The sequence below is a fragment of the Burkholderia sp. FERM BP-3421 genome, assembly GCF_028657905.1.
Classification (GTDB): Bacteria; Pseudomonadota; Gammaproteobacteria; order Burkholderiales; family Burkholderiaceae; genus Burkholderia.
Genome location: NZ_CP117781.1, coordinates 2,750,281 through 2,977,940, shown reverse-complemented (window position 1 = coordinate 2,977,940; position 227,660 = coordinate 2,750,281). Strand labels below are relative to the sequence as shown.

201 protein-coding genes and 9 pseudogenes (2 of these 210 only partly in view) are annotated in these 227,660 nt (G+C 68.1%); 106 read left to right on the top strand and 104 right to left on the bottom strand.

What is annotated here, in order from left to right; genetic code table 11:
• A protein-coding gene (hpaC, locus tag Bsp3421_RS16025; protein ID WP_443111461.1) for a 4-hydroxyphenylacetate 3-monooxygenase, reductase component crosses the window boundary here: on the bottom strand, positions 1–181 show its 5' portion. Its footprint begins 401 nt before the window's first position; only the first 181 of its 582 coding nucleotides appear in the window; it begins with the start codon at positions 179–181; the stop codon falls past the left edge of the window.
• A gap of 346 nt (positions 182–527) precedes the next feature.
• Between hpaC and Bsp3421_RS16020 the strand changes: the two genes are divergently transcribed.
• Positions 528–1,160 (top strand): response regulator transcription factor, encoded by a 633-nt coding sequence (locus tag Bsp3421_RS16020; protein WP_273996903.1) that lies wholly within the window; start codon positions 528–530, stop codon positions 1,158–1,160.
• A 35-nt stretch (positions 1,161–1,195) separates the two neighbouring features.
• Here Bsp3421_RS16020 and Bsp3421_RS16015 read toward each other — a convergent pair whose 3' ends face one another.
• From Bsp3421_RS16015 to Bsp3421_RS15995, 5 genes are all read right to left on the bottom strand, one after another.
• Positions 1,196–1,939: an SDR family NAD(P)-dependent oxidoreductase gene (locus Bsp3421_RS16015; protein ID WP_273996902.1), complete on the bottom strand. Its 744-nt coding sequence runs from the start codon at positions 1,937–1,939 to the stop codon at positions 1,196–1,198.
• 50 nt (positions 1,940–1,989) lie between these two features.
• Entirely contained in the window at positions 1,990–3,114 is a 1,125-nt protein-coding gene (locus tag Bsp3421_RS16010) for an amidase (RefSeq protein ID WP_273996901.1), read from the bottom strand.
• Between the two features lie 21 nt (positions 3,115–3,135).
• Positions 3,136–3,693, bottom strand: a complete 558-nt coding sequence (locus Bsp3421_RS16005; RefSeq protein WP_273996900.1) for a nuclear transport factor 2 family protein — start codon at positions 3,691–3,693, stop codon at positions 3,136–3,138.
• An 8-nt stretch (positions 3,694–3,701) separates the two neighbouring features.
• Positions 3,702–4,079, bottom strand: coding sequence for a hypothetical protein (locus Bsp3421_RS16000; RefSeq protein WP_273996899.1), 378 nt, complete (start codon positions 4,077–4,079; stop codon positions 3,702–3,704).
• A gap of 82 nt (positions 4,080–4,161) precedes the next feature.
• Positions 4,162–5,355: an acyl-CoA dehydrogenase family protein gene (locus Bsp3421_RS15995; RefSeq protein WP_273996898.1), complete on the bottom strand. Its 1,194-nt coding sequence runs from the start codon at positions 5,353–5,355 to the stop codon at positions 4,162–4,164.
• Positions 5,356–5,524: 169 nt separating this feature from the next.
• Here Bsp3421_RS15995 and Bsp3421_RS15990 point away from each other — a divergent pair, with 169 nt between their 5' ends.
• On the top strand, positions 5,525–7,093 hold the full coding sequence (locus Bsp3421_RS15990) for a PAS domain-containing sensor histidine kinase (protein WP_273996897.1): 1,569 nt from the start codon (positions 5,525–5,527) through the stop codon (positions 7,091–7,093).
• A gap of 88 nt (positions 7,094–7,181) precedes the next feature.
• Here the strand turns inward: Bsp3421_RS15990 and Bsp3421_RS15985 are convergent, their stop codons facing one another.
• From Bsp3421_RS15985 to Bsp3421_RS15975, 3 genes are all read right to left on the bottom strand, one after another.
• On the bottom strand, positions 7,182–7,565 hold the full coding sequence (locus tag Bsp3421_RS15985; RefSeq protein WP_273996896.1) for a tautomerase family protein: 384 nt from the start codon (positions 7,563–7,565) through the stop codon (positions 7,182–7,184).
• A 97-nt stretch (positions 7,566–7,662) separates the two neighbouring features.
• Positions 7,663–8,166: an aromatic-ring-hydroxylating dioxygenase subunit beta gene (locus Bsp3421_RS15980; RefSeq protein WP_273996895.1), complete on the bottom strand. Its 504-nt coding sequence runs from the start codon at positions 8,164–8,166 to the stop codon at positions 7,663–7,665.
• Positions 8,163–9,446 (bottom strand): aromatic ring-hydroxylating oxygenase subunit alpha, encoded by a 1,284-nt coding sequence (locus Bsp3421_RS15975; protein ID WP_273996894.1) that lies wholly within the window; start codon positions 9,444–9,446, stop codon positions 8,163–8,165. The genes Bsp3421_RS15980 and Bsp3421_RS15975 overlap by 4 nt, the downstream gene beginning before the upstream one ends.
• Before the next feature lie 145 nt (positions 9,447–9,591).
• Between Bsp3421_RS15975 and Bsp3421_RS15970 the strand changes: the two genes are divergently transcribed.
• On the top strand, positions 9,592–10,512 hold the full coding sequence (locus Bsp3421_RS15970; RefSeq protein WP_273996893.1) for a LysR family transcriptional regulator: 921 nt from the start codon (positions 9,592–9,594) through the stop codon (positions 10,510–10,512).
• Positions 10,513–10,552: 40 nt separating this feature from the next.
• Here the strand turns inward: Bsp3421_RS15970 and Bsp3421_RS15965 are convergent, their stop codons facing one another.
• Together Bsp3421_RS15965 and Bsp3421_RS15960 are read right to left on the bottom strand one after the other, a co-directional pair.
• Positions 10,553–11,521: a PDR/VanB family oxidoreductase gene (locus Bsp3421_RS15965; protein WP_273996892.1), complete on the bottom strand. Its 969-nt coding sequence runs from the start codon at positions 11,519–11,521 to the stop codon at positions 10,553–10,555.
• A 151-nt stretch (positions 11,522–11,672) separates the two neighbouring features.
• Positions 11,673–13,085 carry a spinster family MFS transporter gene (locus Bsp3421_RS15960; RefSeq protein ID WP_273996891.1) on the bottom strand — a complete coding sequence of 471 codons (1,413 nt, stop codon included), beginning with the start codon at positions 13,083–13,085 and terminating at the stop codon, positions 11,673–11,675.
• 407 nt (positions 13,086–13,492) lie between these two features.
• Between Bsp3421_RS15960 and Bsp3421_RS15955 the strand changes: the two genes are divergently transcribed.
• Positions 13,493–14,611 carry a porin gene (locus tag Bsp3421_RS15955; protein WP_273996890.1) on the top strand — a complete coding sequence of 373 codons (1,119 nt, stop codon included), beginning with the start codon at positions 13,493–13,495 and terminating at the stop codon, positions 14,609–14,611.
• Positions 14,612–14,642: 31 nt separating this feature from the next.
• Here the strand turns inward: Bsp3421_RS15955 and Bsp3421_RS15950 are convergent, their stop codons facing one another.
• Together Bsp3421_RS15950 and Bsp3421_RS15945 are read right to left on the bottom strand one after the other, a co-directional pair.
• The gene (locus Bsp3421_RS15950; RefSeq protein WP_273996888.1) at positions 14,643–15,680 is read right to left on the bottom strand and encodes a LysR family transcriptional regulator; all 1,038 of its coding nucleotides are present in this window, start codon (positions 15,678–15,680) and stop codon (positions 14,643–14,645) included.
• A complete protein-coding gene (locus Bsp3421_RS15945; RefSeq protein ID WP_273996887.1) occupies positions 15,677–16,639 on the bottom strand; it encodes an AraC family transcriptional regulator in 963 nt (320 codons plus the stop codon). Before Bsp3421_RS15945 ends, Bsp3421_RS15950 begins: the two co-directional genes overlap by 4 nt.
• Before the next feature lie 164 nt (positions 16,640–16,803).
• Between Bsp3421_RS15945 and Bsp3421_RS15940 the strand changes: the two genes are divergently transcribed.
• Both Bsp3421_RS15940 and Bsp3421_RS15935 read left to right on the top strand, forming a co-directional pair.
• Positions 16,804–17,910 carry an NAD/NADP-dependent octopine/nopaline dehydrogenase family protein gene (locus Bsp3421_RS15940; RefSeq protein WP_273996886.1) on the top strand — a complete coding sequence of 369 codons (1,107 nt, stop codon included), beginning with the start codon at positions 16,804–16,806 and terminating at the stop codon, positions 17,908–17,910.
• Complete coding sequence (locus tag Bsp3421_RS15935) at positions 17,907–18,917, top strand: 3-hydroxybutyryl-CoA dehydrogenase (protein WP_273996885.1); 1,011 nt, start codon at positions 17,907–17,909, stop codon at positions 18,915–18,917. Before Bsp3421_RS15940 ends, Bsp3421_RS15935 begins: the two co-directional genes overlap by 4 nt.
• A 77-nt stretch (positions 18,918–18,994) precedes the next feature.
• Here Bsp3421_RS15935 and Bsp3421_RS15930 read toward each other — a convergent pair whose 3' ends face one another.
• Positions 18,995–20,338, bottom strand: coding sequence for an MFS transporter (locus Bsp3421_RS15930; protein ID WP_273996884.1), 1,344 nt, complete (start codon positions 20,336–20,338; stop codon positions 18,995–18,997).
• A 211-nt stretch (positions 20,339–20,549) separates the two neighbouring features.
• Here Bsp3421_RS15930 and Bsp3421_RS15925 point away from each other — a divergent pair, with 211 nt between their 5' ends.
• Positions 20,550–20,687, top strand: coding sequence for a hypothetical protein (locus Bsp3421_RS15925; protein ID WP_273996882.1), 138 nt, complete (start codon positions 20,550–20,552; stop codon positions 20,685–20,687).
• 364 nt (positions 20,688–21,051) lie between these two features.
• Here Bsp3421_RS15925 and Bsp3421_RS15920 read toward each other — a convergent pair whose 3' ends face one another.
• The 11 genes and pseudogenes from Bsp3421_RS15920 to Bsp3421_RS34035 all read right to left on the bottom strand — a co-directional run bounded on the left by Bsp3421_RS15920 (position 21,052) and on the right by Bsp3421_RS34035 (position 29,675).
• On the bottom strand, positions 21,052–21,309 hold the full coding sequence (locus tag Bsp3421_RS15920; RefSeq protein WP_273996881.1) for an Ada metal-binding domain-containing protein: 258 nt from the start codon (positions 21,307–21,309) through the stop codon (positions 21,052–21,054).
• Entirely contained in the window at positions 21,306–22,037 is a 732-nt protein-coding gene (locus Bsp3421_RS15915; protein WP_273996880.1) for a 2OG-Fe(II) oxygenase, read from the bottom strand. Before Bsp3421_RS15915 ends, Bsp3421_RS15920 begins: the two co-directional genes overlap by 4 nt.
• Complete coding sequence (gene ada, locus Bsp3421_RS15910) at positions 22,034–23,122, bottom strand: bifunctional DNA-binding transcriptional regulator/O6-methylguanine-DNA methyltransferase Ada (RefSeq protein WP_273996879.1); 1,089 nt, start codon at positions 23,120–23,122, stop codon at positions 22,034–22,036. Before ada ends, Bsp3421_RS15915 begins: the two co-directional genes overlap by 4 nt.
• 90 nt (positions 23,123–23,212) lie before the next feature.
• Entirely contained in the window at positions 23,213–23,842 is a 630-nt protein-coding gene (locus Bsp3421_RS15905; RefSeq protein ID WP_273996878.1) for a DNA-3-methyladenine glycosylase family protein, read from the bottom strand.
• Positions 23,839–24,393, bottom strand: a complete 555-nt coding sequence (locus Bsp3421_RS15900) for a methylated-DNA--[protein]-cysteine S-methyltransferase (RefSeq protein ID WP_273996877.1) — start codon at positions 24,391–24,393, stop codon at positions 23,839–23,841. Before Bsp3421_RS15900 ends, Bsp3421_RS15905 begins: the two co-directional genes overlap by 4 nt.
• A gap of 9 nt (positions 24,394–24,402) precedes the next feature.
• On the bottom strand, positions 24,403–24,597 hold the full coding sequence (locus tag Bsp3421_RS15895; RefSeq protein WP_273996875.1) for a hypothetical protein: 195 nt from the start codon (positions 24,595–24,597) through the stop codon (positions 24,403–24,405).
• 2 nt (positions 24,598–24,599) lie between these two features.
• Complete coding sequence (locus Bsp3421_RS15890; RefSeq protein WP_273996874.1) at positions 24,600–25,145, bottom strand: methylated-DNA--[protein]-cysteine S-methyltransferase; 546 nt, start codon at positions 25,143–25,145, stop codon at positions 24,600–24,602.
• A gap of 97 nt (positions 25,146–25,242) precedes the next feature.
• Positions 25,243–25,980 carry a 2OG-Fe(II) oxygenase gene (locus Bsp3421_RS15885; protein WP_273996873.1) on the bottom strand — a complete coding sequence of 246 codons (738 nt, stop codon included), beginning with the start codon at positions 25,978–25,980 and terminating at the stop codon, positions 25,243–25,245.
• 165 nt (positions 25,981–26,145) lie between these two features.
• Positions 26,146–26,631: pseudogene (locus tag Bsp3421_RS15880) on the bottom strand (methylated-DNA--[protein]-cysteine S-methyltransferase); the annotation flags it as partial.
• A gap of 107 nt (positions 26,632–26,738) precedes the next feature.
• Positions 26,739–28,019, bottom strand: a complete 1,281-nt coding sequence (locus Bsp3421_RS15875; RefSeq protein ID WP_273996871.1) for an isoprenylcysteine carboxylmethyltransferase family protein — start codon at positions 28,017–28,019, stop codon at positions 26,739–26,741.
• A gap of 81 nt (positions 28,020–28,100) precedes the next feature.
• On the bottom strand, positions 28,101–29,675 hold the full coding sequence (locus tag Bsp3421_RS34035) for a collagen-like triple helix repeat-containing protein (protein WP_337995269.1): 1,575 nt from the start codon (positions 29,673–29,675) through the stop codon (positions 28,101–28,103).
• A gap of 13 nt (positions 29,676–29,688) precedes the next feature.
• Here Bsp3421_RS34035 and Bsp3421_RS34030 point away from each other — a divergent pair.
• Both Bsp3421_RS34030 and Bsp3421_RS15865 read left to right on the top strand, forming a co-directional pair.
• Positions 29,689–30,162 (top strand): annotated as a pseudogene (locus Bsp3421_RS34030) (hypothetical protein); the annotation flags it as partial.
• A gap of 493 nt (positions 30,163–30,655) precedes the next feature.
• Positions 30,656–31,009: a hypothetical protein gene (locus Bsp3421_RS15865; protein WP_273996870.1), complete on the top strand. Its 354-nt coding sequence runs from the start codon at positions 30,656–30,658 to the stop codon at positions 31,007–31,009.
• A 135-nt stretch (positions 31,010–31,144) separates the two neighbouring features.
• Here the strand turns inward: Bsp3421_RS15865 and otsA are convergent, their stop codons facing one another.
• The 3 genes from otsA to Bsp3421_RS15850 form a co-directional block, all read right to left on the bottom strand.
• Positions 31,145–32,560 (bottom strand): alpha,alpha-trehalose-phosphate synthase (UDP-forming), encoded by a 1,416-nt coding sequence (gene otsA, locus Bsp3421_RS15860; RefSeq protein WP_273996869.1) that lies wholly within the window; start codon positions 32,558–32,560, stop codon positions 31,145–31,147.
• A 177-nt stretch (positions 32,561–32,737) separates the two neighbouring features.
• The gene (locus Bsp3421_RS15855; RefSeq protein ID WP_273996868.1) at positions 32,738–33,622 is read right to left on the bottom strand and encodes a 4-hydroxy-tetrahydrodipicolinate synthase family protein; all 885 of its coding nucleotides are present in this window, start codon (positions 33,620–33,622) and stop codon (positions 32,738–32,740) included.
• A gap of 2 nt (positions 33,623–33,624) precedes the next feature.
• A complete protein-coding gene (locus Bsp3421_RS15850) occupies positions 33,625–34,227 on the bottom strand; it encodes a hypothetical protein (RefSeq protein WP_273996867.1) in 603 nt (200 codons plus the stop codon).
• Positions 34,228–34,245: 18 nt separating this feature from the next.
• On the opposite strand from Bsp3421_RS15850, the pseudogene Bsp3421_RS15845 reads away from it, so the two are divergent.
• Positions 34,246–34,578 (top strand): annotated as a pseudogene (locus Bsp3421_RS15845) (IS4 family transposase); the annotation flags it as partial.
• 86 nt (positions 34,579–34,664) lie between these two features.
• Here the strand turns inward: Bsp3421_RS15845 and Bsp3421_RS15840 are convergent.
• Both Bsp3421_RS15840 and Bsp3421_RS15835 read right to left on the bottom strand, forming a co-directional pair.
• Positions 34,665–36,608 (bottom strand): S53 family peptidase, encoded by a 1,944-nt coding sequence (locus Bsp3421_RS15840; protein ID WP_273996866.1) that lies wholly within the window; start codon positions 36,606–36,608, stop codon positions 34,665–34,667.
• An 879-nt stretch (positions 36,609–37,487) separates the two neighbouring features.
• Positions 37,488–37,937 (bottom strand): zinc-finger-containing protein, encoded by a 450-nt coding sequence (locus Bsp3421_RS15835; protein ID WP_273998426.1) that lies wholly within the window; start codon positions 37,935–37,937, stop codon positions 37,488–37,490.
• Between the two features lie 510 nt (positions 37,938–38,447).
• Here Bsp3421_RS15835 and Bsp3421_RS15830 point away from each other — a divergent pair.
• Positions 38,448–39,302 (top strand): helix-turn-helix domain-containing protein, encoded by an 855-nt coding sequence (locus Bsp3421_RS15830; RefSeq protein ID WP_273996865.1) that lies wholly within the window; start codon positions 38,448–38,450, stop codon positions 39,300–39,302.
• A gap of 9 nt (positions 39,303–39,311) precedes the next feature.
• Here the strand turns inward: Bsp3421_RS15830 and Bsp3421_RS15825 are convergent, their stop codons facing one another.
• The 4 genes from Bsp3421_RS15825 to Bsp3421_RS15810 form a co-directional block, all read right to left on the bottom strand.
• The gene (locus tag Bsp3421_RS15825) at positions 39,312–41,129 is read right to left on the bottom strand and encodes a hybrid sensor histidine kinase/response regulator (RefSeq protein ID WP_273996864.1); all 1,818 of its coding nucleotides are present in this window, start codon (positions 41,127–41,129) and stop codon (positions 39,312–39,314) included.
• Positions 41,126–41,662 (bottom strand): hypothetical protein, encoded by a 537-nt coding sequence (locus tag Bsp3421_RS15820; protein WP_273996863.1) that lies wholly within the window; start codon positions 41,660–41,662, stop codon positions 41,126–41,128. The genes Bsp3421_RS15825 and Bsp3421_RS15820 overlap by 4 nt, the downstream gene beginning before the upstream one ends.
• Positions 41,663–41,724: 62 nt before the next feature.
• Positions 41,725–43,236 carry a sensor domain-containing diguanylate cyclase gene (locus Bsp3421_RS15815; protein WP_443111460.1) on the bottom strand — a complete coding sequence of 504 codons (1,512 nt, stop codon included), beginning with the start codon at positions 43,234–43,236 and terminating at the stop codon, positions 41,725–41,727.
• 417 nt (positions 43,237–43,653) lie between these two features.
• Positions 43,654–44,508, bottom strand: a complete 855-nt coding sequence (locus Bsp3421_RS15810; RefSeq protein ID WP_273996861.1) for a LysR substrate-binding domain-containing protein — start codon at positions 44,506–44,508, stop codon at positions 43,654–43,656.
• A gap of 115 nt (positions 44,509–44,623) precedes the next feature.
• Between Bsp3421_RS15810 and Bsp3421_RS15805 the strand changes: the two genes are divergently transcribed.
• Positions 44,624–45,826, top strand: a complete 1,203-nt coding sequence (locus Bsp3421_RS15805; protein ID WP_273996860.1) for an aminotransferase class I/II-fold pyridoxal phosphate-dependent enzyme — start codon at positions 44,624–44,626, stop codon at positions 45,824–45,826.
• 9 nt (positions 45,827–45,835) lie between these two features.
• Here Bsp3421_RS15805 and Bsp3421_RS15800 read toward each other — a convergent pair whose 3' ends face one another.
• From Bsp3421_RS15800 to Bsp3421_RS15790, 3 genes are read right to left on the bottom strand one after another with little or no spacing between them, the layout of a single operon-like run.
• The gene (locus Bsp3421_RS15800; protein WP_273996859.1) at positions 45,836–46,807 is read right to left on the bottom strand and encodes an alpha/beta fold hydrolase; all 972 of its coding nucleotides are present in this window, start codon (positions 46,805–46,807) and stop codon (positions 45,836–45,838) included.
• 4 nt (positions 46,808–46,811) lie between these two features.
• Positions 46,812–48,368, bottom strand: coding sequence for a flavin-containing monooxygenase (locus tag Bsp3421_RS15795; protein WP_273996858.1), 1,557 nt, complete (start codon positions 48,366–48,368; stop codon positions 46,812–46,814).
• The gene (locus Bsp3421_RS15790; RefSeq protein WP_273996857.1) at positions 48,365–49,273 is read right to left on the bottom strand and encodes an SDR family NAD(P)-dependent oxidoreductase; all 909 of its coding nucleotides are present in this window, start codon (positions 49,271–49,273) and stop codon (positions 48,365–48,367) included. Before Bsp3421_RS15790 ends, Bsp3421_RS15795 begins: the two co-directional genes overlap by 4 nt.
• A gap of 106 nt (positions 49,274–49,379) precedes the next feature.
• On the opposite strand from Bsp3421_RS15790, the gene Bsp3421_RS15785 reads away from it, so the two are divergent.
• The 7 genes and pseudogenes from Bsp3421_RS15785 (at position 49,380) to Bsp3421_RS15760 (ending at position 53,139) form a co-directional block, all read left to right on the top strand.
• Positions 49,380–50,027: a TetR/AcrR family transcriptional regulator gene (locus Bsp3421_RS15785; RefSeq protein ID WP_273996856.1), complete on the top strand. Its 648-nt coding sequence runs from the start codon at positions 49,380–49,382 to the stop codon at positions 50,025–50,027.
• A gap of 291 nt (positions 50,028–50,318) precedes the next feature.
• Complete coding sequence (locus tag Bsp3421_RS15780) at positions 50,319–50,675, top strand: nucleotidyltransferase domain-containing protein (RefSeq protein ID WP_252983326.1); 357 nt, start codon at positions 50,319–50,321, stop codon at positions 50,673–50,675.
• 50 nt (positions 50,676–50,725) lie between these two features.
• Positions 50,726–51,100 (top strand): HEPN domain-containing protein, encoded by a 375-nt coding sequence (locus Bsp3421_RS15775; RefSeq protein WP_273996855.1) that lies wholly within the window; start codon positions 50,726–50,728, stop codon positions 51,098–51,100.
• Positions 51,101–51,166: 66 nt separating this feature from the next.
• On the top strand, positions 51,167–51,367 hold the full coding sequence (locus Bsp3421_RS15770; protein WP_273996854.1) for a transcriptional regulator: 201 nt from the start codon (positions 51,167–51,169) through the stop codon (positions 51,365–51,367).
• Between the two features lie 175 nt (positions 51,368–51,542).
• Positions 51,543–51,761, top strand: a pseudogene (locus tag Bsp3421_RS34025) (SDR family NAD(P)-dependent oxidoreductase); the annotation flags it as partial.
• 97 nt (positions 51,762–51,858) lie between these two features.
• Positions 51,859–52,266 carry an SDR family oxidoreductase gene (locus tag Bsp3421_RS34020; RefSeq protein WP_337995287.1) on the top strand — a complete coding sequence of 136 codons (408 nt, stop codon included), beginning with the start codon at positions 51,859–51,861 and terminating at the stop codon, positions 52,264–52,266.
• 26 nt (positions 52,267–52,292) lie between these two features.
• Positions 52,293–53,139, top strand: a pseudogene (locus tag Bsp3421_RS15760) (oxidoreductase).
• Positions 53,140–53,214: 75 nt separating this feature from the next.
• Here Bsp3421_RS15760 and Bsp3421_RS15755 read toward each other — a convergent pair.
• Positions 53,215–54,906 carry an SgrR family transcriptional regulator gene (locus Bsp3421_RS15755; RefSeq protein ID WP_273996853.1) on the bottom strand — a complete coding sequence of 564 codons (1,692 nt, stop codon included), beginning with the start codon at positions 54,904–54,906 and terminating at the stop codon, positions 53,215–53,217.
• Between the two features lie 249 nt (positions 54,907–55,155).
• Here Bsp3421_RS15755 and Bsp3421_RS15750 point away from each other — a divergent pair, with 249 nt between their 5' ends.
• Together Bsp3421_RS15750 and Bsp3421_RS15745 are read left to right on the top strand one after the other, a co-directional pair.
• Positions 55,156–55,938: a hypothetical protein gene (locus Bsp3421_RS15750; protein ID WP_273996852.1), complete on the top strand. Its 783-nt coding sequence runs from the start codon at positions 55,156–55,158 to the stop codon at positions 55,936–55,938.
• Positions 55,939–56,329: 391 nt separating this feature from the next.
• The gene (locus Bsp3421_RS15745) at positions 56,330–56,476 is read left to right on the top strand and encodes a hypothetical protein (protein ID WP_273996851.1); all 147 of its coding nucleotides are present in this window, start codon (positions 56,330–56,332) and stop codon (positions 56,474–56,476) included.
• A gap of 352 nt (positions 56,477–56,828) precedes the next feature.
• On the opposite strand, the gene Bsp3421_RS15740 is transcribed toward Bsp3421_RS15745, so the two are convergent.
• Entirely contained in the window at positions 56,829–57,728 is a 900-nt protein-coding gene (locus Bsp3421_RS15740; protein WP_273998424.1) for a LysR family transcriptional regulator, read from the bottom strand.
• Between the two features lie 143 nt (positions 57,729–57,871).
• Between Bsp3421_RS15740 and Bsp3421_RS15735 the strand changes: the two genes are divergently transcribed.
• The 12 genes from Bsp3421_RS15735 to Bsp3421_RS15680 all read left to right on the top strand — a co-directional run bounded on the left by Bsp3421_RS15735 (position 57,872) and on the right by Bsp3421_RS15680 (position 70,174).
• Positions 57,872–58,495 carry a glutathione S-transferase family protein gene (locus Bsp3421_RS15735; RefSeq protein WP_273996850.1) on the top strand — a complete coding sequence of 208 codons (624 nt, stop codon included), beginning with the start codon at positions 57,872–57,874 and terminating at the stop codon, positions 58,493–58,495.
• Between the two features lie 38 nt (positions 58,496–58,533).
• A complete protein-coding gene (locus tag Bsp3421_RS15730; RefSeq protein WP_337995268.1) occupies positions 58,534–59,505 on the top strand; it encodes a pyridoxamine 5'-phosphate oxidase family protein in 972 nt (323 codons plus the stop codon).
• A 311-nt stretch (positions 59,506–59,816) separates the two neighbouring features.
• Complete coding sequence (locus tag Bsp3421_RS15725; RefSeq protein ID WP_273996849.1) at positions 59,817–60,761, top strand: glycosyltransferase; 945 nt, start codon at positions 59,817–59,819, stop codon at positions 60,759–60,761.
• Between the two features lies 1 nt (position 60,762).
• The gene (locus Bsp3421_RS15720; protein WP_273996848.1) at positions 60,763–61,155 is read left to right on the top strand and encodes a GtrA family protein; all 393 of its coding nucleotides are present in this window, start codon (positions 60,763–60,765) and stop codon (positions 61,153–61,155) included.
• Positions 61,156–61,160: 5 nt separating this feature from the next.
• A complete protein-coding gene (locus Bsp3421_RS15715) occupies positions 61,161–63,212 on the top strand; it encodes a hypothetical protein (RefSeq protein ID WP_273996847.1) in 2,052 nt (683 codons plus the stop codon).
• 50 nt (positions 63,213–63,262) lie between these two features.
• Positions 63,263–63,580: a hypothetical protein gene (locus Bsp3421_RS15710; RefSeq protein WP_273996846.1), complete on the top strand. Its 318-nt coding sequence runs from the start codon at positions 63,263–63,265 to the stop codon at positions 63,578–63,580.
• Between the two features lie 493 nt (positions 63,581–64,073).
• A complete protein-coding gene (locus tag Bsp3421_RS15705; protein WP_273996845.1) occupies positions 64,074–65,054 on the top strand; it encodes a nucleoside-specific channel-forming protein Tsx in 981 nt (326 codons plus the stop codon).
• A 20-nt stretch (positions 65,055–65,074) separates the two neighbouring features.
• Positions 65,075–66,349, top strand: a complete 1,275-nt coding sequence (locus tag Bsp3421_RS15700) for a NupC/NupG family nucleoside CNT transporter (RefSeq protein WP_273996844.1) — start codon at positions 65,075–65,077, stop codon at positions 66,347–66,349.
• Between the two features lie 14 nt (positions 66,350–66,363).
• Positions 66,364–67,143, top strand: coding sequence for a deoxyribose-phosphate aldolase (deoC, locus tag Bsp3421_RS15695; RefSeq protein ID WP_273996843.1), 780 nt, complete (start codon positions 66,364–66,366; stop codon positions 67,141–67,143).
• Positions 67,144–67,162: 19 nt separating this feature from the next.
• Positions 67,163–68,482, top strand: coding sequence for a thymidine phosphorylase (gene deoA / locus Bsp3421_RS15690; protein ID WP_273996842.1), 1,320 nt, complete (start codon positions 67,163–67,165; stop codon positions 68,480–68,482).
• A 14-nt stretch (positions 68,483–68,496) separates the two neighbouring features.
• Complete coding sequence (locus Bsp3421_RS15685; protein WP_273996841.1) at positions 68,497–69,741, top strand: phosphopentomutase; 1,245 nt, start codon at positions 68,497–68,499, stop codon at positions 69,739–69,741.
• Positions 69,742–69,781: 40 nt separating this feature from the next.
• The gene (locus tag Bsp3421_RS15680; RefSeq protein WP_273996840.1) at positions 69,782–70,174 is read left to right on the top strand and encodes a cytidine deaminase; all 393 of its coding nucleotides are present in this window, start codon (positions 69,782–69,784) and stop codon (positions 70,172–70,174) included.
• A 156-nt stretch (positions 70,175–70,330) separates the two neighbouring features.
• Here Bsp3421_RS15680 and Bsp3421_RS15675 read toward each other — a convergent pair whose 3' ends face one another.
• Complete coding sequence (locus tag Bsp3421_RS15675; RefSeq protein ID WP_273996839.1) at positions 70,331–71,011, bottom strand: polysaccharide deacetylase family protein; 681 nt, start codon at positions 71,009–71,011, stop codon at positions 70,331–70,333.
• 411 nt (positions 71,012–71,422) lie between these two features.
• On the opposite strand from Bsp3421_RS15675, the gene Bsp3421_RS15670 reads away from it, so the two are divergent.
• Positions 71,423–71,701, top strand: a complete 279-nt coding sequence (locus Bsp3421_RS15670) for a hypothetical protein (RefSeq protein WP_443111459.1) — start codon at positions 71,423–71,425, stop codon at positions 71,699–71,701.
• Between the two features lie 28 nt (positions 71,702–71,729).
• Here Bsp3421_RS15670 and Bsp3421_RS15665 read toward each other — a convergent pair whose 3' ends face one another.
• From Bsp3421_RS15665 to Bsp3421_RS15655, 3 genes are all read right to left on the bottom strand, one after another.
• Positions 71,730–72,221 (bottom strand): flavin reductase family protein, encoded by a 492-nt coding sequence (locus Bsp3421_RS15665; RefSeq protein ID WP_273996837.1) that lies wholly within the window; start codon positions 72,219–72,221, stop codon positions 71,730–71,732.
• Positions 72,222–72,271: 50 nt separating this feature from the next.
• Entirely contained in the window at positions 72,272–73,465 is a 1,194-nt protein-coding gene (locus Bsp3421_RS15660) for an MFS transporter (protein ID WP_273998422.1), read from the bottom strand.
• Positions 73,466–73,551: 86 nt separating this feature from the next.
• Positions 73,552–73,779, bottom strand: a complete 228-nt coding sequence (locus Bsp3421_RS15655; protein WP_273996836.1) for a hypothetical protein — start codon at positions 73,777–73,779, stop codon at positions 73,552–73,554.
• A gap of 200 nt (positions 73,780–73,979) precedes the next feature.
• On the opposite strand from Bsp3421_RS15655, the gene Bsp3421_RS15650 reads away from it, so the two are divergent.
• Positions 73,980–74,102 carry a hypothetical protein gene (locus Bsp3421_RS15650; RefSeq protein WP_273996835.1) on the top strand — a complete coding sequence of 41 codons (123 nt, stop codon included), beginning with the start codon at positions 73,980–73,982 and terminating at the stop codon, positions 74,100–74,102.
• A gap of 48 nt (positions 74,103–74,150) precedes the next feature.
• Here Bsp3421_RS15650 and Bsp3421_RS15645 read toward each other — a convergent pair whose 3' ends face one another.
• Both Bsp3421_RS15645 and Bsp3421_RS15640 read right to left on the bottom strand, forming a co-directional pair.
• Entirely contained in the window at positions 74,151–74,867 is a 717-nt protein-coding gene (locus tag Bsp3421_RS15645; RefSeq protein ID WP_273998420.1) for a helix-turn-helix domain-containing protein, read from the bottom strand.
• A 73-nt stretch (positions 74,868–74,940) separates the two neighbouring features.
• Positions 74,941–75,351, bottom strand: coding sequence for a response regulator (locus Bsp3421_RS15640; RefSeq protein ID WP_273996834.1), 411 nt, complete (start codon positions 75,349–75,351; stop codon positions 74,941–74,943).
• Between the two features lie 365 nt (positions 75,352–75,716).
• Between Bsp3421_RS15640 and phbB the strand changes: the two genes are divergently transcribed.
• The 7 genes from phbB to Bsp3421_RS15605 all read left to right on the top strand — a co-directional run bounded on the left by phbB (position 75,717) and on the right by Bsp3421_RS15605 (position 83,695).
• Positions 75,717–76,463 (top strand): acetoacetyl-CoA reductase, encoded by a 747-nt coding sequence (phbB, locus tag Bsp3421_RS15635; protein WP_273996833.1) that lies wholly within the window; start codon positions 75,717–75,719, stop codon positions 76,461–76,463.
• 190 nt (positions 76,464–76,653) lie between these two features.
• Positions 76,654–79,044, top strand: a complete 2,391-nt coding sequence (locus Bsp3421_RS15630) for an RICIN domain-containing protein (RefSeq protein ID WP_443111458.1) — start codon at positions 76,654–76,656, stop codon at positions 79,042–79,044.
• A complete protein-coding gene (locus Bsp3421_RS15625) occupies positions 79,044–79,517 on the top strand; it encodes a hypothetical protein (RefSeq protein WP_337995267.1) in 474 nt (157 codons plus the stop codon). The genes Bsp3421_RS15630 and Bsp3421_RS15625 overlap by 1 nt, the downstream gene beginning before the upstream one ends.
• Complete coding sequence (locus tag Bsp3421_RS15620; RefSeq protein WP_273996832.1) at positions 79,504–80,091, top strand: SCO family protein; 588 nt, start codon at positions 79,504–79,506, stop codon at positions 80,089–80,091. The genes Bsp3421_RS15625 and Bsp3421_RS15620 overlap by 14 nt, the downstream gene beginning before the upstream one ends.
• A gap of 157 nt (positions 80,092–80,248) precedes the next feature.
• Complete coding sequence (locus Bsp3421_RS15615) at positions 80,249–82,645, top strand: RICIN domain-containing protein (RefSeq protein ID WP_337995266.1); 2,397 nt, start codon at positions 80,249–80,251, stop codon at positions 82,643–82,645.
• Positions 82,645–83,124, top strand: coding sequence for a hypothetical protein (locus Bsp3421_RS15610; protein ID WP_337995265.1), 480 nt, complete (start codon positions 82,645–82,647; stop codon positions 83,122–83,124). Before Bsp3421_RS15615 ends, Bsp3421_RS15610 begins: the two co-directional genes overlap by 1 nt.
• On the top strand, positions 83,111–83,695 hold the full coding sequence (locus Bsp3421_RS15605) for an SCO family protein (RefSeq protein WP_273996831.1): 585 nt from the start codon (positions 83,111–83,113) through the stop codon (positions 83,693–83,695). Before Bsp3421_RS15610 ends, Bsp3421_RS15605 begins: the two co-directional genes overlap by 14 nt.
• 31 nt (positions 83,696–83,726) lie before the next feature.
• On the opposite strand, the gene Bsp3421_RS15600 is transcribed toward Bsp3421_RS15605, so the two are convergent.
• Positions 83,727–84,608, bottom strand: a complete 882-nt coding sequence (locus Bsp3421_RS15600) for a LysR family transcriptional regulator (RefSeq protein WP_273996830.1) — start codon at positions 84,606–84,608, stop codon at positions 83,727–83,729.
• A 108-nt stretch (positions 84,609–84,716) separates the two neighbouring features.
• On the opposite strand from Bsp3421_RS15600, the gene Bsp3421_RS15595 reads away from it, so the two are divergent.
• Entirely contained in the window at positions 84,717–85,463 is a 747-nt protein-coding gene (locus Bsp3421_RS15595) for a TerC family protein (RefSeq protein WP_273996829.1), read from the top strand.
• An 80-nt stretch (positions 85,464–85,543) separates the two neighbouring features.
• Positions 85,544–85,846: a TFIIB-type zinc ribbon-containing protein gene (locus tag Bsp3421_RS15590; RefSeq protein ID WP_273996828.1), complete on the top strand. Its 303-nt coding sequence runs from the start codon at positions 85,544–85,546 to the stop codon at positions 85,844–85,846.
• A gap of 10 nt (positions 85,847–85,856) precedes the next feature.
• Here the strand turns inward: Bsp3421_RS15590 and bla are convergent, their stop codons facing one another.
• Positions 85,857–86,735: a class A beta-lactamase gene (gene bla, locus Bsp3421_RS15585; RefSeq protein WP_273996827.1), complete on the bottom strand. Its 879-nt coding sequence runs from the start codon at positions 86,733–86,735 to the stop codon at positions 85,857–85,859.
• Positions 86,736–86,864: 129 nt separating this feature from the next.
• Here bla and Bsp3421_RS15580 point away from each other — a divergent pair, with 129 nt between their 5' ends.
• On the top strand, positions 86,865–87,749 hold the full coding sequence (locus Bsp3421_RS15580) for a LysR family transcriptional regulator (protein WP_273996826.1): 885 nt from the start codon (positions 86,865–86,867) through the stop codon (positions 87,747–87,749).
• A gap of 85 nt (positions 87,750–87,834) precedes the next feature.
• Here the strand turns inward: Bsp3421_RS15580 and Bsp3421_RS15575 are convergent, their stop codons facing one another.
• From Bsp3421_RS15575 to Bsp3421_RS15565, 3 genes are all read right to left on the bottom strand, one after another.
• A complete protein-coding gene (locus Bsp3421_RS15575) occupies positions 87,835–88,650 on the bottom strand; it encodes an isocitrate lyase/PEP mutase family protein (protein ID WP_273996825.1) in 816 nt (271 codons plus the stop codon).
• 90 nt (positions 88,651–88,740) lie between these two features.
• Positions 88,741–90,759 carry a right-handed parallel beta-helix repeat-containing protein gene (locus Bsp3421_RS15570; protein WP_273996824.1) on the bottom strand — a complete coding sequence of 673 codons (2,019 nt, stop codon included), beginning with the start codon at positions 90,757–90,759 and terminating at the stop codon, positions 88,741–88,743.
• A 105-nt stretch (positions 90,760–90,864) separates the two neighbouring features.
• A complete protein-coding gene (locus tag Bsp3421_RS15565; RefSeq protein WP_273996823.1) occupies positions 90,865–91,890 on the bottom strand; it encodes an alpha/beta fold hydrolase in 1,026 nt (341 codons plus the stop codon).
• A 198-nt stretch (positions 91,891–92,088) separates the two neighbouring features.
• On the opposite strand from Bsp3421_RS15565, the gene Bsp3421_RS15560 reads away from it, so the two are divergent.
• The 3 genes from Bsp3421_RS15560 to Bsp3421_RS15550 all read left to right on the top strand — a co-directional run bounded on the left by Bsp3421_RS15560 (position 92,089) and on the right by Bsp3421_RS15550 (position 95,734).
• Positions 92,089–92,460: a DUF805 domain-containing protein gene (locus Bsp3421_RS15560; protein ID WP_273996822.1), complete on the top strand. Its 372-nt coding sequence runs from the start codon at positions 92,089–92,091 to the stop codon at positions 92,458–92,460.
• An 86-nt stretch (positions 92,461–92,546) separates the two neighbouring features.
• Complete coding sequence (locus Bsp3421_RS15555; protein ID WP_273996821.1) at positions 92,547–94,682, top strand: FAD-binding protein; 2,136 nt, start codon at positions 92,547–92,549, stop codon at positions 94,680–94,682.
• Positions 94,679–95,734 carry a hypothetical protein gene (locus tag Bsp3421_RS15550; protein ID WP_273996820.1) on the top strand — a complete coding sequence of 352 codons (1,056 nt, stop codon included), beginning with the start codon at positions 94,679–94,681 and terminating at the stop codon, positions 95,732–95,734. The genes Bsp3421_RS15555 and Bsp3421_RS15550 overlap by 4 nt, the downstream gene beginning before the upstream one ends.
• On the opposite strand, the gene Bsp3421_RS15545 is transcribed toward Bsp3421_RS15550, so the two are convergent.
• The 3 genes from Bsp3421_RS15545 to Bsp3421_RS15535 form a co-directional block, all read right to left on the bottom strand.
• Entirely contained in the window at positions 95,731–95,904 is a 174-nt protein-coding gene (locus Bsp3421_RS15545) for a hypothetical protein (protein ID WP_273996819.1), read from the bottom strand. The two genes, Bsp3421_RS15550 and Bsp3421_RS15545, sit on opposite strands and share 4 nt — an antisense overlap.
• A complete protein-coding gene (locus Bsp3421_RS15540) occupies positions 95,905–96,030 on the bottom strand; it encodes a hypothetical protein (RefSeq protein WP_273996818.1) in 126 nt (41 codons plus the stop codon).
• Positions 96,031–96,273: 243 nt separating this feature from the next.
• Entirely contained in the window at positions 96,274–97,071 is a 798-nt protein-coding gene (locus Bsp3421_RS15535; RefSeq protein ID WP_273996817.1) for a thioesterase II family protein, read from the bottom strand.
• Between the two features lie 216 nt (positions 97,072–97,287).
• Between Bsp3421_RS15535 and Bsp3421_RS15530 the strand changes: the two genes are divergently transcribed.
• From Bsp3421_RS15530 to Bsp3421_RS15495, 8 genes and pseudogenes are all read left to right on the top strand, one after another.
• On the top strand, positions 97,288–97,728 hold the full coding sequence (locus Bsp3421_RS15530) for a GNAT family N-acetyltransferase (RefSeq protein ID WP_273996816.1): 441 nt from the start codon (positions 97,288–97,290) through the stop codon (positions 97,726–97,728).
• Positions 97,729–97,763: 35 nt separating this feature from the next.
• Positions 97,764–97,913 (top strand): hypothetical protein, encoded by a 150-nt coding sequence (locus tag Bsp3421_RS15525; protein WP_273996815.1) that lies wholly within the window; start codon positions 97,764–97,766, stop codon positions 97,911–97,913.
• On the top strand, positions 97,891–98,790 hold the full coding sequence (locus tag Bsp3421_RS15520; RefSeq protein WP_273996814.1) for a metal-dependent hydrolase: 900 nt from the start codon (positions 97,891–97,893) through the stop codon (positions 98,788–98,790). The genes Bsp3421_RS15525 and Bsp3421_RS15520 overlap by 23 nt, the downstream gene beginning before the upstream one ends.
• A gap of 345 nt (positions 98,791–99,135) precedes the next feature.
• Positions 99,136–100,680 carry an amino acid permease gene (locus tag Bsp3421_RS15515; RefSeq protein WP_273996813.1) on the top strand — a complete coding sequence of 515 codons (1,545 nt, stop codon included), beginning with the start codon at positions 99,136–99,138 and terminating at the stop codon, positions 100,678–100,680.
• A 434-nt stretch (positions 100,681–101,114) separates the two neighbouring features.
• A complete protein-coding gene (locus tag Bsp3421_RS15510; protein ID WP_273998416.1) occupies positions 101,115–101,717 on the top strand; it encodes a DUF1326 domain-containing protein in 603 nt (200 codons plus the stop codon).
• Entirely contained in the window at positions 101,714–102,529 is an 816-nt protein-coding gene (locus Bsp3421_RS15505) for a DUF2182 domain-containing protein (protein WP_273996812.1), read from the top strand. Before Bsp3421_RS15510 ends, Bsp3421_RS15505 begins: the two co-directional genes overlap by 4 nt.
• Positions 102,522–103,394 (top strand): DMT family transporter, encoded by an 873-nt coding sequence (locus Bsp3421_RS15500; protein WP_273996811.1) that lies wholly within the window; start codon positions 102,522–102,524, stop codon positions 103,392–103,394. The genes Bsp3421_RS15505 and Bsp3421_RS15500 overlap by 8 nt, the downstream gene beginning before the upstream one ends.
• 246 nt (positions 103,395–103,640) lie before the next feature.
• Positions 103,641–105,087: pseudogene (locus Bsp3421_RS15495) on the top strand (IS1182 family transposase).
• Positions 105,088–105,333: 246 nt separating this feature from the next.
• On the opposite strand, the gene Bsp3421_RS15490 reads toward Bsp3421_RS15495, so the two are convergent.
• The 5 genes from Bsp3421_RS15490 to Bsp3421_RS15470 all read right to left on the bottom strand — a co-directional run bounded on the left by Bsp3421_RS15490 (position 105,334) and on the right by Bsp3421_RS15470 (position 108,888).
• A complete protein-coding gene (locus tag Bsp3421_RS15490; RefSeq protein WP_273996810.1) occupies positions 105,334–105,885 on the bottom strand; it encodes a hypothetical protein in 552 nt (183 codons plus the stop codon).
• Positions 105,878–106,420 (bottom strand): hypothetical protein, encoded by a 543-nt coding sequence (locus Bsp3421_RS15485; protein ID WP_273996809.1) that lies wholly within the window; start codon positions 106,418–106,420, stop codon positions 105,878–105,880. Before Bsp3421_RS15485 ends, Bsp3421_RS15490 begins: the two co-directional genes overlap by 8 nt.
• 386 nt (positions 106,421–106,806) lie before the next feature.
• Positions 106,807–107,838: an FUSC family protein gene (locus Bsp3421_RS15480; RefSeq protein ID WP_273996808.1), complete on the bottom strand. Its 1,032-nt coding sequence runs from the start codon at positions 107,836–107,838 to the stop codon at positions 106,807–106,809.
• 10 nt (positions 107,839–107,848) lie between these two features.
• Positions 107,849–108,421, bottom strand: a complete 573-nt coding sequence (locus Bsp3421_RS15475; RefSeq protein ID WP_273996807.1) for an isochorismatase family cysteine hydrolase — start codon at positions 108,419–108,421, stop codon at positions 107,849–107,851.
• Positions 108,418–108,888, bottom strand: a complete 471-nt coding sequence (locus tag Bsp3421_RS15470) for a MarR family winged helix-turn-helix transcriptional regulator (RefSeq protein WP_273996806.1) — start codon at positions 108,886–108,888, stop codon at positions 108,418–108,420. The genes Bsp3421_RS15475 and Bsp3421_RS15470 overlap by 4 nt, the downstream gene beginning before the upstream one ends.
• Before the next feature lie 361 nt (positions 108,889–109,249).
• Between Bsp3421_RS15470 and Bsp3421_RS15465 the strand changes: the two genes are divergently transcribed.
• Entirely contained in the window at positions 109,250–109,489 is a 240-nt protein-coding gene (locus Bsp3421_RS15465) for a hypothetical protein (RefSeq protein ID WP_273996805.1), read from the top strand.
• Between the two features lie 116 nt (positions 109,490–109,605).
• Here the strand turns inward: Bsp3421_RS15465 and Bsp3421_RS15460 are convergent, their stop codons facing one another.
• From Bsp3421_RS15460 to Bsp3421_RS15420, 9 genes are all read right to left on the bottom strand, one after another.
• Complete coding sequence (locus Bsp3421_RS15460; protein ID WP_273996804.1) at positions 109,606–110,124, bottom strand: DUF2878 domain-containing protein; 519 nt, start codon at positions 110,122–110,124, stop codon at positions 109,606–109,608.
• 143 nt (positions 110,125–110,267) lie between these two features.
• A complete protein-coding gene (locus Bsp3421_RS15455) occupies positions 110,268–110,846 on the bottom strand; it encodes a chalcone isomerase family protein (protein WP_273996803.1) in 579 nt (192 codons plus the stop codon).
• On the bottom strand, positions 110,812–112,023 hold the full coding sequence (locus tag Bsp3421_RS15450; protein ID WP_273996802.1) for an SAM-dependent methyltransferase: 1,212 nt from the start codon (positions 112,021–112,023) through the stop codon (positions 110,812–110,814). Before Bsp3421_RS15450 ends, Bsp3421_RS15455 begins: the two co-directional genes overlap by 35 nt.
• The gene (locus Bsp3421_RS15445; protein WP_273996801.1) at positions 112,020–112,811 is read right to left on the bottom strand and encodes a DUF1365 domain-containing protein; all 792 of its coding nucleotides are present in this window, start codon (positions 112,809–112,811) and stop codon (positions 112,020–112,022) included. The genes Bsp3421_RS15450 and Bsp3421_RS15445 overlap by 4 nt, the downstream gene beginning before the upstream one ends.
• Positions 112,808–114,097: an NAD(P)/FAD-dependent oxidoreductase gene (locus tag Bsp3421_RS15440; protein ID WP_273996800.1), complete on the bottom strand. Its 1,290-nt coding sequence runs from the start codon at positions 114,095–114,097 to the stop codon at positions 112,808–112,810. The genes Bsp3421_RS15445 and Bsp3421_RS15440 overlap by 4 nt, the downstream gene beginning before the upstream one ends.
• 103 nt (positions 114,098–114,200) lie before the next feature.
• Positions 114,201–115,295, bottom strand: coding sequence for an SAM-dependent methyltransferase (locus Bsp3421_RS15435; RefSeq protein ID WP_273996799.1), 1,095 nt, complete (start codon positions 115,293–115,295; stop codon positions 114,201–114,203).
• A gap of 22 nt (positions 115,296–115,317) precedes the next feature.
• Positions 115,318–116,112, bottom strand: coding sequence for a DUF1295 domain-containing protein (locus Bsp3421_RS15430; RefSeq protein WP_273996798.1), 795 nt, complete (start codon positions 116,110–116,112; stop codon positions 115,318–115,320).
• A gap of 418 nt (positions 116,113–116,530) precedes the next feature.
• Positions 116,531–117,259, bottom strand: a complete 729-nt coding sequence (locus Bsp3421_RS15425; RefSeq protein WP_273996797.1) for an anti-sigma factor — start codon at positions 117,257–117,259, stop codon at positions 116,531–116,533.
• Positions 117,256–117,855: a sigma-70 family RNA polymerase sigma factor gene (locus Bsp3421_RS15420; RefSeq protein WP_273996796.1), complete on the bottom strand. Its 600-nt coding sequence runs from the start codon at positions 117,853–117,855 to the stop codon at positions 117,256–117,258. The genes Bsp3421_RS15425 and Bsp3421_RS15420 overlap by 4 nt, the downstream gene beginning before the upstream one ends.
• Positions 117,856–118,195: 340 nt before the next feature.
• Here Bsp3421_RS15420 and Bsp3421_RS15415 point away from each other — a divergent pair, with 340 nt between their 5' ends.
• From Bsp3421_RS15415 to Bsp3421_RS15400, 4 genes are all read left to right on the top strand, one after another.
• Positions 118,196–118,624 (top strand): helix-turn-helix domain-containing protein, encoded by a 429-nt coding sequence (locus Bsp3421_RS15415; RefSeq protein ID WP_273996795.1) that lies wholly within the window; start codon positions 118,196–118,198, stop codon positions 118,622–118,624.
• A 102-nt stretch (positions 118,625–118,726) separates the two neighbouring features.
• The gene (locus tag Bsp3421_RS15410; RefSeq protein ID WP_273996794.1) at positions 118,727–119,146 is read left to right on the top strand and encodes a DUF4180 domain-containing protein; all 420 of its coding nucleotides are present in this window, start codon (positions 118,727–118,729) and stop codon (positions 119,144–119,146) included.
• A gap of 45 nt (positions 119,147–119,191) precedes the next feature.
• On the top strand, positions 119,192–120,061 hold the full coding sequence (locus Bsp3421_RS15405) for an alpha/beta hydrolase (RefSeq protein WP_443111457.1): 870 nt from the start codon (positions 119,192–119,194) through the stop codon (positions 120,059–120,061).
• Between the two features lie 49 nt (positions 120,062–120,110).
• On the top strand, positions 120,111–121,304 hold the full coding sequence (locus Bsp3421_RS15400; protein WP_273996793.1) for an aspartyl protease family protein: 1,194 nt from the start codon (positions 120,111–120,113) through the stop codon (positions 121,302–121,304).
• Here Bsp3421_RS15400 and Bsp3421_RS15395 read toward each other — a convergent pair.
• The 4 genes from Bsp3421_RS15395 to Bsp3421_RS15380 all read right to left on the bottom strand — a co-directional run bounded on the left by Bsp3421_RS15395 (position 121,261) and on the right by Bsp3421_RS15380 (position 124,001).
• A complete protein-coding gene (locus tag Bsp3421_RS15395; protein WP_273996792.1) occupies positions 121,261–121,770 on the bottom strand; it encodes a GNAT family N-acetyltransferase in 510 nt (169 codons plus the stop codon). The two genes, Bsp3421_RS15400 and Bsp3421_RS15395, sit on opposite strands and share 44 nt — an antisense overlap.
• Positions 121,771–122,034: a hypothetical protein gene (locus Bsp3421_RS15390; protein WP_273996791.1), complete on the bottom strand. Its 264-nt coding sequence runs from the start codon at positions 122,032–122,034 to the stop codon at positions 121,771–121,773.
• A gap of 114 nt (positions 122,035–122,148) precedes the next feature.
• Positions 122,149–123,570, bottom strand: coding sequence for an MFS transporter (locus tag Bsp3421_RS15385; protein WP_273996790.1), 1,422 nt, complete (start codon positions 123,568–123,570; stop codon positions 122,149–122,151).
• Positions 123,567–124,001: a nuclear transport factor 2 family protein gene (locus tag Bsp3421_RS15380; protein ID WP_273996789.1), complete on the bottom strand. Its 435-nt coding sequence runs from the start codon at positions 123,999–124,001 to the stop codon at positions 123,567–123,569. The genes Bsp3421_RS15385 and Bsp3421_RS15380 overlap by 4 nt, the downstream gene beginning before the upstream one ends.
• Positions 124,002–124,127: 126 nt before the next feature.
• On the opposite strand from Bsp3421_RS15380, the gene Bsp3421_RS15375 reads away from it, so the two are divergent.
• The gene (locus tag Bsp3421_RS15375; protein ID WP_273996788.1) at positions 124,128–124,877 is read left to right on the top strand and encodes an ArsR/SmtB family transcription factor; all 750 of its coding nucleotides are present in this window, start codon (positions 124,128–124,130) and stop codon (positions 124,875–124,877) included.
• An 81-nt stretch (positions 124,878–124,958) separates the two neighbouring features.
• Here Bsp3421_RS15375 and Bsp3421_RS15370 read toward each other — a convergent pair whose 3' ends face one another.
• Positions 124,959–125,492, bottom strand: coding sequence for a tautomerase family protein (locus Bsp3421_RS15370; RefSeq protein WP_273996787.1), 534 nt, complete (start codon positions 125,490–125,492; stop codon positions 124,959–124,961).
• Positions 125,493–125,598: 106 nt separating this feature from the next.
• Between Bsp3421_RS15370 and Bsp3421_RS15365 the strand changes: the two genes are divergently transcribed.
• Positions 125,599–126,585, top strand: coding sequence for a GlxA family transcriptional regulator (locus tag Bsp3421_RS15365; RefSeq protein ID WP_273996786.1), 987 nt, complete (start codon positions 125,599–125,601; stop codon positions 126,583–126,585).
• Positions 126,586–126,649: 64 nt separating this feature from the next.
• Here the strand turns inward: Bsp3421_RS15365 and Bsp3421_RS15360 are convergent, their stop codons facing one another.
• On the bottom strand, positions 126,650–127,705 hold the full coding sequence (locus Bsp3421_RS15360) for an AraC family transcriptional regulator (RefSeq protein WP_273996785.1): 1,056 nt from the start codon (positions 127,703–127,705) through the stop codon (positions 126,650–126,652).
• Positions 127,706–127,808: 103 nt separating this feature from the next.
• On the opposite strand from Bsp3421_RS15360, the gene Bsp3421_RS15355 reads away from it, so the two are divergent.
• From Bsp3421_RS15355 to Bsp3421_RS15280, 16 genes and pseudogenes are all read left to right on the top strand, one after another.
• Positions 127,809–129,842, top strand: coding sequence for an NADPH-dependent 2,4-dienoyl-CoA reductase (locus Bsp3421_RS15355; protein WP_273996784.1), 2,034 nt, complete (start codon positions 127,809–127,811; stop codon positions 129,840–129,842).
• 471 nt (positions 129,843–130,313) lie between these two features.
• On the top strand, positions 130,314–131,525 hold the full coding sequence (locus Bsp3421_RS15350) for a hypothetical protein (protein ID WP_273996783.1): 1,212 nt from the start codon (positions 130,314–130,316) through the stop codon (positions 131,523–131,525).
• Between the two features lie 753 nt (positions 131,526–132,278).
• Positions 132,279–141,720, top strand: a pseudogene (locus tag Bsp3421_RS15345) (hemagglutinin repeat-containing protein).
• Positions 141,721–142,128: 408 nt separating this feature from the next.
• Positions 142,129–142,644, top strand: coding sequence for a hypothetical protein (locus Bsp3421_RS15340; protein ID WP_273996782.1), 516 nt, complete (start codon positions 142,129–142,131; stop codon positions 142,642–142,644).
• Positions 142,641–143,507 carry a VENN motif pre-toxin domain-containing protein gene (locus tag Bsp3421_RS15335; protein ID WP_273996781.1) on the top strand — a complete coding sequence of 289 codons (867 nt, stop codon included), beginning with the start codon at positions 142,641–142,643 and terminating at the stop codon, positions 143,505–143,507. Before Bsp3421_RS15340 ends, Bsp3421_RS15335 begins: the two co-directional genes overlap by 4 nt.
• Before the next feature lie 9 nt (positions 143,508–143,516).
• Positions 143,517–143,912 carry a hypothetical protein gene (locus Bsp3421_RS15330; protein WP_273996780.1) on the top strand — a complete coding sequence of 132 codons (396 nt, stop codon included), beginning with the start codon at positions 143,517–143,519 and terminating at the stop codon, positions 143,910–143,912.
• A 196-nt stretch (positions 143,913–144,108) separates the two neighbouring features.
• Entirely contained in the window at positions 144,109–145,035 is a 927-nt protein-coding gene (locus Bsp3421_RS15325; protein WP_273996779.1) for a hypothetical protein, read from the top strand.
• Positions 145,032–145,316: a hypothetical protein gene (locus Bsp3421_RS15320; RefSeq protein ID WP_273996778.1), complete on the top strand. Its 285-nt coding sequence runs from the start codon at positions 145,032–145,034 to the stop codon at positions 145,314–145,316. Before Bsp3421_RS15325 ends, Bsp3421_RS15320 begins: the two co-directional genes overlap by 4 nt.
• A 682-nt stretch (positions 145,317–145,998) precedes the next feature.
• Entirely contained in the window at positions 145,999–147,756 is a 1,758-nt protein-coding gene (locus Bsp3421_RS15315) for a ShlB/FhaC/HecB family hemolysin secretion/activation protein (RefSeq protein ID WP_273996777.1), read from the top strand.
• Positions 147,757–147,791: 35 nt separating this feature from the next.
• Entirely contained in the window at positions 147,792–148,724 is a 933-nt protein-coding gene (gene pip / locus Bsp3421_RS15310; protein WP_273996776.1) for a prolyl aminopeptidase, read from the top strand.
• A gap of 68 nt (positions 148,725–148,792) precedes the next feature.
• On the top strand, positions 148,793–149,344 hold the full coding sequence (locus Bsp3421_RS15305; RefSeq protein WP_273996775.1) for a GNAT family N-acetyltransferase: 552 nt from the start codon (positions 148,793–148,795) through the stop codon (positions 149,342–149,344).
• Positions 149,345–149,543: 199 nt separating this feature from the next.
• Positions 149,544–152,519 (top strand): tetratricopeptide repeat protein, encoded by a 2,976-nt coding sequence (locus Bsp3421_RS15300; protein WP_273996774.1) that lies wholly within the window; start codon positions 149,544–149,546, stop codon positions 152,517–152,519.
• Between the two features lie 593 nt (positions 152,520–153,112).
• Complete coding sequence (locus Bsp3421_RS15295) at positions 153,113–155,338, top strand: polysaccharide biosynthesis tyrosine autokinase (protein WP_273996773.1); 2,226 nt, start codon at positions 153,113–153,115, stop codon at positions 155,336–155,338.
• 3 nt (positions 155,339–155,341) lie between these two features.
• Positions 155,342–157,027 carry a beta-glucosidase gene (locus Bsp3421_RS15290; RefSeq protein ID WP_273996772.1) on the top strand — a complete coding sequence of 562 codons (1,686 nt, stop codon included), beginning with the start codon at positions 155,342–155,344 and terminating at the stop codon, positions 157,025–157,027.
• Between the two features lie 2 nt (positions 157,028–157,029).
• A complete protein-coding gene (locus Bsp3421_RS15285) occupies positions 157,030–158,238 on the top strand; it encodes a hypothetical protein (RefSeq protein ID WP_273996771.1) in 1,209 nt (402 codons plus the stop codon).
• Between the two features lie 413 nt (positions 158,239–158,651).
• On the top strand, positions 158,652–161,324 hold the full coding sequence (locus tag Bsp3421_RS15280) for an autotransporter family protein (protein ID WP_273996770.1): 2,673 nt from the start codon (positions 158,652–158,654) through the stop codon (positions 161,322–161,324).
• 78 nt (positions 161,325–161,402) lie between these two features.
• Here Bsp3421_RS15280 and catC read toward each other — a convergent pair whose 3' ends face one another.
• The 3 genes from catC to Bsp3421_RS15265 are packed head-to-tail and all read right to left on the bottom strand — an operon-like array spanning position 161,403 to position 163,796.
• Positions 161,403–161,693: a muconolactone Delta-isomerase gene (gene catC / locus Bsp3421_RS15275; protein ID WP_273996769.1), complete on the bottom strand. Its 291-nt coding sequence runs from the start codon at positions 161,691–161,693 to the stop codon at positions 161,403–161,405.
• A 27-nt stretch (positions 161,694–161,720) separates the two neighbouring features.
• Positions 161,721–162,629 (bottom strand): catechol 1,2-dioxygenase, encoded by a 909-nt coding sequence (gene catA / locus Bsp3421_RS15270; RefSeq protein ID WP_273996768.1) that lies wholly within the window; start codon positions 162,627–162,629, stop codon positions 161,721–161,723.
• A 42-nt stretch (positions 162,630–162,671) separates the two neighbouring features.
• The gene (locus Bsp3421_RS15265; RefSeq protein WP_273996767.1) at positions 162,672–163,796 is read right to left on the bottom strand and encodes a muconate/chloromuconate family cycloisomerase; all 1,125 of its coding nucleotides are present in this window, start codon (positions 163,794–163,796) and stop codon (positions 162,672–162,674) included.
• Between the two features lie 89 nt (positions 163,797–163,885).
• Here Bsp3421_RS15265 and Bsp3421_RS15260 point away from each other — a divergent pair, with 89 nt between their 5' ends.
• Positions 163,886–164,770, top strand: a complete 885-nt coding sequence (locus Bsp3421_RS15260; RefSeq protein ID WP_273996766.1) for a LysR family transcriptional regulator — start codon at positions 163,886–163,888, stop codon at positions 164,768–164,770.
• 71 nt (positions 164,771–164,841) lie between these two features.
• On the opposite strand, the gene andR is transcribed toward Bsp3421_RS15260, so the two are convergent.
• The gene (gene andR, locus Bsp3421_RS15255) at positions 164,842–165,801 is read right to left on the bottom strand and encodes an anthranilate 1,2-dioxygenase regulatory protein AndR (RefSeq protein ID WP_273996765.1); all 960 of its coding nucleotides are present in this window, start codon (positions 165,799–165,801) and stop codon (positions 164,842–164,844) included.
• Between the two features lie 192 nt (positions 165,802–165,993).
• Here andR and andAc point away from each other — a divergent pair, with 192 nt between their 5' ends.
• From andAc to Bsp3421_RS15230, 5 genes are all read left to right on the top strand, one after another.
• A complete protein-coding gene (gene andAc / locus Bsp3421_RS15250) occupies positions 165,994–167,265 on the top strand; it encodes an anthranilate 1,2-dioxygenase large subunit AndAc (RefSeq protein ID WP_273996764.1) in 1,272 nt (423 codons plus the stop codon).
• 13 nt (positions 167,266–167,278) lie between these two features.
• A complete protein-coding gene (gene andAd / locus Bsp3421_RS15245; protein WP_273996763.1) occupies positions 167,279–167,755 on the top strand; it encodes an anthranilate 1,2-dioxygenase small subunit AndAd in 477 nt (158 codons plus the stop codon).
• Between the two features lie 31 nt (positions 167,756–167,786).
• Positions 167,787–168,113, top strand: coding sequence for an anthranilate 1,2-dioxygenase ferredoxin subunit AndAb (gene andAb, locus Bsp3421_RS15240; RefSeq protein WP_273996762.1), 327 nt, complete (start codon positions 167,787–167,789; stop codon positions 168,111–168,113).
• The gene (andAa, locus tag Bsp3421_RS15235; RefSeq protein WP_273996761.1) at positions 168,103–169,323 is read left to right on the top strand and encodes an anthranilate 1,2-dioxygenase system ferredoxin--NAD(+) reductase; all 1,221 of its coding nucleotides are present in this window, start codon (positions 168,103–168,105) and stop codon (positions 169,321–169,323) included. Before andAb ends, andAa begins: the two co-directional genes overlap by 11 nt.
• A gap of 96 nt (positions 169,324–169,419) precedes the next feature.
• On the top strand, positions 169,420–169,836 hold the full coding sequence (locus tag Bsp3421_RS15230; RefSeq protein WP_273996760.1) for an HIT family protein: 417 nt from the start codon (positions 169,420–169,422) through the stop codon (positions 169,834–169,836).
• Between the two features lie 15 nt (positions 169,837–169,851).
• Here the strand turns inward: Bsp3421_RS15230 and Bsp3421_RS15225 are convergent, their stop codons facing one another.
• From Bsp3421_RS15225 to Bsp3421_RS15210, 4 genes are all read right to left on the bottom strand, one after another.
• Entirely contained in the window at positions 169,852–171,450 is a 1,599-nt protein-coding gene (locus tag Bsp3421_RS15225) for a phospholipase D family protein (protein ID WP_273998414.1), read from the bottom strand.
• Positions 171,451–171,834: 384 nt separating this feature from the next.
• Positions 171,835–173,316, bottom strand: a complete 1,482-nt coding sequence (locus Bsp3421_RS15220) for an efflux transporter outer membrane subunit (RefSeq protein ID WP_273996759.1) — start codon at positions 173,314–173,316, stop codon at positions 171,835–171,837.
• On the bottom strand, positions 173,313–174,371 hold the full coding sequence (locus Bsp3421_RS15215; protein ID WP_273996758.1) for an HlyD family secretion protein: 1,059 nt from the start codon (positions 174,369–174,371) through the stop codon (positions 173,313–173,315). Before Bsp3421_RS15215 ends, Bsp3421_RS15220 begins: the two co-directional genes overlap by 4 nt.
• Before the next feature lie 10 nt (positions 174,372–174,381).
• Positions 174,382–176,004, bottom strand: a complete 1,623-nt coding sequence (locus tag Bsp3421_RS15210; protein ID WP_337995264.1) for an MFS transporter — start codon at positions 176,002–176,004, stop codon at positions 174,382–174,384.
• 351 nt (positions 176,005–176,355) lie between these two features.
• Between Bsp3421_RS15210 and Bsp3421_RS15205 the strand changes: the two genes are divergently transcribed.
• Positions 176,356–176,799: a hypothetical protein gene (locus tag Bsp3421_RS15205; RefSeq protein WP_273996757.1), complete on the top strand. Its 444-nt coding sequence runs from the start codon at positions 176,356–176,358 to the stop codon at positions 176,797–176,799.
• Between the two features lie 105 nt (positions 176,800–176,904).
• Here the strand turns inward: Bsp3421_RS15205 and Bsp3421_RS15200 are convergent, their stop codons facing one another.
• Positions 176,905–178,140: an NADH:flavin oxidoreductase/NADH oxidase family protein gene (locus Bsp3421_RS15200; protein WP_273996756.1), complete on the bottom strand. Its 1,236-nt coding sequence runs from the start codon at positions 178,138–178,140 to the stop codon at positions 176,905–176,907.
• A gap of 195 nt (positions 178,141–178,335) precedes the next feature.
• On the opposite strand from Bsp3421_RS15200, the gene Bsp3421_RS15195 reads away from it, so the two are divergent.
• The gene (locus Bsp3421_RS15195; protein WP_273996755.1) at positions 178,336–179,253 is read left to right on the top strand and encodes an acetoacetate decarboxylase; all 918 of its coding nucleotides are present in this window, start codon (positions 178,336–178,338) and stop codon (positions 179,251–179,253) included.
• 52 nt (positions 179,254–179,305) lie between these two features.
• Complete coding sequence (locus tag Bsp3421_RS15190; RefSeq protein WP_273996754.1) at positions 179,306–180,550, top strand: saccharopine dehydrogenase family protein; 1,245 nt, start codon at positions 179,306–179,308, stop codon at positions 180,548–180,550.
• A 396-nt stretch (positions 180,551–180,946) separates the two neighbouring features.
• On the opposite strand, the gene Bsp3421_RS15185 is transcribed toward Bsp3421_RS15190, so the two are convergent.
• Complete coding sequence (locus Bsp3421_RS15185) at positions 180,947–182,098, bottom strand: porin (protein WP_273996753.1); 1,152 nt, start codon at positions 182,096–182,098, stop codon at positions 180,947–180,949.
• A 572-nt stretch (positions 182,099–182,670) separates the two neighbouring features.
• Between Bsp3421_RS15185 and Bsp3421_RS15180 the strand changes: the two genes are divergently transcribed.
• From Bsp3421_RS15180 to Bsp3421_RS15165, 4 genes are all read left to right on the top strand, one after another.
• Positions 182,671–183,708 carry an ABC transporter substrate-binding protein gene (locus Bsp3421_RS15180; RefSeq protein ID WP_273996752.1) on the top strand — a complete coding sequence of 346 codons (1,038 nt, stop codon included), beginning with the start codon at positions 182,671–182,673 and terminating at the stop codon, positions 183,706–183,708.
• Positions 183,709–183,781: 73 nt separating this feature from the next.
• Complete coding sequence (locus tag Bsp3421_RS15175) at positions 183,782–184,747, top strand: ABC transporter permease (RefSeq protein ID WP_273996751.1); 966 nt, start codon at positions 183,782–183,784, stop codon at positions 184,745–184,747.
• Between the two features lie 14 nt (positions 184,748–184,761).
• Positions 184,762–185,583 (top strand): quaternary amine ABC transporter ATP-binding protein, encoded by an 822-nt coding sequence (locus Bsp3421_RS15170; RefSeq protein ID WP_273996750.1) that lies wholly within the window; start codon positions 184,762–184,764, stop codon positions 185,581–185,583.
• 124 nt (positions 185,584–185,707) lie between these two features.
• Positions 185,708–185,944: a hypothetical protein gene (locus Bsp3421_RS15165; RefSeq protein WP_273996749.1), complete on the top strand. Its 237-nt coding sequence runs from the start codon at positions 185,708–185,710 to the stop codon at positions 185,942–185,944.
• 36 nt (positions 185,945–185,980) lie between these two features.
• On the opposite strand, the gene Bsp3421_RS15160 is transcribed toward Bsp3421_RS15165, so the two are convergent.
• The 5 genes from Bsp3421_RS15160 to Bsp3421_RS15140 form a co-directional block, all read right to left on the bottom strand.
• Positions 185,981–187,645: a GMC family oxidoreductase gene (locus tag Bsp3421_RS15160; RefSeq protein WP_273996748.1), complete on the bottom strand. Its 1,665-nt coding sequence runs from the start codon at positions 187,643–187,645 to the stop codon at positions 185,981–185,983.
• Positions 187,646–187,662: 17 nt separating this feature from the next.
• Positions 187,663–188,880 carry a mandelate racemase/muconate lactonizing enzyme family protein gene (locus Bsp3421_RS15155; protein ID WP_273996747.1) on the bottom strand — a complete coding sequence of 406 codons (1,218 nt, stop codon included), beginning with the start codon at positions 188,878–188,880 and terminating at the stop codon, positions 187,663–187,665.
• On the bottom strand, positions 188,877–190,187 hold the full coding sequence (locus Bsp3421_RS15150) for an MFS transporter (protein ID WP_443111519.1): 1,311 nt from the start codon (positions 190,185–190,187) through the stop codon (positions 188,877–188,879). The genes Bsp3421_RS15155 and Bsp3421_RS15150 overlap by 4 nt, the downstream gene beginning before the upstream one ends.
• A 108-nt stretch (positions 190,188–190,295) precedes the next feature.
• Positions 190,296–191,720: an aldehyde dehydrogenase gene (gene aldA / locus Bsp3421_RS15145; RefSeq protein ID WP_273996745.1), complete on the bottom strand. Its 1,425-nt coding sequence runs from the start codon at positions 191,718–191,720 to the stop codon at positions 190,296–190,298.
• Positions 191,721–192,025: 305 nt separating this feature from the next.
• Positions 192,026–192,964 (bottom strand): LysR substrate-binding domain-containing protein, encoded by a 939-nt coding sequence (locus Bsp3421_RS15140; protein ID WP_273998412.1) that lies wholly within the window; start codon positions 192,962–192,964, stop codon positions 192,026–192,028.
• A 202-nt stretch (positions 192,965–193,166) separates the two neighbouring features.
• On the opposite strand from Bsp3421_RS15140, the gene Bsp3421_RS15135 reads away from it, so the two are divergent.
• On the top strand, positions 193,167–194,078 hold the full coding sequence (locus tag Bsp3421_RS15135) for a LysR substrate-binding domain-containing protein (RefSeq protein ID WP_273996744.1): 912 nt from the start codon (positions 193,167–193,169) through the stop codon (positions 194,076–194,078).
• A 35-nt stretch (positions 194,079–194,113) separates the two neighbouring features.
• Here Bsp3421_RS15135 and Bsp3421_RS15130 read toward each other — a convergent pair whose 3' ends face one another.
• From Bsp3421_RS15130 to fae, 6 genes are all read right to left on the bottom strand, one after another.
• Positions 194,114–194,482: a hypothetical protein gene (locus Bsp3421_RS15130; protein WP_273996743.1), complete on the bottom strand. Its 369-nt coding sequence runs from the start codon at positions 194,480–194,482 to the stop codon at positions 194,114–194,116.
• Positions 194,479–195,204: a hypothetical protein gene (locus Bsp3421_RS15125; RefSeq protein ID WP_273996742.1), complete on the bottom strand. Its 726-nt coding sequence runs from the start codon at positions 195,202–195,204 to the stop codon at positions 194,479–194,481. The genes Bsp3421_RS15130 and Bsp3421_RS15125 overlap by 4 nt, the downstream gene beginning before the upstream one ends.
• A gap of 568 nt (positions 195,205–195,772) precedes the next feature.
• Positions 195,773–197,140 (bottom strand): MFS transporter, encoded by a 1,368-nt coding sequence (locus Bsp3421_RS15120; RefSeq protein WP_443111456.1) that lies wholly within the window; start codon positions 197,138–197,140, stop codon positions 195,773–195,775.
• A 114-nt stretch (positions 197,141–197,254) separates the two neighbouring features.
• Positions 197,255–198,706, bottom strand: coding sequence for an NAD-dependent succinate-semialdehyde dehydrogenase (locus Bsp3421_RS15115; protein ID WP_273996741.1), 1,452 nt, complete (start codon positions 198,704–198,706; stop codon positions 197,255–197,257).
• Positions 198,707–198,728: 22 nt separating this feature from the next.
• A complete protein-coding gene (locus Bsp3421_RS15110; RefSeq protein WP_273996740.1) occupies positions 198,729–199,751 on the bottom strand; it encodes an aldo/keto reductase in 1,023 nt (340 codons plus the stop codon).
• Between the two features lie 40 nt (positions 199,752–199,791).
• Entirely contained in the window at positions 199,792–200,316 is a 525-nt protein-coding gene (gene fae / locus Bsp3421_RS15105) for a formaldehyde-activating enzyme (RefSeq protein ID WP_273996739.1), read from the bottom strand.
• Between the two features lie 331 nt (positions 200,317–200,647).
• On the opposite strand from fae, the gene Bsp3421_RS15100 reads away from it, so the two are divergent.
• A complete protein-coding gene (locus Bsp3421_RS15100) occupies positions 200,648–201,661 on the top strand; it encodes a LysR family transcriptional regulator (protein WP_273996738.1) in 1,014 nt (337 codons plus the stop codon).
• A 296-nt stretch (positions 201,662–201,957) separates the two neighbouring features.
• On the opposite strand, the gene Bsp3421_RS15095 is transcribed toward Bsp3421_RS15100, so the two are convergent.
• On the bottom strand, positions 201,958–202,947 hold the full coding sequence (locus Bsp3421_RS15095) for a LysR family transcriptional regulator (RefSeq protein ID WP_273996737.1): 990 nt from the start codon (positions 202,945–202,947) through the stop codon (positions 201,958–201,960).
• Between the two features lie 124 nt (positions 202,948–203,071).
• Between Bsp3421_RS15095 and Bsp3421_RS15090 the strand changes: the two genes are divergently transcribed.
• Positions 203,072–204,364 (top strand): DUF445 domain-containing protein, encoded by a 1,293-nt coding sequence (locus Bsp3421_RS15090; protein ID WP_273996736.1) that lies wholly within the window; start codon positions 203,072–203,074, stop codon positions 204,362–204,364.
• A 645-nt stretch (positions 204,365–205,009) separates the two neighbouring features.
• Here Bsp3421_RS15090 and Bsp3421_RS15085 read toward each other — a convergent pair.
• Complete coding sequence (locus Bsp3421_RS15085) at positions 205,010–205,486, bottom strand: Lrp/AsnC family transcriptional regulator (RefSeq protein ID WP_273996735.1); 477 nt, start codon at positions 205,484–205,486, stop codon at positions 205,010–205,012.
• A 192-nt stretch (positions 205,487–205,678) separates the two neighbouring features.
• Here Bsp3421_RS15085 and Bsp3421_RS15080 point away from each other — a divergent pair, with 192 nt between their 5' ends.
• The 5 genes and pseudogenes from Bsp3421_RS15080 to Bsp3421_RS15060 all read left to right on the top strand — a co-directional run bounded on the left by Bsp3421_RS15080 (position 205,679) and on the right by Bsp3421_RS15060 (position 210,664).
• A complete protein-coding gene (locus Bsp3421_RS15080) occupies positions 205,679–206,887 on the top strand; it encodes an amino acid aminotransferase (protein WP_273996734.1) in 1,209 nt (402 codons plus the stop codon).
• Positions 206,888–206,934: 47 nt separating this feature from the next.
• The gene (locus Bsp3421_RS15075; RefSeq protein WP_273996733.1) at positions 206,935–207,321 is read left to right on the top strand and encodes a RidA family protein; all 387 of its coding nucleotides are present in this window, start codon (positions 206,935–206,937) and stop codon (positions 207,319–207,321) included.
• A 181-nt stretch (positions 207,322–207,502) separates the two neighbouring features.
• Positions 207,503–208,577: pseudogene (locus tag Bsp3421_RS15070) on the top strand (porin).
• A gap of 90 nt (positions 208,578–208,667) precedes the next feature.
• On the top strand, positions 208,668–210,107 hold the full coding sequence (locus Bsp3421_RS15065; protein WP_273996732.1) for an amino acid permease: 1,440 nt from the start codon (positions 208,668–208,670) through the stop codon (positions 210,105–210,107).
• Positions 210,108–210,409: 302 nt separating this feature from the next.
• Entirely contained in the window at positions 210,410–210,664 is a 255-nt protein-coding gene (locus Bsp3421_RS15060; RefSeq protein ID WP_273996731.1) for a hypothetical protein, read from the top strand.
• 245 nt (positions 210,665–210,909) lie between these two features.
• Here Bsp3421_RS15060 and Bsp3421_RS15055 read toward each other — a convergent pair whose 3' ends face one another.
• Complete coding sequence (locus Bsp3421_RS15055; protein WP_273996730.1) at positions 210,910–211,176, bottom strand: hypothetical protein; 267 nt, start codon at positions 211,174–211,176, stop codon at positions 210,910–210,912.
• 302 nt (positions 211,177–211,478) lie between these two features.
• Between Bsp3421_RS15055 and Bsp3421_RS15050 the strand changes: the two genes are divergently transcribed.
• The 4 genes and pseudogenes from Bsp3421_RS15050 to lepB all read left to right on the top strand — a co-directional run bounded on the left by Bsp3421_RS15050 (position 211,479) and on the right by lepB (position 216,957).
• A complete protein-coding gene (locus Bsp3421_RS15050; protein WP_273996729.1) occupies positions 211,479–213,071 on the top strand; it encodes a Na+/H+ antiporter in 1,593 nt (530 codons plus the stop codon).
• A gap of 247 nt (positions 213,072–213,318) precedes the next feature.
• Entirely contained in the window at positions 213,319–214,959 is a 1,641-nt protein-coding gene (locus Bsp3421_RS15045; RefSeq protein ID WP_273996728.1) for an acetolactate synthase large subunit, read from the top strand.
• A 28-nt stretch (positions 214,960–214,987) separates the two neighbouring features.
• On the top strand, positions 214,988–216,421 hold the full coding sequence (locus Bsp3421_RS15040; protein WP_273996727.1) for an aldehyde dehydrogenase family protein: 1,434 nt from the start codon (positions 214,988–214,990) through the stop codon (positions 216,419–216,421).
• Positions 216,422–216,494: 73 nt separating this feature from the next.
• A pseudogene (gene lepB, locus Bsp3421_RS34425) lies at positions 216,495–216,957 on the top strand (signal peptidase I).
• A 117-nt stretch (positions 216,958–217,074) separates the two neighbouring features.
• Here the strand turns inward: lepB and Bsp3421_RS15025 are convergent.
• The 7 genes from Bsp3421_RS15025 to Bsp3421_RS14995 all read right to left on the bottom strand — a co-directional run bounded on the left by Bsp3421_RS15025 (position 217,075) and on the right by Bsp3421_RS14995 (position 225,069).
• On the bottom strand, positions 217,075–217,812 hold the full coding sequence (locus Bsp3421_RS15025) for an SDR family oxidoreductase (RefSeq protein WP_273996726.1): 738 nt from the start codon (positions 217,810–217,812) through the stop codon (positions 217,075–217,077).
• Complete coding sequence (locus tag Bsp3421_RS15020) at positions 217,809–219,353, bottom strand: FGGY-family carbohydrate kinase (protein WP_273996725.1); 1,545 nt, start codon at positions 219,351–219,353, stop codon at positions 217,809–217,811. The genes Bsp3421_RS15025 and Bsp3421_RS15020 overlap by 4 nt, the downstream gene beginning before the upstream one ends.
• 49 nt (positions 219,354–219,402) lie before the next feature.
• Entirely contained in the window at positions 219,403–220,488 is a 1,086-nt protein-coding gene (locus Bsp3421_RS15015; RefSeq protein ID WP_273996724.1) for an alcohol dehydrogenase catalytic domain-containing protein, read from the bottom strand.
• A gap of 37 nt (positions 220,489–220,525) precedes the next feature.
• Positions 220,526–221,530: an ABC transporter permease gene (locus Bsp3421_RS15010; RefSeq protein ID WP_273996723.1), complete on the bottom strand. Its 1,005-nt coding sequence runs from the start codon at positions 221,528–221,530 to the stop codon at positions 220,526–220,528.
• Complete coding sequence (locus Bsp3421_RS15005; RefSeq protein ID WP_443111455.1) at positions 221,517–223,163, bottom strand: sugar ABC transporter ATP-binding protein; 1,647 nt, start codon at positions 223,161–223,163, stop codon at positions 221,517–221,519. Before Bsp3421_RS15005 ends, Bsp3421_RS15010 begins: the two co-directional genes overlap by 14 nt.
• Entirely contained in the window at positions 223,082–224,008 is a 927-nt protein-coding gene (locus Bsp3421_RS15000; protein ID WP_273996722.1) for a substrate-binding domain-containing protein, read from the bottom strand. The genes Bsp3421_RS15005 and Bsp3421_RS15000 overlap by 82 nt, the downstream gene beginning before the upstream one ends.
• Before the next feature lie 140 nt (positions 224,009–224,148).
• Complete coding sequence (locus Bsp3421_RS14995) at positions 224,149–225,069, bottom strand: AraC family transcriptional regulator (RefSeq protein WP_273996721.1); 921 nt, start codon at positions 225,067–225,069, stop codon at positions 224,149–224,151.
• Positions 225,070–225,594: 525 nt separating this feature from the next.
• Between Bsp3421_RS14995 and Bsp3421_RS14990 the strand changes: the two genes are divergently transcribed.
• Together Bsp3421_RS14990 and Bsp3421_RS14985 are read left to right on the top strand one after the other, a co-directional pair.
• Positions 225,595–226,689: a hybrid sensor histidine kinase/response regulator gene (locus Bsp3421_RS14990; protein ID WP_273996720.1), complete on the top strand. Its 1,095-nt coding sequence runs from the start codon at positions 225,595–225,597 to the stop codon at positions 226,687–226,689.
• A 251-nt stretch (positions 226,690–226,940) separates the two neighbouring features.
• On the top strand, positions 226,941–227,660 hold the 5' end (the start) of the coding sequence (locus Bsp3421_RS14985; protein ID WP_273996719.1) for a methyl-accepting chemotaxis protein. 957 nt of this gene lie beyond the right edge of the window; the window shows 720 of its 1,677 coding nt (coding positions 1–720); it begins with the start codon at positions 226,941–226,943; its stop codon lies beyond the right edge, outside the window.

Genomic DNA, 227,660 nt, shown 5'->3' with positions numbered 1-227,660 from the left:
CCGTGATGCCGCCGCGGCCGTGCGGTCCGGCCGTGGTGATCACGTTGACGGCCGCGCCGAGGTGGGCCATCGCCTGGCGGAAGGCCTTCAGCGTATCGGTCGGCTCGACGCGCGTCGTGCGCTGGCGGTCGGATGCGAAGGGCGAAGCGGACGCGGCGGACGCGGCGGGAGTAGGGGGCATGGGGTGCTCCTGAGTGAACGAAAGCGGCGATGGCGCGTGCGCGAGCAGCGCGGCGGATCGTTAACGATGACGCGAGCGTACGTCGCGAAAAAGCGGAAGAACATTCGAACGATTGACGCCGGAGCTGGCATTTCCGCCAACACGTCTAAAGGTTCTACCTATCGTTGGATCGCGCCCCGAGGAAAAAACGCGATCGCGCGTTCATGCGAGGCATGCAGGGGTTTTCAGTGGGTTTCCGGCTCGTTATGATGTGCCGTATCCCCCGCGAGCGCGAGCGCAACGGGCCGGTCGCCGGCTTCGCGCGCGATGCGTCCGATACCCATACCGATATTTTCGAGACAACCCGATGACGCCATCCGCTCCGATCGTATACATCGTCGACGACGACGGCGGCATGCGGACCTCGCTCGCGTGGTTGCTCGAATCGGTCGGGATTGCTTCGGAAGGGTTCGCGAACGCGGCGGATTTTCTCGCGCGCTTCGACGTGAACCTGCCCGCGTGCCTGGTGCTCGACGTGCGCATGCCGGAGAAGGGCGGGTTCGACGTGCAGGCGGAACTGAATGCGCGCGGCGCGACGCTGCCGGTGATCTTCGTCAGCGGGCACGGCGACATCCCGATGTCCGTGCGCGCACTGCAGAACGGCGCGATTGATTTCGTCGAGAAGCCGTACAACTCGCAGCAGATGCTCGAATGCGTGCAGCGCGCGCTGCGGCTCGCGCGGCAGCGGCATGCATCGGGCAGGCGTCACCGCGAATTGCGTCAGCGGCTCGATGCGCTGACCGCGCGCGAGAAAGAGGTGCTGCGCGGCGTCATCGATGGCAAGGGCAGCAAGCAGATCGCGTCGGACCTGTCGATCAGCGTGAAGACTGTCGACGTGCATCGCGCGAGCATCAAGGAGAAACTCGGCGCGACGTCGATCGCGGCACTGGTGCGCGACGTGATGGCGGTGTGGGGCGACGAAGGCGACGCGTCGCGCTAGCGTTGCGGGCGGTGGCGCGGCGCGCACGCGCCGGCTCACCGCATATACAACCCGCCGTTGATATCCCAGCACGCGCCGTTCGCGAAATGCGCGTCGCCGGACGCAAGCAGCACGGCCGCGTCCGCGACGAACCCGGCCGAGCCGAGGCGCCCGCCCGGCAGGCTGGCGAGCACGCGCCGGAGGCTCTCCGGCGCGACGCTTTCATAAACGATCGGCAAATCGAGCGGCCCCGGCGAGATCGCGTTGACCGTCACGCCTTGTGCGGCGAGATCGCGCGCGAACACCTTGGTCAGCGTCAGCGTGCCGCCCTTCGCGGCCGCGTAGTGAGCGCCCGTCGCCGAGCCGCCGTTCTGTCCAGCGAGCGATGCGATGTTGACGATGCGGCCCGCGCCGCGCGACGAAAAATACTGGCCGAATACCTGGCATCCGAACAGCACGCTGCGCAGATTGACGTCGATCACCCGATCGAACTGCTCGGCCGTGATCTCCATCGCGGGCACGACTTTCGACGCGCCCGCGTTGTTGACGAGCACGTCGATCGCGCCCCAGCGCGCGACGAGCGCATCGCGCGCGGCTTCGAAATCGCGTTTGGACGTGACGTCGAGCGGCAGCGCGACGACGCGCGCGCCGTCGGGGTCGAGCACGCGGGTGTGCGCCTCGATGGCGTCGACGGCGATGTCGGCAAGCGCGACGCGATAGCCGGCCGCATGAAAGCGTTCGGCGATGACGGCGCCGAGCCCGCGCGCGGCGCCGGTGACAAGTACGACTCGATCGGACATGGTTCATGGATTCCGGGTAGGCGTACGCGCCGGCGCGTACGCATGATGGATCAGGCGGCCAGCGCCGCCTCGAAGTGCGCGGCGATCGCGCATACCTGTTCGTCCGCGCCCTTGCGCCCGACGATCTGCAGCCCGCTCTTCAGCGGCGAGCCGGCGAGCGGCAGCGGCAGGCTGAGCGCGGGATGGCCGCTCAGGTTGAACGGGCGGATCAGCGACGACATCGCGATCACCGACACGCCGCTGCGCGCCTCGTCGAGCGTGATCGGCAACGCAGGGAGCGTCGGCAGCACGAGCACATCCGCGTTGCGCAGCGCGAAGTCCACCTGCGCGGCGAACCGCGCGCGCACGACTTCGGCGGCGGCCTGCGTGGCGGGCGTGGTCGTCGCGGCGGTGCGCAGCCGCGCATCGAGATCGGCGCCGAGCCGGCCGGTCGCGACGAGGTGGCCGAACGCGCGCGAGGTCTCCGCGTTGATCACCGTGAGGCCGGCATCGAAGGCGGCGCGCAGGTCGTCGAGCACGATGCGCCGCGAACGATAGCCGGCCGCGCGGATGGCCGCGTCGAGCGCGGCGGCGATGGCCGGATCGGCGTCGACGACGACTTGCGCGACGGTGCAATCCGTTACCGGCGTCGTCGCGAGCGTGCGATCGAAGCCGGGTGCGATTGCGGCCATCGCTGCGGCGAGCATGCGGATGTCGCGCGCGAACGGCCCCACGCAGTCGAGCGTCGATTCGGCCGGTGCGACGCCGCGCCGCGATACGCGGCCGAAGGTCGGCTTCAGGCCGGTGACGCCGCAGCAGGCGGCCGGCCCGCGAATCGAGCCGCCGGTGTCGGTGCCGAGCGCCGCGTCGACCGCACCGAGGCCGACCAGCGACGCGGAGCCGCTCGACGAGCCGCCCGGAATGCGCGTCGCATCCTGCGGATTGACCGGCGTGCCGGTGTAGTCGTTGATGCCCGTCATGCCGAACGCCAGCTCATGCATGTTCGCCTTGCCGGCGATCTGCCAGCCGGCATCGAGCAGCAGGCGCACGACGTCCGCGTGTTGCGCGGCGGGCGGCGCGTCGGCCAGCGCTCGGCTGGCCGCGCGGGTCGGACGGCCCGCGATGTCGATGGTGTCCTTGATCGCGATCGTCGGGCCCGGCCCGCCGAAGGTGACGGTGTCGATGAAGCCTGTCATGGTGTGGGGCGTGCGAAAGGGTCAGGGCCGGGGCGCAGTGGCGAGCGGCCATGGGCCGTCGAGCACGCGTTCGGTGCGGAAATGGCGGATCAGCCAGGTCGAGCCGTCGCCGGCCGGCGCGAAATCGACGCTCAGCCGCGCAGCGATCAGCTCTGCCGTGCCGTCGGCGTAACGTGAAGCCTGCAGCATGATCCAGCGGCCGCGCGCGATGGCGTGGCCGGCGTCGACGTCGATCGATTCCGACGTCAGGAAGTGCAGGTTCGCCGAGAAATGCGGGTCGGGCGGCAGATAGCGGCGCAGCATCGCGATGATCGCATCGATGCCTGCGAGGCGGCCGAACCTGCTTGCGTACTGTGGGCCGATGCCCTCCCACACCGCGTCGGCCGCGAACAGGCCGGCGAGGGCCGGGCCGTCGCCGGCCGCCCCGGGCACGTCGCACAGCGCCATGTAGCGCGTCATCGCCGCGCGCACCGCGCGTTCGGCGTCGAGCGTCGCCACGCGGCGGATCAGGACGTCGAGCGCATCGAGCCGGGCGTGCGCACCGTCAAGACTCGACCGAGGGATCGCGGGCGTCGTCATCGCTGGAATCACGACGTGGGCCGCGCGGTCGGCGGTACGGTCAACGCACGGCCGACCCGCGCCTCGATCTTGCCGTAGCGCCACAGGTTGTATTCGCCGACCGGCGTCGTGCGATACAGGTTGCACACCGCGACCGTGGTGTCGAAGTCGGCGACGTCGGCCATGATGTAGAAGGTCCACGGCGCGCCGTCGGCCTGGCCGACGACGAGCCGGTCGTCATCCATCACGCCGAGCACGCGCACGCCCGGCATCGCCTCGACGGCCGCGAGCATCGCGCCGTGCGCCTGCCAGACTTCGCCGATCTTCTCGCGCGGCAGGTCGAAGAAGTTTTGCGAGACGCCGCAGCAGAACAGCACGCGCAGCGGCAGCGGATTCGAATCGGACATGACAGGATGCTCCTGAGGAATCGGGGTTGCCCGGCCGGCCGGCACGGGCATCGTCGAGGATGACATCGCGAAGCGACGCGGGTTACAAGTAGCCGGGAAACGGCGCGACGCCGGTGAACACCGCGCCGGCGCCGTCGAAGTTGCCCTCGGCGAGAAATGCGTGCTGCGTGACGATCATCGCGTCGCGCAGCAGGCGCTGCAGCGGATGCGAGCGGTAGATCGCGGGCGTGCCGCCGAGACGGTACGCCCGTTCGACGACGCTCGCGCCTTCGCGCGCGATGTGCGTGGCCGCGAGCCGCAGCATGCTGACCTGGTCGGGCGTTACCGGGTTGCCGGCGAGGATCGATTGCCAGACGGTGTCGGTCGCATCGTAGAAGAACGCGCGCGCCGAGCGCAACTGTGCTTCGGCCTTCGCAAGCTCGATGCGGAAGTACGCGCGATCGGCGAGGCGCGGCGCGCCGGTGGTCGTCTGTCGCCCGCCCGACATGCGGTTCACGACATCGAGCGCCGCGCGCGCCAGGCCGAGGTTGACGACGGCGAGCACCTGAGCGGCATACGCGACGGTCGGGTAGCGGTACAGCGGTTCGTCGACGGTCGGTTCGCCGCCGCGCACGAAGGTCCAGGCGTCGGCCACGAAGCGGTCGTCGACGCGCAGGTCGTGGCTGCCGGTGCCCTGCATGCCGACCACGCTCCAGTTCTCGACGATCTCGACTTCGGCGGCGCGGAACACGGCCGTGCGCGGCTTGTTCGGTGCGGCATCCCGCCCGCCGGGCACCGCGATGCCGACGCCGAGCCAGTCGGCGCCCTTGCAGCCGCTGGCGAATTTCCACGTGCCGTTGACGCGCCAGCCGCCGGGCGCAGGCTTTGCCGGCTGTACCGGGAACAGGCCGCCCGCGAATACCTGGTCGGGGCCGTTCGCGTACAGCTCCGCCTGCGTGTCGAGCGGCAGCGCGGCGAGATACACGTTGGCCGAACCGAAGCTCGCGACCCACGCAGCCGAGCCGTCGGCGAGCGCGATCCGCTCGATCATGTCGAGGAATGCGGTGGGCGCGAGCGCATCGCCACCGAAACGGCGCGGCGTGCCCGCCCGGTAGATGCCAGCCTGCTTGAACAACGCGATCATGTCGCGCGGCACGTGCGACAGACGGTCGAACTCGTCGCGGCGTGCGGCGACGGCGTCGATCACGGCGTCGAGCGGCGACAGCCGCGCGGCCGGTTCGCCGGCGGCGTGCGGTGAGGGCGACGCGGTGTCGAGGGCGAGTTCGGCATGGGGCATGGCTGTCTCCTGATGCGAATGAGCGTTCGGGTGCGGGCGGCGCCGGCGTCCCGCGGCAAGCGGCGCGACACACGATGCCACCAGTCTAGAAACGCCGGAAACGCGCGGCAATTGGTGCGATCGGTCGCGCGACAGGGGGCGTTCCGTGCCGAACTAAAGAAATCTTCAGATGCGATCCGCGCGCGCCGGTGCTATGTTGAGATGCCGGCCGCGCGACGTCGCGCGTCCTCATCCGACGCCGATCATGAGCTTTCCCGACGAAGACGATTTCCACCGCCTGCTCGATGCACTGACGATCTGCGTGCTGCTGCACGATGCCCGGACGAAGGCGATCGTATGGGCGAACCGCGCCGCGTGCATCGCGCTCGGCTTTTCCGTCGAGGAGCTGTTGCCGCTGAAGGCGCCGGACATGACGCGCCCCGGACCGAAGTACCGCCGCGAGATCGGCGTGGGCGCGATGGATCGGGCGATCGTCGACGGGCCGCAGGTGTACGAGTGGTGCTACCGGTCGCGCGCGGGCGTCGACATGTTGTCGGAGGCGATCGCGACCTATGTGCCGCTGCACGGGCGCGACGTCGTGATGGTGCAGTTTCGCGACATCAGCGCGGAGGAGGCGATCCGCCAGCAGTTGCGCCGCTACGAGGCGCGGTTGCGCGAGTTCATGCAGGACCTCGACGAAGGCATCGCGGTCGCGACGCCGCATGGTGGCGTGCAGTTCATCAGCGAGTCGGGGCGGCGCGTGCTCGGGCTTGCGCCGGACGACGCGCCCGGCGCGCTGCTCGACTACTGCGCCGGGGCCGACCGCGACCGGCTCGCCATGCAGCTTCGCGCCGCGCCGTCGGCGTGCCCCTCCGATCCGCAGCGCTACCGGATCGCGCGGCGCGACGGCGCGTTGTGCTGGCTGCGCATTCTGTGCCGGCAGGTCGAGATCGAAGGCGATCTGGGCGGCCTGCTCGTGCAGTTTCGCGACGTGAGCGCCGAAGTCGCGATCGAGGATGCGCGGCGCGCCGAAGCGCGGATGCTCGAATACGCGGGCCGCTACAACGCGATGGGCGAGATGGCGACGGTGATCGCGCACGAGCTGAGCCAGCCGCTCGCGGCGGTGCGCAACTTCATCGGGGGCGCGGTGCGGCGGCTGAACGCGCGCGGCGCGGTGGACGACGCAATCTGGGGGCTGCGCAGCGCTGACCGGCAGGCGGAACACGCGGCGCTCATCATCAAGAGCGTGCGCGAATTCATCGTGAAGCGCGAGCCCGTCGTCGTGGTCGCGGACCTGCGCGACATCGTCGCCGACGCTGCGTACTTCATCGAGCTGCGCGCGAAGGAAGCCGGCGTGACGGTCGCGATCGCGCAGGCGGACGCGCCGCTGCCGATCCGCTGCGAGCGCGTGCTGATCGGGCAGGTGATCCTGAATCTCGCGTTCAACGCGATCGAGGCGTTCGCCGGCTGCGAGCGCACGTCGCGCGCGCTGATGCTCGGCACGGCAGCCGTCGGGGGGCAGGCCGAGCTGCGTGCGATCGACAACGGTCCGGGCATTGCCGACGGCGCGCACGGCCGGCTGTTCGATGGCTTCTCGTCGTCGAAGGCCGGCGGCAACGGGATCGGGCTGTCGCTGTGCAAGAGCATCGTCACGCGCCACGGCGGGCGGATCGGCGCGAGTCCTGCCGGCGGCGGCGGGCTCGACTGCCGCGTGACGTTGCCGCTCGCCGAAGCAACCCCCGACGCGCACCGGCCTTAGCGAGCGTCGCGGCGCAGGCGAACGTGGGATCGCCCGGCCGTCCGGCGGCCGGCGCGTATCGGTGGGCGGGCACGCACGGGGCGCACGATCAGCGTCCGAGCGCCCGCGCGGTCTGGCCGCCGATGCCGAAATCGGTGTTCGGAATGTCCTTGATCATCACGCGCGTCGCGTGCAGCGGCGCATCGAGCACGCCGGCGGCGACGTCGGACAGCGCGGCGATCAGTGCGCATTTCTGCGCGTCGGTGCGGCCGGCGATCAGGATCGCGACGATCACGGGCGGCGGCGGCGCGCCGTCCGCCGCGCCGCGGCCGCCGAGCCCGATGTGGGCCGCTGGCAATTCGCTGAGCAGGATGCGGATCGATTCGGCCGGCGCGCCGATCGCGTCGACCGTCGCGCCGGTGAGGCCGGCGATCAGCGCGGCCTTGCGGGCATCGCCGTGGCCGGCCGGCAGGAAAACTTCGAGTGTGGGCATGGTCGTCGGGAAAGGATAGCGGGCGCGGCCGCGGTTTCGCCGCCGTCGTCAAGCCGCGGCGATCGCGCCGGCGGACCGGCGGCGAAACCGCGTGCGCTTACAGCAGGAAGCCGATCGCGCTGAGCGCTTCGGTCGAGTCGATCAGGCGTACGACTTTCGCTGCGATCCGCATCTCGCCGTCCGCGTCGACGCGCAGCCGGTGCGTGACGTCGGCCGCGAACAGCGTCGCGGCGCCGCGCTTGTACGCGACGACGACCTGCGCCGATTTGAGTTCGACGGCGTCGATGGTGCTGCTTTCCAGCGTGAAGCGCGACACGGTGCGCACCGTGCGCGCCGCGTCGGACGCCGACGCCGAATAGCCGGACAGCATCCGCTGCACGCGCTTCTCGCGCATGTCGCGATCGTCGAACACGTAGTTGAGCGTCGCCGCGAAGTCGGTTGCGTCGGGATCGATCGGCACCACGTAATGGCCGGCCGGTTCCCACAGGTCGAGCCACGCGCGGTAGTCGCGGCGGTCGAGCAGTTCGGCTTCGCGCCACACGAATTCGACCGCGCGGGCGAAGGTCTGCTGAGAGAAAAGGATGTTGCGGTCGTCCATCATTGTTGCTCCATCAGCTTGCGCCATTGCCGGTAAGCCTCGCGCATGCCGGTTTCGTCGGTCGCATGCGCGGTCTTTTCGCCGTTCGCGGCGGTCGTTTCGCGGTTCAGCCCGCGGTTCACGAGGATCGCCACGTCGGGGCCGGCATGCGCGCCGCGCTGCACGCGCTCCCACGCTTCCGCGTCGTCGGGGCTGCCGAAGCCGAACGGGCCCTGGAAGTGCTCGTGGATGCGCAGCCGCTCGCGGTTCGCTTCGTCAGGGCCGCCGTCCATTGCGAGCGCGACGTGGCGAATCTCGGTCTCGTTCGCGGAGATCGGCCGCAGCACGCGGAAGAACGCCATCGACAGCGCGAGGTTCGGGAACAGGTTCAGGTTGAAGCCAACGCCCATCAACGAGCGCACGATGCGACGCACTGCGTCCGGCGCGTGGCGCTCGGCGAGCGTCGCCGCGAGCGGCGCGAAACGCTCGGGCAGCGGCGCACCGTCGTCCTCGTCGAGGTCGATCAGACCGGGCATCAGCACAGCCAGGCTGTGGCCGTTGCCGAGCCCGCGGCAGAACGCGTCCTCGCTGGTCATGAAGCGGGTGATCGCGGCGGCCGTCTCGTCGTCGATCGACTTCATCCACGACTTGTGCACGACCGGGAAGTGGTAGAGATCCGTCGTGTTCTCGAGCTGGATCTTCCAGTTGCCCTTGAATTTGAACTTGTGCTCGCCGTTCGCCTTGACCGGATAGCCGGCGCCCTGCTTCATGAACAGGTCGATCCACGGCTTCGCGCCGCCGAGGAAATCGTCGAGCGGTTCGACGTCGTCGTCGAAGCTCGCGAAGATCAGCCCCTGGTACATGCCGACCCGCAGCTTCACGAGCGGCAGGTCGCCTTTCTCGCACACGCCTTCGTAGCCGTCGCCGTAAGGCAGCGCGCGCAGCGTGCCGTCGAGCGCGTACGACCAGCTGTGGTACGGGCACGTGAAGCTCTTCGTGTTGCCCTTGTGCGCTTCGCAGACGGTCGCGCCGCGATGGCGGCAGCGGTTCTGCAGCACGTTGATCCCGCCGGTCCTGTCGCGCACGACGATCACCGGCTGGCGGCCGATCGTCGTCGTGACGAAGTCGCCCGGGTTCGGCAACTCGCTCTCGTGTGCGACCCAGATCCAGGTGCGGTAGAAGATGCGTTCGAGCTCCGTCTCGAACAGCGTGGGATCGTGATACATCGCGGGCGCGATGCGGTCGGACTGCGCGAGACCGTGCAGCGCGCGGGTGTCGATCGTCTGGTAGGGAAGGTCGCTCATCGTCGTCGTGGGGAAAGAGTCGTGGAATCGGGCCGTGCCGTGCGCGGCGTCCGGGTTCGGGAAGCAGTCTCGCCTCCGGTGATATATCCGTCAAATTGATCTAAAATTGACTACTAAATAAATTTGGCAAATGAAGGAGCCGGCGATGACATCGATCGATCATCTCGATCTGAACCTGCTGCGGGTGTTCCAGGCGATCGTCGAGGAGCGCAGCCTGACCAGGGCCGGCGAGCGGCTCGCGCTGTCGCAGCCGGCCGTCAGCTATTCGCTTGGCCGGCTGCGCACGCTGTTCGACGATCCGCTGTTCGTGCGCACGCGCGCGGGCATGCAGCCGACGCCGGTCGCGCTCGAACTCGCGGGCATCGTCGGCAAGGCGCTCGACATGGTGCGCGTCGCGCTGCGCTACGCGGAGCGCTTCGATCCGGCGGTCAGCACGCGCACGTTCCGGCTGTCGCTGTCGGATGCCGGCGAGATGGCGTATCTGCCCGCGATCTGCCAGGCGCTGCGCGCGCACGCGCCGCGCGTGACGCTGAGCGTGCAGCCGCTGCCGGTCGAGGAGATCGAGGAGGCGTTGCGCGCGAGCCGGCTCGATTTCGCCATCGGCAACCTGCCGGAGCTGATGCCGCGCACGTGTCATCAGGTGCTGTTCGAGGAAACCTACGCATGCATGACGGGCCGCCGGCGCGGCCTGCCGGCGGGCGGCGCGCTGAGCCTCGAGCAGTTCGTGCGCGCGGCGCACGTCAACGTGAAGTCGGTCGAGCACAGCCACCACGCACTCGACGATGCGCTGCGCGTGCAGGGCGTGGGGCGCAATATCGCGCTCGAGGTGCCGCACTTCGTCGCACTGCCGAGCGTGCTGTCGGTCACGGATCTCTACGCGACGCTGCCGAAGCGGCTCGCGCGCATCCTGAACCGCGACAACGGGTTCCGGCTCTACGACCTGCCCGTGACGCTGCCGCCCGCGCCGGTGACGATGCACTGGCACGCGCATTTTCACGAGGATGAAGGCATCGCGTGGATGCGGGAACTGCTGGCCGGGATCGTCGCGCGTTTCGACGGTGCGTGAGCGTGCGACTGCGCGGTACGACGCCGTGCGTCGCGGCGCATCAGAGATCGAGGACGAGCACCGGCGAGCGCGCGCGCGACACGCAGCAGCAGATCACCGTGTTGCTCGCCCGTTCCGCCTTGCTGAGGCAATGGTCGCGATGGTCGGGCTCGCCGTCGACGACGGATACCATGCAGGTGCCGCACACGCCTTCGCCGCACGACGTATCGACTTCGATGCCGATCTGCGCGAGCGCGTCGACGATCGACGTGTCGGGCGCGACGCGCACCGTCCGGCCGCTGCGTTGCAGGCGCACTTCGAAGCCGTCGGCCGCGTCGGCTCCGGACGCCGCCGGTTCGGCGGCGAAGCGCTCGAGGTGGATCGAGTCTTCCGGTAAGCGCGTCGCGGCCGCCGCGACGACCGCATCCATGAACGGCCCCGGGCCGCACGTGTAGACGTGCGCCTCCGCATCGATCGCGTCGACGCAGCGGCCGAGCCGGGCCGCGAGCGCGTCGGGCTCTACGGCGTAGTGGAACGTCACGTGCGACGCAAATGGTTCGGCCGACAGCGCGTCGACGAAGGCCGCATGCTCGCGGCTGCGCGCGAAATAGTGCAACCGGTGGCGAGCGCCGCGCCGGTGCAGTGCGTACGCCATCGACAGCAGCGGCGTGATGCCGATGCCGGCCGCGATCAGCACGTGCTCGCTGGCGCTTGCCGCGAGCCGGAACAGGTTGCGCGGCGCACTGATCGACAACTCGGCGCCGATCGTTGCGTCGTCGTGCAGCGACCGCGAGCCGCCGCGCGACCGCGCTTCCTTCTTGACCGCGAACAGATAGCTGCCGCGCTCGTCCGGGTCGCCGCACAGCGAATATTGGCGCGTGACGCCCGACGGCGCGGTGACGTCGATATGGGCGCCTGGTTCGTACGCGTCGAACGGCCGGCCGTCTACGCGCGAAACCCGGAAACAGCGGATGTCCTGTGCCGCGTCGATCAGCGCGTCGATCCGGACTTGGTGGCGGTTCGCTTGCATGGATGATTCCGTGGGGTACGAGGAAAACCGGCGCGGCGAGTGCCGCCGCGCCGTGATGCGATCGAGAATAGGGATCGACTCAGCATAAATCAAATCGATAAAAAATCCATGATGAAATCAGCCTGGTGGATGATGGTCGGGCAAGATCGAGTCAGCGCAAGGCGGAGCCGGATGCGGCGATCGCCTCGCCGTGGCCGGCCGCCGGTTGTCCGGCCGCGGCTGCGTGGCCGTGTTCGCGATCGAGGCTGAGCCGGTACCGGCGGCATCCGATGGCCAGCAGCAGCGCGGCGAGCGTGGCCGCCGCGAGGTTGACGATCGTCATTGAGTGACCGACCGCCGCGGGCGTGCCGAACACGCGATCGGTGAACAGCGCGACGACCGTCGTGCCGATCCCGAGTGCGATCAGGTTCGAGACGAGCAGGAACAGTGCGGAGATTTGCGCGCGCATCTGGTTCGGCGCGAGCGTCTGCATCGCGGCGGTCGAGGTCGGCATCGGGAACGACGCGAAGAACATCGCGACGACGAGCATCGCGAGCGACGACGGTAGATGGTCGAACTGCGTGAACAGCGCGGCGGGAACCGTCATGCAGACGGCGCCGATCGCGCCGGCGCGCATCGGCGCATCCGTGCGGCCGCGACGCAGCAGCCAGTCGTTGAGCCAGCCGCCGCAGAACACGCCGGCGGTGTTCGCGACGAGCAGCACGCTGCCGAGCGCGTAGCCGGCCTCCACCGCCGTCATTCCGAAGCGGCGGATATAGAACGCGGGCGTCCAGCTCAGCAGGCAGTACAGCGTCATCGCATAGAACGAGAAGCCGAGGTAGTGGCACGCGAAGGTCGCGCGGTGCGCGCCGACGAAGCGCAGCGAATCGCCCATCGACACGCGTCGCACCGTGCCCGAGCGATCCTGCGCGAGCCCTTTGCGCCGTGGATCGCGCACGGTCGCGGTGAACAGCAGCGCGACGAGCAGGCCGGGCAAGCCGACGATCAGGAAGGTGACCTGCCACGCGTGAATCTGTCCGACCACCGGCAGCGTGAACGCGCTCGCATGCTTGAGCAGCGCGATCACGTAGCCGCCGATCAGGAACGCGATGCCGCCGCCGATGAACGAGCCGAGCGAATATACGGCGATCGCGCGCCCGAGCTTCTCCTTCGGGAAGTAGTCGGCGAGCATCGAATACGCGCCGGGCGACAGCGCCGCCTCGCCGATGCCCACCCCCATCCGCGCGACGAACATCTGCACGAAATGCTGGCTGAGCCCGCATGCGGCGGTCGCGACGCTCCACAGCGCGATGCCGATCGAGATGATGCGCGGGCGCGCGTAGCGGTCGGCGAGATACGCGACGGGCAGCCCCATCACCGCGTAGAACAGTGAGAACGCGAAACCGTTGAGCAGGCTGAACTGCGTGTCGGACAGGGATAGGTCGCGCTTGATCGGCTCGATCATCAGCACGAGCACCTGGCGGTCGACGAACGAGAAGACGTACGCGAGCATGCAGATGACGACGACATACCATTCATACGTATAGCGCTTGCCGTCGGCAGCGCGGGCCGTGGGTGCGGACATGCGGATTCTCCAGGAGCGGGCGGTGGACGCCGCGACGGCGGCCTCGCGGGCTGCGCCGTCGCGGCGCGAACGCGTGCGTGCGGCACGATCGGAGACGCAGCGTAGTCGGCCAAATCCGGCCGCCATATCCGGAGTGACAGCCGCGCCACACGGACATTTACCGACCCAGGTAAAGAAAACACCGAGGCCGTGCGCGCGGGCCGCCGCGGAGCGCGCGTGCGGCGGCCCGCGCGCGCATCATGCGGTGCATCTATAAGTGTTATAGAGCGGATTGCGTCGACTTCCGAAATTGTCGTTCCTAGACTCGGCCCGGTTTTCATTGGCGATGTTGGCCCTTCGAGGCGAACGCGCTTCAAGTCAGGCGGCGCGATGCTGACAGCTGCCGGCATTTCCACGGGACGACGAAGATGAACCATCCGAACAGGCGGGCCGACCGGCTTGCCGCACCGCTTGCCGCGCTCCTTGCCTGCGCCGCGCTGCCCGCCGCCGCGCAATCGAGCGTGACGCTTTACGGCCGCATCGACACCGCTGTCGAATACGCGAACGCCGGACCGAACCATGTGGCGCGTATGGGCAGCGGCAACCTGTTCGCGTCGCAATGGGGGCTGAAGGGCGTCGAGGATCTCGGCGGCGGCTACGCGACGATCTTCAAGCTCGAGGGCGGCTTCAACGCCGCGAGCGGGGCGCTCTCCAGCAGCAGCGCGTTGTTCGGGCGCGAGGCGTGGGTCGGCGTCACGGGGCCGTTCGGCGGCGTGCAGGTCGGCGAGCTCTACACGATCCTGCATACGACGCTCGTCACGTACAGCCTGCCTGGGCTCGGCGCGGGGCTCGCGTGGGGCAACGCGACCGACAATTTCGTCGGGCCGGCGTTCCTGCGTGTGCGCAACTCGATGCGCTACACGTCGCCGCGCCACGCAGGCTTCATGCTGCGCGCGATGGCTGCGCGCGGCGCCAACGGCGCGGCCGGGCAGCCTTCGACGCTGGGCGATACCTACGGCGCGGGACTCAACTACGTGCGCGGCGGCCTGTCGGTCGATCTCGATTACATGACGCAGAAGTTCAGCCCGGTCGCCGCCGCGACGCTCGGCGACGCAAGTCCGGCCGCGAACGGCAATTACACGCTCGGCGCGGTGTCCTACGATTTCGAAGTCGTGAAGGTTTCCGCGCTGTACATGCGCCATCGCGGCGGCCCCGACGTCGCGACGGTGATCGACAGCCGGAGCGCGTATCCGCACAGCGACATCATGGAACTCAGCGCGACGGTGCCGATCGGGCGCGCGTCGCTGTTGCTGAGCGTCGGCCATTACCGGAAAGTCGCCGACAGCGAAGGCGACGCCGATTCGTACGGCGTGCGCTTCGACTATCCGCTGTCGAAGCGCACGGTGCTGTACACGGGCGCGGCGATGGTGCGCAACGGCGCGCATGCGCGCTTCGTCGTCAACGGCGCGGCGGGCGGCGGCGTCGCGCTCGCGAAGCCAGGCGCGACGGCCAGCTCGATCGTCGCCGGCATCCTGATGTCGTTCTGATCGTTCTGATCGCGCGGGCCGGCCCGCGCGGCTAGGCACGGGCGGGCAGTTGCGGCGCGAGCCATGCATCGAATGGCGCCCGCCGGCCGATGCTGAACAGTTCGAGCAGCAGCGCGCGCAGCCAACGATGGCCGGGATCCGCGTCGAAGCGCCGGTGCCAGTACGCGTTGACGGCCCATTCGCCGGCGTCGGCGATCTCGTACAGCGCGCACGGTTGCCGCGCCGCGAACGTGATCGCGACGGTCTCCGGCAGGATCAGCGCGTAGTCGCCGTCGCGCAGCAGCGCGGGCACCACCATGAAATCTGGCAGCGCCGCGCGCACGCGCGGCATCAGCCCGTGCCGTTCCAGCAACTGCATCGATTGCGGATGCGACGTGATCGCGAGAAAGCGCAGCGCGTCGGGCACCGCGCCGTCGAGCACGAAATCGTCGGACAGCGCGGCGCGCCGCGCGGTACGGCGCGGCATCAACAGCACGCAGCGCTCGTGCAGCAGCGCGGCGCGCTGGAAGTGGCTCGATGCGTCGGCGAAGTGCCCGAGCGCGAAATCGATGCGCCCCGATTCGAGCGCGACATTGAGTTGGCATTCGTCGACATGCAGCGTCTCGATCACCGCGCCCGGCGCGCGGCGGTCGAATTCGGCGAGCATCGTCGGCAGGAACGCGCTCGCCGCGAAATCGCTCATGTGCAGGCGGAACACGCGTTGCGTGCTGTCGGGCACGAAGCGCGAGCCCTCGTCGAGCACGTCCTGCAGGATCGCGAGCGCCTTGTCGACCGACAGCGCGAGCCGCTGCGCGCGAGGCGTCGGCTCGACGCCGGTGCCGGTGCGCACGAACAGCGCGTCGCGAAACATCAGCCGCAGCCGGCCGAGCGCGTGGCTGACCGACGGCTGCGTGACGCCGAGCCGCTGCGCCGCGCGGCCGACATGCCGTTCCTCGTACACCGCGCGAAACGTTTTCAGCAGATTGAGATCGAGATCCTGCACGCGCAGGCCATCGGGCGCGTCGCCGTCGTGCGGCGCGGGGTCGGCGCGGGCCGGGGCCGCGTGACGGCCGGTCGAGGGATGCGTCATCGTGGTGTCCTCGCGGTGACGGAAGGCGCGTGGCCGTAACGCCGCGCATACGCCTTCGCGAAATGACCGAAGCCGTGGATGCCGTGCGCGATCAGCACATCGGTCACGCTGCGCGCGTCGCCGCGTTGCAGAGCCGCGTGCGCGGCGGCGAGCCGGCGTTCGCGCACGTAGGCGGCCGGCGTGGTGTGCAGGAACGCGCGGAACGCGTGCTGCAGCGTGCGCGGCGCGACGCCCGCGACGGCCGCCAGCGCGGCGAGCGCGAGCGGTTCGCCGAGATGCGCGTCGACGTGGTCGCACGCGCGGCGCACGTGCGTCGGCAGCGGCGGCGTGCCGCGCGCGAGCGCGTCGCTGTACGAATGCGGCAGGTGCGTGAGCAACAGCGACATCAGCCACGTGCTCAGATCGGCGCCGGAGGCGGTTGCGCCGATGCCCGGCTGCGCGCCCAGCCGGCACAGATACTCGAATGTCGGCGGCACGAGCGCGGCGCCGGCGCCGCCGGCCGTGAGTTCGAACGTCAGCGGCCGGGCGAGCGTCGCGTGCAGCATGTCCTGGAGCTTGCGCTCGAGCGCGCCGCGCTCGAGCCGCAGCACGAGGTTGCGGCAATCGGGGCTCGTGCTCAGGCGGCTCGCGAGCGCGGGCGACGACACGGTCAGCTCGCCGGGGCCGGCGCGCGCGACGACGGCGCCGGCCTGCAATTCGTACGTGCCCGCGAGCGTCAGCCTGAACAGGAAATGCGCGGCGTCGTCGCCGAAGTCGATACGCGTTTCGCGGCCGTAGCAGAGTTCGAGCAGCGTACCGTGATGCAGCGGCACTTCGTACAGTTCAGCGCGAAACGGATCGCAGCCGCGCGCGGCCATCCGGTGCGGCCCGAGCCGGTGCGCGACCGCGCGTTCGACTTCGTCGGGCGCCCGCAGCGCGCCGAGCCGGTTCGGCGCATGGCGGGAAAGGGCGATATCCATTCGTGGACCTCGGGTCGGATGCGTGGGGGCGACGGCATGCGCGGGCGGCGCACGTGCCGGGCTGCGATTGCGTTGCGCGAACGGGCGCGTCGTTGCGCGTTTTGAAGCGACGCGGTGCACGCCGCCGCGTAGTCTCGGAAGCACTCATTCACCGGGAGACGACGATGAAGGTATGTGTACTGGGCGGAGGCCACGGCTGCCATGCGGCGGCCATCGATCTGTTCGAGAAGGGGCACGACGTGACGTGGTGGCGGCGCGATCGCGAGCCGCATGCGCGGCTGCGCGAACTCGGCGTATTGAACGTGACCGACTATCGCGGCAAGTGGGCGGTTCCGCTCGGCGAAGCGCCCGGCGCGATTCGCCTGACCGGCGATCTCGCGGCGGCGCTGCACGGTGCGCGGCTCGTCGTGGCGCCGCTGCCGGCCACCTCGCACGACGCGCTCGCCGCGCAGGTCGCGCCGCTGCTGGAGGACGATCAGGTCGTGTTCCTGCCGCCCGGCACATTCGGCAGCTTCGTGTTCGCGCGTGCGGCGGCCGACGCCGGCAATCGCTCGCGCATCGCGTTCGCCGAGACGGGTACGCTGCCGTATCTGGTGCGCAGGCATGGCGACAATGAAGTCGTGATCAGCGCGTATGCGACGCGCCTGCCGACCGGCGTGTTTCCGGCACACGCGGCCGGCTGGGCATTCGACGTGCTGCGCGCGGGCTATCCGTCGGTCGAGCCGGTCGAGGACGCATTGTCCGCCGCGTTGATGAACGCGGGGCCGGTGATCCACCCGCCGCTGATCCTGATGAACGCCGGGCCGCTCGAACACTTCGACGCGTGGGACATCCACAACGAAGGCACGCAACCGGCGATCCGCCGCGTGACGAACGCGCTCGACGCCGAACGCATCGCGGTGCGCGAGGCGCTCGGCTACCGCTCGCCGCATTTCCCGCTCGCGGATCACTACGCGGCCGACGGTGACGAATGGATGTACGGGCGCGGCGCGCACGGCAGGCTGACCGATAGCGGCGACTGGCGCGAGAAGATCGATTTGCGCACGCATCGCTACATGCTCGAGGACACCCGGCTCGGGCTGTCGTTCGTCGTGTCGTGCGGGCGCTGGGCTGGCGTGCCGACGCCGGTTGCGCAGGGGCTGCTGAGCATCGCGAGCGCGGTCGTAGCGCGCGGCCTGTATGCGGAAGGCCGCACGCTGGAGCGGCTCGGGCTGGCGGCGCTGTCGCGCGACGCGCTGCGCGCGCTGCTCGACGCGGGGTGCGCGGCATGATCGCGGCCACCGAGGTGACGCGCGTGCACGTGCTCGGCGCGGGGCGCATGGGGCAGGGGATCGCGCTGGTGTTCGCGTTCGCGGGGCTCGACGTGACGCTGGTCGACTTCAAGCCGCGCGACGCGGCCGGATGGCGCGCATTCGCGGCGCGCACGCACGACGAGATCGCGCGGCCGCTGCACGCGCAGATCGTGCTCGGCCGCATCGACGCCGCGCAGGCCGACGCCGTCGTCGCGCGCATTGCGCTCATCGCGCGGGACGGCGCGGCGGATGCGGTGCGCGATGCCGACATCGTATTCGAGGCCCTGCCCGAAGTGCTCGACGCGAAAGCCGACGCGCTGCGTTGGCTCGGCGTGACTGTCGATGCGAGCGCAACGATTGCATCGACGACGTCGACCTTCGTCGTCACCGAGTTGCAGCGCCATGTCGCGCATCCCGAACGGATGCTGAACGCGCACTGGCTGAATCCCGCGCTGTTGATGCCGCTCGTTGAGATCAGCCGCGGCGCTGCGACGGATCGAGCCATCGTCGACGCGCTCGCCGCGCTGCTGGCGCGCGTCGGCAAGCAGCCGGTGATCTGCGGGCCGGCGCCTGGCTATATCGTGCCGCGCATCCAGGCGCTCGCGATGAACGAGGCCGCGCGGATGGTCGAGGAGGGCGTCGCGAGCGCAGCGGACATCGACACGGCGATCCGCACCGGCTTCGGCCCGCGCTTCGCGGTGCTCGGGCTGCTGGAATTCATCGACTGGGGCGGCTGCGACATCCTGTATTACGCGTCGATGTATCTGGCCGGCGAGATCGGCCCGCGCTTCGCGCCGGCCGACAGCGTCGTGCGCAACATGGAAGCCGGGCGTGATGGCGTGCGCACGGGCGCTGGTTTCCACGATTATGCGGAGGTCGACGTGCCCGCCTACATGCGGCAGCGGCTCGGCGAATTCGCGCGGCTGCTCGATCATCTCGGGCTTGCGCCGGTGTTCGACGGCGCGCGGCGGGGAAGCGGCGGCTAGGCGGCGCGTCGGCGCGGCGGGCGGGAACGGCCGCACGCGCCGGGAATGGCCCGCTCGCGCGAATCGAGGCGTCATGGTCACGCCGCGTCGGCAGCCGGGGCGGCGTGAGCCTCATCCACGATCCGCGTCTCGCGCATCGCGCACAGCGTCGCGACGGTGACGAGGCCGAGCGCGACGAGGAACAGCGACACGGGCCACGACGCCTGATGGCGCGCGAGCAGCGCGGTCGCGATCAGCGGCGACATGCCGCCCGCGAAGATCGACGCGACTTCATGGCCGAGCGCGACGCCCGAATAGCGCACCTCGGTGCTGAACAGCTCGCCGACGAGCGCGGGCAGCGTGCCGATCATTGCGCCGTGGCTGACGGCCGTGCCGACCGTGAGCGCGAGCCACACGAACGGCGTCGCGCGCGTGTCGAGCAGCCAGAAGAACGGAAACGCGCACGCGACGAGGCTGAGCGCGCCGATCAGGTACACCGGCTTGCGACCGATCCGGTCGGACAGCCGACCCCACGCGAGCATCGCACCCATCTCGACGATCATCGCGATCATCACGCCGGTCAGCATCACGTCGTTCTGGATTCCGACGTATTTGCCGTAGACGAGCGAAAACGCGAGGAAAATGTATGCGCCGCCGTTTTCGGCTACGCGCAGCCCCATCGCAATCAGGATTGCCTTCGGATGGCGGCGCAGGCACGCGACGATCGGCAGATGCGCGTGCGCGCCGTGCTTGCCGGCCTGCTCGAAGTCGCGGCTTTCCGGCAGATGGCGGCGGATGTAGATGCCGATCGCGAAGAGGGCGACGCTCGCGAGGAACGGCAGCCGCCAGCCCCACGCGCGGAAAGCGTCGTCCGGCAGCGCCTGCGCGGCGAGAAACGCGGCCGACGACAGCACGAAGCCGCCGCCCACGCCGAGCTGGCTCCACGCGGCGTAATAGCCGCGCTGTTCGGGCGGCGCGTTCTCGCTGATCATCAGCACGCCGCCGCCCCATTCGCCGCCGGACGCGATGCCTTGCAGCAGGCGCAGCGCGACGAGCGCCGCGGGCGCCCACAGGCCGACCTGCCCGTAGGTCGGCAGCAGGCCGATCGCGAAGGTCGACGCGCCCATGATCAGTAGCGTCCACACGAGCGACACCTTGCGCCCGTAGCGATCGCCGACATGGCCGAACACGACTCCGCCGAGCGGCCGCGCGACGAAGCCGAGCGCGAACGCCGCGAACGCGGCGAGGCTGCCGGCAAGCGGCGATGCGCCGGGCGGGAAGAACACGTGGCCGAACACGAGCGCCGCGGCCGTGCCGTACACGAAGAAGTCGTACCACTCCATCGCGTTGCCGGCGACAGAAGCGATGACGATCCGGCGAAGCTGCCGGTCGACGAGCGGCCGGGCGGCGCTCGGGGATTGCACGGTGTCGGTCGGGTACATGGCGGACTCTGAAGGGGGAGACGGCGCATGCCGTCTTCGCGGCAGTGCGGCCTTAGGTTGTCGCCGCCGCCGGCCCCGGTCAAATCCGCAGAAAAAGGCGGGTGTCATCACTCCGGCAAATGATGGTCGCGGCTGCGCGCCGCTGCTTCATGCGTGCTTGCCGCGGCGCGACGCTCAACCGCACCCGTGGCGGCAGATACGCGCCGGTCCGATGCCGCGCGGCGATGCGCCGCCCCGGGTCGAGTTCGCCGGGCAGCAGGTCGAGCGCGCGCAGCCCGCCGAGCTGATCGAGCGCCCCGGTTCCGCTGACGCACGGCAGTGGCGTGCCGCGCAGACCACGCGGCAGTGACGTGCTGCTGAAATCCGCTGCGGCGCGCAGGCGCGGGCCAGGCAGGCCGCGCGCACGGATCAGCGCCGCCCGTGAAGGTGCTGGGCCGCGGCGCGAGCGAATCGACGTCGGGCGTCACGCGGCTCGGCGGGATGGAGGTGCGCGTCGTCGATTCAATTGAAGAAGACCTCGTCATGTTCGATCTTCTGGACCAAGCCTGCTTATCGTTCCGACATGCGGATTGTGCTGGGGCGGTCTCCGGGAGGTTGCGGCCTCAGCCGCTGCGGGTCGAGCGCGGACAGGGGCGCAGCGGGAGAGGTCGCCGCCTCGGGCGCGAGCATAGAGCCGGACGTGAAATCGGGCGGCAGGGTCGTCATCGGCAAGCTCATCGTTCCTCTTTCCAGCGTGCGTATCGTTCCGGCATGCACACCGCGCATGGCCGGTATCCGGCGGCGCGCGCCGCGGCTTCGTCGAGGAAGAACACGCGCTGCTTCGCATAGCCGCCGCGCGCGAGGGCGCGCCGCGCGGAGCGGCAGTCGAGGCGACCGTAGATGCGGCCGCGCCGGTGTCCGCCCAGCGTGCCGGGGACCGCGCTGCGATACGGCCGGCCGTCCGGGCCGAGCAGCAGCCAGGTGCGGCTCATCGGTCCTGCGTCGCGGCGGCGTCGCGCGCGGCGTGGAATACGAGGTCGAGCGCGCATCGCTCGCCCGTCCGCACGACGCTGACGCCGTGCCGCAGATTGACCCGATAGGCGCCCTGCGCGCCGCGGAACGGCCGGGTGCCGCTCGCGAACAACACGAGGTCGCCCTGGTCGAGCAGGAACGCGGCCGGGCGCGATTGCATGCGCGGGCGCTGTTCCGTCATCACGAATTCGCCGCCCGTATAGTCGCGGCCCGCGCGCGACAGCATCACGCTGGCTTGCAGCGGGAACGCGAGCGCGTCGTCGGCGCGGTGTTGCAGTGCGGCTTCGTCGCCCGACCGGAGACGCGACAGCGACGACAGCGGCGCGCCCAGCCCGGCGTCGCGGCAACGCGCCTCGAAGCCCGCCAGCGTGGGCGGCAGCGTCGCGCCGGTCCCCAGCGCGTCGAGCCAGCGTTGTGCATGCGGCACGAGCCCCGTATAGAGCGCCTCGCGCAGCCGCGCGCCGGGTGTGAACTGCGCATCGCGCCAGTACTGTCCCGTCCGCTGATCGCCGCCCTCGGGCAGGAGGCGATCGGGGTCCATGACCGTTGCACGCAGCCTGTCGCAGGCCTCGGGCGTCAGCCAGCGGCGAATCACCGTGTAGCCGTCGCGATCGAGATCCGCGGCGAGCGCGGCGGCCTCGGGCAGCGGCGGCGCGTCCGTGCCGGCCCGCGCGGCAGGGCGCGTCATACCTGTTCTTCCCGTTCGAGCAACTGGCGCTTGCGCTCGATGCCCCAGCGATAGCCGGACAGGTTGCCGTCGCTGCGGATCACCCGGTGGCACGGGATCGCCACCGCGAGATGATTGGCGCCGCAGGCCTGCGCGACCGCGCGCACCGCCTTGGGCGCGCCGATCTTCGCGGCGATGTCCGCGTAGGTGGCGGTCGTGCCGACCGGGATCGTGCGCAGCGCCTGCCACACGCGCTGCTGAAATGCCGTGCCGCGCACGTCGAGCGGCAGGTCGAGGCCGATTCCGGGTTCCTCGATGAAGCCGACGACGCGGGCGACCAGCGTCTCGTAGCCGGGGTCGCCGCCAATCAGGTTCGCGTGCGGAAACTGGTCCTGCAGGTCGCGCAGCAGCGCGTCGGGATCGTCGCCGAGCAGGATCGAGCAGACCCCCCGTTCGCTTTGCGCGACGAGGATCGAGCCGAGCGAACATTCGCCGAGCGCGAAATGGATGTCGGTGTTCGCGCCGCCCGCGCGGAAATCGGACGGCGTCATGCCGAGCACGCCGTTCGACGCCTCGTAGAAGCGGCTGTTCGAATTGAAGCCGGCCTCGTAGATGGCGTCGGTCACCGACGCGTTTTGCGCGAGACGTTCGCGCAGCCGCTTCGCGCGATGGGCGAGCGCATACGCTTTCGGCGTGACGCCCGCCACCGACTTGAAGACCCGATGGAAGTGGTAGGGGCTCATGTCGGCGTGTCGCGCGAGCGCAGTGAGCCCCGGTTCGGCTTCGGCGGTCTCGATCTGCCGGCACGCGTCCGCGACGATCGCGGCATGGTGTTCGGCGATGCGGGTCTGGTCGGACGCGGCCCGCTTGCTCGGGCGGTAGCCCGCCGCCTCCGCGGCCTGCGGCGTGTCGAAGAACTCGACGTTCTCCGGGCGCGGAATCCGCGACGTGCTGCTTGCCCGGCAGTAGACGCCGGTGGTCCTGACCGCGTAGACGAACTGGTCGTCGGCGCGCGGATCCCGCGCGAGCACGGCGGCCCAGCGCGGATCGGCCACGACGCTGGCGGCGCTGCCCTTGGCCGGTGAAGGCGTTCTAAGCTTGATCATGCTGGTCTCATATCGTTCGAGTCGGTACTACTGTACGCAGCGGCGCGCCGGATCACACTCCGGCTCTTGCGGTTGAATTCCTCGAACGGGTCAGCGGGCGGGCAGCCGCCACAGATACCATGCCGCGATCGTGCGATACGGGCTCCAGGCGCGCCCGAGCGCGGCCAGTTCGCGCGGCGTCGGCGTCGCCGCCAGCCCCTTGAGGCGGCGATAGCCCTCGCGCACGCCGAAGTCGTCGACGGGCAGGATGTCCATCCGCTCCAGGGTGTAGATCAGGAACATCTCCACGGTCCATTTGCCGACGCCGCGCAGCGTGGTCAGCCGCGCGATCAGCGCGTCGTCGGGCAGCGCGAGCGCGGTTTCGCGCGAGGGCACGACGCCCGACAGCGCGGCGTGCGCGATGCCCTGGATCGTCGCGATCTTGGTCGCAGAGAAGCCGCAGGCGCGCAGGGCGTCGAATCCGGTCGCGGCCAGCTGCGCGGGCGTCGGGAACGGTTGATCCGGAAACAGCGCGAGCAGGCGCGCGAGAATCGCGTCGCCCGCGCGCGCGTGCAGCTGCTGGTACGCGATTGCGCGCACCAGCGCCTCATAAGGGTCGCGCGCCGGCTTGGGGGCATGCAGGCAAGGGCCGGTCGCCGCGATGTGGGCGGCCCAGTCGGCATCGAGCGCGGACAGGAAGCGGGCGGCTTTCCGGTAGAGCGTGGAAGGGTGAGCGGTCATGAATCGGCAGATGGGGGGGAATGGGAGACGGGAACGGCGTCGCGGGGCGTCGCGTGCCGCTGTTCGTGCGCAAGCAGCCACGCCTTGCGCTCGAGGCCCCAGGCATAACCCCTGAGCGAGCCGTCCTGGCCGACCAGCCGATGACAGGGCACCAGGATCGCGATCGGATTCGCGGCGTTGGCCGCGCCGACGCCGCGCGCGCCGTTCGGTCGGCCGAGCGCGCGGGCGAGCATGCCGTACGTGCGGGTCGCGCCTGCCGGAATCGCGCGCACGGCAGCCCAGACGGCCTGTTGGCCCGGGGTGCCGGCCGGCGCGACGGCGATTTCGTGCAAGGCGTCGAGCGCGCCGTCGAAGTAGCGCTCGAACGCCGCGCCGGCCGCGCCGGGACCGGCGCCCGGCAGCAGCATGAGGTCGGGCGCGTCGTGCAGCAGGCGCGTGCGCAGTCGGTCCACGTGCTCGGCGAACGCGGCGGCATGCACGCGGTCCGCCGCGTCGGCCGCGATCACGAGCGTGCCGATGGGCGTGGGCTGGTCGTACAGGAACAGCTTCATCGTATGGATTCATTCGAGACGCGTGATCGTATCCGCGTCGATCAGAAAACGCGCGCCGTCCGGCAAGTGCAACGCCAGCCGTCCGTCCGCGCGGACCCGCCAGCCCGCCGCGTCGCGGCGCGCGAGGCAGGCGGCCAGGCCGGCCTCGTGCGCGTCGTCGCGCGGGGCGGGCGGATTCGGCGCGTCGCGGGCCGGCGCGCGCACGCTCAGATCAGCGCCCGCGGCGCATATTGCTCGGCTTCGCGCCGGAGCAGCTCGCGCTTGCGCTGAAAGCCCCAACGATAACCCGACAGCGTGCCGTCGCGCTTGATCACGCGATGGCACGGCACGGCGATCGCGAGTATGTTGGCCGCGCATGCCTCGGCGACGTCCCGCGCCGCGCGCGGATCGCCGAGCGTGCGCGCGATCTCGCCGTAGGTCGTGGTGACGCCCGGCGCGATGCCGCGCAGCGCGTCCCAGACGCGTCGCTCGAAGGCGCTGCCGTGAGGATCGAGCGGGAACCTCGGCGCATCGCCCGGATGATCGACGAGCTGGGCGGCGCGCGCGAGCCGTTCCGCGAGCCCCGCGTCCGACGACGCGCCGGCGTGCGGAAAGCGGGTGCGCAACTCGGCGCTCAGCGCGGCGTCGCCGGCGCCGAGCAGGATCGCGCAGACGCCGCGATCGGTTTCGGCCACCAGCACGCGCCCGAGCGAGCACGGACCGATCGCGTAGCGTACCGGGTCCGGAGGGGAAACAGCGGGTTCGTGTGTCATGGCTTGGGTCTCGTGAAGTGGAACGTCCTGATGATCCGCACTGTAGGACGTCGGGTCGCCGGCCGCACTCCGGGGCTTGCGGTCGAATTCCCGTGGGCTACAGCGCGTCGTGAAAGATCAGGCCGAGCGTATGGCGCACGCCCGCCGTCAGGCGGCTCACGCCGTGCCGCATGTTGACCCGGTATGGGCCGCGCGCGCCCTCGACCGGCCGGTGATTGACGGTGAACACGACGGCATCGCCGCGCGCGAGCGGCACCACCTCGACGCGCGACTGCATGCGCGGCCGCTGCTCCGTCATCACGAATTCGCCGCCGCTGAAATCCCGGCCCGGCTCCGACAGCAGGATCGCGACCTGCAACGGGAACACATGCTCGCCGTACAGGTCCTGGTGCAGGCAGTTGTAGTCGCCCGCCTCGTAGCGCAGGATCAGCGGCGTGGGGCGCAGTTGCCCCGCGTCGTGGCAGCGGGCGAGGAATTCGGCGTGCCGCGCCGGATAGCGGATCGTGCTGCGCAGCGCGGTCTGCCAGCGGTTCGCGATCGGCACGAGATGCGGATAAAGCGCGTCGCGCAGCGCGCCGATCGGCTCGGGCAGCGGATAGGCGAAGTATTTGTATTCGCCGCGCCCGAAGTTGTGGCGGGCCATCACGATGCGGGCGCGATAGGGCGCGTCGAGCGGATACAGCGCGGCGAGCGCCGCGCATTCCGCCGGCGTGACGAGTTGCGGCAAGCGCGCGCAGCCATAGCGGTCGAGCGACTGCTCGATGTCCGCCCAATCGTGTTGATCGACGCGCTGCGCGAGCGGCGCGGCGCGGCGCGCGGAAGCGACCGCGCTCATTAGCCGCGACGCGCGGCGGCGCGGGATGGATGGGTGACCGGCATCATCGTGGCGCTCCTGGGTTCGACGCGATGAGGCGAATGTAGTGCGGGCCGGCCCGGGCCGCACTCCGGGTCTTGCGGTGGAATTTGCCGACGTCGCGGCGTGCGTTCAGTCGAGCGGGAACAGCGAATCCTGGCGCGCTTCGAGCGACAGCAGCAGGTGCTTGTTGCGCAGGCCGCCGCCGAAACCCGTCAGCTCGCCCGATGCGCCGATCACGCGATGACAGGGTGCGATGATCGGGATCGGGTTCGCGCCGTTCGCCGCGCCGACCGCGCGCACGGCCTTCTTGTTGCCGATCTGTTCGGCGATCTCGAGGTAGCTGCGGGTCTCGCCGAAGGGGATCGTCAGCAGCGCTTCCCAGACCTTCTTCTGGAACGGCGTGCCGGCGAAGTCGAGCGGAAGATCGAACGAGGTTCTTTGGCCTGCGAAGTATTCGACGAGTTGGCGCTCGGTTTCGAGGAGCACGGGATGGTCGGGCATCTCGATCATCCCGCCGGACGGCGCGCGCGCATCTCGTTCGTGCTCCCAGCGCACGGCGGCGAGCCGCTCGCCGTTCGCCACGAGTTTCAATCGGCCGACCGGGGATTCGATCGTCTTGTACGCGTACATTCGGCTGCTCCGCTGATGAAGATGCCGCCGGAGCCCGGCGGCGCAGCGGACATTATGCCGGGGCCGGCGCGCGCGCGCCATGCGTCGGCGCGCCGTGCCGGGGGCTCTCAGGCGGCGCGCTGCAGCCCGAGGCGACGCGCCAGCGTCGCGAACAGGCCATGCTGCGCGATCCACTCCGCGTAGGCGCGATAGTCGGGGTCGCGCATCAGGTGGCGCTCCTCGGTCTTCGCGCGCAGGAAGTACAGCAGGTTCACCGCGATCAGCGCGACCGTGTGCATCACCGCGATGCGCCAGCCGAGCGGTTCGATGAACGGCACCGACACCATCCAGTACGACAGGTTCTTCGAGACATAGGCCGGATGCTTCGTGAAGCGGTAAGGCCCGGACGTGATGATGCCGCGGTTGGTCAGGTTCGAGAAACGCAGGCCGAACGAGATCGTCGACAACGCGTAGATCAGGAGCAGCGCGACGATCGTCACGCCCCACAGCACGCGGATCGCCGGGACGCCGAGCAGCCAGTTGTCCCAGAACATCGAGCCTTCGTAGTGGATGTACTGGTTCGAGATCAGCGACCAGAACGGCTGGTAGCAGATCAGCGCGGCGAGCCAGCCGAGGGTGGTCGGCTCGACGGTGCGCACGTGGCTGTCGAGGATCCGGAACGTGCACAGATAGCCGACCGTGCCGAACATCAGGTCCATCGTGAACGACAGGTCGTACATGAAGCGGAACGTCGCGAGCGACATCGGCGCGCCGAGCGCGGTGTCGAGCGACGCGCCGAGATGATCGGCGTCGGTCGACAGATAGGTGACCATCAGCGGCAGGAAGAACGCCTTCACCATCCAGCCCGCGAGCATCTCGCGGATCGGCTGCCAGCTGGCCGGGCGTTCGCCGCGCAGCAGCAGCCGGCCCCAGGCCAGGTAGGCGTCGTCGACGTCGCGCTGGCGCGTATCCATCCACGCGAAGTAGAACGGCGCGCCGATCGCGAGATACGGGGCGAGCGTGCCGGCGAGCGACCAGAACGGCGTATAGAACGCGCCGTGGTATTCGGGCAGCAGCCAGTAGAGCAGCGCGATGCCGGCGTAGACCGAGCCGAGCGCGACGAGCCGCACGGCGACGCGCGCGAGGTCGAGCGGGCGCACCGCGCGTTGGGCGAGGCCCGCGCTCGGGCGCAGGTGGACGCGCGCGACGAACAGCTCGTAGGCGCCGATCGTCGCGATGATCGCGATGCAGGCGGCGGTGGCGCGCGCAGCGCCGTCGAGCGTCGTGCCGCGCAGGATCCAGAGCGTGAACAGACCGGCGGCGATTCCCGCCAGGCCGACCGTGAATGGCGTGGCGGAGCGCGGCGGGCGAGCGGGCGTTGCCGCCGCGCCGGGGAAGGTCGAATTCATGTCAGCCTCGTATCGTGACATTGGAGAGCGCGGCCGGGCGTGGTGATTGGTCAGTGCCCGACCGTGTGCTGCCGACTTGCGTTACTTGCCGGGCGTGCCGCCGCCGAGCAGCCCTCCGAGCAGGTTCGTGAGCGGTGCGAGCGGGCCGGCGTTGGCCGCGCCGCCGTTCGAGCCGCTGCCTGTCGCGCCGCCGGTCAGGCCGGTGATCAGGCCGGGGACGGGCGAGGTGGGCGTGCATGCGGGGCCGCCGGGCGCGCCGCCGCCGACGAGCGCGCCGACCAGCGCGCCGACGGGGGCCAGCGGGCCGCCTATCGCGCCGCCGGGTGCGGCGGGTTTGCCGAGCAGGTTGGTCAGCGGCGACAGCAGGCCGCCCGCGGCCGGCGGGCCGCCGGCTCCGCCGAGGTTGCCGACGACGCCCGTCAGCGGTTGCAGGATGCCGCCGAGTCCGCCGGCAGTGCCGCCAGCACCTCCAGCGCCGACACCGACACCGACCGCGCCGCCCAGTCCACCGAGGATACCGCCGAGCACGCCGGCACCGCCAGGGCCGCCGCTGCCTCCGGTACTACCGACGCCGCCCAGGCCGCCGAGGATGCCGCCGGCACCGCCAGGGCCGCCGGCACTACCGACGCCGCTCGGGCCGCCGAGGATGCCGCCGAGTCCGCCGGCACCGCCAGGGCCACCGCTGCCTCCGGCACCACCGATGCCGCCTAGGCCACCGAGGATGCCGCCGAGCCCGCCGGCACCGCCAGGGCCACCGGGGCCTCCGGCACCACCGACGCCGCCCAGTCCACCGAGGATGCCGCCGAGTCCGCCGGCACCGCCAGGGCCACCACTGCCTCCGGCACCACCGATGCCGCCTAGGCCACCGAGGATGCCGCCGAGCCCGCCGCCGCTACCCCATCCACCCATGCCGAGGTTGATGCCGAGGGACCCGGTCAGCGAACCGGTGATCGTGATCGGCAGGCCCGTGATCGGCCCGATCGGGTTGGTGGTGGCGCCGGTGAAGAGTCCGCCCGTCGCGGTGACGGTCCGGCCCAGTTGCGTGACGACCCCGCCCAGGTCCTTGCCGACCTGATCGTTGGTCGAGCCTGTCACTTTCGCGCCGAGCGCACCGATTCCGTTGCCAAGCGTGGTGAGCACATCGTTCAGCGGCACGCCGAGGCCGGTGACGTTGCCGACGGTCCGGGTCGTGTCCGACACGGCGAGCGTGATCGGGTTGATGACCGTGCTGACCTGGGTTTCGATCTGTTGGACGGGGGCATTGGTCAGCACCTGATTCAGGCCGCCTGCAACCTTGATGACCAGGTCGCCGGCGCCGCCGACGACCGTCGTGCCCAGCGCTGCCGTGACGGGCGCGAGCGGTGCGAGAGGGCCGCTGCCGAGGCTCGTCACGACGCCGCCTAGCTTGGTGACCGACGCGCCGACGTCATGGACCACGCCGCTGCTGGAGGTCAGCGTCGGTCCGAGCGGGTTGGCCGCGCTGCCGAGCGTGCCGAGACCGTTCGCCGTGCCGTAGCCGAGTGTCCGGACGCCGTTGCCGACATCGGTGATGGCGTTGCCGAGGTCCGTGGTGGTCGCGCCGTTGACGCCGGGCGCTGCCGTGCCGGAGACCTTCACGCCTGTGTCGGCGACGACCGTTCCAACGGCCGTGATCAAGTTGCCGCCCTGAGTGAGGACGTTGCCGAGCGGGGTGGAGGAGGTGCCCGAGGTGCCGGAAGTGCCTGAGGTACCCGAAGTACCCGAAGTACCCGAAGTACCCGAAGTACCCGAAGTACCCGAAGTACCCGAAGTACCCGAAGTACCCGAAGTACCCGAAGTACCCGAAGTACCCGAAGTACCCGAAGTACCCGAAGTACCCGAAGTACCCGAAGTACCCGAAGTACCCGAAGTACCCGAAGTGCCCGAAGTGCCCGAAGTGCCCGAAGTGCCCGAAGTGCCCGAAGTGCCCGAAGTGCCCGAAGTGCCCGAAGTGCCCGAAGTGCCCGAAGTGCCCGAAGTGCCCGAAGTGCCCGAAGTGCCCGAAGTGCCCGAAGTGCCCGAAGTACCCGAAGTACCCGAAGTACCCGAGCTACCGGAAGTCCCCGACGTCCCGCCGCCGCCCGAGGATCCCGAAGTGCCCGACGTCCCCGAAGTGCCCGACGTCGTGGGCTTGACCGTTCCGCCGGCGCTGGTGAGCGGCGGAATGCTGTCCGTGGATCCGCAGCCATGCAGCGCGAGCAGGGTTGAGACGCCAATGGCGATAGTTGTCCTGGTGAGTATCGTACGCATGGAAGGCCCCCGAAGTTATTCACCGCGAACCTTCACAGCAAATTCCGGACCATTGCATAAATGACAACGCGCATCCGGATCAGGTCTGGAAACCCGTCGTATCCCTTTTCCTCATCCAAATAAAATGCATTGATGCAAACCCTGATGCCGCCCTCGATATTCGATGTTCCCGCGACGCTACGTAACGCCGCAGCGGATGTTACGGCACACGACGTACGCGCCCCGTGCACGACATCCGCGCCCGCGAAACTAGAGCTTCTTTGCGCCGCGCCGCGTGCTCTTTACACGCTCTTTTCACCGCGCTCGTTACCATCGAGACGTGTTCAACAGCCAGGAGCGGACGTTCGGCGCCCGCTCCGCCCGTCTATATGACATTCCGCAAGCTCGCTCCCGTTCCGACTGCCGGCCGGTCCGGCACGATTCACCTGAACCGCCCGGTCGCGAGGCGGCGCGTCGCGCAGGCGGACCACGGGCGGGCGCGGCTCGTCACCGTGCTCATCGACAGCCGGCATCTGCGCACCGCGCGGCAGACCCTGCATCGCGCGCTGGGGAGCGAGATGAATCTCTATGTCGCGACGATCGACAACCGGGACGGCCAGGCGTCGCTGCAGATCGAACTGGAGGCGGGGCGGGTGATGGAAATCATGTCCCTGCTGATGCAGACCCTGCCGGAGGCGGAATTCGGCGCGATCCGCCCGTCCCGGCGCAGCCGCGCGCACTAACCTGTGAGCATGCCGGGCGCGGGATGCGCGTCCGGCAATCGAAAGGATTCCGGAGGATGATCGCGGCCTCGCGCGCCTGATGGAGCCGGACCGCGCCGGGCCGCCCGACAGCGCCCGGAACAGGACTGCCCGGCCCTAGACGGAAAGCGCGCCGCTGCTCGCCGGCGCCACGGCGATGTCCTCGAGCGCGCCAAGAAAGCTTGCGCTCCACCAATGCACATCCTGCGAGCGGATCACGGCAAGCAGCGCCGCATGGCGGCGGACCCGCTCGTCGAGCGGCATCGTGAGCGCGCGCTCGATCGCGCGGGCCGTGCCCTGCACATCGTAAGGATTGACCAGCAGCGCATCGGTCAGCTGCTCGGCCGCGCCGGCGAAGCGCGACAACACGAGCACGCCCGGATCCTCCGGGTCCTGCGCGGCGACGAACTCCTTCGCGACCAGGTTCATCCCGTCGCGCAACGGCGTGACGAGCGCCACCCGCGACGCGCGATAGAGCCCCGGCAGGTCGGTCCGCTCGACGTTGCGATGGATGTAGCGCACCGGCATCCAGTCGAATTCGCCATAGTCGCCGTTGAGCGCGCCGCACAGGCTGTCCATCTGTTGCCGCAGGTCGTCATAGGCGTCGACGTCCTCGCGGCTCGGCGCGGCGATCTGGATCAGCGTCGCGCTCTTGCGGCTCGCCGGATGCTGTTCGAGCCACTCGCGGAACGCCTGCACGCGCTGTGGCAGGCCCTTCGAGTAATCGAGCCGGTCGACGCCGACGAGCAGCTTGCGGCGCGCATACTCGTCGCGCATCTGCGTGTACATGTCGAGCCCGTCCGGGGCGTTCGCGAGCGTCGTGAATTCATCGGCGTCGATCCCGATCGGAAAGGCGCCGACCCGCAACGTGCGATCGAACGCGCGCAGCCGTTCCCCGTCGAGCGCCTGCGCGCCGGCCTCGGCTTCCGCGTAGCGGGTGAAATGCGTGACGTCGGCGCGGGTCTGGAAGCCGACGAGATCGTAGTCGAACAGCGAGCGCATCAGCCATTCATGCTCGGGTATCGCGGCCATCATGAGCGGCGGCGGCACCGGGATGTGCAGGAAGAAGCCGATCCGGTTGCGGCAGCCCAGCGCGCGCAGCTCGGTGGCGAGCGGGATCAGATGGTAGTCGTGCACCCAGATGAGATCGTCCGGCTGCAGCAGCGGCAGCAGCGCGCGCGCGAACAGCCGGTTGACGCGCCGGTAGCCGGCCGCGAAACGCGTATCGAAGTTCGCGAGGTCGAGCCGGTAGTGGAACACCGGCCACAGGACGTTGTTCGAATAGCCGAGGTAGTACGCGTCGTGGTCGTCCTGGCTCAGGTCGATGGTCGCGAGCTGAACCGGCCCGGCCTGGCTGTGCTGCACGTCGACGTCGTAGTGGGTTCCGGGCGGCGCGTCGAGCAGCTTGCCGCTCCAGCCGAACCACAGGCCGCCGCGTCGCTGCAGGCTGTCCCGCAGCGCCACGGCGAGTCCGCCGGCGGAGGCGCTCGACGGATCGGCGGTGCGGTTGGAAACAACGACGAGACGGCTCATGATGGACCTCCATGTGATTCCACGCGGGCCTGCGCGGCGGCGGTGCGATTGCATCAGGAAGGGGTGCTCGCCGCATGGCGGTCCTTGCGAGCGCCCCTTCCTGATGCAATCCGTGCGACGCGTGGATGATGGGTGGCAAGGATGACGCGCCGGCACGCGGCCGGCGCGGCCTGGCGGCTAGTGCACGGTGCGGACGAATTCCGCGCGCACGTCCTGCAGATGCTCGCGTGCCTTGCGGAGCCGCTCGATCAGTTCCGACGATGCGCTGCTGATCGGCATGCGGGTTTCAAGGGAAACCGGATGGTCGAATGACAGCATGGCCTTGATCGCGGCGGGGTTCGGTGCGGAAAACAGTAACCTCAGTAGCGGAATCAGGCAAGCAAACAATTTGCGCGCGTCCGCGCGCGCCCCGGCGGCGACCAACTGCCGCGCATCGTCGAGCAGGTCCGCGCAGAGATGCGCGCTCGCCAGCACGCCGCCCGTGCCGCCCGCGCTCAGGCAGTCGACGAACGCCTCGTCGGTGCCGCACAGTACGCTGATCGGCAGTTCGCCGAGCGGCGCGAAATGGTCCTTCACGCACTCCTTGATCGCGAGCACGTTGCGCAACTCGACGAGCCGCGCGACCGTATCGGGTTCGATCGTGACGCCCGTTCGATGCGGGACGTCGTACAGCATGATCGGCCGTTCGGTTGCGCACGCAACCTGTTCGAAGTGCCAGCGGATGCCGGCCTGGTCCGGGCAGATGTAGGACGGCGGCGAGACCAGGTAGCCCGCGCTGTCCCAGCGCTCCCAGCGCACGATCTCGCGCAGCACGGCGCGCGTATCCGCGCCGCCGACGCCGATCACGATCGGCGTGCGCGCGCCGACGACGTCGAAGAGCGCGCGGACGACCGCCTCGCGCTCGGCGTCGGACAGCAGGGCGGCTTCCGCCGTGGTGCCGAGCGCGACGAAGCCGTCGATGCCCGCGCGCTGATAGTGCGTGGCGAGATACTGCAATGCGTCGATGTCGACGACGCCGCGCCGGAACGGCGTGACGAGCGGCAGCCAGAGACCTGTGAACATGCTCAGTATCCCTCCCGATCGGCGGCGAGCACGCGCCCGAGCGTGGCTTCCGGCAGCGTCGCGAGCAGCGTGTGCAGCGCGAAGCCGAGATCGTTGCGCGCGAGACGGCAGGCGACGCGGATCGTTTCGTCGCCGGCCTCGACGTTCACGACGTAGGCGCCGAGCGGTGAATGCAACAGCGTGTGCAGCAAGGACGACGCCTGCGCTTGAGTGCGCACCGGCAGGGTGACCGGCAGCAGCACGCGCCGGGCGGGGAACGGAATGACGTTCTGGCGGGTCAGCGGGCGCGGCGTAAGCGGCGGCAGGTCGGGAACAGGAATTGCGTGGAGGAGCGCCATGTTGAGCGGACGAACCGCGATGCGTGGACAAGACCCCTCCACGCTACAGGCCCGCGCATAAAAACGATGTGAAAAAAACGGTGTTGCCGCGATAAAAAGTATCGATGCGGTTTTTTTTGCATCCCACCCCAAACGCGGCGCGCGCAAAAAAGCCCCGCTTGAGCGGTAATGCCGTTCAGTTAAGACCTGAACGGTATTTTCTTCTGGAGTTGGAGTTGTAAACGGCGGGCCGGGCTGTTCGCGTTTGGCGCGATGCTGACCGATCACCTGATCTTCATGCTGGATCGCAGCCGAACTGTCGACGGCATCTACCAGGAAATCTGGGGAGCGTTGATCGCCTACAACCTGATTCGTCGCGAAATGGCTTGCGCTGCCTTCGAGGCCAAGTGCGAACCGAGCGAACTCAGCTTCGTTCGCTCGCGCCATCTCATCCAGCACGAAAGGATGTGGGCCGCACGCACGCCTGCCTTCGCCAGGTTGCCCGCCGTCCTCAAGCGGCTCCGCGCACACCTCAAGCTGCTCATCGACGTAAAACGGCCCGATCGCGAATGCGATCGGGCCGTCAAGTCCCGTCCTGCTCCTGATCCCGTCCGCTTCCTAAGAAAGATCCTTAACTGAACGGCATGACCTTCGGGGAGGGGCCTGCAATCGCGTGGAGGACTGTTGCGCCGGCGCGCCGCGATGAGCGCGCCGGCGTACCGCGCTTACTTCACGGAGCTGGCGCTGACCTTCGCGAAGTCGAGGCTGCCGAAGCCCGTGTCGTAATCCCAGCCGGACGCGGCGTTGTAGCCGTGGCCGCTGTAGCCGTTGTTGCCCGACGAGATGTCGTGGATCAACGCCGTGTTGCTCGGGATGCCCTGGTAGAACGCCTGGGTCGGCAGGCCGAGGCTGTTGCTGTTCGCCGACTCGACGCGCGCCCAGCCGCCGACGAAGATCGGCGAGGCGAGGCTCGTGCCGCCGACCAGCTGGTTGGTCTGGCCGTTGATCACGATGTACGCGCCGGTCGATTGCGCGGCGTCGAACGCGACGTCGGGCAGCACGCGCTTGGTCACGCTGCTGCCGAGCGCCGCCGTCTGCCAGCTCGGCGCCGTCTCGTACTTGCTGACGCCGCCGCCCGTGGCCCAGATCCGCACGGCGTTGTCGACCGGGTTGCCGTTGCTGTCGACGTCCGCGTACGCGACGCCTTCGTTCCACACCGTCTCGCCGGCCCAGGTCGTGGTGCCCGTGGTCGACAGCGTGGTGCCGCCGACGGCCACCACGTACGGCGAGCTGGCCGGCGACGATACGCTGTACTTCGTCAGGGTGATGGTCGTCTTCACGCTGCTGCCGTTGTAGGTGCCGATGTAGCCGGGCGCGCCTTGCGGCGAGGTCGACCACTGGTACACGCCGGCATCGCCCGCCGACACCGAGAACACCTGGCCTTGCGCGACCGCCTGCTTGAACACCGCGTCGTCGGCCGACAGCGAGCCGTCGGAGTTCGCCGCCGTTTCGTCGAGGCCGAGCGACACGTTGATGACCTTCGCCTTGTTGTCGGTCACCGCCTTGTTGTAGGCGGCGGTCAGCGTGGCGTCGGTCAGGCCGCTGTCGCTGCTGTCGCCGTTGACGGCCGCGTAGAAGATCAGCTGCTTGACCGCGCCCGCCGTGCCGATGATGTCCTGGCTGTCGAGATCCCACTCGCTCGGATCGCCGTCGTCGGCGAGCGTGCCCGAGCCGCCCGCGACCACCGCGGTGTTGACGGTCGGCAGGCCCGCGTTCTTGGTGAAGGTGTTCAGGTCGGAGATCGTCTGGGTCATGTCGCCCCAGGTGATGATGCCGACGGTGGTGTTGGTCGCGGTGGGCAGGCCGCTCGCGTCGTAGATCTTCGCGAAGTCGGTCGGCTGGTGGCCGACCTGCGAGCCGGCCGCCGCGTTCCTGCCGGCTGCGTTCGACGCGATGCGCGCGTTCGGCGAGATGCGCTGGATCAGGCGGTGCGGCACGACCGCGTTCTGCAGGCCGAGCACCGATTCGACGACGGTGCCGAGCGACGACGGCACCAGCGCGGCGGAGTCGTTCGCGTAGACGGGCTTGCCGCGATAGTTGAAGCGCTTGACGCTCGCATGGAAGCCGTTCTGCGCGCTCGTCGCGTTGCCGTCCGCGGAGATCAGCTTGTTGTTCTCGGTGATCTGGATGTTCGAGAAGCCGTTTGCCTTCAGGTGGGCGACGACCGCCTGCACCTGCGCGTCGGTCGGCGCGAAGCGCGCCTTGAACTGGTCGGGCGTGAGGTACTTGTGATAGCTCGCGCTGCCCGGCTGGTTGACGTCGTGCAGGAACGCGTCGAGCTGATCCTCATTGCGGTTCTTCAGCACGATCGTCACGTGCAGCGGCTGGCTCAATTCGAGCGGCGTGACCACGGTGTCGGTCACCGCCGGCGAACCCACGCTGTTCAGCGTGTAGGTCGGCGCGACCGCGGCGGAGGCGCCTTGCGCCTGCGACTGCGCGACGGCCGCCGCCGGGGTGCTGGCCTGCAGGAAGGCATCGGTGCGGGTCGCCACCCAGCTGGTGGCGGCATGCGCGGACAGCGGCGCGAGCGTTGCCGCGACGGCGAGCGGCAGCAGCGCGAGGGCGAAGCGGTTGGACGATTGACGATTGACTTGCTGAGTTCTCTGCATTGTGTGCTCCAGGATGATGACGAAGAACTGCTGCGGCGGCCGCGCCCTCGTGGCGGCGGCGTCGCGTGATGCAAACCGACGCATAACAAAGGCAACGAACCAGATTCACGGCGACATGGAGGCCCTCCCCCTTCCTGCAAGATGTCGGGATGTCCCGACGATGCGCCCGCGACGGCGGACATGGCGCCGAAGCATGGCTCCCGATGCTAAGCGCAAATTGACGAAGTTTTTAGGATTCCGATCTATATGGCTGGCATAAGTGCTTCCATCAGTTTCTGCTCGATGTGGTGCTGCCGGGTTGGTGGGGTCGATACGACGCCCTCGCGCGGAGGCCGGACCAGGCCGTGCGCGATGCCGTGCGGATCGTCCAGTTCATCGGCCCGGACCCGGCGTGCCGGGGGGCCGTCAAGCGATTGCATGCGCAGTGCCGTCGCGCGGAGATGGTTCGCCGGCCGTCGCTGCGGCATCGTTTTTCACGTCCGCCGATTCATCCGTCCGGAATCCATCTTTAATCGATTGAATCCGGGGAGGAGAATATATGGGCAATGAAAATCGATTGCCGATAAATCGGGAATTAATTGGTAAACGGGAATGTGTTGCGGCTTTTTAAAAGCGGATTGGCCCTCGATACGGCGTAATTAATTTGGAAGTATTTCGTCAGTTTCGTGTATTTTGATGCTTGTGTCAGGCTTTTTTGTGCATTTCCTGCCGGAAACAATATCAAGGAAAAAAACCATGAGTCAAACTTTTTTTGATTATGTCTAAAACTTTTAGAGATATATCGATGGAATATGTAAGTAAAAATAATATTCCCGTAAGTGCATGGTGCGGCGCGCCTTTGCCGGTTCGCGGGGTCCGGCTTGCTGGCGCTGCAATGCGTCAAAGATCGGCGTCGCCGGATTTACGCGCGTGAAAGGCCGCGATCAATTGCATGGCTTGCCGGCATTGCGCCGCGTCGAACGAATGGATCGTATTGGCGCCGGGATCGATGCCGAGTTGGCCCGCGAGCCAGCGCACGCCCTTGGCGCGCGCTTCGAACGCGTTGCAGCCGTCGCGGCGCATCTTGGCCGCGACCAGCGGCTCGAGCGCTTCATGCAACTCGGACTTCGCCTGGCGCAGGTCGGCATTGGCCAGCCGGCCGAGCGGCACGTTGCGCCGGCTGCGCGGATACACGCCGATCCACGCGTCGCACGGCGGGCAGATCCACAGCGGGCCATGCTCGTCGCGGTAGGGATACGCGTCGTCGCCGTGGCGCGCGAGCAGCGCCTTGGCGCCGCAGTAGTCGCACACAGGTTGGGGTAGGGCAGGAACAGGACGGCCGACACGCATGATGGAAGAGTACAGACAGAGAAAAGACAAGGGCCCGATGGCCGGTACACGCCGCCAGTTTACCAAGTCGGCGGCCCGGGCCCGCATTCGGCGCCGGTCGCGCCGCTGATACGCATTCCTGAATGATGCGCGACGAAGGCCCGCGGCGGGGCGAATCCGTCGCTCCGGCCGCCCTGATCGCGCCATTTCTTTTAACGCAATACTTTTTTTCATCGAGATGACGCCTGTCGCACGCGAGGGAGGCTTCTTGGCGCAAATTTGCATTGAAAATCGCATGAAGCGAGAATGTCGTTTTCATGCATTGCATATAAAGCATGTATATGCGATGAATTATTTCTCGGCGCGTGAGTTTTTCGTCGCGTCGCGGCGATCTTGGGTGGGCTGGCGGGCTGTGCGGGCGTCGGGTGTCCCTCTAGAATCCACGCGTACCCCGGTCCGACAAGCCGTCGGACGGGGGGGCGATGGCAGGGCGCCGGCCCGCATCCCGGAACACGAGGACATGAGCCGATTATGCAAAACATGCAGGACAACGCGTTGATCGCGAGCCGCGTCGCGCAGTTGATGGAACGGCACGGCGTGCCGAAGCAGAAGCAGACCCGCGCGCTTTCCGACATCTTGTTGCTGAGCTTCGCCCAGGCGCACCGCAAGATGCGCGGCCAGAGCACCTGGACCTTCAGCGAAATCCGCGGCGTGGCCGACGCTTACGGCGAGCCGGTGTTTGCGCTCGTCGATCCGCGCGAGGAGACGCGCGGCGAGCCGAGCGTCGCGCTGCTCGACGTCGGCACGCGGCTGCTCACCTGTCTCGCGTGGATCGGCGACGAACTGAAGGGCGGCAAGCCGCCCGAGTATGTCGCGCTGCGGGTGGGCGAGCTGTGGCGCATCTATCCGCACGACGCCGCGCCGATCGGTCAGCGCTTCGCGGTCGACCTGATCGAGATCCGGCCGAAGCACGCCGACAGCGGCAAGCCGTCGGTCGCGATCGTCGACGACGACCTGGGCGACGGCGGCGGCGAGCTGAAGACCGCCGACACGATCTGCCTGTACCTGAACGAGCGCGGCTTCGACGCGACGGCCTACTATGACGCGGGCAGCTTGCGCCATGCGATGCGTCACACGGTGTTCGACGCCTACGTGCTCGACTGGCTGCTCGGCAGCGAGACCGCGGAGGCCGCGATCAAGGACATCCGCGCCTCCGACAAGCCGCGCGCGCCGATCTTCCTGCTGACGGGCCAGCTCGACAGCGGCAATGTCGACGAATCGGACATCGCGCGCGTGATGACGGTGTTCGACGTCAACGTGCTCGAAAAGCCCGCGCGTCTGCCGCTCCTCGCCGCCGAACTGAACAAGCGCCTCAACACGCTGTAGCGCGCGGCGTCAGGGCGCGCCGCGCGAGAACACCGCGTCGAGCACGCGCTTCAGGTCGTCGGTGCGGATCGGCTTCATCAGGTAGTGCTCGAACAGGTCGCGGTCCGGCTCGGACAGCGTCTCGGGGCCGGCCGCGCTCAGCGCGACGATCGGCGTGCGCCGGTTCGGCCCGTCGCTCGCCGTCACCGAGCGCGCGACCGAGAGCCCGTCCTTGTCGGGCATGTTGATGTCGAGCAGCAGCGCGTCGAAGCGGCCGCGCGCGAGCAACTGCAGCGCCTCGTCCGCGCTCGCGGCCAGCTCGAAGCGCACGCCGGTCGCGGCGAGCATCGCGCGCAGCGATTCGCGCATCGCCTCCTGGTCGTCCACCGCGAGCACGATCTTGTCGGCGAGCCGATACGGCGCGCGCGCGCCGCGCTGCGCCGGGTCGTCCTGCTCGGCGGCGCGCTCGAGCGGCAGCACGACCTGGAAGGTCGTGCCGCGTCCGACCGTGCTGTTGACCGCGATCGATCCGCCCAGCAGGTTCAGCAGGCCACGCACGATCGCGAGGCCCATGCCGACGCCGTCGTGGCGGCGCGTGCTCGACGCGTCGAGCTGGGTGAACGGCTGGAAGATGCGGGCGGCCTGCTCCTGCGGGAAGCCGGGCCCGGTGTCCTCGATCTCGATCGACAACTGGTCGCGCTGCTCGCCGCGCAGCAGCGCCGCGTGCAGTGCGACGCCGCCGCGCTCGGTGTACTTGATCGCATTGGTCAGCAGATTGGTGACGACCTGCTGGATCCGGTAGGGATCCGACACGTAGACCGCCTCGTCGTCGGGAACCGTCTTGTCGAACCACAGCGCCTTGTGCCGCGCCCGGTCCGCGACGCTCTCGATCGCCGCGAGCAGCACGTCGCGCGGCACGAACGACTGGCGGCGCAGCGCGAGCTTGCCGGCGTTCATCCGCGACAGGTCGGTGAGATCCTTCATCTGCGCGTCGAGCTGGTCGGCCGCGCGCGCGAGCCGGTTGATGATCATCTGGTCGGCGGGCGGGAAGCTGCGGTCGGCCAGCACGTCGATGGCTGCGGTGATGCTCTGCAGCGGGGTGCGCAGCTCGTGGCCGACCATGCCGAGGAACGCGTTGCGCGCATTGACCGCTTCCGCCGCCGCGTGCGTGGCCTCCTGCTCGCGCACCAGCACCGCGCGCTGCCGCAGCATCAGCGCGCGCATGCGCCGCGCGTTCAGCACCAGGCCGCTGATGAGGCCGACGAACACCAGCAGCACGCCGATGCTCACGCTCATCAGCGCACGGCGGCGGTGCGTGTAGTCGGTGTACATGCGGTCGCGCAGCAGGCCCTCCGCGTTGCCGACGTTCATCTCGAGATCGGCGAACGGTTCGTCCATCAGGCGGAACCGGCCGGCGAGCGGGATGGCCGCCGCGCGATCGCGGCGCGCGGCTTCGAGGCCGCGTTCCAGGTCCGAGGCGATGTCGCCGAGCCGCTCGACCGAGGCCGTGTAGCCGCGCGTCTGCAACAGCAGGTAGGTGGAATCCGAGGGCTCGCTCAGGCGCGCGAGCTTCGCCTTGAGGATCTGGAATTTCACGTCGACGGTGTCGAAGTCCTCCTGCCCCGCGCCGTAGCGCAGCAGGGCCGCCTCGGCCTTGAGCGCGGCCTGCTCGAACTGCGAGACGGGGACGTAGTAGTTCTCCTGCTGTTCGAGCCGCCCCGTGAGACTGGGCGGCGCGAGGCTGACGAGCGCGTAGCCGAAATACAGCCACAGGACCGTGACGGCCGCGAGCACGATGCCGACGAATGCGAGCATCCGGTCGCCGGCGGGCTGCGTGAACCATTTCATGGCTTGACGTCGATGCGGCGCACGTGGAACACGAAGCGGCGCTGGCTGGTCACGCCGCTCAGCTCGCCGGGATACTGGTCGCGCGGGAACACGATGAAGAGCGGACCGAAGTCGCTCAGCGCCAGACGCTTGCCGTCGCCGCTGTACGCGAGGATCGGGTGGTAGCGCGTGATCAGCGCCATCGGGATCTCCTCGCGGTAGTCGTCGTACGCGTAGACCTTGATCGCGCTGCCGTGCGCGCCGGCGCGCGCGCGAGCACGTCCTCGAGGCGGGGCCCTTGCCAGGTGCGCCGCGGCGTCCAGTTGGTCGAGGTCTCGATGCGCGCGGCGGGCAGCGCGAGCAGCGCGGCTTCGTCGAAGTGGTAGACGGGATTGCGCGGATCGGCGGGGGTGGCCGAGGTTGCCGCCGATCTCGAGCGTCAGCGGACCGGCGTGCGCGCCCGCGCAGGCGAGCAGCGTGGCGCCGGCGAGGCGGCGCGCGGTGCGCGCGAATCGCGCGGCGCGGGTGGGCGGGACGGGATGCGGCTCGGGCATGGTGGTCGTCGACGGGCTGGCGGCGCTGCGCCGGTCCGCCTATTGTGCCCTACGGGCCGCGTTCAGCCGCTGAAGGTGTCGCAGACCCGGTTGCGGCCCATCGACTTGGCCTGGTACAGCGCGGCGTCGGCGAGCCTGACGAGCGCGACGTCGCTCGGCGCGCTGTCCTGGCGCGACGTCACCACGCCGATGCTGACCGTGAGCCGGCCGTAAGGGCTGCCGACATGTTCGATCTCGAGATCGTAGACGGTGCGCCGGACGTTTTCCGCGATCAGCGTCGCGCCCTGCTCGTCGGTGTCGGGCAGCGTGACGACGAATTCCTCGCCGCCGTAGCGCGCGACGTCGTCGGAGGCGCGGCGCACGCATTCGCGCAGGCACTGGCCGACCGCCCGGAGCACGTCGTCGCCCGACTGGTGCCCGTAGTAATCGTTGTACGGCTTGAACTGGTCGATGTCGACGAACAGCAGCGACAGCGGCCGGCCGGTGCGATGGGCCCGGTTCCATTCGCTGTGCAGCGTCTCGTCGAACGCGCCGCGGTTGCTGAGGCCCGTGAGCGCATCGGTGCGCGCGAGCCGCCGCAGCTGCGACTCGGCGAGCTGCCGCCAGCCCAGCTCGCGCGCGAGCAGCAGCGCACCACATACGATCACGGCGCTGAAGACCACCAGCAGCAGCGTGATGCGCCCGAGCCGCTTGTGCCATTCCGCATAGATGTAGCTTTCCGCCGGCGCCACGTCGACGATGATCGGCAGTCCCGGCAGGTGCTTGTAGACGAACAGGCGCTTCGTGCCGTCGATCGACGCGATGCCGCTGAACGCGCCTTCGCTCTCGACCATCGCGCGCTGGAACAGCGGCGAATCCGCGACATTGCGGCCGACGATCGCGCGGTCGTAGGGCAGGCGGTTGATCATCAGGCCGTTCGTCTCGATGATCGCGGCGGTGCCGCCCGGGCCGACCGACAGGCCGTCGAGCAGCGCGCGGAAATAGTCGATGCTGAGCGTGCCGACCACCACGCCGCCGAACGAGCCGTCGGCGCGCGTCACGCGCCGGCTGAGCGCGATCGTCAGCGCGCCGTTGCGCATGCGTGACGCATAGGGCGCGCTGATGAACAGCTCGCGGCCGGGGTGGGTGCGGTGATACCTGAAGTAGTCGCGATCGGCGAAATTACCGGCGCGGGCGGGAATCTGGTGCGCGTCGAGCACGATGTCGCCGAACTCGTTCATCACGTAGATGGTGCCGAGATACTTGCCGGACGCGGCGCGATCGAACAGCACCTTGGCGCGCATCGGCGCGGGCAGCGCCATTACCTCGGGGTCGCCGACCCCCTCGACCACCGCCTGCAGCGACAGGTCGTACAGCTCGATGTTGCGGGCGATGTCGCGCTCGAGCACGAGCACCAGGTTGCGGGCGTTCTCGCGCGCGCGCTGGTACGCGTCGTGGCGCGACTCGTACAGCACCCGCGCGCACAGCGCCCAGACGAACACCAGCAGCAGCATGCCGTAGATGACGACGCCCATCGGAGTCAGCAGGCGTGTCGCGGACGCGTTCAGGCAGCGGCTGGCTGAGGCAGAGGGCATACGCATGATCCCGGGGTGTCCTGTCTGCGGGTGGGCACGACGGCCGCCGGCGCGCAGGGTCGGGCGGCCGGCGGTGCTTGTGTATAAAGCGGTTGATTGTTCATTTCACTATAGCGCGAAAAGGTTGACGATCCGCATGACAAGCGGCTGACGAACGCTCGTGCGCAAGTGCTCGACGGGCGCCGGCCGCTCGTGGCGGGCCGCGCGGCAGGCCCGTCGGAATGGGCGTCGGCGGCGCAGTCGGTCGATTTGACCGATGCCTGCCGCGACGTATCCCGGTCGACGGGCTTGATCTGAATCAAGGCGTGGCGCACGCCGATTTAACAAGCAGAAAACGTGCCGTACCGGCCCGGCGACACATGTTTTCAATCGGCATGCAGGACGCGCGATGGTTGCGCGCGCATGGGTCCGGCGCGCTCAGGCGCGCAGTTCCGCGAGGATCTGGTCGGCGAGGAAATCGCACGGCGGCCGGTTCGATCGCGCGCTGCGCGCGAGCACGATGTCGAGGTCCGGCAGCGGCGGCAGCCCGTGCGCGGCCCCGTGCTGGGAGAAGTGCGCGGGCACCGCGCAGCGCGCGAGCGGCGCGACCGCGAGGCCGGCCTCGACCATGCTGCACAGGCCCATCAGGCTCGGGCTTTCGTAGGACGTGCGATAGGGGATCCGCGCGCGTTCCAGCGCACGGATCGCGTTCGCGCGCGCGACGCTGCCCGTGCCGAACAGCGCGACGGGCAGCGGACGCTCGCGCCAGATCTCCTTGCCGCCCGCGGGCGGCCCGGCCCAGACCATCGGCTCCGCGCGGATCGGGACGCCGCGCAGGCCGCGCATGCGGGTCGCGCAGGCGAGGTCGATCTTGTTGTCCTTGAGCAGCGGCACGAGCGTGCTGCTCGGCAGCCCGATCACCTGGATCTCGACGCGTGGATAGCTGGCAGAGAACTTGCGCAGCACGGGCGGCAGCAGCGACGACGCATAGTCGTCCGGCACGCCGATCGTCACGCGCCCCTTCACCTCGGGATGCACGAGCGAGGCCCAGGCCTCGTCGCGCAGCGCGAGCATGCGGCGCGCGTAGGCGAGCAGCGTGTGGCCGTCGGGCGTCGGCGTGACGCTGCGCGGGCCGCGCACGAACAGCGTTTTGCCGAGCGCGCTTTCGAGGGTCTTGATCTGCATGCTCAGCGCGGACTGCGAGCGATGCACGAGCGCCGCGCCGCGCACGAAGCTGCCCGCATCGGCGACGGCAACCACCATCGCCAGCACATCGAGGTCGAGGGCTTTCATGGCTATCAGAAAAACTGATTGAAAGGATCAATATAACGCGTTTGTCTGAATGCAAGGGCGCGCGCATACTGGGCCGATCGAAACCAGACGCCGCGCGCGGCCGGAGAGCTAGGGAATGACGATGACGTATGAAGCCTTCATGCAGTCGGGGATGCGCCTGGACATGTCGCGGGGCAAGCCCTCGCCCGAGCAGCTCGATCTCGCGACCGCGTGCTTCGACGCGGCGGGTGCGCCGGGCCATCTGTCGCGCGACGGCATCGATTGTCGGAACTACGGGCTGCCGCTCGGCTTGCCGGAGGCGCGCGCGTTCGGCGCCGCGCTGCTCGACGTCGCGCCGGCGCAGGTCGCGGCGATGGGCAATTCGAGCCTCGAACTGATGCACGACGCGCTGGTATTCGCGACCTTGTTCGGCGTGCCGGGCGGCGCGCCGTGGCGCGACATCGCGTTCCTGTGCCCGGTGCCGGGCTACGATCGCCACTTCTCGATCTGCGCGTCGCTCGGGATCCGCATGATCAACGTGCCGATGCGCGACGACGGTCCGGATCTCGACTTCATCGAGGCCCAGGTGCGCGACGATCCCGCGATCAAGGGCATCTGGTGCGTGCCCTTGTACGGCAATCCGACCGGCGCGATCTATTCGGCCGAGACCGTGCGGCGGCTCGCATCGATGCCGACGGCCGCGCCCGACTTCCGGCTGTTTTGGGACGACGCCTATCGCTTCCACCACCTGACGCCGACCGCGCACGCGACGCCCGACGTGCTCGCCGCGTGCGCGGCCGCGGGCCATCCGGATCGCGCGCTGGTGTTCGCCTCGCTGTCGAAGGTCACGTACGGCGGCGGCGGCGTTGCTTTCCTGGCCGCGTCGAAGGACAACCTCGACTGGTGGGCGCGCCATGTGTCGGTGCGCACGATCGGCCCCGACAAGCTGAACCAGCTGCGCCACGTGCGCGCGCTGCGCGACCGCGCCGGCGTCGATGCGCTGATGGCCGGCCATCGCGCCTTGCTGCGTCCGAAGTTCGATGCGGTGCACGCGGCGTTCGGCGAGCTGCTGGAGGGGGTGCCGGACGTCTCGTGGACACGGCCGGCGGGCGGCTACTTCATCAGCCTGTATGGGCCGCGCGGCAGCGCGCGGCGCACGGTCGAGCTGGCCGCGCAGGCGGGGCTCGTGCTCACGCCCGCGGGCGCGGCCTATCCGCACGGCCGGGATCCGGACGACCGGCACCTGCGGATCGCACCGTCGTTCCCGTCGCTCGACGAAGTCACGCTGGCCGCGCGCGGCATCGCGCTGGCGCTGCGCCGCGCGATTCAGGCGGACTGACGCGCGCGGTCAGCCGGGCTGGCCGGCCGGCTGGATTTCCGCCTGCGCGCGCGGCGCGGCCGCGACGTCGCGCAGCCATTCCGTGGTCGCGTTCGGTTGCGTGACGGGCAGCATGTGGCCGCCGTCGACCACCTTCAGGTTCACGCTGTCGAGCTTGCGCTTGAGCGCCTCGCCGTGGCGCTGCCAGTTGAGGATCACATCGCCGCGGCCGAACAGCATGTCCACCGGCACCTCGAGCGACGGGTAGCGGCGCTCCATGTCGGGCAGGTCGTCCGGCGCGGCGACGAGGTCGGACGAGGCGGCATAGAACGCGTCGGGCCGCAGGCCCATCAGCCCGCCGCCCTTGACCGCGAAGTCCTTCGGCACGGGCTCCGGCGCGAAGATCATGTCGATCGCCTTGCGCGATTGCAGGATCGACACCGGGATGCCGAGCGTGTACGACACCAGCCGGCGCACCAGCGCGAAGCGCAGCGCGAGCCCGCGGAACGGGCCGGGCGGCTCGGTCTCGACGTGCGTGAGCGGCGCGATCAGCGCGAGCCGGCTGACCTGGCGCGGATGGTTGAGGCCGACCGCGAGCGCGATCGCGCCGCCCAGCGAGTGGCCGACCACGACCGGGCGGTCGAGCCCGAGCGCGTCGATGAACATCGCGATCGTGCGCGCCTGCGCATACACGTTCGCGCCCGAACGCGCGCCGCGCGTCGCGCGGCCGGAACCGGGCCGGTCGACCACGATCACGCGGTGCGACTGCGCGAGCCGCCGCAGGTCGAGGTAGGCGAAATTGCGCAGCTGGCCGCACAGGCCGTGCACGAGCACGATCGGCGGCCCGCTGCCGTAGTCGACGTAGTGCAGGCGGTCCGCGCCGATGTCGATGAACTTGCCCTCGGGCGGGAACAGCCGCGTGATGCGCCCTGCGGTGTAAAAGGTGAACGCGACGAGCGCCGCGAGCACGATGACAAAAGCGGAGAGAAGCGTCGTTATCACGGGGTCACCTTGCGTCGTAGGCGGGTTGCGGGGTGTCGTCGCGGGCGGCGAGCGGCGCGCGGCGGCGCTCGAAATGCATCGCGTCGTCGATCAGCGAGCCGAAGCGCAGCGTCGCGAGATCGCGCGCGTAGTTCTGGTGGGAGCGCCACGGATTGCGCGCGCCCTGCTTCGGCAGCACGGCGGCGGCGCGCTGGATGTAGCCGGAGGTCAGGTCGACCGCGGGCGCGAGTGTCATGCCGGCGGCGTCGGCGCGCGGCACGCAGCTGTCGTAGCCGTGCGCCTGCATGTGGTTGAGCAGCCGGCAGACGTAGAGCGCGATCAGCTCGGCCTTCAAGGTCCACGACGCGTTCGTGTAGCCGAACGACGACGCGAGGTTCGGCACGCCGCTGTACATCATGCCCTTGTACGACACGCTGTCCGACAACTGCACGGGCCGTCCGTCGACGCTGATCGCCGCGCCGCCCAGCAGTTTCAGCTTGAGTCCGGTCGCGGACACGATCACGTCGGCGTCGAGGCGCTGGCCGCTTTTCAGGCGCAGCCCGGTGGGCGTGAAGCGTTCGATCTCGTCGGTGACGATCGATGCGTTGCCCGCGCGGATCGCCTTGAACAGGTCGCCGTTCGGCACGAGGCAGAGGCGCTGGTCCCAGGGCTGGTAGCGCGGCGCGAGGTGCTTGTTGACGTCGAACTGCGGGCCGAGCTGGCGGCCCGCCGCGCGGAGGATGAATTTCCGGGTCGCGTCCGGGCGGCGGCGCGCGAGATTGTAGAAATACATCGTCAGCAGCACGTTCTTCGTGCGCACCAGCTTGTGCGCGAAGCCGGCCGGCAGCCAGCGGCGCAGCGCGTCGGCGATCCTGTCGCGCGCGGGCAGCGACACGATGTAGGTCGGCGAGCGCTGCAGCATCGTCACGTGCCGCGCGGCGCCCGCCATCGACGGCACCAGCGTCACCGCGGTCGCGCCGCTGCCGATCACGACGACGCGCTTGCCCGCGTAATCGAGGTCGGTGGGCCAGTGCTGCGGATGCACGACGCGGCCCGCGTACTGCTCCATGTCCGGCCAGCGCGGCGCGTGGCCTTCCTCGTAGTCGTAGTAGCCGCTGCACATGTAGAGGAAGCGGCAGGTGTAGCGGATTTCCGCGGTCTGGCCCGCGCCGTCGTCGCGCTGCACGTGCACCGTCCAGCGCGCGCTCGCGGAATCCCAGTTGGCGGCCGTCACCTTGTGGTGATAGCGGATCGCGCGGTCGATGCCGAAGTGTCGCGCGGTGTCCTTGATGTAGTCGAGGATCGTGCCGCCGTCGGAGATCGCCAGCGCGCTGTGCCACGGATGGAAGCTGTAGCCGAGCGTGAACATGTCGGAGTCGGAGCGCACGCCCGGATAGCGGAACAGGTCCCAGGTGCCGCCCATCGCGCCGCGTCCTTCCAGGATCGCGACGCGCGCGGACGGGCAGCGTTCGCGCAGGTGATAGGCGGCGCCGATGCCGGACAGGCCGGCGCCGACGATCAGGACATCGAAATCCGTGGCGGCGTCGTCGCGCGCGGCGGGCCGATCGGCGGTGGGGCTCATGCGGGGTCCTTGCGGATGGAGGAATCGAGATCGCGCGACGAGGCGTCCGCGCCGCGCCGCAGGTGGCGCGCGCGCGATTGGCGGACGAAGCGCAGCACCAGCACCTGATAGGCGGACCCGAGCAGGCGTGCGAGCCGGTCGAGGCGGCGCGCGTCCGCGCCGACCAGCACGCGCCGCGCATTGCGTTCGACGCCCGCCAGGATCTGGCGCGCCGCCGCATCGGCGCTCGTCACGTTGATGAGCCGGTTGGCCGAGCGGCGGTGCGCGTCGCTGTCCTGGCCGGTCAGCGCATGGATGCTCGTGTCGATGCGCGATGCGGTCGCGATGTTGGTCGCGACGCCGCCCGGATGGATGCTGGTCGCGCTGACGGGCGCGCCTTCGAGTTCGAGTTCCATGCGCAGCGCTTCGGTGAAGCCGCGCACCGCGAACTTGCTGGCGTTGTAGGCGCTCTGGGTCGGCATCGCGATCAGGCCGAACAGGCTCGACGTGTTGATCACGTGGCCGTCGCCCGACGCGCGCAGATAAGGCAGGAACGCCTGGGTGCCATGCACGACGCCCCAGAAGTTGATGCCCATGATCCACTCGAAGTCTTCGATGGACGCCTCCGAGGCGCTCGCCGCGAGCGACACGCCCGCGTTGTTGAAGACCAGGTTGATCCGGCCGTGCGCGTCGTGGGCGGCGCGCGCCCAGGCGAACACGGCTTCGCGCGAGGCGACGTCCACGCGCTGCGACGTCACCCGCACGCCGTAGGGCGTGCAGGCGGCGACCGTCTGCGCCAGCCCTTCCGGATTGACGTCGCTGAGCGCGAGATGGCAGCCGCGCCGCGCGAGTTCCACGGCGAGACTGCGCCCCATGCCCGATCCGGCGCCGGTGATCGCGGCGACCTTGTCCGAAAAACTCCTCATCCGACGTCCCTCCCTGGGGATTTGTCTGTCCGGCTTCGATGGCCTTAAATGTGGTGTATCGTGTCACCACTTTAGTTTTGGCGCTGGCTGTTGTCAAATCACGGAAATGGAGAAAACACTCGAAACACCCCGCAAGGGGCGGCCCTATGGCGGCGTGTCGTCGGAGGCGCGGGCGGCGGAGCGGCGCGCGGCGCTGATTCAGGCGGGCACCCGGCTGTTCGGCACGACCGGCTTTCGCAAGACCACCGTGCGCGCGCTGTGCAAGGAGGCGAGGCTGAACGACCGCTATTTCTATGCCGAGTTCGAGAGCGCCGAGGCGCTGCTGCGCGCGACCTACCAGCACCACGCCGAGGGCTTGAGGGCGCAGGTGCGGCAGGCGGTCGAGGCGGGCGGGCACGAACGGCTCGACGCGCGCATCGACGCCGGCCTGCGCGCGTTCTTCGCGTTCCTGCGCGATACGTGCGCGGCGCGCGTGTTGCTGTTCGAGGTGATGGGCGTGAGCGCCGAGACCGATCTGACCTACCAGCGCAATCTGCTGGAGTTCGGCTGGATGATCATGTCGTTCGCGCAGCCGCTCGAAACCGAGGATGCCGCGCGGCGCGCGGACCAGCGGCTGATCGGGCTGGGGCTGGTCGGCGCGATGACCAACCTCGCCGCGGCGTGGCTGCTGACCGGCTATCGCGATTCGGAGGAGACGATGGTGCGCAACTGCCGGCAGGTGCTGTTGGGGACTTTGCAGTATCGGGGGGCGTGAGGGGGCGGGGCGTGTATGCCGTGCGCGCTGCGAGGCTGATCAGCCGCCGGTCTGCAGGGTGGTGGGCGCGGTGGTCAATTGCTGCTGGGGCGCTCGCACATCGATCACGTCTCGCCCTACCTGGAGGTGTCAGCACGAGAGCGGCGTGACGCTGCTGCGGCATTTGACTACCTACCCTGGGAGTGAAGATTTCGAGCCCGAGGCTGATATACCGATGGCGCGCGGTCGCGCGCCGGTGATCACCGTGATGTATGATACTCATTGAGTAGATTAAACGTGAGGCGACCGCGCATGCGCACCCTGGCTGAACACCCTATCGACGCCGATACCAAGCAGACGGCATTCGCCTTTCTGGACAGGGCCGCCAAGGCCTTTCCGGTCAAAGGAGCCATCCTCTTTGGTAGTCGTGCGAAAGGCGGATTCCGCCCGGACAGTGACGCCGATATCGCGGTTGTCCTGCCGGGGCCACGCGGCCAATTCATGGCGGCCAAACTGATGATGGCCGACATGGCGTTTGATGTCTTGCTGGAAACGGGAATCCGGGTGCAGCCCCTTCCCGTCTGGGAAGACGAATGGGAACACCCTGAGTCGTATTCCAACCCCGCGCTATTGCGCAATATCGAAAGTGACGGAGTTCGACTGTGGTAAGCGTCCACGACCTTCTGACGAAGGCCCTTAGGGCATCGTCCTCGGCGGCTTTGCTGCTCGATGATGGTGACATTAACGGAGCGTGCAATCGCGCCTATTACGCCATGTTCGACGCGGCGCGCGCCGCGTTGCTCGCCTCCGGTGCGCCGGTCGATCCGAGCGTCGTGCGAACGCACAACGGTGTGATCGCGGCCTTCGGCCTGCACCTGGTTAAGACCGGTCAGGTGCAGCCTGAGTGGGGCCGCACACTGAACCGGGCTCAGGAAATCCGCCAGGTGGCCGACTATACCGGCGACAGGGTGGACATGGAGCTGGCAACTTGGGTCGTCGAGCAGTCAGGCTTGTTCATTCAGGCGATTCGGGCCGCGTACCAGATTGATGCGCCGGGACCGGCTGACGAAGGTCCGCGACAGCCCCGCCCGTGAACCGCATGAACACGGTCATATGTCGAAATTTGGTGAGAGGATGGTGCGGTGAGAAAGAGTACACCGATGACGCAGCAGGACTTTCTGCGGGAGGCAATGGGCACGATGGGCATGACGCGCGAGCAGTTTGCGGAACGCATAGGTGCAAAGAAGCGCGGGTTGGATAACTGGCTTCTGCCCAGCGATTCCAAGGAGTTTCGCGCCATGCCCGAGATGGCGTGGAAGTTCATTCGCGAAATTTTGCAGAATCATCACGAAAAGGCTTGATGATACTCATTGAGTATATTTCATGAAAATATACTCAATGAGGCGGATGGATGAGAAGCGACGCGTATCGACTGTCTCTCATGCGTCGCGCCCTTGCGCGTAGCATCCAGTATTCACCTTCTACAAGCGACAGAGAAGCGGCGATATCGTCCTGTCATCGAAACAGGGAGGTGTCATGGACAAAGTCATTCTCATCACGGGCGCATCGAGTGGAATCGGCGAGGGCATTGCACGCGCGCTGGCTGTACCGGGCGCGAAGCTCATGCTGGGCGCGCGCCGCACGGACCGGCTCGACGCCATCGCGCGCGATCTCCGCGCGGCGGGTGCCGCAGTCGAAACCCGCGCGCTCGGCGTGACTGATCGCCGATCGGCGCAAGCGTTCGCGGATGCGGCGCTGGAGACGTGGGGACGGATCGACGTACTGGTGAACAACGCGGGCGTCATGCCGCCTGTCGCCGCTCGTCGCCGGCCATCACGACGAATGGGACCGCATGGTGGACGTCAACCTCAAGGGGGTCCTGTGGAACATCGCGGCCGTGCTGCCGCACATGGATTCGCGCGGCGCCGGGCAGATCATCAACATCGCGTCGATCGGTGCGCTCTCGGTGTCGCCGACCGCCGCCATCTACTGCGCGACGAAGTTCGCGGTGCGCGCGTTGTCGGACGGCCTGCGCCAAGAGCATCCCACACTGCGGATCACTTGCATCAATCCCGGTGTCGTCGAAAGCGAGCTGGCCGACACGATCACGCACGCGCCGACCCAGGCGTACATGCGCGAGTACCGCGCGATTGCGCTGCAACCGATGGATATCGGGCGCGCGGTGCGCCACGTGATCGAGTCGCCTATGAGCGTCAGCGTGAACGAACTCACGATCCGGCCTACGGGCCAGACCAGCTGACCCCCCGTTTCCTCAAGGAGCAACCGATGAACGATCAATCGCCCGTGTGGTTCATTTCCGGTGCATCGTCCGGCCTCGGCCGTGCGCTCGCCGAAGCCGTGCTCGAACGCGGCTGGCGCGCGGTGGTGACCGCACGCCGGCCCGACAGCCTGTCGGATCTCGCCTGCCGGTACAGCGAACGTGTGTTGCCGCTGCAGCTCGACGTCACCGATCCGGCGTCGATCGCAAGCGCCGTCGAGCAGGCGCGATCTCATTTCGGCGCAATCGACGTGCTCGTCAACAGCGCCGGCTTCGGGTATCTCGCCGCGATCGAGGAAGGCGAGGACCGCGAGATCCGCGCGCAGTTCGAGGTCAACGTGTTCGGCCTTAACGCACTGACGCAGCGGATTCTTCCCGGCATGCGGCAGCAGCGCCGAGGGCACATCTTCAATATGTCGTCGCTCGGCGGGCTCGTCGCGTTTGCCGCGACGGGCTACTACCACGCGACGAAATTCGCGGTCGAGGCCCTGTCCGAATCGCTGCCCCATGAAGTCGCGCCGCTGGGCATTCGCGTGACGATCGTCGAGCCGGGCGCGTTTCGCACCGACTGGGCGGGGTGTTCGATGCTTGAATCCGCGACTCGGATCGACGACTACGCGGACACGGCGGGAAAGCGCCGCGCGGCGACACGCGCGGTGTCGGGCAAGCAGCCCGGCGACCCGGCGCGCGGCTCTCGCGATCATCGCCGCGTACGAAGCCGACGAGCCGCCGCTGCGCCTGCTCCTCGGCGGTGCCGCGCTGAAGGTCGCGCTGGCGCGGCTCGATGCGCTGCGCGACAACTTCGATGCGTGGGCAGAAACAACGAAGCGCGCAGACTTTCCGGACCAGGAGTGATTTGCCGTAGCCGGCGCGATGTGTTCGGCACGATGCGCGCGGCGCGGGATCCGGATCGACCGCGAAGAATTCACGTTAGCGCAGCCAAAGACCGGCAAGCGGTACGTATCCGAGAGTCATATCTTTCGCGCCACCCACATGTGCTCCGACACGTACATGGGAAATCGTATGTGAAATCGGTATCGTCCAGCCCTCATTGACAAACTGCTTGTCCAGCTCCTTATAACGTTCCATCCGCGTTGGAGCATCCGGGCATTCTCTGATCGCCAGCAATTTTTTATCGATGGACAGCCGGTGCTCCTTCGCTATCCATCGACGGAAGACTGGCTCCTCTGAAAACTGCCAATGGCAGCACATTTCTTCGTTTGAATTGCTATAGCCGCCGCACACAACGAGATCGGCGGACTCCACCCAATCGCATCGAAGGTACTCTTCGTGCGACAGCACTGCAACGGCAACGTCCACATCTGCGGCCTGAAGCCTATTCAGAATCAAATTAAATATCTCCTCGTCTTTGCTGGTCAAGATCGCCACCATCTTCAACTTGGCTGTCTTCGGAATACGTGGTCGACGAGTCCCAAGCGTAGCGACACGATGCCGCCACGCAGGCAAATATCCGAACGCGGGGCGCCGGGAGATACCTTGCGTCGAGATCAACTCGGTCCGCGCAAGCCAGTCTGCCAATGCAAGCCGCTGTGATGCGCTCGAGAAGAACGGCCGGCACGGATTACACACAACCTGCACGCTGGTGGACAGCTCTTGCACAACCTGGCTCTGTCCTGTGGGCGAATCGGAAATTGGGCCAAAGTGAAGATCGAACTTCGATGCTTCATCTGCCTCCGACATCACCCACAAGTCGATTTCCTCGAGCAGTGCGCGTTCTTTGTAGTAGTTTTCGAATGCTGACAGGGAGAGACGATAATCGCTACGCCGCGTGAGCCTGAACGGGCCGCTGCCGATCGGCATGAACGAGAAATCACTGCTCCTCTTTCTAGGGACGATCGATGCACTTTCGGTTGCAAGGTAGTGCAGCCAAAAGTAGTCCCCGGTCTTCAAGCGACACGTCACTTTCCAGCTGCCGCTAACGTCCACGGAGTCTAGATTCCTGAAATGTGACTCATCGTCGCCCATCGCATCGCGTAAACGGAGTAGCGTGTGCTGAACATCCACAGCCTCCAGCGGACTTCCATCGTGGAAGGTCAATCCACGCCTGAGCCAGAAATTCCAGATTTTTCCATTCTCCTCATCCTCCCAATGGTGAGACAATGCGGGAATCAATTGATTTGTAGTCCGATCAAATTCCAAAAGCCGCGCGAAAATATGATGGATTAAATACGCCTCTGTTAAGAATTTAGCCTCTAACGGATCAAGCGCCCTCACGGTACGCGCCAACGGTATTCGGAGCCGGGCGAATGCACCGTCAACCTCCGACACCCCCATGAAATCCGGCAGTCGCGTCATCAGTTGCTTTCGCTGATCGCTGTCGAGGCTGGCAAAGGCCTCCTCCAACTCGCCTTTGGCGAGCAGCGTTGACAGATGATCCAACCACACCTGTTTCGGTGTGGTGAGCAAGGCTAGACGAGAGAAGTGCCCGCGCCCGCGAGCCGCATCCCAGCTGAGCCAACCTCGCGCCTCCATCTTGCGCAGCAAGAGCCGCGCGTTGCGTTCGGTGCAATGCAATGCCTCTGCTAGTGCCGGGAGACCAGGCTGGGCGGCCTTCGCCTCCAGCAGCTCGTGAATTTTCTGAAATTGATCGATGAGTCGCATAAAAGAGGAAATCGCGCCACTGAAATCGTCCGTTTTTATTTTCCGCTATGCCCTTCATCATGTCTACATCCGACGGCATATGGGTCAGACGGCCAATATTCTCGATGGACGTCCGCCAAGCTGGCAGTTTTGTCCGATCAATTACGCTGTGCGTGCGATCCGGCAATCGGGCAGGGCAGTGGCGCGACGGGGGCGCAGCGCGATGCCGGGTCGTTGATTCAAATTATGATTTAGGAATCCTCTATTACCATGAATAAAAACAGCCTGCACGCTAATCTGGAGTCTGGCGCTACTCATAACGGACAGGGGTGCGCGTATGGTGCACTCAGTGGCGTGGGCATCTCGCGCTTCGGCACATGGTTCGTCGAGCGTTTGCACGATGTGCGCAGACGGCCTGTGATCTGGCTGATCGCGATCCTGGTCAGCGCTGATCTCGCAACCATGCTTGAGTTGCTGTCACCTGGCCTGATATTGTTGCCGTTGCTTCTGGGTGTCATGGTAGGCGCGACTGTGCTCAATCTGGCAAATAGGAGCAAGGTGCAGTTGCAGAAAGGGGGCCATCACACGATCGGGTATTGCCTGTCTGCACTATCGGCCGCCGCCATCGGTGGCTATCTGATGATTCAGATAGAGGATTTCCTGCATTTTTCAGTAGCCCATATCTCGATGGCGACCTCAGCGATGCCAAGCGGCCTTCACGCTTCCTCTGTCGTACTTGGCGAATTCAATGGTGAGTCATGGTTCATGGGATCCGTTCTATACGGAATGACGTTTGCCATTGCGATGATGGCGGCGCGGTTTGTACCGAGGTGGATCGTACGTCGGGGAATGGCTGCTCGACAGGCGATGGCCACCGGCACGACAACCGTATCCCATATCATCCGAGCCGCCGTATTTTATGCAGCGCTGTTTGCGGCCGATGCGGCGCTCTCGCATCTCGTTCCTATCTTCGTGCGCGGTCTGGTCCTGACACCAATCGTGAGTGCATTGCTGCTGCTTTCCATGCACGGCACCTCACTCGACAAGGTCTAGAAATTTCGAACATGTGGTCTGTGCTCTGGGCAGTCCATTTGGCGCACAGCACCGCTTAACCTCCACGGGTGACAGGTTGTCAGCGACACCGCTGGGGTTGGCTCAATCGAAGGACTGACGTATAGCGTCATGCTGTTGGCGTTCTTTATTGATGCCGGCGTTGATCCGTAGCCCTGCTGACAGCAATTGAGCGGTAAGCCGTTCGCTTCAGGGCTTCCGGCGGATTTGCTGCAATGTCGTTCTCGTCGCTTTTTTCGACAATGCGAGGTGGCCCTCTCCACTAACTTTGCCAGCACGGGTTTCGTGTCCTTTAATTCCGCCAGCGTGCCGGTCTTGCATATCGCAGAAGTGAATCGGCTGCGTGTGAAAATCGATTCTCACGAAGGGCGTCGTGAAGATCAGGCTTCCAGCGATGCATGATGCGATGGAAAACGGAGCAGCTATGGCCCTCGCCGAGAAGGCGCAGGCGTTGCGTGATTCTGTCGCTTTGCCCTTCGCCGGAGACTGGAGCTTGTTGGATGGCCTCAAGATTCACTGAACAGGAATGGCATGATGACCTCAACCTGCGAGATTGCATTGGGCATAGGCCCACATGCAAATCGTGACATTGCAAACAGCAGCCAGTCGCGGATCGCTTTCGGTGGCGTCGTGCGCGAATCATGGCCGTAAGAGTGGCGATCGAATGCGGAGTCCCCTGTTAGCGAGGTCTTTTCACCAAGTCTCTGCGGTGCATGGTGCCGATGCATGCGTCGCACTACAGTTCATGTCCGAGGTGCTGGCGCCCGTTCCGGATTGATTGCTGCGCTCAGAATATCGCTCGACCGTAGTATCGCAGTCCGCCGGACCAGCCCAGGACGACCCAACGCAGGCCCCCCCGGGAGCAATACCACTCAGCGCGCCAACCGCGCCTTGAGCACCTCGATCAGCGCGCGCACCTTGGCCGACGGATGGCGCGTCGACGGGAACACCGCATGGATCTCGCCCGCCGGCAGCGACCACCCCGGCAGCAGCCGGACCAGGCGGCCGGTCGCGAGATCCTCGTCCGACGCGAAGCTGGTCGCAACCGTGAAGCCGCCGCCCGCGAGCACCGCCGCGTGACAGGCGGTGGCCGTGTTCGACGCGAACGCGCGCCGGCAGCGCAGCGTCGCCCGCCCGCCCGACACGTGCGTGAGTTCCAGCGTGGCGCGCGGCACGCTGGACAGCTGGATGTAGGGCAGGGCGTCGAACGCGGCCGGCGTGTCGAGCGCCGCATGGCGCGCGACGAACCCGGGGCTCGCGACGAGCCAGCGCTCGAAATCGCCGATCCGCACCGCGCGGTAGTTGGAATCCGCGAGCCGGCCGAGCCGGATCGCGACGTCGAGATTGCCCGCGATCAGGTCGACCTGCCGGTCGTCGCATTGCAGGTCGACCTCCAGCTCCGGATGCGCATCGCGCAGCGCGACCAGCGCCGGGGCGACCACGAGCGAACCGTAATCGACCGCCGCGCTCACCCGCAGCGTGCCGCGCAGCGGGCCCGCCCCGCCGGACACCGCGGCGAGCGCCGCCTCGGTGGCGCGCAGGATCTCGCGGCTCGCGTCGTAGAACGCGCGGCCGGCCTCGGTGACGTTGAGCCGCCGTGTGGTCCGCACCAGCAGGCTCGCGCCGACCTCCGCTTCGAGCCGCTGCATGTGCGTGCTCACCATGGTCTTGGCGAGCCCGAGCCGCGCGGCCGCCGCGGTCAGCGAGCCCGCCTCGACCACCGCGACGAAGATGGTCAGCCGGTTCAGATTGACGTCGCGCAGGTCCGCCATCGGATTGTCCATTCATGAAGGATTGTGTTTCGTCGATTATCCACCTTCCGAGGAGAGTTGGCGCGCGTTAGGCTGCGCATGTCCGTCGTCGTGCGGCGGCGGATGCATCGTCCCTTCCAACCTGATCTCCCGGAGCCCCGCTCATGTCCCAATCCGTTCCGTCCAAGCCGATCCGCCTGCATACGACCGCGCTGTCCGGACATGGTCATCGCGTCCAGCTGTTCCTGTCGCTGCTCGGCCTGCCGGTCGAGATCGTGCCGGTCGACCTGTTCGCGGGCGAGCAGCGCACGCCGGCGTTTCTCGCGCTCAATCCGTTCGGCCAGGTGCCCGTGATCGAGGACGACGGCGTCGTGCTGTCCGACTCGAACGCGATTCTCGTGTATCTGGCGAAGCGCTACGGCGATGCGTCGTGGCTGCCCGGCGATCCGGCCGGCGCGGCCGAGGTGCAGCGCTGGCTGTCGCTGGCGGCCGGTCCGATCATGTACGGGCCGTGCCGCGCGCGGCTCGTGACGCGTTTCGGCGCGCCCTACGATCTCGCCGACGCGCAGGCGACGGCGGTGCGCCTGTTCGAACTGCTCGACCCGCAGCTGGCCGGCAAGACCTTCGCCGTGGGCGCGACGCCGACGATCGCGGACGTCGCGGGCTATTCGTACATCGCGCATGCGCCCGAGGGCGGGGTATCGCTCGAACCGTATCCGAACCTGCGCGCGTGGCTCGCGCGGATCGAGGCGCTGCCGGGGTTCGTCGCGTTGCCGGCGCAAGCCTGACGCGGCCGGGCCCGGCCGCGCGCAGACAGGAGTTCACCATGCATGCCGATGTTTCGTCGCCCGAGGCGCTGCCGTTCCACGCGGGCGAGCTGGCCGCGCAGGCGCGCGCGGGCGTGAGCGAGTTCGCGGTCGCGGCGAGCCGCGGCATCCGGACCTGGATGCCGGAGCAGCATCGTGCGTTCTATGCGCAGCTGCCGTTCATCCTGGTGGGCGGGCTGGACCCGTCGGGACAACCGTGGGCGACGGTGCGCGCCGGCGCGCCGGGTTTCGTCGCGGCGCCGGCCGAGGACACGCTGGTGCTGTCGGGTGGCGCGCTGCGCGACGATCCGCTGGCGGGGGCATGGCGCGTCGGCGCGCCGGTCGGGCTGCTCGGGCTGCAGCCGCAGACGCGGCGCCGGAATCGCGTCAACGGAGTGATCCGCGCGCTCGACGGCGATGCGATGACGCTCGCGGTCAGCCAGAGCTTCGGCAATTGCCCGCGCTACATCCAGAGCCGCGCGCCGAGTTTCGTCGCGCGCGCGGCCGGCGCGCCGCAGCGTCGCGCGCGCGAACTGGACGAGGTGGATCGCGCGCTGCTGGCGCGCGCGGATACGTTCTTCATCGCGAGCGCGAACGTGTCGGAGGAGGCGGGCGGCGCGCGCGGCGTCGATGTCTCGCATCGCGGCGGCGAGCCGGGCTTCGCGCGGGTCGACGACGCGCGCACCTTGACGACGCCCGATTTCAGCGGCAACAACTTCTTCAACACGATCGGCAATCTGTTGCATGAGCCGCGCGCGGGGCTGCTGTTCATCGACTTCGACAGCGGCGACCTGCTGTATATCAGCGCCCGCGCGGCACTGATCTGGGACGGTCCGGAACTGGCCGCGTTCAGCGGCGCGCGGCGTCTGGTGCGCTTCCACATCGACGAAGTGCGACGCAGCGCGGCGCGCATGCCGTTCACGTGGTCGGCGGCGATCTTCGCGCCCCAGTTCGCCCGCGAGGCGGGGCCGGAGGCGCAGGCAGGGGCGTGACCGGGGCGTGCGGCAAGGCCTGGCCGCGGAGCGGGCGGTGGACGGCCTGGCGGCGCAACTGACCGAGCCCTCTTTGTTGCTCCGGTTCGCCGGAGGCGGCTTCCGGGGCGGGATTGGTGTGCCAAAGTGGCGATTATTGGTCGATCGATGCAAACCTGTGGGCAGAATCGCCTACAATCTGGGCCCGATGAATACGTCGCCGGAGACCAGCGGCGCGTATGGGTTCATTTGCCACCAGCTGCCGATATGCCGAGATGGAACACAAAAACGACGCGCCACATGAATGGTTAAAGCCGGCGCCAGATCATTCGATGCTGCCCGGGGATCCCGCGATTGCCGTACTCGTGCCCTGCTATAACGAAGCGGTCACGATCAGTTCGGTCGTCGAGGATTTCAAGCGGGCGTTGCCCAACGCGCGCATCTACGTATTCGACAACAACTCGGTCGATGACACGGCGCGCATCGCGCGCGCCGCGGGCGCGACGGTGCGCTCGGTGCCCGACCGGGGCAAGGGCAACGTGATCCGACGGATGTTCGCGGACATCGAGGCCGACGTCTACGTGCTGGTCGACGGAGACGGCACCTACGACGCGGCCGCAGCGCCGACGCTCGTTCAGGCGCTCGTCGACGACGGGCTCGACATGGTGGTCGGCACGCGCGTCTCCGCGGAGCGCGCGGCGTACCGGCCGGGGCATCGTTTCGGCAACCAACTGCTGACGCGTTGCGTCTCGACGCTGTTTGGCCGCACGTTCAGCGACATGCTGTCCGGCTATCGGGTGTTTTCGCGGCGCTTCGTCAAGTCGTTCCCCGCGCATGCGGTCGGCTTCGAAACCGAGACGGAGCTGACGGTGCACGCGCTGGAGCTGCGCATGCCGGTGGCGGAGATCGCGACCGAATACGGCAGCCGTCCGGACGGCTCGGAAAGCAAGCTCAACACCTGGCGGGACGGCATGCGCATCCTGCTCACCATCGTCAAGCTGATGAAGACCGAGAAGCCTTTGCTGTTCTTCTCGTGCATCGCGCTGCTGTGCGCGCTGCTGTCGATGGTGCTGGCGGTCCCGGTGCTCGACGACTATCTGCTGACGGGTCTCGTGCCGCGTCTGCCCACCGCGCTGCTGTGCTCGGCGCTGATGCTGTTGAGCGCCATCCTGTTCGTCTGCGGGCTCGTGCTCGATACGGTGTCGCGCGGCCGCGCCGAGGTGAAGCGCCTCGCCTATCTGTCGTTCGGCCAGCAGACGCGACGGGAGCCGCGCTGACGTGCGCGCGCAATTGCTGCGCTTCCTCGTGGCCGGGACGATCGGCTTCCTGGTCGATGCGGCCGTGCTGTCGCTGCTGGTATGGTGTGGCGCCGGTTATTTCGCCGGCCGCGCGTTGTCCTTCCTGACGGCGGTCTGGGTCACCTGGCGGCTGAATCGCCGCTTCACGTTTGCCGCGTCCGGCGATGCCTCGCCGTGGCGCGAATGGTGGCGCTACTTGGCCGCGATGTCGGTCGGCGGCGTGATCAACTATGCGGTCTACAGCGGCGCGGTCCTGTTGTTGCCGCACAATGCGTGGCTGCCGCTCTGGAGCGTCGCGCTCGGCTCGGTGGGCGGACTGGGCGCGAACTTCGCATCGGCGCGGTGGTGGGTGTTCCGGCGCCGTTCAACCTGATCAACATGAATCATTCCTATTCTGCCGCGCCGACGACGCGCGGCGCGCGCCTCGATACGCCGCGCGCGTTCCTGATCGCTTGTCTGGTCGTGCCGCTTTGCTTCGGGCTGTATTCCGTGCTGCTCGGTGTCGACACGAACTGGGACATGCTCAACTACCACGTGTACAACCCGTTTGCGTGGCTGCACGACAAGCTGCTCGTCGACGTGGCGCCGGCGGGCATGCAGACGTACTTCAACCCGTTGCTCGACGTGCCGTTCTACTGGGCGAGCACGCATCTGCCGGCGCGGCTCGTCGCGTTCGCCTACGGCTGGCTGCACGGGCTGAGCTTCGTGCTGCTGGCGGCGATCGGCCGATGCGCGCTGCCCGGGCTGCGCGACGGCGATCGGCTGCGGATTCCGCTGCTGCTTGCGCTGGCCGGTTGCCTGACCGGCAACTTCCTGTCGTGTCTGGGCAATTCGATGGGCGACGACACCACGGCGCTGTTCGTGCTCGCCGGCTTGCTCGTCCTGCTGGCCAACTGGTCGACGCTGGCCGGCGGGACGGCGCGCGCGGTCGCGGTGACGGCGGCGGCCGGCGCGCTCGTCGGCATGAGCGCGGGCCTCAAGCTGACCAATGCGGTCTACGCGGTGGCGATGTGCGCGGCGTTGCTCGTCTACCCGGGCCGCGCCTTGGTGCGCTTGCGCGTGAGCGTGCTGTTCGGCATCGGCGTACTCGTGGGGTTCGCGGTCACGGGCGGATACTGGATCGCGCACATGTGGACGCTGTTCGGCAATCCGCTGTATCCGCAGTTCGGCTCGCTGTTCCCGAATCCGCACACGCTGCCGAACGCGGTCGTCGATACGCGCTGGCGGCCGGTCGATCTGTGGGAAACGGTCGTGTGGCCGTTCATCATGGCGTGGCATCCGAAGCGGGTCAGCGAGACCCAGGTGCGCCAGATCATCTGGCCGATCGTCTACGTCCTGCTGCTGCTGTGGGCCGCGACGGGCGGCGCGCGCCTGCTGGCGCGGCGGCAGGGGGCATCCGTCGACGCGCGCGCGCGCTTCGTCGTGGTGTTCGTCGCGATCGGCTTCGTCGTGTGGATGAAGCTCTTCAGCATCTATCGCTACATCGTCCCGATCGAGCTGCTCGCGCCGTTCGTGGTGTGGGTCGCGTGTCACGCGCTGCTGCCGCGCGCCCGCGCGCGCCGCGCGGCCGGCTGGCTGCTGGCGGTCGCGACGGCCGTCGTGCTCGCGGGCGGCGCGCCGACCTGGGGGCATGCGGGCTGGGAAGAGCCCGTCTATCACGCGGACCTGCCGACGATCGAGCGGCCGCAGGACACCACGGTCGTGATCTCGGCCGTGCAGGGGCACGCATGGGGCTGGGTCGCGACGCAGGCGTCGCCGGCGGTGAAGTTCATCCAGGTCGGCAGCGGGTTCCCCGGCACCGAGGCGTTCCGCCTGCATCTGCGCGACGCGGCGCGCATGCGCGGCGGCCCGATCTACGCGATCGTCGACGCCGAGACGAACTGGCGCAGCGAGTCGGTCGGCCGCGCCAATCGGGTGGTCGAGCGGCTCGGCCTGAACCGCACCGCCGAGCGCTGCGCGATGCTGGCGCGGTTCGTGACGCGTCTGCGGCTGCATGCCTCGGTGGCGCCGTCCCGTCAGCCGGAGCGGCAATGCGAACTGGATCTGCGCGCGGACGACGTGCGCGACATCGCGGGCGAGAACCGCGCGAACCTGAAGCTGGCCGCGCAATCGCTGGCCGGGGGTCGGCCTCGCGCTCGACGCCGCCTCGTGCAGCGTGCGCGCCGCGCGGGTCGGCGACAGCGCGCTGCCGTACCAGTGGTGCCGGCTGTCGCCGCTCGGCGATTGAGCGGGCCGGCGCCCGCGAGGGCGTCCCTGCGGCGGCCGCTTCGCGCAAGGCGGCTGCCGCGTGCGTTCCCGCGGCGCGGGCGCGTCGCGACGCCTGTCGATTCCCGCCACTGGCGAAACCGCCGCCGCGCGCGCCGCGCTCGATCTATAATGCGCGCCGCCGCGCGTCCGGGCGCGGCCGGGGGCCCGTCGGGCCGCCCGTGAATCGGCGAGCAAGACAGATGCACGTATACATATCAAGGGACAGTGTGGCGATGGGCGGCGACGTCGACGCGCCGCACGGCCAACGCCTGGCCTGCGCCGACGACGCGGCGCTCGGCGATCTCCTGCGCGACATCGTCGGGTCCGGCTATCCGCCCGGCATCGCGGACGGGCCGGCAAGCGGGTCGGCCCGCTCGGGCGCGCCGCTCGCGGTGATGGCGCAGGGCGGGGGCATGGCCATGCTGCCCGCCGCCGCGCGCGGGACGCGGCGGCTCGACGTGCGCCACCTGCATTTCAGCTATCACGCGCAGGTGCCGACCGACACGGTTCGCACGGTGCCGGAGCGGTTGCCCCTGCACGCGCGGACCTGATTTCAGCCCCCACGCGCATCGGCCGGTTTCATCCGACGATGCGCGACGCCGGCGCGCGACGTTTCGCGCTCCTGACTGCCGACCACAAGCCATTCGTAAGATATCGATGTTTGCTCGCCACGCCGTCTTCCGGGACGCGCCTCAGGAACCTGACCGCATGGTCAATTTCAGCGCATGTGTTCCCATTTGTGTCGCAAACCGGCACAGATTCCGTGCAATTTACTTCCGCGAAATGGTTGTTTTCCCTGAGTTTCGGGATGGCACCGCTTTTGCTAATGTTATTTAAATAACGTGATGTGTGATTCATTGCGCACGACAACGGGGCATCAGAGACAGCCGGCGTGACCGGCGCAACAGGGGGCGAGGGAACCGTGCCGATCCGGCGGCGCGGGCCGGAGCCATATCGCTTGATTTCAGCAGGTCCGGCCCGCCGCGCGGTCCCTCGGGGCGCGCGGCATCGATCGTCACTTACCCAAGAAGGAAACCACCGAACGTGGATCAACACACGAGCTTGCGCCGCGCGTCCGCACGCGCCTTACCGCTGTCCCGCCCCTGGCGGGCCGCCACCGTGGGGATCGCGACGGTCGTCGCGCTGAGTGCCGCGCCGGCCCGCGCGGACACGCTCGCCGAAAGCGGCGGCGGCGCGCCGACGCCGCCGGCCAAGACCGGCGACACGCTGCCGGCGTCGCCGTACCTGTCGGACTGGTTCCACCAGAGCATCGGCGTGATCGGCTCGAAGAACATCCGCTTCGGCCCGTACCGCACCAACGACGTCTACCTCGAATACGAGTACTTCGGCCGCAAGGGGCCGTTCGACCTGTACGGCTACGTCGACATGCCGCGCGCGTTCGGCGTCGGCAACGGCTACGACACCGGCATCTCGAACAAGGGGTCGCCGCTGTTCAGCGAGCAGGAGCCGCGTGTGTCGATCGACGATCTGGTCGGGCGCAAGCTCGGCTTCGGCCCGTTCAAGGAGTGGTACGTCGCGTTCGACTGGATCTACGACCAGGGCCACAACGTGTCGGGCCGCCAGAACACGCTGTACGCGGGCATCGGCACCGACATCAAGACGCCGCTGCCGGTGTTCCTGTCGGCCAACCTGTACGTGCGCCGCCAGTGGGAGAACTATGGCGCGCCCAACCAGAATTCGTGGGACGGCTATCGCGCGCAGATGAAGTACGTGTATCCGATCGGCGTGTACGCGGGCGGCCACCTGACCTTCGTCGGCTTCTTCAACTACGACTTCGGCTCGCGCCTCGCCGAGCAGACGGGTGGCGACACCCGCACCGACACCGCGTTCGTCGCGACCAACGTGCTGATCTATGAATTCCAGCACTGGCGCTTCTGGACCGCGGCCCGTTACTTCCATAACGGCGGGCAGTGGGGCGGCACCGAGCTGAACTTCGGCAACGGGCCGTTCCAAAACCGGTCGACCGGCTGGGGCTACTACGCCAGCGTCGGCTACAAGTTCTGATTCCTCTTCAAGGATTGACCGTGGATATCCTGCGCAGTCTGTGTGGCATTCTGGTGTTGCTCGTGGTCGGCTACTGCCTGTCGATGAATCGCCGCGCGGTGCGCGGGCGCACCGTGGTCGCGGCGCTCGCGCTGCAGCTCGCGATCGGCGCGCTGGTGCTGTTCGTGCCGATCGGCCGGGCGGTGCTCGCGGCCGTCGCGCGCGGCGTGAACGACGTGCTCGAGATGGGCCAGCACGGGCTCACGTTCCTGTTCGGCGGGCTGGTCGGCGACAAGATGTTCGAGCTGTTCGGCGCGGGCGGCTTCGCGTTCGGCCTGCGCGTGCTGCCGATGATCATCTTCGTGACCGCGCTGATCGCGGTGCTGTACTACATCGGCGTGATGAAGTGGGTGATCCAGGCCGTCGGCAGCGGCCTCGCGAAGCTGCTCGGCGTGAGCCGGGTCGAGGCCTGCTCGGCGGTCGCGACGATCTTCCTCGGCCAGAGCGAGATGCCCGCGTTCGTGAAGCCGTTCGTGCGGCGCCTGAGCGGGCCCGAGATCTTCGCGGTGATGTCGAGCGGGATGGCGTCGGTGGCGGGCTCGGTGCTGGCCGGCTACGCGGGGCTCGGCGTCAAGATGGAGTACCTGCTCGCCGCGTCGTTCATGGCGATCCCGGGCGGCCTGCTGTTCGGCAAGATGCTGTGCCCGTCGGTCGCGCCGAGCGAGGTCGTGATCGATTCGCTCGAATTCGACGAGAAGCGGCCGGCCAACGTGATCGAGGCGGCCGCGTCGGGCGCGAGCGTCGGCATGAAGATCGCCGTCAACGTCGGCACCATGCTGGTCGCGTTCATCGGCCTGATCGCGCTGCTCAACGCCACCGTCGGCGTGGTCGCGGGCTGGCTCGGCTTCGCGCACGTGACGCTGCAGTCGCTGCTCGGCGTGCTGTTCTCGCCGCTCGCGTGGCTGATCGGCGTGCCCTGGCAGGATGCCGCCGTGGCCGGCAACTTCATCGGCCAGAAGCTGATCCTCAACGAATTCGTCGCGTACAGCGGGCTGTCGCCGTACCTGCAGAACAGCGCGCAGGTGGCCGCGGCCGGCTTGCAGGCGCTGACGCCGAAGACGATCGCGATCGTGTCGTTCGCGCTGTGCGGCTTCGCGAACTTCTCGTCGATCGCGATCCTGACGGGCGGCTTCACCGCCGTCGCCCCCGAGCTGCGCTCGGACGTCGCGCGCTACGGCATGCGCGCGCTCGCGGCCGCCACGCTGTCGAACCTGATGAGCGCGACGATCGCCGGGCTGTTCTTCTCCCTGACCTGACAAGGCGCGTTGCCATGCAACTCTCTCGCAACCAGCTGACCGAAGCGGCGCTCAAGGCGCTGCATCTGGTCGATCTCACGTCGCTCAACGACGACGACACCGACGCCGCGATCGCGGCGCTCGCCGCCGCGGCGGACACGCCGGTCGGCACGCCCGCCGCGCTGTGCGTGTATCCGCGCTTCGTCGGCGCGGCGCGCGCGGCGCTGGCCGCGCGCGGCCTCGCGCTGCCGATCGCGACCGTCACCAACTTCCCGCACGGCGCGGCGGACCCGGAGGCGGCCGCGCGCGAGACCGCCGAGGCCGTCGCGCTGGGCGCTGACGAAATCGACGTGGTGTTCCCGTACCGCGCGCTGCTCGCGGGCGATGCGCAGGTCGGCCGCGAGCTGGTCGCGCAGGCGCGCGCGGCGTCGGCGGGCCGCTGCCTCAAGGTGATTCTCGAAACCGGCGAACTGCGCGAGGCGGCGTTGATCCGCCGCGCGAGCGAGATCGCGATCGAGGCCGGCGCGGATTTCATCAAGACCTCGACGGGCAAGGTCGCCGTCAACGCGACGCTCGACGCGGCCGCCGCGATGCTCGCGGCGATCCGCGACGCGGGGCGGCCGGTCGGCTTCAAGGCGGCGGGCGGCGTGCGCTCGGCGCAGGAGGCGGCGGCCTATCTCGCGCTCGCGGAGCGCGAACTGGGCGCGGGCTACACCGCGCCCGCGACGTTCCGGTTCGGCGCGTCGAGCCTGTTGGCCAGCCTGCTCGCGACCCTCGGCCACGGCGTCGGCGCGGCGCGCGGCGGCGCGTATTGACGGTAGCAAAGGAGCCCTCATGTTTTTGCCCCAGGAAGTGATCCGCCGCGTGCGCGACCGTCTGCCGCTCGAAGCGGGCGAGATCGCGCGCTTCATCGGCGGCGTGAGCGCCGGCCAGGTCGGCGAAGGCCAGATCGCGGCGTTCGCGATGGCGGTCTATTTCAACGAGCTGCCGATCGAGGCGCGCGTCGAGATGACGCTCGCGCAACGCGATTCGGGCGACGTGCTCGACTGGCGCGGGCTCGACCTGCCCGGGCCGGTGGTCGACAAGCATTCGACGGGCGGCGTCGGCGACCTGACCTCGCTGCTGCTCGGGCCGATGGTCGCCGCGTGCGGCGGCTACGTGCCGATGATTTCCGGACGCGGGCTGGGCCACACGGGCGGGACGCTCGACAAGCTCGAAGCGATTCCCGGCTACGACGTCGCGCCGGACACCGCGCGCTTCAGGCGCGTCGTGAAGGAGGCGGGCATCGCGATCATCGGCCAGACCGGCCGGCTCGCGCCCGCCGACAAGGCGATCTACGCGGTGCGCGACGTGACCGCGACGGTCGAGTCGATCTCGATGATCACCGCGTCGATCCTGTCGAAGAAGCTCGCGGCGGGCCTCGACGCGCTCGCGATGGACGTGAAGGTTGGCTCGGGCGCGTTCATGCCCACCTATGAGAAATCGGTCGAGCTGGCGCGCAGCATCGTCGACGTCGGCAACGGCGCGGGCATGCGCACCACGGCGACGCTGACCGACATGAGCCAGGCGCTCGCGCCGTGCGCCGGCAACGCGGTGGAGATCCGCTGCGCGCTCGACTACCTGACCGGCGCGGCGCGTCCGGCGCGCCTGCATGCGGTGACGCTCGCGCTCGCGGGCCAGATGCTGCGGCTGGGCGGGCTCGCGCGCGACGCCGCCGAGGCGCAGGCGCGGCTCGAAGCCGTGCTCGCATCGGGAGCCGCGGCCGAGCGCTTCGCGCGGATGGTGGCGGGGCTCGGCGGCCCGGCCGACCTGCTCGATGCGCCGGCGCGCCATCTCGCGACGGCGCCCGTCGGCATCGAGGTGCCCGCGCCGCGGGCCGGCTGGATCGGCGCGGTCGACGCGCGCGCGCTCGGGCTCGCGGTGGTCGGGCTCGGCGGCGGCCGCAGCCGTCCCGACGACGTGCTGGACCCGGCCGTCGGCCTGACCGGGCTCGCGGAACTCGGCGCGCGCGTCGACGCCGGGCAGCCGCTCGGCGTCGTGCACGCGCGCGACCGCGACGCCGCGCAGCGCGCGCTCGCCGAGGTGCAGCGCGCGTACCGGATCGACGCGGCGGCGGCCGAGCTGCCGCCCGTGATCCACGCCTTGATCGATTAAACGGAGGAGTTGTCATGCGCGCCATCGTTCTGGTTCTCGATTCGCTCGGCATCGGCGCGACGCCGGACGCCGGGCGTTTCGGCGACGCGGGCTCGGACACGCTCGGCCATATCGCGGCGCGTTGCGCGCAAGGCGCGTGCGACGGCGACGGTCGCGCCGGCCCGCTGCGCGTGCCGCAGCTCGAACGCCTCGGGCTCGGTCTCGCGAACCGGCTCGCGACCGGCATGCTGCCGGCGGGCTTCTCCGCGACGCCCGACCTGATCGGCGCGTACGCCGCCGCGCGCGAGCTGTCGTCGGGCAAGGACACGCCGTCGGGCCACTGGGAGCTGGCCGGCGTGCCGGTGCGCTTCGATTGGGGCTACTTCCCGCAGGCGCGCGATTCGTTCCCGCCCGAGCTGCTGGACGCGCTCGTGCGGCGCGCGGGCCTGCCCGGCTATCTCGGCAACTGCCACGCGTCGGGCACCGAGATCCTTGCGACGCACGGCGCGGCGCACATCGCGACGGGCAAGCCGATCTTCTATACGTCCGCCGATTCGGTGTTCCAGATCGCCTGCCACGAGACCGTTTTCGGGCTCGACCGGCTGTACCGGCTGTGCGAGATCGCGCGCGAGGAAGTCGACCGCTACGATATCTGCCGGGTGATCGCGCGGCCGTTCGTCGGCGCGACGCCCGCCGACTTCCGCCGCACCGGCAACCGGCGCGACCTCGCGGTGCCGCCGCCCGAGCCGACCCTGCTCGACAAGCTCGCGACCGCGGGCGGCCAGGTGATCGCCATCGGCAAGATCTCGGACATCTACGCGGGCGCGGGCGTCACGCGCAAGATCAAGGCGGACGGGCTCGACGGCCTGTGGGCGGCGACCTTCGACGCGCTGCGCGATGCGCCTGACTTCAGCCTCGTGATGACGAACTTCGTCGATTTCGACCAGCAGTACGGCCATCGCCGCAACATCGCCGGCTATGCGGCGGAGCTGGAGCGCTTCGATGCGCGCCTGGCGGCGCTGTATCCACTGCTGCGCGACGACGACGTGCTGGTCCTCACGGCCGACCACGGCTGCGATCCGACCTGGCCGGGCTCCGACCACACGCGCGAGCATGTGCCGCTGCTCGTTCACGGGCCGCGCATCGCGCCGGGCAGCCTCGGCGTGCGCGCATCGTTCGCGGATCTCGGGCAGAGTCTTGCCGGCTGGTTCGGGCTCGACGCATTTGCCGACGGCGTCGCGTTTCTCGACGCGAAGGGGACGCGCGCGGGCGCGCACTGACCGACCGACACGACATGACATGACACGAGGGAAACACGACATGGATCAGACCACATTGATCGACGCCGCGAAGGCCGCGCGCGACAAGGCGTATGCGCCGTATTCGCGCTTCCGGGTCGGCGCGGCGCTGCTGACGAAGGACGGCAAGGTATTCCACGGCTGCAACGTCGAGAACGCGTCCTACGGGCTGTGCAACTGCGCGGAACGCACCGCGCTGTTCGCCGCGATCGCGTCGGGCTATGCGCCCGGCGACTTCGCGACGCTGGCCGTGATCGGCGATACCGACGGCCCGATCGCGCCGTGCGGCGCCTGCCGGCAGGTGATGATCGAACTGGGCAAGCCGACGCTCGAAGTGGTGCTCGCGAACCTGAAGGGCGACGTCAGCGTGACGAGCGCCGAGGCGCTGTTGCCGGGGGCGTTCTACCTGGAGTGACGCGCGTGGGGCGGCGTGGCCGTGCGTCGCGCGGGCTCCCGTAAAAGCTCACCCGGCCCGCTTGAACGCGGCGGCGCGCGGCGGATGATCCGCCCGCGCCGCCGCGTTTTCGTTTGGGTTGTTCCGGTGTCCAGAACGCCGGCGCGCCCGGGGCCGCTACGCGCGGCCCGCTTCGTCCGTGCGGTGCAGCAGGCGCTGCAGCACGGCGGGCGAACACGCTTCCACCATCAGGTAGCGCGGCAGGTTCATGCCGGGCGCATCGCGGCGGAGCTTGCACGCATCGAACGTGAAACCCGCGCGGTATCCGGCTTCGCCGGCCAGCGTGGCGAGCGCCGCGTCATGCGTGCCGAAGGGCCAGGCCAGCATGTCGACGGGGCCGCCGCAACGGTCTTCCAGGTCGGCGCGCGCCTGTTGCAGCTGCGCGAGCGTGACCGCATGCGGCGGCGCCGCGACGCCGAAGCCCGGCTGCCACCAGGTATGGGTCTGCACGTCGAACTGTCCGGTCGCATGCAGTTGCCGCAGGTGGCTCCAGGACAGCGTATCGACGGCCGCGTCGATCGCCGAGGGCTGCACGAACAGCGTCACGGGCAGGCGCTCGGCGCGCGCGAGCGGGCCCAGCCATTCGCGGATCGAGCGATGGCCTTCGTCGACCGTGAGCGCGACGGCCTTGGGCGGCAGCGGCGCATCGCCGTCGTGCCGCCACGCGACGATGTCGCGCAAGGGCACGATCTGGTAGCCGCTGTCGCGCAGCTGGCGCAGTTGCGCGTCGAGCGCGGCGATGCTGATGGTCATCGGGTCGGTGCCCGGCTCGGCCGCGAAGCGGTGATAGACCAGCACCGCGACATCGTGTCGCGACGCGGGGGCGGTGACGGCGGAAGGGGCCGGGCGCGCCGCGCGGGTGGAAGCGCGGGATGGGGTCGGGCGATCGTGTGGCGACATGATGTAAGGGGGATTGAGCGGCGCGTGATGCGTGTTGCGCAAGCATGCGATGGTTGGCCGTTTGCGCGTTGCGCCACGTCAAGCCGGCCGCAACGCGGGCGGTTTCGCGCGCGCGGCGCGGGCCGGGTGCGCGGGATCTGAGCCCGATCAGAAAGCGGCCGGTGGCTCGTTGATGCAGGTCAATCGACGTGGCGGATATTTCCCGATGATGAGACGACGGTCGCACGAGGCGATCGTCTGTCGTGCTGCTCCGATGAGGCGACTGACGGATGGGCGGGGTCGCTTGAGGGGGAATGCATGGGAATCGGAATGCAGATCGTTTATGCGGGGTTTGGCGGCTCGGCGCGCGTGGAGGCGGAGGCGTGCGTGCAGCTGCTGCGTCTCGAACGGATGGGCGCGCGGCTCGCCGGATGCGGATTGACGATCGAGGCGCGCGAGGGCGGCGCGGGCTATCGGGTCGGGCTGGAACTGACGTTCGAGGATGGCGCGACGCGGCGGCTCGCGCCGGTCGTGGACGAGGATGCCGGCGCGGCGCTGCGCGGCGTGTTCGATGCGGCGACGGAGGCGATGCGGGAGGCGGTGCGGTGAGGGGCCGCCGGTCCCGGCATGGGGCCGCTCACAGCGCCGCGAGCGTGCCGTATGCGCCGTTTGCGTAGAGCAGCGGGGCCGCGTCCGGACCGTTCGTGATGGTTTCGCACTGGCCGACGAAGATGCGGTGCGTGCCATGCTCGAAGACCGAGGCGATGCGGCAGACCAGGTTCGACTGCGCATCGGCGAGATAGGGCAGGCCGTCCGCCGTGAGCCGCCAGTCGCCGACGGCGAACTTCGCGGCGGGATCGTCGGCCTTGCGGCCGAACGTGGCCGAGACCTGCTGATGCCGGGCCCCCGGCACATTCATGCAGAAGCGGTCGCACCGGCTCAACGCGGCATGGCACGTGGTGTCGCGATGGATGCAGACGAGCAGCGAGGGCGGCTCCACGCACAGCGAGGTCACGGCGGTCGCGGTCATGCCGTACCACGTGTCGTCGCGGCGGCAGGTCACCACGCATACCGAGGCGGCGAGCCGGCGCATCGCGTGGCGGAAGGTGTCCGGGAGCAGCGGATCCACGGCCGTTTCCGGATGCGCGCGCCGCGCGTCCACGGATGCGCCGTCTCGCATCATTGCGGGTCGCGCGTCGCGACGTCGAGCGCCGCGGGCGTCGCGATGCACAGGAACGGCACGATCAGCAGCAGCGTGGCGACGCCGAATCCCACGAACGCGGCGCGCATGCCGAAGTATTCGGCGACCAGCCCGCCGAGCCCCGCGCCGATCGGCATCGCGCCCCAGCCGAACAGGCGCGCGGCGGCGTTGTAGCGGCCGAGCAGCGAGCCGGGCACGAGCGCCTGGCTGAGGGTGCGCGCGTTGATGGTCCACAGCGTGCCGCCCAGGCCGCCCGCGAATGCGCTGGCCGCGACCGCCCACAGGTTGAGGGTCGCGGCGGGCACGGCCATCATCGCGAGGGTGCCCAGCAGGTCGACGAACATCACCGCGCGCCGCCCGAACCAGCGGTTCAGGGTGGTGACGCTGAGCGCGCCGACGAAGCCGCCGACGCCGAGCGCGCTGAGCGCGACGCCGTAGCCGCGCGCGTCGAGGCCCATCACCTTGGTCGCGAACAGCGGCATGAGCGCGAGCCAGGCGCCCCAGCAGGCGCACAGCACGGTCAGCGTGATGGCCATCAGGCGCAGCACCGGCTCGCGCCACAGATGATGCAGCCCCTCGACGATCTGCTGGTGCACGGGCTCGCGCCCGGCGTTCGGCGCGCGCTCGACGCGAAAGCGGCCGGTCAGGAGGAACAGCACCAGGATGCCGATCAGGTAGGCGCCCGACACGGTGCCGAGCGCGAGCGCCGTGCCGGCCGCGACGAGCAGGCCGCCCACCAGCGGACCGCAGAACTCGTTGCAGACCGTCTCCGCGCCAGCGACCCAGGCATTCGCGCGCTCGCGGCCGGCGGGCGCGACGGCGTCGGGGATCAGCGCGGCCGCCGAGGTCAGCGCGATCACCTCGGCGATGCCGAGCGTGAGGCCGCCCACGTACAGCGCCGGCAGCGTGATGCCTTGCGACAGCGACAACAGCACGAGCGTCACGATCGCGGCGAGCCGCATGCCGTTGGCGAGCCATAGCAGCTGGCGGCGATCGGCGCGGTCGACCAGCACGCCGACGTGCAGCGCGACCAGCAGCCACGGCAGGGTGAGGGTGAGCGAGACGCCGGAGACCTGCATCGGCGACTGCGTCAGGGTGGTCGCCATCAGGGGCAGCGCGACCTTGGTCACGCCGTCCGCGAGATTCGTCAACGCGGTGAAGGCGACGAGCACGAAGGTGTTGCGTCCACTGGCGGCGTCCAGTGCGAGATCCGATCGGGTTACCGTGTTCAAGCCTGTCTCCGGTGCGGAAGGGTCGGTCATCGGGTGTCGTGATCGTCCAGGCGGCGGGCGTCGGGCCGCAACTCGGCGAGCGCGACGTCGCAGCGGTATTCGACGCCGCCGTGCAGCAGATGGCGGGTGGTCTTGGCCGGATACGGGCGGCGTCGCAGGCCGCGCGAGATGACTTCGTCGGGGGTGAGGACGAGGTCCGGGCGGCGCGACCCAATATTACTCGCGAATAGGCGAGCATCAAACACGGTATCCATGCATGGCCGCGACGGAATATCAGGCGGGCAATGAAACAGCGGTATGGCCGACGAATCGGGATTGATCGGCGTACCGGAGGCGAGGACGTGAGCTTGATAACGCCCGCGGCGGTTGCGTCACCCCAAGAGTCATGGAGAAATATGGCTGCGCGAGCGGTCGAACCTGCTGCGCTGTCCGTTCCGGCGGATCGCGCGGAAGCGTGAAAATTTCGCTCAACGAAAAATATCGGGCGAATGACCGGCGCACGCCGTGCCCGGATCAAGGCGCATGGACCTTGATCGGCCTCGATCCGGCGCGTCAAAAAGAGCAGTGCGGTTCATGACCGCACTGCCGAGACGACACCTCGATGGAACGATTCAGCCCGCGCGCGTCAAACCCGCGCGAGTCCCTGCGGATCGGTGATGCGGATCTGCTTGCCGCGCGGATCGATGAGCTTCTCGCGCTGGAATTTCGACAGCATCCGGCTCACGGTCTCGAGCTTCATTCCCAGATAGCAGCCGATCTCCGCGCGCGTCATCCGCAGGTTGAACTCCGCCGCCGAGTAGCCGCGCGCCTTGAAACGCGCCGACAGGTTCAACAGGAACGCGGCCACGCGCTGCTCGGCCGACATCGTGCCCAGCAGCATCATCTGGCTCGACTCGCGCACGATCTCGCCGCTCATCATCTGGTGCAGGTGATGCTGCATCGGTCGCAGGTCGCGGCACACCGCTTCCAGTTGGGAGAACGGAATGATGCACACGGTGCTGTCCTCGAGCGCAACGGCGTCGCTGTTGTGGCGGCCGCTGCACACACCGTCGAGGCCGAGCGTCTCGCCGGCGATCTGGAAGCCGGTCACGTGCTCGCGGCCGTCGCGATGCATGACGACCGTCTTGAACGAGCCGGTGCGCACCGCATAGATGCTCTGGAATGGATCGCTGTTGCGAAACAAGGCTTCGCCGCGCTTCACGTGACGCGTGGTGCCGATCATCGCGTCGACGCGCGCCAGATCGCTCGCGGTCAGATCGGCGGGCAGGCACACGGCGCGCATCGCGCAGGTCGAGCAGCGCGCGGCGGCTGCTTTCGGCGCATCGTGATGAGGGGGCGGCATCGCGTGCGGCGCGACGACGGACGGGGTGTGAGCGGGAGCAGCGGCTGGGGCGATCGACATGTTCGACTCCTGTTTATTGGGCGACGGGCACATCGCGCAGGCGCGCCATCGCGGCGATGGCGCGGCATGCTGTACCGAATTCGGCGGTTTTGTCGAAGAAGAAATCCGCGCCTGCCAGGTCGCTCGCCGTGCGAAACGCCGGCCCGGACTGATTCGTCAGCACGACGATCGCCACCTTGGGCGCGACGCGCGTGAGCGTTGCAATCAGTTCGAGCCCGCTGCTGTCGGTGAGCCGCAGCTCGATCACGGCAACGTCGGCCTGGGACGCGAGAATGCCTGCCAGCGCCGCCTGCGCGTCCTCCGCCTCGCCCACGACCGCGACCTCGGGCGGTGCGTCGAGCAGGGCCGCGAGCCGACGCCGCAGGGCGGCGGCCGGATCGACCAGGAAGACCTTCAATGCAGCGGTGGCGTGATTCGCATTCATGGCGGCAAGTATGCGGGGGCCGCCGCGTCGGCGAAATCGGCGCGGGTTGAAGATCCGGTAAGGATTTACGTACTTCGTGTAGGGAATTTCCTACAGTGTGTGAAGGTACGGCGGGGTGATTGTTGCGCGCACCGTCTCGACGACGGGCAATCTTTCATTGTGCGCGAGCCCGCGTGGCGGGGCCTAGCGCGGTTTGTCACGCGCTTGACATGTGTCAAGCGCCGCCGCACCCCGGTGCCTACAGTGCAGCGCATGGGCGGGCCGGCTGTCGACGCGAGATGTCGCGGCGGCCGGCCCGCATCGTTTCTCAATCGATGCCCGCCGCGCGACGAAGGCGCGAGGCGGGCGGACCCCGGGAGAACAGAATGCAGACGAAACGCGTGGCCTTGGTGACGGGCGGTATGGGCGGTCTGGGCTCGGCGATCAGCCGCCGGCTTTACGACGCTGGGTTCGCGGTGGCGGTGACGCACTCGGCCCACAACGATCACGTGGCGACCTGGCTCATGCACGAGCGCGATGCGGGGCGCCAGTTCCGCACGTATGCGGTCGACGTCGGTGATTTCAGCGCGTGCGAGCGTTGCGCGGAACAGGTCCTGAAGGATTTCGGGCAAGTCGATGTGCTGATCAACAACGCGGGCATCACCCGCGACGTCACGTTCGCAAAGATGACGAAGGGCGATTGGGACACCGTCCTGCGCACCGATCTCGATGCGTTGTTCAACATGACGAAACCGTTCATCGCGGGGATGGTCGAGCGCCAGTTCGGCCGGGTGATCAACATCGGCTCGGTGAACGGCTCGCGCGGCGCGTTCGGCCAGACCAACTACGCGGCCGCGAAGGCGGGCCTGCATGGGTTCACGAAGGCGCTGGCGCTCGAGACGGCGCGCCACGGCGTGACCGTCAACACGGTGTCGCCGGGCTACCTCGCCACCGCGATGGTCGAGTCGGTGCCGCGCGACGTGCTCGAGCAGCGCATCCTGCCGCAGATTCCGGTGGGCCGGCTCGGGCGTCCGGAGGAGATCGCGTCGTTCATCGCCTATCTGTGCTCGGACGACGCGGGCTTCATGACGGGCGCGGACGTCGCGCTCAACGGCGGCATGCACATGCGTTGAGGAGCACGGGCGCATACGGCCGATGCGGAATGTCCGATGCGGGTCGCCACCGGGGATGCGACCCGCATCGGATGCACGACGGGAATTGCCACACTTTCTGAACTTGTCGAACACGGTAATTCAACGAACAGTGAGGACTCCGGCCCTACCGTATTAATTCGGGTTATTTCAAAAAACGAAGGGGTGGCCCGTGAGATACGATTGGCGCCGGGTGTGGACCTGGCTGGCTGTGCTTGGTTGTGCTTTGTTCCTGTCCACGGGCGCGCGAGCGGCCGGCGGACCGTCTTATACCGATATCGTGTCCGCGAGCAGCGGGCTCTGCCTGTCGAGCGTGGGCAACGCGTCGACCGCCGGGGCCGCCATCGTCCAGACTTCCTGCTCGGGGAACGCCAATACGACCTGGGCGTTCGTGCCGGTCGGCAATCGCTATCACATCGTGTTGCAGGGAACGGGCCTGTGCCTCAACGTGCCGGGCGGTACGGGTGCGAGCGGGATGCAGCTGATCCAGTACGGCTGCCAGAGCAGCAGCGCACTCAATGATCAATGGACCGTCGTCGCGGTCGGCGCCAGCTATCGGATCGTCTCCGCGCAGAACGGCCTGTGCGTGAATGTGAGCGGCGCCTCGACCGCCGACGGCGCAGCCTTGATCCAGTACGCTTGCCAGGGCGCCTCGACGACCAACGACCAGTTCAACCTCTATCTGCCCGTGCAGGCGGCCACCAACATCGTCGGAGCCGGCAGCGGTCTTTGCATGATCGCGAACGGCAGCGCCGTCACGCAGGGCGCGTGCGACAACCAGGGCGGCACGGCCTGGAACCTCGTGCCGGCGGGCAGCGGCTATCACGTCGTGTCCAGCACCGGCCAATGCCTGAACGTGTACGGCGGCAAGGGCTCGAGCGGCACGCCGTTGATTCCGTATGCCTGCCAGGGCGATAACGCGACCAACGACCAATGGACGGTCCTGCCGGTGGGCGGGCGCTACCGGCTGGTGTCGGTGGCGAGCGGGATGTGCGCGAACGTCAGCGGCGGCTCGAATGCCGCCGGCGCACCACTGATCCAGTATCCCTGCCAGGGCGCGACCACGCTGAACGACCAGTTCCAGCTTGCGTTGCCGCAGACGTTCCCGGCCACGCTGCCGTCCGCGTGGAGCCCGGTGATTCCGTTGCCGGTGAATCCGATCGGCGTCGCCAATACGCCGGCGGGTAAGCTCGTGATGTGGTCGGCCTATCAACCCTTCAGTTACCAGGGCGACGACGGCGGCAACGTAACTCAAACGTACACGGCGGTGTTCGATCCGGCGACCAATACGGCCACGCAGTATCTCGAAACCTCGGCCGGTTCCGACATGTTCTGCCCGGGCACCGCGATGCTCCCGGACGGGCGCCTGCTCGTGAACGGCGGCAGCAGCAGCGCCAAGACGACGCTCTACGACGCATCGACCAACGCCTGGAGTACCGCCGCGGCGATGAACATTCCGCGCGGCTACCAGGGCGACACGCTGCTGTCGACGGGCGCGGTGCTGACGCTGGGCGGCTCGTGGAGCGGCGGCCAGGGCGGCAAGAGCGCCGATCTCTGGACCGTCGGCGGTCGCTGGACGGTGCTGTCGGGCGTGCCGGAGGCCAACGTGGTCGGCCCCGATCCGCAGGGCATCTATCGCGGCGACAACCACCTGTGGCTGTTCGCGCAGGCGAACGGCAGCGTGTTCCACGCGGGGCCCAGCTCACAGATGAACTGGATCTCGACGAACGGCAGCGGTTCGATCCAGTCGGCCGGCAAGCGCGGCGTCGATCCGTTCTCGGTCAACGGCAACGCGTTGCTGTACGACGTCGGCCAGATCCTGAAGGTAGGCGGCGCGAAGTCGTATCAGCAGAACGGCGCGACGCCGACCTATGCGTCGAACGCGGCCTATCTGATCGACATCACGCGCGGCCCGAACCAGACGGTCGGCGTGAAACGCATCAACGGCATGACTTATCAGCGCGCGTTCGCGAGCAGCGTGGTCCTGCCGAACGGCAATATCGTGGTCGTCGGCGGCCAGAGCGTGCCGCAGCCGTTCACCGATACGAGCGCCGTACTGGTGCCGGAGATCTGGGATCCGGTCACGCAGCGCTTCAACCTGCTCAAGCCGATGCAGACGCCGCGCACCTATCACAGCACGGCGATCCTGATGGCGGACGGGCGCGTGTTCGTCGGCGGCGGCGGCCAATGCGGCACCGGTTGCGCGAACAATCACCTGAACGCGGAGATCCTGACGCCGCCCTATCTGCTCAATGCGGACGGCACGCCGGCCACGCGTCCGGCGATCGTGTCGGTCCCCGCGAGCGCCGCGCGCGGCACGACGATCGCGGTGTCGACGCAGGGGGCAGTCTCGTCGTTCGTCTTGATGCGGATGTCGTCGATCACGCACACCACGAACAACGATCAGCGCCGGATTCCGCTCGCGATCGCGGCGTCGAGCGGCACGGCCTACCAGCTGACGATCCCGACCGATGCCGGTGTCGCGCTGCCCGGCTATTACATGCTGTTCGCACTCGACGCAAACGGCGTGCCGAGCGTGTCGAAAGCGATTCAGATCAGCTGATGCGGCGGCGAATCACGAAGCGCGCGGGCGTCGCGCTGTGCGCGGCGCTGGTGGCGGCGGTTGCCGCGATTGCCGTGCGGGCGGCGCCCGAGCCGTCGCCGAGCGGCGACGCCGCGCGCGGACGGGCGCTGTTCACCGGGGCCGCGCCGCTGCAGGCCCGGCTCGCCTCGCATCCGTCCGATCTGCCGGCGGCGGTCGTGCGGTGCGCGAATTGTCATGCGGCGGGGGGCGGGGCAGCGGTGGCGAATTCGATCGCGCCGCGCCTGTCGCGCGGCTGGCTCGTCGATTGGCAGAGCCGGCGCGGCGGTCCGCCGAGCCGCTACGACCGCGACGCGTTCTGCGCATTGCTGCGCGACGGCGTCGACCCTTCCTATGTACTGATCAACGTCCAGATGCCCCGCTACCGCGTCGATGCGCGCGACTGCGCGGCGCTCTGGCATTTCCTGACCGAGGGATCCGATGGACGCTCCTGATTCGCGCGCGCGCCGTCGCGCGCTGTGCGCTGCCGCGCTCGCGGCGGCGGCCTGGCCCGTGCTCGGCCGCGCGCAGGATGCGCCGCTCAGCTATCACGGCGGCCGCATCGCGCCGCCCGTGCCGGTGCCGGACTGGCCGGTGCGCACGGCGGACGGACGCGAGACGCGTCTTCAGGCGCTGCTGGCCGGACGCGTGACGGCGTTGCAGTTGTTCTTCACGGGATGTTCGGCGACCTGTCCGATCCAGGGCGCGGTGTTTCAGCGCGTGCAGGCGCTGCTGGGTTCGCGGCGGCGCGCCGACGTGCAGTTGCTATCGCTGAGCATCGATCCGCTCTCGGACACGCCGCAGCGCATGAAAGCGTGGCTCGCGCGCTTCGATGCGCGGCCCGGCTGGGTGGCGGCCGCGCCGTCGCTGAGCAACGTCGATGCGGTCCAGCGGCTGTTCGGCGGAGGCACGACGGGGCTCGACAATCACAGCACGCAGGTGCAGGTGATCGATCGCGACGGGCGGCTGATCTGGCGGACCTATGAGCTGCCGTCGGCCGAATCGATCGTGTCGATGCTCGGGCGATAGCGCGACCACGGCGGATCCGGCCGACTCATCGTTAATTCAGTACATACCGGAAACGACGTTGCGTCGAGCCGCATCACGGACGGTCATGTAACGAACAGTAAGGACTCCGGGCTTACCGTATTAATGCTGGTCATTCCAATAAGCTACGGGGTGGCTCATGAGATACGATTGGCGCCGGGTGTGGGCCTGGCTGGTTGCGTTTGGCTGTGCATTGTTGTTCCTGTCCACGGGCGCGCGCGCGGCCGGCGGACCGTCTTATACCGATATCGTGTCCGCGAGCAGCGGGCTCTGCCTGTCGAGCGCGGGCAACGCGTCGACCGCGGGGGCCGGCATCATCCAGACTTCCTGCTCGGGGAATGCCAATACGACCTGGGCGTTCGTGCCGGTCGGCAATCGCTACCACATCGTCCTGCAAGGCACGGGGCAGTGCCTGAACGTGCCGGGCAGCTCGCGCGCGAACGGGACGCAACTGATCCAGTACGGCTGCCAGGGCAGCAGCGTGCTCAACGATCAATGGACGCTCGTCGCGGTCGGCGCCAGCTACCGGATCGTTTCCGCGGTGAACGGCCTGTGCGTGAACCTGAACGGCGGCTCGACCGCCAGCGGCGCGCCCGTGATCCAGTCCAGCTGCCAGGATGCCTCGTCGACCAGCGACCAGTTCAACCTCTACCTGCCCGTGCAGGCGGCCACCAACGTCGTGGGGGCCGGCAGCAGCCGCTGCATGGTCGTGAACGGCAACGCCGTCACGCAGGGCGCGTGCGACAACCAGGGCAGCACGGCCTGGAGCTTCGTGCCGGCGGGCAGCGGCTACCACGTCGTGTCGCAGCGCACCGGCCAGTGCCTGAACGTGTCCGGCGGCAGCCGCACGAGCGGCACGCCGTTGATTCCGTATGCCTGCCAGGGCGATACCGTGACCAACGACCAATGGACGGTCCTGCCGGTGGGCGGCCGCTACCGGCTGGTGTCGGTGGCGAGCGGGATGTGCGCGAACGTCAGCGGCGGCTCGAATGCCGACGGCGCACCGCTGATCCAGTATCCCTGCCAGGGCGCAGGCGTCCTGAACGACCAGTTCACGCTTGCGTTGCCGCAGACGTTCCCGGTCACGCTGCCGTCCGCGTGGAGCCCGGTGCTGCCGTTGCCGGTGAATCCGATCGGCCTCGCCAACACGCCGGCGGGCAAGCTCGTGATGTGGTCGGCCGCCGACAGCTTCGGTATCCAGAACGACGTCGGCACCAAGGCGACCCAGACGCAGACGGCGGTGTTCGATCCGGCCACCAATACGGCCACGCAGTACCTCGAAACCTCGGCCGGTTCCGACATGTTCTGCCCGGGCACCTCGATGCTCCCGGACGGGCGCCTGCTCGTGAACGGCGGCGACAGCAGCCCGAAGACGACGCTCTACGACTGGTCGACCAATACCTGGAGTGCCGCCGCGATGATGAACATTCCGCGCGGCTACCAGGGCGATACGCTGCTGTCGACGGGCGCGGTGCTGACGCTGGGCGGCTCGTGGAGCGGCGGCCAGGGCGGCAAGAGCGCCGAGCTCTGGACCGACGGCGGACGCTGGACAGTGCTGCCGGGCGTGCCGGAGGCCAACGTGGTCGGCCCCGATCCGCAGGGCATCTATCGCGGCGACAACCACCTGTGGCTGTTCGCGCAGGCGAACGGCAGCGTGTTCCATGCGGGGCCGAGCGCCCAGATGAACTGGATCTCGACGGGCGGCAGCGGCGCGATCCAGTCGGCCGGCAAGCGCGGCGTCGATCCGTACGCGATCAACGGCACCGCGTCGCTGTACGACGTCGGCCTGATCCTGAAGGCGGGCGGCGCGAAGTCGTATCAGCAGAACGGCGCGACGCCGACCTATGCGTCGAACGCGGTCTACCTGATCGACATCACGCGCGGCCCGAACCAGACGGTCGGCGTGAAACGCATCAACGGCATGACCTACCAGCGCGCGTTCGCGAACAGCGTGGTCCTGCCGAACGGCAACATCGTGTTCGTTGGCGGCCAGAGCGTGCCGCAGCCGTTCACCGACACGAGCGCCGTGATGGTGCCGGAGATCTGGGATCCGGTCACGCAGCGCTTCAACCTGCTCAAGCCGATGCAGACGCCGCGCACCTATCACAGCACGGCGATCCTGATGGCGGACGGGCGCGTGTTCGTCGGCGGCGGCGGCCAATGCGGCGCCGGTTGCGCGGCCAACCACCTGAACGCGGAGATCCTGACGCCGCCTTACCTGCTCAATGCGGACGGCACGCCGGCCGCGCGCCCGGCGATCGTGTCGGTTCCCGCGAGCGCCGCGCGCGGCGCGACGATCGCGGTGTCGACGCAGAGTGCGGTCGCGTCGTTCACTCTGATGCGGATGGCCTCGGTCACGCATTCGACGAACAACGACCAGCGCCGGATTCCGCTCGCGATCGCGGCGTCGAGCGGCACGGCCTACCAGCTGACGATCCCGACCGATGCCGGTGTCGTGCTGCCCGGCTATTACATGCTGTTCGCGCTCGACGCAAACGGCGTGCCGAGCGTGTCGAAAGCAATCCGGATCAACTGATGCGGCGATCTACCGTGAAGCGCGCGGGCGTCGCGCTGTGCGCGGCGCTGGCGCTGACGGCGGCGGTTGCCGCGATTGCCGTGCGGGCGGCGCCCGAGCCGTCGCCGAGCGGCGACGCCGCGCGCGGACGGGCGCTGTTCACCGGGGCCGCGCCGCTGCAGGCCCGGCTCGCCTCGCATCCGTCCGATCTGCCGGCGGCGGTCGTGCGGTGCGCGAATTGTCATGCGGCGGGGGGCGGGGCAGCGGTGGCGAATTCGATCGCGCCGCGCCTGTCGCGCGGCTGGCTCGTCGATTGGCAGAGCCGGCGCGGCGGTCCGCCGAGCCGCTATGACCGCGACGCGTTCTGCGCATTGCTGCGCGACGGCGTCGACCCTTCCTATGTACTGATCAACGTCCAGATGCCCCGCTACCACGTCGATGCGCGCGACTGCGCGGCGCTCTGGCATTTCCTGACCGAGGGATCCGATGGACGCTCCTGATTCGCGCGCGCGCCGTCGCGCGCTGTGCGCGGCCGCGCTCGCGGCGGCGGCCTGGCCCGTGCTCGGCCGCGCGCAGGATGCGCCGCTCAGCTATCACGGCGGCCGCATCGCGCCGCCCGTGCCGGTGCCGGACTGGCCGGTGCGCACGGCGGACGGACGCGAGACGCGTCTTCAGGCGCTGCTGGCCGGACGCGTGACGGCGTTGCAGTTGTTCTTCACGGGATGTTCGGCGACCTGTCCGATCCAGGGCGCGGTGTTTCAGCGTGTGCAGGCGCTGCTGGGTTCGCGGCGGCGCGCCGAGGTGCAGTTGCTGTCGCTGAGCATCGATCCGCTCTCGGACACGCCGCAGCGCATGAAAGCGTGGCTCGGGCGCTTCGATGCGCGGCCCGGCTGGGTGGCGGCCGCGCCGTCGCTGAGCAACGTCGATGCGGTCCAGCGGCTGTTCGGCGGAGGCACGACGGGGCTCGACAATCACAGCACGCAGGTGCAGGTGATCGATCGCGACGGGCGGCTGGTCTGGCGGACCTATGAACTGCCGTCGGCCGAATCGATCGTGTCGATGCTCGGGTAGCGGGCGGGTTCTTCGCCGCGGCGCGCCCTGTTCAAGCGCGCACGGCCTCCACCACGCGCGCGGCGAGCGGATGATGCTGGCCGCGCCGCGAACGGATCGCGTGGATTTCCTCGCTCACGCCCTCGGCGCGCCCGAGCGGGCGCAGGTCGCGCAGCAGCGTGGCGTCGCCCGCGCCGAGCTGGCTGAGCGGAAACACGCCGAGCCCGCGCGCGGCGAACACGGCCATCAGCGCGCTGTCCTCGAATTCGCCGGCGATGCGCGGCCGCACGCCGACGCTTTCGAGCCAGCGGTCGAGCCGCGCGCGCAGCGGCGAGTGCGTGGTCGGCAGCAGGACCGGCAGCGCGGCGAGGCTGCCGGGGAAGCCGGCGCGCGCGGCGCGCGTGACCAGCGCGGCCGGCCCGTACCAGTCGACCGGCGATTCGGCGAGCCGCTCGCTCGTCACGCGCAGGTTCGCGTTGTACGGCGCGGGCTGCCCCGCCAGCACCAGGTCGAGGTGATGCAGCGCCAGTTCGCCGAGCAGTTCCTCGTGCTCGCCCTCGTGACACAGCAGCCGCAGCGCGGGCGTATCCAGCACGGGCGCGAGCAGGGCATGCGCGGCCAGCTTGGAGATCCCGTCCGACAGCCCGACCGCGAGCCGCGCGACCGCGCCGCTCGATGCCTCGCGGACCTCGTCCGGGATCAGCCGCCCGAGCTGGAAGATCTCTTCCGCCCGTGCGAACGCCGCCTGGCCGGCGTCGGTCATCGTCACGCCGCGTCCGGCGGGCTTGAGCAAGGGGTGCCCGAGCGCTTTTTCCAGCTCGCGCACCTGCGCGCTGATGGTCTGCACGGCCATATCCAGCCGCTCGGCCGCGCGGGCGAAGCCGCCTTCCTTCACGACCACCCAGAAGTAATACAAATGGCGAAAGTTCAGCATGGCGGTTAACTTCGGAAAAACCGAATCAAAGATCTGATTATCGCTGATTTTTTCGAAACGAAAATGCGTGCATCATCGGGTCTTTCGACCTGAACCCCGCGCATCCTCATGGACTACCTGCTCGCACTCGCTGTCGACCCCGCCGTCTGGGCGGCCTTGCTCACGCTCGTCGTGATGGAGGTCGTGCTGGGCATCGACAACCTGATCTTCATCTCGATCCTGAGCAACAAGCTGCCCGAGGCGCAGCGCGCCCGCACCCAGCGGATCGGCATCGCGCTCGCGCTGGTGATGCGGCTCGCGCTGCTCGGCATGGTGGCGTGGATCGCGCGCCTGACCGAACCGGTGTTCTCGCTGTTCGACCATGCGTTTTCCTGGCGCGACGTGATCCTGATCTCGGGCGGCCTGTTCCTCGTCTGGAAGGCGACCCGCGAAATGCATCACCACGTGTCGCGCGACGGCGACGCGGCGGGCGGCGCGAGCGGCGCGGTCGGCCTGGGCATGTGGGCGGCGATCAGCCAGATCATCATGCTCGACCTGGTGTTCTCGATCGACAGCATCGTGACGGCGATCGGCATGACGGAACACGTCCCGATCATGTTCGTCGCGGTGATCGCCGCCGTGATGGTGATGCTGTTCGCGGCCCAGCCGCTCGCGCGCTTCATCGACCGCAACCCGACCATCGTGATGCTCGCGCTCAGCTTCCTCGTCGTGATCGGCATGACGCTGATCGCGGAAGGCTTCGGGACGCACGTGCCGAAGGGCTATATCTACGCGGCGATGGCGTTCTCGGCTTTCGTCGAAGGGATGAACATGCTGGCGCGGCGCGCGAAGCGCCGCCGCTCCGGCGCGGAGTAAGCGCGTGCCGCCGCCCGCGACGGGCGGCGGCTTTTTCCTCGCACGATCGAAGGCAACCCGCTGTCGCAAGGAGCGTCACGATGAAATGTCCGGCCTGCAAGACCCCCGACCTGTTGATGACCGAGCGCCAGGCCATCGAGATCGACTACTGTCCCGCCTGCCGAGGCGTGTGGCTCGACCGCGGCGAACTGGACAAGCTGATCGCCCGCGCCGATGACGCGCGGCCCGCCGGGCGCGACGCGGCGCGCGCGCCCTCGCCCTCGCCCTCGGCCGCGCGCCACGACGACTGGGGCCAGCGCGGAAGCGCGCCGCGCGACGGCGGCCATGCGCATTCCGGTTACCGCAAGAAGAAATCGCTGTTCGACCTGTTCGACTTCGATTGAGCGCGGCGCGTCAGCCGAGCGCGCCGGCGACGATGCGGGCCGCGTCCGCGAGGATCGCGTCGCCGCCCTTGCCGCCCGTGTAGAAGAGCGCGAGCAGCACCGGCTGCCGCTCGGGCGGCCACAGCGCGCCGATGTCGTTGACGGTGCCGCGCGCGCCGGTCCCGGTCTTGTCGGCCACGCGCCAGCCGGCCGGCACGCCCGCGCGGATGCGCTTGTCGCCCGTCGTGTTGCCGAGCAGCCAATCCCGCAGCTGCGTGCGCTGCGCGGGCGGCAGTGCATCGTCGACCAGCAGCGCGCGCAGGCTGCGCGCCATCGCGCTCGGCGTGCTGGTGTCGCGCGGGTCGCCCGGCAGCGCGCTGTTCAGCTCCGGTTCCCAGCGGTCGAGCCGGAACGTCGCGTCGCCGATCGAGCGCGCGAACGCGGTGACGGCGGCCGGCCCGCCGAGCACTTTCAGCAGCAGGTTCGCCGCGGCGTTGTCGCTGTACTGCAGCGTCGCCGCGCACAGTGCCGCGACCGTCATGCCCGCGCCCACGTGCTGTTCCGTGATCGGCGAGTAATCGAGGAGGTCGCGCTTGTCGTAGCGGATCACCCGCTCCAGCAGGCCGGCCTCGTGCTGCGCGCGGGCCAGCACCGCCGCGGACAGCATCAGCTTGAAGGTGCTGCACAGGGGGAAGCGCTCGTCGGCGCGGTGGCCCAGGAGCGCGCCGTTCGCGGTATCGAGCGCGCAGACGCCGAGCCGGCCGCCCGCCTTGCGCTCGAGGGCGGCGAGGCGCGCGACGGCGGGGGCGGACGAGGCGGCGGTGTCGGCCGCATGGGCGCGCAGGGCGAACGCGAGCGGCGCGGCGCTGCCGGCCAGCAGCAGCGTACGGCGGAGCGGGGAGTGAGTCATGAGCAGGCTCTCTTTCGATCGGGTGGATGGGGTGCGACGGCGCCGGCGCATCAGGACTATCGGTCCTTTTCGAAATGCTTGCAAACGACGATAATTACCGGCAAGCAAAAGAAAATCTAATGGACCGATATGCGACCCCATCTTCCTCTGAATGCGCTTCGGGCGTTCGAATCGTCGGCGCGGCACCTGAGCTTCACGCGTGCGGCGCTGGAGCTGCGCGTGACCCAGGCGGCCGTCAGCCAGCAGGTGCGGCAGCTCGAGGAGCGGCTCGGCTGCACGCTGTTCAAGCGCCTGCCGCGCGGTCTCGGGATCACCGACGAGGGCCGCGCGCTGCTGCCCGTGCTCAGCGACGCGTTCAGCCGGATCGAGACGGTGCTCAAGCAGTTCGACGGCGGGCATTTCCACGAGGTGCTGACGATCGGCGTGGTCGGCACCTTTGCCATAGGTTGGCTGATGCCTCGCCTGCGTCGGTTTCGCCAGACGCATCCGTTCGTCGAGCTGCGGCTGCTGACCCACAACAATCTCGTCGACCTTGCCGCGGAAGGGCTCGATTTCGCGATCCGCTTCGGGGAGGGCACCTGGCACGGCACGCACGGCACCTTCCTGCTCGACGCGCCGCTCACGGCGCTGTGCGCGCCGGAGATCGCCGAACGGCTCGACACGCCGGCCGCGCTGGAGCGCGAGACGCTGCTGCGCTCGTATCGCGCGGACGAATGGCTGAACTGGTTCGCGGCGGCGGAGCTTGCGCCGTGGCCGCTCAACGGCCCCGTGTTCGATTCGTCGCGCCTGATGGTGGAGGCGGCGATCCAGGGCGCGGGCGTCGCGCTGGCGCCGCCCGCGATGTTCGTGCGCGAGTTGCAGGCGGGCGTGCTGATGCGGCCGTTCGAGGTCGAGATCCGCACGGGCGGCTACTGGCTCGTGTGGCTGCGTTCGCGCGCGATGTCGCCCGCGATGCAGCTGTTTCATGACTGGATCGTCGCCGAGGCGGAGGAAGGGACGCGGGCGGTGGCGTGACGGCGCGGGCACCGGGCGCGGCGAAGCCGCCGGCCGCGAACGCGGGACGCGCGCGCGGCGTCGCGCTCCGCGTTCGCGGCGGGGCTTACTGGAACATGCGATTCAGGTCGGCGTGCGGCGCGCCGTCGGCGAAGGCGTCGAAGCGGCCCTCGACGAGCCCTTGCGCCGCGCGCATGAAGCCGCCCCATGCGGTGCGGGCGAGCGCGCCGCCCACGCTGACGCGTCGCACGCCGAGCGCGGCGACGTCCTGCAGCGTGAATTCGGACGGCGAGCCGATCAGCAGGTTCACCGGCTTCGGCGCGACCGCGGCGACCACGGCCTCGATCTGTTCGCGGGTGCGGATGCCGGGCGCGTAGAGCACGTCGGCGCCCGCCTCGGCGTAGGCCGCGAGACGCTTGATCGTGTCGTCGAGGTCCGGCGCGCCGACCAGGAAGTTCTCCGCGCGGCCGACCAGCAGCACGTCGCCGCCCGCCGCGTCGATCGCGTGCCGCGCGGCCCTGATGCGTTCGACCGCGACGTCGAGCGCGAACAGCGGCGCGGTGGGCGCGCCCGTCGAATCCTCGATCGACAGGCCCGCGACACCGGTATCGACCGCGAGCCGCACGCTGTCGGCGAGCGCATCGGGATCGGCGCCGAAGCCGTTCTCGAAATCGGCGTTGACGGGCAGGTCGGTCGCGGCGACGAGCGCGCGCAGGTGCGCGAGCACGGTGTCGCGGGTGAGGTGGTTGTCGGCATGGCCCAGCGACCACGCGAGGCCGGAACTGGTGGAGGCGAGCGCCTTGAAACCCAGGCTTTCCAGGTAGCGGGCGCTGCCGATGTGCCAGGGGTTCGGCAACATGAAGCAACCGGAGGCGTGCAGCGCGCGGAACGCGGCGCGTTTTTCGGCGATGGTGCGGGTCATGCGTGTCTCCTTGGGGTGAAGGGCGAGGCGATGAGGCGGCGCGCGACGCGCCGGTGTTTCAAGACGGGGCGCGCGGCCGGCGCGGCGATTTCATTCGAGATTGCCCGTGCGCTTGAGATCTTGCCGTGCGTCCGCGGCGATTTTCCAGGCGGCTTCCTGGTTGTCGCGCAGGTCGTTGTTCTCGAAGGTGCCGCCGCTGTCCTTGCGGATGTCGATGCCGATCTGGGCGTTGCCGGTGATGCGGTTGGTGTGGAGCGTGGGGTTGCCGCCGCTGAGCACCACGACCCCCGAGTGGGCGTTGTCGACGATCTGGTTTTTCTCGATGATCCCTTGCCCGTCCTTATGGACATACAGACCATTCGTTTTCCCTTTGCTGATGAGGTTCTTGCGCAGGATCGGGTTGCTGCCTTCCCGGATCTCGACACCCGATAGCGTATTGCCGATGATCTCGTTGCCTTCCAGCACGCCTCCGCCGTGTTCGTGGACGAACACGCCGCTGCCCTTGCCATCGCGGATGTGGTTGCGTCTCAGCGTGGGATTCGCGCCCTTCTTGATTTCCACGCCTGCGAGCGCATTGCCGTAAATCTCGTTGTTCTCGATCGTGCCCAGGCCGTCGGTGTTGAAGAATACGCCGCTCGCGTGATTGTCGTGGATGCGATTGAGGTAGAGCGCGGGCTGGGCGCCGTTCTTGATTTCCACGCCTGTCATCTGATTATTGAAGATGTCGTTGTTTTCCAGCGTGCCCTTGCTGTTGTCGCAGATGAAGACACCCGAAGCCTTGCCGCTATGAATGCGATTGCGGCGTAACGTGGGGTTGCCGCCGTCCTGGATGATGACGTTGCTGCCGACGTTGTCGAATATCTCGTTGTCTTCGAGCAGCCCGCGACCGGTGTCGGCGACAACGACGCCGAATGAGCGTCCGCCGTGGATGCGGTTTCGGTGGAGGGCGACATGCGCGCCTTCCGAGATCGCCACGCCAAGCTGGGCGTGGCCGACGATTTCATTGTCTTCCAAGGTGCCGAGGCCGTTCTCGTAAGCGATGACGCCGTCCGATGCGCCGTCGTGTATCCGGTTCCGGCGGATTCTCGGGTCGGCGCCGTCGTGGATGGCGATGCCGGCGAGACTCTGGCTGGAGATGGCGCAGTCTTCCAGGTCGAGGCGGCCCTGGGTGATGTCGACGCCATACCATTTGTCTCCTCCTGCCTGTCGAAGCGTCAGGTTCGCGATGCGCCCCATGCTGCTCCTGAAGAGCACGACGTCCTGATCCTGCGCCTCGATCACGATGTCGCCGCGATTGCCGTCGCCGATGATCTCGACCGGCTTGTCGATGACGAGCCCTTCCCGGTAGAGGCCGGGACGCACCAGGATGCGCGCGCCCGGCGCGGCGGCGGCGAGCGCCGCGTTGATCGTCAAGTGATCGCCGCGATGGAAGGCGTCCACGATCAGCGTGGGCACTTCGGTGCGCGCCTCGGGGCCGCGCGCCTGCTCCGTCGCCTTGGTGGCGCTCGCCTGCGTGCCGGCCGGATTGCCGTCGGATTCCGTTGCGCTGTCCGCCTCGCGCGTCTCGACTTCCGGCGCGACTTCCGGCAGCGCGGCCACGCGCACCTCCAGCGCCTCCACGATCTGCCGCGCGATGCCCGCGAGCCGCTTGCCGACTTCCGCCGAGGTGAGCGCATCGAAGCGCAGCGCGCGCCAGTCCGCGTACTGGCGCGTCGCGAGCAGCGCCGCGAGCGGATCCTTGTCGCGCTTCTGCGCGTCGTTCATCGACGGCGCATCGAGGTAGTAGACCGGCATGATCAGGTCGTTGCGCCCGAGCTTCTGCTCCCGTTCGAGGAAGCGCTCGAGTTCGCCGCGGCACGCCTGGCTCTTGAAGAACGCGGGCGTGACGATCGGAATCAGGAACGTGACCGCGTCGATCGCGCCGTCGAGGCGCGCTTTCCACTGCTCGCCCCAGCGCAGATCCTTGCGGTCCTGGAAAATATCGAAACGCTCGCCCAACTGCATGCCAATCTCGCCGCTCAGGCGTTCGCGAAACTGGGTCAGCCGCCCGTTCTCATGCTCGTCGTCCACGTGCACGTAGCTCATGAACGCAATCGGATTGTTTGCCACGCGAAATCTCCTTGTTATTCCCTGCGTATTCGTCCCGGCGCGGATGCGTCATCCGCCGGGGAAAGCGCGGCCGGCGCTTTCCCGTTTCTCTCGTCCCGCAGCGTATCAGAGCGCGCCGCGCCCCCGCGCGCTCACCCCCGCTTCCTGCCCCGACCAGCGCCCGACGAACGGCAGGACCGCCCGCACGAACGCGGCGTTGTCCTCGACGTGCGGGATATGCCCGAGCCCCGACAGCACCGTCAACGACGCATTCGGCAACAGCCGCGCGAGCCGCGCGCCGTCCGCGAGCGGCGTGACCGTGTCGGCGTTGCCCCAGATCACGTCGACCGGCATCGGCAGCGCGGCGAGCGCCGCGCTGCGCTCGCCGCGATCGCGGCCGGCATCGTTGAGGAACGCGTCGAGCCACTCGCCGTAGGCGGTGGTCGTGCCGGCGACCGACAGCGGCCGTTGATAGACGGCGACCACCTCGGGCGACAGCGCGCCGTGCCGCGTCGTGAAGCGTTCGAGGAACCAGCGCGTGAGGTGCGGATTGGTGGCCGTCGCGGCGATCAGCGGCCGGCGCAGCGCGGGTACGCCGAGCCCGCGCGCGACGAGGCCCGGCGCGGCGGGCGGTGGCGGATCGAGGCGCAGCGCGACGTCGACCAGCACCGCCGCGCTGAAGCGCCGCGGCTGCGCGAGCAGCGCCTCGACGGTCGCGCGTCCGCCGAATGAATGGCCGACCAGGATCGCGCGGCGCACGCCGAGCGTATCGAGCAGGCCGAGAATGCGCGCCGCCTGGTGCGATGTGTCGTAGGCGTCGGCGGCCGGGCGGCTGGTATAGCCGAACGGCGGCAGGTCGAGCGCGATGGTGCGGTAGCCGGCGCGCGCGAGCGCGTCCATGGTGGGCAGCCAGGTCGCGCTCCATGCGCCGAGCCCGGATACGAACACGATCGGCTCGCCCGTCGCCGGGCCGCGCTCCTGGATCAGCATCGACACGTCGGCCGCGCGCACGAAGCGGCTGCCCGGCGGGGCGGCGCTCGCCGCCGCGTCGCGCTCGCGCGCGCGGGCCGCGTAGTTCGCGATGCTCGCGGCACACACCGCAAGCAGGACCGGCGCGACGATCAGCGCCGCGAGCACTTTTTTGAAATTCATCGGGATTCGGATAATGCGGGATATTCGACGACTGATGCGGCGTGCCGATCAGCGGTTTTTTGCGTAATGGTGAAGCTTCTGAAGCAATGATGCAATGCCATCCATTACCGTGAAATTATCTTGGTATCGGCTAATTATAGAGAATACACTGCGCGTTTAGTGCCCGATAAACACTCAAACCGGGATACGGATTAAAAGATGTCCGCACTTTCACTGGCTTTCGCTTTCTTCAAGCGTCGCGGCCGCATCACGCGCAGCACCTGGCTGTCCCGGCTCGTCGTGGCGGGCCTGTTCTGCGCCGCGTTCGGCGAGTGGGCCGGCCGCTTCGCGGGCGAGGCGGGCGCCGGCGTGTTCGCGCTGCTGTTCATCTGGGCCGCGCTCGCGTTGTCGATCCAGCGCCTGCACGATATCGGCCGTTCGGGCGCCGCGCTGTGGGTCGCGCTCGTGCCGGTGCTCGGGCCGCTGTGGGTCGTCGTTCAACTGCTCAAGCGCGGCGCCGCGCACGAAAACCGCTTCGGCCCCGATCCGGCGAGCCGCGACGATTATCTGCAAGTCCCTATTTCCCGCTGATGCGCGACATGCCAACGGTCAACGACGTTACCTAGCTCAACCGGATTCCGGTTTTCTCGATCGCCACGCCCGCTTCCACGCAGGAGGTGGTCGACGCGCTGGTCCGGACCCAGCTTCCCGTGTCGATCGGCGGCGGCCATTTCAGCATGGGCGGCCACACCGCGAGCCCCGGCACGCTTCACCTCGATCTGCGCCGCATGAACCGCGTGCTGCGCTTCGATCCGCTTGTCGCCGTGATCCGCGTGCAGGCCGGGATCCGCTGGTGCGACATCCAGCGCTTCGTCGATCCGCACGGCCTCGCCGTCAAGATCATGCAGACCTATGCGAACTTCACGGTCGGCGGCGCGTTGTCGGTGAATGCGCACGGCCGCTACATGGGGCTCGGGCCGGTCGTGCTGTCGGTGCGCGCGATCACGCTGGTGCTGGCCGGCGGCGAGGTGGTCGAGGCGTCGCGCAGCGCGCATCCGCGCCTGTTCGACGCGGCGATCGGCGGTTACGGCGGGATCGGCGTCATCACCGAGGTGGAGCTGGACCTGGTGCCCAACACGCGCGTCGCGCGCAGCGACCGCAAGATGCGCACCGCCGACTACAAGCGCTGGTTCGACGCGAACATTCGCGGCCACGGCGACGTGGTGTTCCACAACTTCGATCTCTATCCGCCGCGCTATACGCGCGGCCGCGCGGTCAGCTGGACCGTGACCGACGCGCCCGCCACCGCGCCGCGCCTGCAGCCGCTCGCGCGCGGCTTCCTCGCGGCCAAGTATCTGCTGTGGGCGATCACCGAGACGCCGCTCGGCAAGTTCCGCCGCGAGTATCTGTACGACCCGCTGCTGCACCTCGGCACGAAGGTGCACTGGCGCAACTATGAAGCCGGCTACGACGTCGCCGAGCTGGAGCCCGTCGGGCGGCGCGACCGCACCTACGTGCTGCAGGAGTATTTCGTGCCGGCGGAGGCGGTCGGCGAGTTCGCGCAGACGATGGGCGCGGTGCTCGCGCGGCACCAGGTCAACGTCGTCAACATCTCGATCCGCCATGCGCTCGGCGACGACCGCACGCTGATGGCGTGGGCGCGCGGCGAGACCTTCGCGTTCGTGCTGTATTACAAGCAGCGCACGCGCGAGAACGCGCGCGAACGCGTCGCGGTCTGGACCCGCGCGTTGATCGACGCGGTGCTCGCGGTCGGCGGCACCTACTACCTGCCGTATCAGCTGCACGCGACGCACGAGCAGTTCCATCGCGCGTACCCGCGCGCGCGCGAGATGTTCGCGCTGAAGGCCGAACTCGATCCGCACTACCGGCTGCGCGGCGCGCTGTGGGACCGTTACTACGCGCCGTTGCTGCAGCCCGCGGCGAGCGCGCCGGCGCGGCCGAGCGCCTCGCTGTTCGCGGCGGTGTACGGCGGCGAGCGCGAGGCGGACCGCTTCTATACGTTCCTGCAGAACATCTTCAACGTGTTGCCGGCGGATCGCCTGCACGCGCTGATCAAGGACGAGACCGCGAAGCACGCCGACGACGAGACGATCTATCGCGGCGTCCAGGCGCGCCTGAAGTCGATCACGCCGCCGCTCGCGATGCTCACGCATGCGCTGCCGTCGCTCGCGACGCAGAAGGCCGAGATGGGACGGCAGGCGGCGCAGCTGCTCGGCGACGCGGCGCTGCGCGATTACGTCGAGATCGGCACGACGGGCCGCTATGTGAAGGCGATGCGCAAGCACCTGAAGCTCGGCGGCCGCGTGACGCTCGTGCACGAGGTCGCGCCGGGCAACTCGCCCGTCGACATCGTCGAGCGCGGGCAGATCGGGCGGATCGGCGACTTCACGCCGCTGCACGACTACGCGCCGATCGCGCTGCCGTCGGCCAGCGCCGATCTCGTCAGCTGCTTCGTCGGCCTGCATCACATGGCGCCCGACAAGCTCGCGCCGTTCCTCGACTCGATCGCGCAGATCGTGCGGCCCGGCGGCTACTTCATCGTGCGCGATCACGACGTCACGAGCGAGGCGATGGATGCGTTCGTGTCGCTCGCGCATACCGTGTTCAACGCCGGCCTCGGCGAGAGCTGGGAGACCAATCGCCGCGAGCTGCGGCACTTCGCGAGCGTCGATGCCTGGATCGCCCGGATCGAGGCGGCCGGCTTCCGGCACACGGGCGCGCGGCTGCGGCAGGACGGCGACCCGTCCGACAACCTCCTGATGGCGTTCCAGCGCACGGGGGCCGCGGCATGACGCGCTGGTTCAGGCAGGCCATCGCGGCGTTGTGCCTCGCGAGCGCGGGCGCGGGCGTGCCGGCCGCACCCGGCGCGGCTTCCGGCGACAGCCTGGTGCCGCCCGAGGCGCGGCGCGGCGCCGAGCAGACGCTGCTGACGTTTCCGGAGTGGTATCTCGTGCACAGCCCGGCCGAGTACGCGCGGATCGTGCGGCGCGCGCCGTCGCACGCGTTCCCGTTCCTCGCTCAGGTCGCGCAGCTGTGGTCCGGCTATGCGGACGTGACGGCCGAGCAGATGCGCGACCGCTATCCGCTGAATGGCGGCTATCACGTGATGATCTGGGTGATCGCGACGAGCACCACGGTCGAGTATGCGCTGCGTTCGCTGTACGAGAACACGGTCGGCCGCGCGAGCTGGCTGCTCGGCGGCGAGCGGTTGACCGATGAGGATCGCTACGGCGCGCAGGCCGCGCAGGAATACGTCGATTTCATCCGCCAGGAGCCCTGGTACCTGTTCGACTTCACGGCGCGCCTGCGTCACTTGTGGACCGACGTGCCGCTGTGGGGGCCGGGGATCGTGCGCAAGTGGGAGCGGCGCTATGCGCTGACGTCCGAGTACGCGGTGAAGGCCGTATACGGCAAGCTGATCGAGAAGGCGACGCGCGCCGCATATACGCCCGCGCTGATGACGACCGACGTCGTGGTCGACCGGCTGCCGCCCGAGGGCGCGCTGCCGCCGCGGGTCGAGGTGCTGAAGCGCTGGCCGGACGGCCGCGCGCTGCTGTCGCTGCCGCGCTATTTCGATTTCCGGCTCGCGGCCACCACGCTCGCGCGGCGGGGCGTCCGGTTCGTCGACATCGCGGGCAACGACTCGATCATCCTCGTCACCGTGTGGGCGCCGCGCGACGCGGCGCTGCCGGCCGGCCAGGGGCGGGTGCTGTTCGAGCAGCCGCTGACGGACCCCGCCGGCATGCGGCGGCTCGGCGTGCTGGTGCCGGTCCGCGACCTGTCGGCATTCCTGGCCGGCGCGCCCGCGCTCGGGCTCGTCGCCGAGCACGTGTACGACTACTAGCGGCTCGGCGCGCGGGCCGCACGCATGTCATGCGGGCCGCCGCCGGCGTCGTGCGCGAGCGTGAAGCCCGCCTGCTCGTGCAGGCGGCGCGTGGCGGTGTCCGGTTTCGCGCCGAACGCGAGCCGGGCCGGACCTTGCGCGCGGGCGTCGGCGGCGAACCGTTCCGGCATTCACCGGCCGATACCCGGGCCGCGCCGCTCGGGCCGGACATGGATCGACGCGAGCAGCGCCGCGCCGTCGTGGATTGCCCGGAGGCAGTCGCCGATCGCCGCATCACCGGCTTCGGTCATCACCATCCGTTCGAGATCCTGCGTTCCTTGCTGCAGAGGCGCGTGCGTGCCGTCCTTCCAGCGGTTTTCGCGTGGCGATTCAATCCGGCGGAGGTGGTCGAGTTCGCCCGGATGGATCGGCGGCGCGGGCGGGGCGGAGAGGGCCGCCGCCGGTCATGCCGGGGGCGGCCGCGTGGTCGGTGAGCGGGTTTCGCGCGGCGGGACGCCGCGCGAAACCCGGCGCGATGCGCGCAAGCCGCCGCCGCCGCGCTACGGTTGCGACGGCAGCGCCGCGGCCGTGCGCGCGCGGTGCGCGTCGTCGAGCGCGCGGCCGATCGTGTGCTGCACGGCCGCCGCCTGGTCGAACAGGTAGAAGTGGCCGCCGTCGAAATCATGGAAGGTGACCGGGTGTTGCGAGCCGCGGGTCCAGTCGTGCAGGCCCGCCGCGCTCACCACCGGGTCGTGGCGGCCCGAGAACACCGCGACCGGGAACGGCTGCGGCGTCGCCGACGGCAGCGGGAAGCCCGCCTCCACGATGCGGAAATCGGCTTTCGCGAGCGTCAGCAGCATCTCCTTCAGCTCCCGGTGCTCGGCCAGTTCGCGCGGCGTGCCGCCGAGCGTGACCAGGTAATCGATGATCTCCGGATCGCTGCGCAGGTGGACCGGCGCATTCGCGCGGCGGCGGCCGCGTTCCGGGTAGAACGGCGCGTCCGCGCCGGAGGCGCCGAGCCACAGCGGCGGCCGGCCGAGCTGCGTCATGTCGTGTGCGAAGCAGTACGCGACGAGCGCGCCCATGCTGTGACCGAACACGGCATAGTCGCGCGGCAGGAACGGCGCCAGCGAACGCAGGTGGGCGATCATGGCCGGCACCGTGTCGACGGGCCGCTGGCGCATGGTCTTGCCGCGGCCGGGCAGGTCGATGAGCCAGACTTCGGTATCGGCGGGGAAACCCATCGCCCAGCGATGGTAGTTAGTCGCCGCGCCGCAGGCGTGATGAAACACCAGCAGCCGGTGGCGGGCCGCGTCGCGGCGGGAGGGAATCGTGATCGTGTCGGGTAGCGAGGCCATGCGCGGCGGCTCCGGGTCAGCGGAGGCAGGTCAGTGTGTTGTCATGTGTTCAAATGGCGGGCCGCGCTGCGCGCGAAGGTCCCGCCAGATGCGCCGAGGTGCTTTCTGGAATGCGCAGCAGATTATGCGGCACGCGCGCGCGGAATTCACGCATCGCTTTGTTCGGTCCGCCACACCGAGCGGAATCGGACCGTAAAAAAACGGAGACCCGCCGACATGACGCTTCACGTACGCGGCGCAACCGCCGCCGATTTGCCTGCCTTGCGCGACCTGTTCCTGCGTTCGCGCCGCGCCGCATTCTCCTGGGAACCGCCCGAGATCTTCGCGCTCGCGGACTTCGAGGCGCAGACGCGCGGCGAGGCGCAGTGGGTGGCGGTCGGCGCGAGCGGCCAACTGGTCGGTTTCGCGTCGGTGTGGATGCCCGAGCATTTCCTGCACCACCTCTATGTCGATCCGGCGCGCCTGCGCGACGGCGTCGGCCGCGCGCTGCTGCAGGCGCTGCCGGGCTGGCCGGCGACGCGCTATCGCCTCAAGTGCCTGACCCGCAATCTGCGTGCGCTGGCGTTCTATCGCGCATGCGGCTTCGTGGAGGTCGGCGCGGGCACGGCCGATGACGGCGACTACCTGTTGCTGGCGTCTCCCGACGGCGGCGGCTGAACCGATCCTTGCATCCTGGACGTTCCGGTTCTATCATGACATCGATCAATGTAACTGTTTATGATGACTTGATTGCCCGGGTGACCGTTCCCCATTTTCGCGCCGCCGTGACGCAGTCCGGCGCGCCGTGGGCGGCACCCCGGGACGACCGGGAGACATCCAATGACTTCGATCGTACGCCGTGACGTCCGTTTTGCCCTGCCGCCGGATCGCGCCTGCGACTGGCATGGGGAGGGCGTCGCCACCACGCATCTGTACAACGCGCTGTCGCTGCTGTTCCCGGCGGGCGAGCGCTTCTTCATGGATTCGGTGCGCAATTACCGCGACCGGATCGACGATCCGGAACTGAAGCAGGAAATCGTCGGCTTCATCGGCCAGGAGGCGATGCATACCCGCGAGCACGTCGAGTACAACGACCTGCTGCAGGCGGCGGGCCTGCCCGCGCACAAGATCGACGCGCGGCTGTGGGCGGTGCTCGGCTGGATGAAGAAGGTGTTGCCGCACTCGATGCAACTCGCGATCACGATCGCGCTCGAGCACTACACGGCGATGTTCGCGGACCTGCTGCTCGCGAAGCGGGTGACGCTCGCCGAGGGCTCGGTCGACGGCTACGTGCAGATGTGGCAATGGCACGCGCTCGAGGAAACCGAGCACAAGTCCGTCGCGTACGACGTGTGGCTTGCCGTGATGAAGCCGGGGCTCAAGCGCTACCTGATCCGCACCGGCGCGATGTTGTTCACGAGCGTGCTGTTCTGGGGCACGGTGTTCGAGTTCCACCTGCATCTGTTGAGCGCGCATCGCCGGCGGATCGGCAAGGTCACCGGCTTTGGCCGGCTGGTCGGCTATCTGTTCGGGCCGCGCAAGGGCGTGTTCGCGCTGATCGGGCGTGAATGGCTCAGCTACTTCCGGCCGGGCTTCCATCCGTGGGACCACGACAACCGCGCGCATCTGGCGCGTCTCGACGGCTTGCTGGCCGCGATTGACGCGACCAACCGGCGCTATGCGTCCGAGGCCGCGCCGCGCCGCGTGCCGCTCCATCCGATGCCGCAAGCAGGCGCCTGAGCGCCGCATCCGCCGTCACGGGGCCTGCCGCGCCCTCGTCCCGAGGTCGATTCCGGGCCCGCCGATGTCAGGCGGGCCCGGGCGCTTTTCGGGGGCCGGCACCGGCCGTCGGCACGATACGCCCACTATGCACGGATGATTGTATAATCGACCGACCGGCGGTCAATGCAGCGGCGCCCCGTCGGACGAATCGGGTAGAATCCGCGCTGCGCAAAAAAATGCAATCGGCGCGGCCGCCCGTACCATTTCCGGCTGACGTGCCGCCATCCATTCCGGGGACACATCGAATCCCGGAGCGACCCGAAGCGATGCATTCATGCGTCGCCCGCTCCTTGCACGCCAGTTATGCCAGCACACCCGAATTCCGACAGTCCTACTTCATCCTCGACTCAACCCAAGCTCCACCGCAGTCTGAAAGCCCGTCACCTGACGATGATCGCGATCGGCGGCTCGATCGGCACCGGCCTGTTCGTCGCGTCCGGCGCGTCGATCTCGCAGGCCGGCCCGGGCGGGGCGATGCTCGCCTACCTGCTGATCGGGCTGATGGTTTATTGCCTGATGATGAGCCTCGGCGAGATGGCCGCGCTGATGCCCGTGTCCGGCTCGTTCTCGACCTACGGCGCGAAATACGTCGAAGAGGGCTTTGGTTTCGCGCTCGGCTGGAACTATTGGTACAACTGGGCCGTGACGATCGCGGTCGAGCTGGTGGCCGCGCAGCTCGTGATGCACTACTGGTTTCCCGATGTGCCGGGGGTGTGGTGGAGCGCGCTGTTCCTCGCCGTGATGTTCCTGCTCAACGTGCTGACGGTGCGCGGTTTCGGCGAGGCCGAGTACTGGTTCGCGCTGATCAAGGTCGTCACGGTGGTCGCGTTCATCGGCATCGGCTTGCTGATGATCGTCGGCATCCTGAAGGGCGGGGCCAACACGGGCTGGCATAACTTCACGATCGGCGACGCGCCGTTCGCGGGCGGCCTGCCCGCGATGATGGGCGTCGCGATGATCGCGGGCTTTTCGTTCCAGGGCACCGAGCTGATCGGGGTCGCGGCGGGCGAATCGGAGAATCCGCGCACGACGATTCCGCGCGCGGTGCGCCAGGTGTTCTGGCGGATCCTGCTGTTCTACGTGCTGGCGATCTTCGTGATCGGCATGCTGATTCCCTATACCGATCCCAATCTGCTCAAGAGCGACGTGACCGATATCGGCGTGAGCCCGTTCACGCTGGTGTTCCGTCACGCGGGCCTCGCGTTCGCGGCGGGCGTGATGAATGCGGTGATCCTGACCGCCGTGCTGTCGGCCGGCAACTCGGGCATGTATGCGTCGACGCGGATGCTGTACAACCTCGCGACCGAGGGCCGCGCGCCGAAGCTGTTCGCGAAGCTGTCGCCGGGCGGCGTGCCGCGCAATGCGCTGTATGCGACCACCGCGGTCGGGGCGCTGTGCTTCCTGTCGTCGCTGTATGGCGACAAGACTGTTTATCTGTGGCTGCTCAATACCTCGGGCATGACCGGCTTCATCGCGTGGCTCGGCATCGCGGTCAGCCATTATCGGTTCCGCAAGGGCTTCATCCGGCAGGGGTACTCGGTCGATCAGCTGCCGTACCAGTCGAAGCTGTTCCCGTATGGGCCGATCTTCGCGTTCGTGCTGTGCATCGTGATCGCGTTCGGCCAGGACTATCAGGCGTTCCTGTCGAACAAGATCGACTGGATCGGCGTGACGGCGACTTATATCGGCATCCCGCTGTTCCTGGTCGTGTGGCTCGGTTATCGGCTCGTCAACAAGAGCCGCTTCGTGAAGTACGAGGACATGGAGATCGCGCCGTGGCTTGAAGGCAACGGCGTGGACGGCGTGCGGCGCACGCGCGTGCCGGCGAATACCGAGACCGTGGCGTAACGCGGGCGGGTGAAGCGGATGACGGGGAGCCGGGAGGCTCCCCGTTTTTTTTGTTTCGTGGATTTCCGGCGGATGTCGCCGGTCGATCTCATCCCGGCGATCTCGTCGCGCGGATGCGGCGTCGTGACGATCGTCTGGAGAATCGGTATCGCACGAGGTCGAGCGCCGATCGTCGGCACTCGCCTCTATCGAATTTATACGCAGACAAAATCGGTCTTTCGATGATGCAGCTGTGCGTGGATAGCGAAGCGCGGTCGCATCGCTCGGGTTGTATGACGTAATGATCTTGCATAAGCCCGACCTGATCTGTCGACCTGCGCGCTCCGCAATGACCTTGACTTTCCGCAACCGGCAGCGAAAAGATTAAGAGTCCTTGCAGTCGCGCCATGCAGCGTCAAGTTGGTGGTGTTCGCCTGCCTTCAATGGAGGTTCGTATGAGTTATCACCTGGAAGGTCGTCTCCTCGAAGTTTGCAACTGCAATGTGCTTTGCCCCTGCTGGATCGGCGAGGACCCCGACAACGGCACCTGCGACACCATCGTCGCGTGGCATATCGACAAGGGCACGGTCGACGGCGTCGATGTGGCCGGCAATACCATCGCGGCCGTCGCCCATGTGCCCGGCAACATCCTGCAAGGCAACTGGACGGCCGCGATCTATGTCGACGATCGGGCTTCGAAGGCGCAGGAAGAAGCGCTGCTGAAGGTCTACACCGGCCAGGCCGGCGGGCCGGTCGCCGATCTCGCCAAGCTCATCGGCCAGGTCGTGTCCGTGGAGCGCGCGCCGATCCGTTTCACCGTGGTTGCGGGCAAGGGCGAACTCGAGATCGGTGCGAACTACTACGCCGAACTCGAACCCTATCTCGGCGCAACCGGTGGCCAGACCACGCTGTCCGACACCGTGTTCTCGACCGTGCCCGGCGCGCCCGTGTTTGTCGGCAAGGCCCCGACCTATCGATCGAAGAACCCGGCGTTAGGCATCGACCTCGATCTCAAGAATCACAACGCCCTGCAGAGCACCTTCGTCTTCGACGCATGAACCCGATGGCCGGCCCGCCGCCGGCCCGCGCCTCGCGCCATGCTCATGTGTTCCTGCCGGTCTTGACGGCGTTGATCGCGCTCGCGTGGGTGGTGTTGTGGGCATGGGCGCGCAGTCCATACGGGCGCTACATCGAACACGGCGACTGGACAGCGTCCGGACCGGCGGCGTTTCTGTGCCGCGTCATTCCCGCGGGTGACGTGGTCGTGCCCGTGGTGCTCTACGCTGTCGCGTGGATTCTCATGACGGTAGCCATGATGCTGCCGACCACGTTGCCGTTGTTCAATGCATTCGACCGGCTGACGGCGGGGCGCCCTGATCATGGTGGGCTGCTCGTGTTGCTCGGTTCGGGCTATGTGGCGGTGTGGGGAATCTTCGGACTTTTGGCGCATGCGCTTCACAGTGCGGTGCTGTTCATGGTCGGCAGCGTCCCCGCTCTTGTCTGGCATGGGTGGCTGATCGGCGTCGCGGTCATTGCGTTGGCCGGCGCATTTCAGTTCAGCCGGCTCAAGTATCGATGCCTTGAAAAGTGTCGCACGCCCTTGAGCTTCGTCATCGAGCACTGGCGCGGGCATGCGCAGGCGTGGAACGCGTTCGCGCTGGGCGCGCGGCATGGCCTGTTCTGTGTCGGCTGTTGTTGGGCGTTGATGTTGCTGATGTTCGCGTTAGGCACCGGCAGTCTTGGCTGGATGCTCCTGCTTGCCGCCGTGATGGCGATCGAGAAGAACGTTTCCTGGGGCAAGCGTCTCAGCGCACCTCTCGGCGTGGCGCTATTGTCGTGGTCATTCGTCATGGTCCTGACTCATGCATGAAGCGCGCGGGGGATTGTTGATCTTGCGGACGACCATCCTCACTGTGGCGGCGATGTTTGCCTTCGCGGCGAATTCGTTGCTGTGCCGGCTCGCGTTGCTGCGGGGGGAAATCGATCCGGCCAGCTTCGCCGGCATCAGACTGGTTTCGGGGGCGATCGTGCTTGCCGTCATCGTCCGGTTCAGGTCCGGGCCGTACGCGTCTGGTCGCGTTGATTGGCTCGCGGCTGTCATGCTGTTTGTTTATGTCGTGTTCTTCTCTTTCGCGTATTCAACCTTGTCCGCCGGCACGGGTGCGCTGGTTCTCTTCGGCGCGGTTCAATTGACGATGTTCAGCGTGGGTTTGCGCTGTGGGGAGAAGTTTGGATCGGTCGCGTGGGTCGGTCTCGCGCTGGCGGTCGCAGGGTTGGTTTCTCTGGTATCGCCGGGGATCGCGGCACCTCCGCTCGTCGGCGCGGCGTTGATGGCGATCGCAGGGGGCGCTTGGGGGGTGTATTCGCTGCGCGGCCGCGGCGTGGCCGATCCGATCGCAGCGACGGCGGGTAATTTCGCGCGAGCGGCTCCGCTTGTTTTCTCGTTAAGCGTGTTTTTCATTATCAGCGGCCGTGCTCATGCGAGTGGGGCGGGGGTTGGTCTGGCGATTGCGTCCGGCGCGCTCACGTCCGGCATCGGGTATTGCATCTGGTATGCGGCGCTGGGCAGGCTTACGGCCTTGCGGGCAGCGACGGTGCAGTTGGCGGTGCCGTTGATCGCTGCGTTTGGCGGGGTGGTGTTCCTGTCGGAAGCGATTACGCCGCGTCTGGCTGTGGCTTCGGTTGCGATTCTTGGCGGCATCGCGATCGTGCTTGCGGGGAGGTCGCGTAGCTAGCGGTCATCGTATTCCGGATCGTAGATGGCCGAGCCTGCCGATAGACGGCACGCTATTCAGGGTGGTCGACAGACCGACTGCCTTGATCGATGCACGAAGGTCTGTTGCCGGCGTCCTTGCTGATGCGTGGATCAACACCCTTATGTAGCCAGCCTTGGCCTGAGGCGTGAGACCGTGTTCGACCGAGGCTGTGTGAAAACGCGTTGATCGTCTAGACTGAATCAACGCATTCAGGATGGGCTGCCCATGAAGCGATTCGTTGAAGGCGATGACCGCAAGCAGGTAGCGCTATTGCCCGAATGCCTGGACGATTTCGTTGCCGAGGATAACCCGGTCAGGATCGTCGAGGCCTTTGTCGAAGAGCTTGATCTGCACAACTTGGCTTCACCAGTGTTACGCCTTCGACGACAGGCCGCCCCTCCTACCATCCGGCAGTGCTGCTGAAAATATACATCTACGGCTACCTAAACCGGATTCAATCAAGCCGACGCCTGGAGCGCGAATGTCAGCGCAATATCGAGCTTGATGTGGCTGACTGGCCGCCTGGTGCCAGACTTCAAAACGATAGCTGACTTTCGACGCAACAACGGCGCAGGTATTCGCAACGTCTGTAGTCGGTTTGTCGTGTTGTGCCGCGATCTCAAGCTGTTCTCCCAGGCCATGGTCGCCATCGATGGAAGTAAGTTCAAGGCCTCCAATACACGCGACCGAAACTTTACGACGGGCAAGATTGATAAGCGGCAGCAGCAGATCGAGGAAAGCATCCATCGTTACCTGAGCGCATTAGAAACGGCAGATCGAACGCAGCCGCCCGAGGTGGAAGCCAGAACGACTCGACTCAAAGAGAAGATTGCTCAATTGCAGGGGGCAAATGCGTCACCTTGAGCAGATCAAAGAGGAGTTGAAAACGCTGCCTGACGGACAGATCTCGCTGACGGATCCTGATGCACGCTCCATGGCGACCAGTGGCCGTGGTTCTGGGATGGTCGGCTACAACGTGCAGATCGCCGTAGATGCCAAGCACCATCTAATCGTTGCGCATGAAGTTACGAACGCGGGTAGTGACCGCGCGCAGCTAAGTCCAATGGCGCAAGCTGCTCGTGATGCCATGGGTAGAACCAAATTGAAGGCCATCGCTGATCGCGGGTATTACAGTGGCCCACAGATAAAGGCTTGCGAGGACGCAGGCATTGCCGCCATTCTGCCGAAGGTTACGACATCCAGCGCGAAGGCTGATGGCCGCTTTGATCGGGCCGACTTTATTTACATTGCCCGGGATGACGAATATCTATGCCCGGCCGGGCAACGTGCGATCTATCGCTTTACTGGCCTCGAACATGGCATGTATCTACGTCGTTACTGGAGTAGCGCCTGTATCGGCTGCGCCATGAAACCACAATGCACGCCAAGCAATTACCGGCGGATCACGCGCTGGGAGCACGAATCAGTGCTGGAAGCTGCGCAGCGAAGACTGGACCGAATGCCGAATGCGATGACGGTGCGAAGGCGGACAGTTGAGCATGTGTTCGGGACGTTCAAACACTGGATGGGCTACACGCACTTCCTGACTCGCCGGTTTGCCAACGTGAGCACCGAAATGAGTTTGCATGTACTGGCATACAACCTCAAACGCGTCATAGCGATACTCGGGTTCTCGAAAACCATGAAGGCGATGCGGCTGGTGGGTGCGTGAAGCACTCCAGGGTGCGCTTACATTGCCGAGGGACCACAGCAACTCAGCACTGAAGCTATGGCGACACTCCTCGTTCACCTGAAGGCTGCGAAAATGCGGCACGGGATCTGCTCCCGCCGACGCTGAGTTACGTGTTTCCACACAGCCTCGACCCGAAAGAGACGTCCAACTTTCGCGAAAGCGGCCATTCAATGAGTCCGCCCCCTAGAGCGTCCCACGAGCGGGCAGAGGGTGGCCCACAGCACGTCATTCCGCTTGACAATCAGCATCATTTTTGTCCATCGCAACGAATAGTTCTTCAGCGATTACGAACACGGTAAGGTAATCATATTTGGCACCCAGCTTCGGCTTCCAATATCGGCCGTGAGCTATCCAATGCCGAAAGCTGAAAGCCGAAACCGCATGTGACAGCAATACACTTGGGACAGTACTGTGCTCACGCCATTGTGGAATTAGATCGTCTTCCAGGGATGCCCTGTTTCCTTTTATGCGATGAACGCCGCGCATGGCCCGTGATAGAGGATCGCGCCCTCGGCTGTAGACCCTAGAAAAATAGTCCATGCGCACGGCGGCCTCGATTGCCGAAATTACAGACATTGAACTCGTGTAGTCCAATTCGGCGAGGCTACTTTTCAACGCTTCGCGCACCTCATCAGGGGTTGACTGCGCGAAGCGATTCAGAAATGCCTCGGAATGGCCAGAAAAAAATTCAAGGAGGGCCGACTCGACGTTGGTGTGATGAAATGCTATTTCATCGAGGGTAAGCTCTTCTCCTGAAAAGCTCACCCTATTAGCCATTCACTACTCCCATAAGGGTCGAACGGAAAGAATCTTCATTCAGATCGATATACGTGATGCGGGGCGGCGGTGTGGCGATCTTCCAAACCCATGTCTCAGGGGGAGGCACGGCTGGGACCGTTGGCGCATCGCCTACTTCGTCCAGACGTACCGCGTTGATTATTACCCGCAGACCTTTGGAGTCCGGCGGGACGATCATGAATCGCGCAACACCGCGCGGCCCGGTCATATCGACGCGCCCTCGCGCTCCAACCAGGAAAGTGCCGACGGGATCCAGCCTCACCAAATTGTTCCCGATGACAATGCGGGCCGCTTTGGCTCTATACGTGCCTAGCTGCTCCTCGCACAAGTCCACGTCTTCAATGTGAACCGCAATATTTCCCTTGTCGGTGTATTGGCGCAAACTGGACGAGACCAGCGCGTACAGTTCGTCTAGTCTCGTGAGCCAGAACGCCTTTTCTGTTTCGAGATCAAGCTTTTCGTTAGATGCAGCCTCTACATGGCTGCGGACGAATTCGTCGAAATTGTCACTCATATCGTTCCTTCCTCGATTCACCTGCGCCCACGCGGACGATACGAACATTGTCTCACTGGTGTCGAGGCAGCGATTGGCTATTCGCGAAATGGACTGGCATCGACAGCAGACATAAGCTCTTCACGGGAAGTCTTCCTGGGCAACCTGAGCCGCCAGGACCTTGTCTGCTGAGGCTTTCCACGTCTCCAAAAGATTGAGTCACTTCAGGTTGAGAGTTTAACTGGGGTGCGATCGCGCGACGGATTGAAGGTCCCCCGGTAAGTGGGGTTCAGTTGATCGCCCCCGGATTGTTGCCAATTTAACTCGAGTTGTGGTCTGACCGCTCCTGGCCGAGTCCAGACAGATCTTTCCCCGATATCCGTACCGCTGGCGGCGCAACTCGGGCGCTACGCATCGCGCGCCGCCGAAGCGGCCGACGTATTCCACAGACCGACCACCCGCCCAGCCAACGGCGCAACAACCAACATGCACGCGCAACCAATCAACCCACCCAACCAGACATCGACCACCCGTTCCACCGCGATCGCGGCCGACTGCTGCGCGATCCACGCAGCGCACGCAATACACGCGCAGCGCGCGGCGAAGCCGCTCGCATAATGTCGAAACGAGACCAGCGTGAGGATCGATGCGAGCGCGGTGGCGGTATAGGCCAGCGGCGCGGCGGGCAGCAGATAACCGACGAGCAGTCCGAGCGGCGCGCCGACCAGCGCCCCGAGGCCGCGATCGCGCAGCTTCACGAGACTTTCGGCCACGCTGCCGGTGACGACGCTCGCCGCCGACCAGACTACCCATTGACCACCTTCAAGCTTCCGTGAAACGACCAGCGCCGCTGCCACGGCGACCGCGCAGGCGACAGCCAGCATCGCAGGCAACGCGACGTCGCGCGGCGCGCCGACCACCGGGCCGCGCGGTGCATGCCAGCGAACGAGTGCGCGCCAACGGTCCTGCAAGGCGGCGCGCCGCCACTGCGCGATACCCGCCGCGACAATCGGCGGCAACGCCCCCACCGCGAGATAAGGCAACAGACGTTTGACCGATCCATGCGCGATGGCGGTCTCATAGCTCAGATACAGCGCCGGAATAAAGATGTAGTTGCCGAGCGAGCGCAGCCGCGCACCGACGAGCGACAGCGCGACGCTCATCGCCGCGAGCGCTGCGCAGCCGGCGGCGAACGCAATAGGCACAGGCAACGCATACGACAGCACGCCGACCCCCGCGACGATCGCGAGCCCCTGTGCAACGAGCCCTACCGGCGCGAGGTCGACGCGCTCGTGCGCGACGAACAGTGCGATCGCGACGAGCGCCGCCTGCAGCCACCCGGCGTCGCGGCTCAGCGCATACAGCGCGACGAGCGGTGCGAGCACGGCCAGCGCGCGCAGGCCCGCGCCGGGGTCGAGGGCCTCGCGGACGGCGCGCATCGCGCGGGCCTCAGTGGGCGGCGAGTTCGTCGAGCGTGACGATCCGCGCGATGCCGCGCAGCATCTCGATCGAGCGCTGGTGTTCCTCGTCGGTCGCGGCGGCGCAGGCCTCTTCCAACACCAGGACTTCGTAGTCGCGATCGTGCGCGTCGCGGGCGGTTGCCTGCACGGCCCAGGTCGTGCTGACCCCGGCGACGACCACACGCTCGATCCGGTTCGCGCGCAGCGCGGGTTCGAGCGGGGTGCCGTGGAACGCGCTGACGCGCGGCTTGACGACGACGAGTTGCGCGGCGGCGGCGTCCAGGTCCGGATGGAACGCGGTGCCGGGGCCGGCGAGGTCGAGCGCGCCGAATTCGCGCGCGCGGCCGAACATCGGCGAGCGGCTCGGCAGGGCGGCGTAGCCGGGCTCGAAGCCGACCTTCACGAGGATCCGCAGCCATTCGCGCGAGCGGGCGAGCGCGAGGGCCTGGTTGAAGCGGCCGACCACGTCGCGCGCGGCCGCGTGGGCGGCGCTGCGGGCGATCTTGCCGGTGGGATGCATGATGTCGACGATGTAGTCGAGTCCGATCAGGGCGGTGGTCATCGAGGGCTCCGTTTGGTTGAGGGGCTGGGCGGGTCGTATTGGGCCAGACGTTCGAACAGCGGGCCGGCGGCTTCGAGCAGCGCGCGCTCCTCGGCGCTCAGGCACGCGCGCATCGCGGCCACGAGCCATTCCTCGCGCTTCGCGCGATTGCCGTAGAGCATGCGCCGGCCCGTCGCCGTCAGCGACAGGCGGATCTTGCGGCCGTCGTTCGGATCCGGGAGGCGGTCGATCAGCGCCTGCGCTTCCAGCTCGCGCAACAGCGCGGCGAGATTCGACGAGCGCAGCCGCTCGGTCGCGGCCAGCTCGGACGGCGTCACGCCGTCGCCGAGCCGGTCGATCGCGCCCAGCACGACGAGTTGCGCGAACTGAACGGGATCGGCCTGCGCTTCCTGGCGCAGGCGGCGGATCAGCGCGGTGACCTGGCTGCGCAGGTGGGCGGCGAACTGAAGGTCGGCATCGGGTTTCATGGTCGCTACTTTAATATAGTTATAAAAATATAGCAAAATGACAAAGATGAGCAGGCAAGGGATGGGGAGTAGGGGAATAGGTTCCCGAGTTCGCCGGTTTGCGTGGCAAGCGGACAAGACAGGCGAGCCGGACGAAGCAGGACATTCGCGATCTGGTTTGGGGGAGAAACCACATGAGTACGCGGCCGGGAATAACGCCAGTACCGGCACGCCGCCGCCCCACTTAACAATCCGATCATTGACCGCTCGGCGTTCGGCCTGCAAGATGCCGGGTCGCGCCGTGCTGCGGCGTCATTGCCTACCTCCGTCATCGACCGTGAATCACATCATCCTGCCGCGCCTCATATCCGTCGTCGTCCTCATGACTGCTTTGCCCGCGCAAGCGGCCTACACGGAAGAATGGCTGGGCGCCCGGCCCACCCGCCAGGCCGCCGAGGCGTCCACGCATCCGGCCGCTTCGCACAAGCCGGCGAAGCCGGTGGCGCACAAGGCCGCGCCGTCTGCCGAGGCGGCCGATCCGATTGCCGATCTCATCACGCGCCGGACGCATCCGGCCAAGCGCCCGGCGTCCGCGAAGCCGGCGGCGAGCGGGCGCGGCTGACGCAAAGGCCGCCCGCTGCGCATCGTCGGCATGCCGCGCCGGCAGGTCCGGCAGCGATGCCCGTCGTGCCTCGATACAAGTGTGGTGCGGCCTGAGCACGTGCCTTGCGCACGTGTTCACGAATCCCGCACTTCCCCGCGAGACGGCGCATGCCAGCGGCGCGCGAGCGCCAGGCACGCCGGCAGCAGGAACGCCCAGCCGAGGCCGATCGCGAGCAGCGCCTCGCCGACGTCGGCCATCTTCACGGCGCCCAGCGCCGCGCCGGCGCGAAACGACAGCGGCGCGACCAGCGCGCCGAGGCCGGCGGCCAGCCACGGGCGGCCCTGCAACCAGCGAAACGGCCCGTCCAGCTGGATCGCGAACAAGGCCCAGAGCGCCGCCATCCAGACCGGTGCGGCAACGATGGGCAGCGCACTGTCCACGTAGACGAGCAGGCCGGTGCGGGCGAGCAGGCTGTCCCACAACCAGCCGATGGCCGTGACGCTGACGACGAGCCCGGCCGCGCGCGCCGGCTGCGCATGCGACACGAGATGCCCGGCCGCCATGCCCGCTGCGAAGCCGATGCCGAGCAGCGCGGCATGACGCGCCGCACCCGCCACGCACAGGTACCAGCCGGCCTGGCAGAGCACGAACATCGCGCCCGCTCGCATCGCAGGCGATTCGTCCCGTACAGGGACGTCAGGCGCCGAGCGCGTCCCGGGGTTGTCCGGCAGCCGCTCGACGGACCGCACGCTCTCCCGCGCGTTCGACGCGGGACGCCGGATCGCGCGTCGGCAGGTCATGGCCCGCCCCATTCGTCTTGCGCCCCGCCGAGCAGATGCGTGCGCAGCGTCCGTGCGCGCGTGCGCGGATCGAGCCAGATGCCGAAGAACGCGCGAGCGAACGCGGGATCGTCGATTTCAGCGGTCAGCCGATCGTTGGCGTAAAAACGCGCGCCCTTGCCCGGCAGGTAAACCCCGCACAGCGTGTCGCCCGCCGCGACGTCGCCGAACGCGCGCGCCATGTCGTCGCGCCATGCGGCGCGCGTGGCGGCAGGCAGCGGCGCGGCGGCGAGCCGTTCGATCTCGTCGAGACCGACGGCGACGAGCCGTTCGCGACGGATCGCGCGCCGGTAGGTGAGGCGCAATGCGAACGGCGCGTCGAATCCGGAATCGGCCCGCGCGGCCCAGAGCTCGGCGTCGTACAGGCAGAAGCCGAGTACGCAGAATTCGCCCGCGCCGATCCGCTGCGCCGGCGCGACGTCGTCGCGCCAGCCGCCGTGCGCGAGCGGCGCGCCGAGCAGCGGCGCGGACGCCAGCGCGAGCAGCAGGCGTCGACGCGCATCAAGGCGCGCGCGAGACGACGAAGTGCCGGACATCGGTGCATCCCTCGATGAAACCTGCCTCGCAATACGCGAGATACATCCGCCACGTGCGCGCGAAGGGTTCGTCGAAGCCGAGCGCGCGCACGTCGTCGAGACGGCTTTCGAACGCGTCGCGCCAGCAGCGCAGCGTGCGGGCGTAGTCGGGGCCGAAGCTGAGCGTCGAGACGGCATGCAGGCCCGCATCGGCGGCCGAGCGGATGAAGCGCGCGGGGCTGGGCAGCATCCCGCCCGGAAAGATCGTTTCGCGGATGAAGTCGCTCGACGCGCGATACGCGGCGAAACGCGCATCGGCGATCGTGATCGACTGCACCAGCGCACGCGCGCCCGGCGCGAGCCGCTGTTTCAGTACCTCGAAATAAGTGGGCCAGTACGCCTCCCCGACCGCTTCGAACATCTCGATCGACACGATGGCGTCGTATTGGCCGTCGAGGTCGCGGTAGTCGCGCAGCTCGACGCTCGCGGGCGTCGCGATATCCGCCGCACGCAATCGCGCGGCGGCGATCTCGTGCTGGCGCGGCGAGAGCGTCACGCCGCGCACCTCGATGCCGAGGCGCGCCGCATGGAGCACGAAGCCGCCCCAGCCGCAGCCGATTTCGAGCACGCGCATGCCGGCGCGCAGGCCGAGCGTATCGATGATGCGCTGGTATTTCGCCGCCTGCGCCACTTCGAGCGATGGCCCGGTCGGACCGTCGAACAGCGCACTTGAATACGTCCAGCCGGGATCGAGCCAGAGCGCGTAGAAGTCGTTGCCGAGGTCGTAATGCGCGTGGATGTTGCGCCGGCTGCCCGCGTGCGTGTTGAGGCGCAGCCGATGGCGCAGCGCGTACCACAGGCGCGCCGCGGGTCCGCCCCACACCGTGCGCGACAGCGCCGCCTCGTTGCGGATCGCGAGCCGCAGCAGCGCGATGGGGTCGGGCGTGTCGAGCCATGCGTCGCGATAGGCCTGCGCGAAGCCGATGTCGCCCGCGCGCAGGATCGCGCGGCAGGCTCGCCAATCGTTCAGGCGCAGCGTCGCGGACGGCTGCGCATGAGGATCGCCGTAGAGGCGCTGCGCGCCGTCGGGCGTGACGAGCACCAGATGACCGTGGCGGATGCGGCGCAGCAGCGCGAGGAACAGCCGCGCCGACGGCGGCGGCGCGGCGGGCAGCGAGGACAGCCGGAGCAGCGTCATGAGCGCATCTCCTGATCGGGCAGCGCGGTCGCCGAGGGCGGCGTGCGACCGTGGAACGGCACGCGTTTCATCGCGAGACGCAACGCTTGCCAGTGGATGCGCGCGAGGACGCCGACGATCGAGAACGGCTGCGCGAGCAGCGCGCGCGCCGCGCGCCGGCCGGTCAGCGGCCCGGCGCGCATCGCGAGCGCGGTGCGCAGCAGCACGCCGTCCCGGTCGCGGTAGTCGATCGCGATGCGGGTCCGCGCGGCTTGCTCGCGGACCCGGAACAGGTATTCCCCGGCGACGTCGCAGAACGGCGAGACGTGGAAGTGCTTGCGGCAGACGAGCACGGTGTCCGGGCCGATCGGCGCATGGTTCGCGGCGCTCAGCAGGTAGCCGTGATGGCCGCCGAATGTGTTGCGCACGTCCGCATACAGCGCGCGCAGGCGTCCGTCGCGATCGTGGCAGAACCAGAAGCTCACGGGGTTGAACGCATGGCCGAACAGGCGCGGGATCGTTTGCAGCCAGATCGCGCCGTCTGCCGGGAGCGCGGCGGCGGCGAGCTGGTCGCGCATCCACGCGTCGAGCGGGCGGCCGTCGCGCGGCCCGTGGTCGAAGCGCGACAGTCCGAGCGGCGCCCAGCGATCGATGCCGAACCACCAGCGGTCCAGTTCCGCGAGCCGCGCCACGTCGCAGCGCACGCACAGCAACGGGTACGCGAAGCGATGCCGCACCGGCCGTTCCCGGACATGCAGCACCCGCCCGAGCAGCAACAGGCCGGCGGCGGGGGAGGCGGGCCGGTTCATGCGCGCGTCCAGGCTGGCCGGACGCCGAAATCGACGGACACGGCGAGCGCCGACTTGAGCCCGTCCTCGTGGAAGCCGTAGCCGGTCCAGGCGCCGGCGAACCAGGTGCGGCGGCGTCCCTGCAAGGACGGCAGATGCCGTTGCGCGTCGAGCGCGGCGAGATCGAGGAGCGGATGCTCGTACTGGTAGCGTCCCAGCGTGCGTTCGGGCGCGGGCTCGCTGACCGGATTCAGCGTGACGATCACCGGGGTGTCGAACGGCAGCGGCTGCAACTGGTTGATCAGATAGCTGACGCACACCGGCCGGGTCGCGTCGCGCGCGCCGAGGTAATTCCAGGCGGACCACACGCGACGACGCCTCGGCAGCAGTGCGGCGTCGGTGTGCAGCAGCGCGAGGTTGCGCTGATAGCGGATTGCGCCGAGCACGCGGCGTTCGTCCGGCTCCGCGTCGGCGAGCAGGGCGAGGCTCGTCGGTGCGTGGCTCGCGAGCACCACCGCGTCGAAGCGGGCCGGACCGGCGTCGGTGAACACGGTCGCGCCGTGCGCATCGCGTCGCACGGCGCGCACCGGCGTGCCGGTGCGCACGTCGTCGAGCGTGGCCGCGATCCGCTCGACGTAGGCGCGGCCGCCGCCGGCGACGGTCTGCCAGCTGGGGCGGCGCGCCACCTGGAGCAGCGCGTGGTTCAGGCAGAAGCGCAGGAAGGTCGCGGCCGGAAAGCGCAGGATCTCGTGCGCCGTGCTCGACCAGATCGCGGCCGCCATCGGCAGCAGATAGTGATGCTGGAACGGCGCGCCGTAGCCGCCGTCCGTCAGCAGGTCGCCGACCGAGCAGCGGGTCCGGCTCGCGGCCTCCAGATGTCGCTCGGCGTGCGCGTTGAAGCGCAGGATGTCGCGCAGCATGCCGATGAAGCTCGGCGAGAACAGGTTCGCGCGCTGCGCGAACACCGTGTTGAGGCTGGTGCCGGCCCATTCGAAGCGGCCGTCGTCGAGCGACACCGAGAACGACATCTCGCTGCGATGGGCGGTGACGCCGAGTTCGGCGAACAGCGCGACGAGGTTCGGGTAAGTCCGCTCGTTGAAGACCAGGAAGCCGGTGTCGACCGGATGGCGCCGGCCGTCCAGCTCGACATCGACGGTATGCGCATGGCCGCCCAGCGTGGGCTCCGCCTCGAACAGCGTGACGCGGTGGCGGCACGCCAGCAGGTACGCGCAGGCGAGCCCGGCGATGCCCGCGCCGATCACGGCGACGCTGCGGCCCGGTTGCAGGAACGCGTAATGATGATCCATCGCGTTGAGTCTCCCTGGTGGCGCGGCAACGTGCGGAACGGCCGCTAGCCCTGAATACGGACGGCGCGCGCGTGCGGATGCACGGCGTCGCGCCGCGCTGTGGTCAGCGGCGACGTTTGTCGAGCAGGTAGTGGGCGACGCCCCATTCGCTGCCGCGCGCGTAGCCGAACAACTCGGCCACGGCCATGTAGAACATGCGCCAGCGCTGGAACGCGCGCGCGGCCTGCCGGCCATGACAGTCGGCCAGGATCGGCAGCGCCCGGTCGCGCGCGGCATCGAGCGACGCGAGCCACTGGTTCGCGGTGCGCGCGTAGTGGGTGCCGTTCAGCCACCACTGGCGGCGCACCCGCAAGTCGTCCTGGAAGCGAAGCAACAGCGCGGCGGACGGCATTGTGCCGCCCGTGAAGAAGTGGCGCGACATCCAGTCGTTGCCGTCGCGCGCCGCGAAGTGATAGGCGAGCGTGCGATGCGCGAACAGGTGCACGAACAGCAGGCCGTCGTCGCGCATCCAGCGCGCGATCTTGCGCAGCAGCAGCCCGTAGTTCTTCATGTGCTCGAACATCTCGATCGACAGCACGCGATCGAAGCCGGCCTGATCCGGGTCGAAGTCGAAATCGACGATGTCGCCGGTGATCACGCGCAGGTTCGTGAGGCCGCGCGCATGCGCGGCCGCCTCGATGAAGGCGCGTTGGCCGTGCGAATTCGACAGCGCGACGATCTGCGCGCGCGGATAACGTTGCGCGAGCCATAGCGACAGCGCGCCCCAGCCGCATCCCAGGTCGAGGATGCGCTGCCCGTCCTCGAGGCCGGCGCGCGTCGCGTACAGCGCGAGCATCGCTTCCTCGGCTTCGGCGAGCGTTTCGCGGCCGTTCGGGTAATAGCCGCACGAATATTTGAGTTGCGGGCCCAGATGCGCGGCGAAGAACGCGTGCGGCAATTCGTAATGTTGTGAATTCGCGGCCGGGGTGTCGATGGCGATCGGGCTCGCGCGCAGTTCGCACAGCAACTGCTCGAAGGCGCGGGCGCATGCTTCGCCGTCGCCCGCCTGTTCGTCGCGCAGGCGCTGGCGCAGCAGTGCGCGCATGCCGGCCCGGACCAGCGCGTCGGGCAGCCAGCCCTGTTCGCAGGCGCGGATGGGCCAGCTGTCGTGGGCGGCGGGCGTCGGGCGGCCGGCGCGAGGGGTCGTGGTGTCGCTCATCGTGGCTCCTGTCGGGATCGGATCAGTCGGGATCGGGGGCGGGCCGTCGCGGCGGCCACGGGATCAGCGCGCTCGTCGTGCGCATGTAGCCGCGATAAGCGGGGCGGGTCGCGGCGAGATGCGCCTCGAGCACGGGAATGCCGGAAACCTTCAGCAGCAGCCAGGCCATCAGCAGCGGCGGCGCGAGTGTGAGCGCGCCCCAGTGCGGGTCCAGCGCGAGCACGGGATACGCGACCCAGTGAAGGCATTCGAAGAAGTAGTTCGGGTGGCGCGAGTAGCGCCACAGCCCCGCCTGGCATACGGCGCGCGAGCCGCCCGACACGGCGATGAAGCGACGCAGCTGGCGATCGGCCGCGCGCTCGCCGGCCAGCGCGACGAGCCACACGGCGGCCGCGCCCGCGAGGCGCAGGCCGCCGGCGGGCGTGGGCTGGTAGGCCGGGACCAGGAACGCGACCGACAACAGTGCGCAGACCACGGCCTGCAGCAGGAAGAACCCGAGCATGCGGCGCGAGGCGTGAGCGCCCCATGCGATGCGCAACTGTCGGTAGCGGGCGTCTTCGGGCTTGCCGTGCTGGCGTTGCCACAGGTGGGCGGCAAGGCGCGCGCCCCAGAGCCCGCCGGCGACGCCGACGAACGCGCGATTGACGGGCGCGCCCGTGCCGAGCGCCGCGGCGAGCACGGCGGTGACGCCGAGCGAGGCGGCCCAGACCGGATCGATCACGCCGGCGTTCAGGGTTTTCATCTGCCGCAGCCAGACGGCGAGGAAGGCGGCGAGGGTCCCGGCGCTGGCGAGCGCGGCGGTCGCGAGGACAGGCATGGGCGGCTCCGTGAGGCGTTCAGTGACGGATACGGATCAGCGGGCGTACCGGATGCAACGATGAGGGGGGAGCCGGGAGCGGGGCGATGGGTTGAGGCGGATGCGGCGAGGTGCGAGGTGCGAGGTGCGAGGTGCGAGGTGCGAGGTGCGAGGTGCGAGGTGCGAGAGGCGAGAGGCGAGGTGCGAGAGGCGAGAGGCGAGAGGCGAGAGGCGAGAGGCGAGAGGCGAGAGGCGAGAGGCGAGAGGCGAGAGGCGAGAGGCGAGAGGCGGCGCCGCATGGAGGCGCGGGCAACGAGGCCCACAGCTTGCGGATGCGACGCGCGTAACGAGCCGCATCGCGCCGGATCGGTGCGCGTGACCGGCCCACGAGCGGGGCGTCAGTCAGGCATGCGTCATCGCGCGGGCGCGTCGCCGCGGCTCAGGCGCCCTGCATGGGACCGGTTGCAAGCACGGGGCCGGTCGGCAGGCCGGTCGGCGATCCGCCGGGCGGTTCGAGCGAGACCGCGAGCGTGGCGCGCGCGCTCATGCGCGCGACGACCGCGGGCGGCAACGCGAGCGTCGCGGGGGCGTCGGCGGCGAATACGCCGAGCGGGATGGGCTGGGCGTTCGGCGGAATCAGCCAGAGTTCGGTCACGCGCTTCGCCGCGATGCGCGGCGGGACGGCCGGCACGACGACGAGGCTCGCGCGTTGCAGGTCGACCGTGGCGGTCCAGTGCGCGATGCCGTCCTGGCGCGCGATCGTCGCGACCAGATAGCGGTTCGCGACGCCGCCGGCGGCGGGCGGCGCGGCCTCGTGCAGCCAGACGAGGTTGACCGCGAGCAGCGCGAGCGCGGCGACGCTCGCGCCGATCGCGAGCCAGCGCCACAGCCGCAGGTTGTCCAGCCAGCCGCTGCGCGGCGCGGAGCCGGGCGCGGGCGCGAAGCCGAGGTCGTGACGGATGCGCGTCCAGACCCGCGCCGGCGGTTCGATCGGCGCAACCGCCTCGGCGAGCGGCGCGAGGCGTTCATTCCAGTGCGCCAGCGTCGCCTGCAAGGCGGGATCGTCGGGCAACGCGTGTTCCAGCGCGCGGCGCTCGCCGGCGTCCAGCACACCGAGCGCGTATTCGGCGCAACGCAGTTCGCGTTCGGGATCGAGGGGCGTGCTCATCGTTCGAGACAGGTTTTCAACTGGATCAGGCTGCGCCGGATCCAGCTTTTCATGGTGCCGAGCGGAACCCGCACGCGTTCCGCCAGTTCGCTGTAGGTCGCACCCGTGAAGAACGCTTCGCGCACCGCGTCGCGCTGCGGCGCATCCAGCGCGCCCAGGCATTGTTCGAGCCGGCGCCGTTCCTCGCTGGCCTCGGCTTGCGCGGCGGGTGTCGGGCCCGCGTCGGGGAGATCGAGTGCCGTGTCTTCGTCGAGCGCCTCCTCGCGATGCTGCCGCAGCCGGTCGATCGCGCGATGGCGGGCGAGCGTGACGAGCCACGTCATCGCGCTGCCGCGCGCCGGATCGAACTGGTCGGCGCGTCGCCAGGCGGACGTGTACACCTCTTGCAGGATGTCCTCGGCTTCGCCGCGATCGCGCAGCATCCGGACGATCACGCCGAACAGGCCTGCCGAGGTTTGCCGATAGAGTGCCGCGAAGGCCGGCTGGTCGCCCGACGCGACCTGCAGCAGCAGGGCGTTCAGACGGGTGCGCCGCGCGCGGTCCGGATCGGACGCGTCGTGGTCGAGGGGCTCTGCGTGTCCTGCGTCTTCGTTCATGCGTGGCATGAGGCTGACGTCGCCCGGGCGGATGGAGGAGTGCCGGGTCGAATATAGCATCGACGGGCGCAGCGAGGGCGTGGCATTCAGCATGAGGCGGGGCGACTCGTGAGTGAACGGGCGGCGGCGCGGGCCGGGTGGCGCGCGCCTGTCGACGATTACGTCCCGGCGCGGGGCGCGGATGCGGCCGAGTGCGTTTTTTTCACGGCGCTTACGCCTGGATCGCATGAGCCGCCTCGGTCAAGTCAACGGAATCCCGTCTCCAGATGTGAATAAATGTACCTTATTAGTCTTTTTTGACGGGTAATATGAGGTACGTTTGAGAACAATTTGAGCGAGAATGGAAGCCTCCTATTACACCGTCGCACAGACCGCCGCGCATCTCGGCCTGCATCCGAAGACCGTGCTGCGCTTCATCCACGACGGCCGTTTGCCTGCGACGCGCATCGGCAAGTCCTATCGGCTGCTGCGGGACGAAGTCGCGCGGTTTGCCGGCGGCGCGGCCGCCGTCGCGCCGGCCGCGCCGACGCCGAGCGCGCGCGTGACCAGCATTGTCGAGATCGACGCGCTGTCGGCCGCGCAGGCCGAGCGGCTGGCGACGGCCCTGCAGGCGACATTGCTGGGCCGCGACGCCGGCGCGATGCCGATTCGCCTGCAGAGCGCGTACGACCCGTCGCAGTCGCGCCTGAAGTGCGTGCTGATCGCCGCGCCGGCCGATGCGGCCGAGTGGCTGGGGCTCGTGCAGATGTTGACGGATGCGCTGCGTTGATGCCGCGCGACACGATCCAGCGATAAGCCGCACGCGGCGCAAAAGACCAGAAACCAAAGACCAAAGACCGGCGACGCCGGCCGGAACATCCAGGGGAATTCGATGACGACATCCGATGAAGTGGTGCAGATCGGCAGCGTGCCGGTGCTGATGTGCGCGGAGCGGGGTTCCGCGATCGCGAACGAACGCGATGCGGGCGACCTGATCGCCGCCGCATGGGGATGCGGCGCGGTGTGGGTGGTGATCCCGGCCGCACGGCTCACGCCCGCGTTTTTCCAGCTGCGCACGAGGGTGGCGGGCATGCTGCTGCAGAAGCTCGTCAACTACCGGCTGTGCGTCGCGATCGTCGGGGATCTCACGGGCCGGGTTGCGGAGAGTACGGCATGGCGCGATTTTGTCCTAGAGTCGAATCAGGGTCGCACGGTCTGGTTCGTCGCGGATCACGATGCGCTGCGCGTTCGGCTCTTGGGGACGGCGTCCGGTCATGGGCGCGACGTGTCCGGCATGGCCCGGATCGTCTAGCGCGCAGGTGGCCCACGTGACGCCCGGCTTGTGCAGGTGACGGAAATGATGCTCACAGGCGTGTTGCTGTTCGGATCGGTGCTGGCGTTCGGCGTCGTGGCGGGCTGGCGGCCGGCCGCGGTGCTGAACGTGGTGGCGGGCCGCTCGTCGTTCGTCGGCCGCTACGATCTCGCCTATGGCGACGGGCCGCGTCACGCCCTCGACGTCTATGCGCCCGCGCGCCGGCCCGGCGGCGCACCCGTGCCGCTCGTCGTGTTCTTCTACGGCGGCAGCTGGCAGAGCGGCAGGCGCAGCGACTACAAGTTCGTCGGCGAGGCGCTGGCGTCGCGCGGTTGCGTCGCGGTGATTCCCGACTACCGGCTGTATCCGGACGCGGTGTTCCCGGCGTTCGTCGAGGATGCGGCGGCCGCGGTGCGCTGGGCGCGCGATCATGCGGTGGAGCTGGGCGCGGACCCGTCGCGGCTGTTCCTGATGGGCCATTCCGCGGGCGCGCAGATCGCGGCGATGCTCGCGACCGACGCGCGCTTCCTGGCCGAGCACGAGATCAGCAAGCGCGACATCGCGGGCGTGATCGGCCTGGCCGGGCCTTACGATTTCCTGCCGTTGCGCGACGAGACGCTGATGCGGATCTTTCCCGAACCGGCGCGCGCCGCGAGCCAGCCGATCAATTTCGTCGACGGCGGCGAGCCGCCGATGCTGCTCGCGTCGGGCGCGAACGACACGACGGTCCGGCCCGCCAACACCGACCGCTTCGCCGCGCGCCTGCAGGAGGCGGGCAGCGTGGTGCGGGTCAAGCATTACGCGGGCGTCGGGCATGCGGTGCTGGTCGGGGCGTTCGGCTTGCCGGTGCGCCCGTTCGTGCCGCTGCTCGACGACGTGACGGCGTTCATCGCGAGCGCGGAGCCGCGCAGATAAGCGCGCGCATCAAGTGGTTTTCCCTGGTTTTCCCTTGAAAGGAGGCGGCATGCGCACGGCGCATCGGATCAGGCTGGGCCTTGCGGTCGTGCTGGGCGCGACCTGGGTCGCGGCTCAGGCCGCGGTCGCGGCGGTGGTGCTGCCCTTGTCGATCGTCGACAACCGGCCGTTCGTCGACGTGACGATCGACGGCCAGGGGCCGTTCGCGTTCATCGTCGATACCGGTTCGTCGGAAACCACGGTCAGCGCGGCGACGGCCGCGCGGCTGCGGCTGCCGCGCGTGAGCACGGGAACGGGCACCGGGGCGGGCGAACAGGCGCTGGCGTTTCCGGTCGTGCACGTGCGCGCGCTGCGCGTCGGGACGGTGTCGCTCGGCGCGCTCGATGCGCCCGCGTTCGACGTCGGCGTGCTGAGCCGCGCGATGGGCTTCGCGCGATTCGATGGCGTGCTGGGCGTCGAGCTGTTCCGGGATCGCGTGGTGACGCTCGATACGGGCGCGCGAACCTTGACCGTCGAGGCGCCGGACGCATTCCACCCGCCCGAGGGCGCCGTGGCGGTGCCGTTCCGGCTGGACCAGAACGGCATGCCGCTCGTCGACGCGACGGTGCAGGGCGAGGCGGGCGTGTTCCAGGTCGACACCGGCGACCGCTTCAGCCTGACGCTGTTCGGCGCGTTCTGGCGTGAGCGCGGGCTCGATGCGCGGCTCGGCCCGCTCGTCGAGGCGATGACGGGCTATGGCGGCGGCGGGCCGATCCGCGCGCGCGTGGGACGGGCGGCGGCCTGCTCGATCGGCGACGTGGCGCTGGCGCCGCCCGTGACCCGCCTGTCGTTGCAGAAGGCGGGCGGGTTCGCGCGGACCGATCGCGCGGGCAGCGTCGGCATGGGCGTGCTTGGGCGCTACCGCGTGTCGTTCGACTATCCGCATCAGGTGATGTGGCTCGCGCGGCGCGCGGATTCCGATGCGCCCGAGCACTACGACCGCAGCGGCATGTGGCTCGGGCTCGGGGAGGCGGCCGGGCTGCGCGTGATGGACGTGGTCGCGGGCGGCCCGGCCGCGCAGGCGGGCATTCGCGTGGGCGATCGGGTCGAGCGCGTCGGCGCGCTGCCGGGCGACGCGGCGACGCTGGCCGCGATCCGCGCGCTGCTGCGCACGCCGGACCTGGCCGACGTGCCGGTGGTGATCCGGCGCGCGGATGCGCTCAGGCAGGTGCGGATTGCGCTGCGGGACCTGATCGCGCCGTGAGCGCGTGGCGGACATAGTGGATGTCCCACGCCGATTCGGCCTCCTGCCGGAAACCATGCCGCTGGTAGAAGCGCTGGGACGCGCTGCCGCGCAGCGCGTCGAGCCGCAGGTCGAGCGCCTGCGCGTCGGCTTCCGCGAGCAACGCGCGCAGCACGGCGGAACCGATTCCCCGGCCCTGCCACGCGGGCGTGATATAGCAGTGATCGAGCTTCAGGCCCGCATCGTCGGGCCGTAGCTGCACGAAGCCCGCGCGCGCGCCGTCGACGATCACCCAGCGGCCGTGCGCCGGCGCGTACGTGGCCAGGAAGCGGTCGCGGGCCCGGCCGGGATCGAAGCGCCCCAGCTGTTCGAGGCTGTCGCGCATCGCGGCGATGCGCAGCGCGACGAGCGCCTCGGCGTCGTCGGCCGCGGCCGGTTCGAAGCGGAACCCGGGCGCGGGGGGCGTCGAAGGCGGGACGTCGTTCATTCAGGTTCCGGTGGTCTGGAGTGCGGCGGCGATCGCGGCGAGCAGCGCCTGCCGCTCGCCGGGCCCATCGAGGCGGAAGCGCTCGAAGTCGTCATGGCGGCGCAGGTCCGCGTAGAGATCGGCCGCCTCCTCGTGAAAATGCAGGAACGGCCGGGATTTCCAGTAGAACACCCCGCGCGATTTCTCGCGCAGGCCGGGCAGCGCGCGCACGTCGGCGAGCAAGGGTTCCAGCCGGTCGAGCGCGGCCGCGCCGGCATGTTTCATGAAAGCTCCCGAAAGGAACGGCGCCGCAATGGTTGCGCGCGCAAGCACTGGCGGGATCGGTGCGCGCGCATCGTCACGCCATGGTAGGACAAAATCCCTGCGCCGTGGGCCGGATCAGCCGCGCGGCAATGCGCGCGCGGCGGGGGTGTCCGATGCGGCGGCGCGTGGTCCGCGCCATGCGTATCCGCCGCCGAACCCCGCCAGCACCGCGCTCGCGGCGGCGGTCCACAGCACCGCATGCATGCCGCGCGTGAAATCGGCCGCGCCGGCGAGCAGCGCGCCGAATACCGCGACGCCGAGCGCCGCGCCCGCCTGGCGCGCGGTGTTGAGCACGGCCGCCGCGATGCCCGCGTGGTGCGCGTCGACCGTTTCCAGCGCGGGCGCGGTGGCGGCGGGCGAGATGAAACCCGACGCGCAGCCGATCGCCAGCAGCGAGGCGACGTCGAGCCACGCGGGCGCGCCCGGCCCGCCGGCAAGCAGCCCCAGCGCGCCCGCCGCGTAGCCGCCGAACGCCGCGCACAGCGCGCGCCGAGCGCCGAACCGTGCGGCGAGCCGCCCGGACCACAGGCTGCCGAGCGCGACCATCACCGTCATCGGCAGCAGCGCGAGCCCGGTTGCGAGGGGCGATGCGCCGCGCGCGCGCTGCCAGTCGATGCTGATCGCGAACAGCAGGCCGTAGAACACGAAGGCCGAGGCCATCGAGACCCCCGTCGACCCGTTGAAGACCCGTGCGCGAAACAGCGCGGGCGGCAGCATGGGGTGCGCGCCGCGCGTCTCGATGCGCAGCAGCGCGGCCCATGCGAGGACGCTGGCCGCGCCGCCCGCGATGACGGCAGGCGAGCGCCAGCCGAGCGCGGGCCCTTCGATCAGCACGCCGATCAGCGTGCCCAGCGCGACGATGCCGGTCAGCAGGCCGGCCCGGTCGAGGCGCGCGGCGACGGCGCGGATGCGGTCGTGGGGCAGGCGCCACGCGAGCACGGCGGCGGCGAGGCCGAGCGGCAGGTTGACGAAGAAGATCGCACGCCAGTCGGCGAGCCGGATCAGCACGCCGCCGAGAAGCGGGCCGGCCGCCATCGCGACGCCGCCGCAGCCGACCCACAGGCCGATCGCGCGCGCCCGCGCGCGCGGATCGACGACATGCTGGTTGATCAGCTTCAGCGCGCACGGCACGAGCAGCGCCGCTCCGAGGCCCTGGCCCGCGCGCGCCGCGACGAGCGCGGGCAGGGACGGCGCGAGGCCGCACAGCGCGGAGGCGAGCGTAAACGCGAGGAGCCCGGCGACGTACAGCCGCCGCGCGCCCCAGCGATCGCCGAGCATGCCGCCCGTCAGCAGCAGGCTCGCGAACGCGAGCGTGTACGCGTTCATCACCCACTGGAGCCCGGCGATGTGCGCGCCGAAGGCCGCGCCGATGCGGCCGAGCGCGAGGTTGACGATCGAAGTGTCGAGCAGCACCAGCACGTAGCTGACGCAGACGGCCGGGAGGACGCGGGCCGCAACGCGCGGCGGCGCGCAGGCCGTGGCGACGGTGGGGTTCACGCCGCGTCTCCGCGCCGCATCGCGCTCAGCGCGAGAAAGCCGGTCCAGCCCCAGTAGACGCGATGGTGCGCGATCCGCTCGCCGTCGAGATCCATCACTTCGACGAGGTCGGTCTGATCGCCGTCGGGCGTCGCGCGCGGGTATTCCCAGACAAGGCGGTTGCCGTGCGTGAGGAACACGTCGCTCCGATGCCAGCGGGTCGGCGCGGCGGAGGCGGCCGCGCGCAGGCCGGTCGCGAAGAACGCGCGCAGCGCGTCCTTGCCGCGCAGCACGCCGTCGCGCCGGTCGGGCAGCGCGACCAGGATCAGCGGCGATTCGAGCACGGCGTCGTCGGTGTACAGCGCGAGCAGCGCGTCGAGATCGCGCGCGACCACGGCGGCGTGCCAGGCGTGGTGGATGTGACGCAGGCGGGCGTCGGAGGTGTCGGTCATGATCGGCTCACGAAGGGGAGGGAATGGCCGAAGCGTAGCCGCGCCGCGCGCGCCGATGCTTCGATGCGTATCGAAGCGACGGCCGGGGCGGAGGTGCTATCGTCGACGTATTCCTGGGAGCCCGTGATGCAAGCCAACGCGAATATCGTTTCCTCGGCGTTCCTGATCGCCGATCCCGCGCGCCTCGCGATACTCGTGAGCCTGCTCGACGGCCGCGCGCGGCCGGCCGGGGAGCTGGCGCGCGCGGCCGGCGTCACCGCGCAGACGGCCAGCTCGCATCTCGGCAAGCTGCTCGACGGCGGGCTGCTGAGCGTCGAGACCGAGGGCCGCCATCGCTACTACCGGCTCGCGGACGCGCACGTCGCGTCCGCGCTCGAAAACCTCGCCTCGATCGGCCCGCGCGAACCCGCGCCGGCGCGCTCGACCGCGCCGCATGCGCGGGCGCTGCGCTTCGCGCGCTGCTGCTACGACCATCTGGCGGGGCGGCTCGGCGTGACGGTCACGCAGCGCCTGCAGGCGCGCGGCCTGATCGTCGCCGTCGCGGACAAGCGTTTCGAGATCACGCCCGACGGCCATGCGTGGTTCGCGGCGCTCGGGATGGATACCCGCGCGCTCGCGGCGGGCCGGCGCGGCGTGGCGCGCCAGTGCCTCGATTCGACCGAGCGCCGGCATCATCTCGCGGGGCCGCTCGGCACCGGGCTCCTGGCATGCCTGTGCGAGCAGGGCTGGCTGCGCCGCACGCCGTCGTCGCGTGCGCTCGACCTGACGCCGCGCGGCTGGGCCGGCCTGCACGAATGGCTCGGGATCGATGCGGATGCGCTGACGGAGGCGGAGGCGCCGCCCGACAGCGGGGCCGGCGCGCACGCGCGGCCGTGACGGCGCACGGGGGCGCGCCGCGGCGCGCTGATGCACGCGGCCGGCCCGCCCCTCGGGCGCGGCCGATGCGCGCCCCGGCCCTCAGCGCTCGCGCGGCTCGGCCGCCAACGCCCCGAGCACGCTTTCCAGCAACACGCGCGCCTTGTCGCGCCGCCGCCGGGCCAGACGCGCCGCGCCGACCGGCCGCTCGGCCTCGCCGGCGATGAACGCATGGATGTCCGGCAGCGGACGGATCACGCCGCGGCTGCCCCAGCCGCCTTCCGGGACTTCGGTCGGGAACACCCAGACGCGCGACGCCACGTCGCCGAACGCACGGCCTTCCGCCCGCGCGACCGCCGCGGTGACGTCCGTGACGAGCCGCCGCCGCGCATCGTCGTCGTACTGGCCTTCCGGCACCGACGCCACGATCCGGTAGCGCGGCTCGGGCGCGGGCGCGCCGCCGACGAAGATCGCGGCGGGCCGGTGCAGATATGCGACCGACACGCTTTGCGCGACCGGATTCGCGGGATCGAAGCCTTCCGCGCGCAGCAGGATGTCGGTGAGGTCTTTCAGCAGCGCGGCTTCGGTGGCGGGCGCGAGCGCGCCCTCGGGAATGCAGACGTCGATCATCGGCATGGCGTTGCTCCTTCGTGGTGGGGAAGTGTGCTTATCGTCATGCTTCACGGCGCGGCGGCGAAGTGGCAGTATCGCCATTCCTCAAGGCAAATCGGACAGCGCGGCGATGATACGGATCTGGGTCTACGACGGCATCCTGGCGTCGGGCGTGGCGGGGACGGTCGACGTGCTGCACGCGGCCAACCAGTTGGGCGCGCGCCGCGCCGAGGCGGACGGCACGCGGTTCCGGGCGTTGCGCTGGCGGGTGGAGTCGCTCGACGGCGCGCCGGTGCGCGCGGCGTCCGGGCAGACGATCGCCGTGGACGGCGCGCTCGATCCGCGTCGGCGCACCGGCGCGATCCTGTTGACCGCGCCGTTCGTCGACGACATGGAGGCGTTCATCGCACGCCGCGCCGCCTGGTGCGGGCTGCTGCCCGCGCTCAGGCGCCAGCATGGCGCGGGCGCGCTGCTCGCGTCCTATTGCACCGGCAGCTATCTGCTCGCGGAGGCGGGCCTGCTCGACGGCCGGATCGCGACGACCCACTGGGCGAAGGCCGCCGATTTCGCGCGGCGCTATCCGCGGGTCGAACTGCGGGCCAGCGAAGTCCTGACCGAGCAGGACGGCATCCTGTGCAGCGGCGCGGTGACCTCGAGCCTCATGCTCGCGGTGCGGCTGGTGGAGAAATGCACGGACGCGGCGCTCGCGGCGGCGACGGCGAAACTGATGCTGATCGACATGCACCGCATCGAGCAGGCTTCCTATGCGTCGCTGCTCGTCGATCACGGGCACGCGGACCGGCTCGTCGCGCGCGCGCAGCGCCGGATGGAGGCGACGCTGCGGGAGCGCTTCCGCCTGCCGGAGCTGGCGGCCCGGCTCGCCGTCAGCGAGCGGACGCTGAACCGGCGCTTCAAGCAGGCGGTGGGGCAGGCCCCGCTCGCGTATCTCCAGACCCTGCGGGTCGAGGTCGCGAAGCGGCTGCTGGAGGCGGGCGAGGTGGGCTTCGAGACGGTCAGCGAGCGGGTCGGCTATGAAGATCCGGCGACCTTCCGGCAGCTGTTCCGCCGCCTGACCGGATTGTCGCCGCGCGCGTATCAGCAGCGGTTCGGCGGGTGAGGCGCGACCGGGCCGCGGCGGCCCGCCGCGCGGCGGGATCGACCGCGCCGCGCCACGCCCGCCCTCAGCGCGCCCCCTCCCGCGCGGCCGCGAGCCGGTACGCGCTCGGCGTCTGCCCCGCCCATTTGCGAAACGCGCGCGTGAAGTTCGCGGGATCGCTGAAATCCAGCCGCTCGGCGATCGTCTTCAGATCGAGGTCGGACGCGCGCAGCAATTCGCGCGCGTCGCGAAAGCGCGCTTCGTCGAGCAGCGTTCGATAGCTCGACCCCGCGTCGAGCAGGCGTCGCCGCAGCGTGCGGGTCGACAGCAGCAGGCGCTGCGCCAGCCACTCCGGGCCCGGATAGCCGCCCGCGTATCCGGCCAGTTCCGCCCGCACCCGTTCGACCAGATCGCCTTCCTCCTGCCGCACCGCCGCGTATTCGCGCTCGACCTGCACGAGCGCCTGCCGGTGCGCGACCTCGTCGGCCAGCGCGAGCGGCCAGTCGAGCACGGCGCGCGGAATCCACAGCGCATGCGCGTCGCACGAGAAACGCACGCGCGGCAGCCGCTCGCGATAGCGCGCGTAGTAATCGGGCTCGGGCCACGTGAAGCGCAGCTCGACCCCGGGCGCGGCGCGTCCCGCGAGCGTCGCGATGCCATGCGCGAGCCCGGTCAGCACCATCTCGAACATCATGTGGTGCTGGAGCACGGGGCTCGCCTGCACACCCGACAGGACGACCCGCGCGCCCGCGTCGTCCTCGGTGAACTGCAATTGGTACTGGCGGTTGCGCATCCGGAAGTAGCGCGCGTGCACCTGCAGCGCCGTGCGCAGGTCGGGCGCCGTCATCGCCGCGTAGCCGAGGAAGCCGTGCGCCGACAGCTTGAGCCGCAGCCCCATCTCGAAGCCGAGCCCTTCGTCGCCGCTGAGCCGGAGCGCGTTGAGCACGAGCCGCGCCCATTGCGCCGGCGGCACGCGCGCGTCCGGCTCGGCCAGCACGTCGTCGCGCAGGCCGGTGCCGGCGCGCGCCTGCCGCGCGTCGATGCCGCGCTCCTCGAACACTTGCAGCAGCAGCCGCAGGTAGGCGACGGGAATGGTCGGCCGCCGCAGCCCCAGATTGTCTTTGGCGGATCGTCGTGTCATCGTTTTGGCCGGAAATGACAAGCATTATGGCTGTTTGCCCCCTCACGCTCAAGCGGCGGCGCGCCCTACGATGGCGGACACAATCATTCCCCGCACCGCCGCCATGACCACGCCCTTCCCGCACCTGCTGGCCCCGCTCGACCTGGGCTTCACCACCTTGAAGAACCGCGCGCTGATGGGCTCGATGCATACCGGCCTCGAAGACAGCCGCAAGACCCTGCCGCGCCTCGCGGACTATTTCGCGGAGCGCGCGCGCGGCGGCGTCGGGCTGATCGTGACGGGCGGCTTCGCGCCGAACGTCGCCGGCTGGACCAAGCCGTTCGGCGGCACGCTGTCGACGCACGGCGCGGCGCGCCGGCACCGGGTGATCCCGGACGCGGTGCACGCGGAGGGCGGCAAGATCGCGTTGCAGATCCTCCATACCGGCCGCTACGGCTACCATCCGCTCGCCGTCGCGCCGTCGAGGATCAAGTCGCCGATCTCGCCGTTCACCCCGCGCGCGCTCACGGCGGGCGGCGTCGAACGGCAGATCCGCGCGTTCGTGCGCTGCGCGCAGCTTGCGCGCGAGGCCGGTTACGACGGCATCGAGATCATGGGCTCCGAAGGCTACCTGATCAACCAGTTCATCTCGCAGCACACCAACAAGCGCACCGACGCCTGGGGCGGCTCGTATGCGAACCGGATGCGCCTGCCGGTCGAGATCGTGCAGCGCACGCGCGAGGCGGTCGGGCGCGACTTCATCATCATCTACCGGCTGTCGATGCTCGACCTAATTCCCGACGGCAGCAACTGGGAGGAAGTCGTGCAGCTCGCGAAGGCGATCGAGCGCGCGGGCGCGACGATCATCAACACAGGCATCGGCTGGCACGAGGCGCGCGTGCCGACGATCGCGACCTCGGTGCCGCGCGGCGCGTTCGCGTGGGTCACGCAGAAGATGAAGGGCGAAGTCGGGATTCCGCTCGTGACGACCAACCGGATCAATCGCCCGGAAGTCGCCGAGCAGATCCTCGCCGACGGCTGCGCGGACATGGTGTCGATGGCGCGGCCGTTCCTCGCCGACGCCGAATTCATGAACAAGGCGGCCGAGGGGCGCGCCGACGAGATCAACACCTGCATCGGCTGCAACCAGGCCTGCCTCGACCATGTGTTCAAGAACCAGGTCGCGTCGTGCCTGCTGAACCCGCGCGTGTGCCACGAGACCGAACTGAGCTACCGGCCGACGCCGCGCGCGAAACGCATCGCGGTGGTCGGCGCGGGGCCGGCGGGGCTCGCGTGCTCGACGCTGCTCGCGCAGCGCGGGCACGCGGTCGACCTGTTCGACGGCGCGGGCGAGATCGGCGGCCAGTTCAATCTCGCGAAGCAGATCCCCGGCAAGGAGGAATTCCACGAGGCGCTGCGCTACTTCGCGCGGCAGATCGAGGTGACCGGCGTGCGGCTGCATCTGAACCGGCGCGTCGACGCGGCGGCGCTGATCGCGGGCGGCTATGACGAAGTCGTGCTCGCGACCGGCGTGACGCCGCGCGATCCGCGCATCCCCGGCCAGGATCATCCGAAGGTGCTCAGCTACGTCGACGTGCTCGCGGGCAAGCGCCCGGTCGGCGCGCGGGTCGCGGTGGTGGGCGCGGGCGGGATCGGCTTCGACGTGTCCGAGTTCCTCGTGCAGGAAGGCGAATCGTCGACGCTCGACCTCGCGACGTGGAAGGCGGAGTGGGGCGTGACCGATCCGGGCGCGGTGCGCGGCGGCGTCACGCGTCCGGTCGCGACGCCGCCCGCGCGGCGCGTCACGCTGTTGCAACGTAAGGCGACGGGCGTCGGCAAGGGGCTCGGCAAGACCACCGGCTGGATCCATCGCGCGGCGCTCAAGATGAAGCAGGTCGAGATGCTCGCGGGCGTCAACTACGAGCGCATCGACGACCAGGGGCTGCACGTGAGCTTCGGCGAACAGCGGACGAAGCCGACCGTCATCGAGGTCGACACGATCGTGCTGTGCACGGGCCAGGAACCGCAGCGCGCGCTTTACGAACCGCTCAAGGCGGCGGGCGTGGCGGTGCATTTGATCGGCGGCGCGGAGCTGGCCGCCGAACTCGACGCGAAGCGCGCGATCGACCAGGGCGCGCGGCTCGCCGCCCGGCTCTGACGCGCGCGCGCCGGGCGGCGCGGCCGAATCGGGTATCATGCGGCCCGATCGAAGCCGGATCGGGCCGTGCCTGCCCGTACCGGCGCGACGGGGCGACCCGCGCACGGCTAAGGCCGCCTGCGCGGGCCGGCCGGCGGCGCGGCGTCATCACGCGGCGGGCCGGTCGATTCGGATTCAACCAGTTGAAAGCGTTGTCATCATCGTGTCGTATTCTTTAAGGTATCCAAAAGGAAAGGCCCGGACCGGGCGCGTCATCACGCGCGGCATTCGGTCCGGGCCCTTCGTCCATCCTCCGCTTCCGATCTAAGACGTCCCGGGTTCATCGTCTCATTTACTTGCTCGTCGCGAAAAATAATATTCAAGACGGCGATGCCCCGGGAAACGTCGACAGTCCAGTTCTTTACAGCTCAACGGCGCGGTCGTCCGACAGCGGGCCGCCGCGCGACATGATTTAGCGGATGGGGGTGAATCATGGCAACTCGCAGACAATTTCTGCTGGGCGCGGCGGCGGCCGGGGCCGCGCGCATGTTGTCCGGCTGCGGCGGGGGCGGCGACGGACAGGCGTCCGGCGCGACGTCCATCATCGACAGCAGCGCCAAGCAGCCGACGACCGGCGCGCAGCCGCCCACGGGCGGCGCGAAGAACGTCACCGGCACGCCGACCGTGACGCCGTCGCCGCCGTCGCCGCCGGTAGCGGCGGCGGCGCTGCCGTTCTTCGGCATCAACGCGCACCTGCTCGCGACCTACGCGCCGTTGCCGGCGTGGCTGTCGTCGACCTACGTCAACACGTTCGCCGACCTCGGCGCGCGGACGGTGCGCACCAACCTCAGCACGGCCGTCGACGCGGCGGCGCTCGTGCCGTACTGCCAGGCGTTCGCCGCGAGCAACGTCGTACCGTTCGTCGTGATCGACCAGGGCATCAGTCTGGTCGCCTCGTATACGGCGAACTACAGTGCGGGCTATGCGCTCGGCAAGTCGATCGCGCTGCCGCTGAACGGCCATTGCCGCTACTTCGAATGCGGCAACGAACTCGACTACGCGTGCCGCGTCGATTTCCTCACGCCGGGCGCGGTGAATCCGGTGGACGGCAAGCCCGTCGACGGATCGGTGCCGACCGACTATCTGCCGACCTCGATCGAGGCGCTGCGCGGCTGGACCGCCGGATTGCGCGACGGGATCAAGGCGGTGATTCCGGATGCGCAATGCGGCTATGCGTCGGGCGTCGCGTACAGCAATGTGGTGGCCGACATGCTGTGCAACGGCAAGGACACGACGGGCGCGGTCACCCGTCCGCCGATCGCGCTCGATTTCATCGGCGTGCACTGGTACAGCAGCGAGAACGACATCCTCGCGGCCGGCCCGTCGACGCACACCAACCAGTTCGTCAACGTGCTGCAGCAGTTGAACGCGGTGACCGGACGCAAGCCGATCGTCGTCTCCGAGTTCGGCGCCTGGGCCAGCGAGGCGGGCCAGGCGCAATACCTGAGCAGCCAGTTCGACGTGTGGCGCACCCAGCGCGCGCAGTACAACATCATCGGGGCGATCTATTACGCGTTGTTCCCGAACCCGACCGATCAGGGCGAGACCGCGGCGATGAACTGGGGGTTGATCCAGGACGACGGCGTGACGCGCAAGCCGGCTTATGCGGCGTATAAGCGGTATACGGCGGCGTATCCGCTTTAAGGCGCGGTGACGGGTTAAGCGTTATGTGCGGGAATGGCGAGGATCGACGCATTGCCGGCGATCCTCGTCTCCCTATCGAATGGCCCGTGACGACATCGTTGATTCATTGCGTCGCCGCTCGGCGCTTCTTTTTCAATAGACTGATAAAATCCCTGCCCTGAATAAAAGAACACGAGGGTTGGGCGGTGGCGGCGATCGCGCAGCGTGATTGCCGGGTGCGCATCACAAGTCCAATGGGTTTGATGATCCTGGGTACCGCTCGAACGGGGTTTCAACGAGGCTGAGGTGAACCGCGGCGTGCGTCACGCATGGCGGCGTAATCCTGCTCAAGCGCCGCGATGGGCGGCGTGTTTATCCCAAGCAGCGCGACTTGGCATTCGAAGCGATCGAATCAATTCGAATCAATCGATTCACGCCACGGCGACTCAACGGCTTCAGTCAAATCAACGCGTTCTTGTCAGTTATATCGGTTTCTTTCCAAGGAAGGTGTCAAAGATTTTGAACGCGTGGCGTTATTTCCCCTCGTAATTCTGTCAGGGATTTTTCGAGATCGAAATTGTGGTTAGTATGGCGTCCTTTCCGATCGGGTGAGGTTGTCCGGTTCGGGAATCGCGCCGTACCGAGCGCGTTCATGCATCAAGGTCCGACAGAGACCGGTGCACCTTGAAGTTGATAGTCGACGACCCCGTTGGAACACGCATGGCCTGGGCATCCGTGCGTGTGAATCGAGCGGATCGCGAGCAGACCAGAATCATGAATAAAAATTACTATCGATTGGTGTTCAGCCGCGTGCGCGGCATGTTGGTTGCCGTTCGGGAAACGGCCAATGCCGCGGGGAAAACCAACCGCGGCGAAACGCGGCGGGCAAGCCACGCAGGCGCATCGCGCGGGCGCGGGCACTTTGCGATGCGTCATGCCGCATTCGCGGCGCTGATTGCCGCCGGCGCGATGCCGAGGTGGGCGGACGCGCAGATCGTCGGCGCGGGGCCGAATGCGCCGTCGGTCGTCCAGACGCCCAACGGGCTACCGCAAGTCAACATCAACCGGCCCGGCGGCGCGGGCGTCTCGCTGAATACCTACAGCCAGTTCGACGTCCAGAAGGGCGGCGCGATCCTCAACAACGCCGCGGGCATCACGAGCACGCAACAGGCCGGCGTGATCAACGGCAATCCGAATTTCGGCGCGAACGACGCCGCGCGGATCATCGTCAATCAGGTCAACAGTGCGAATCCGTCGCAGCTGCGCGGTTTCGTCGAAGTCGCGGGCCAACGCGCCGAAGTCATCCTCTCGAATCCGTCGGGGATCTACGTCGACGGCGGCGGCTTCATCAACACATCGCGCGCGGTGTTGACGACGGGCGTCCCGTTCTACGACCGGGACGGAGCCGTCGCGGGCTTCAACGTGAACCGCGGGCTCGTCACCGTGGCGGGCGCCGGGCTGAATGCATCGAACGTCGATCAGGTCGACATCCTCGCGCGCGCGGTCCAGGCCAATGCCTCGATCTACGGCGACAAGCTGAACGTCATCGCGGGCGCGAACCAGATCGATCACGGCACGCTGGCCGCGAAGCCGATCCAGGGTGAAGGCGCGGCGCCGGCGGTGGCGATCGACGTCGCGCAGCTGGGCGGCATGTATGCGAACCGCGTGTACCTGGTCGGCAATTCGGCGGGCGTCGGCGTGGCCAATGCCGGGACCATCGCCGCCCAGGCGGGCGACCTCACCCTGCAATCGGACGGCCGCCTGGTCCTGACGGGCAAGACCACGGCGCACGGCAATCTGCTGCTGTCGGCGGCGGGCGGCGTCGACAACAGCGGCGCGATCGACAGCCGGCAGTCGGTGGACGTGAAGACCGCGGCGGATCTCACCAACAGCGGAACGCTCGCCGCGCAGCAGAACGTGACGGTGAGCGCCGGCAGCATCCATTCGACGGGCGCGCTCAGCGCGGGCGTCGACGACCAGGGCAAGGTCGTGCGGGCCGGCGACCTGAACCTCACCGCGTCCGGCCAGCTGACCGCGACGGGCCGCAATACCGCGGGCGGCAACGCAGCGTTGACGGGCGGCAGCGTGAACCTCGCCGGCAGCCAGACCGCCGCGAACGGCAGCCTGTCGCTGACCGCCAAGACCGGCGACGTGAACCTCGCGAACGCCACCACGAGCGCTCAGCGCGCGGTCACGGCCAATGCGGCGGGGGCGATCATCAACGATCACGGCCAACTGTCGAGCGACGGCAACGTGACGCTGACGGGCGGCAGCATGTCGAACCAGGGCGGCAAGGTGTCGGCGCAAGGTCCGCTGACGGTGCAGTCGTCGGGGCAGGTCGCCAACCAGTCCGGCACGTTGGTGTCGCAAGGCACGCTGGAGGTGCGCGGCGGGGGGATCGCCAACCAGTCCGGCACGATCCAGGGCGCGGGCCGGACCACGGTTGCCGGCGCGTCCATCGACAACTCGGCGGGGCGCATCACGTCGCTCAACGGCGACGGCCTGACGGTCACGGCGACCGGCCGGCTCCTGAACGCGGCGGGTGTCGCGGCGGACGGCGCGCAGGGCGGCGTCGTCGGCGGCAACGGCAAGGTGACGGTGCAGGGCGCGGATCTCGTGAACCGCGGCAAGATCACGGCCGGCGCCGACCTGCAGGTGACGGGACAGACCATCGACAACAGCGACGGGCTCCTCAAGGCCGCCCAGATCGCCACGATCGACGCGGGCGCGCGCTTGACCAACCGCGGCGGCACGATCGTCGGCCAGACGGCGAAGGTCGTCGGCACGACGCTCGACAACCGCGCGGGCACCGTGCAGGCCGACCAGGTGTCCTTGACGTCGACCGATCTCCTGAACCAGGGCGGGACGATCACGCAGACCGGCGCGGGCGCGATGCGCGTCGGAGCCACGGGCACGCTCGACAACTCCGGCGGCGGCTTGCTGGAGACGGAGAGCGCGGATCTCACGCTCGCGCCGACCACGCTCGTCAACGACGGCGGCACGATCACGCACGCGGGCACGGGCACGCTGACGCTGGGCGGTGGAACCGGGTCGGTTTCGAACGTGGGCGGCACGATCGCGGGCAACGGCCGCGTTCTCGCCGAAACCGGGGCGCTGAACAACACGGCGGGCTCGATCAACGGGCAAGGCGGGCTGACGGCGAACGTCGGCGGCCTGCTGAACAACGCGAAAGGCAAGCTGTCGTCGGATACGGCGCTCGACCTGACGAGCGGCGCGCTCGCCAACGACGGCGGCCGGATCGGCGCGAGCACGGCGGTGACGATTCACGGCGGCTCGCTGACGAACCGCGACGGCGCGATCGTCGCGCCGAACCTGACCGCGACCATCGATGCGACGCTCGACAACAGCGGCGGCAAGCTCGAAGCCAATCAGATGGCGTTGACGGCGAAGAACCTGACCAACCACGGCGGCACGATCACGCAGTACGGCGCGTCGGCGATGGGCATGGATGTCAGCGGCACGCTCGACAACGCGCAGGGCGGCGTCGTTCAAACCAACAGCACGGACCTGACGCTCAAGCCCGGCGAACTGAACAACGCGGGCGGCACGATCACGCACGCCGGCGCCGGGACGCTGACGATCGGGCCGGGCGGCGGCTCCGGCATGCTGAACAATGCGGGAGGCACCCTCGTCACGAAGGGGCGGGCCGTCGTCAACGCGGGCAAGCTGAACAATGCGAGCGGCATCCTGTCGGCGCGCGGCGCCATCCGCGCGAATATCGCGGGCGACGTAATCAATACGCAGGGCCTGATCCGCTCGGACGGCGCGCTGTCGCTGACCAACGGCGGTGCGCTCGTGAACCGGGCCGGGCATATCCAGGCAGGGCAGTCGAACCCCGGCGACGCCAGCACGCTCGACGTCCAGGCCGCCTCGATCGACAACGCCGACGGTGCGATCGCCGATCTCGGCGCGGGCAAGATGACCGTGCAAGGCGGCAGCCGCATCGACAACAGCCATGCGAACGGCGTTGCCGGCATGGGCGCGATCACCGGCAACGGCGACGTGACCATCCAGGCGTCGTCGATTGCCAATACGCAAGGCGGGCAACTGAGCGGCGTGGCGTTGACGGTTCGGGCCGACGTGCTGGACAACAGCGGCGGGCGGATCGGCAACGTCGTGAATTCACGCGGCGACGTGACCGTGGCGACGGCCGGCGCGGTCACGAACGCGAACGGGCAGATTGGTTCGACGCGCAGCCTCACGGTCACCGCGGCGACGCTGCAAGGCGGCGGCGAGTACAGCGCGACCTACGACGCCAGCATGAACCTGCAGGGCGATTTCACGGCGACGTCCGATTACCGGTTCGGCGTGGGACATGACTTCGGCTTCACCCTGCCCGGTACGTTCACCAACCGCGGCAATCTGGAATCGGTGCACAACCTGAGCATCCAGGCGGGCAATATCGTCAACGTGGGGGCGCTGTCGGCGGGCGGGCTGCTGCGCACGCAATCGGCCAATCTTGCCAACACCGGCGCGATCGTCGGCGGCAGCACGTCGATCAACGCCACGGATACGGTCTCGAACCTCGGGCGCACCGCCGTGATCGGTGGCTCGGACAGCAACGGCCTGCTCGAAATCCTCGCGCGTCACATCGAGAACCGCGACGATACGTCGTCAACCGACTCGATGGCGCAGACCGCCATCTTCGGCATGGGCCGGGTGGTGCTGGCGGGCGGCAAGGACGCGAACGGCAATTACACGAACGCCGCGCTGGTCAACAACTCGTCGGCGCTGATCCAGTCGGGCGGCGACATGGAACTGCATGCCGACCGGGTGACGAACACGCGCCGGGTGATGACGACCACGGGGTACACGAACAACGTCGATCCGGCCATGCTGGAGAAGTATGGGATCAGCATGTCGGGTTGCGCGGCCGTCTACATAGCTGCTTGCAGCGGTCACGACGTCCGTTGGGCGGATATCTTTGGCAGTCCGAGTTTCCCCGATTACGATCCTGCGCCCGTCATTGCGCAACTGAAGGAGCAGCCGGGCGGCATGTTTACCGTTCCCCCGAGCGAAGATCACTGGAACAGCGGCTATCAATACACGACCTACAAGGGCGTCGCGATCGCGAACATGATCAAGGACGTCAGCGCCGCCGGGCAAATCGTATCGGGCGGTGCGATCGATGCGTCGTCATCGGGCACGGTGCAAAACTACTGGAGCAATATCGCCTCGGTCGGCGCGCTGAAGCTGCCCGCCCGATATGAGTCGGACGCATGGGCGGCCACGGGGCAGCAGGCGCCGGGCGTTACGGTCACCTACTCGGGCCACTATCACTACAACAACTACAACAACGAGGAACACGGCTGGACGTTGCCGTTCGGCGATGCGCCGTTCATCGGCGGCCGTCCGGGGGGGTATGCTCAGGCCGCGCCGGCCGACGTCAAGAAATACGCGCTGCCGGGTTACGGGGCGACCCTGAGTTCCAACAAAACGATTTCCGGAACGGGCGTGAGCATCAACAACACGGCCGCCAATGCGTCGATTCCCTCGCTTGGGCTGGCGCCCGGCCAGGCGGTGCCGGGGGCTGACGGTCGGCGGGCCGAACGGCAGCGGGAGCGGCGCGAAAGCAGGTGCCGTGGCCGTGCGCGGCGGCCGCGCCACGGCGGTCGATCCGATCATCGCGAGCGCGACGGCGCTGAACGTGCTGAACAACCTGACGATTCCCCAGGGCGGCTTGTACAAGCCGACCGAGTTGCCGAACGCGAGCTACGTGATCGAGACGAACCCCGCGTTTACGAATCAGAAGACCTTTATTTCGAGCGACTACTTCTTCAAGCAGCTCGGCGTCGACCTGACGCATGTTCCGAAGCGCCTGGGAGATGGCTTCTACGAGCAGCAGCTCGTCCGGAACGAAATTACCGCGCTGACCGGCAAGGCCGTGTTGGGACCGTATACGGATCTCCAGACGATGTACCAGTCGCTGCTGACGGCGGGCGCGGCGTTGCAGAAGGATCTGGCGTTGCCGGTCGGCGCGAGCCTGTCGGCCGAGCAGGTGTCGAAGCTGACCAGCAACGTGGTCATGATGGAGACGCAGGTCGTCGACGGGCATTCGGTGCTGGTGCCGGTCGTGTATCTCGCGAAGGCAAGCCAGCAGAACATGGGCAACGGCCCGCTGATCGTCGCGACCGACATCGACATCAAGGACGCGCAGTCGTTCGTCAACAGCGGCACGATCAAGGCGGACAACACGCTGGCGATTCAGGGCAAGCAGATTGACAACGCGTTCGGCGCGTTGGAAAGCGGCGGGCTCATGTCGTTGACGACGGCGGGCAACGTCGATCTGACTTCGGCCAAGGTGAAGGCCGGCAGCCTCAGCGTCGCGGCGGGCGGCGACCTGATCCTCGATACGGCGACGAAGACCGACAAGCGCGTGAGCCGCGACGGCGCGACCGGCGTCTTCACGACGCTCGGGCCGACCGGGCAGGTGGATGTGGCCGGGGATGCGGCGATCGTGACGGGCGGCAACGTGCGGCAGAACGCGGGCAACCTGACCGTCGGCGGCAACCTCGGCGCGAACATCGGCGGAGATTGGACGCTTGGTGCGCAGCAGATCGGCGAGCACAAGGTCGTGCAGTTGGCGAACGGGGTGTCGGATACGAACGTCAACTCGGTGGTGGGCAGTACGGTCAAGGTCGGCGGCGCGTCCGTCATCGGCGTGGGCGGGGATTTCACGGCGAAAGGCGCGCAGATCGAACTGGGCGGTGGCGGGGCGATCGCCGCCAAGGGCAATGTGACGCTCGGGACGGCGAGCGCGACGTCGGTCATCAATTCCAACGGCTCGGGCGGAAGCAGCGGCCGCAGCTATGTCGAGCAGCATCACTCGTCGGACGAGACGCTGACCGGCACGGTGCTCAAGGGCGGGCAGACGGTCACGATCGCGGCGGGCAAGGACATTACGCTCAGCGGGAGTGCGATCAGTCTGGACAAGGGCAATGCGAACCTCGTGGCGGTGGGGGACGTGAATGTGGTGGCGGCGACGGAGACGCACGTCATCAATTCGCACGAGACGCATAGCCATAGCGTGGTGGTGAGCGGATCGAAGGTGGCGAGCGGAATCGATCAGACGTCGGTGCGGAGTCTGGGGAGTGTGATTTCGGCGGATGGAGTGAATGTTGCGAGCGGGAAGGATGTCAATGTGACCGGCAGTACGGTCGTCGGTACGAACGATGTGACACTGAAGGCGGCACGCGATGTCAACATCAAGACATCGCAGGACACGGTCGAATCGTCCAACTACTACCAGAAGAAGGAAACCGGGCTGATGTCGAACGGCGGGTTGTCGATGTCCGTCGGCTCGCGATCGATGACCGACCGCGAACAATCTTCCACGGTGACGAATAACGCGAGCACGATCGGTGCGCTCAACGGCAACCTGTCGATCCAGGCTGGCAACAATGTAAACGGCACCGCGGCCATCCTTCATGCGGGCAACGACGTAGAGGTATCCGGCAAGCGGGTCAAGCTGGATTCTGCCTATGACACGATGAGTCAGGCGGAACAGCAGCAGTATCGCCAAGCGGGTGTAACGGTCGGCGTGTCGAGTCCCGTGATTGCGCTGGCGCAGACCGGCAAGCAGATGCCGGAGGCCGCCGGGAAGACCAAGGGCGATGCGCGTCTGATTGCATTGGCCGCGGCCACGACCGGCCTTGCCGCGAAGAATTCCTACGATGCGACGGACGGCGGCGATCCGACATCCGTTGCGAAGTCGGTCGGCGTGAATATTTCGCTGGGGGCGAGCAAGAGCGATAACCAGTCACAAGCGCAATCGAGTACTGCCGTTGGCGGTACGGTGTCGGCCGGCCGAAACGTTTCGATCAAGGCGACGGGCGCAGGAGCCGACAGCCAGATCGACGTGATCGGCAACACGATTTCGGCTGGAGGGAATGCCAAGCTCGCCGCCGACGGCAAGGTGAATCTCCTGGCCGCTGAAAGCACCAGCAGCCAGCATTCGACCAACAGCGGAGGCAACTTCGGCGTTGGCGTGTCGATTGGCTTTGGCAAGCAAAGCGGCATTGCGTTCACGGCTGGCGTTGCGGGCAATCGAGGAAAGGCCGATGGCGATTCGGTCGGATGGACGAATACGCATGTCACCGCAGGGAATACCTTGACGATCGAGTCCGGCGGCGACACGAACCTCAAGGGGGCTGTCGCGTCGGGTAAGCAAGTCGTGACGAATGTCGGTGGGAATCTCAATGTCGAGAGCCTGCAGGATATCGATCATTACGACTCGAAGCAGCAGAGCGCGGGTGTATCGGTCCGTGTGTGTGTGCCGCCGTTGTGCACCGGCTCATCGAGCGTGGCGGCGAATGTCGCTCAGCAGAAGATGCGCAGCGACTACGCGGCAGTGGGCGAGCAGTCGGGCATCAAGGCCGGCGATGGCGGCTTCCAGGTCGACGTGAAGGGGAATACCGATCTCAAGGGAGGCGTGATCGCAAGCAGCGACAAGGCGGTGCAGAGCGGCGCAAACAGCCTGACGACGGGGACCCTGACGTATAGCGATGTCGAGAATCATGCTTCTTATGAAGCGTCGTCGGTCGGGCTTTCAGGGGGCTATGGCGGAACGATCGGCAAGAATCAGAAGGGCACGGCCGACAATACGAATCCGGTGGCGGGTACCGATTTGCCCAAGGAAGGCGGATTTTCGGCTACGCCTCCGGTGCTGTTGGGCGCATCGGGAGATGCGAGTTCGACCACGCGCAGCGGAGTGAGCGGCGGCGCGATCAAGATCACCGACGGTGCTAAACAAGAACAGCTGACAGGCAAGACGGCTGAGGAGACGGTCGCAAGCATCAATCGGGATACGTCGGATACCGGCGGTGCGCTGGCGCCGATTTTCGACAAGGACAAGATTCAGGCCGGGTTTGATATCACGAGCCAGTTCGTGAATCAGATGGGGACGTTTGTTGCGAATCGAGCAGCGGAAGCGGATGCGGCGAGGGATGCTGCCAAGAATCCGAATCTGTCGCCTGAGCAGCGGGCGGCGGCACAGGCCAAAGCGGAAGACCTGGCCAAGTGGGGGCCGGGTGGCACGTATCGTCAGGTGCTCACGGCGTTGACGGTGGCCGCCGGCGGCAATGTGACGGGTGGCATGGGCCAGTTCGCGCAGAGTGCGACGGTGGCATATCTGCAGGAACTCGGCGCGAATCAGGTCAAGCAGGTTGCCGATAACCTTGGTAGCGAAGAAGCGCGGACGGCACTTCATGCGATTGTCGGGTGTGTGGGGGCGGCGGCGAGTAGCAATAGTTGCGGTGCTGGTGCGATGGGTGCAGCAACCAGTTCGGTGCTTGGTAGCCTGCTTGCTCCGACAAACAATTTGTCGGCATCGGAACGCGAAGCGCGCGACAATCTTGTGACGGGTTTGGTGGCGAGCATTGCTGCGGTATCGGGGCAGAATATGGCGATGGCGGCCGGGGCAGGCAAGATCGAGGTCGAAAACAATCAGCTTGGACGTAATGGCGTGCCGAGTAACCCGTTCAAGGTTGATCTTGTTAAGCAATATTGCGGCATGGGCAACTGTTCGGATAAGAAAGTTGAGCAACTTATCCAGGTTCAGAACCAGTTGATGCAGGATAGCGGTGAGGTCGCGGTGAGGGTGGCTGGTGTGACTGGTGCTGCTGCGATTGTGGCAGCAGTACCGGTGTTGGCATCGCTGGCCCCCGAGGCGTTAGCGCTTGCGTTGGCGAATCCTGCGGCAGCAGTGAATGCGGGCATCATTACGGTAGAAACAGCTGCAGCGATTGCGACGAACTCTCTCACGCCGGGAGTGGTAATTGAGGGGGGCGGGGCGAAGGCTGTTGCGAGTGGTTCAAAATTTGTTGTGCAGTATGGACCACTCAATCGAGGTCCTCTCCCTCAAGCTATCGCAAACACATTTAGAGGAGGAAGTTATGCAGAAGTCCTTACAGAGACGCCAACGATTCTTTACCGAGTATACGGAGGGACAGCTAAGGAGCTTGGTGGGTATTGGTCGCGTACTCCGCCAGCGGGACCAGTTCAATCAATTATCGATAGTGCACTGAACCCACAGTGGGGCAACACGGCTGTCAATGTCGTGAAAATCGAAGTGCCTGTCGGAACGAAATTCTATGAAGGCGCTGCTGCTGCTCAAGGTGGATTGGTTGGGGGTGGTAGCCAAGTGCTGTTCCCAAAGGATGTCAAAATTGATTCATCGTGGATTAAGAAGCCATGAACTTGTGTAACTGGGAAACAATCGATGCATTCTCTTCGCCAGATGAATATCGTCGGTTCTGCATTTGGATATCTGAACAGATTGCTATTGGATTAGTTGAGCAAATCGATGTCCAAGACTCGTATGCAGGTGCGATGTTTGATGAAAGATGGTTTCGGTGCAAGCAGTGCGGAGAAGTATGGAGACTTGTAGCGCCAGATGATCCGTTCCATGGATATTGGGGTGCAGTTTAGTGGATCTCTCGCCTGATTGAATGGTCGGTTACCTGCCGGTAACGCTCGGTGTATCAGGTGGCGCGAGTTCGACCATGCGCAGCGGAGTGAGCGGCAGGATACTCACGATCACGGATAGTACGAGCAGCCGTTGACCGCTCAGACGGAGGCAAATGTCAATCGGGACACGTCGGACATGAGCAGTGCGCTTGCGTCGATCTTTGACAAGGAGAAGATTCAGGCCGCGTTTGATATCACGAGCCAGTTCGTGAATCAGATCGGGACGTTTGTGTCGAACAGGACGAAGGAGATCGATAGCCTCAAGCAGAAGGCGAATGACTCGAATGCGAAGGATGCGAATGGGAATCCGCTGACTGATGCGCAACGTCAGCAGATGTTGGCCCAGGCGAACGACATCGAGCAGACCTGGGGACCGGGTAAGCCGGGGCGTCAGATCATGACGGCGCTGACGGCAGCAGCGGGCGGGAATGTGACGGGAGGTGCGGGGCAGTTCGCGGCGAATGCGGCGATTGGGTATGTGCAGAGTCTAGGGGCGAACAAGGTCAAGGAATTGGCGCACTCGTTCGGTCAAGGGACGGCGGAGGCGGAATCGGCACGCGCGGCGTTGTATGCAATCGTAGGTTGCGCGGGCGCAGGGGCAGGCGGTCAAGGTGCGGATCTGGCGCGATGGGGGCGGCGGCGAGCTCCTTGATCGGATCGGCATTGGGATCGGCGGAGGGGCTGACGCAGGAGGAGCGGCAAGCGCGTGTCGATCTGGTGACGAGTATCGTGGCTGGTGTTGCGGCTGCGGGGGGGCTGGATTCGACAACAGCGGGGAATGCGGCGCGGATTGAAGTGGAGAATAATCAGCTTGGGCGTAACGACGCGATGAGCAACCCGTTCAAGGTCGATTTAGTCAAAAAATACTGCGCCACAGGCACCTGTTCGGATAAGCAAGTTGAGCTGCTAATTCAGGCACAGAATCAACTGATGCGGGATAGCGGCGATGTTGCGGTGAAGGTAGTCGGTGCGATTGGTGCGACTGCGGTAGTGGCGGCAGTGCCTGTGTTGGCATCGCTTGCTCCTGAAGCGCTAGCGCTTGCGTTGTCGAACCCGGCCGCAGCGGTGAATGCTGGCATCATCACGGTAGAGACGGCAGCGGCGATCGCAACCAACTCGGTTACGCCAGGAATGGCGATAGAAGGGGCTGGAAAGAAAGCAGGTACGGTATGGGACTCCATTGTTGCGACTCAACCTGTCTATCCTGGCTCAATTCTTCCGAAATCTTTTGAACTTACGTTGGGAAGTGGCCAAAGTATATGGGTGCATGGGAATGCGACGGAACACATTGCCGAATATGCGCAAATGATCGCAAAGAACAATTCGCCCGAAGTTGTCAGACTTGCAACACAACAACAGCTTGCGAGCTTGCAAGGTGCAGTTAGCGCCGTGACCAAGAACGGCGTGCCATTCAATCAGCTAATCAAAGCTGATGGTTGGGAGTTAAAGTTTGCTCCCCCGCGACAGTCGGGGAAGCTCCCTGTGCTTATTCATGCATTGCCTACTGGTAAATGAGTTTGATATATGAACATCAGAATTGATAGGCCATTTTTTTTAAATTTAGATGTAATCGAAACGGATGATTATGTTCCGTCGATGAAGATGGAAATCTCGGTTGAGCTGCAGCAGTTTGGATCCAGGATTGATTATCGTGGAGCTTTGTGGTTTAACTGTTCAAGTTGGGATGAGTTTGTTTTGGGGTTAAATAATATTGACACGGCAGATGCTGTTTTTTTTGATATGAGCGGCTATTTCGTTTTGCGGATTAGGACGGTATCTGGAAAGCCTGAAATCTCATGGGAGGTAAAAAGAAGTGACATCGAAGGAGCAACTGCAACGGTGGCATTTCGATCGCCAATTGACGAAGACATTTTGGCACATGTAAAACGCCAGGTTGAACAGTTTCCGGTGTGGTGGTAATTGATTGGGGGTAATCAAGTAGGACCACAGCAGGCGATACAAGCCCCACAAGCCGTGCTCGTTCTAAACTGGCTGTCTCAGATACGTGGGTGAGATCGTAGTAAGAACGATAATGTAATCATCGATCCAGCCACGGAAACGGTTGTAGGAATGAAGGCAGGGCCTTTGATCATGCCGAGATCGGTTTAATCGGCAGTTGCATCCTGACGAAAGGCAGTGGGCGAAGGACAAGGCGAAGGATTTCGCGAAGTTCTATGAAAAAAATACCGGCAAGGAGATCACGGAGGAGCAGGCTCAGAATATGCTGCTGGCGACTGGTTACCGTTTGGTAGATGCTGTGGCGAGCAAGGGACCGGGCGGGGATCTGGTTGCGGTGGCTTATATCAGCAGCAACGCGGGAGGGATGTTCCAGAAAGACCAGTACTACAATGATCCGTTCAAGTTTGGTAACAAGGACGGATCGCTGACGCCGGAGCAGAAGGCTTTACCGGGGGCGATCGCCAATCCGGCGCTTGGGATCGCTGGTGCGGCGGCAGTGACAGGTGGTTTAGCGCTTGGACCGGAGGTTGTTGCAGCGGCGGTAGTTGCGATAAGGGCATGTGCGGCGAATCCGGTGTTGTGCGCGAACCAGATGGGGATTGCTGCGGGCGAGATTGCCGCGGGTGGTGCCATGCCGGCGGGGACGGGGGCGGCGATAGCCGGGGCAGCGGCTACAGGTAAGCTCATTGGTTCGATGGATGGCCTTACCGCGGCCGAACGGGGTTTCATAAGTGAAATGGTTGCGGGTGGTAGAACTGTTAACGTGATCCCTTCGAGCAACGCGGGCCGATCAGCAGACTTTCTCATCGATGGGAAGAAATATGAGCTGAAGACAATGACGGATGTAGTCAAGCAGGATTCAGATGGCTTATCCAAGGCAATCTCAAGCACAGCAATGGATGCGCGAGGACAATCGGGCGATATTATTATTGATGCACGGAATCAGTTGGGCATGACATCGGATATTGCTCAGCGCGGAATTAACAGGGCATTATCGGCGGATACTAGATCTGGTTCTAAGATTCAGAGTATCACGGTTATAACTCAACAAGGGACGGTGTATGTCCCGAGGTTACCGCAATGACGGCCATGATTAACGGTTATCCAAAAGAGAGCGAGTTGCACGATAGAATAGAACGTCAGCTTGCTTGGCGTGGGGCAACTGATACGGTTGCACTTATTTGGCATGGATATCTATCTGGGTTGCTGGAATGGGGGCTGATTGAAATCGATGTATTCGATCGACTTTGCGCATTGCTTCCCAATGTTGGCTGTAAGGAGCTTGTAGAGCTATCTATGGATGAGCCGATGACTCCAGAACTAGAACGAGAGATCAATGAGTCGATGCGTAAGGGAAGGCAGTAACAACAAGCCGGACTATCGCTGAGTTTGTTGTTTAGTATGCCTGCATCGGTCGGGATCGTGAATCTGGAGCGCCGGTAATAATGGTCGGGACGATGCCAACTGATTCAAGGCGACATGGCAGTATGCGGGATCGACCGACGACGATAAGCCGAATCTGACGCAGTTTAAGGTGAAGCTGAATACTGAATTGCAGAGCTATATTCTTACGAATTCCGTATGGGCGCAGAATGAAGTGCCGAATATCATGTATGACGGAACTGAAAAGAAGAGCTTTGGCGTTGAGGTAATGGGGCCGTTTACGGAGGTTAATTAGTTGGATGCATCTGCGCGAAGAATACGACGTCGGATACGGTGTCGATGATCTCAACGAGTGGAGGCGTGTGAGTGCAACTGCAGGAGCGATGGCATCTGTCCCAAATCCGGCGCGGGTTGTTTTCTGCGGCAGAGTCACCGATCAGGCAATGTTCGAGGAACGTAACCCGTTGATCAAGTGACGACGCAGGCGAGATGGTGCACGCAATCAGGTAGCACACGACACGGTCCCCGGATCTGTCTTGCAGCTTTCCCGGTTCCGTGCACGAGGAAGATCCGCAATTTGGCGGGGCGAACACCACGCTGAACCCAACGACGACGACCCTGACCACCCCGTCGTCACATGAAACACGCAGTTGGAAAATAACGAATGAGAGTAGCCACACACCTGATCGCGCTGCCGCTTCTGGCTGCGTCCCTCGCGTCCCACGCGCAGCAGACCCCGACTCCCGACGATCGCGCCGCCGCCGCTCGCGCCAACGCGGAGCAGGACCGTCAGGCACAGCAACAACGCGACGCCCAGCAGCGTAACGCCGACGTCACCACACCGTCCGTGCGCTCCGAAGTACCGCGCATCGAGGCCTACCCGACGTTACCCACCGAAACGCCGTGTTTCCGAATCGACCGCATCACTCTCGAAGTCCCTGCCTCGCTCCCCCCCGCAGCGCAATTCCAGGGCGCATCGGCATTACCAATGGACCGCTTCGCCTTCGCCCGCGAATGGCTCGACCACTACGCCGGGCAATGCATCGGCAAGCAGGGCCTCGACATCCTGGTCAAAGGTCTTTCCCAAGCGATCCTCTCGCGCGGCTACGTCACCACGCGCGTGCTCGTCCCCGAGCAAGACCTGTCGAAGGGCGCTCTCAAGCTCGCACTGATCCCCGGCATGATTCGCCACGTGCGCTTCGCCGATGAAAAACTCCACGGCACCTGGAAAACCGCCTTCCCGACGGGCGACGGCGAGCTGCTGAACCTGCGCGACCTCGAACAGGGCCTCGAACAGATGAAGCGCGTCTCCAACCAGGACGTCTCCATGCAAATCGTCCCCGCCGACACCCCCGGCGAAAGCGACGTCGTGCTCGACGTGAAGCGCGGCAAACCATGGAGCGTCGTCGCATCGATCGACAACGCCGGCACCCGCGCAACGGGCCGCTTGCAGGGCAATCTGTCGCTCGGCATCAACAACCCGCTCGGCTTGAACGACGTCTTCAACATCGGCGTGAGCCAGGATCTCGAATTCGGCGACAAGCGGCTGGGGTCGCACGGCTGGAACGGTTTCTACTCGATCCCCTGGGGCTACTGGACCGCCACGCTCGCGGCCTACACCAACTCCTACTACCAACAGATCGCGGGCGTAAACCAGACCTTCGTCGCAAGCGGCAATTCGAAGACCGTGGACGTCAAGCTCAACCGCGTGCTGCTGCGCAGCCAGAACGACGTGCTCGGCGCGCAGTTCCGCCTGTCGCGGCGATTCGGCCGCAGCTACATCGAAGACACCGAAATCTCCCAGCAGCGACGCAACAACACGTTCATCGAATTCGGCCTGACCGATCGACACTACTTCGGCGGCGCGCAATTCGACGGCACGCTCGCCTACCGCCAGGGCGTCGGCGCGTTCGGCGCGCAGGACGACCTCCTGGCGGCGGACGGCGGTCCGTCCTACCGCTACAGGATGGCCGTGCTCGACGCGAACCTGTCGATACCGTTCGCGATCGCGCGGCAGCCGTTCCGCTACGTGACGACGTTCCACGGTCAATACACGGGCAATACGCTGTACTACATCGATGATCTGACGATCGGCAGCCGTTACACGGTGCGCGGCTTCGACGGCGAAACGATGCTGGCCGCCGCGCGGGGCCTCTACTGGCGCAACGAGATCCAGGCGCCGATCGGCCAGACCGGGCAGGCTGCCTACGCGGGGCTCGACTACGGCCGCGTATGGGGCCCGCAGCCGATCGCGCTGGTGGGCACGCAGCTGGCCGGCGCGGTGGTCGGCGTGAAGGGAAGCATCGGTACGCGTTTCGGCGCCTATGCGTATGATTTGTTCGTGGGAACGCCGGTCTATAAGCCATCCGGTTTCCCGACCACGCGCGTGACGTTCGGGTTCCAGTTGACGGCGCAACTCTAGCGCGACGCGCCTCCCCCCTTTTCCAGGAGCAACGAGTGTATCCACCGATCGAACCGTACCAACACGGCTGGCTCGACACCGGCGACGGTCACCGCGTGTATTGGGAGCTGTGCGGCAACCCGCAGGGCAAGCCGGCGGTTTTCCTGCACGGCGGGCCGGGCAGCGGCTGCTCGCCCGACCATCGCCGGCTGTTCGATCCCGCGCGCTACAACGTCCTGTTGTTCGACCAGCGCGGCTGCGGGCGTTCGACGCCGCACGCGAGCATCGACGACAACACAACCTGGCATCTCGTCGACGACATGGAGCGGCTGCGCGAGATGATCGGCGCGGAACGCTGGCTCGTGTTCGGCGGCTCGTGGGGCAGCACGCTCGCGCTCGCCTATGCGCAGACCCATCCGGCGCGCGTCGACGCGCTGGTCGTGCGCGGCATCTTCACGGCGCGCCGCGAGGAGCTGCGCTGGTATTACCAGGAAGGCGCATCGTGGTTGTTCCCGGATTTGTGGGATGAATTCCTCGCGCCGATTCCGCCGGAAGAACGCGACGATCTGATGGCCGCGTATCGACGCCGCCTGACCGGCAGCGACGAACGGGTGCGACAGGACGCGGCGCGCGCCTGGAGCCTGTGGGAAGGGCGCACGATCCGCCTGCTGCCCGATGCGGCGCTGGCCGAGCAGTTCGGCGCGGACCACTTCTCGCTCGCGATCGCGCGCATCGAGAATCATTACTTCGTGCATCACGCGTTCATGGACGAAGGGCAGTTGTTGCGCGACGCGTATCGTCTCGCCGACGTGCGCGGCGTGATCGTGCAGGGCCGCTACGACGTCGCGACGCCCGCGCGCACCGCGTGGGAACTGAGCAAGGCCTGGCCCGGCGCGCGCCTGGAGATCGTGGACGACGCGGGCCATGCGTACAACGAGCCGGGCATCCTGCGCGCGTTGATCGCGGCGACCGATCAGTACGCGGCGTAAATGCGAAGGACGCGCGGCGCGCGGGGTCGCCGCGCGCCGCGCCTGTGTCGATCCCGAGGACCATGACGATGCCCCTGTTTCAACCTGTCGTGCTGCGCACGCCGCGCCTCGTGTTGCGGCCGCTGGCCGACGCCGACGTGATGCCGCTGTTCGAGCTGTACGCGGACCGGCAATTCATGCGTTATTACTCGTTCGCGCCGTTCACGCGCCCCGAGCAGGCGGCCGAGCGTCTCGCGCGGTTGATGGCGACGGCGGCGTCGGGCCGCGATTTCAATTGCGCGATGACGCTGGGCGGGGATGGCCGGGTAATCGGCGCGTGCAGCCTGTTCAACGCGGACGAGGCGTGCCTGCGCACGGAGATCGGCTTCGGCGTGCATCCCGCGCACTGGGGCCGCGGCTACGCGGGCGAGGCGGTCCGCGCGCTGGTCGATCATGCGTTCGACGCGCTGGGGTTGAGGCGCATCGAGGCGGACATCGATCCGCGCAATCTCGGCTCGGCGCGCGTGCTGGAAGGCGCGGGCTTCGTGCGGGAAGGCTTGCTCAGGGAGCGTTGGCTCGTGGACGGCGAGGTGTCGGATTCCGCGTTGTATGGTTTGTTGCCGCGGGATCGGACGGGGTGACGGGGCGGCCGCGTGATCCGGGCGGCGCGGATCATGTGGCGAGACACGGGCCCGAGGTGGGCGGACAGGCCGATCCGGGCATGGAAACAATCGGCGTCGACCTGATAAGACTCAGGGGAATGCCCGCGGCTGCCGATAATATCGGTTTGCGTATCGAGGCGAACGTGCCGAGCCCGATCCCCACCCAAACCGGAATGCCATGCCTTCGCTGAAAAATATTCACCAACCCAAAGAGCCGGGGCTTTTTTCCATCATTTTCGTGCACGGTCTGGACGGCGATCCGGAACAAACCTGGATGAGCCGTCCGAAAGACCCGACCACGCTCTGGCCGCGCTGGGTGGGCGAGGAAAGCGGCTGCGATACCTGGGTTCTGGGCTACGACGCGAAGTTGTCCGGCTGGCGCAGTGCCGCGATGTCGCTGCCGGATCAGGGCACGAGCGTGCTGGATCGTCTGGAGGGGCACAAGGCGTTGCGGAATCGGCCGCTGATCCTGGTCGGGCACAGCATGGGCGGTCTCGTCATCAAGACCGCCATCGTTCACGCGATGACGCACGACGTGGCGCGGTATGCGAACCTGGTCCGGTGGATCCGGGGCGTCGTCTTTCTCGCCACCCCGCACCAGGGTTCGGATCTGGCCAATCTGGCCATGGCGTTCAAGGGCCTGCTGCGCACGAATGTGCAGGTCGGCGATCTGACCGCGAACAATACGCATCTGCTGAGCCTCAATCGGCAGTTCAATAAGCAATATGGCGAACTCGGGTTCCGGGTTCGCAGTTTCGCCGAAACCCACGGCGTCGAGCTTCAGCGGCGCTTGCTCAAATGGCTGCCCGGGCCGCGTGTGATGGTCGTACCGGCGGGAAGCAGCGATCCGCACGTGCCGGGCGAAGTCCCCATTCCGATTGACGCGGATCATTTTTCGATCTGCAAACCGGCAACGCGGCAGGGCGATCAGGTGCATGACTCGCTGATCGCGTTCATCGCGGATCTGCCGAGGTCGCGGGAGGCGCAGGCTGAGCCGCCGCCGCACGAGGGCGCGGCGACGCCGGCCGCTTCGCCCGAGGCTATCCGGCCCGCGCCCTCCGACGCGCCGCGTCAGCCGGGCAGGTTGTCCGGCTGCAAGGATGCGCGCCTGCGGCCGCGCGAAGGAGAGGTCCTGGGCCGTGCCGACGAAGTGGCGGCGGTCCTGGCGTTCCTTCACAGCAGCGACGATTCCGCGGTCGTGTTTGCGCATGTCACGGGATGCGGCGGCATCGGCAAGACCGAGGTCTGCAAGGCGGCGCTGGAGGCATGGCTGAAAGCGTGCCCGGAACAGACGGCCTTCTACGTCGATGTCCCCGATGAAGCGAATCCGGCTGATCTGCCGGGGCTGATGGGTCGCGCACTGGGCGTCGACGACGTCGCCGACGGGAACAGCCTGGCCCAGGTGCTCGTGCCCGGGCTGTACTACCTCGACAACCTGGAGAGTGTCGCGGAACAGGAGGATGGCATTCGGCTGCTGCGCGAGGTGCAGAAAATCCAGGGCGTACGGCTGTTGGCCTCGTCGCGCGTCGATCTGACGGGGGTGATGTCGCGGCCGATCCGGATCGATGCGCTGCCGCTCGATGCCGCGACGGCGTTGTTCCGCAAGCTGTGGACGGGCGACGCTCCGCCGCCCGACGATGATCTGCGTCGGTTCGTATCGGACGATTTGGGATGCCACGCGCTGAGCGTTACCCTGATCGCGCGTCTCGGGAATGCGTATCCGTTCGCGGATCTCGTCGCACGGTGGCGATCCGTCGGCGTGGCGTTGGCGGAAGGGCGGCTGATCGATTCGCGGCTCGATAGTTTGTCGATCAGCCTGTGCTTGACGAAGGATGCGCTGCAGGATCAACCCGGCGCGCTTCAGTTGTGGATGCTGGCCGCGCTGTTTCCCGACGGCGTCGACAGCCACCGGGTCTCCGCGTTCGAGGAGGCGGGCGGCTGGCCCGACGCGGCCCGGCAGGCATTGACCCGGCATCACGTATGGAAGCTGCGCGGCGACCGGTTCCACCTGTTGCCGCCGGTGGCGCGGTTCGCGCTGGACGGATTTTCATCCGAAGGCGCCAAGGCGTGCTGGTCGGAGGTTCGACTGATCGCGTTTGCCTACTTCGACTGCTTGGCGGAGGCCGCCGACAGCATCGTCTCGACCGATGAAAGCCTGCGCGCCAGGGCACAACTGCTGAGTGTGTTCGAAGCGGTGCATCGGATGATTTCCCGGGAACTGCGGCTGGGGGCGCCGGGGGATGGCGTGCTCGAAGCATTGCTCCATCATCTGGATCCCACCTTGCAGTTCCGTCCCACCGCAGCCGCCGAGATTCTGCGCGCGAGTCTTCCCCATATGAAGCAACCGGCATTGATGCTGGCCCGTCTGGGGGATCTGGAGACTCGGCAAGGAAATCCCGAGGCGTCGCAGGCGCTTTACGCGCGTGCACTGCATCTTTACGAAGCGGCAGGCGACGTGCTGGGCACGGCCAATACGCTTCAGTCGCTGGGTAATCTCGGACTATGCCTGTCGGAATTCGACGAAGCACAGGAGCTGCTGGCGTGTGCGCTGACGATGTTCTTGCAGGCGGGCGACCGGCAGGGGCAGGCCAATACACATCGATCGCTTGCAGAGCTTGAACGGAGGCTCGGCCACGGAGAAGCGGCACGCGAGCAATACCATCGCGCATTCTCACTCTATGAGCAGCAGGGCGACAGCCTGGGCCAGGCGAACGCACTGTACGGGCTGGGCCTTCTGCTGATCGAGCAGGACGGGGACGACGCGCGAGTCCTGCTTGAACGGGCGGAGGCGATATTTGTCCGGGTGCAGGATTCGCAGGGGCAGGGCGACGCGCAGCAGGCGCTGGGAGATGTGGAGCGGTGCGCCGGAAATGCGGGCGAGGCGCTGGCTTTTTATCGATCGGCGCTGGAGCTGTACGCGCGGGGCGGTGATCTGGCGGGCGCGGCACACGCGCACTCGGAAATAGCCCGGTGCCATGCGATGTTGAACGAGGAGCGGGAGAGGAATCTGTCGCTCACGCAGGCGTGGCGCGCCGCCAAGGCATCGAATATCGAATCCGTGCTGCGCTACGTGCTCAGGGTGCTCGTCGAGCTTGCCGGAAGTCGGGAGTCAGCAGAGGCCTGGCTTGCGAACGAGCTTGGGGAGACCGGCTAAAGCAAGGTAGCCCTCACGGGGTGGCAGAGTGATCGTGGCGTGAATCCGGGCGTCACGTCGTGCGGCGAGCGACGTTCACATGACTGTCCGCCCCTTGCTCCAGGCGATCGTCGCGTTCTGTCATCCGGCGCACATATCGAGTCGGCACGGATCGTGTCCGCCGCACGAACGACTCGCCCGATCGCGCATCGCGGGTGCCGCCCAGCCTCCCGACGACCGTCCGCCAAACGCCCGCCGCAGGGCCTTTTCCCACCGCCCGCCGCGATATCCACGCCCCCAGGAAACAATCGGCTACAAATCCCCCGATTGGTCGCCTGCAATTACTGTGCGCCAACTAACAGACGGCTTGTCGCAATGAATGCATGCTGTCTCGTGAAACTGGCGATCGCTGATTCCGCAGCGCATCCGTCGCGCCCGGCCTGACCGGGCGGACAGGCGGTCCGGCCCGGCCGGCCGACTCTTCCGACGCGAAGCCAGCGCGCCGCAGCAGCGGCGCCGCGGTCCGTGCGCGGGCCGCCTCCGATATGGGCCCCGCGCCCCGCGCTTACCGATAAACCCAGGCTACGGTGCATTCGAGCAAGGACACGCAGCAGATGAATACCGAAGTTTACGACCAGCGTCCGATCCGTCTGCGCGACAACCCGGATGCGTTCTCCGTGTCGGACCTGGTCCGGCTCGTGATCGACCACATGGGTTTCGTCGGCGCCTGCGTCGCGGCGGCGACCGTGCTGTGCACGGTCTACGCGCTGCTGGCCACGCCGATGTATTCGTCGGATGCGACCGTGAAGGTCGATTTTCCGAATCCGAACCCGCTCGTCGCCACCACGCCGGCCGGCGCGCCGGAGCCGATGCCGGCGACTTTGCCGACCGACGCCGAGATGCAGATCATGCAGAGCCGGCGCGTGCTCATGCCCGTGCTGGCCGAGTTCGGTCTCGATCAGCGGGTCGAGCCGCGCCGCTTTCCGCTGCTGGGCGCGTTGACGGCGAAGCTCGCGACGCGCGGCGAGCCGCTGTGGGTGCCGGGATTGTCGTCGTTCGCATGGGGCGGCGAGGAGATCGGCGTGAGCGGGCTGCGCGTGCCGCCCGCGCTCGCCGACAAGCCGCTCGCGCTGAAGGTGCTCGACGACGGCCGCTATCGCCTCGAGGACGATCATGGCCGGCCGCTGCTCGACGGCGAGGTCGGGCACATGGCAAGCGGCGGCGGCGTGTCGTTGACCGTCGACCGTCTGGTCGCGCGGCCCGGCAACCGCTTCTCGGTCACGCGCTACAGCGACGAGCGCGCGATGAAGTATTTCCTGCGCGGTCTCAAGATCAGCGAGTCGGGCAAGGATACCGGCGTGGTCAACATCCGCTACGAGAGCGAGGAACCGGCGCTCGCGCAGGCGCTCGCGAACAGCGTCGTGCATTCGTATCTCGCGGCGCACGTCGCGCAGCGGCAGGAAGAGGCGAGCAAGACCCGCGCGTTCATCGAAGGCGAGCTGCCGACGCTGCGCGACAACCTCGCGAAGGCCGAGGCGGGCCTGAGCCAGTACCGCGCGTCGTCGAACTCGATGACGGCGACGAGCGAGGCGTCGTCGTACCTCCAGGCGAGCCTCGATCTCGATCGCCAGATCACCGTGCTGCAGGTGCAGCGCGCGGCGCTGGCCGCGCGCTTCACGAATCAGGCGCCGGAGATGCAGGTGATCGATCGGCAGCTGGGCCTGTTGCAGAAGCAGAAGGCCGATTTCGATTCGCATTTCAAGGCGCTGCCGAATGCGGCGCGCCGTACGTCGGATCTGACCCGCAGCGTGAAGGTCGCGGAAGACATCTACGTCGCGATGGTCAACAAGGCGAATGAACTGATGGTCACGCAGTCGGGCACGCTCGGCAACGTGCACCTGATCGACACGGCCGTGCTGCCGGCCGAACCGTTCAAGCCGAACCGGCTGTTGATCGTGGTGGCCGGCGCGGCGGGCGGCTTCATCGTGGCGGTGCTGTTCCTGTTCTTCCGCGCGCAGTTGCAGCCCGCGTTCGACAACCCGCGCGTCGTCGAACGTCAGCTCAATGCGCCCGTGCTCGGCAACGTGCTGTACAGCGAACGGCAGGCGCAGCTCGACCGGCTGCAGTTCGTGCGGCTCATCGAGCCGGAGCGGCCGAACGATTGGGAAGTGATCGGGCCGCGTCAGGCGGGTCAGCATTTCCTGCTGGCGGCCGACCGTACCGGCGATCTGTCGATCGAGGAACTGCACCGCGTGCGCGCGTCGCTGCAGTTCCGCATGGCGCAGACCAGCAACAACATCCTCGCGGTGACGGGCGCGACGGCGGAAACCGGCAAAACCTTCATCGCGGCGAATCTCGCTGCCCTCAGCGCGCAGGCGGGCCAGCGGGTCCTGCTGATCGACGGCGACCTGCGGCGCGGCCGGCTCGCGGCCTTGTTCGGGCAGCCCCTGCGGCCCGGGCTCGCGGAGGTGCTGGCCGACGACCTCGACGTGCGCGAGGCGATTCGCAGCGTCGGCATCGACGGGCTGTCGGTGATGGCGGCCGGCCGCTATCCGGCGAACCCGTCGGCGTTGCTGTCGACCCCGGTCCTGCGCGAACGGCTCGCCGATCTGGCGAAGCGCTACGACATCATCATCGTCGATACGCCGCCCGTGCTTGCCGCGAGCGATGCGCACCTGATCGGCGCGATCGCCGGCTCCTCGGTGCTCGTGGTGCGGCCGAACGCGCAGAGCGCGAACGAGATCTCGGAAGCGTCGCAGCAGCTCGACCGCACCGGCTCGTGCGTCGTCGGCGTGGTGCTGAACGCGATTCCGCGCCGGCGCAGCGAGCGCTACGCCTGAGCCGTGAAGGTCTTCCCGCATCGTCGTCTGCGCGTCTGCGCGCGCGGGCTGCCCGGCGCGTCGTGGGCCGTCCGCGCGGCCGCGTTCGGCGCGGCGGTCCTGGTCGCGGCGAGCGCGCCGGCGGCGCGGGCCGCCTCGGCGGACGCCGCGCTGACGCTCGCCAATGCGCCCGGCTCGCTGATCCTCGCGCAGCCGGGGCCGTTGCCGCTGCGCTTCTCGACCCAGGTGCCGCCGGGCGCGGGCGAGGCGACCGTGACGGTCGAATTGCTCGGCCGCGATCGCGACGGCGCGCCGCTCGACGCGCCCATCGCCGTCTATCGCGCGGCAGCGCAGCCGGACCTGCGCATCGACGTGGCCTTGCCGCGTCCGGGCTGGTTCGCGGTGGATGTGCGCATGAGCCGCGCGGGCGCGGTGCTGGCCGAGCGCCGTTTCGGCGCGGCCGCGGTGCCGGCGGCTGCCGAGGGCTTGCCGGACGCCGGCGTCGCGACGCACTTCGGCCAGCATCGCGGCGATCCCGAACAGGTCATGCCGCTGATCCGCCGCGCCGGCTTCAGCTGGTTCCGCGATGAACTCTACTGGGATCAGATCGAACGGACGCCGGGCGTCTTCGCGTTTCCGCCCGACTACGATCATTACCTCGCCGTCGCGGCGCGGGAGGGCCTGAAGCCGCTCGTCGCGCTCGACTACGGCAATGCGGCGGCGTATCCGGGGCTGTTCACGGGGCCGCAGGGCTTTCCGCGCACGGTGAAGGAGCGCGCGCTGTTCGCGCGCTATGCGGCGCGCGTGACGGCGCGCTACGCAGGCCGCATCAGGCACTGGGAGGTATGGAACGAGCCGTCGTTCGGCCCGATCCGCCTCGAGGATTACGCGGCGCTTCTGACGAGCACGTCGGCAGCGATCAAGCAGCAGGACCCCGACGCGCAGGTGATCGCGTGCGGCGGTGGCGGCGCGGGCGGCGGCCCGGGCGGCGACTGCGCCGAACCGATGCTGAAGCAGCTGCCGCGCGCCGTGTTCGACGGCGTCAGCATTCATCCGTACATGACGCCGTTCGATCCGGACGCCGGCTATCCCACGCCCGGCACGTCGCTTTCCGCCGTCAGCATCCCGACTGTGTGGCCCATCCTGCGCGATCGGGTGGTGCACGCATCGGCGTCGCCCGAGCGGCCGCCGGGCCTGTGGGTGACGGAACTCGGCTGGCCCTCGCGCGCGGCAAACTCGCCGCTCACCGATGCGACGCAGGCTGCCTTCCTGCTGCGCAGCTTCCTGCTGTCGCGCCGCTATGCATCGGTGGTCGCGATGTTCTGGTATGACTTCGTCGACGACGGCGTCGATCCGGCCGATTCGGAGAAGAACTTCGGGCTGTTGAGCGCGGACCTCGCGCCGAAGCCGGCCTATGTCGCCGCCACGGTGCTCGCGAACGCGCTGGGCGCGCGCGCCTGGCGGCGGACCCTGTACGAAGCGGGCGGGGCGCGCGTCTATCAATTCGGCGACGCCGCGCCCGTGTTCATCGGCTGGCGCGCCACGGCGGCGGCCGGCCCGGTCCGCGTCGCGGTGCCGGCGGGCCGCTATCGCCTCAGTGACTGGCAGGGCGCGATGCGCGACGTCGTCGTGCCGGCCGAGGGCTACACGTGGACGCTCGGGCCGATGCCGCAATACCTGATTCCCGCCGCCGTCCAGGGCAAGGGGTAGCCATGTACGCCCGATTCGTCTCGATGCTGTTCTACATGCTGTTCACGTGCGTGGTGCTGAACCCGCAGGTGGGCGGCTTCACGATCTACCTGTACATCTTCGTGCCGTTCCTCGATCCGGATTTCTCGCGCTTCGTGATGGATACCGCGCGCAAGTGGAGCGGCCCGTTGCTGTTGGCGGTGGCGGCGGGCGCGATCGGCTCGCCGTCGATGGCGATGCGGATCGCGTCGATCGCGATCTGCATCGCCTACCTGATGTACACCCACGAGCGCCGCATCGCGTATCTGCAACCGTGGATCGTATTCAATGTCGCGTTCGCGACCCTGCAGTTCACCACCTACTACGTCGACCGCCCGCTGTCCTACCAGCTCGGGCCGACGGCGATCTCGGAGATGGTGTGGGGGCCGTACGCGACGCTCACCTACACGAACTTCTTCGAGGTGTTCTACTTCTCGCGCGTGTCGGGCCTGTCGCGCGAGGCGGGCTTCTTCTCGTCGCTGCTGGTCGGGTCGTTCATCGTCTACCTGTACACGGAGAAGCCGACCTGGAAGATGATTGCGATCTATGCGATCGGCTTCTTCATCAGCTTCTCGAAGTCGACGGCGGCGATCGGCATCGTCGCGCTGCTGTATCCGTACCGGCACAATGTGCGGCGCGTGCATCCGCTCATCGTGCTGGTGCTGTTCAGCGCCGCGATGTGCGGGTTCTCGCTGTATCTCGCCGCGCATAATTTCTTCGAGTCGGATACGTTCGGCCATCGTTTCAGCGGCTATGCATTTCTGTTCGATGCGCGCATCGATGATCTGATCAAGGGCATCGATCAGCATGAGATCGTGCGGCGCTACGGCGACCTCTCGTACATCCGGCTCGTGCGCAAAGACATCAATGTCGCGGGCTTCGCCGGCCTCGCGGACAACGTGACCGAGATGGGCCTGTTCCCCGCGCTCGTGGCGCTCGCCGTGCTCGCGTTCACGGTCAGCGACGGCTTCAGCATGATGATCCTGTTGCTGCTGACATCGACACTCGCGCTGTCGTCGGTCACCTCGATCATTCCGATCGCGTATCTGATCGCCTATTGGCCGCGTTTTTCCGCATACAGCAGGGCGCGCGTCGCGCGCGCGAACGTGGAGCGCGAGGCCATCGCCGCCGATCCATGGCGAGTGAAACCGGTTCGCTCGAATCCGCGTGCACCGGATGGACGTTTCATTTGACAATCGTTTTTGCGCTTTAATTGTCACTTCTGCATTGGTGCAATGCGGCGATTGCATTTTATCCACCGACGAATGTGAGCCAGCCTACATAATCCAATCAGCATCGCACCCTCTTCTTGACCCATGCGGATCGGGTCAGTAGTTTGGCACCAGCATCAGAACGCACGTAAATCAGAACACCTAAGTATTTGACACTCGGGCCACAAGCTCGCCGCGCTCTGATCACTAATTTCCAACTTCTGACTTTAGACAAGAAAATGCTGCGATCTATCGGAGGCCGTTTGAAACGGCACACGAAGACAGCTGCGGCGCGCGTCGCCCCGATGCCTTCATGGTTCAACCTCACACCGCGTTCGATCGCGTCCGTTTCGGGTAAACGGACAGATGACAGCGGTTTCGCGATGACGCGCGCGGTGACTGCCGCGTCGGCCGTGCTGGCGTTCCTGCCCGCATCGGTCTATGCGAACTGCACGACGACGGGCCTCAACACGGTCTGCGACACCGCCGCGCCGTCGCCGTGGACGTCGACGATCGGCACGGGTTCGTCGACGCCGACCGGCTCGACCATCACGCTCAATCCCGGCAGCCAGCTGGTGGTGGGCGACGCTTCGGCGATCTCGGTCGGCCAGAACACGACGATCACGGTCGGCTCGGGTTCGCTGGTGCAGAACACGCCCGTGTCGAATCCGGGCTTCTACGGCACCGGTTCGAACACCATCGACATGTATCACGGCAATACACTCGTGATCGAGCAGGGCGCGCAGGTGATCTCGTCCGGCTCGGGCACGGACGGCCAGCTGTGGCGGGCCGAGCCGATCAATACCGAAGGCTCGAACAACACGATCATCAACAACGGCACGATCCGCGCGACGAATTCCGCGGCGATCTGGTTCGACAACCTCATCGAGACCGGCCCGAACACCGTCGTCAACAACGCGACGGGCGTGATGATCGCGCCGGGCAGCGTGATCGGCGGCGGCGACGATCCGATCGATTTCACGAATCGCGGCAAGATCGTCGGCGACCTGACCTTCATGGGCGGCGACGACGCGCTGCACCTGTACACCGGATCGAGCATCTCGGGCACGCTCGACGGCGGCGGCGGCAACAACCTCGTCACGCTGAACGGCACGGGGGCCGGCACGATGTCCGGCACCTTCACGAACTTCCAGACGCTGTACAAGCAGGACAGCGGCACCTGGACCCTGACGGGGCCGCTGTCCGGCATGACGCTCGCCGAGGTGCAGCAGGGCGTGCTCGTGCTCAACGGCGACAACTCGGGCTATACCGGCAAGATGGTGGTCGACGCGGCCGGCACCTTGCAGGCCGACGCGGCGAGCCTGCCGAACGCGATCACCGACAACGGGCTCGTGCACGTCGCGCAGCCGGCCGACGCCGCGTATGCGGGCAGCATCACCGGCACGGGCGCGCTGCTCAAGGACGGCGCGGGCGCGCTGACCTTCAACGGCGTGCAGCCGTACAGCGGCGGCACGACGGTCGGCGCGGGCACGCTGATCGTCGGCGACGCCGCGCACGCGAACGCGGCGCTGTCGGGCGGCGGCCCGGTGCAGGTCAACGCGGGCGCGACGCTCGGCGGCTACGGCGCGGTGACCGGCAACGTGACCAACAACGGCACGCTCGCGGTCGCGAACGCGCTCGCCCAGCTCGCGAGCGGGCCGGCCGGCAATTTCGCGGTCAACGGCAACCTGACGAACGCGGGCGTGATCCGCCTCGGCGGCGCGCAGATCGGCAACACGCTGACGGTGACGGGCAACTACCTCGGCAGCAACGGCACGATCGCGATCAACGCCAAGCTGGGCGGCGACAATTCGCCGACCGACAAGCTGGTGCTGAACGGCGGCACGGCGAGCGGCACCACCGCGCTCAAGGTGACCAACGTCGGCGGCGGCGGCGCGCTGACGAGCGGCAACGGGATCCAGGTCGTGCAGGCGCTCAACGGCGCGACGACCGCGGCGGGCACCTTCACGCAGGGCACGTCGGTCGACGCCGGCGCCTATACCTACTCGCTGTATCGCGGCGGCCTGAACGGCAGCGATCCGAACAGCTGGTATCTGCGCTCGCAACTGGTCGGCCCGGTCAAGCCGGACGTCTTGCCGCCGACGCCCGTGCCGACCTACCGGATCGAAGTGCCGATCTACGCGGAGGTCGCGTCGCTCGCGCGCGAGATGGGCGTGCAGCAGCTCGGCACCTTCCACGACCGCCTCGGCTCGCAGACGCTGCCGTCCGAGACGGGCCCGGTGCCGGCGGCATGGGGGCGCGTGTGGGGCAATCACGTGAATCTCGCCAACGAGGGCACGGTGAACCAGGGTTTCGACGGATCGATCATCGGCGGCCAGGTCGGCCAGGATCTGTATGCGGACCGCACCGCGAGCGGCCATCGCAATCATTACGGCTTCTTCCTCGGCTTCACGCGCGCATCCGGCGACGTCAGCGGTTTCGCGCTCGGCCAGCAGGGCCTGCCGGTCGGCAACCTGTCGATCAACTCGTACAGCGCGGGCGGCTACTGGACCCACATCGGGCCGAGCGGCTGGTACACGGACACGGTGCTGATGGGCAGCACCATGACGATCGATCCGAAGTCGAACAACAACATCGGCGCGACGACGCACGGCACCTCGATGACGGCGTCGGTCGAGGCCGGCGCGCCCGTGCCGTTCTCCCAGAGCCTGATGTTCGAGCCGCAGCTGCTGCTGATCTTCCAGCACACGAACATCAACGACCTGAACGACGGTACGTCGAGCGTCTCGTTCGGCAACGCGAACTCGGTGATCGGCCGGATCGGCGCGCGGCTGTTCGGCACCTTCACGGCGGCCGGCGTCGTCTGGGAACCGTATGCGCGCCTGAACGTGCTGCACTACTTCGGCGGCTCCGACACGGTGTCGTTCGGGAACAGCGCGACGGTGTCGACCGAGCAGAACGCGACGCTCGGTCATGTCGGCGTCGGGGTGTCGACGCGCCTGAACCAGCGGGTCAGCGTGTATGCGTCGGCCGGCTACTGGTTCAACCTGAGCGGCGCGCACCAGCGGATGGTGGGCGGCAACGCCGGCGTGCGCGTGAGCTTCTGATCCGGGCAGGACGGCCGGAATCGACGCCGCTCCTCGGAGCGGCGTCGTGCGTTTACGGCGCGCCGCGCGCGGGGGCGCTCAGCGATCGTCGTCGTGGATCGACGACGGGTGGCGGCACAGCGCGCGCACCTCGATCTCCATGTACGGGAACAGCGGCAGCTGGCTCAGCACGTCGTGCAGGTGCTGCGGGCTTTCGACGTCGAAGACGCTGATGTTCGCGTAGCGTCCGGCGATGCGCCACAGGTGCCGCCAGATGCCCTCCTGCTGGAGGCGCTGCGAGACGGCCTTCTCCTCGGCCTTCAGGCTCGCGGCTTTCACGCCGTCGAGGTCGGCGGGCAGGTTGACGGTCATTTCCACATGAAACAGCATGGTCGATGGCTCCCGGTGAATGGCGCGTCAGGCGCTGGCCCGCGCGCGCTCGACCTCGGCGCTCGGCAGGCTCGCGCGCTGCCGCAGCAGCGTGAAATCGAAATCGATCAGCACGAACGGCCCGTCGACGCCATAGGGCCGGCCGGCCGCGCCCTCGGCGCGTTGCAGCGCGGGCACGAGGCCGTCGCGGGTCGCGAATGCGAAATCGTCCCACAGGTACGGGTCGCCGTCGATGTTGATCTGGGTCGTCAGCTTGCGGTGATCCGGCGCGGAGACGAAGAAATGAATATGCGCGGGCCGGTGGCCGTGGCGGCCGAGCTGGTCGAGCAGGCGCTCGGTCTGGCCGCCGGGCGGCACGCTGTAGCCGACCGGGACCACGCTGCGGAAGCTGTAGCGCCCCTCGGCGTCGGCGCGGATCGAGCGGCGCAGGTTGAACGGCGGCTGGGCGGGATCGAAGTGCGAGTAGTTGCCGAGGTGGTTCGCATGCCAGACCTCCACCAGCGCATGCGCGAGCGGCGCGCCGGTTTCGTCGAGCACGCGGCCGCGCATCACGAGCGTCTCGCCGGGCTCGTCGCCGCTGTCGAGCCGCGCGTGACCGTCCGACGCGGGCGCGCCCGCGACGTACAGCGGCCCTTCGATCGTGCGCGGCGTGCCGCCCGCGACGCCCGCGCGCTGCTCGGCTTCGTCGAGGCGCAGGTCGAGGAAGTGCTCGAAGCCGAGACCGGCGGCGAGCAGCCCTAGCTCGCCGCTCCTGCCCGCTTCGCCGAGATAGTTGAGCGCGGTCCAGAATTCGTCGGGCTGCACGTCGAGGTCCTCGATCGTCTGGAACAGATCGCGGACGATGCGGTTGACGAGCGCCCGGGTGCGGGCGTTGCCGGGCCGGGTGGCGCTGTCGTCGATCGACTTCAGCAGCGTGTCGATGGCTTCCCTGTTCATCATGCGTCTCCTGTGGTGTCGTGTGGGGTGTCGGGGGCGGGCTCAGCGGCGCCGCAGGCGTTCGATGCGCGCCCAGTCCGGCGCGATGCCGAGCCCGGGCCCGGTCGGCAGGTGCAGCGCGAAATCGTGATAGCGCAGCGGCTCGACCAGGATCTCCTCGGTCAGCAGCAGCGGGCCGAACAACTCGGTGCCCCAGCCGAGCGAATCGAAGGTGCTGAACACCTGCGCGGAGGCGATCGTGCCGATCGGCCCTTCGAGCATCGTGCCGCCATACAGGTCGATATGCGCGGCCGACGCGATCGCGGCGACGCGCGCCGCGCCGAGCAGGCCGCCCGATTGCGCGATCTTGACCGCGAACACGTCGGCCGCGCGCGCCTGCGCGAGCCGGAAGGCGTCGTGGGGGCCGTGCAGCGCTTCATCGGCCATCACCGGCACGGCCGCCTGCGCGGTCAGGCGCGCGAGGCCCGCGTGGTTGGCGGCGGCGACCGGCTGCTCGATCAGGCTCACGCCCGCCTCCGCGAGGCGCGGCGCGGCCCAGAGCGCGTCGGATTCGCGCCAGGCCTGGTTCACGTCGATGCGCACGTCGCCGCGCGCGCCGAGCGCGCGCTTGATCGCGACCACGTGCGCGACGTCGTCGGCCACGGCGCGCGCGCCGATCTTGAGCTTGAAGGCGCGATGGCGGCGCGCGTCGAGCATCGCTTCCGCCTCCGCGATGTCGCGCTGCGTGTCGCCGCTCGCGAGCGTCCACGCGACCTCGAGCGTCTCGGTCGCGCGGCCGCCGAACAACTCGGACAGCGGCACGCCGAGCCGGCGCGCCTGCGCGTCGAACAGGGCGGTCTCGACCGCGCACCGGGCGAAGCGGTTGCCCTGGATCGCGCGCCGCAGCCGCGCGAGCAGCGCGCCCGGGCGGGTCGCGTCCTGGCCCAGCAGCAGCGGCGCGAAATATGTGTCGAGGTTGACCCGGATGCTCTCCGGGCTCTCCTCGCCGTAGGCGAGGCCGCCGATGGTCGTGCCTTCGCCGACGCCCTCGACGCCGTCGCTGCAGCGCAGGCGCACCAGCACCAGGGTTTGCCGGTGCATCGTCGCGACCGACAGCTTGTGCGCGCGGATGGTCGGCACGTCGACGAGCAGCGTCTCGACGCGGTCGATGGTGGCGGTTGCTATCATGCGATTCCTCCTGTGTCGCACAGGGTAGGGACGGACGGGCGGCGGCGTCCAACACCGTTTCCGACTACTTCCATACTTTCGAGGTATGCATGGAATTGCGCCAGCTTCGGTATTTCATCGCGGTGGCCGAGGAGATGAACATCACCCGGGCGGCGGAGCGGCTGCACATGACGCAGCCGCCGCTGAGCAGACAATTGCAGATGATCGAGGAGACGCTCGGCCTGCCGCTGTTCGAGCGGGCCGCGCGGCCGCTGAAGCTGACCGAGGCGGGGCGGGTGTTCTATGCGCAGGCCAAGCGCCTCGTCGACCAGGCCGACGAGCTGGCGCCGCTGACGCGCCGGCTCGCGCAGTTGTCGGCGCGGATCGTGATCGGCTTCGTGCCGTCCACGCTGTACGGCGCGCTGCCCGAGGTGATCCGCGCGTTCCGCGAGCGCGCCCCGTCGATCGAGGTCGCGCTGATCGAAATGTTCACGATCGAGCAGCTGGGCGCGCTGAAAGGCGGGCGCATCGACGTCGGCTTCGGCCGCGTGCGCTTCGACGACGAGCAGCTGGTGCGCGAAGTGCTGGTCGAGGAGCGGCTGATCGCGGTGCTGCCGGACGGCCATCCGCTCGCCGATCCCGCGCGCCCGCTGATGCTGCGCGATCTGGCGCGCGAGACGCTGATCGTCTATCCGAGCACGCCGCGCCCGAGCTTCGCCGACCAGCAGCTGTCCGCGCTGCGCGACGGCGCGCTCGCGCCCGCCGCGGTGCACGAGGTGCGCGAACTGCAGACGGCGCTCGGGCTGGTGGCCGCGCAGGTGGGCGTGACGCTGGTGCCGGAGAGCATCGAGGGCCTGCGGGTGCGCGGCGTCGTGTATCGGCGGCTGGCCGAGCCGGTCGCGACCTCGCCGATCATCATGAGCCGCCGGCTGCATGATGCGAGCGCGACGACGGCGCTGTTCTGCGAGGTCGCGCGCGCGTGGTGCGCGCGTTAACCCGGGCGTGACGGCGCGCGTCGGCCTGCTTGCCCCGCGCCGGGATGCCCCGCGCGCATGGACCCGTTCCGCTAGAGCCGCCCGTCGACCGTTCCCGACGGCAATTCCCCGAATCGTTCCCGGTACGCGAGCGCGAAGCGCCCGAGATGCGTGAAGCCGCAATCGAGCGCGATATCGGCGATCCGCAAGCCGGGCGGCGCACCGCGCAGCCGCTCGCGCGCCTTGTCGAGCCGGATCTGTCGCAGGTACTGCATCGGGCTCACGCCGCGGAACCGCAGGAAGCCGTCGCGCAGGGTGCGCTCGGGCACGCCGGCGGCGCGCGCGACATCGGCGAGTTGCAGCGGTTGCGCGGAATGCGCGTCGACATAATCCTGCGCGCGCCGCACGAAGGCCGGCGCGGGATCGGCGCGAAGCGCCGCCGCCGCCGCGGAGGCGTGTCCGTCGACCAGCAGGTCGAGCAGCAGGCGCTCGACCTGCGCCGCGACGCGCGGATTGGCCTGCGCGGAGCCGAGCAGGGCCGCCGAGCCCGCGACGCACATCAGCTGCTGTCGCCACGCGGCCAGCGACGCCTCGCCGACCTCCACCACCGGTTCGAGCGCGGGGCCGCACTCGCCGGTCGAGGCGGCGAGCGCCGCCGCATCGATGCGCAGCACGAACTGTTCGCAGTCCGCAGACAGGCGCGCGTCGAAACATTCGCCGGGCGCGCACAGCACGCCGGTGCGCCGGTCGACGTCGACCGTCCGGCCCATCGAGCGGACTTCCGCATGCCCCGCGAGGCAGAACATCAGCAGGTGATAGCCGTCCACCGCCTCGACGCGCACGCGCATCGCGTCGCCGAACGCGATCGCGCCGATGCCGAGCCCGCCAAGCCGGACGAAATCCATATGGGCGGCGCCCGGATGGCGGCTGTCCGGCATCAGCGCATGCGGCTGCATCACGCGCGAAATCCGCTCGCGGGTTTCGTCGAGATCGCGGGACTCGAAGAGCCGGTGCGCACGCAGCGCGCGCGGCTCGAATGGGGTCGGGGACATCGTCGTCTGCCTCGCATCGTGGCGCCGGTTCGACTGGCCGGGCGGCATGGGAATCCGAGCATCCTAGCGCAGAAAGCCGCCGGAAGTGGATAGTGCGGCGCCGCAATCGCACTTTCCGGATAGACGGCGGCGCGGGTCTTTTCAACAATCGCTCCCAATCGGCGGTGTGCCGTCACGATCAGGAGAGAGGCGATGGAACAGACCGAGCAGCCCCTGCGCCGGCTGGCGCGCGACGATGCCGCCGAGGTGCGGTTTCCGCACGACGACGGTTCGCGCGTGCCGTACAAGGTGTTCAGTTCCCAGGCGGTCTACGAGCGCGAGCAGGAGCGGATCTTTCGCGGTCCGGTCTGGAATTTCGTCGCCCTCGAAGCGGAAATTCCCCAACCCGGCGATTTCAAGAGCACCTTCGTCGGCGATACGCCCGTGGTCGTCACCCGCTGCGAGGACGGCGCGCTCGCCGCGTGGGTGAACCGCTGCGCGCATCGCGGCGCGCAGGTCTGCCGCAAGGCGCGCGGCAACGCGAGTTCGCATACCTGCGTCTATCACCAGTGGAGCTTCGATCCGGCGGGCAACCTGCTCGGCGTGCCGTTCCGGCGCGGCCAGAAGGGCATGAGCGGCATGCCGCCCGACTTCGACCCGGGCCGGCACGGCCTGCGCCAGCTGCGCGTCGACAGCTATCGCGGGCTGGTGTTCGCGACCTTCAGCGAGACGGTCGGCGCGCTGCCCGACTACCTCGGCGCGCAGATGCGGCCGTGGATCGATCGCATTTTCCACAAGCCGATCGAGTATCTCGGCTGCACGCGCCAGTATTCGTCATCGAACTGGAAGCTTTATTTCGAGAACGTAAAGGATCCCTATCACGCGAGCATGCTGCATCTGTTTCATACGACCTTCAATATCTTCCGGGTCGGCATGCGCGCGCGCGCGATTCCCGATGCGACGCACGGCCTGCACAGCCTGATCACGGTGACGAAGACCTCCGACGACACCTCGGCCGCGTATCGTCAGCAGCATATCCGTTCGTATGACGAAGGGTTCGCGCTCGAGGACGATTCGCTGCTCGCGCTCGTGTCCGAATACGATGAGGACACCACCAACCACATTCAGCCGATCTTTCCGCAGCTGGTGATCCAGCAGATCCACAACACGCTGGTCGCGCGCCAGCTGCTGCCCAAGGGCCCCGATCATTTCGAGCTGGTGTTCCACTTCTTCGGCTACCAGGACGATACGCCCGAGCTGCGCGCGCTGCGCATCCAGCAGGCCAACCTGGTCGGCCCGGCCGGCTATATCTCGATGGAGGACACCGAGGCGACGGAGCTGGTGCAGCGCGCCACGCTGCGCGACCCGGACGCGACCTCGGTGATCGAGATGTCGCGCGCGAATCCCGACCAGCAGGACACGACGATCACCGAGAGCCTGATCCGCCGCTTCTGGGTCGGCTACCAGCAACTGATGGGCTATTGAACGGGAGCGCGACATGAGCGACGACATCCGGACGTGGTTCGAACTGCACATGCTGCAGTCGCGCTACATCGGCCACCTCGACAACGACCGGCTCGAACAATGGCCGGACCTGTTCACCGAGGACTGCACGTACGAAATCATCCCGAAGGAAAACGCCGATCTCGGCCTGCCGGTCGGGATCATGCATTGCACGAACCGGCGCATGCTGCGCGATCGCGTGGTGTCGCTGCGTCACGCGAACATCTACGACGCGCATTCGTACCGGCACATGACGTCGGGCCTCGCGATCGTCGCGACGCGCGACGGCGAGATCGACACCGAGAGCAGCTACGTGGTCGTGCAGACCCGCAGCGACGGCGAATCGCAGGTGTATCAGGCGGGCGTCTACCGCGACACCGTCGCGCGCACGCCGGAAGGGCTGCGGTATCGCGCGAAGCGCGTGATCTACGACACCTCGCGCGTGCGGACCCTGCTCGCGACGCCGATCTGAAGCCAACCCGACGCACTGGAGGACAGAACCGATGAACGATGCCACCGTCGCGACCTGGCGGCCGCTGGGCGCGCTCGACGAATTCACCGAGGGCGAGCCGGCCGCGCGCGTGATCGAAGGCCGGCCGGTCGCCGTGTTCCGGCTCGGCGATGCGCTGCATGCGCTGCACGACCTCTGCACGCATGGGCATGCGCGCCTGTCAGACGGCTTCGTCGAGGGCGATTGCGTCGAGTGCCCGCTGCACCAGGGGCTGATCGACATCCGCAGCGGCGCGCCGCGCTGCGCGCCCGTGACGGAGGCGGTGCGCGTCTATCCGGTGCGGATCACGGACGGCCGGGCGGACATCGATGTCGGCTGATCCGTACCTGATCCTCGGCGGCGGCCAGGCGGCGCGCCGCGCGGCGGAAACGCTGCGCGCGCGCGACGCGGCCGCGCGCATCGTGATGGTGGGCGCGGAGCCGGAGGTGCCGTATGACCGGCCGTGCCTGTCGAAGGAGGCGTTGCTCGCGGAGGACGGCGCTGCGCGCGCGTTCGTGCGCGACGCCGCGTGGTATGCGCGGCAGCGCATCGAGTTGCGGCTCGGCGTGCCGGCCGTCGCGCTCGACCGGGGCGCGCAGCGGGTGCGGCTCGCCGACGGCGTGGCGTTGCCGTATGCGCGTTTGCTGCTCGCGACCGGCTCGCGGGTGAGGCGTTTCGACGGGCCGGTCGAGGCGGGCGTGCGGCTGCACTACGTGCGCACGCTGGCCGACGCGCACGCGCTGCGCGCGGCGTTGCAGCCGGGACGGCGCGTCGCGGTGCTGGGCGGCGGCTTCATCGGCCTCGAAGTGGCCGCGGCTGCGACGCGGCGCGGCTGCGCGGTCACCGTGATCGAGCCCGGCGAGCGCCTGCTGCGGCGGGGCGTGCCGGAGTCGGTCGCCGCGTTCGTGCACGCGCTGCACGCGCGGCACGGCGTGGACCTGCAATGCGCGACGCGGCCCGAACGGATCGCGCGCGGGCCGCATGGCGGCGCGCGCATCGAGACGAACCGGGGCGCGGTCGACGCGGAGGTCGTGGTGGTGGGCATCGGCGTGGCGCCGAATGTCGAGCTGGCGGCCGAGGCGGGGCTGGAGACGGCCGACGGCATTCGCGTCGACGCGGGCGGGCGCACCGCCGATCCGGCGATCGGCGCGGCGGGCGAGGTCACGTCGCATTTCAACCCGTTGCTGGGGCGTCATGTGCGGGTGGAGTCGTGGCAGGTCGCCGAGAACCAGCCCGCGGTGGCCGCGGCGAACCTGCTGGGCGGCGACGAGATCTACGCGGAGTGGCCGTGGCTGTGGTCCGATCAGTACGACTGCAACCTGCAGACGCTCGGCGTGTTCGAGGCGGAGCACACGCTCGTGTTGCGCGGCGATCCGCGGCAAGGCCCGTTCTGCGTGTTCGGGCTGCGTCCCGACGGCGTGCCGGCGGCCGCCGCGGCCGTCAACGCGGGGCGCGAGATCGCCGCGAGCCGGCGGCTCCTCGCGGCGGGCGAGCCGCTCGACGCGCGCCGGCTCGCGGACCCGTCGATCCCGCTGCGCGCGCCGCGCTGACGCGGATTGCGCGGCGTGGCTTGCGGGATTGGCCGCGACCGGTAAGAATCGACATCCCTGATCGCTGTCGATTGCATTTCACACCGGGAGACCCAGATGGCCTACGACCAATCCAATATCTTCGCGAAGATCCTGCGCGGCGAGATTCCGTGCATCAAGCTGTGCGAGACCGACACCACGCTCGCCTTCATGGACATCATGCCGCAGTCCGAGGGCCATGCGCTGGTGGTGCCGAAAGAGGCGGCCGAGACGTTCTACGAGCTGTCGGAAGCCGCGGCGGCCGATTGCATGAAGATGGCGAAGCAGCTCGCGATCGCGCTGCGCAAGACGCTCGAACCGGACGGCCTGTTCATCGGCCAGTTCAATGGCGCGGCGGCGGGCCAGACGGTGCCGCACGTGCATTTCCACCTGATTCCGCGCTGGCGCGGCGAGGACCTGCGCATGCATGCGCGCGAGATGGCCGACGCGGCGCAGCTCGAAGCGCTCGCGGTGAAGATCCGCGCCGCGCTGTAGGCGCGCGCGGCCCGCTCAGAGCTGGTCGTCGATCGGCAGCAGCACGGCGAGGCCGGTCAGCAGGTTGCGATACAGGCCGGCCTGCGGATCGACGTGGTACGTGTGGACCTGGCCGTCCTCGACGTCGGTCCACACCAGCGGCGAAGCGGTCGCGCCCGGCTGCGCGCGCGCCTCGGGCGTAGCCAGCGTCACGCGGTAGCTGATCGCGGGCGCGCTGACCTGGTCGAACAGCGTCGCCACCTGGCGCGCGAGCGCCGGGCTGTGGATCACCAGCGCCATCTCGGTGTTCAGGTACGCCGAGCGCGGATCGAGGTTCATCGAGCCGATCACGAGGATCTCGCGGTCGATCACATAGGCCTTGGCGTGCAGGCTCGCGCGCGAGCGCGAGCCGAACATGTTCAGCGGACGCGGGCCCTGCTCCGGCTTGTATTCATACAGCTCGACGCCGCGCCGCAGCAGCGGCGCGCGATACGGCGCATAGCCGGCCTGCACGGCGACGGCGTCGGTCGCCGCGAGCGAATTCGTGAGGATCGCCACCCGCACGCCGCGCGCGGTCAGCGCGCCGAGCGCGGCCACGCCCGCGTCGTGCGGCACGAAGTACGGCGAGAACACCTGGAATTCGCTGCGCGCCGCCTGGGTCAGGTCGACGAGCCGCTGCATCGGCGGGCTGCGATAGGCCGCGTCGGGCCGTGCGATCTTGTCCGGCGAGTCGACCTTGAATTCGGCCGGCGCCCACACGAGCCCCAGTTCGTTTCGCTCGATCTGCGCGGCGAGCGGCGTCGCATTCAGCGGCTTCGCGTCGTAGGGAGCCGCGTTCGCGCGCCAATGCGCGCGCAGCGCGTCGCGCGTCGCGTCGAGATCATGCGGGTCGAAGCGCTGGTGGTTCAGCGCGCTCAGCGGATACGCGCTGCTGCTCGCCCAATAGGCATCGAAGCTCGCCGATACGTCGCGCGCGACCGGGCCGGCCGCGAGCACGTCGAGGTCGCGAAAGCGCAGCGTCGGGCTCGCGCTGAAATATTCGTCGCCGAGATTGCGGCCGCCGACGATCGCGAGCTGGTTGTCCGCGATCATCGCCTTGTTGTGCATGCGGCGCGTGAAGCGGTCGATCTTCGTGAACAGGTTCGCGGTGCGCGCGAACATGCCGCGCTGCGCCGCGCCGAACGGATTGAACACGCGGATCTCCAGGTTCGGATGCGTGTTCAGCGACGCCATCACCTGATCGATGTCCTTGAAGTTCAGGTCGTCGACCAGCATCCGCACGCGCACGCCGTGGTCGGCCGCATACAGCGCGGCCCCGAGCAGCAGCTTGCCCGTCGTGTCCTCGGCCGCGATGTAGTACTGCATGTCGAGCGTGCGGGTCGCCGCGCGCGCGAGCGCGATGCGCATCTGCAGCGCCTCGGTGCCGGTGTCGAGCACGCGGAAGCCCGATTCGCCCGGGTGCGCGCGCATCGGCGCGGCGAGCGCGCCGGACAGCGGCGTCGCGGCGTCGGCGGGCAGGGCGTGGGAGACGCTGCGGGGCAGCGACGTGGCGGGCGGCTGGGTCGCGCAGCCGCCCAGCAGCGCGAGGGTCGCGCCGAGCGCGGCGCACAGGCGGACGACAGGCGCGGAAAGAATCGGGCGGCGCGCACGGGCGCCGGGGCGGGCGGAATGGTCCAGCACGCTGCGGACTCCTGGATGATGCGGCAAGCGCCGGGAGGCGGCTTTGCAGGCATTCTAGGGGGCCCATGCGACGCGGGTCAACCGCGTGGCGCAGCGGGCGCGGGGCGGCCGTCGGGCCGTCACGGCCCGCCGCGCGTGCGTGCATGACGCGCGTATGCGGCGGGTTCGCGTCGCACGGCATCGATTCGGCCGCGCCGCACCGCGCGCGACCGAGCGGCGCGGGAGGCGCATGTCGCCCGCCCGGCCCGCCTGCCGCTGTGCCGGGCGGCGCGGCGCGGTTCGCGTCGACGCCCTCGCTGAAGGATCGCACTGGGCTCCCGCACGACACGCGCGCCGGCATCAGCGCGCGTCCGCGCGCGCACCGCCTGCCTCGGCGACCGGAAACGCGGTCTCCCAACCGCCGCCGAGCGCCTTGAACAAGCCGATCAACGCGAGCGCCTCGTCGGTCGCGGCCGTGACCCGCGCCTGCTGATCCTTGAGCAGGGCCTGCTGGACCGTGAGCACGTTGAGGAAATCGGTCGCGCCGGCCACGTACTGACGGTGCGCCTGTTCGAGCGCCACGCGATCCTGCGCGATGGCTTCGGCGAGGCGCGCGCCGTGATGCTGGCGCGCCGCGTACTCCGTCATCGCATCGTCGATCTCGTGCCAGGCGGCGAGCACCGTGCGCCGGAACGCGAGCATCGCCTCGCGCTGCTGCGCGGTGCGCAGCGCCAGCTGGCCCTTGAGGCGGCCCCCGTCGAAGATCGGCACGCTGAGCGCCGGTCCGATGCCGAACATGCGCGCGCTCCATTCGCCGAGATCGCCCGAATGCATCGCCTGCAGCGCGACGTTCGCCGACAGCGTGATGCGCGGATAGAAGCTGCCCCGGGCGACGCCGATGTCGGCCGTCGCCGCGTGCAGGCGCGCCTCGGCCTCGCGGATGTCGGGGCGGCGCTCGGCGAGTTCGGACGGCAGCCCCGCCGGCACCACGGGCGGCGTGACCGGGATCGGCTCGGCCGCGGCGAGCAGCGCGTCGAGCGCGCCCGGCGGTTCGCCGAGCAGGTAGCCGAGCGCATTGACGCGCCGCGCGCGTTGCGCCTCGAACAGCGGCAGCTGCGCCTCGATCGTGCGGACCTGCGCGGTGGCCTCGGCGACCTCGAGCCGGGTCGCGACGCCGTCCTTGAAGCGGATCTGCGTGAGCGCCTCGCTATGCCGGGCGATGTCGAGATTGTCGCGGAGGATCGCCTGACCGGCCTGCACGCCGCGCAATTGCACGTAGTTGCGCGCGAGTTCCGCGAACACCGAGACCAGCACGTCGCGCCGCATCTCCTCGCTCGCCTGCGCATTCGCGCGCGCGGCCTCCTTGAGGCGGCGCACCCGGCCCCACAGATCGAGTTCCCAGGAGGCGTCGAAGCCCGGCTGCCACAGGTTGTAGTCGGTTTCTCCGTTCAACCCGGATACGTCGAGCAGGCCGCGCCGGCTCGAACGCGCATGCTGGTACGACGCGCTGCCGTTCAGTGACGGCAGCGCGGCGGCGTCCGTGACGCCGCGGATCGCGCGCGCCTGCGCCAGGCGCTCGGTGGCCGCCTGCACGTCGAGGTTCGATGCGGCCGCGCGCTCGATCAGCGTCACCAGCCGCGCGTCATGGAATGCACGCCACCAGCGCGTCTCGACCGGATCGGACGTGACGAGGCTGCGCGGCGAATCGTGTGCCTGTGCCGCGAGATTCCAGTGCGCGGGCGCGACGGCATCGGGGCGTTGAAAATCCGGACCGACCATCATGCAGCCGGCGAGCGAAGTCGCGCACGAAGCGAGCGCGAGCGCGCGGATGAGCGGCTTCATCGCGACGTTCTCCCCGCGGGCGTCGAGGCCGTGTCGATCTCCGCGACCACCGACATGCCGGCGCGCAGCGGCTCGCGCGCCGCCTGCCCGGGATCGAGCACGATCTTCACCGGAATGCGCTGCACCACTTTCGTGAAATTGCCGGTCGCGTTGTCGGGCGCGATCGCGGCGAAGGTCGCGCCGGTGGCGGGCGCGATGCTGTCGACGCTGCCGCTGAACCGCCGATCCGGATAGGTGTCGACGCGCACCAGCGCGCGCTGTCCGGCGCGCACGCGCGTCAGCTGGTTCTCCTGGAAATTGGCGATCACATAGGCGTCGCGCAGCGGCACCACCGCGAGCAGCGGGCTGCCGGGCGTCACATACGCGCCGACGCGCGCCGCGCGCTGGCCCACCACGCCGTCGACGGGCGCGACGATGCGCGTGTAGGAGAGCCTGAGCCGCGCCGTATCGAGCGCCGCGCGCGCGCGTTGCAGGGTGCCCTCGGCCTGCGCGCGCTGCGCGTTCAGCACGTCGACCTGCTGCCGCGCGGCCGTCGAGGCCGCGCTGTCGCGCGCGACGGCGGCCGCCGACATGTCGGCGCGGGCGCGCGCCTGCTCCGCGCTCTGGGTGCTGCCCGCGCCGTGTCGCGCGAGATCGGCGTAGCGTTCGAGATCGGCGCGCGCGAACGCGTGGTTCGCGCGGCTCTCGGCGAGACCCGCATCGGCCTGCGCGATCGAGGCGCGCTGCTGGACGAGGCGGGTCGACGCGTGATCGAGCGCGGCCTGCGCGACCGCGACGTCGGCCTGTGCGGCTTCGAGCGCGGCCGCGTAGTCGCGATCGTCGATCTGCGCGAGCAGCTGGCCGCGCTTGACGGCCTGGTTGTCGTCGACCGTCAGCGCCGCGATTTGTCCGGCGATGCGCGGGCTGACGAGCGTGAAGTCGGCGGCGACGAACGCGTCGTCGGTGGCTTCGCGCGTGGTGTTGCCGACCATGCCGGTGAGCGCGGCGCACGCGGCGGCGAGGGCCAGGACGGCGGCGAAGGCCATCAGGCGGCGCCGGGAAATGAGTTGGGACATGAGGAAACCTTCAGGATGCGGCGGGAGGCGCTCCCGCGCCGGGCGGATAGACCCGGGTGGGAACGAACGGGATCAGCACGAGCATCGCGGCGGCGAGCGCGATCATCAGCCAGTACATGTCGGCGGAGGCGAGCACCAGCGCCTGTTCGCGCACGCGGCGATCGAGCACGGCGAGGAACGCATCGTGATCGAGGCCGAGACGCGTGGACAGATCGTGCCGCGCGAGCGCGAACGCCTGCGGGCTCGCGGCGAGCCGATCGATCAGGTGCGCGGAGTGCAGGTGTTCGCGCATCGTGATGAAGCCTTCGGTGACGGCCCCGCCGACGACCACCGAGAAGCCCTTCACGGTGTTGAACCACGACGAGGCGAACGGGCCTTCGGCGGCCGACATGCCGTGGGTCGCGAGCATCAGCAGCGGCACGACCGTCATCGGCTGGCCCAGCACCTGCAGCGCCTGCAGCAGGTAGAAGTTGTCGCGCTGCCAGTCGGCGGTGAGGCGGGTGCCGGCGTAGCACGACAGGCCGATCAGCACGAAGCCGAGCGCGAGCACCCAGCGGCAGTCGACGCGCCTCAGGTTGCAGAGCGCGGTGACCAGGGGCAGCGCGATCAGTTGCGGCAGCGCGACCGCGAGCGCGAGCGGCGCGCTCTGCGCGGGCCGATAGCCGTGCACCTCGGCGAGATAGCCGAACGGCACGCCGAGCGCGCCGACCAGGATCACCAGCACGCCGGCGAGCGCGACGAGCGAGAAGCAGAGGTTGCGGCGCGCGAGCAGCTGCAGCCGGAAGAACGGCAGCGGATGGAACCACTCGTTGACGAAGAACAGCACGAGCGCCGCGCTGCCGCCGGCGAGCAGCAGGCAGATGACGGGCGAATCGGTCCAGCCGAGCCGCGTGCCCTGCGACAGGCCGATCACGAGCAGCGTGATCGCGGGAAAGCCGAGCAGCACGCCGCGCCAGTTGAACTGACGCAGGCGTTCGAGGCGCGGCGGATCCTGCGGCAGGCCGTAGGCGACGAGGCCGATCGCGAGCAGCGCCTGCGGGACGATCTGCCAGAACACGAAGCGCCAGCCGACCTGATCGGTCCAGAACGCCGCGAGCGGCGTGCCGAGGTTGGGCGCGAAGGTGGCGGTGAGCGCGTAGGCGCCGAGGCCGTAGAGCTTGATGCCGGGCGGCAGGAAGCGCAGCGCGACCGTCATCAGCATGGGCGGCAGGCAGCCGCCCGCGAAGCCTTGCAGCGCGCGCAGCACGTACAGCGCGGGCAGGGACGGCGCGAACGGGAACAACACGCCGAGCAGCGCGAACGCGGCCGTCATCGCGATCGTGAAGCGGCGCAGCGAGAAGGTGCCCGAACACCACGGCGCGAACATCATCGCGGCGACCTGGGTGGCCTCGTAGAGCGCGGTGAGCCAGCTGCCGTCGTCGTGGCCGACATGGAAGACGCCGCGGATGTCGGGCAGCGCGGCGGCGGTGACCCGGTCGTTGATCTGCGCGCACATCACCGCGAGCAGCACGCCGCACAGGCCGAGCGCGATGCGGGCGTCGAACGGCTGGGGCAGGGGCGGGCGGGCTTCCTGGCGGGACGGGGCTGGGTGGCGGGCGCGGCGGGAGGGCAGGTGGAGGGTCGTGCCGCTCACGGCGCGGATCCTCCGGCGACGGGTGGGGCGGCGGGATGCGCCGCGACGGCGATGGACATGGGTCGGGCTCCGGGGAATGAGGGTGGAGCCAGTCTAGGCGGGCGCGGCGGGTTCGGCGATGCCGCGCGGCGCATGCCTGCGATGCGCGGGATGCACGGGTCCGCATGCGCCCGTGATCGGGAATGGGAAATCCGATCGTCAGATAAATTTAATCGAATTGAAGCAATTGAAAGCGATGCGCTTTTTTTGTTTTTCGACTTGGTAAATGGTTTAACGATTTCTATATTCGTATCTGCCGTTTCGTGAGAAATGAAGCGGAAATGTAATTAATAAATTGAAAGGGGAACCGCAATGAGCGAGATTTCAGGACGTGAAAGGAATGTCGATGCGACAGCGGTGCTGGCCAAGATCGACGACGTGATCGAAGATGTCGACTGGCACATCTACGATGGTTTGCTCGTGACGCACAGCGTCCCTGCCGACCAGAAGATCTACCTGGTGCTGCAGGGGGAACTGCGTCATGTTCCGAACCTCAGGACCTTCAACAACCTGTTCAAGTCGCCCACGGTGAGCATAAACGATTACCTGGTCGATCGTTGTCCGCGCGGTACCGCCCTGTCGGATGGCGCGGTGATCGTGATAGCGGGGGCGCTGAATCAATTTATCATTACCGACGGCGTGAAAATGTTGATTCCCGACCCGGCTACCAGAGACAAGTTCCAATTAAGAATCGACCCCGTGATCGTTCCCGACATCATGCTTGAATTCATCCCGAAAGGGCCGGATATCGGCTGATGGACGATACGCGCCGGGGTATCCCGGGCGGCCGCCGGCGCGTGTTGCGCGCGTCGGCGGGGATTGACGGTGCGACGCCCCGGGCTGCGGGGCGTCGCTTTCCGATCAATGCCGGGCCAACCGCGCCATCGCGCGCCGGTAGCGGCGCGTGCGGCACGCATTGCCCACTTCCTGCAGCACCAGCGCGCGCCACGGCGCGACATGCGCATCGGTCGTCTGGCCGCGGCTCAGCTTGCGCAGCTGGAACTTGACGCTCGCCATGTTGGCGAGCGAGGCCAGCGCCTTGTTCTTCCAGGTGATCGGCGCGAGCGCGGGCGCGTTGTCCTTGCCCTTGCGCCAGTCGCGCGGCAGGTACGGATCGAGGGCGAGCGCGGTGCCGATGCCGACCATGTCCACGCCGCTGTGCACCACCTGCTCGGCCACCGGCCGGCGCCGGATGCCGCCCGTGACCATCACGGGCATCTTCGCCACCGTGCGCAGGTCGCGCGCGAACTCGACGAAATAGGCTTCGCGCGCGAGCGTGCGGCCGTCGCGCGCCTCGCCCTGCATGGCCGGCGCTTCGTAGCTGCCGCCCGACAACTCGACCAGATCCACGCCGAGCCCGTTGAGCAGCATCACCACCTGCCGCGCATCGTCGACGCTGAAGCCGCCGCGCTGGAAGTCGGCCGAGTTGAGCTTCACCGCGACCGCGAAGCCGGGCGACACCACGGCGCGCACCGCCTTGACGATCTCCAGCAGCAGGCGCGCCCGGTTCTCCAGCGAGCCGCCCCATTCGTCGGTGCGGCGATTGGTGAGCGGCGACAGGAATTGGCTCAGCAGATAGCCGTGCGCCGCATGGATCTCCACGCCGGTGAAGCCGGCCTGTTCGCCGAGTTGCGCCGCGCGCGCGAAGCGCCGGATCACGTCGTCGATGACGTCGCGCGTCATCGCGCGCGGCGTGCCGAAGTACTTGGACATCTTGCCCAGGTTCATCGCCACGGCCGACGGCGCCCAGGTTTCCTGGCCCAGGTTGGCCTGCATCTGGCGGCCGGGATGATTGATCTGCAGCCAGAATTGCGCGCCCCGGGCGCGGCCGATCGCGGCCCAGCGGCGAAACTTGTCGAGCTGCCGGTCGTCTTCCAGCACCACGCCGCCGGGCCCCGTCATCGCGCGGCGGTCGACCATCACGTTGCCGGTGATGAGCAGGCCCGCGCCGCCCTCGGCCCAGGCCTCGTACAGGCGCATCAGCCGTTCCGACGGCCCGTGGTCGGCGTCCGCCATGTTTTCCTCCATGGCGGCCTTGGCGATGCGGTTCGGAATGCTCGACCCGTTGGGGAGCGTCAGGGTGTCGAATACGTTCATGGCAGAGGGCCTCGTGTGATCGTGGCTCGACTTTAGGTTTGAAGTCAGCTTCAAGGTCAAGCGTCTTTTTCAAGGGTGGGATGCCGTGCGTCGATGCGCCCCGGAACGCTTGACCTTGAAGCCGTGTTCAATCTTAGAGTGGGCGTCGACGGTGACCGACCGGCGGGACGCCGGGGCACTCGGCGAGGAACTTCAATGGACAGGGACGGGCGTTTCACTCAGGTCGAATTCGGTGCGCAGCAGGTCGAGGTGCCGGCGGGCGGTTACTACGACCGCTTCCGGATGAACCCGGACCTCGACGAGGTGGCGCGGGATCCCGCCGCCGGCAACATCGAATATTTCCGCAGGATACCCAAGCATCTGGCGGCATCGCGGATCGGCCCGACCTGGGCGCCGAACTTCTATTACCGCGCGGGCAGCGTGCAGTTGCTGATGCTCGCGCCGCTGGACCGGCTGCGCGCCACGCTGCCCGCGCCGCTCGAACCGCTGCGCGCGGTTCCCGGCCATGGACTGGTGGCGCTGACTTTCTTCTCGTATGCCGTCTGCGACAACGATCCCTACGACGAAGCGTCGGTCGCGGTGGTGATCCGGCGGCCGGGCGCGCGCGGCTCGCATGCGCGGGAACTGTTGCAGTCGATGCGGCGCCGCAGCTTCTGCGCGCACGTGCTGGCGCTGCCCGTCACGACCGAGATCGCACGGGTGCGCGGCGTGCACGGCTATCAGCTGCCGAAATGGCGGGCCGCGATCGACGTGGCCATCGGCGCGGACGTGAACGCGTCCATCGCCGCGCCCGACGGCACCCCGGACCTGATCCTGCGCGCGCCGCTGCCGGCCTTGCGCGAGGTCGCGCCGCAGTCCCACATGGCGAGCACGACGATGATCCACCTGATCGACGGCGCGTGGCACCAGACCTCGGTCCGGACCAACATGCTATCGTTCGCGCAGCGCATGCTCCCGCGCGACGTCAGGCTGACGCGCGGCGGCGGCCCGCTGAGCCAGCTGCTGAACGGGCTGGGCGCCGCCACCCGGGTTCGCCTGGACGTGGTCAAGGATGCGCAGCTCGTGCTCGACCTGCCGATGCCGCTGACGGCGTTCGATCCTGCCGGACACTGAGCGCGCGGCCGCCGTGCCGGCCGTCCCTCCCGCACTTCGCAAGGAATCCTCGATGACCGCTCCGGATCTTGATTTCGTTGTGTTTGGCGCCACCAGCTTCGTCGGCCAGATCCTGACCCGCTACCTGGCCGAGCATCTCGCGGGGCAGGCCGATGCGCCGCGCTGGGCCATCGCCGGCCGCGCCGAGGCGAAGCTCGCGAACGTCCGGCAGGCGCTGGGCGAGGCGGGCCGGTCCCTGCCCGTCATCGTCGCCGACGCCGGGAACGACGCGCAGCTGCGCGCGCTGTGCGCGCGGACCCGGGTGGTGGTCTCCACCGTCGGGCCGTATGCGCTGTACGGCGAGCCGCTCGTGAAGGCCTGCGCGGAAAGCGGCACCGACTATTGCGACCTCACCGGCGAGACCCAGTGGATCCGGCGGATGATCGCGCGCTACGAAAGCGCGGCGCGGCAATCGGGGGCGCGCATCGTGCATTGCTGCGGCTTCGATTCGGTGCCGTCGGACCTGGGCGTGTATTTCCTGCAGCAGCAGGCGCTGCGCGCATGGGGCGTGCCGGCGACCCGCGTCAAGATGCGCGTCAGGACGCTCAAGGGCGGCGCGTCGGGCGGCACGGTGGCGAGCCTCATCAACGTCGTCAGGGAGGCGACGGCCGATCCCGAGTTGCGCAGGGCGCTGCTGAATCCCTATGCGCTGTGCCCCGAGGGGCACGGCTTCACGGTGCGTCAGCGCATGCTCAAGGGCGCGAGCTTCGATGCGGATTTCGGTGCGTGGATCGCGCCGTTCGTCATGGCGGCGATCAACGAGCGCGTCGTGCATCGTTCCAATGCGCTGTCGGGAAATGCGTATGGCGGCCGCTTCGCCTATGACGAGGCGATGCTGACCGGGGCCGGTTTCAAGGGACGCCTGGCGGCGCTCGCGATGACGGCGGGCCTCGGCGCGTTCATGGCGGGCGTCGTCGTCAAGCCCGTGCGCACGCTGATGGAGCGCTTCCTGCTGCCGAAGCCCGGCGAAGGCCCGAGCCCGGAAGCGCAGCTGGCCGGCCGCTACGATATCCGCTTCGTGGGGCATGGCGACGCGGGCCAGGTCATGCGCGTGAAGGTGACCGGCGACCGCGATCCGGGTTACGGCTCCACCGGCAAGATGCTGGGGCAGGCGGTGCTGAGCCTGGCGGTCGACCACGTCAAGGACGGCGCGAAGGTCGGCCGCGCGGGCGGCTTCTGGACGCCGGCCACGATGTTCGACGACCGTTTCATCGCGCGCCTGACGCGCGATGCGGGCCTGCGTTTCGAGGTGATCTGAGCGCGTTCGTCGGATGGGCCGGGCGCGTTCCCCGGGCAGCACGAAACGCGTCGCGGCGCTTGCGACGTGACATCGCGTGGAGGTGACGCGCATCGCTGCCGTCGTTGAATCGATGACGAGACATCCGAAGTTGAATCACGCCTGCCGGGCCGACCGGGTTCGACTGTCGCCGGATCGCGGGGCGCCGCGTCGATGCGGGGGCGGGCCTCGCGAACGGACGATACCGTCCCGCGCCGACCGTCTCCCATTCCCTCAAGCGTGCGACGAAGCGATCGGGCGCTCTGCTGCCGGCGATCCATGAAAAAGCCGCCCGCGGGCGTGACGCCTGCGGGCGGACAAAGACACCTCGGGCCGACCGGCGCGGGCGTCGCGTGAAGAACGGAGAACCGGGGCGCGTCAGAACTTGTGGCGCAGCGCGAGGCGCACGGCCACCTGGTTCGACGTCGACGACGGCGCGTCGGTGCCGGGGATGAACGCCTGGTCGAGGATCGAGTTCGTCTTGTCGCCCGCGACGTGCTGGTACGCGGCCTGCAAGTACACGTCGGTGCGCTTCGACAGGTTGTAGTCGGCCATCAGCCCGACCGAGTGGATCTTCGGTTTCGCGTCGCCGGTCGACGCGTCGTACTTTTCGAGCGACAGCACGTACTGCGCGCCGACCATGAACGCCGGCGTGATCTGGTACGAACCGTTCAGCTCGAAGTTCTGGTACTTGATCGCGCTGACCGTCGCGCCGGGCGCGATGATCGCGCCCGGCGTGCTCAGGTAGCCGTTGCCGGTCGGGTTCTTGTAGTTCGAGTTCGTGTACGCGAAACCGACCGTCGCGGCCCCGAACGTGTAGTTGATGCCCGCGCCGAACACGCGCATGCGCTCGGCGATGTAGCTCGCGTCGTTCGCGGTGATCGCGCCGGCCGAACCGTCGCCCGGATGGTTCGCCTGCAGGTACGCGGCGCCGATCAGCAGCCCGTTGTTCTGGTACTGCGCGCCGAAGCTGTACGCGCGGTTGTCCGAGAAGTTCGTGCTGTTGCTGAAGCTGTACGCGCCGCCGAACTGGAAGCCGCTGAAGTTCGGGCTCGCGTACTTCACCGTGTTGTCGAGGCGGAACGAGTTGTCGGTGTTGTCGTTGTCGAACGGATGCGCGAGCAGGTAGCCGCCCCAGTTGCCGTTGGCGGTGGTCGGCGCGAGATAGTCGACGACGGAGTCGTACTGGCGACCGAACGTCAGCGTGCCGTACTGCGCCTGGCTCAGGCCGACGTACGCCTGGCGGCCGAACATGCGGCCGCCCTGGTTGAGCCGGCCGCTGTTCACGTCGAAGCCGTTTTCGAGCTGGAAGATCGCCTTCATGCCGCCGCCGAGATCCTCGCTGCCCTTCAGGCCCCAGCGGCTGCCCTGCGCGTAGCCGCTCGCCATCTCGTAGACGTGGCCGGCGCCGGCGTTGTTCGTGTAGTTCAGGCCTTCGTCGATCACGCCGTACAGCGTGACGCTGTTTTGCGCGAACACCGGCGAGGCGAATGCCGCCGTTACGGCGAGCGCCGTCAGTTTCTTGTTCATTGAGAGATCTCCGGGATATCCAGCTTGTATCGATTGTCGTGAGCGCGTCCGGCGAGGCGCGTCCCGTCATCCGGGGCGATCCGGCGCAGCGGGCGCGGCGCCGGACGCGCGCAAGGCGCGGCGGCGCGGCGACCGACGGTGTCGGGCCGTGTCTCCTCCGATGACACCGGGCATTCTTCCCAAGCCGAAAATGAAGCGAAAGCGAGTAATTTCGATGGGTGGGATCGGGATCGCCAATGGCGGGCCGGCGGGCGGCTTCGACGGCCAAGACGGCATGCGCGCGGCCGTGCTTCAAGGCCGGCCGGGCCGCCGTCGAACCGGGGCGCGATACCGCCCGCGCCGGACCGCGCGCGCTTGCTTACAATTGGCCGCGAAGTCCGTCCGGCGGGCCTGACAGCGCGTTCCGATATTGATTGGCGGCGCCGATTGCAATGATCGGAATTACTCGTTTCCCTAAACAATTTGGCGGCGGAAACATGCAGACTGACCGGACGTGGATGGATTTGCGATTCGCCGGTCGCCGCGCATGCCGCGACGCACAAACAACAGATTCGATTTGGAGACAACCCACCATGCAGATTCGACGACTGAAAGCGGTCCTGTTCGCCGCCGCGGCAATCCTGTCCGCGCCCGCGGCCCACGCGGCCGGCGGCGCGTGCGCCGACGGCAGGACGGTCCATTTCGCGGGCATCACGTGGGAAAGCGGATCGTTCGCGACCGAGGTGTTGCGGCAGATCATGGAGAAGGGGTACGGCTGCAAGACCGACGTCGTGCCGGGCAGCACGGCCGCGACCGAAACGGCGCTCGCGCGCAACGACCTGCAGATCTGGGCCGAGCAGTGGACGGGCCGCAGCGAGATCACCGCGAAGGCCGTCGCGTCGGGTTCCGTGAAGCTGATCGGCGACACGCTGCCGGGCGGCACGACGGAAGGCTGGTTCGTGCCCGAATACGTGGTGAAGGGCGATCCGGCGCGCAACCTCAAGCCGGTCGCGCCCGGGCTCGTGTCGGTCGACGATCTGCCGAAGTACAAGCAGGTGTTCGCCGACGAGGAGGAGCCGGACAAGGGCCGTTTCCTGAACTGCCCGACCGGCTGGGACTGCGAGCGCGTGAATACGCGCCTGCTGCGCGTGCTGAAGCTCGACCAGTCGTATACGAACTTCCATCCGGGCACGGGCGCGGCGCTCGACGCGGCGATCGCGTCCGCGTACCAGCGCGGCGCGCCGATCGTGTTCTATTACTGGGGCCCGGCCGCGCTGATGGCGAAATACAAGTTCACGGCGCTGAAGATGCCGGCCTATAACGAAGCATGCTGGAAGACGCTGCGCGACGAGAGCAGCACGCACCAGTGCGCGTCGTCGTACATGGTGTCGCGGCTGACGGTCGGCGTGTCGAAGCCGTTCGCCGATGCGAATCCCGATCTCGTCGGCGTATTCGGCAAGGTGCGTTTTCCGATGGACTTCCTGAACCAGACGATCCTCGAGATGACGACGAAGAAGATCGACGGCGCGGCGATGGCCACGCAGTTCCTGAAGACCCGCCCGGACCTGTGGAAGCAGTGGGTGCCGGCCGACGTCGCGCAGAAGATCGCCGGCAGCCTGAAGGGCGCGTAACCTGCGCGCGGCGGCGGGCCCGCGCCGGCCGCCGCCGCCGTCACGCGCCCGCGCGGCGCGACGGAGAATCAACATGAACGGCTTCTTCCTGCACCTGTCGATCGCCGACTGGGTCAACAGCGCGCTCGAGACCTTCGTCGCGCAATACGGCGACAGCTTCCATCATTTCAGCACGCTGCTGCTGCGCTACCTGCTCGTGCCGCTCGAAGGCGCGCTGCGCGTGGCGCCGCCGTGGCTCGTGCTGCTGGTCGTCGGCGCGATCGCGTGGAACGCGACGCGCCGCATCGGCCTCGGCGCGCTCTTCATGCTGCTGCTCTACGCGATCGGCTGCTTCGGCCTGTGGGACAAGCTGATGCAGACGCTCGCGCTGATGCTCGTCGCGACGGTGCTGTCGGTCGCGATCGGCGTGCCGGCCGGCATCCTCGCCTCGCGCAGCGCGTGGCTGCGCCGGGTGCTGCTGCCGGTGCTCGACGTGATGCAGACGCTGCCGAGCTTCGTGTACCTGATCCCGGTGCTGATGCTGTTCGGCCTCGGCAAGGTGCCCGCGATCCTCGCGACGATCATCTACGCGCTGCCGCCGCTGATCCGCCTGACCGACCTCGGCATCCGCCAGGTCGATCCGGACGTGACGGAAGCCGCGCGCGCGTTCGGCACGACGCGCTGGCAGCTGCTCGTGAACGTGCAGCTGCCGCTGGCGCGACCGAGCATCATGGCCGGCATCAACCAGACGACGATGATGGCGCTGTCGATGGTCGTGATCGCATCGATGATCGGCTCGCGCGGGCTCGGCGAGGACGTGCTCGCGGGCATCCAGACGCTCGACGTCGGCAAGGGCACGCAGGCCGGCCTCGCGATCGTGATCCTCGCGATCGTGATCGACCGGATCAGCCAGGGCTTCGGCCAGGAACGCCGCGCACGGCGACGGCTCGCGCAGCAGCGCCGGCAGAAGGGCGCGTCGCGCGTGCCGTACCGGCAGCCGCGCAAGGCGCAGTCGGCGAGCGTCGATTCGAATCAGGCGGCGCAATCGTCGCGCGCATAGGAACGGAGGCAGACATGGCGACCATCGACGTCAAACACGTGTACAAGCTGTTCGGGCCGCAGGCCGCGCATGCGCGCGTGCTCGACCTGCTGAGGAGCGGCAAGCGCAAGGCCGACGTGCTGGCCCAAACGGGCTGCAACGTCGGGCTCAACGACGTGAGCCTCGGCATCGCGTCGGGCGAGATCTTCGTGATCATGGGGCTGTCGGGTTCCGGGAAGTCGACGCTCGTGCGGCACTTCAACCGGCTGATCGAGCCGACGGCCGGCGAGATCGTGATCGACGGCAGCGACGTGATCAAGCTCGACGCGCACGGGCTGCGCGAACTGCGCCGCTTCAAGGTCAGCATGGTGTTCCAGAACTTCGGGCTGCTGCCGCACCAGACCGTGCTCGACAATGCCGCGTATGCGCTGCGCACGCGCGGCGAGAAGCGCCACGACGCGGTCGAGGCGGCGCGCAACTGGCTGACGAAGGTCGGGCTCGACGGTTACGGCGACCATTATCCGGACGAGCTGTCGGGCGGGATGCGGCAGCGCGTCGGCCTCGCGCGCGCGCTGGCCGCCGATACCGACGTGCTGCTGATGGACGAGGCGTTCTCCGCGCTCGATCCGTTGATCCGCACCGAGATGCAGGATCAGCTGCTCCAGCTGCAGGCGACGCTCGCGAAGACGATCGTGTTCATCACGCACGATCTCGACGAGGCCTTGCGGATCGGCAACCGGATCGCGATCCTGCGCGACGGCACGCTCGTGCAGGTCGGCACGCCGGACGACATCCTGTCGCGCCCGGCCGACGATTACGTGCGCAGGTTCGTGGAGAAGCGCACGAGCGCGAACTGACGCGCCGGGCCCGGTCAGGCCGCGCGGCGCGCGGCCTTCGCCGGCAAGGTGTGGCCCGGTGTGCGTGCCGGAATCGATCGGGATGTACGCCGCGTCGTGCGCGTCAAGGCAGAGAAGGTGCGCCTTGAGTCTCGCCCGACGTGACGACGACGGCAAGCAGCGCGAAGGCCGGGGCGAATCCGGCGACGACGGTGGAAAAGCCGGGCCGGTCGGCGGCGTGGCACGGCTTCGTCGCAGCCCGACCGGCGGACATGATGACGATCGGCGCGAGAGAAAGGCGATCGCGCGCCGCCTCCTGATTTCTTTCCTGTGTGTCGGCTTTGAATCGGAAACCTGCCGCGCGAGGAGGATGCCCGCGTGAGGCATGACCGGCTTTCGACCGGCTCACGCCGGCCGTTCAGTGCGCGACGGGTTCCCGCTCGCTTGCCGGCGCGGCCGTCTCGTCCCGCCCCGCATCGGCCAGAATCAGATCCGCGCCTTTCTCCGCGACCATCATCGTCGGCGCGTTGATGTTGCCCGACGTGATGTTCGGGAACACCGACGCATCGACGATCCGCAGCGCCTGGAGCCCATGCACGCGCAACGAGGCGTCGACGACCGACGTCGCCGCATCGGGTCCCATCGCGCACGATCCGCACAGGTGGTAGATCGAACCCGACTGCTCGCGGAAGTACTGCAGCATCGCTTCGTCCGAGTCGACCTGCGGGCCCGGCGAGATTTCCTCGACCGTCATCGATTCCAGCGCCGGCGCGCGCATCAGCGCACGGATCACCTTGCTGCCCTGCACGGCCTCGTCGAGATCCTTCTGCGTGGTGAGCGCGTTGATGCGGATCTTCGCGGCGTCTTCCGCGCAGTTCGACGCGATCTCGATCGTGCCGCGGCTCGTCGGCCGGCACGGGTTGAACGCGATCAGGAAGCCCGAATACGGCTCGGGCTTGATGCTCGCGTGCGCGCTCTTCGGAATGCGGTACGACAGCGGGTTGAAGTAAAGCTGCAGGTTCGGCTCCGATGCGTCGCGCGCGCCGCGGAAGAAGCCGCCCGCCTGATTCACGCTCATCGCGAGCGGGCCGCGCTTCGTCAGCAGGTAGCGCAACCCGATCTTCAGCTTGCCGACGAGCGTGCCCATCTCGTCGTTCAGCGTCGGCCGGTTCGCCTTGAAATAGAAGCTCACGCACAGGTGATCCTGCAGGTTGCGGCCGACCGCCGGCAGCGCATGCACGAGCGGCACGCGCCGGCGCGAGAGCAGCGCCGGATCGCCGACGCCCGACAGTTGCAGCAGCTTCGGCGTATCGACCGCGCCGGCCGCGAGGATCACCTCGCGCGCGGCGACGAGCGTTTCGTCGCCGCGCGCGCCGGCCACGACCACGCCGGTCGCGCGCGTGCCGTCGAACGTCACGCGCCGCACCAGCACGCCCGGGCGCAGCGTGAGATTCGCGCGGCGCAATGCGGGCCGCAGGTACGCGACGCTGCTCGAACAGCGTTCGCCGTTCTTCGTGTTCAGGTCGTAGATGCCCGCGCCTTCGAACTGCGCGCCGTTGAAGTCGTCGGTGCGCGGCAGGTTCAACTGCTCGCAGCCTTTCAGGAACGTGTGGACGATCGGATGCACGTCGGCCTTCATCGACGTGATGTGGATCGGCCCCGTCGAGCCGTGATGCCGCGGATCGGTCGCGCCGGCCGCATGGGTTTCGAGCTTGCGGAAGTAGGGCAGCACGTCGTCGTACGCCCAGCCCGGATTGCCGGCGTTCGCCCAGTCGTCGTAGTCGCTGCGCTGGCCGCGCACGTAGACCATCGCGTTGATCGAGCCCGACCCGCCGACCACCTTGCCGCGCGGGCAGTACAGCTGGCGCCCGGCGAGCTGCGCCTCGGGCTCGCTGTAATACATCCAGTTGTAGCGGTGGTTGTAATAGGTCTTCGTGAAGCCGACCGGCACCTTGAACCAGAACGACGCGTCGCGCTCGCCCGCTTCGAGCAGCAGCACCGAATGCCGGCCCGATTCGCTGAGGCGGTTCGCCAGGATGCAGCCGGCCGAGCCCGCGCCGACGATGATGTAGTCGTAAGTCATGGTCGCGTTTTTCCCGGTCAGCCCTTGGCGGGGGCGAGATCCTTCACGTCGACGGGCTTCTCGCCCATCTGCAGGTGCAGCCGCTCGCCGGTATAGGGCGTGTGACGGCGCACGACGTCCATGTCGAGCTCGATGCCGAGGCCCGGCTCGTTCGACGGGACGATGTAGCCGTCTTCCCAGCGGATCGGCGTCTTCACGACTTCCGAGTGGAACCCGCCCCAGGTCATGATGCTTTCCTGGATCAGGAAGTTCGGCGTGCAGGTCGCGAGCTGGATGCTCGCGGCCGCGCCGACGGGCCCGTTGTACAGGTGCGGCGCGATCTGCGCGTAGTGCACTTCCGCGAGCGTCGCGATCTTCTTCGCTTCGAGCAGGCCGCCCACGCGGGCGACGTTCAATTGCAGGATCGACGCGCCGCCCGCCTGCAGCAGCTTGTGGAATTCGTACTTGGTCGTCAGGCGCTCGCCGGTCGCGATCGGAATCGACGTGTGCTTCGCGACTTGCGCGATCGCTTCCTCCTGGCCCGGCGGCACGGGTTCCTCGAACCACAGCGGGTCGTATTTCTCCAGCCGTTTCGCGAGCCGGATCGCCGACGACGGCACCATCTGCCCGTGCGTGCCGAACAGCAGGTCGGCCTTGCTGCCGACGGCCTCGCGCACGCGGCGGCAGAACAGCTCGCAGCGGTCCAGCACTTCGAGCGACAGCTGGTGGCCCGAGTAGGCCGTATACGGGCCGGCCGGATCGAACTTGACCGCCGTGAAGCCGAGCTTCACGTTCTCGGCCGCGCATTCGGCCGCGAGGTCGGGATCGTCGTAGTCGTATTCGCCCTGCGCGTTCTTCGGATACAGGTAGGTGTACGAGCGCAGCCGATCGTGGATCTTCCCGCCGAGCAGTTCGTACACGGGCTTGCCGGCGGCCTTGCCGATGATGTCCCAGCACGCCATTTCGAGGCCGCTGACGACGCCCATCATCGTGAGGTCGGGCCGCTGCGTGAAGCCGCTCGAATAGGTCTGGCGGAACAGCCGCTCGACGTGGTGCGGATCGTGGTTCAGCAGGTAGCGGTCGAACACGTCGTCGATGATCGGGCCCATCGCTTTCGGATGGAACGTCGCCGAGTAGATCTCGCCGACGCCTTCGATGCCGTCGTCGGTCTTCAGCTTCACGAAGATCCAGTACATGCCGCCGATATGCGGCGGCGGCACGGCGACGATATGGGTTTCGAGCGAAACGATCTTCATGCGGATTCCTTGAGACGGTATTTGAGGAACGCGGCGGCGCCCGCGCCGCAGAGCGCGACGGCGGCGATATAACCGAAATAGAGCTGATAGCCGTGCGCGCCCGGATAGGCCTGCGTCACGTAGCCGTTGATCAGCGGCACGAATACGTCGGGCGAATAGCCGAGCACCGAGATCATGCCGATCGCGAGGCCCGCGCAATGCGTCGGCACCTTGCAGTCGTCGAGCAGCGACCAGTACAGGCCGCGGATCGCGTAGGTGAGGATGCCGATGAACAGCACGAGCACGACGAGCATCGCCTGCGGGCTGTGCGGCGGCGCGGCGATCAGCCCGACCAGCGACAGCGCGGCGAGCAGGAGCGCCCAGAACAGCACGGACACCTTCGATACGCGGTCGCCGAGGAAACCGCCGCCGATGCCGCCGATCGGGCGCATCCACAGCTTGAGCGTGGTGATGAAACCGGCCGCCGTCGCGCTGAGCCCGAAATTGCCCTCGTGCAGGTAGGCGGAGAAGCTGTAGGTCGCCCAGAACACCTGGTAGCCGCAGAACACGATCGCCGCGACGAGCCACAGTTCGGGAATCGCCGCGAGCGTCTTCAGGTCGGTCAGCACGCTGCCTCGGCGCTTCGTCGCCGTCGCGCGGTCGCCCGCGCGCGCCGGATCCTTCACCAGCGCCAGCAGCACGCCGAGCGTGATGCAGAAGCCTGCGTACAGGTGCACGACGAGCTTGAAACCGGCCGCGTCGGTGCCGCCGTGCGCCTGCGTCACGTAGGCGAACAGCGTGATCGCGATCGTCGCGAGCAGCGCCTCGACCAGCCCGCGGCCGCCGTCGAGCAGCCCGAAGAAGCGGCCCTGTTCATCGGGGCCCGCGATCATGTTCACGCGCTTGATCACGGCCGCCCAGAACGTGAGGCCGGTGGTCAGCCCCCAGCCGCCGAAGATCAGCACGAGCGTGTCGAACGACGGCCCGGTCGCGTACACGAGCCCGAGCGCGCCGGTCGCGAGCAGCGAGAAGCAGATCAGCCAGCGCGGCGACAGGCGGTCGGCGAGCCAGCCGCTCGGCAGGTAGCTGATGAGGAAGATCGTGCCGAGCGACGAATACAGGTAGCCGAGCTGCACGTCGTCGATATGGAAGAACTGCAGCATCGTCGGCTGGTATACCTGCCGCAGGTACAGCATCGGATAGATCGCGCCCGCGGCGATCACGAGCAGCAGCAACTGCAGGTAGCGTTGCGCGCGCGCGTCCTGCGACGCGTGCGTCGGGGCGTGCCCCGCGAGCGACGCGAGGGGCGTCGACGGTTGGGTCGGCATGATGTCGTCCTCCATCAGACTTCCTTCGGGCGGAAGCCTGCAGATTTATTGTGTGTTAGATCGGATCAGGGGCGACGCGCGCGCCGGAAGCGGCGCGTCGGCGTTGCGTCAGTACTTCATGACGACGAGGCGCGTCTGCGTGAATTCGAGCATCCCGTGCTTGCCGTCGTCGCCGCCGAGGCCCGAGCGCTTCCAGCCGGCGTGGAAGCCCTGGTACGGATCGGCCGGCGTGCGGTTCACGTACAGTTCGCCCGCCTCGATCGCGTTCGCGACCGTCATCGCGGTGCGGTAATGCTCGGTGTAGAGCACCGACGACAGCCCGAACTGGTGGTCGTTCGCGAAGCCGACGGCTTCGTCGATCGTCCGGTAGCGCAGCACGGGCATGATCGGGCCGAAGGTTTCCTCCTGCACGATCTCCATGTCCTGCCGGCAGTTCGTCAGCAGCGTGGCCGGGTAGAAGAAACCGGGGCCGTCGGGGATCGCGCCGCCGGTTTCGAGCGTCGCGCCGTCGGCGATCGCGCGTTCGACCATCGCGTGAATATGCGCGCGCGCCGATGCGCTGACGAGCGGGCCCATGTTCGACGGATCGGCCGCGCGGTCGCCGCTGCGGACCGCGCCCATCTTCTCCTTCAGCAGCGCGACGAAACGGTCGTGCACACTGTCGTGCACGTACACGCGTTCGATGGCCGTGCAGAGCTGGCCGCAATGCGTGGTTTTCGATGCGACGAGCGCGGCGGCCGCGCGTTCGAGGTCGGCGTCGGGCTCGATGATCGCGGGCGTCTTGCCGCCGAGTTCGAGCGAGGGTTTCGCGATGTTCGCCTTGCAGTAGTCGAGCACCTTGCGGCCCGCGTTCACGCTGCCCGTGAGCGTGATCATGCCGACCGCCGGATGCGTGCACAGCGTCTCGGCCGTCGCGTGGTCCATCGTCAGGATGTTGACGACGCCGGGCGGGAAGCCCGCGTCGTCGGCGGCTTTCGCGATCTCGAACGCGGACACCGGCGTGTGGTTGCTCGGCCGCACGACCACGGTGTTGCCGGCGATCAGCGCGGGCGCGACCTTGCGCAGCAGCGTGTAGACGGGATAGTTGAACGGGATCAGGCACGCGACGACGCCGATCGGCTCGCGCTGCAGGAACAGGTTCTCGTCGGGCGTGTCGCTCGGGATGATCTCGCCCTCGATCCGGCGCGCCCATTCGGCGTGGTAGCGGGTGATCTGGCCGGCGTAGACGGCTTCGTTCGATGCGTCCTCGACGCTCTTGCCGGATTCCTGCGCGAGCGCCGCGCCGATGTCGGGCGCACGCGCGGTCAGCGCATCGGCGAAGCGGTGCAGGTACGCGGCGCGCTCGGCGCTCGGCAGCTTGCGCCACGCTTTCTGCGCGGCCGCCGCGGCGTCGACGGCGGCCAGCGCGTCGGCCGCCGTCGCGGCGGGCACGCGCGCGAACGGCGCTTCGGTGGCGGGATTGTGGACGACGATGAAGGCGTCGCTGTGCGGGGCGACGAAACGGCCGTTCACGTAGTTGCGTTCGGTGCGCATGAGGTGGCTCCTCCGATGGATTCGGGCGGATCGCTGCGGTGGCGAAACGCGCGTTACGGGATGGAAGTCATTCTGTTCATGCGTTTAGCGCACGACAAACGACTTATTTTCGCGTCGAGCATGAGAAAAACGCACGTTACTCGACGAATCGGCCGGAATCGCCCGTCCGGCAAGGCCGCCGAGGCGGCAGCGGGACGGGGGCGGCCGTCGGGGCGCGTTTTTCGACAGGGGCGAATGGGACCGGTGTGGGCGCCGGCATCCGCCGGCCAGGCCCGCGCCCGCGGCCGGCCGGGGCGGATCGCCGGCTAGGCCAGCGGCACCTGCGGCAGCGGCGACGACGGTTCGAGGTGGCGCTTCGCGAGCCACACTTCCTGCTGCAGCCAGTCGCGGAATTGCACGATGTGCGGCAGGTTCGTCTGTTCGGGCCGCGTGACGAACCAGTACGATTGATGGCCGTCGACATGCACGTTGAGCACCTGCATCAGTTGCCCGGCCGCAAGCTCGCGCGCGACCATGTGGCGGTCGGCGATCGTGATCCCGAGGCCGTCGATCGCCGCGCGGATCGCATGGTCGAGCAGGTCGAATTCGTAGCCGCCGCGCGTGTCGACGTCGGTGATGCCGGCCGCCTTCAGCCAGTGTTGCCAGGTCAGGTAGCGCTGGTCGTCGGTCGCGAGCACGTGCAGCAGCGTGAAGCGGTTCAGATCGATCGGCGCGCCTTCCTGCTGCAGCCGCGTATACAGCGCGGGCGCGCAGACGGCGATATGCTGCTCCTGCATCAGCAGCGCGTTGTCGAAGCCGTCCCATTCGCCGTCGCCGAACCGGATCGCGCAGTCGAGCACGCGCGATTGGCCGAGGCTGTCGTTGATGCGGGTCGTGAGGCTCAGTTCGAACTCGGGATGCGCGTCGCGCAGCCGGCCGAGGCGCGGCATCAGCCAGCGCGCGGCGAAGGTCGGCGGCACGTTGGCGTGCAGGCGGTTCAGGTGGGTTTTTTCCTGCAGGTTGCGCACGGTCAGCTCGATCTTGTCGAACGACTGCTGCAGCGCGCGCAGCAGCACGCGGCCGGCCGCCGTCAGTTCGAGCTGATGATGGCGGCGCTCGAGCAGGGTTTCGCCGAGCTGGCCTTCGAGCTGGCGAACCTGGCGGCTCACCGCGCTCTGCGTCACGTTGAGCAGTTCGGCCGCGCGGGTGAAGCTGCCGGTGCGGCCGGCCATCTCGAAGGCTTTCAGCGCATTCAGCGCCGGCATCTTGCGTCTCACGGGGGTGTCGTGTCTGGTTCGGAATGCCTATTGTAGGCGGGCGGCCGCTGCGATGGGGCGACGAATGCCGTGGCGCGCGGCCGGGCATCCGGGTTTTCACGGCCTGACGATCGGCGTATTTTTTGCGATAAAGCTGCCCGCGGAACAGCCGGCCGGGCCGGCGGCAACACGAACGAGAGGAACACACATCATGCGGAGCCTGCCATCGTTGATCGCGCTGCGATTTTTCGAGGAGACCGCGCGTCACCTGAGCTTCAACCGCGCGGCGGTTTCGCTGTGCGTGACGCAGGGCGCGGTGAGCCGGCAGATACGGCTGCTCGAGGAAGCGCTCGGCGCGCGCCTGTTCGAGCGCGATCACAAGGGCGTGCGCCTGACCGACGCGGGCCAGCGCCTGCTGCCGTTCGTCGGACAGGCGTTCGATACGCTCGAACGCGGGCTCGGCGAGTTCGCCTCGGCGCGGCCGGGCGCGAAGCGACGCCTGACGGTGTCGCTGCCGCCGACGTTCGCGACGCAGTGGTTTTCGCCGCGGCTCGGCGCGCTCGCGGAGGCGCTGCCCGACGTCGAGCTGTCGATCCGCACCGAGCCGGCCGACGATTGCCATTGCCACATCCGCTTCGGGCGCGCGGCGCGGCCCGGGATGCAATCGGAGTTGCTGATGATGGAGCGCCATGCGCTCGTCGGCGCGGCGCGCTATCGCGGCGACGCGCTCGACACGCTGCTTGGCCGGCTGCCGCTGCTGCACGTGCTGCACGAGGGCAAGCGCCTGACGCTGTGGGCCGACTGGTGCGAGCAGGCGGGCGTGCCGGTGGCGCGGATCGGCGATGGCATCGAATGCTCGACGCTCGAACAGGCGATCCGCGCGGCGCGCAAGGGCGCGGGGCTCGCGGTGGTCGACCTGAACATGATCGAGGAGGAGATCGGCGAAGGCAGCCTCGTGCGGCTGTCGCCGGTGCAGCCGATCGGGCCGTTCGGCTACTGGCTCGATGTCGAGCCGGAGAGCGTCGCGGCCGAGCCTGTGATCGCGTTCGCCGCATGGTTGCGGGAGCAGGCGGCGAGGCGGGGTAGGGCGGATCGCGGGCGGTGGCGATCACGCCGACGATGATCGTCGATCGTCGCCGGCGGCGATCCGCCAATATGTCAGAGTGTGTCAGCCAGTGCGGAGTAGAGGTCGGGATCCAGGCCGAAATGCATGAACGTTTCCCGGCCCCCGACGGCTCTGGCCTCGGCTTCCGAGATGATGGGCAGCATGCACTTCGACGGATCGATGGGGCCCACGTCGAAGACGGTTCTTGGCAGCGGGCGCGCCGGTTCGCGGGTCGGCCGTGCGACGGGCTCGACGACGGACGTACGCGCGAGGCTGCGACGGAGTTCATTCGCGAGAATTTCCTCGAGGAGCCGCCTCACTTCCGAACGCCAGGCGAGACGATTTCTTGTCATCATGCGACTGCGCGCCGCCGATGGCCGCGCGATCCGGAATCCGGTGATCGGGCTGTGCTTTTCTGTCATCCGTAGATCCCCTTCTCGATCAGGTAGTCCGGCAGCGTCAACACGGATGCGCCGTGCGGCGCAACGTCGAATGTCACCCATCGATGCGATCCGGCGATTCGCCAGAAGTCTCGTCCGAACCGGGTCGCATAGAGCATGCGCAGGGATCGAAGCGACCCATCGGCCAAACCGACCGGGTATCCCTGGAAATACTGGAACAGGGCGGCTTCGTCGGTATGCGCGTCGGGAATGGGGGCATCGAAGCCGAACCTCGGCCATGTGTAGTATCCATGGAGCCGAGGGCCATCGGGTTCCGGTGGTGATTTGCGGCCACCCATCGCCAAAGCGCTGATGCGGGCGATGCCCAACGTATCACACGCTCGAACGATTCGCCAGAGCATTGCTGCGCCGAGGCCGGCGACCGCGCTGTCGGCCAGATCGATTGCACGGAGTTCGAGCACACGCGTGTCAGCGGTTTGGAATACCGATACCCGGTTTTCCGATCGGATCAACGTCGGGTGGGTGACGGCGAATGTCAATTTTCCCGTGCTGTCCAGATAGGCCTGAACATCCGACCCGGCAGGCGCACCGCATAACGAGACGAGCAGCGCGTCGGAAACGTGGCAACCGACGCCAAGCAGTGCGGGGATGTCCAGATCGTTTCGTTCGATCGCCAGTCGATCATCGAAAAACGTCGCCTCGTAAGGTAGCGTGTGACTGAGGTCGACATGGCGGATGGGCATGGCTGCTGACGGGAGGCGGAAAACCTCAGCATATCGCCGCGAATCCGGCGCGCCGAGTCCGCCGAACGGCCAGTTCAAATGCGCGGAGACCGCCCGTCCGGCCCGAGCTACGCTCAGTCGAATGTCGGCAGTGAAGCGCGGTCGAACCATTTACCAAGCAAGATGAGCCAGTCGACTCTCATCGCGCGTCATCCCGGTTTGCCCGGGATGGATAACGCTTCAGACCGAGTTGCGGCGTGACGATGTCTCCGATCATGATCGGCGTTCGTACGGAGAGGGTCCGGCAACGCGACCTGAAAGCAGGCCGGCGCCGGAGGCTCCCGGGGCGCGGCGGGCGCGCCCGGCACGCGTCCTGTTCGGCTTGTCCATCCTATGGGGCGTCGGCGATCCGCCGACGCGGATCGACATCCTCCACGGCGCGCGGGACTGCGCGTCGATTCCGTTCTGAGCGATTTCGCGAATCGCATCCCGGCCAACCACATCGCGCAGCGCAGCGGCGCGTGAGCCGTGTGTCGACGCGAAAAAACCGGGCGCGGCGACGCGGGCGCGCACGAGCCCCGCCCCGCCCTCAATGCCCCGACGCCTCCTCCAGCGTCAGATGCTTCGTCTCCGGCGCCCACGCGATCGACACGATCATCCCGGCCAGCAGCACGCCCGCCAGCGCGAACATCGTCGCGTGAAAACCGAGCGTCGCGATGCCGACCGGCAGCAGGAACGTGCCGATCGCCGAACCGAGCCGGCTGCAAGCGATCGCGAGACCGACGCCGCACGCGCGCACCTCGGTCGGGAAGCATTCGGGCGGGAACACGCCGACGAGGTTGCTGAACGCCGACATCGTCAGCGTGAAGATCGCGAACGCGACGATCATCGCGAGCGCCGCCGACGACGGCAGCACCGCCAGCGCGACGAGCGACGCGCACGTCACCGCGAACGAGCCGATCAGGAAGCCGCGCCGCGACAGCCGGATCGTCAGCCAGATGCCGATCAGCGCGCCCAGCACGAGGAACGCGTTCAGCAGCAGGTCCGCGCCGAAGCCTTCGGCGAGGCCGATCGTCTTCAGGATCGTCGGCAGGAACGTGTAGATCGCGAAATACGGAATCACGAGGCACACGAAGAATGCGCAGTTGAAGAGCGTCCGGCGCACCAGGTCGGGCCGGAACAGCCGGCCGAAGCCCGCGCTCGCATGCGGAGCGGCGGAGCCGTCGAGCACCACGTGCGGCCCGAAATGCTTCGCGACGATCGCGCGCGCTTCCCGCACGCGGCCCTTGCCGAGCAGCCAGCGCGGCGATTCGGGCGTGCCGATTCGCAGCACCAGCACGATCAGCGCGGGCAAGGCGGCCGACGCGAGCAGCCAGCGCCACGCATCGGGCGCGGCGTCGCTGTACGCGAGGCCGAGCACGTTCGCGGCGACATAGCCGATCGTCCAGATCACGCTGAACGAACCGAGCAGCGCGCCGCGATGCCTGCGCGGCGAGAATTCGGCGAGGATCGCATGGCCGACCGTGAAGTCGCCGCCCATCCCGAAGCCGATCAGCACGCGCAGCAAGCACAGTTCGAGCGGTGAGCTGACGAAGAACTGCGCGAACGCGGCGGCCGTGATGATCACGAAGCTCGTCAGGAAGATCTTCTGCCGGCCCATCCGGTCGGACAGCCAGCCGAACACGAGGCTGCCGAAGAAGATGCCGATCAGCGCCGAGCTGCCGATCATCCCCATCCAGAATGCGTCGATCGGCATTTGCTTGCCGAGCGCGGCCAGCGCGTAGCCGATCGTGCCGAGCGTGTAGCCCTCGGTGAAATGCGCGCCGAAGGTCAGGCCGGCGATTTTCACGTGGAAGCGGTTGAGCGGCACGTCGTCGAGGGCGACGGGGCGGTGCGGCGCATCGGCGCCGCGCGGCAGCGCGCGGGCGCTGCCGGATTGAACGTTGGCTTGGATCAAGCTGTCTCCGGATTCGTCATGCCTGCGGCGCGCGGGCGTCGAACGACGCCGCGCGGCCGTGCAAGAGGCCGCGCGGCCGGGCGGCGCGCGGCGCGGATCGACCACGGGGCGCGGTCAGCGGCCGAGGCCGGCCATCAGCGTGTACTTGAGTTCCACGTATTCGTCGAGGCCGTACTTCGAGCCTTCGCGGCCAAGCCCCGATTGCTTGACGCCGCCGAACGGCGCGACTTCGGTCGAGATGATCCCGTCGTTGACGCCGACCATCCCGCTTTCCAGCGCGCCCGACACGCGCCACGCGCGGCCGAGATCGCGCGTGTAGAAGTACGCGGACAGCCCGAACGGCGTGTCGTTGGCCGCGGCGACGGCTTCGTCCTCGGTCGCGAAGCGGAAGCAGCCCGCGACGGGGCCGAAGGTTTCCTCTTCGGCGATCAGCATGTCGGGCGTCATGCCGGTCAGCACGGTCGGCTCGTAGAAGGTGCCGCCGAGTGCGTGCCGCTTGCCGCCGGTGAGCACGGTCGCACCCTTCGCGGCGGCGTCGGCGACGTGCCGCTCGACCTTGCCGAGCGCCGCTTCGTTGATCAGCGGCCCCTGGTCGACGTCGCCCGCGAGCGCGTTGCCGACGCGCAGCTTGCGCACGGCGTCCGCGAGCTTGCGCGTGAAGGCGTCGTACACGCCGTCCTGCACCAGGAAGCGGTTCACGCACACGCAGGTCTGGCCCGTGTTGCGGAACTTCGACGCGATCGCGCCTTCGACCGCCGCGTCGAGATCGGCATCGTCGAACACGATGAACGGCGCGTTGCCGCCGAGTTCGAGTGACAGCTTCTTCAGCGTGTCGGCCGACTGCTTCGCGAGCAGCTTGCCGACCCGCGTCGACCCCGTGAACGACAGCTTGCGCACGGCGGACGAACTCGTCAGCGTCTCGCCGATCGCGACCGCGTCGCCCGACACGACGTTGAACACACCCGCCGGCACACCCGCCCGTTCGGCGAGCACCGCGAGCGCGAACGCCGACAGCGGCGTTTCTTCCGACGGCTTCAGCACCATCGTGCAGCCGGCCGCGAGCGCGGGGCCGGCTTTGCGCGTGATCATCGCGAGCGGGAAATTCCACGGCGTGATCGCCGCGACGACGCCGACCGGCTCGCGCGTGACGACGATCTGCGCGTTCGGCTTCGGGCTCGGAATCACGTCGCCGTACATGCGCTTCGCTTCTTCCGCGAACCATTCGAGAAAACTCGCCGCGTAGGCCACTTCGCCGCGCGCTTCCGCCAGCGGCTTGCCCTGTTCACGCGTCAGCAGCTCGGCAAGCGCGTCGCGGTGTTCGAGCATCAGCTCGCCCCAGCGCTTCACGCGCGCGCCGCGCTCCTTCGCGGTCAGCGCGCGCCATGCGGGAAACGCGCGGGCGGCCGCGTCGATCGCGCGCTGCGTGTCGTCGGCGCCGCCTTTGGCGACCTTCGCGATCGTTTCGCCGGTCGCCGGGTTCAGCACCGGATAGGTTGCGTCGCTCGCGCCATGCGATTCGTGCCATTCACCGCCGATGTAATGGCCGGTCCTCAGAAATTCGTTCATTGGATTGGGTTCCTTCAGTGCTTCAGTCTGCGGCGAAGACGCCTTGCGCCGGACGCGACGCGCGCGCGATGCGCTTGCCGGCCGTGTAGTCGTTGATCAGGTCGCACGGCGTGTAGTTGCGCTCCAGTTCATGCAGTTCGTCTTCGGTGAGCTGCGTTTCAAGCGCGCCGAGCGCGCTGTCGAACTGCGCGACGGAATCGGCGCCCACCAGCATGCTCGCGATGCCGGGCCGGCTCAGCACCCACGCCTGCGCGATCTGCGCGGGCGGCACGCCGCGCCGCTTCGCGACCTTCGCGACCGATTCCGCGATCGCGAGCGACGACGCGTCGCCGTACATCTGCGCGGTGAAGAAATCGGTCTGGTTGCGCGTCGATTGCGGTTCGCAGGTCAGGAGGCCGCGCGCGAGCGGGCTGAACACCGATACGCCGACGCCCTGGTCGATGCAGTACGGCACCATCTCGCGTTCTTCCTCGCGATACGCGAGGTTGAGCTGCAACTGCATGTTGATCGGCTTGTCCCAGCCGTTGCGTTCGCAGGCCTGCATGATTTTCGCGAACTGCCACGTGTACATCGTCGACACGCCGATGTAGCGCGCCTTGCCCGCGCGCACGATGTCGTGCAGCGCGCTCATCGTTTCCTCGACGGGCGTGTTCACGTCGAAGAAATGCAGCATGAAGATGTCGACGTAATCCATCCCGAGCCGCTTCAGCGATCCGTCGATGCCGTCGAGCACGTGCTTGCGCGAATGGCCGCCCGCGTTCGGATAACTGCCCATGTCGTAGCCGACCTTGGTCGTCACGACAAGCTCCTCGCGGCGCGCGTTGCGCTTGAGGATGCGGCCGACCACTTCCTCGCCGACGCCCGTCGAATAGAAATCCGCGAGATCGATGAAGTTCACGCCGGCGTCGAGCGCGCGGCGCACGATCGGTTCGCTCTGCGCTTCGTCGAAGATCCACGGCTTCCATTCGGGCGTGCCCATGTTCATCGTGCCGAGACACAGGCGGGACACCTTCAGGCCGGACTGGCCGAGGCGGACGTATTCCATGCTTCCTCCTGATACGGCCGTGCCGGCCGTTCGTTGTCCGTCAGTTCTTTTTCGGCGTGTAGAACGGATTCGACACGTCGCGCGCGGCGGCGAACACGGCGTCGCGATGCGGCAGCCCTTCCATCGCGGCGACGATCGCGTTGCGGCACGCGCGGTAGTTATTCTCGAACACGGCGTCGAGGTCGTCGGTCTGCGGGTTCACCCAGTTCGCCGATACGACGACCCAGTCGTTCTCCGCTTCCGGCGGCAGCGTGCCGTTCTCGAGCGCTTCGGCCACGGCCTTTGCGATGCCGGCCTGCGATGCGCCCCAGGTGGCGTTGCCGTGGAAGTCGCCGGCGATCTGCGCCTTGTTCACGTACAGCGTGAGCGGCTTGGTCGGCACGCCCGGCTGCGCGATCACGACGAACGGCGCATGGCCGGCCGACGGCGTCGCGAGCGCGGTCGCGAAGGCCTGCCCGGCCGGGCCGTCGCGCGGGCCGACCAGCACGTTGATGTGCGCGAGGTTGACGCCGGGGCCTTCGAAGCCTTCGCCGATGTAGAGCTGCCTGGGTTGGGATGCGGTCATTGCGGTGTCTCGTCGATAAGGTTGGATGTGAGGCGATTGGATTGTGGTGGGCCGCGGCGCGGCCGGTGAATCGATGTTTTCTGATCGAGGTATGAGTTTTCGTCGTCTCCGGGAAAGCCCTCGGTCTGGTGCGCAAACGCCCGCCGGGCGGGCCGCGGCCGCCGTCGCGACGGCAAGCGCGACAGGATCGGCGGGTGCGCGTTCGCGCGCCGGCTTCGGGTTTGTCATACCCGGGCAGGGGTTGGAGGGCCGAGCGCATCCGGACAACAATCGGCGTACTCCGAACCCTATCTTTCGTCTTCCCATTACTTTTCGAAAGCGAGTAATTCCGATGGCTGCCATTGAGAAACCTGTCGATTCGCGCCAGCCCCCCCGAGAGGGGCACGCCTCCGAGGGAACGTCCTGCGGAACGGAAAACCTGGGGCGGCCCGGCGGTTTCTCGCGGCCCGATTGGTCGAAGCTGAGTTCGCTCGATCCGGAACTGATCCGGGCATTCGTCGCCGTCGTCGAAAGCGGCGGCTTCACCGCGGCGGCCCGGCAACTGCATCGCACGCAGTCGACCATCAGCCTGCGCATCCGCACGCTCGAGGAGCGGCTCGAAACGCACTTGTTCATGCGCAACAGCCGGCGGCTCGAATTGTCGCGCGACGGCGAGAATTTCCTGATCCACGCGCGGCGGATCATCCAGGTGCACAACGAGGCGATCATCGCGTTGAAGCAGACGAGCAGCGACCGCGGCGTCGTGCGCTTCGGGCTGCCCGAGGACTACGCGGAGCTGTGGCTGCCCGACCTGTTGAAGTCGTTTTATGCGCTGCGGCCGGGCGCGCGCCTGCACATGCATTGCCGGACCTCGCTCGAATTGCTCGACCGGCTGCAGGCCGGCGAGCTGGACGTCGCGCTCATCGTGCGGCACGGGCCGAACGCGGGCGGGCGGCTGCTCGGCCGCCACGAGGTCGTGTGGGCCGCGCACCGCGATTTCACGCTCGGCGCGCATGCGTCGGTGCCGCTCGCGCTGTTTCCCGAAACCTGCTGCTACCGGCAGCGTGGGCTGCAGGCGCTCGCGACGGCCGAGCGGCCGTATCACGTCGTCTATACGAGCCAGAGCCCGACCGGCATCAAGATCGCGGTGAACCACGGCGCGGCCGTGACGATGATCGATCGCTGCACGCTGCCCGAGAACTGGCGCGTGCTCGACGAAACGGACGGGCTGCCGCCGCTGCCGGCGGCCGATCTCGAACTGCACCGCTCGCCCGGCATCTGCGACCCGCTCACCGACGATCTGGTGTCGCTGATCGAATCGATGGTCGACGAACGGCGGCTCGCGTCGCTCGAAGCGTTCGCGTAGCGGGGCGAACGGGGCGAACGGGGCCGGCGCGAGGCGGCGCGAAGGGTGCGGGCCTGGCGCGAGTCCGCCTGCCGCTTTTCCCGCGACGTCTGCACGGTCTTTTCCTGGAAGCCGTCGCGGCCTCGATCGGACGCTGGCTTGCGTTTGTTCCGGCAAACCCGCGGCGGCCGTCGACGCCTCCCTTGCCGATGCGCGGCGGCCGCGCCTTCGCATGGCGCGCGCCGCGTCCTGTCCCGCCCGGCGGCGCGGGGCGCCTTCGAGGCGACCGCGAGCACTTCATGATCCCGACGTGACGTTCAGGGGCGAACGGCGCCGCCCGCCTGCTTCGAGCGGGCTTGCGCGTCGTCCGGCACGAGAGCGTCGTCAGCGCATCCTTCGCCGTCCGTCGGCGCGCGTCCGCATGCGTCGCGGATGACCCGTCGCAGCCACTGGTGCGCGGGGTCGTTCTGGAAGCGCGGATGCCAGGCCTGCACGATCACGATCTCGTCGAGTGTCAGCGGCAGGTCGAAGGCGCGCACCCGCAGGCCCATGTCGCTCACGCTGCGCGCCACGTGCGCGGGCAGCGGCAGCACCAGCCCGGAGTTGCCGAGCGCGAACACGGCCGAGTAGAAGGTCGGCGCCACGAGCGCGACCGTGCGCTGCAGCCCCAGCTCGCCGAGCGCGCGATCGATCGGCCCCGACACGCGCCCGCGTCGCGACACGCTGATCTGGTCGAACGACGCGAAGCGCGCGGGCGTGATCGGATCGTCGAAGATCGGATGGTCGTCGCGCGCGAGCCCGACGAAACGCGTGCTGAACAGCGGCTGCACATGGAAATCCCCGCCCAGCGGCCGCATCGCGCTGATGTAGAGATCGGTGTCGCCGTCGCGCAGCACGTCGTCCTCGGTCGCGCTTTCGGGCAGCATGCGCAGCACCGCGCGCGGCGCGTCGCGTCGCACGCGATCGAGCAGCGCGCCGCCGAACGAACTGGTGAAGGTGTCGTTCGCGTGCAGGTTGAAGCGCCGGTCGAGCGTCGCCAGATCCAGCTCGCGCTCGGGCCGCAGCACACGGCGCGCGGCGTCCAGCGCGCCGCGCACCTCGTCGCGCAGCGCGAGCGCGCGCGGCGTCGGCACCATGCGCCGCCCGGCCTTCACGAGGATCGGGTCGCCCGTCGCCGCGCGGATCCGCGCGAGCGCGCGGCTCATCGCGGGGCCGCTCAGGCCCATCCGCTGAGCGGCGCCCACGACCGAGCCCTCCTGCAGCAGCGCATCGAGGGCGACGAGAAGGTTGAGATCCGGTATCTGCATGCGTCATGATCCCGCCCAGCGCGGGTTGAGTTGGCGTGAGGGAAGATTGTAGGGCGTCCCTTGCGCGTCATGCTAAGGTCTAACGCCGCGCGCCGTCGCGCGTACCTTCACCCATCCGATCCGTATGTCCGACGCGAAGCTTCACGAACTGAACACCAGCAAGCGCCGCGCGCTCGCGCTGCTCTTCGCGGCGGCGGCCGTGTTCGTCACGATGCTGTGCCTGCCGCCCGGCTTGTGGGTCGACGGCGCGAAGGCGGTGGCCGAGGCGGCGATGGTCGGCGCGCTCGCCGACTGGTTCGCGGTGGTCGCGCTGTTCCGCCGCGTGCCGATTCCGTTCGTGTCGCGCCATACCGCGATCATTCCGAACAACAAGGAGAAGATCGCGGATAACCTCGCCGCGTTCGTGCGCGACAAGTTCCTCGATTCCGCCTCGCTGATTGCGCTGCTCAAGCGTCACGATCCGGCCGCGCGTTTCGCGCAATGGTTGGGCGCGCCCGAACATACGACGCTGCTCGGCGCGTATGCGACGAAACTGTTCGAGTTCGCGCTCGACATGACCGACGACGCGCGGATCCAGTCCTTCGTCAAGGATGCCTTCCGCGCGGCGCTCGACAAGGTCGACCTGTCGCAGTCGATGGGCGCGATCCTCGGGACGCTGACCCGCGACGGCCGCCACCAGGCGCTGCTCGACGATGCGATCGCCCAGCTGGTCCGGTTGCTGCGCGATCCGGACAACCGCACCGCGATCGCCGGCTACATCGTCGACTGGCTCAAGGGCGAATATCCGAAGGCGGAGCGCCTGCTGCCGACCAACTGGCTCGGCGAGCATGGCGCGGAGCTGGTCGCGAACGCGGTGAGCCGCGTGCTCACGCAGGTCGCCGACGATCCCGGCCACGCGCTGCGCGGCCATTTCGACGCGGCCGCCGCGCGGCTCGTCGAGAAGCTGCGGCACGACCCGGCCTTCATCGACAAGGGCGAGGAGATCAAGCGCTACCTGCGCGACGGTGAAGCTTTCAATTCGTATGCAAAGGCGTTGTGGACGCAACTGCGCGCGTGGCTGAAGGCCGATCTCGCGCGCGAGGATTCGACGCTGCGCGGTCGGACGGCTGCGCTCGGTGCGTGGCTGGGCGAGCGGCTCGCGGCGAGCCCGTCGCTGCGCGCCTCGACCAACGAGCACATCGAACGCGCGGCGGGGGAGATGGCGCCCGAGTTCGCCGCGTTCCTGACGCGCCACATCAGCGACACGGTCAGGCATTGGGACGATCGCGAGATGTCGCGGCAGATCGAGCTGAACATCGGCAAGGACCTGCAATACATCCGCATCAACGGCACGCTGGTGGGCGGGCTGGTCGGGCTCGGGCTGTACGTGGTGTCGTGCCTCGCGCGCTGGGCCGGCGCGCTGCCGCCGCCGCACTAGCGCGGCGGCGGCGCGTGCATTTTTTCCACTCACGAACGGGCCAGGACGATTCGAACGCTGCCGGGCGACGCGGTATGGATGTCGGTCGAATCGGTTCCGCCGTGCCAGGCGGGCGGTCCGGGTTTCCGCCGAAACACCCGCGTGCATGTGTGCCGAGGAGGTTCGCGGCAGGTCATCGCCGACGTGTCGCCTGCTGGCCCGCGGGCGCGACGAATCGTCTGATGATCGGGAGATCTCGCGGGGTCGCCGTGGGCGTGGTCGCGCATTGCTCGCGTTCAGGTCGGAGGAATGGGCTGCTGCACGGATGGCCCGCGCGCCCCCGGACCGGCGCGCCGACTTCCGCCAAACGCGCCGGCGCGGCGCGGGCGGGTTCGCCTGCGCATCCGTTCCCGAGCGGTCATCGATGGTCACGCTGGCTTTTCGGATGACTGATTGATCGGCTTCGGAAGCCGATCATGTCGACGAGCGGCTGCCCTGTCGCGCGTTCACGGCTATTTCGGTTGAACCGATGGCGCGTCATCGCTCGGGCGTAGCCGCCGCGAAAGAGTGTGCGTGTCGCCGACGCGCAGGTCGGCGTTCGACCAGGCCGCTCGGAATCACATTTCTGCAAGCTTCGAGTGCGAATCCTGAAAGCATCGCGGCGATCTATACCCGCTTGTCCGCCAGTTCCAACACGGAGCCGTCGCGCTTCAGCGTCGCCAGGACAATGCTGGAATTGATCAACATGACGCCCGTCGCACGATGCAGGCGGTTCATGACGAAATCGGAGAAGTGCTCGAGACTGCGGGTGCGCACCGTCAGCACATAGTTCGACGCACCGGTGACGACCTGCGCGGAGACCACTTCCGGCCACTCCTGAAGCGCCTGCACGAACTTGTCGTGCCAGTCGTCGGCATCGGGGCGCATCGACACATGCACCAGCGCTTCAAACTCGACACCGATGCTTTTCGGCGAGATCACGCACCGGTAGCCGTCGATGATGCCTTGCTCTTCCAGCAGCTTGACGCGCCGCAGGCACGCCGATGGCGACAGTGCGACGGCGTTCGCCAGATCCTGATTGCTGATGCGTCCGTCGTTCTCCAGCTGGCTGAGTATGCGCAGATCGGTGCGGTCGAGGCTCATGTCGCAGAATCTTCCGAAATCCGGTTTTTGATTCGCACACCCTATCATAGGTTGGCCTTATCTATCGCAGAGTCTGAAGCACATTTCATTTCTTCATCGATAACATGTCGTCGAACACGTAGTCATGAGAGGCGGCGTGCCGTACTTGCCCGCCCCTGTGCAATTTTTTTCTACCGGCACCCATCGTTGATCATGTTCGAACATATTCCTGCCTATCCGGGCGACCCGATCCTGTCGCTCTTCCAGACGTTTCAAAGCGATCCCGAGCCTCGCAAGGTCAACCTGAGCATTGGGCTGTACTACGACGAAACGGGCATGTTGCCCATCCTGGACAGCGTTCGCGCTGCTGCGGCCCGCGTGAACGAGCAGGTCGCGGCGTATGGGTATCTGCCGATGGAAGGCATGGCGAGCTACCGGCAGGCGCTGCAAAGTCTGATCTTTGGCGCCGGCAGCGCCGCGCGGCGCGAAAACCGGATCGCGACGATCCAGACCGTCGGCGGGTCCGGTGCGATCCGTCTCGGTGCGGAACTGCTCAAGCGCTATTTCCCGGACAGCGCGATCTGGATCAGCGATCCGACGTGGGACAACCACCGTGTCCTGTTTGCGTCCGCCGGTCTCGAAGTCCACACCTACCCGTACTACGACGCGACGACCAATGGCATTCGCTTCGATGAAATGATGGCGACGTTCGCCTGCCTGCCGGCGCGCTCGATCGTCCTGCTGCAGCCGTGCTGCCACAACCCGACCGGTATCGATCTCTCGCGCGAGCAATGGAGCGAGATCGTCGAGATCTGCGGGAAGCGGGATTTGATTCCGTTTCTCGACATGGCTTATCAAGGCTTCGGCGACGGCCTCGCCGACGATGCGTGGCCGATCCGCGCCATGGCGGATGCCGCGCTTTCATTGCTGGTGAGCAATTCGTTCTCGAAGAATTTCTCGCTCTACGGAGAACGTTGCGGGGGGCTCTCCGTCGTGTGTCCGACCGACAAGCAGGCCGCCAACGTGCTCGGCCAGGCCCAGGCCGGCGTGCGCCGCATGTATTCGAGTCCGCCGGGCCACGGCGCCCGGTTGGTCTCGACGGTGCTGAGCGATCCCATGCTCCTTGCGCTGTGGAAGAGCGACGTGGCCGCCATGCGCGAGCGCATCAAGCGTATGCGGTTCGCGCTCAAGCAGCGGCTGGAGGCCCATCTGCCGCATATGTCGTTCGACCACATGGTCGCGCAGCGCGGCATGTTCAGCTATACGGGCCTCACGCCCGCCGAGGTCGACGTTCTGCGTGAGCGAAAGAGCGTCTATCTGCTGCGCTCCGGCCGCGCGTGCATGGCCGGCCTCAACGACGCCAATATCGATTGCGTGGCCAGTGCGATCGGCGAAGTGCTGAGGACGCGCAAGGTCTTGTGAGGCCGAATCTGTTTCGGATTGCGTATGAAATCATGCGAGGAATCGTGATGCCCCAGATTATCCCGGTCGAATTGCCCGAGCCCGATCAGCCCTTCTCGTGGGCGACCCGTGCCAACGGCATGATGTTTACGGCGCATGGCCCCGTCGATCGCAGCGGCGCGATCGCGGGCAGCGACATCGAGGAGCAGGCGCGGCTGACGTTCTCGAATCTCGCTTCCGCCGTCAAGGCGGCGGCGGGGGCTCGGATGCGGGATGTCGTGCAGGTGCTGATCTACATGGCCGACGCACGGGATATGGCGGTCATCGACGCCGAATACCGCACCTTTTTCGAGGCTCCCTATCCGAACCGCGCCTGTGTGGCCGTGCAAGGCTTTGCACATCCCGGCATGCGCATCGAACTGGTTGCCTATGTTGCGCTCGGTTCGCCTTCATGACGCAGGGCCGGGCGTGAAGCCGGCTTGCCGGTCATGGCGATGGCGATGCCGGAGACGAGGTTCGTGGGGCAGGTTTGAACGCAGGAGACCACGGGACACTCGGACTGCCCCACCGAGGTTCCGCACCCCCTAGTCTGCATGCTTGATGGCAGGGCAGAGAAAGGTAAAACAGGAGAAGCACATGAAAAGGTTTGGAGTACTGATAACGGGAGCCGTGGCGTGCATGGCTGTATCGGATCATGCCTCGGCTCAAAGCTCGGTTACGCTGTATGGCATCGTCGATCAAAGCATCCGGTACGCGACGAATGCCGATGCGAACGACAACGCCAGCGTGCAGATGGCCAACGGCGCCATTACCAACAGCCGCTGGGGGGCTGAAAGGCGCGGAAGACCTGGGCAACGGCCTGAAGGCGATCTTCCGTCTGGAGAGTGGTTTTGAACCCGAGACCGGCCAGTTGGACAGCAAGAACACGTTGTTCAACCGTTATGCCTATGTCGGGCTGCAAGGTAATTTCGGCACGGTCGAAATGGGCCGGCAAACCACGGAAGGCTTCAATCTCTTCGGGGATCTCGATCCGCTGACGGTCGGCAACTACACGGCGAACTACTGGCCATACTTCCTGACGCAAGGGTACGTGAGCAACACCGTCAGCTACAGCCAGACGATCGGCGGCCTGAACATCGGCGCGAGCTACGGGTTCGGCGGTCAGGTGGGCAGCCTCAGCGAAAACGCGTATTGGGGGGTGCGCGGCGAATATACGGCCGGCGCGCTGACCTTGGGCGGCGTCTACCAGCAAACCCGCGACATGCAAAGCCACGCCCAGCAGATGTGGGGCGCTGCCGGCCGCTATGTCGTCGGGCCCGCTTCGATCTTCCTTGGTTATGTCGGCGGCATGGACGCGACGGGCGAGATCGACCAGTACCTGAACGACCCGAGTCGCCAGGTGGGCTACGGGTCGTTCGTCGACCATCCCCGCAAGGATACGATCGGCTACGCCGGCTTCACGTATCAGGTCAATCCGGCGATTACGGTCACCGGCGCGTTCTACCGGGACACCATCAAGAACGTCAACGGTATCGGCGGCAATGGCGGCAAGCGCTATACGGGTGTGGTCGAGGCCGAATACGCGCTGTCCAAGGCAACCCAGGTGTACGGCACGGTCGACTACAACAAGGTATCCGGCGGCGCGGTCACCGAGTTGCCCGGCAGCAGCAATCAAACCGGCTTGGCCGTGGGCTTGCGTCACATGTTCTGATCGCCGCCGGGGTTCGATGCATGCCTGCCGTGCATCGGCGAAAACACAGGATGTATCGCAATCCATATCAAATGACGGAGGAGACATTCCATGAATTCGGAAGAAAGATTCGATCAGATTGCCGTACGGGAGGGCGGGCTCAAGCGCACGCTCAGCGCCCGCCAGATGTCGATGATTGCAATCGGTGGGGCGATCGGAACGGGCCTGTTTCTCGGCAGCGGTTTTGCGATCGGTTTTGCCGGCCCGAGTGTGTTGATCAGCTATGGGATCGGTGCGGTGATCTCGCTGCTGCTGATGGGCTGCCTTGCGGAAATGACCGTTGCCCATCCCACCCCGGGCTCGTTCGGCGCCTATGCCGAGCACTATCTGAGCCCATTGGCGGGTTTTCTCGTGCGCTATGCGTACTGGGCGTGCATCGTCCTTGCCGTCGGCACCGAGGTGACGGCCGTCGCGCTCTATATGAAGTACTGGTTTCCCGCCGTGCCGGGCTGGATGTGGATCGTCGGATTCTCCAGCGTACTCGTGCTGGTCAATGCATTGAGCGTCGATGTGTTCGGCTCGATCGAATACTGGTTTTCGGTGATCAAGATTACCGCGATCGTTGCTTTCATCGTGATCGCCGGCTATGTCGTCTTCGTGAACCCGTCGCTCGTCGCGTCTGCGGATGGCGGCGCCTCGGCGGCGGGCTTTCGCCATTACGTCGACGCAGGCGGATTTTTCCCTCATGGCGTATGGGGCATGTGGGTTGCCGTTATCGTCTCGATCTTCAGCTACCTGAGCATCGAGATGATCGCGGTGGCCGCGGGCGAGGCTCGGGATCCCGAGCGCGCCGTCACGCGCGCCTTTCGCTCGACGGCCGTTCGTCTGGTCCTGTTCTATCTGATCACGCTTGCCTTGATGATGGCGATCGTCCCCTGGACCGTCGCCGGCCGTGACGAAAGTCCGTTCGTCAAGGTGATGGCCGCGATTCACATGCCGGGCGCGGCGGGGGTGATCAACTTCGTCGTGCTGGTCGCGGCGCTGTCGGCGATGAACAGCCAGCTCTACATCACAACCCGAATGATGTTCAGTCTCGCGCGCGCCAACCATGCGCCCCGCGGCCTGGGTGAAGTCAACAGCCGGGGCGTGCCGCTCGGGGCGCTGCTGTTGTCGACGGCGGGCATCGCGGTGGCGACGATCGTGAGCGTCATCTACCCGAATGCGTCCTTTACCATCATGATGGCCATCTCGATGTTCGGTGCGATGTTTACGTGGATGATGATTTTCGTCACGCATTACTTTTTTCGCCGTGCCTGGGCGCGCAGCGGCCGCCCCGCGCCCGGTTTCAGGATGGCGGGATTTCCGCTGCTGACACTGCTCGGTGCGGGGTTGATGCTCGCCATCATGGGGACGACGTACTTCACGGCCGAGTTTCACCTGACGCTGATCTTCGGCGTGCCATTCCTGATCCTGCTAAGCGCGCTGTACTTCGCGCGGACGCGACGCCGGTCCGCGTTGTCGCAGGCGGAGCCCCCGCTTCCGCGACACTGATGAGGCCGTCGCGCGCGACCGGAGGCGCGCGCGATTCTCGTATCGCGGGTGCTGAACGACGGCTCATCATGCCAGCGCGCATTCCCGTTTCGGGAGATCGGCGCGCTCGGAGAGCGCAGGCCATCTGTCTTCGCGGGTGACGCGCGGCCGGGGGCCGTGAGTGCGGCGGCGCGACAGGCCCTTGCGCCGGCAGGCGCGCTTCTGGAACGTGAATTGTTGTCAGGCGCCCGGTTCGACGTAGGCCGGGCTGATTGCCGCGCGTTAACTATCTTGCCGTCCATTCAATATTTCAAGGAACTACGATGAAAAAGGTCACTGTCCTGATCGTATCGATGCTGGTTGCGTCCGGCGCCTTTGCTGACGAACTTCATAATAAGGCGATGGCTGCGACGCATGATTTGCAGCAAGCCATTGGCGAGATGCACGTCATACAGCAGGAGCACGGCGGCCAGTTCGGCGGCCACATGGCCCGCGCGGAAAAGTTGGCGCAACAGGCCGAGCAGGAGCGCGGCGCTGCCTTGGAATACTACCGGGCGCACCATCCGGGCTGGCAGTAATCGAGGACGTTGGGCCGGCCGCCGCTTTCGGCCCAACCGATTCGCGACGAGGATCCCGGGCGCCCATGCGCGCCCGGGCCTCGGCGGCGATTTCCCGACGGGAACGGGCGGTTGACGATGAAGCGGAAGCCATGCCCGTTCGCGTGGAATTGATTTGAATCGTTGACGAAAGCCAAACGTGAGCTTGACGCCCGGCGTCAGGCGAGTTCACCCGGCAAGGTCGCCGGCGAACAGGTGAACGGAGCCTAGCGGTGATGCCACCAGATCAGGCCGGCCGGGATCGCGGGCAGCAGGAAGATCAGCGCGAAAATCGGCAGCTCGTCATTAAACGTATAGCCCACGCGGTAAACGCCGATGAACATGTTCGCCGCCGAGATCAGGAACCAGACCGGCAGGAAAAACGAGGCGGCGGTGCCGAACGCCCGGCCGTCCTGATTGCCGAGCGAGCGCGACAGATAGAGGCTCGCCACCAGCAACACGAAGCCGGCTCCGATGATCAAGGCCGAACGCATGGCGGGCTTCTCCTGTCTGTGAATGAGCTGCAGTTATGGGCGCCATATAGCATGCCTTTTTTCCCCCCGGCGTTGCTAGTCCCGCCCGGCCTTTTTTGCAGGCGAATGACAAAAATCCACGAAACGCGACTGTTGTGCGCGCAATTCGCGCACAGCGATGCGCTGAGGATGACGAAATGCCCGCATTTCACGCGGCCATGAAGGAATTTGACAATCCGGCGCTCGACGTTCTGTAAGCCTCATGATGTAATCGCGCGATCGACGGCGCGGCGCCGTCATCCCCATTGATCGAAGGCGAATCCATGGCCCCCGTCGAGGCATTCAAGCTGGTCCTGCTGTCCTTCCTCGCGATCATCGCGCTCGAACTCGTCGCGAAGCGCCTGCGCCTGCCGCCCGCCGCGGCGCTGCTGGTCGGCGGCGCGGGCATCGCCTTCATCCCGGGCCTGCCGCCCATCAATCTCGATCCCGAGCTGGTGCTGATCGTGTTCCTGCCGCCGCTGCTGATGGACGGCGCGTACTTCTCGGTCTGGGAAGACTTCAAGCGCAACCTCGGCGGCATCATGCTGCTCGCGATCGGCGCGGTGGCGTTCACCACCTTCGTGGTCGGCGTCGCCGTGCACTGGGTCGCGCCGGGCCTGCCGTGGGCCGCGTGCTTCGCGCTCGGCGCGATCGTCTCGCCGCCCGACGCGGTCGCCGCGAAGGCGGTGCTCGAACGCGTCGCGCTGCCGCGCCGGCTGATGGTGCTGCTCGAAGGCGAGAGCCTGCTGAACGACGCGGCCGGGCTCGTGCTGTTCCGCTTCGCGGTCGCGGCCGCGCTCACGGGCGTGTTCAGCTTCGAGCACGCGCTGATCCGCTTCGCGGAACTCGGCGTCGGCGGTGTCGCGGTCGGCTTCATCGTCGGCTGGCTCGTCGTGCGTTTCCTGAAGCTGCTGCAAGACGACTACCTGGTGATCACCACCGCGGTGATCGCCGCGTGGATCAGCTATATCGCGGGCGAGATGTGCGAGGTGTCGGGCGTGATCGCGACGGTCACGACGGGGCTGATGCTCGGCTGGCACCAGCACGAGGTGTTCTCGGCCGCGGTGCGCATGCGCGGCACCGCGTTCTGGCAGGTCATCGTGTTCCTGCTCGAGGCGCTCGTGTTCGTGCTGATCGGCCTGTCGCTGCGCGGCGTGATCGTGCGGCTCGGCGGGCTCGGCGAGGTGTTCGCGACGATGACGCCCGCGCTGCTCGCGGTGCTGGCCGCCGTGATCGGGTCGCGCTTCGTCTGGATTTTCGCGGTCGAGGGCCTGAAGCTGCCTGCCCGGCTGTTCGGGCGCGGCAGCGCGCCCGCGAGCTGGAAGGCGGCCACCGTGATGAGCTGGGCCGGGATGCGCGGCGTGGTCACCCTCGCGATCGCGCTGTCGCTGCCCGAGGCGATGCCGGGGCGCGACCTGATCCTGGTCGCGTCGTTCGCCGTGATCCTCGTGACCGTGCTGCTGCAAGGCGTCACGATCGGCCCACTGATCCGCCTGCTGCGGCTCGACGACGCCGATGCGCATTCGCAGCGGCACCTGACCGAGCCGCGCACCTGGGCGCTCGTCGAGGCGGCGCAGCTGGCGGCGGTCGAGCCGCTGGTGCGCGACGCGGCCGGCAACCTGATCCACCCGCGCCTGCTCGAGCAGTACACCTATCGCGCGACCATCACCGCGCGTCACCAGGACGAAGCCGAGTTTCCGGCGGCCGATCGCCATGCGCACTTCGACGTGGTGCTGGCCGCGATCGCGGCCGGCCGCGCGGAGCTGCTGCGCCTGCATCGCAGCGGCCGGATCCACGACGAGATGCTGCACAACCTCGAACGCGATCTCGACCTGCAGGAAATCGCGGCGCAGCACGGGCGCGGCGCGGCGGGCTGAACGGGCGCGCTGCACCGTTCGCCGCGATCTTCTACAATCGGTTGCTCGGATCCGCCGGGCCCGCCCGGCGCTGCCGTCCGGCTCCGCGAGGCGGGGCCGCGCCGCGCGCGCAATGGCGCGGCCGTACCGCAAGGATTCATGTACGTGTGAGTGGTCGTGACGAATCGCGCGGGCCGTAGGCCGGCCCGCGCGTTGCCCACGCCGCCTCGCCCGTAGGCCGGGCGAGCGGCACCAACCGAGAGTCCCCATGAAAGCATCGGATCTGTTCGTGAAGGCGCTGGAAGCCGAAGGCGTCGAATATGTGTTCGGCATTCCCGGCGAGGAAAACCTCGATCTGCTCGAATCGCTGCGGCGTTCCGGCATCAAGCTCGTGCTGACCCGCCACGAGCAGGCGGCCGGCTTCATGGCGGCGACTTACGGACGCCTGACGGGCCGCACCGGCGTCTGCCTCGCCACGCTCGGGCCGGGCGCGACCAACTTCGTGACCGCTGCCGCGTATGCGCAGCTGGGCGGCATGCCGATGCTGATGATCACCGGCCAGAAGCCGATCAAGTCGAGCAAGCAGGGGCACTTCCAGATCGTCGACGTGGTCGGCATGATGCAGCCGCTCACCAAGCTCACGCGCCAGATCGTGTCGATCGGCAACATCCCGTCGGCCGTGCGCGAGGCGTTCCGCCGCGCGGAGGAGGAGCGGCCGGGCGCGACGCACCTGGAGCTGCCCGAGGACATCGCGCACGAGGAAGGCGACGGCAAGCCGATCCCGGCCAGCCACAGCCGCCGGCCGGTGGCCGAGGAGAAGGCCGTGGCGTACGCGGTCGACGCGATCCAGCGCGCGCGCCATCCGCTGCTGATGATCGGCGCGGGCGGCAACCGCAAGACCACCTGCAAGATGCTGGCCGAGTTCGTCGACCAGACGGGCATCCCGTTCTTCACGACCCAGATGGGCAAGGGCGTGATCGACGAAACCCATCCGCTGTGGCTCGGCAACGCGACGCTGTCGGACGGCGATTTCGTGCACCGCGCGATCGAGCATGCGGACTGCATCATCAACGTCGGCCACGACGTGATCGAGAAGCCGCCGTTCTTCATGCGCACCGACGACAAGACCGTGATCCACGTGAACTTCCTCGGCGCGCAGGTCGATCCCGTCTATTTCCCGCAGATCGAGGTGGTCGGCGACATCGCGAACGCGGTGTGGCAGATGAAGGAGGCGATCGCGCCGCGGCCACACTGGGATTTCGAGCGCTTCCTGATGATCAAGGCGCATTTCGACGCGCATCTCGCCAAGGGCCAGCACGATCCGCGCTTCCCGATGTATCCGGTGCGGATCGTGCACGACCTGTACCGCTCGCTGCCCGTCGACGGCATCGTGTGCCTCGACAACGGCATGTACAAGATCTGGTTCGCGCGCTACTGGCGCGCGCACGAGCCGAACTCGCTGCTGCTCGACAACGCGCTCGCGTCGATGGGCGCGGGCCTGCCGTCGGCGATCGCGACCAGGATCGTGCATCCGCAGCGCAAGGTGATCGCGGTGTGTGGCGACGGCGGCTTCATGATGAATTCGCAGGAGCTGGAGACGGCGGTGCGCCTGAAGCTCGACCTCGTCGTGATGATCGTGCGCGACGATGCGTTCGGCATGATCCGCTGGAAGCAGGAGAACATGAATTTCCCCGACTACGCGATGACCTTGCAGAACCCCGACTTCGTCGCCTACGCGCAAAGCTACGGCGCGCACGGGCATCGCGTCGAGGCCGCCGAGCAGCTGGAGCCGCTGCTGCGCGACTGCTTTGCGACGCCGGGCGTGCATCTGATCGACGTGCCGATCGATTACTCGGACAACGAACGCGTGCTGAACCGCGAGATCAAGCGGTTGTCGGCGGCGCTTTGAATCCACGGCTCACGGAAGGAGTGACGTCATGCTGAAGGAAGCCTATCCGTATTACCTCGCCAACGAAGCGGTGTACGCCAATACCGATCTCGAAGTCACCGACAAGTACGGCGGCCAGGTCGCCACGCGCGTCGCGCTGGCCGACGCGGCCGCGATCGACGCGGCGATCGCGGCCGCGGTGGCGGCGCAGAAGCCGCTGCGCGAGATGGCCGCGTACCAGCGGCAGGCCGTGCTCGATCACTGCGTCGCGCGGTTTCGCGAGCGTTTCGACGAGCTGGCCGAGGCGCTGTGCATCGAGGCGGGCAAGCCGATCAACGACGCCAAGGGGGAAGTCACGCGACTGATCGATACGTTCCGCGTCGCGGCGGAAGAGGCGGTGCGCCTCGACGGCGAGATCCTGAACCTGGAGATCTCGGCGCGCGCGCGCGGCTATACGGGCTACACGAAGCGCGTGCCGATCGGCCCGTGTTCGTTCATCTCGCCGTTCAACTTCCCGCTGAACCTCGCCGCGCACAAGGTCGCGCCGGCGCTCGCGGCGGGCTGCCCGTTCGTGCTCAAGCCCGCGAGCCGCACGCCGATCGGCGCGCTGATCATCGGCGAGGTGCTGGCCGAGACCGACCTGCCGAAGGGCGCGTTCTCGGTGCTGCCCGCGCATCGCGACGGCGCGGACCTGTTCACCACCGACGAGCGTTTCAAGCTGCTGTCGTTCACGGGGTCGCCCGCCGTCGGCTGGGATCTGAAGCGCAAGGCCGGCAAGAAGAAGGTGGTGCTGGAGCTGGGCGGCAACGCGGCCGCGATCGTCGACGCCGACCAGCGCGCGTCGCTCGACTACGTGGTCGAGCGGCTGGCGTTCGGCGCGTACTACCAGTCCGGTCAGAGCTGCATCGGCGTGCAGCGCATCCTCGTGCACGCCGATCTCTACGAGGCGCTGCGCGAGAAGCTGATCGCCAAGGTGCGTGCGCTGAAGATGGGCGACCCGAAGGATCCGGCGACCTTCGTCGGGCCGATGATCTCGGAATCGGAATCGCGCCGCCTGTCGGGCTGGATGGATGCGGCGGTCGCGGCGGGCGCGAAGATCGTCGCGGGCGGCAAGGTCGACGGCGCGATGTTCGAGGCGACGCTGCTCGAACAGGTCGGCCGCGAGCAGGATCTGTATCGCAAGGAAGCGTTCGGGCCGGTCGCGATCCTCGAACGCTTCAGCGATTTCGACGAGGCGCTCGCGCGCGTGAACGACAGCGACTTCGGGCTGCAGGCCGGCGTGTTCACCGATTCGCTCGCGCATGCCCAGCGCGCGTGGGACGAGCTGGAGGTCGGCGGCGTCGTGATCAACGACGTGCCGTCGTTCCGCGTCGACAACATGCCCTACGGCGGCGTGAAGGACTCGGGCCTCGGCCGCGAGGGCATCCGCTATGCGATCGAGGACATGACGGAACTGCGGCTCATGGTGGTGCGCAAGCGTTGAGCGGGGGCGGGGCGCGCCCGGTTTGCGATCGGGGGGGCGGGCAGGCCGCCGGCGTGCCGCGCGTGCGTGATCGATGACGGGGCCCGGGATGAAGACCGTGGCGGTCGTCGGCGCCGGGTTTTGCGGAACCATGCTGGCGGCCCGCTTGCTGCAGGCGCCGCCGGTCGCGCCGATGCAGGTGGTGCTGATCGATCGATGCGCGCCGCTTGCGCGCGGGGGTGCGTATGACGCGCACGCGCGGGGCCACCTGCTCAACGTGCCCGCGATGCGCATCAGCGCATGGTCCGACGACGACGCGCACTTCTACGCCTACGCGCGCCGGCGCGACCCACGCGTCCCGCCGGGCGAGTACCTGATGCTGGGGGGACAATCGCGACAACAGCGCCGACTCGCGCTGTTACGGCTTCTTTCCGCGCGAGGAGATCATGGGGCGCACGCGACGCGTCGCGTTTTCGCTCGACCCGGCGCATGCCTATCGCCCGCGTCTCGCGCGCTTTGGCCAACTGCTCGACGAGCCTGTCCGGCGCGGCGGCTGAGGCCCGCGCGGGCGGGCCGGAAGCGGTGGCCCGTTGGCGCGGGCGCACCTTGCATGATGCGGTCGGACCGGGGGGCGTCCCGTGCGTGCCCCTGCGCGCAAGTGCGGCGCGGACGCATCAGCGCGCCGTATACCCGCCGTCGATCGGCAGCGACACCCCACTGATCATCGCGGCCGCGTCGCCGAGCAGGAACAGCACCGGCTCGACCACGTCGCGCGGCTGCGCGAAGCGGCCGAGCGGTATCGCGCGCAGCGCATCGGCGCGCTTGTCCGGGTCGCGCCATGCGCGCTCGGCCATCGGCGTCAGCGTGACGGTGGGATTCACGCTGTTGACGCGGATGCCGTGCGGGCCCAGTTCCAGGCACAGCGTGCGCGTGATCGCGTCGAGCGCGGCCTTTGACGCGCAGTACGCGAGATGGCCGTCGAGCGCGACCAGCGCCGCCTGGCTCGATACGTTGACGATGCTGCCCGCGCGGCCCGCGCCGATCATCGCGCGCGCGGCATGGCGCGCGACCAGCGCCGCGCCGCGCGCATTGATCGCCATCACCGCGTCGAACGCCGCGCCGTCGGTGTCGAGCGCGGGCGCGACGTGCGCCACGCCCGCGCAGTTGACGAGCCCGTCGAGCGGGTCGAGCGTCGCGAACGTGCGGGCGATGGCCGCCTCGTCGCCGACATCGAGCACGCACGGCGTGCAGCCGGTGGCCGCCTCGATCCGTTCGAGCGCCGCCGCGTCGCGCGCGGCGGCAAGCACCCGCGCGCCGCGCGCGCACAGCGCCTCGACGATCGCGAGGCCGATCCCGCTCGACGCGCCCGTGACCAGCACCGTCGCGCCCGCGAAATCGTCGCGCGCCGTCATGACGGGCTCACCCGATGCATCAGCGGCCGCAGCGCCGGATACAGGTCCGCATACACGCCGAAGCGCGCGTCGTACAGCGCGCGCCGTTCCGGATCGGGGCGCGCGCGTTCCGCGAGCGTGACCCAGCCGCGCCGCGCCGCCGCGTCGTCGACGAGGCCCGCGCCGAGCGCGGCGAGCAGCGCCGCGCCCATCGCGGCCTCGACGTCCTGCTCGATGGTCCAGACCGGAAAGCCCGTGACGTCCGCGATGATCTGCATCCACAGGTCCGAATGCGCGGCGCCGCCGACCACGATCAGCCGCTCGTCGAGCGCGCCGGTGCCGCGCCGCCCCGCCTCGATGTTGTGCCGCAGCGCGAACGCGACGCCTTCGAGCACCGCGCGGTACAGATGCGCGCGCGTATGGAACAGGCTCAGGCCGATGAACGCGCCGCTCGCCTGCGCATCCCACACGGGGCTGCGCTCGCCCATCAGGTAGGGCAGGAAGGTGACGCCGCCCGCGCCGGCCGGCACGCGCGCGGCCTGCGCTTCGAGCAGCCGGTGCGGATCGCCGTCGGGCTCCGCGCGCGCGGCCGCGATCTCGGCCTGGCAGAACTGCTCGCGATACCAGGTGACCGAGGCGCCCGCCGCGATCGCGCCGCCGAACACGTACAGGTCATGCGCGCCGTTGAACACGTGCGGCATGCTGACGAGCCCGTGGCGTGCATCCGCCCGATGGTCGAGGTAGCCCCAGCACATGCTGGTGCCGAGCATCGCGACGTGCTGGCCGGGCCGCGTGACGCCCGCCGCGAAGGTCGCCACCGCCGCGTCGACGCCGCCCGCGATCACCGGGATGCCGGCGTCGAGCCCGAGCCGCGCGGCCCAGTCCGGCAGCAGCGCGCCGACCGGGTCCGACGAGGCGACGAGCCGTTCCGGCATCATCCGCGCGGGAATGCCGAGCAGGTCGAGCGCTTCCTGCGACCACGCGCGCCGCGCGACGTCGTATACGCCGCCGAGATTGCCGGCGGAACTGTGATCGACCGCGATCTCGCCCGTGAGCAGGTACGCGAGATACGCGTTCGGCGGCAGGAACCAGCGGGTGCGCGCCCACACGTCCGGCCGGTGCTCGCGCAGCCACAGGATCTTGGTGTAGCCGTAGTAGCTGTCGACGCCGTTGCCGGTGATCGCGAGCAGCCGGTCGAGATCGGGGCGCGCGCGCACCGCGTCGGCCTGCGCGGTCGCGCGCCGGTCCATCCAGATCAGGCACGGATGCAGCGGTTCCACGGCGTCGTCGACCGGGATCCCGGAGCCGCCGTACAGGCTGCTGACGGCGAGCGCGCGGATCGCGCCCGGCGCGATGCCGCGCGCCTGCGCGTCGGCCACGCAGCGCGCGACGCTTGCCGCGAGCGCATCGCGCCACACCGACGGCCATTGTTCGGCCCAGAACGGCCGGGGCGTGTCCGGCTGGTAGTGCGACGCGTGCTGCGCGACGAGCGCGCCGTGCCGGTCCGCGATCAGCGCCTTGGTGCTTTGGGTGCCGATGTCGACACCGATGACATATTCCATGCGTGCTCCGTCAGATGGCCGCCGGGCAGGGTGGGCCGGCGCGCGCGGCTCAGCGCGCGGGCCGCAGCAGGACCTTGATCGAATCGAGCGATTGCGCGGTGCGGATCGCCGCGTCCCATTCCTCCAGCGAGAAGTCGTGCGTGACGATGCCCTTCGAGGTGACGAGGCCGCGCGCGAGCAGGTCGATCGCGATCGGATAGCAGTATGGCCCGAGATGCGCGCCGCGCACGTCGAGTTCCTTGCGGTCGCCGATGATCGACCAGTCGGCCGAGGTTTCCGCGCCGAATACCGAGAACTCGACGAAGCGGCCGAGCTTGCGGATCAGCTCCAGTCCCTGCGTGACGCCGGCGGGCACGCCGGTCGTCTCGATGTAGACGTCGCAGCCGTAGCCGCCGGTCAGCGCGCGGACGGCGGCCAACGCATCCTCGTCGCGCGGGTTGATCGTCAGGTCCGCGCCGTACGCGCGCGCGAGCGCGAGCCGTTCGTCGACGAGGTCGATCACGACCAGCCTGCGCGGCGTCCTGAGCCGCGCGACCTGGGTCATCATCAGGCCGAGCGGCCCCGCGCCCGCGATCACGACGACGTCGTCGAGCTGGATCTCGCCGCGATTGACGGTGTGGATCGCGCAGGCGAGCGGCTCGATGATCGCGGCGTCCTCGATCGAGATGCCGTCGGGGATCCGGTGCACGCGCGCGGTCGCGGGGATCCGCATGTACTCGGCCATGCCGCCGTCGGCCACGCCGCGCTGGAAGCCGAAGATGTGGTGGACCTCGCACATCCAGTACTGGCCGCCGCGGCAATAGCGGCACGCGCCGCACGGCACGATCTGCTCGGCGATCACGCGCTCGCCGGCGCGGACGCCGAAGTGGGCGGCCGCGCCTTCGCCGAGTTCGTCGACGTAGCCGAAGAATTCGTGGCCGGGAATCACGGGCGCCTTGACCCACGGGCTCGGGCCGCCCCAGAACATTTTCGCGCCCGCGTGGCACTTGCAGTCGCTCGCGCAGATCCCGCACGCGGCGATCCGGATCACCAGTTCGTTCGGGCCGGCGCGCGGCCGTGCGACGCGTTCGACGCGGTAGTCCTCGGGCGCGTGGCAGACGATCGCGGTCATCGATGGGGGGGTGGGTTCGGTCATGGTCGATCCTGTCGGGAAGAGCGGGTAGGGGAAAGGCTCAGGGGCGGCGTTCGCGGCTGATGTAGATCGCGAGCAGGATGATTCCGCCCTTGATCACGTTCTGCACGTAGGGATTGACGCCGACCATGTTGAGGCCGTTGTTGAGCACGCCGAGCAGCAGTGCGCCGATCAGCGTGCCGAGGATCGCGCCGCGGCCGCCCGCGATCGAGGTGCCGCCCATCACGACGGCGGCGATCGCATCGAGTTCGAAGCCGACGCCCGCATTCGGCTGGCCGCTCATCAGGCGGGCGCTGAGCACGATGCCGGCGAGCGCCGAGGTGAGGCCGGACAGGCCGTAGACGATCAGCTTCACGCGCGTGACGCGCACGCCGGACAGCCGGGTCGCCTGCTCGTTGCCGCCGATCGCATACACGTAGCGGCCGAACGGCATGCGTTCGAGCGCGAGCCAGGCGAGCGCATAGACCGCGAGCATGATCAGCACGGGGGCCTGCAGGCCGGCGAGCTTGCCGCTGCCGAGGAGGCCGAGCCAGTCGGGGAGGCCGTCGATCGGGTAGCCGCCGGTATAGATCAGCGCGAGGCCGCGCGCGATGCCCATGGTCGCGAGCGTGACGATGATGGGCGGCATGCCGGCGAACGCGACGAACAGGCCGTTCGCGAGGCCGAAGCCGAGGCCGGCCGCGAGCCCGAGGCCGAGCGCCGCGAGCGCGTTCACGCCGCTCGCGATCAGGCCGGCGGCGAGCGTGCCCGACAGCGCCATCACCGAGCCGACCGACAGGTCGATGCCGCCCGTCAGGATCACGCAGGTCATGCCGACCGCGATGATCGCGTTGATCGACACCTGGCGCAGCACGTTCTCGAGGTTGGCGGCGGACAGGAAGCTGTCGCTGGCGAGCGTCATCGCCACGCAGACGACGATGAGCCCGACGAGCGGATAGCAGACGGGCGAGCGGCGCAGCCGGGCCCGCAGGCGCGCGGGTGCGGCGAGCGCGGCCGCGGCCGCGGCGGTGGGGGCGGTGGCGGAAGAGGGATTACGCGGGGTCATGCCTGTCTCCTTGTGCGGCCGTGGTCGCGTGGGTCATCACGGCGTGCGGGGTGATGGCGTCGCCTTCGAGCAGCGCTTCGATGCGGCCCTGGCGGAACACCGCGACGCGGTCGCACAGGCCCACGATCTCGGGGAGTTCCGACGAGATCAGCAGGATCGAATAGCCGCGTGCGGTGAGCGCGCGCATCAGGTGGTAGATGTCGGCCTTCGCGCCGATGTCGATGCCGCGCGTGGGTTCGTCGAAGATCAGGATCCGCGCGTGATGGTTGAGCCAGCGGGCGATCACGACCTTCTGCTGGTTGCCGCCCGACAGCGTGCCGGCGGCGACGTGCATCGACGGCGCTTTCACGCCGACGCGCCGCATGATTTCGGCGGTCGCGTCCGCCTCGCGGCGGCGGTCGATGAGCCAGCGCCACGCGCGATACGTGCCGAGGTTGTTGAGCGAGATGTTGTCGCGGATCGAGAAGCGCGTGATGAGCCCCTCGGTCTTGCGGCTTTCCGGCAGCAGGCCGATGCCGGCCGCGAGCGCGTCGGCGGGATCGCGCAGCGCGGCGGCGCGGCCGCCGAGGCGGATTTCCTTGCGGTGCGCGCGCGTTGCGCCGAGCACCGCGAGCGCGGCCTCGGTGCGCCCGGAGCCGACGAGACCCGCGAAGCCGAGGATCTCTCCTTCGCGCAGCGCGAAGCGCAGCACCGGCGCGTCGCGGCGCAACTGCAGCGCGCGCACGTCGAGCGCGAGCGGCGCGGCGGTACCCGGCGCAGCGGCGCGCGGCGACGCCTTCGGCGGGAAGCTCTGCTCGATGCGCCGGCCGACCATCATCTCGACGAGCCGGCCGACGTCGGTGTCGGCGACGGCCGTCATGCCGACGCGGCGGCCGTCGCGCAGCACGGTGATGCGGTCGCACACCGCGAAGATCTCGTCGAGGTGGTGCGAGATGAAGATCATCGACACGCCGCGCGCGCGCTGCTCGCGCATGATCGCGAACAGGTGACCGGCCTCGGCCGGCGTGAGCGTCGCGGTGGGTTCGTCGAGGATCAGGAGGCGCGCGTCGAGCGCGAGCGCCTTGCCGATCTCCACGAACTGCTGCTGCGCGACCGACAGCGCGCCGACCGGCGCGTCGAGATCGAGCGCGACGCCGAGCCGCGCGAACCGCTGCGCGGCGTCCGCGCGCATGCGGGCGCGGTCGCGCAGGCCGAGCCGGGTGCGCGTCTCGCGGCCGAGGAACAGGTTGTCGACCGCGTCGAGCGCGGGCACCAGGCTGAACTCCTGGAACACGATGCCGATGCCGGCCGCGACCGCGTCGCGATAGTGCGCGAAGCGGCGCGGCGCGCCGTAGAGGACGATCGCACCGGCGTCGGGCGCATGGATGCCGCACAGGATCTTCATCAGCGTCGACTTGCCCGCGCCGTTCTCGCCGAGCAGCGCGTGGATCTCGCCGGGGGCGATCTCGAGATCGATGTCCTGCAGCGCCTGCACGCCGGGAAAGCGCTTCGCGACGCCGGACAGCTTCAGCAGCGGCGCCACGGCGGGGGCCTCGCGCGCGGCCACGGCGCTCACCAGCTGAAGCCGGCCGCGTTGCTGCGGTCGATCGATTTCACGTCGACCGGCACGACCTTCGGCACGGCCGCGCCCCACTTGCGCGCGAGCGCGATGCCGAGCGCGAGCCGCACCTGGTCGCGCGGAAACTGCGCGGCGGTCTGGATGAACTTCGAATCGGGCTTGCGGATCGCCGCGATCGCTTCGGGCGCACCGTCGACGCTCGTGAGCTTGATGTCCCTGCCCGACACGTTGATCGCCGCGAGGGCGCCCATCGCGCCGCCGTCGTTGACGCTGAAGATGCCCTTGAGCGCCGGGTTGGCCTGGATCATGTTCTCGGTCACCGAGAGCGCGGTCGCGCGTTCCTGGCGGCCGTTCTGGGTGGCGACCAGCTTCACGTTCGGATACTTCGCGAGCGCCGCCTTGCAGCCGCGCACGCGTTCGAGGATCGGCACGACGGGAATGCCGTCGAGGATCGCGACCGCGCCGCTGCCGCCGATCGCCTTCGCGAGGTAGTCGCACGACAGCGCGCCCGCGTCGAAATTCTTCGAGCCGACGAACGCGTCGACCGGCCCGCTCGCATTCGCATCGACCGCGACCACGACCGCGCCGGCCTTCTTCGCCGCCGTGATCGCGCCCTGGATGCCGGCCGAATCGGTCGGGTTGACGAGCAGGATGTCGATCTTCTTCTGCAGCATGTCCTCGACGTCGCTGACCTGCTTGCCGACGTCGTGATGCGCGTCGGTCACGAACACCTGCGCGCCGAGCGACGCGGCGGCGTCGTTGAGCGCCTGCTGCATCGTGACGAAATACGGGTTGTTCAGCTCCTGGAACGTCATGCCGATCCGCAGCGGCGCGGCGGCGGCGTCCGCGCTCGCGAATGCGGCGCCGCAGGCGAGCGCGCAGGCGGCCGCGCGCAGCGGAAGCAGGGTTTTCGTCAACATGGATGTCTCCGTATCGTAAGTCGATGTGGCGGTCGCGGCGAAACCGGTGCGGCTTCGGCGCGCGGGCGCGACCGGGCCCGCGCCGGGCGGGTGGCCCGGCGTCCGAAGCGAAAGCGGCAGGAAGCGTGAAGAAGCGGCGGCTAGCGCAGCGCGTGCGCGCCGAAGTCGCCGCGCCGCGCGGGTGGTCCGGCCGCGCGCTGCAGGTTCAGCTGCTGGTACGCGCGGAACTTCGACGGCGGCATGTCCTTGAGCAGCAGGAACTGGCGATTGAAATTCGACAGGTTGTTGAAGCCGACCTGATAGCAGATCTCGGTGATGCTGAGCGTGTCGGTCGCGAGTAGTTCGCAGGCGAGGTTGATGCGCAGGCGATTCACGTACTGCACGAAGGTCAGGCCGGTATGGCGGCGGAACGTGCGCGAGAACGCGCTGACGCTCTGGCCGGCCAGTTGCGCGAGATCGGCTTCGCGCAGCGGCTGCGCGAAGTGCTCGCCGAGGTAGGCGAGCACGGGATTGATGCGGCTCGACGCATAATCGCCGGGATCGGTGCGCCAGGCGACGCTCGCGAGCCGGCGGCGCGCGCGGCAGCCCGCGAGCAGTTCGAGCAGCTGCATGAACAGCACCACGCGGCGCATGCCGCGCGCATCGATGAGGCCGACGAGCAGCGGCTGGGCGGCCGCGCCGGTGGCGGGCGGAAACAGCAGGCCCGCGCGCGATTCGTCGAGCAGCGCGCGGATTTCGCGCAGGTCGGGGAACACGTCGATGCAGCGCGCGATGAAGTCCGCGTCGAATTGCACCACCAGGCAGCGCTCGTCGATCGTCGCATCGGGCGGCACGTCGCTGACCCAGTTGTGCGGCAGGTTCGGGCCGGTCATCACGAGGTTGCCGGGCACGAACGCGCCGATGTGGTCGCCGACGAACATCCGGCCGGTGGTGGCCGTGATCAGGTGGATCTCGTACTCGGGATGGAAGTGCCAACGGACCGTGCGATACGGATAGCCGTGGGACCAGACCTTGAAGGATTCGTCGCGGCGCACGGCCACGAGTTCCAGATCGGGTTGCATGGAGGCGGCTCGCGCGCGGTTCGGCGCGTCACGCGCGCGGGGCGCGCGCCGGCATCGCGGCGGTGGCGGCGCGCGACTGCGCGGCGCGGGGAACCTGGATCATCGCTTGTCTCCGTATCGAGGTCGCCCCGGATGGCGGGCGAACATCGTTCTGTCATCGTTAACACGAAAAGTAGCCGGACAGGGTGCGCATCGCCACCAAAAATGAAACCATCGACCGATACTTTTTTGCATCTCGCGCATTCGTCGGACAATCTCGATCAAATTTTGTGCAACGCGAAACCCCCTTGCGCGTCAGCGTGCCGCGCATTCTCGCACCGGTTCTGGGGATGAACCTTGTTGAGATAAGCAATCTGATCTAATTTCATTTAATATCAGGTGCTTATAACTATTTTGAGAAGTAATGGGGCAAACCCGGACAGCTGGACCGAAACAGGGGGGCCCGAGACGGATGGGCCGGCAAGGCAAGCGAAAACGCGGCATGGTTCGACGGAAAGGCAACGATTAAGTAGTGCTAGTAAATATATGATTGAAGCAAATGGGGAAAATGCGTCGAATTCGATGGAATCCGATATCTCGGTCCTTCTCGTCGACGATCAGGCATTCGTCGGCGAAGTGATCCGCCGCTCGATCGTGGCGGAGAGCGACATCGTGCTGCATGTCTGCACCGACGCGCAGCGCGCGATGGCGGTTGCGCGGGAGGTCAAGCCGTCCGTGATCCTGCAGGATCTCGTGATGCCGGACATCGACGGGCTCGACCTGGTGCGCGCGTGGCGCGCCGACGCGCAGACGGCGAAAGTGCCGATCATCGTGCTGTCGGCGAAGGAGGAGCCGGTCGTCAAGCGCGCCGCGTTCGTCGCCGGCGCGAACGACTATCTCGTCAAGCTGCCCGACGCGATCGAGCTGATCGCGCGGATCCGCTACCACGCCAGTTCCTACCTGACCTTGAGGCAGCGCGACGAAGTGCTCGACTTCCTGTCGCACGACATGCGTTCGCCGCAGACCTCGATCCTCGCGCTGCTCGACGTGTACCGCAACGAACACGGCACGGTGCCGCCGATCCTGGAGCGGATCGAGACGCACGCGCGGCGCGCGCTCGCGCTCGCCGACGGCTTCATCCACCTGACCCGCGCGCAGTCCGAGAAGCGTCCGAGCGAGATCGTGAGCCTCAACGAGATCGTGCTCGACGCGGTCGACCAGCTATGGGAGAAGGCGGGCAGCCTCGGCAGCCGGGTCGTCGCGGACGCGCCGGAGGTCGAATGCCTGTGCATCGGCGACCGCATGATGCTCACGCGCGCGGTCGCGAACCTGATCGACAACGCGCTCAAGTACGGGCCGGCGGGTTCGGAGGTGCGCTGCTCGCTGGCCGACGACGATACGGGCTGGCTGATCTGCGTCGAGGACGAGGGCGAGGGGATCGCCCCGGACCAGCGCGATTCCGCGACCGAGTCGTTCGTGCGGCTCGCGCCCGCGAACGGCGCGCAGAAGAGCGGCTTCGGGCTCGGGCTCGCATTCGTGCGGGCGACCGCCGCGAAGCATCGCGGGGAGATCCTGATGCGCTACACGACGCGCGGCTTCATGGCGGGCCTCAAGCTGCCGAAGGACGCGCCCGGCGCCTGAACCCGCGCGCGGCCGCGCCGGCGCGTGTGCACCGGGGCGCGGCCTCGCGCGTTGTCGATCCGGGCAGATCGCGCCCCGCGCCGTCCCGATCGGTATACAGTACATGCGTTCCGCGCGCGTCGCCGCCTTGCCGGCGGCGCGACGACGGGGCCGCGAAGGGCGTTGAGCATGCAGTATCCGGATCGATGCGACGGCACCGGCCAGCCGGCCGGCGCTTTTCTTAAACGCTTTTCTTGACAGCCGAAACCAACATGGCCACCGTGACGCCTCGCGCAGGCAATGAGAGCCTTCACAATACCTTGACCGGTCGCCACCTGACGCTCGGCAACCGGATCCTGGTCAGCTTCGGCGTGCTGTTCGTGCTGATGGTGCTGACCGCCGCGCTGTCCTACGCGCGCCTGCACGCGATCAACGAGGAGGCCGTCAGCATCGAGCGCGACTCGCTGCCGGGCGTGTATCTCGCGTCGTCGCTGCGCGCCGCCGCGAACGAATCGTACGGCGCATTGCAGCGCGCGATCTTCGTCGACCACGATCCCGACACCGCGCGGCGCGATCTCGCCAAGCTGCCGGCCGTGCTCGAGGAATTCGACAAGCTGTCGGTCGCCTACCAGAACTCCACGTATCGCGACGACGACCGGGTGCGCTTCAACACCTTTCGGGCTGCCTACGATCGCTATCTGCCGCTCCTGAACGACGCCGTGCAGAAAACCCGCGGCCCGCGCGCCGACGCCGAGGCCGCCTATGCGAAGGTCACGCCGATCTGGGAAGAGGTGATCCGCAACGCGAACATTCTCGTCCAGGAAAACCGCGCGTTCGCCGAGCAATCGGCGCGCCTGATCCGCGAATCGGTGCAGGGCACGGTGATCACGCTGGCGGTCGCGCTCGGCCTGGTGCTGGCGTCGGCGCTGGTGCTCGGCTACCTGCTGTTCCGCGCGGTGACCGTGCCGATGGCGCGGCTCGTCGAGGTGCAC

Coding starts and splice junctions, on each gene's coding strand:
- Bsp3421_RS16020 (WP_273996903.1), top strand. CDS start 528: ATGACGCCATCCGCTCCGATCGTATACATCGTCGACGACGACGGCGGC.
- Bsp3421_RS16015 (WP_273996902.1), bottom strand. CDS start 1,939: ATGTCCGATCGAGTCGTACTTGTCACCGGCGCCGCGCGCGGGCTCGGC.
- Bsp3421_RS16010 (WP_273996901.1), bottom strand. CDS start 3,114: ATGACAGGCTTCATCGACACCGTCACCTTCGGCGGGCCGGGCCCGACG.
- Bsp3421_RS16005 (WP_273996900.1), bottom strand. CDS start 3,693: ATGACGACGCCCGCGATCCCTCGGTCGAGTCTTGACGGTGCGCACGCC.
- Bsp3421_RS16000 (WP_273996899.1), bottom strand. CDS start 4,079: ATGTCCGATTCGAATCCGCTGCCGCTGCGCGTGCTGTTCTGCTGCGGC.
- Bsp3421_RS15995 (WP_273996898.1), bottom strand. CDS start 5,355: ATGCCCCATGCCGAACTCGCCCTCGACACCGCGTCGCCCTCACCGCAC.
- Bsp3421_RS15990 (WP_273996897.1), top strand. CDS start 5,525: ATGCGATCCGCGCGCGCCGGTGCTATGTTGAGATGCCGGCCGCGCGAC.
- Bsp3421_RS15985 (WP_273996896.1), bottom strand. CDS start 7,565: ATGCCCACACTCGAAGTTTTCCTGCCGGCCGGCCACGGCGATGCCCGC.
- Bsp3421_RS15980 (WP_273996895.1), bottom strand. CDS start 8,166: ATGATGGACGACCGCAACATCCTTTTCTCTCAGCAGACCTTCGCCCGC.
- Bsp3421_RS15975 (WP_273996894.1), bottom strand. CDS start 9,446: ATGAGCGACCTTCCCTACCAGACGATCGACACCCGCGCGCTGCACGGT.
- Bsp3421_RS15970 (WP_273996893.1), top strand. CDS start 9,592: ATGACATCGATCGATCATCTCGATCTGAACCTGCTGCGGGTGTTCCAG.
- Bsp3421_RS15965 (WP_273996892.1), bottom strand. CDS start 11,521: ATGCAAGCGAACCGCCACCAAGTCCGGATCGACGCGCTGATCGACGCG.
- Bsp3421_RS15960 (WP_273996891.1), bottom strand. CDS start 13,085: ATGTCCGCACCCACGGCCCGCGCTGCCGACGGCAAGCGCTATACGTAT.
- Bsp3421_RS15955 (WP_273996890.1), top strand. CDS start 13,493: ATGAACCATCCGAACAGGCGGGCCGACCGGCTTGCCGCACCGCTTGCC.
- Bsp3421_RS15950 (WP_273996888.1), bottom strand. CDS start 15,680: ATGACGCATCCCTCGACCGGCCGTCACGCGGCCCCGGCCCGCGCCGAC.
- Bsp3421_RS15945 (WP_273996887.1), bottom strand. CDS start 16,639: ATGGATATCGCCCTTTCCCGCCATGCGCCGAACCGGCTCGGCGCGCTG.
- Bsp3421_RS15940 (WP_273996886.1), top strand. CDS start 16,804: ATGAAGGTATGTGTACTGGGCGGAGGCCACGGCTGCCATGCGGCGGCC.
- Bsp3421_RS15935 (WP_273996885.1), top strand. CDS start 17,907: ATGATCGCGGCCACCGAGGTGACGCGCGTGCACGTGCTCGGCGCGGGG.
- Bsp3421_RS15930 (WP_273996884.1), bottom strand. CDS start 20,338: ATGTACCCGACCGACACCGTGCAATCCCCGAGCGCCGCCCGGCCGCTC.
- Bsp3421_RS15925 (WP_273996882.1), top strand. CDS start 20,550: ATGCCGCGCGGCGATGCGCCGCCCCGGGTCGAGTTCGCCGGGCAGCAG.
- Bsp3421_RS15920 (WP_273996881.1), bottom strand. CDS start 21,309: ATGAGCCGCACCTGGCTGCTGCTCGGCCCGGACGGCCGGCCGTATCGC.
- Bsp3421_RS15915 (WP_273996880.1), bottom strand. CDS start 22,037: ATGACGCGCCCTGCCGCGCGGGCCGGCACGGACGCGCCGCCGCTGCCC.
- ada (WP_273996879.1), bottom strand. CDS start 23,122: ATGATCAAGCTTAGAACGCCTTCACCGGCCAAGGGCAGCGCCGCCAGC.
- Bsp3421_RS15905 (WP_273996878.1), bottom strand. CDS start 23,842: ATGACCGCTCACCCTTCCACGCTCTACCGGAAAGCCGCCCGCTTCCTG.
- Bsp3421_RS15900 (WP_273996877.1), bottom strand. CDS start 24,393: ATGAAGCTGTTCCTGTACGACCAGCCCACGCCCATCGGCACGCTCGTG.
- Bsp3421_RS15890 (WP_273996874.1), bottom strand. CDS start 25,145: ATGACACACGAACCCGCTGTTTCCCCTCCGGACCCGGTACGCTACGCG.
- Bsp3421_RS15885 (WP_273996873.1), bottom strand. CDS start 25,980: ATGAGCGCGGTCGCTTCCGCGCGCCGCGCCGCGCCGCTCGCGCAGCGC.
- Bsp3421_RS15875 (WP_273996871.1), bottom strand. CDS start 28,019: ATGAATTCGACCTTCCCCGGCGCGGCGGCAACGCCCGCTCGCCCGCCG.
- Bsp3421_RS15865 (WP_273996870.1), top strand. CDS start 30,656: ATGACATTCCGCAAGCTCGCTCCCGTTCCGACTGCCGGCCGGTCCGGC.
- otsA (WP_273996869.1), bottom strand. CDS start 32,560: ATGAGCCGTCTCGTCGTTGTTTCCAACCGCACCGCCGATCCGTCGAGC.
- Bsp3421_RS15855 (WP_273996868.1), bottom strand. CDS start 33,622: ATGTTCACAGGTCTCTGGCTGCCGCTCGTCACGCCGTTCCGGCGCGGC.
- Bsp3421_RS15840 (WP_273996866.1), bottom strand. CDS start 36,608: ATGCAGAGAACTCAGCAAGTCAATCGTCAATCGTCCAACCGCTTCGCC.
- Bsp3421_RS15835 (WP_273998426.1), bottom strand. CDS start 37,937: ATGCGTGTCGGCCGTCCTGTTCCTGCCCTACCCCAACCTGTGTGCGAC.
- Bsp3421_RS15830 (WP_273996865.1), top strand. CDS start 38,448: ATGCAAAACATGCAGGACAACGCGTTGATCGCGAGCCGCGTCGCGCAG.
- Bsp3421_RS15825 (WP_273996864.1), bottom strand. CDS start 41,129: ATGAAATGGTTCACGCAGCCCGCCGGCGACCGGATGCTCGCATTCGTC.
- Bsp3421_RS15820 (WP_273996863.1), bottom strand. CDS start 41,662: ATGCCCGAGCCGCATCCCGTCCCGCCCACCCGCGCCGCGCGATTCGCG.
- Bsp3421_RS15815 (WP_443111460.1), bottom strand. CDS start 43,236: ATGCCCTCTGCCTCAGCCAGCCGCTGCCTGAACGCGTCCGCGACACGC.
- Bsp3421_RS15810 (WP_273996861.1), bottom strand. CDS start 44,508: ATGAAAGCCCTCGACCTCGATGTGCTGGCGATGGTGGTTGCCGTCGCC.
- Bsp3421_RS15805 (WP_273996860.1), top strand. CDS start 44,624: ATGACGATGACGTATGAAGCCTTCATGCAGTCGGGGATGCGCCTGGAC.
- Bsp3421_RS15795 (WP_273996858.1), bottom strand. CDS start 48,368: ATGAGCCCCACCGCCGATCGGCCCGCCGCGCGCGACGACGCCGCCACG.
- Bsp3421_RS15790 (WP_273996857.1), bottom strand. CDS start 49,273: ATGAGGAGTTTTTCGGACAAGGTCGCCGCGATCACCGGCGCCGGATCG.
- Bsp3421_RS15785 (WP_273996856.1), top strand. CDS start 49,380: ATGGAGAAAACACTCGAAACACCCCGCAAGGGGCGGCCCTATGGCGGC.
- Bsp3421_RS15780 (WP_252983326.1), top strand. CDS start 50,319: ATGCGCACCCTGGCTGAACACCCTATCGACGCCGATACCAAGCAGACG.
- Bsp3421_RS15770 (WP_273996854.1), top strand. CDS start 51,167: ATGACGCAGCAGGACTTTCTGCGGGAGGCAATGGGCACGATGGGCATG.
- Bsp3421_RS34020 (WP_337995287.1), top strand. CDS start 51,859: ATGGTGGACGTCAACCTCAAGGGGGTCCTGTGGAACATCGCGGCCGTG.
- Bsp3421_RS15755 (WP_273996853.1), bottom strand. CDS start 54,906: ATGCGACTCATCGATCAATTTCAGAAAATTCACGAGCTGCTGGAGGCG.
- Bsp3421_RS15750 (WP_273996852.1), top strand. CDS start 55,156: ATGAATAAAAACAGCCTGCACGCTAATCTGGAGTCTGGCGCTACTCAT.
- Bsp3421_RS15740 (WP_273998424.1), bottom strand. CDS start 57,728: ATGGCGGACCTGCGCGACGTCAATCTGAACCGGCTGACCATCTTCGTC.
- Bsp3421_RS15735 (WP_273996850.1), top strand. CDS start 57,872: ATGTCCCAATCCGTTCCGTCCAAGCCGATCCGCCTGCATACGACCGCG.
- Bsp3421_RS15730 (WP_337995268.1), top strand. CDS start 58,534: ATGCATGCCGATGTTTCGTCGCCCGAGGCGCTGCCGTTCCACGCGGGC.
- Bsp3421_RS15725 (WP_273996849.1), top strand. CDS start 59,817: ATGCTGCCCGGGGATCCCGCGATTGCCGTACTCGTGCCCTGCTATAAC.
- Bsp3421_RS15715 (WP_273996847.1), top strand. CDS start 61,161: ATGAATCATTCCTATTCTGCCGCGCCGACGACGCGCGGCGCGCGCCTC.
- Bsp3421_RS15710 (WP_273996846.1), top strand. CDS start 63,263: ATGGGCGGCGACGTCGACGCGCCGCACGGCCAACGCCTGGCCTGCGCC.
- deoC (WP_273996843.1), top strand. CDS start 66,364: ATGCAACTCTCTCGCAACCAGCTGACCGAAGCGGCGCTCAAGGCGCTG.
- deoA (WP_273996842.1), top strand. CDS start 67,163: ATGTTTTTGCCCCAGGAAGTGATCCGCCGCGTGCGCGACCGTCTGCCG.
- Bsp3421_RS15685 (WP_273996841.1), top strand. CDS start 68,497: ATGCGCGCCATCGTTCTGGTTCTCGATTCGCTCGGCATCGGCGCGACG.
- Bsp3421_RS15680 (WP_273996840.1), top strand. CDS start 69,782: ATGGATCAGACCACATTGATCGACGCCGCGAAGGCCGCGCGCGACAAG.
- Bsp3421_RS15670 (WP_443111459.1), top strand. CDS start 71,423: ATGCAGATCGTTTATGCGGGGTTTGGCGGCTCGGCGCGCGTGGAGGCG.
- Bsp3421_RS15655 (WP_273996836.1), bottom strand. CDS start 73,779: ATGGATACCGTGTTTGATGCTCGCCTATTCGCGAGTAATATTGGGTCG.
- Bsp3421_RS15645 (WP_273998420.1), bottom strand. CDS start 74,867: ATGCCGCCCCCTCATCACGATGCGCCGAAAGCAGCCGCCGCGCGCTGC.
- Bsp3421_RS15640 (WP_273996834.1), bottom strand. CDS start 75,351: ATGAATGCGAATCACGCCACCGCTGCATTGAAGGTCTTCCTGGTCGAT.
- phbB (WP_273996833.1), top strand. CDS start 75,717: ATGCAGACGAAACGCGTGGCCTTGGTGACGGGCGGTATGGGCGGTCTG.
- Bsp3421_RS15625 (WP_337995267.1), top strand. CDS start 79,044: ATGCGGCGGCGAATCACGAAGCGCGCGGGCGTCGCGCTGTGCGCGGCG.
- Bsp3421_RS15620 (WP_273996832.1), top strand. CDS start 79,504: ATGGACGCTCCTGATTCGCGCGCGCGCCGTCGCGCGCTGTGCGCTGCC.
- Bsp3421_RS15615 (WP_337995266.1), top strand. CDS start 80,249: ATGAGATACGATTGGCGCCGGGTGTGGGCCTGGCTGGTTGCGTTTGGC.
- Bsp3421_RS15610 (WP_337995265.1), top strand. CDS start 82,645: ATGCGGCGATCTACCGTGAAGCGCGCGGGCGTCGCGCTGTGCGCGGCG.
- Bsp3421_RS15605 (WP_273996831.1), top strand. CDS start 83,111: ATGGACGCTCCTGATTCGCGCGCGCGCCGTCGCGCGCTGTGCGCGGCC.
- Bsp3421_RS15600 (WP_273996830.1), bottom strand. CDS start 84,608: ATGCTGAACTTTCGCCATTTGTATTACTTCTGGGTGGTCGTGAAGGAA.
- Bsp3421_RS15595 (WP_273996829.1), top strand. CDS start 84,717: ATGGACTACCTGCTCGCACTCGCTGTCGACCCCGCCGTCTGGGCGGCC.
- Bsp3421_RS15590 (WP_273996828.1), top strand. CDS start 85,544: ATGAAATGTCCGGCCTGCAAGACCCCCGACCTGTTGATGACCGAGCGC.
- bla (WP_273996827.1), bottom strand. CDS start 86,735: ATGACTCACTCCCCGCTCCGCCGTACGCTGCTGCTGGCCGGCAGCGCC.
- Bsp3421_RS15580 (WP_273996826.1), top strand. CDS start 86,865: ATGCGACCCCATCTTCCTCTGAATGCGCTTCGGGCGTTCGAATCGTCG.
- Bsp3421_RS15575 (WP_273996825.1), bottom strand. CDS start 88,650: ATGACCCGCACCATCGCCGAAAAACGCGCCGCGTTCCGCGCGCTGCAC.
- Bsp3421_RS15565 (WP_273996823.1), bottom strand. CDS start 91,890: ATGAATTTCAAAAAAGTGCTCGCGGCGCTGATCGTCGCGCCGGTCCTG.
- Bsp3421_RS15560 (WP_273996822.1), top strand. CDS start 92,089: ATGTCCGCACTTTCACTGGCTTTCGCTTTCTTCAAGCGTCGCGGCCGC.
- Bsp3421_RS15550 (WP_273996820.1), top strand. CDS start 94,679: ATGACGCGCTGGTTCAGGCAGGCCATCGCGGCGTTGTGCCTCGCGAGC.
- Bsp3421_RS15545 (WP_273996819.1), bottom strand. CDS start 95,904: ATGCCGGAACGGTTCGCCGCCGACGCCCGCGCGCAAGGTCCGGCCCGG.
- Bsp3421_RS15540 (WP_273996818.1), bottom strand. CDS start 96,030: ATGGTGATGACCGAAGCCGGTGATGCGGCGATCGGCGACTGCCTCCGG.
- Bsp3421_RS15535 (WP_273996817.1), bottom strand. CDS start 97,071: ATGGCCTCGCTACCCGACACGATCACGATTCCCTCCCGCCGCGACGCG.
- Bsp3421_RS15530 (WP_273996816.1), top strand. CDS start 97,288: ATGACGCTTCACGTACGCGGCGCAACCGCCGCCGATTTGCCTGCCTTG.
- Bsp3421_RS15525 (WP_273996815.1), top strand. CDS start 97,764: ATGACATCGATCAATGTAACTGTTTATGATGACTTGATTGCCCGGGTG.
- Bsp3421_RS15520 (WP_273996814.1), top strand. CDS start 97,891: ATGACTTCGATCGTACGCCGTGACGTCCGTTTTGCCCTGCCGCCGGAT.
- Bsp3421_RS15515 (WP_273996813.1), top strand. CDS start 99,136: ATGCCAGCACACCCGAATTCCGACAGTCCTACTTCATCCTCGACTCAA.
- Bsp3421_RS15510 (WP_273998416.1), top strand. CDS start 101,115: ATGAGTTATCACCTGGAAGGTCGTCTCCTCGAAGTTTGCAACTGCAAT.
- Bsp3421_RS15505 (WP_273996812.1), top strand. CDS start 101,714: ATGAACCCGATGGCCGGCCCGCCGCCGGCCCGCGCCTCGCGCCATGCT.
- Bsp3421_RS15500 (WP_273996811.1), top strand. CDS start 102,522: ATGCATGAAGCGCGCGGGGGATTGTTGATCTTGCGGACGACCATCCTC.
- Bsp3421_RS15490 (WP_273996810.1), bottom strand. CDS start 105,885: ATGGCTAATAGGGTGAGCTTTTCAGGAGAAGAGCTTACCCTCGATGAA.
- Bsp3421_RS15485 (WP_273996809.1), bottom strand. CDS start 106,420: ATGAGTGACAATTTCGACGAATTCGTCCGCAGCCATGTAGAGGCTGCA.
- Bsp3421_RS15480 (WP_273996808.1), bottom strand. CDS start 107,838: ATGCGCGCCGTCCGCGAGGCCCTCGACCCCGGCGCGGGCCTGCGCGCG.
- Bsp3421_RS15475 (WP_273996807.1), bottom strand. CDS start 108,421: ATGACCACCGCCCTGATCGGACTCGACTACATCGTCGACATCATGCAT.
- Bsp3421_RS15470 (WP_273996806.1), bottom strand. CDS start 108,888: ATGAAACCCGATGCCGACCTTCAGTTCGCCGCCCACCTGCGCAGCCAG.
- Bsp3421_RS15465 (WP_273996805.1), top strand. CDS start 109,250: ATGACTGCTTTGCCCGCGCAAGCGGCCTACACGGAAGAATGGCTGGGC.
- Bsp3421_RS15460 (WP_273996804.1), bottom strand. CDS start 110,124: ATGTTCGTGCTCTGCCAGGCCGGCTGGTACCTGTGCGTGGCGGGTGCG.
- Bsp3421_RS15455 (WP_273996803.1), bottom strand. CDS start 110,846: ATGTCCGGCACTTCGTCGTCTCGCGCGCGCCTTGATGCGCGTCGACGC.
- Bsp3421_RS15450 (WP_273996802.1), bottom strand. CDS start 112,023: ATGACGCTGCTCCGGCTGTCCTCGCTGCCCGCCGCGCCGCCGCCGTCG.
- Bsp3421_RS15445 (WP_273996801.1), bottom strand. CDS start 112,811: ATGAACCGGCCCGCCTCCCCCGCCGCCGGCCTGTTGCTGCTCGGGCGG.
- Bsp3421_RS15440 (WP_273996800.1), bottom strand. CDS start 114,097: ATGGATCATCATTACGCGTTCCTGCAACCGGGCCGCAGCGTCGCCGTG.
- Bsp3421_RS15435 (WP_273996799.1), bottom strand. CDS start 115,295: ATGAGCGACACCACGACCCCTCGCGCCGGCCGCCCGACGCCCGCCGCC.
- Bsp3421_RS15430 (WP_273996798.1), bottom strand. CDS start 116,112: ATGCCTGTCCTCGCGACCGCCGCGCTCGCCAGCGCCGGGACCCTCGCC.
- Bsp3421_RS15425 (WP_273996797.1), bottom strand. CDS start 117,259: ATGAGCACGCCCCTCGATCCCGAACGCGAACTGCGTTGCGCCGAATAC.
- Bsp3421_RS15420 (WP_273996796.1), bottom strand. CDS start 117,855: ATGAACGAAGACGCAGGACACGCAGAGCCCCTCGACCACGACGCGTCC.
- Bsp3421_RS15415 (WP_273996795.1), top strand. CDS start 118,196: ATGGAAGCCTCCTATTACACCGTCGCACAGACCGCCGCGCATCTCGGC.
- Bsp3421_RS15410 (WP_273996794.1), top strand. CDS start 118,727: ATGACGACATCCGATGAAGTGGTGCAGATCGGCAGCGTGCCGGTGCTG.
- Bsp3421_RS15405 (WP_443111457.1), top strand. CDS start 119,192: ATGATGCTCACAGGCGTGTTGCTGTTCGGATCGGTGCTGGCGTTCGGC.
- Bsp3421_RS15400 (WP_273996793.1), top strand. CDS start 120,111: ATGCGCACGGCGCATCGGATCAGGCTGGGCCTTGCGGTCGTGCTGGGC.
- Bsp3421_RS15395 (WP_273996792.1), bottom strand. CDS start 121,770: ATGAACGACGTCCCGCCTTCGACGCCCCCCGCGCCCGGGTTCCGCTTC.
- Bsp3421_RS15390 (WP_273996791.1), bottom strand. CDS start 122,034: ATGAAACATGCCGGCGCGGCCGCGCTCGACCGGCTGGAACCCTTGCTC.
- Bsp3421_RS15380 (WP_273996789.1), bottom strand. CDS start 124,001: ATGACCGACACCTCCGACGCCCGCCTGCGTCACATCCACCACGCCTGG.
- Bsp3421_RS15375 (WP_273996788.1), top strand. CDS start 124,128: ATGCAAGCCAACGCGAATATCGTTTCCTCGGCGTTCCTGATCGCCGAT.
- Bsp3421_RS15370 (WP_273996787.1), bottom strand. CDS start 125,492: ATGCCGATGATCGACGTCTGCATTCCCGAGGGCGCGCTCGCGCCCGCC.
- Bsp3421_RS15365 (WP_273996786.1), top strand. CDS start 125,599: ATGATACGGATCTGGGTCTACGACGGCATCCTGGCGTCGGGCGTGGCG.
- Bsp3421_RS15360 (WP_273996785.1), bottom strand. CDS start 127,705: ATGACACGACGATCCGCCAAAGACAATCTGGGGCTGCGGCGGCCGACC.
- Bsp3421_RS15355 (WP_273996784.1), top strand. CDS start 127,809: ATGACCACGCCCTTCCCGCACCTGCTGGCCCCGCTCGACCTGGGCTTC.
- Bsp3421_RS15350 (WP_273996783.1), top strand. CDS start 130,314: ATGGCAACTCGCAGACAATTTCTGCTGGGCGCGGCGGCGGCCGGGGCC.
- Bsp3421_RS15340 (WP_273996782.1), top strand. CDS start 142,129: ATGAGCAGTGCGCTTGCGTCGATCTTTGACAAGGAGAAGATTCAGGCC.
- Bsp3421_RS15330 (WP_273996780.1), top strand. CDS start 143,517: ATGAACATCAGAATTGATAGGCCATTTTTTTTAAATTTAGATGTAATC.
- Bsp3421_RS15320 (WP_273996778.1), top strand. CDS start 145,032: ATGACGGCCATGATTAACGGTTATCCAAAAGAGAGCGAGTTGCACGAT.
- Bsp3421_RS15315 (WP_273996777.1), top strand. CDS start 145,999: ATGAGAGTAGCCACACACCTGATCGCGCTGCCGCTTCTGGCTGCGTCC.
- Bsp3421_RS15305 (WP_273996775.1), top strand. CDS start 148,793: ATGCCCCTGTTTCAACCTGTCGTGCTGCGCACGCCGCGCCTCGTGTTG.
- Bsp3421_RS15300 (WP_273996774.1), top strand. CDS start 149,544: ATGCCTTCGCTGAAAAATATTCACCAACCCAAAGAGCCGGGGCTTTTT.
- Bsp3421_RS15295 (WP_273996773.1), top strand. CDS start 153,113: ATGAATACCGAAGTTTACGACCAGCGTCCGATCCGTCTGCGCGACAAC.
- Bsp3421_RS15285 (WP_273996771.1), top strand. CDS start 157,030: ATGTACGCCCGATTCGTCTCGATGCTGTTCTACATGCTGTTCACGTGC.
- catC (WP_273996769.1), bottom strand. CDS start 161,693: ATGCTGTTTCATGTGGAAATGACCGTCAACCTGCCCGCCGACCTCGAC.
- catA (WP_273996768.1), bottom strand. CDS start 162,629: ATGAACAGGGAAGCCATCGACACGCTGCTGAAGTCGATCGACGACAGC.
- Bsp3421_RS15265 (WP_273996767.1), bottom strand. CDS start 163,796: ATGATAGCAACCGCCACCATCGACCGCGTCGAGACGCTGCTCGTCGAC.
- Bsp3421_RS15260 (WP_273996766.1), top strand. CDS start 163,886: ATGGAATTGCGCCAGCTTCGGTATTTCATCGCGGTGGCCGAGGAGATG.
- andR (WP_273996765.1), bottom strand. CDS start 165,801: ATGTCCCCGACCCCATTCGAGCCGCGCGCGCTGCGTGCGCACCGGCTC.
- andAc (WP_273996764.1), top strand. CDS start 165,994: ATGGAACAGACCGAGCAGCCCCTGCGCCGGCTGGCGCGCGACGATGCC.
- andAd (WP_273996763.1), top strand. CDS start 167,279: ATGAGCGACGACATCCGGACGTGGTTCGAACTGCACATGCTGCAGTCG.
- andAb (WP_273996762.1), top strand. CDS start 167,787: ATGAACGATGCCACCGTCGCGACCTGGCGGCCGCTGGGCGCGCTCGAC.
- andAa (WP_273996761.1), top strand. CDS start 168,103: ATGTCGGCTGATCCGTACCTGATCCTCGGCGGCGGCCAGGCGGCGCGC.
- Bsp3421_RS15230 (WP_273996760.1), top strand. CDS start 169,420: ATGGCCTACGACCAATCCAATATCTTCGCGAAGATCCTGCGCGGCGAG.
- Bsp3421_RS15220 (WP_273996759.1), bottom strand. CDS start 173,316: ATGAAGCCGCTCATCCGCGCGCTCGCGCTCGCTTCGTGCGCGACTTCG.
- Bsp3421_RS15215 (WP_273996758.1), bottom strand. CDS start 174,371: ATGTCCCAACTCATTTCCCGGCGCCGCCTGATGGCCTTCGCCGCCGTC.
- Bsp3421_RS15205 (WP_273996757.1), top strand. CDS start 176,356: ATGAGCGAGATTTCAGGACGTGAAAGGAATGTCGATGCGACAGCGGTG.
- Bsp3421_RS15200 (WP_273996756.1), bottom strand. CDS start 178,140: ATGAACGTATTCGACACCCTGACGCTCCCCAACGGGTCGAGCATTCCG.
- Bsp3421_RS15195 (WP_273996755.1), top strand. CDS start 178,336: ATGGACAGGGACGGGCGTTTCACTCAGGTCGAATTCGGTGCGCAGCAG.
- Bsp3421_RS15190 (WP_273996754.1), top strand. CDS start 179,306: ATGACCGCTCCGGATCTTGATTTCGTTGTGTTTGGCGCCACCAGCTTC.
- Bsp3421_RS15185 (WP_273996753.1), bottom strand. CDS start 182,098: ATGAACAAGAAACTGACGGCGCTCGCCGTAACGGCGGCATTCGCCTCG.
- Bsp3421_RS15180 (WP_273996752.1), top strand. CDS start 182,671: ATGCAGATTCGACGACTGAAAGCGGTCCTGTTCGCCGCCGCGGCAATC.
- Bsp3421_RS15175 (WP_273996751.1), top strand. CDS start 183,782: ATGAACGGCTTCTTCCTGCACCTGTCGATCGCCGACTGGGTCAACAGC.
- Bsp3421_RS15170 (WP_273996750.1), top strand. CDS start 184,762: ATGGCGACCATCGACGTCAAACACGTGTACAAGCTGTTCGGGCCGCAG.
- Bsp3421_RS15160 (WP_273996748.1), bottom strand. CDS start 187,645: ATGACTTACGACTACATCATCGTCGGCGCGGGCTCGGCCGGCTGCATC.
- Bsp3421_RS15155 (WP_273996747.1), bottom strand. CDS start 188,880: ATGAAGATCGTTTCGCTCGAAACCCATATCGTCGCCGTGCCGCCGCCG.
- Bsp3421_RS15150 (WP_443111519.1), bottom strand. CDS start 190,187: ATGCCGACCCAACCGTCGACGCCCCTCGCGTCGCTCGCGGGGCACGCC.
- aldA (WP_273996745.1), bottom strand. CDS start 191,720: ATGCGCACCGAACGCAACTACGTGAACGGCCGTTTCGTCGCCCCGCAC.
- Bsp3421_RS15140 (WP_273998412.1), bottom strand. CDS start 192,964: ATGCCGGCGCTGAATGCGCTGAAAGCCTTCGAGATGGCCGGCCGCACC.
- Bsp3421_RS15135 (WP_273996744.1), top strand. CDS start 193,167: ATGCGGAGCCTGCCATCGTTGATCGCGCTGCGATTTTTCGAGGAGACC.
- Bsp3421_RS15130 (WP_273996743.1), bottom strand. CDS start 194,482: ATGACAGAAAAGCACAGCCCGATCACCGGATTCCGGATCGCGCGGCCA.
- Bsp3421_RS15125 (WP_273996742.1), bottom strand. CDS start 195,204: ATGCCCATCCGCCATGTCGACCTCAGTCACACGCTACCTTACGAGGCG.
- Bsp3421_RS15115 (WP_273996741.1), bottom strand. CDS start 198,706: ATGAACGAATTTCTGAGGACCGGCCATTACATCGGCGGTGAATGGCAC.
- Bsp3421_RS15110 (WP_273996740.1), bottom strand. CDS start 199,751: ATGGAATACGTCCGCCTCGGCCAGTCCGGCCTGAAGGTGTCCCGCCTG.
- fae (WP_273996739.1), bottom strand. CDS start 200,316: ATGACCGCATCCCAACCCAGGCAGCTCTACATCGGCGAAGGCTTCGAA.
- Bsp3421_RS15100 (WP_273996738.1), top strand. CDS start 200,648: ATGGCTGCCATTGAGAAACCTGTCGATTCGCGCCAGCCCCCCCGAGAG.
- Bsp3421_RS15095 (WP_273996737.1), bottom strand. CDS start 202,947: ATGCAGATACCGGATCTCAACCTTCTCGTCGCCCTCGATGCGCTGCTG.
- Bsp3421_RS15090 (WP_273996736.1), top strand. CDS start 203,072: ATGTCCGACGCGAAGCTTCACGAACTGAACACCAGCAAGCGCCGCGCG.
- Bsp3421_RS15085 (WP_273996735.1), bottom strand. CDS start 205,486: ATGAGCCTCGACCGCACCGATCTGCGCATACTCAGCCAGCTGGAGAAC.
- Bsp3421_RS15080 (WP_273996734.1), top strand. CDS start 205,679: ATGTTCGAACATATTCCTGCCTATCCGGGCGACCCGATCCTGTCGCTC.
- Bsp3421_RS15075 (WP_273996733.1), top strand. CDS start 206,935: ATGCCCCAGATTATCCCGGTCGAATTGCCCGAGCCCGATCAGCCCTTC.
- Bsp3421_RS15065 (WP_273996732.1), top strand. CDS start 208,668: ATGAATTCGGAAGAAAGATTCGATCAGATTGCCGTACGGGAGGGCGGG.
- Bsp3421_RS15060 (WP_273996731.1), top strand. CDS start 210,410: ATGAAAAAGGTCACTGTCCTGATCGTATCGATGCTGGTTGCGTCCGGC.
- Bsp3421_RS15055 (WP_273996730.1), bottom strand. CDS start 211,176: ATGCGTTCGGCCTTGATCATCGGAGCCGGCTTCGTGTTGCTGGTGGCG.
- Bsp3421_RS15050 (WP_273996729.1), top strand. CDS start 211,479: ATGGCCCCCGTCGAGGCATTCAAGCTGGTCCTGCTGTCCTTCCTCGCG.
- Bsp3421_RS15045 (WP_273996728.1), top strand. CDS start 213,319: ATGAAAGCATCGGATCTGTTCGTGAAGGCGCTGGAAGCCGAAGGCGTC.
- Bsp3421_RS15040 (WP_273996727.1), top strand. CDS start 214,988: ATGCTGAAGGAAGCCTATCCGTATTACCTCGCCAACGAAGCGGTGTAC.
- Bsp3421_RS15025 (WP_273996726.1), bottom strand. CDS start 217,812: ATGACGGCGCGCGACGATTTCGCGGGCGCGACGGTGCTGGTCACGGGC.
- Bsp3421_RS15020 (WP_273996725.1), bottom strand. CDS start 219,353: ATGGAATATGTCATCGGTGTCGACATCGGCACCCAAAGCACCAAGGCG.
- Bsp3421_RS15015 (WP_273996724.1), bottom strand. CDS start 220,488: ATGACCGAACCCACCCCCCCATCGATGACCGCGATCGTCTGCCACGCG.
- Bsp3421_RS15010 (WP_273996723.1), bottom strand. CDS start 221,530: ATGACCCCGCGTAATCCCTCTTCCGCCACCGCCCCCACCGCCGCGGCC.
- Bsp3421_RS15000 (WP_273996722.1), bottom strand. CDS start 224,008: ATGTTGACGAAAACCCTGCTTCCGCTGCGCGCGGCCGCCTGCGCGCTC.
- Bsp3421_RS14995 (WP_273996721.1), bottom strand. CDS start 225,069: ATGCAACCCGATCTGGAACTCGTGGCCGTGCGCCGCGACGAATCCTTC.
- Bsp3421_RS14990 (WP_273996720.1), top strand. CDS start 225,595: ATGATTGAAGCAAATGGGGAAAATGCGTCGAATTCGATGGAATCCGAT.